The organism is Telluria sp. RB2R28, from assembly GCF_059685835.1.
This window is the reverse complement of sequence record NZ_JCASIK010000002.1, coordinates 630,902-861,587: the sequence shown is the minus strand read 5'-3', so window position 1 is coordinate 861,587 and position 230,686 is coordinate 630,902. Positions and strand designations below refer to the sequence as shown.

Annotated in this window: 198 protein-coding genes and 1 tRNA gene (2 of these 199 cut by a window edge); 126 read left to right on the top strand and 73 right to left on the bottom strand. The window is 64.2% G+C overall.

Going from position 1 to position 230,686, the window contains the following annotated elements; translation table 11 throughout:
* A protein-coding gene (locus tag AC56LV_RS11425) for a PRC-barrel domain-containing protein (RefSeq protein ID WP_499557704.1) crosses the window boundary here: on the bottom strand, positions 1-176 show its beginning. The gene continues 487 nt to the left of window position 1, outside the view; 176 of the gene's 663 nt are visible here — the first part of the coding sequence; it begins with the start codon at positions 174-176; its stop codon lies beyond the left edge, outside the window.
* A 243-nt stretch (positions 177-419) separates the two neighbouring features.
* Here AC56LV_RS11425 and AC56LV_RS11420 point away from each other — a divergent pair, with 243 nt between their 5' ends.
* Positions 420-2,261: a DEAD/DEAH box helicase gene (locus AC56LV_RS11420; RefSeq protein ID WP_499557702.1), complete on the top strand. Its 1,842-nt coding sequence runs from the start codon at positions 420-422 to the stop codon at positions 2,259-2,261.
* A 279-nt stretch (positions 2,262-2,540) separates the two neighbouring features.
* Here AC56LV_RS11420 and AC56LV_RS11415 read toward each other — a convergent pair whose 3' ends face one another.
* The gene (locus AC56LV_RS11415) at positions 2,541-3,581 is read right to left on the bottom strand and encodes an SDR family oxidoreductase (RefSeq protein WP_183555629.1); all 1,041 of its coding nucleotides are present in this window, start codon (positions 3,579-3,581) and stop codon (positions 2,541-2,543) included.
* Positions 3,582-3,880: 299 nt separating this feature from the next.
* Here AC56LV_RS11415 and AC56LV_RS11410 point away from each other — a divergent pair, with 299 nt between their 5' ends.
* Positions 3,881-4,282 (top strand): transposase, encoded by a 402-nt coding sequence (locus AC56LV_RS11410; RefSeq protein WP_499557700.1) that lies wholly within the window; start codon positions 3,881-3,883, stop codon positions 4,280-4,282.
* 22 nt (positions 4,283-4,304) lie between these two features.
* On the opposite strand, the gene AC56LV_RS11405 is transcribed toward AC56LV_RS11410, so the two are convergent.
* From AC56LV_RS11405 to AC56LV_RS11390, 4 genes are all read right to left on the bottom strand, one after another.
* Entirely contained in the window at positions 4,305-5,090 is a 786-nt protein-coding gene (locus AC56LV_RS11405) for a DUF8692 domain-containing protein (protein ID WP_499557698.1), read from the bottom strand.
* Positions 5,091-5,333: 243 nt separating this feature from the next.
* Positions 5,334-6,302 carry an IS1595 family transposase gene (locus AC56LV_RS11400; RefSeq protein ID WP_499557696.1) on the bottom strand — a complete coding sequence of 323 codons (969 nt, stop codon included), beginning with the start codon at positions 6,300-6,302 and terminating at the stop codon, positions 5,334-5,336.
* 152 nt (positions 6,303-6,454) lie between these two features.
* The gene (locus AC56LV_RS11395; protein WP_499503343.1) at positions 6,455-7,432 is read right to left on the bottom strand and encodes a Bug family tripartite tricarboxylate transporter substrate binding protein; all 978 of its coding nucleotides are present in this window, start codon (positions 7,430-7,432) and stop codon (positions 6,455-6,457) included.
* A gap of 128 nt (positions 7,433-7,560) precedes the next feature.
* Positions 7,561-8,217: a DUF4230 domain-containing protein gene (locus AC56LV_RS11390; RefSeq protein ID WP_499557694.1), complete on the bottom strand. Its 657-nt coding sequence runs from the start codon at positions 8,215-8,217 to the stop codon at positions 7,561-7,563.
* A gap of 123 nt (positions 8,218-8,340) precedes the next feature.
* Between AC56LV_RS11390 and AC56LV_RS11385 the strand changes: the two genes are divergently transcribed.
* Positions 8,341-9,012, top strand: a complete 672-nt coding sequence (locus tag AC56LV_RS11385; RefSeq protein ID WP_499557692.1) for a methyltransferase domain-containing protein — start codon at positions 8,341-8,343, stop codon at positions 9,010-9,012.
* Between the two features lie 19 nt (positions 9,013-9,031).
* Here AC56LV_RS11385 and AC56LV_RS11380 read toward each other — a convergent pair whose 3' ends face one another.
* The 4 genes from AC56LV_RS11380 to hepT form a co-directional block, all read right to left on the bottom strand.
* On the bottom strand, positions 9,032-11,854 hold the full coding sequence (locus AC56LV_RS11380; protein ID WP_499557690.1) for an Hsp70 family protein: 2,823 nt from the start codon (positions 11,852-11,854) through the stop codon (positions 9,032-9,034).
* The gene (locus AC56LV_RS11375) at positions 11,851-13,743 is read right to left on the bottom strand and encodes an Hsp70 family protein (protein WP_499557688.1); all 1,893 of its coding nucleotides are present in this window, start codon (positions 13,741-13,743) and stop codon (positions 11,851-11,853) included. Before AC56LV_RS11375 ends, AC56LV_RS11380 begins: the two co-directional genes overlap by 4 nt.
* A complete protein-coding gene (locus AC56LV_RS11370; RefSeq protein ID WP_499557686.1) occupies positions 13,740-14,324 on the bottom strand; it encodes a DUF2760 domain-containing protein in 585 nt (194 codons plus the stop codon). The genes AC56LV_RS11375 and AC56LV_RS11370 overlap by 4 nt, the downstream gene beginning before the upstream one ends.
* A 121-nt stretch (positions 14,325-14,445) precedes the next feature.
* Complete coding sequence (hepT, locus tag AC56LV_RS11365) at positions 14,446-14,889, bottom strand: type VII toxin-antitoxin system HepT family RNase toxin (protein ID WP_499557684.1); 444 nt, start codon at positions 14,887-14,889, stop codon at positions 14,446-14,448.
* 213 nt (positions 14,890-15,102) lie between these two features.
* Between hepT and imuA the strand changes: the two genes are divergently transcribed.
* From imuA to AC56LV_RS11310, 11 genes are all read left to right on the top strand, one after another.
* The gene (gene imuA, locus AC56LV_RS11360) at positions 15,103-15,810 is read left to right on the top strand and encodes a translesion DNA synthesis-associated protein ImuA (RefSeq protein WP_499557682.1); all 708 of its coding nucleotides are present in this window, start codon (positions 15,103-15,105) and stop codon (positions 15,808-15,810) included.
* Positions 15,740-17,293, top strand: coding sequence for a Y-family DNA polymerase (locus tag AC56LV_RS11355; protein ID WP_499557680.1), 1,554 nt, complete (start codon positions 15,740-15,742; stop codon positions 17,291-17,293). Before imuA ends, AC56LV_RS11355 begins: the two co-directional genes overlap by 71 nt.
* 371 nt (positions 17,294-17,664) lie before the next feature.
* Positions 17,665-18,765, top strand: a complete 1,101-nt coding sequence (locus tag AC56LV_RS11350) for a calcium/sodium antiporter (RefSeq protein WP_499557678.1) — start codon at positions 17,665-17,667, stop codon at positions 18,763-18,765.
* 9 nt (positions 18,766-18,774) lie between these two features.
* A complete protein-coding gene (gene mbhE, locus AC56LV_RS11345; protein WP_499557676.1) occupies positions 18,775-21,027 on the top strand; it encodes a hydrogen gas-evolving membrane-bound hydrogenase subunit E in 2,253 nt (750 codons plus the stop codon).
* On the top strand, positions 21,024-21,449 hold the full coding sequence (locus AC56LV_RS11340; RefSeq protein WP_499557674.1) for an MnhB domain-containing protein: 426 nt from the start codon (positions 21,024-21,026) through the stop codon (positions 21,447-21,449). Before mbhE ends, AC56LV_RS11340 begins: the two co-directional genes overlap by 4 nt.
* The gene (locus AC56LV_RS11335) at positions 21,446-21,832 is read left to right on the top strand and encodes an NADH-quinone oxidoreductase subunit K (protein WP_499557672.1); all 387 of its coding nucleotides are present in this window, start codon (positions 21,446-21,448) and stop codon (positions 21,830-21,832) included. Before AC56LV_RS11340 ends, AC56LV_RS11335 begins: the two co-directional genes overlap by 4 nt.
* Positions 21,829-23,298 carry a proton-conducting transporter transmembrane domain-containing protein gene (locus AC56LV_RS11330; protein ID WP_499557670.1) on the top strand — a complete coding sequence of 490 codons (1,470 nt, stop codon included), beginning with the start codon at positions 21,829-21,831 and terminating at the stop codon, positions 23,296-23,298. Before AC56LV_RS11335 ends, AC56LV_RS11330 begins: the two co-directional genes overlap by 4 nt.
* Complete coding sequence (locus AC56LV_RS11325; RefSeq protein WP_499455131.1) at positions 23,295-23,642, top strand: Na+/H+ antiporter subunit E; 348 nt, start codon at positions 23,295-23,297, stop codon at positions 23,640-23,642. The genes AC56LV_RS11330 and AC56LV_RS11325 overlap by 4 nt, the downstream gene beginning before the upstream one ends.
* Positions 23,639-23,905 (top strand): MrpF/PhaF family protein, encoded by a 267-nt coding sequence (locus AC56LV_RS11320; protein ID WP_499557668.1) that lies wholly within the window; start codon positions 23,639-23,641, stop codon positions 23,903-23,905. The genes AC56LV_RS11325 and AC56LV_RS11320 overlap by 4 nt, the downstream gene beginning before the upstream one ends.
* Positions 23,902-24,222 carry a monovalent cation/H(+) antiporter subunit G gene (locus AC56LV_RS11315; protein ID WP_499557666.1) on the top strand — a complete coding sequence of 107 codons (321 nt, stop codon included), beginning with the start codon at positions 23,902-23,904 and terminating at the stop codon, positions 24,220-24,222. Before AC56LV_RS11320 ends, AC56LV_RS11315 begins: the two co-directional genes overlap by 4 nt.
* A 131-nt stretch (positions 24,223-24,353) precedes the next feature.
* A complete protein-coding gene (locus tag AC56LV_RS11310; protein WP_499455128.1) occupies positions 24,354-24,716 on the top strand; it encodes a hypothetical protein in 363 nt (120 codons plus the stop codon).
* Positions 24,717-24,771: 55 nt separating this feature from the next.
* Here AC56LV_RS11310 and AC56LV_RS11305 read toward each other — a convergent pair whose 3' ends face one another.
* The 3 genes from AC56LV_RS11305 to AC56LV_RS11295 all read right to left on the bottom strand — a co-directional run bounded on the left by AC56LV_RS11305 (position 24,772) and on the right by AC56LV_RS11295 (position 28,304).
* Positions 24,772-25,521: an AAA family ATPase gene (locus AC56LV_RS11305; RefSeq protein ID WP_499557664.1), complete on the bottom strand. Its 750-nt coding sequence runs from the start codon at positions 25,519-25,521 to the stop codon at positions 24,772-24,774.
* Positions 25,522-25,681: 160 nt separating this feature from the next.
* A complete protein-coding gene (locus AC56LV_RS11300) occupies positions 25,682-26,218 on the bottom strand; it encodes an REP-associated tyrosine transposase (RefSeq protein ID WP_499557662.1) in 537 nt (178 codons plus the stop codon).
* A 172-nt stretch (positions 26,219-26,390) separates the two neighbouring features.
* Positions 26,391-28,304 carry a M61 family metallopeptidase gene (locus AC56LV_RS11295; RefSeq protein WP_499557660.1) on the bottom strand — a complete coding sequence of 638 codons (1,914 nt, stop codon included), beginning with the start codon at positions 28,302-28,304 and terminating at the stop codon, positions 26,391-26,393.
* A 211-nt stretch (positions 28,305-28,515) separates the two neighbouring features.
* On the opposite strand from AC56LV_RS11295, the gene AC56LV_RS11290 reads away from it, so the two are divergent.
* The 4 genes from AC56LV_RS11290 to AC56LV_RS11275 all read left to right on the top strand — a co-directional run bounded on the left by AC56LV_RS11290 (position 28,516) and on the right by AC56LV_RS11275 (position 32,829).
* Entirely contained in the window at positions 28,516-28,986 is a 471-nt protein-coding gene (locus tag AC56LV_RS11290; protein ID WP_183555607.1) for an Hsp20 family protein, read from the top strand.
* A 228-nt stretch (positions 28,987-29,214) separates the two neighbouring features.
* Positions 29,215-30,765 (top strand): Do family serine endopeptidase, encoded by a 1,551-nt coding sequence (locus AC56LV_RS11285; RefSeq protein ID WP_499557658.1) that lies wholly within the window; start codon positions 29,215-29,217, stop codon positions 30,763-30,765.
* A gap of 52 nt (positions 30,766-30,817) precedes the next feature.
* Complete coding sequence (locus tag AC56LV_RS11280) at positions 30,818-31,480, top strand: response regulator (protein WP_258835222.1); 663 nt, start codon at positions 30,818-30,820, stop codon at positions 31,478-31,480.
* A complete protein-coding gene (locus tag AC56LV_RS11275; protein WP_499557657.1) occupies positions 31,477-32,829 on the top strand; it encodes an ATP-binding protein in 1,353 nt (450 codons plus the stop codon). The genes AC56LV_RS11280 and AC56LV_RS11275 overlap by 4 nt, the downstream gene beginning before the upstream one ends.
* Here the strand turns inward: AC56LV_RS11275 and AC56LV_RS11270 are convergent.
* Complete coding sequence (locus AC56LV_RS11270) at positions 32,826-33,314, bottom strand: hypothetical protein (RefSeq protein ID WP_499557656.1); 489 nt, start codon at positions 33,312-33,314, stop codon at positions 32,826-32,828. The two genes, AC56LV_RS11275 and AC56LV_RS11270, sit on opposite strands and share 4 nt — an antisense overlap.
* Before the next feature lie 155 nt (positions 33,315-33,469).
* Between AC56LV_RS11270 and AC56LV_RS11265 the strand changes: the two genes are divergently transcribed.
* Positions 33,470-34,600: a branched-chain amino acid ABC transporter substrate-binding protein gene (locus AC56LV_RS11265; protein ID WP_499557655.1), complete on the top strand. Its 1,131-nt coding sequence runs from the start codon at positions 33,470-33,472 to the stop codon at positions 34,598-34,600.
* Between the two features lie 93 nt (positions 34,601-34,693).
* On the opposite strand, the gene AC56LV_RS11260 is transcribed toward AC56LV_RS11265, so the two are convergent.
* Positions 34,694-35,437, bottom strand: coding sequence for a hypothetical protein (locus AC56LV_RS11260; RefSeq protein WP_499557654.1), 744 nt, complete (start codon positions 35,435-35,437; stop codon positions 34,694-34,696).
* A gap of 391 nt (positions 35,438-35,828) precedes the next feature.
* Here AC56LV_RS11260 and AC56LV_RS11255 point away from each other — a divergent pair, with 391 nt between their 5' ends.
* Together AC56LV_RS11255 and AC56LV_RS11250 are read left to right on the top strand one after the other, a co-directional pair.
* Positions 35,829-38,123: a family 43 glycosylhydrolase gene (locus AC56LV_RS11255; RefSeq protein WP_499557653.1), complete on the top strand. Its 2,295-nt coding sequence runs from the start codon at positions 35,829-35,831 to the stop codon at positions 38,121-38,123.
* 32 nt (positions 38,124-38,155) lie between these two features.
* The gene (locus AC56LV_RS11250) at positions 38,156-38,740 is read left to right on the top strand and encodes a PEP-CTERM sorting domain-containing protein (protein WP_499557651.1); all 585 of its coding nucleotides are present in this window, start codon (positions 38,156-38,158) and stop codon (positions 38,738-38,740) included.
* Positions 38,741-38,797: 57 nt separating this feature from the next.
* Here AC56LV_RS11250 and AC56LV_RS11245 read toward each other — a convergent pair whose 3' ends face one another.
* Positions 38,798-41,203, bottom strand: coding sequence for a TonB-dependent receptor plug domain-containing protein (locus AC56LV_RS11245; protein ID WP_499557649.1), 2,406 nt, complete (start codon positions 41,201-41,203; stop codon positions 38,798-38,800).
* 208 nt (positions 41,204-41,411) lie between these two features.
* Here AC56LV_RS11245 and AC56LV_RS11240 point away from each other — a divergent pair, with 208 nt between their 5' ends.
* Positions 41,412-44,603, top strand: coding sequence for an error-prone DNA polymerase (locus AC56LV_RS11240; RefSeq protein ID WP_499557647.1), 3,192 nt, complete (start codon positions 41,412-41,414; stop codon positions 44,601-44,603).
* 286 nt (positions 44,604-44,889) lie between these two features.
* The gene (gntR, locus tag AC56LV_RS11235; protein WP_499557645.1) at positions 44,890-45,912 is read left to right on the top strand and encodes an HTH-type transcriptional regulator GntR; all 1,023 of its coding nucleotides are present in this window, start codon (positions 44,890-44,892) and stop codon (positions 45,910-45,912) included.
* A 6-nt stretch (positions 45,913-45,918) separates the two neighbouring features.
* Here the strand turns inward: gntR and cynS are convergent, their stop codons facing one another.
* On the bottom strand, positions 45,919-46,368 hold the full coding sequence (gene cynS / locus AC56LV_RS11230) for a cyanase (protein ID WP_499557643.1): 450 nt from the start codon (positions 46,366-46,368) through the stop codon (positions 45,919-45,921).
* A gap of 245 nt (positions 46,369-46,613) precedes the next feature.
* On the opposite strand from cynS, the gene AC56LV_RS11225 reads away from it, so the two are divergent.
* A complete protein-coding gene (locus AC56LV_RS11225; RefSeq protein WP_332531443.1) occupies positions 46,614-47,126 on the top strand; it encodes a gluconokinase in 513 nt (170 codons plus the stop codon).
* Here the strand turns inward: AC56LV_RS11225 and AC56LV_RS11220 are convergent.
* Positions 47,123-48,049 carry an AraC family transcriptional regulator gene (locus AC56LV_RS11220; protein WP_499557641.1) on the bottom strand — a complete coding sequence of 309 codons (927 nt, stop codon included), beginning with the start codon at positions 48,047-48,049 and terminating at the stop codon, positions 47,123-47,125. The genes AC56LV_RS11225 and AC56LV_RS11220 overlap by 4 nt on opposite strands.
* Before the next feature lie 157 nt (positions 48,050-48,206).
* On the opposite strand from AC56LV_RS11220, the gene AC56LV_RS11215 reads away from it, so the two are divergent.
* Positions 48,207-48,956: an SDR family NAD(P)-dependent oxidoreductase gene (locus AC56LV_RS11215; protein ID WP_499557639.1), complete on the top strand. Its 750-nt coding sequence runs from the start codon at positions 48,207-48,209 to the stop codon at positions 48,954-48,956.
* A 250-nt stretch (positions 48,957-49,206) separates the two neighbouring features.
* Positions 49,207-50,988: a glycoside hydrolase family 16 protein gene (locus AC56LV_RS11210; protein WP_499557637.1), complete on the top strand. Its 1,782-nt coding sequence runs from the start codon at positions 49,207-49,209 to the stop codon at positions 50,986-50,988.
* 10 nt (positions 50,989-50,998) lie between these two features.
* On the opposite strand, the gene AC56LV_RS11205 is transcribed toward AC56LV_RS11210, so the two are convergent.
* Positions 50,999-53,377, bottom strand: a complete 2,379-nt coding sequence (locus AC56LV_RS11205; RefSeq protein ID WP_499557635.1) for a GH36-type glycosyl hydrolase domain-containing protein — start codon at positions 53,375-53,377, stop codon at positions 50,999-51,001.
* Positions 53,374-54,750, bottom strand: coding sequence for an MFS transporter (locus AC56LV_RS11200; protein ID WP_499557633.1), 1,377 nt, complete (start codon positions 54,748-54,750; stop codon positions 53,374-53,376). Before AC56LV_RS11200 ends, AC56LV_RS11205 begins: the two co-directional genes overlap by 4 nt.
* Before the next feature lie 204 nt (positions 54,751-54,954).
* Between AC56LV_RS11200 and AC56LV_RS11195 the strand changes: the two genes are divergently transcribed.
* From AC56LV_RS11195 to AC56LV_RS11185, 3 genes are all read left to right on the top strand, one after another.
* Positions 54,955-56,214: a DUF2254 domain-containing protein gene (locus AC56LV_RS11195; RefSeq protein ID WP_499558002.1), complete on the top strand. Its 1,260-nt coding sequence runs from the start codon at positions 54,955-54,957 to the stop codon at positions 56,212-56,214.
* Positions 56,211-57,032 (top strand): DUF6624 domain-containing protein, encoded by an 822-nt coding sequence (locus AC56LV_RS11190; protein ID WP_499557631.1) that lies wholly within the window; start codon positions 56,211-56,213, stop codon positions 57,030-57,032. Before AC56LV_RS11195 ends, AC56LV_RS11190 begins: the two co-directional genes overlap by 4 nt.
* A gap of 92 nt (positions 57,033-57,124) precedes the next feature.
* Positions 57,125-57,760, top strand: coding sequence for a putative outer membrane beta-barrel protein (locus AC56LV_RS11185; protein WP_499557630.1), 636 nt, complete (start codon positions 57,125-57,127; stop codon positions 57,758-57,760).
* 5 nt (positions 57,761-57,765) lie between these two features.
* On the opposite strand, the gene AC56LV_RS11180 is transcribed toward AC56LV_RS11185, so the two are convergent.
* Together AC56LV_RS11180 and AC56LV_RS11175 are read right to left on the bottom strand one after the other, a co-directional pair.
* Positions 57,766-59,100 (bottom strand): MFS transporter, encoded by a 1,335-nt coding sequence (locus tag AC56LV_RS11180; protein WP_499557628.1) that lies wholly within the window; start codon positions 59,098-59,100, stop codon positions 57,766-57,768.
* Positions 59,101-59,459: 359 nt separating this feature from the next.
* The gene (locus AC56LV_RS11175; RefSeq protein WP_499557626.1) at positions 59,460-61,271 is read right to left on the bottom strand and encodes a methyl-accepting chemotaxis protein; all 1,812 of its coding nucleotides are present in this window, start codon (positions 61,269-61,271) and stop codon (positions 59,460-59,462) included.
* A gap of 286 nt (positions 61,272-61,557) precedes the next feature.
* Here AC56LV_RS11175 and pyrG point away from each other — a divergent pair, with 286 nt between their 5' ends.
* The 5 genes from pyrG to AC56LV_RS11150 all read left to right on the top strand — a co-directional run bounded on the left by pyrG (position 61,558) and on the right by AC56LV_RS11150 (position 66,209).
* Positions 61,558-63,255, top strand: a complete 1,698-nt coding sequence (pyrG, locus tag AC56LV_RS11170) for a CTP synthase (protein ID WP_499557625.1) — start codon at positions 61,558-61,560, stop codon at positions 63,253-63,255.
* Positions 63,252-64,106 carry a 3-deoxy-8-phosphooctulonate synthase gene (gene kdsA, locus AC56LV_RS11165; RefSeq protein ID WP_183555582.1) on the top strand — a complete coding sequence of 285 codons (855 nt, stop codon included), beginning with the start codon at positions 63,252-63,254 and terminating at the stop codon, positions 64,104-64,106. Before pyrG ends, kdsA begins: the two co-directional genes overlap by 4 nt.
* 96 nt (positions 64,107-64,202) lie before the next feature.
* A complete protein-coding gene (gene eno, locus AC56LV_RS11160; RefSeq protein WP_367610692.1) occupies positions 64,203-65,489 on the top strand; it encodes a phosphopyruvate hydratase in 1,287 nt (428 codons plus the stop codon).
* 74 nt (positions 65,490-65,563) lie between these two features.
* Positions 65,564-65,923: a cell division protein FtsB gene (ftsB, locus tag AC56LV_RS11155; protein ID WP_183555580.1), complete on the top strand. Its 360-nt coding sequence runs from the start codon at positions 65,564-65,566 to the stop codon at positions 65,921-65,923.
* 10 nt (positions 65,924-65,933) lie between these two features.
* Entirely contained in the window at positions 65,934-66,209 is a 276-nt protein-coding gene (locus tag AC56LV_RS11150) for a helix-turn-helix domain-containing transcriptional regulator (protein WP_499557623.1), read from the top strand.
* A gap of 125 nt (positions 66,210-66,334) precedes the next feature.
* On the opposite strand, the gene AC56LV_RS11145 is transcribed toward AC56LV_RS11150, so the two are convergent.
* The gene (locus tag AC56LV_RS11145; protein ID WP_183555578.1) at positions 66,335-66,850 is read right to left on the bottom strand and encodes a Dps family protein; all 516 of its coding nucleotides are present in this window, start codon (positions 66,848-66,850) and stop codon (positions 66,335-66,337) included.
* Positions 66,851-67,039: 189 nt separating this feature from the next.
* Here AC56LV_RS11145 and AC56LV_RS11140 point away from each other — a divergent pair, with 189 nt between their 5' ends.
* Positions 67,040-67,822 carry a hypothetical protein gene (locus AC56LV_RS11140; RefSeq protein WP_499557621.1) on the top strand — a complete coding sequence of 261 codons (783 nt, stop codon included), beginning with the start codon at positions 67,040-67,042 and terminating at the stop codon, positions 67,820-67,822.
* Between the two features lie 54 nt (positions 67,823-67,876).
* On the opposite strand, the gene hslO is transcribed toward AC56LV_RS11140, so the two are convergent.
* Both hslO and AC56LV_RS11130 read right to left on the bottom strand, forming a co-directional pair.
* The gene (gene hslO / locus AC56LV_RS11135; protein WP_499503305.1) at positions 67,877-68,857 is read right to left on the bottom strand and encodes an Hsp33 family molecular chaperone HslO; all 981 of its coding nucleotides are present in this window, start codon (positions 68,855-68,857) and stop codon (positions 67,877-67,879) included.
* A gap of 3 nt (positions 68,858-68,860) precedes the next feature.
* On the bottom strand, positions 68,861-69,385 hold the full coding sequence (locus AC56LV_RS11130; RefSeq protein ID WP_183555575.1) for a gamma carbonic anhydrase family protein: 525 nt from the start codon (positions 69,383-69,385) through the stop codon (positions 68,861-68,863).
* Positions 69,386-69,548: 163 nt separating this feature from the next.
* Here AC56LV_RS11130 and AC56LV_RS11125 point away from each other — a divergent pair, with 163 nt between their 5' ends.
* The 10 genes from AC56LV_RS11125 to bamC all read left to right on the top strand — a co-directional run bounded on the left by AC56LV_RS11125 (position 69,549) and on the right by bamC (position 78,172).
* Positions 69,549-70,436 (top strand): alpha/beta fold hydrolase, encoded by an 888-nt coding sequence (locus AC56LV_RS11125; protein WP_499557619.1) that lies wholly within the window; start codon positions 69,549-69,551, stop codon positions 70,434-70,436.
* A 42-nt stretch (positions 70,437-70,478) separates the two neighbouring features.
* Positions 70,479-71,312 carry a 3',5'-nucleoside bisphosphate phosphatase gene (locus AC56LV_RS11120; protein WP_499557617.1) on the top strand — a complete coding sequence of 278 codons (834 nt, stop codon included), beginning with the start codon at positions 70,479-70,481 and terminating at the stop codon, positions 71,310-71,312.
* A 153-nt stretch (positions 71,313-71,465) separates the two neighbouring features.
* Entirely contained in the window at positions 71,466-71,882 is a 417-nt protein-coding gene (locus AC56LV_RS11115; protein ID WP_229424778.1) for a ribbon-helix-helix domain-containing protein, read from the top strand.
* An 11-nt stretch (positions 71,883-71,893) separates the two neighbouring features.
* Positions 71,894-73,051 carry an extracellular catalytic domain type 1 short-chain-length polyhydroxyalkanoate depolymerase gene (locus tag AC56LV_RS11110; protein WP_499557615.1) on the top strand — a complete coding sequence of 386 codons (1,158 nt, stop codon included), beginning with the start codon at positions 71,894-71,896 and terminating at the stop codon, positions 73,049-73,051.
* A gap of 86 nt (positions 73,052-73,137) precedes the next feature.
* A complete protein-coding gene (htpX, locus tag AC56LV_RS11105; RefSeq protein WP_499557613.1) occupies positions 73,138-74,013 on the top strand; it encodes a protease HtpX in 876 nt (291 codons plus the stop codon).
* A gap of 21 nt (positions 74,014-74,034) precedes the next feature.
* The gene (locus AC56LV_RS11100) at positions 74,035-74,658 is read left to right on the top strand and encodes an L-threonylcarbamoyladenylate synthase (RefSeq protein WP_499557611.1); all 624 of its coding nucleotides are present in this window, start codon (positions 74,035-74,037) and stop codon (positions 74,656-74,658) included.
* 94 nt (positions 74,659-74,752) lie between these two features.
* Positions 74,753-75,406 (top strand): site-2 protease family protein, encoded by a 654-nt coding sequence (locus AC56LV_RS11095; protein ID WP_499557610.1) that lies wholly within the window; start codon positions 74,753-74,755, stop codon positions 75,404-75,406.
* A gap of 4 nt (positions 75,407-75,410) precedes the next feature.
* The gene (locus tag AC56LV_RS11090) at positions 75,411-75,998 is read left to right on the top strand and encodes a class I SAM-dependent methyltransferase (protein ID WP_499557608.1); all 588 of its coding nucleotides are present in this window, start codon (positions 75,411-75,413) and stop codon (positions 75,996-75,998) included.
* 55 nt (positions 75,999-76,053) lie between these two features.
* Positions 76,054-76,938 (top strand): 4-hydroxy-tetrahydrodipicolinate synthase, encoded by an 885-nt coding sequence (gene dapA, locus AC56LV_RS11085; RefSeq protein ID WP_499557606.1) that lies wholly within the window; start codon positions 76,054-76,056, stop codon positions 76,936-76,938.
* Positions 76,939-76,978: 40 nt separating this feature from the next.
* Complete coding sequence (gene bamC / locus AC56LV_RS11080; RefSeq protein WP_499557604.1) at positions 76,979-78,172, top strand: NlpB/DapX family lipoprotein; 1,194 nt, start codon at positions 76,979-76,981, stop codon at positions 78,170-78,172.
* Positions 78,173-78,427: 255 nt separating this feature from the next.
* Here bamC and AC56LV_RS11075 read toward each other — a convergent pair whose 3' ends face one another.
* The 3 genes from AC56LV_RS11075 to AC56LV_RS11065 form a co-directional block, all read right to left on the bottom strand.
* Positions 78,428-78,709, bottom strand: coding sequence for a hypothetical protein (locus AC56LV_RS11075; protein WP_183555566.1), 282 nt, complete (start codon positions 78,707-78,709; stop codon positions 78,428-78,430).
* A 293-nt stretch (positions 78,710-79,002) separates the two neighbouring features.
* Positions 79,003-79,479, bottom strand: a complete 477-nt coding sequence (locus AC56LV_RS11070; RefSeq protein ID WP_499557602.1) for a DUF7931 domain-containing protein — start codon at positions 79,477-79,479, stop codon at positions 79,003-79,005.
* A gap of 2 nt (positions 79,480-79,481) precedes the next feature.
* Entirely contained in the window at positions 79,482-80,603 is a 1,122-nt protein-coding gene (locus AC56LV_RS11065) for a JmjC domain-containing protein (RefSeq protein WP_499557600.1), read from the bottom strand.
* A 77-nt stretch (positions 80,604-80,680) separates the two neighbouring features.
* Here AC56LV_RS11065 and AC56LV_RS11060 point away from each other — a divergent pair, with 77 nt between their 5' ends.
* Positions 80,681-81,214, top strand: coding sequence for an FKBP-type peptidyl-prolyl cis-trans isomerase (locus AC56LV_RS11060; RefSeq protein WP_183555563.1), 534 nt, complete (start codon positions 80,681-80,683; stop codon positions 81,212-81,214).
* Between the two features lie 59 nt (positions 81,215-81,273).
* Here the strand turns inward: AC56LV_RS11060 and AC56LV_RS11055 are convergent, their stop codons facing one another.
* The 5 genes from AC56LV_RS11055 to AC56LV_RS11035 form a co-directional block, all read right to left on the bottom strand.
* Positions 81,274-82,245, bottom strand: coding sequence for a hypothetical protein (locus AC56LV_RS11055; protein ID WP_499557598.1), 972 nt, complete (start codon positions 82,243-82,245; stop codon positions 81,274-81,276).
* A complete protein-coding gene (mutS, locus tag AC56LV_RS11050; RefSeq protein ID WP_499557596.1) occupies positions 82,245-84,914 on the bottom strand; it encodes a DNA mismatch repair protein MutS in 2,670 nt (889 codons plus the stop codon). The genes AC56LV_RS11055 and mutS overlap by 1 nt, the downstream gene beginning before the upstream one ends.
* 307 nt (positions 84,915-85,221) lie before the next feature.
* A complete protein-coding gene (locus AC56LV_RS11045) occupies positions 85,222-86,067 on the bottom strand; it encodes a MaoC family dehydratase (protein WP_499557594.1) in 846 nt (281 codons plus the stop codon).
* 51 nt (positions 86,068-86,118) lie between these two features.
* Complete coding sequence (cphA, locus tag AC56LV_RS11040) at positions 86,119-88,692, bottom strand: cyanophycin synthetase (RefSeq protein WP_499557592.1); 2,574 nt, start codon at positions 88,690-88,692, stop codon at positions 86,119-86,121.
* 87 nt (positions 88,693-88,779) lie between these two features.
* The gene (locus tag AC56LV_RS11035; protein ID WP_499557590.1) at positions 88,780-90,957 is read right to left on the bottom strand and encodes a cyanophycin synthetase; all 2,178 of its coding nucleotides are present in this window, start codon (positions 90,955-90,957) and stop codon (positions 88,780-88,782) included.
* 300 nt (positions 90,958-91,257) lie between these two features.
* Between AC56LV_RS11035 and AC56LV_RS11030 the strand changes: the two genes are divergently transcribed.
* The 19 genes from AC56LV_RS11030 (at position 91,258) to AC56LV_RS10940 (ending at position 118,759) form a co-directional block, all read left to right on the top strand.
* Positions 91,258-93,537: a cyanophycin metabolism-associated ABC transporter gene (locus AC56LV_RS11030; protein WP_499557588.1), complete on the top strand. Its 2,280-nt coding sequence runs from the start codon at positions 91,258-91,260 to the stop codon at positions 93,535-93,537.
* Entirely contained in the window at positions 93,534-94,016 is a 483-nt protein-coding gene (locus tag AC56LV_RS11025; protein WP_499557586.1) for a cyanophycin metabolism-associated DUF1854 family protein, read from the top strand. The genes AC56LV_RS11030 and AC56LV_RS11025 overlap by 4 nt, the downstream gene beginning before the upstream one ends.
* Before the next feature lie 135 nt (positions 94,017-94,151).
* Positions 94,152-94,688, top strand: a complete 537-nt coding sequence (locus AC56LV_RS11020) for a pyridoxamine 5'-phosphate oxidase family protein (RefSeq protein WP_183555553.1) — start codon at positions 94,152-94,154, stop codon at positions 94,686-94,688.
* Between the two features lie 19 nt (positions 94,689-94,707).
* A complete protein-coding gene (locus AC56LV_RS11015) occupies positions 94,708-95,967 on the top strand; it encodes a glycosyltransferase (RefSeq protein WP_499557584.1) in 1,260 nt (419 codons plus the stop codon).
* Positions 95,968-96,086: 119 nt separating this feature from the next.
* The gene (locus tag AC56LV_RS11010; protein ID WP_499557582.1) at positions 96,087-97,313 is read left to right on the top strand and encodes a glycosyltransferase family 4 protein; all 1,227 of its coding nucleotides are present in this window, start codon (positions 96,087-96,089) and stop codon (positions 97,311-97,313) included.
* Positions 97,300-98,469: a TIGR03088 family PEP-CTERM/XrtA system glycosyltransferase gene (locus tag AC56LV_RS11005; protein ID WP_499557580.1), complete on the top strand. Its 1,170-nt coding sequence runs from the start codon at positions 97,300-97,302 to the stop codon at positions 98,467-98,469. The genes AC56LV_RS11010 and AC56LV_RS11005 overlap by 14 nt, the downstream gene beginning before the upstream one ends.
* A gap of 238 nt (positions 98,470-98,707) precedes the next feature.
* Positions 98,708-101,251, top strand: a complete 2,544-nt coding sequence (gene uvrA, locus AC56LV_RS11000; protein ID WP_499557578.1) for an excinuclease ABC subunit UvrA — start codon at positions 98,708-98,710, stop codon at positions 101,249-101,251.
* A 154-nt stretch (positions 101,252-101,405) separates the two neighbouring features.
* Positions 101,406-104,918 carry a response regulator gene (locus AC56LV_RS10995; RefSeq protein ID WP_499557576.1) on the top strand — a complete coding sequence of 1,171 codons (3,513 nt, stop codon included), beginning with the start codon at positions 101,406-101,408 and terminating at the stop codon, positions 104,916-104,918.
* 35 nt (positions 104,919-104,953) lie between these two features.
* Positions 104,954-105,745 carry a CheR family methyltransferase gene (locus tag AC56LV_RS10990; protein ID WP_258835977.1) on the top strand — a complete coding sequence of 264 codons (792 nt, stop codon included), beginning with the start codon at positions 104,954-104,956 and terminating at the stop codon, positions 105,743-105,745.
* Positions 105,742-106,347 carry a chemotaxis protein CheB gene (locus AC56LV_RS10985; protein ID WP_499557574.1) on the top strand — a complete coding sequence of 202 codons (606 nt, stop codon included), beginning with the start codon at positions 105,742-105,744 and terminating at the stop codon, positions 106,345-106,347. The genes AC56LV_RS10990 and AC56LV_RS10985 overlap by 4 nt, the downstream gene beginning before the upstream one ends.
* Positions 106,344-107,546: a hybrid sensor histidine kinase/response regulator gene (locus AC56LV_RS10980; protein WP_499557572.1), complete on the top strand. Its 1,203-nt coding sequence runs from the start codon at positions 106,344-106,346 to the stop codon at positions 107,544-107,546. Before AC56LV_RS10985 ends, AC56LV_RS10980 begins: the two co-directional genes overlap by 4 nt.
* Positions 107,547-107,693: 147 nt before the next feature.
* Complete coding sequence (ahpC, locus tag AC56LV_RS10975) at positions 107,694-108,257, top strand: alkyl hydroperoxide reductase subunit C (RefSeq protein WP_258835175.1); 564 nt, start codon at positions 107,694-107,696, stop codon at positions 108,255-108,257.
* 100 nt (positions 108,258-108,357) lie between these two features.
* Positions 108,358-109,932, top strand: coding sequence for an alkyl hydroperoxide reductase subunit F (gene ahpF / locus AC56LV_RS10970; RefSeq protein ID WP_499557570.1), 1,575 nt, complete (start codon positions 108,358-108,360; stop codon positions 109,930-109,932).
* Positions 109,933-110,392: 460 nt separating this feature from the next.
* On the top strand, positions 110,393-112,099 hold the full coding sequence (locus AC56LV_RS10965; RefSeq protein WP_499557568.1) for a RecQ family ATP-dependent DNA helicase: 1,707 nt from the start codon (positions 110,393-110,395) through the stop codon (positions 112,097-112,099).
* An 8-nt stretch (positions 112,100-112,107) separates the two neighbouring features.
* Positions 112,108-113,184: a ligase-associated DNA damage response exonuclease gene (locus AC56LV_RS10960; RefSeq protein WP_499557566.1), complete on the top strand. Its 1,077-nt coding sequence runs from the start codon at positions 112,108-112,110 to the stop codon at positions 113,182-113,184.
* Complete coding sequence (locus AC56LV_RS10955) at positions 113,177-114,811, top strand: ATP-dependent DNA ligase (protein WP_499557564.1); 1,635 nt, start codon at positions 113,177-113,179, stop codon at positions 114,809-114,811. Before AC56LV_RS10960 ends, AC56LV_RS10955 begins: the two co-directional genes overlap by 8 nt.
* Positions 114,808-117,267: a ligase-associated DNA damage response DEXH box helicase gene (locus AC56LV_RS10950; RefSeq protein WP_499557562.1), complete on the top strand. Its 2,460-nt coding sequence runs from the start codon at positions 114,808-114,810 to the stop codon at positions 117,265-117,267. The genes AC56LV_RS10955 and AC56LV_RS10950 overlap by 4 nt, the downstream gene beginning before the upstream one ends.
* Positions 117,264-117,914 (top strand): ligase-associated DNA damage response endonuclease PdeM, encoded by a 651-nt coding sequence (pdeM, locus tag AC56LV_RS10945; RefSeq protein ID WP_499557561.1) that lies wholly within the window; start codon positions 117,264-117,266, stop codon positions 117,912-117,914. Before AC56LV_RS10950 ends, pdeM begins: the two co-directional genes overlap by 4 nt.
* 83 nt (positions 117,915-117,997) lie before the next feature.
* Positions 117,998-118,759 (top strand): hypothetical protein, encoded by a 762-nt coding sequence (locus AC56LV_RS10940; RefSeq protein ID WP_499557559.1) that lies wholly within the window; start codon positions 117,998-118,000, stop codon positions 118,757-118,759.
* Between the two features lie 70 nt (positions 118,760-118,829).
* Here the strand turns inward: AC56LV_RS10940 and AC56LV_RS10935 are convergent, their stop codons facing one another.
* The 4 genes from AC56LV_RS10935 to AC56LV_RS10920 form a co-directional block, all read right to left on the bottom strand.
* Positions 118,830-119,624, bottom strand: a complete 795-nt coding sequence (locus AC56LV_RS10935; RefSeq protein ID WP_258835976.1) for a Crp/Fnr family transcriptional regulator — start codon at positions 119,622-119,624, stop codon at positions 118,830-118,832.
* Between the two features lie 422 nt (positions 119,625-120,046).
* Positions 120,047-120,691 (bottom strand): response regulator, encoded by a 645-nt coding sequence (locus tag AC56LV_RS10930; protein ID WP_183555538.1) that lies wholly within the window; start codon positions 120,689-120,691, stop codon positions 120,047-120,049.
* Positions 120,692-120,832: 141 nt separating this feature from the next.
* On the bottom strand, positions 120,833-121,297 hold the full coding sequence (locus tag AC56LV_RS10925) for a universal stress protein (RefSeq protein ID WP_499557557.1): 465 nt from the start codon (positions 121,295-121,297) through the stop codon (positions 120,833-120,835).
* An 11-nt stretch (positions 121,298-121,308) separates the two neighbouring features.
* Positions 121,309-121,527 (bottom strand): hypothetical protein, encoded by a 219-nt coding sequence (locus tag AC56LV_RS10920; protein ID WP_499557555.1) that lies wholly within the window; start codon positions 121,525-121,527, stop codon positions 121,309-121,311.
* Between the two features lie 155 nt (positions 121,528-121,682).
* Here AC56LV_RS10920 and AC56LV_RS10915 point away from each other — a divergent pair, with 155 nt between their 5' ends.
* From AC56LV_RS10915 to AC56LV_RS10820, 20 genes are all read left to right on the top strand, one after another.
* Positions 121,683-122,567: a protein phosphatase CheZ gene (locus tag AC56LV_RS10915; protein WP_499557553.1), complete on the top strand. Its 885-nt coding sequence runs from the start codon at positions 121,683-121,685 to the stop codon at positions 122,565-122,567.
* Entirely contained in the window at positions 122,567-124,480 is a 1,914-nt protein-coding gene (locus AC56LV_RS10910; RefSeq protein WP_499557551.1) for a chemotaxis protein CheA, read from the top strand. The genes AC56LV_RS10915 and AC56LV_RS10910 overlap by 1 nt, the downstream gene beginning before the upstream one ends.
* 270 nt (positions 124,481-124,750) lie before the next feature.
* Positions 124,751-126,151, top strand: coding sequence for a 3-isopropylmalate dehydratase large subunit (gene leuC, locus AC56LV_RS10905; RefSeq protein ID WP_499557549.1), 1,401 nt, complete (start codon positions 124,751-124,753; stop codon positions 126,149-126,151).
* Positions 126,152-126,205: 54 nt separating this feature from the next.
* Positions 126,206-126,328 (top strand): hypothetical protein, encoded by a 123-nt coding sequence (locus AC56LV_RS10900; protein WP_258835162.1) that lies wholly within the window; start codon positions 126,206-126,208, stop codon positions 126,326-126,328.
* A gap of 10 nt (positions 126,329-126,338) precedes the next feature.
* Positions 126,339-126,986, top strand: coding sequence for a 3-isopropylmalate dehydratase small subunit (leuD, locus tag AC56LV_RS10895; RefSeq protein ID WP_499557548.1), 648 nt, complete (start codon positions 126,339-126,341; stop codon positions 126,984-126,986).
* 40 nt (positions 126,987-127,026) lie between these two features.
* Positions 127,027-128,097, top strand: a complete 1,071-nt coding sequence (gene leuB / locus AC56LV_RS10890) for a 3-isopropylmalate dehydrogenase (RefSeq protein ID WP_499557546.1) — start codon at positions 127,027-127,029, stop codon at positions 128,095-128,097.
* 26 nt (positions 128,098-128,123) lie between these two features.
* Entirely contained in the window at positions 128,124-129,251 is a 1,128-nt protein-coding gene (gene asd, locus AC56LV_RS10885) for an aspartate-semialdehyde dehydrogenase (RefSeq protein ID WP_183555530.1), read from the top strand.
* A 298-nt stretch (positions 129,252-129,549) separates the two neighbouring features.
* Entirely contained in the window at positions 129,550-132,624 is a 3,075-nt protein-coding gene (locus tag AC56LV_RS10880) for a motility hub landmark protein FimV (protein ID WP_499557543.1), read from the top strand.
* Positions 132,621-133,421 carry a tRNA pseudouridine(38-40) synthase TruA gene (gene truA, locus AC56LV_RS10875; RefSeq protein ID WP_499455041.1) on the top strand — a complete coding sequence of 267 codons (801 nt, stop codon included), beginning with the start codon at positions 132,621-132,623 and terminating at the stop codon, positions 133,419-133,421. Before AC56LV_RS10880 ends, truA begins: the two co-directional genes overlap by 4 nt.
* 8 nt (positions 133,422-133,429) lie before the next feature.
* A complete protein-coding gene (locus AC56LV_RS10870) occupies positions 133,430-134,137 on the top strand; it encodes a phosphoribosylanthranilate isomerase (RefSeq protein WP_499557541.1) in 708 nt (235 codons plus the stop codon).
* Entirely contained in the window at positions 134,106-135,359 is a 1,254-nt protein-coding gene (gene trpB, locus AC56LV_RS10865) for a tryptophan synthase subunit beta (protein ID WP_482899646.1), read from the top strand. Before AC56LV_RS10870 ends, trpB begins: the two co-directional genes overlap by 32 nt.
* Before the next feature lie 75 nt (positions 135,360-135,434).
* Complete coding sequence (gene trpA / locus AC56LV_RS10860; protein WP_499557539.1) at positions 135,435-136,235, top strand: tryptophan synthase subunit alpha; 801 nt, start codon at positions 135,435-135,437, stop codon at positions 136,233-136,235.
* Positions 136,236-136,556: 321 nt separating this feature from the next.
* Positions 136,557-136,841 (top strand): hypothetical protein, encoded by a 285-nt coding sequence (locus AC56LV_RS10855; RefSeq protein WP_499557537.1) that lies wholly within the window; start codon positions 136,557-136,559, stop codon positions 136,839-136,841.
* 387 nt (positions 136,842-137,228) lie between these two features.
* Positions 137,229-138,101: an acetyl-CoA carboxylase, carboxyltransferase subunit beta gene (gene accD, locus AC56LV_RS10850; RefSeq protein ID WP_332531550.1), complete on the top strand. Its 873-nt coding sequence runs from the start codon at positions 137,229-137,231 to the stop codon at positions 138,099-138,101.
* Between the two features lie 139 nt (positions 138,102-138,240).
* On the top strand, positions 138,241-139,539 hold the full coding sequence (gene folC / locus AC56LV_RS10845) for a bifunctional tetrahydrofolate synthase/dihydrofolate synthase (protein WP_499557535.1): 1,299 nt from the start codon (positions 138,241-138,243) through the stop codon (positions 139,537-139,539).
* Positions 139,540-139,551: 12 nt separating this feature from the next.
* Complete coding sequence (locus tag AC56LV_RS10840) at positions 139,552-140,565, top strand: SPOR domain-containing protein (RefSeq protein ID WP_499557533.1); 1,014 nt, start codon at positions 139,552-139,554, stop codon at positions 140,563-140,565.
* 13 nt (positions 140,566-140,578) lie between these two features.
* Positions 140,579-141,067: a CvpA family protein gene (locus tag AC56LV_RS10835; RefSeq protein WP_499557531.1), complete on the top strand. Its 489-nt coding sequence runs from the start codon at positions 140,579-140,581 to the stop codon at positions 141,065-141,067.
* A 62-nt stretch (positions 141,068-141,129) separates the two neighbouring features.
* The gene (purF, locus tag AC56LV_RS10830; RefSeq protein WP_499557529.1) at positions 141,130-142,650 is read left to right on the top strand and encodes an amidophosphoribosyltransferase; all 1,521 of its coding nucleotides are present in this window, start codon (positions 141,130-141,132) and stop codon (positions 142,648-142,650) included.
* Positions 142,651-142,652: 2 nt separating this feature from the next.
* Positions 142,653-143,894, top strand: a complete 1,242-nt coding sequence (locus AC56LV_RS10825) for a cystathionine gamma-synthase family protein (RefSeq protein WP_499557527.1) — start codon at positions 142,653-142,655, stop codon at positions 143,892-143,894.
* 35 nt (positions 143,895-143,929) lie between these two features.
* Positions 143,930-144,724, top strand: a complete 795-nt coding sequence (locus tag AC56LV_RS10820; protein ID WP_499557526.1) for a tetratricopeptide repeat protein — start codon at positions 143,930-143,932, stop codon at positions 144,722-144,724.
* A 64-nt stretch (positions 144,725-144,788) separates the two neighbouring features.
* Here AC56LV_RS10820 and lexA read toward each other — a convergent pair whose 3' ends face one another.
* Positions 144,789-145,418, bottom strand: a complete 630-nt coding sequence (gene lexA, locus AC56LV_RS10815) for a transcriptional repressor LexA (RefSeq protein ID WP_332531557.1) — start codon at positions 145,416-145,418, stop codon at positions 144,789-144,791.
* Positions 145,419-145,712: 294 nt separating this feature from the next.
* Between lexA and rpsF the strand changes: the two genes are divergently transcribed.
* The 7 genes from rpsF (at position 145,713) to AC56LV_RS10780 (ending at position 150,544) form a co-directional block, all read left to right on the top strand.
* Entirely contained in the window at positions 145,713-146,120 is a 408-nt protein-coding gene (gene rpsF, locus AC56LV_RS10810) for a 30S ribosomal protein S6 (RefSeq protein WP_183555516.1), read from the top strand.
* 37 nt (positions 146,121-146,157) lie between these two features.
* Positions 146,158-146,457, top strand: coding sequence for a primosomal replication protein N (priB, locus tag AC56LV_RS10805; RefSeq protein WP_258835148.1), 300 nt, complete (start codon positions 146,158-146,160; stop codon positions 146,455-146,457).
* Between the two features lie 28 nt (positions 146,458-146,485).
* A complete protein-coding gene (gene rpsR / locus AC56LV_RS10800; RefSeq protein ID WP_183555514.1) occupies positions 146,486-146,776 on the top strand; it encodes a 30S ribosomal protein S18 in 291 nt (96 codons plus the stop codon).
* A 36-nt stretch (positions 146,777-146,812) separates the two neighbouring features.
* Positions 146,813-147,265: a 50S ribosomal protein L9 gene (gene rplI, locus AC56LV_RS10795; protein WP_183555513.1), complete on the top strand. Its 453-nt coding sequence runs from the start codon at positions 146,813-146,815 to the stop codon at positions 147,263-147,265.
* Positions 147,266-147,384: 119 nt separating this feature from the next.
* A complete protein-coding gene (locus AC56LV_RS10790; RefSeq protein ID WP_183555512.1) occupies positions 147,385-148,773 on the top strand; it encodes a replicative DNA helicase in 1,389 nt (462 codons plus the stop codon).
* Between the two features lie 113 nt (positions 148,774-148,886).
* On the top strand, positions 148,887-149,513 hold the full coding sequence (locus AC56LV_RS10785; RefSeq protein WP_183555511.1) for a DUF47 domain-containing protein: 627 nt from the start codon (positions 148,887-148,889) through the stop codon (positions 149,511-149,513).
* Between the two features lie 20 nt (positions 149,514-149,533).
* Positions 149,534-150,544: an inorganic phosphate transporter gene (locus AC56LV_RS10780; RefSeq protein ID WP_183555510.1), complete on the top strand. Its 1,011-nt coding sequence runs from the start codon at positions 149,534-149,536 to the stop codon at positions 150,542-150,544.
* Between the two features lie 49 nt (positions 150,545-150,593).
* Here AC56LV_RS10780 and AC56LV_RS10775 read toward each other — a convergent pair whose 3' ends face one another.
* The 5 genes from AC56LV_RS10775 to AC56LV_RS10755 all read right to left on the bottom strand — a co-directional run bounded on the left by AC56LV_RS10775 (position 150,594) and on the right by AC56LV_RS10755 (position 154,099).
* On the bottom strand, positions 150,594-150,854 hold the full coding sequence (locus tag AC56LV_RS10775) for a hypothetical protein (protein WP_499557524.1): 261 nt from the start codon (positions 150,852-150,854) through the stop codon (positions 150,594-150,596).
* Between the two features lie 115 nt (positions 150,855-150,969).
* Positions 150,970-151,860, bottom strand: a complete 891-nt coding sequence (locus AC56LV_RS10770; protein ID WP_499557522.1) for an MBL fold metallo-hydrolase — start codon at positions 151,858-151,860, stop codon at positions 150,970-150,972.
* Between the two features lie 111 nt (positions 151,861-151,971).
* Positions 151,972-153,243 (bottom strand): RNA polymerase sigma factor, encoded by a 1,272-nt coding sequence (locus AC56LV_RS10765; RefSeq protein ID WP_499557520.1) that lies wholly within the window; start codon positions 153,241-153,243, stop codon positions 151,972-151,974.
* Positions 153,244-153,250: 7 nt separating this feature from the next.
* The gene (locus tag AC56LV_RS10760) at positions 153,251-153,652 is read right to left on the bottom strand and encodes a YciI family protein (RefSeq protein ID WP_499557518.1); all 402 of its coding nucleotides are present in this window, start codon (positions 153,650-153,652) and stop codon (positions 153,251-153,253) included.
* 90 nt (positions 153,653-153,742) lie between these two features.
* Positions 153,743-154,099: a YciI family protein gene (locus AC56LV_RS10755; protein WP_499557516.1), complete on the bottom strand. Its 357-nt coding sequence runs from the start codon at positions 154,097-154,099 to the stop codon at positions 153,743-153,745.
* Positions 154,100-154,292: 193 nt separating this feature from the next.
* Here AC56LV_RS10755 and AC56LV_RS10750 point away from each other — a divergent pair, with 193 nt between their 5' ends.
* Complete coding sequence (locus AC56LV_RS10750; protein WP_499557514.1) at positions 154,293-155,261, top strand: IS1595 family transposase; 969 nt, start codon at positions 154,293-154,295, stop codon at positions 155,259-155,261.
* A gap of 82 nt (positions 155,262-155,343) precedes the next feature.
* Here AC56LV_RS10750 and AC56LV_RS10745 read toward each other — a convergent pair whose 3' ends face one another.
* The 3 genes from AC56LV_RS10745 to AC56LV_RS10735 all read right to left on the bottom strand — a co-directional run bounded on the left by AC56LV_RS10745 (position 155,344) and on the right by AC56LV_RS10735 (position 158,466).
* Positions 155,344-157,182: a PhoH family protein gene (locus AC56LV_RS10745; protein WP_499557512.1), complete on the bottom strand. Its 1,839-nt coding sequence runs from the start codon at positions 157,180-157,182 to the stop codon at positions 155,344-155,346.
* A gap of 255 nt (positions 157,183-157,437) precedes the next feature.
* On the bottom strand, positions 157,438-157,905 hold the full coding sequence (locus tag AC56LV_RS10740) for a redoxin domain-containing protein (protein WP_258835144.1): 468 nt from the start codon (positions 157,903-157,905) through the stop codon (positions 157,438-157,440).
* Positions 157,906-158,085: 180 nt separating this feature from the next.
* Positions 158,086-158,466 carry an Mth938-like domain-containing protein gene (locus AC56LV_RS10735; RefSeq protein WP_258835143.1) on the bottom strand — a complete coding sequence of 127 codons (381 nt, stop codon included), beginning with the start codon at positions 158,464-158,466 and terminating at the stop codon, positions 158,086-158,088.
* A gap of 146 nt (positions 158,467-158,612) precedes the next feature.
* Here AC56LV_RS10735 and AC56LV_RS10730 point away from each other — a divergent pair, with 146 nt between their 5' ends.
* From AC56LV_RS10730 to AC56LV_RS10715, 4 genes are all read left to right on the top strand, one after another.
* Positions 158,613-159,836: a pyridoxal phosphate-dependent aminotransferase gene (locus AC56LV_RS10730; protein ID WP_183555505.1), complete on the top strand. Its 1,224-nt coding sequence runs from the start codon at positions 158,613-158,615 to the stop codon at positions 159,834-159,836.
* A 40-nt stretch (positions 159,837-159,876) separates the two neighbouring features.
* Positions 159,877-161,196, top strand: a complete 1,320-nt coding sequence (locus AC56LV_RS10725) for a homoserine dehydrogenase (protein ID WP_499503253.1) — start codon at positions 159,877-159,879, stop codon at positions 161,194-161,196.
* Between the two features lie 228 nt (positions 161,197-161,424).
* Positions 161,425-163,311: an MFS transporter gene (locus AC56LV_RS10720; RefSeq protein ID WP_499557511.1), complete on the top strand. Its 1,887-nt coding sequence runs from the start codon at positions 161,425-161,427 to the stop codon at positions 163,309-163,311.
* A gap of 89 nt (positions 163,312-163,400) precedes the next feature.
* Positions 163,401-163,477: transfer RNA gene (locus AC56LV_RS10715), tRNA-Pro, on the top strand.
* A 6-nt stretch (positions 163,478-163,483) separates the two neighbouring features.
* Here the strand turns inward: AC56LV_RS10715 and AC56LV_RS10710 are convergent.
* From AC56LV_RS10710 to AC56LV_RS10685, 6 genes are all read right to left on the bottom strand, one after another.
* Entirely contained in the window at positions 163,484-163,684 is a 201-nt protein-coding gene (locus AC56LV_RS10710; RefSeq protein ID WP_499557509.1) for a hypothetical protein, read from the bottom strand.
* A 45-nt stretch (positions 163,685-163,729) separates the two neighbouring features.
* Positions 163,730-164,329 (bottom strand): DUF4114 domain-containing protein, encoded by a 600-nt coding sequence (locus AC56LV_RS10705; protein ID WP_499557507.1) that lies wholly within the window; start codon positions 164,327-164,329, stop codon positions 163,730-163,732.
* A gap of 377 nt (positions 164,330-164,706) precedes the next feature.
* Positions 164,707-165,024, bottom strand: a complete 318-nt coding sequence (locus AC56LV_RS10700; RefSeq protein WP_499557505.1) for a hypothetical protein — start codon at positions 165,022-165,024, stop codon at positions 164,707-164,709.
* 89 nt (positions 165,025-165,113) lie between these two features.
* Positions 165,114-165,677, bottom strand: coding sequence for a serine acetyltransferase (locus AC56LV_RS10695; protein WP_499557504.1), 564 nt, complete (start codon positions 165,675-165,677; stop codon positions 165,114-165,116).
* 102 nt (positions 165,678-165,779) lie between these two features.
* Entirely contained in the window at positions 165,780-167,060 is a 1,281-nt protein-coding gene (locus tag AC56LV_RS10690) for an HD-GYP domain-containing protein (protein ID WP_499557502.1), read from the bottom strand.
* Positions 167,057-168,721, bottom strand: coding sequence for a methyl-accepting chemotaxis protein (locus tag AC56LV_RS10685; protein ID WP_499557500.1), 1,665 nt, complete (start codon positions 168,719-168,721; stop codon positions 167,057-167,059). Before AC56LV_RS10685 ends, AC56LV_RS10690 begins: the two co-directional genes overlap by 4 nt.
* 270 nt (positions 168,722-168,991) lie before the next feature.
* Here AC56LV_RS10685 and AC56LV_RS10680 point away from each other — a divergent pair, with 270 nt between their 5' ends.
* Positions 168,992-172,234: an ATP-binding protein gene (locus AC56LV_RS10680; RefSeq protein ID WP_499557498.1), complete on the top strand. Its 3,243-nt coding sequence runs from the start codon at positions 168,992-168,994 to the stop codon at positions 172,232-172,234.
* A 60-nt stretch (positions 172,235-172,294) separates the two neighbouring features.
* On the opposite strand, the gene AC56LV_RS10675 is transcribed toward AC56LV_RS10680, so the two are convergent.
* The 7 genes from AC56LV_RS10675 to AC56LV_RS10645 all read right to left on the bottom strand — a co-directional run bounded on the left by AC56LV_RS10675 (position 172,295) and on the right by AC56LV_RS10645 (position 182,202).
* Positions 172,295-174,394, bottom strand: coding sequence for a hybrid sensor histidine kinase/response regulator (locus AC56LV_RS10675; RefSeq protein ID WP_499557497.1), 2,100 nt, complete (start codon positions 174,392-174,394; stop codon positions 172,295-172,297).
* A 208-nt stretch (positions 174,395-174,602) separates the two neighbouring features.
* On the bottom strand, positions 174,603-175,193 hold the full coding sequence (locus tag AC56LV_RS10670; protein WP_499557495.1) for a response regulator: 591 nt from the start codon (positions 175,191-175,193) through the stop codon (positions 174,603-174,605).
* Positions 175,194-175,308: 115 nt separating this feature from the next.
* The gene (locus tag AC56LV_RS10665) at positions 175,309-175,854 is read right to left on the bottom strand and encodes a GNAT family N-acetyltransferase (protein ID WP_499557493.1); all 546 of its coding nucleotides are present in this window, start codon (positions 175,852-175,854) and stop codon (positions 175,309-175,311) included.
* A 51-nt stretch (positions 175,855-175,905) separates the two neighbouring features.
* On the bottom strand, positions 175,906-177,084 hold the full coding sequence (locus AC56LV_RS10660) for a sensor histidine kinase (protein ID WP_499557491.1): 1,179 nt from the start codon (positions 177,082-177,084) through the stop codon (positions 175,906-175,908).
* Positions 177,085-177,169: 85 nt separating this feature from the next.
* Complete coding sequence (locus AC56LV_RS10655) at positions 177,170-180,001, bottom strand: PAS domain S-box protein (protein WP_499557489.1); 2,832 nt, start codon at positions 179,999-180,001, stop codon at positions 177,170-177,172.
* A gap of 95 nt (positions 180,002-180,096) precedes the next feature.
* Positions 180,097-181,065, bottom strand: coding sequence for an IS1595 family transposase (locus tag AC56LV_RS10650; protein WP_499557488.1), 969 nt, complete (start codon positions 181,063-181,065; stop codon positions 180,097-180,099).
* Positions 181,066-181,155: 90 nt separating this feature from the next.
* Positions 181,156-182,202 carry a transporter gene (locus AC56LV_RS10645; protein WP_499557486.1) on the bottom strand — a complete coding sequence of 349 codons (1,047 nt, stop codon included), beginning with the start codon at positions 182,200-182,202 and terminating at the stop codon, positions 181,156-181,158.
* A gap of 231 nt (positions 182,203-182,433) precedes the next feature.
* Between AC56LV_RS10645 and AC56LV_RS10640 the strand changes: the two genes are divergently transcribed.
* Positions 182,434-182,673 (top strand): hypothetical protein, encoded by a 240-nt coding sequence (locus tag AC56LV_RS10640; protein WP_499557485.1) that lies wholly within the window; start codon positions 182,434-182,436, stop codon positions 182,671-182,673.
* A 34-nt stretch (positions 182,674-182,707) separates the two neighbouring features.
* On the opposite strand, the gene cadR is transcribed toward AC56LV_RS10640, so the two are convergent.
* On the bottom strand, positions 182,708-183,109 hold the full coding sequence (gene cadR, locus AC56LV_RS10635) for a Cd(II)/Pb(II)-responsive transcriptional regulator (protein WP_499557483.1): 402 nt from the start codon (positions 183,107-183,109) through the stop codon (positions 182,708-182,710).
* 67 nt (positions 183,110-183,176) lie between these two features.
* Here cadR and AC56LV_RS10630 point away from each other — a divergent pair, with 67 nt between their 5' ends.
* On the top strand, positions 183,177-183,824 hold the full coding sequence (locus tag AC56LV_RS10630) for a cation efflux transmembrane domain-containing protein (protein WP_499557481.1): 648 nt from the start codon (positions 183,177-183,179) through the stop codon (positions 183,822-183,824).
* Here the strand turns inward: AC56LV_RS10630 and AC56LV_RS10625 are convergent.
* The 3 genes from AC56LV_RS10625 to AC56LV_RS10615 all read right to left on the bottom strand — a co-directional run bounded on the left by AC56LV_RS10625 (position 183,821) and on the right by AC56LV_RS10615 (position 186,076).
* Positions 183,821-184,384, bottom strand: coding sequence for a D-glycero-alpha-D-manno-heptose-1,7-bisphosphate 7-phosphatase (locus AC56LV_RS10625; protein ID WP_499557479.1), 564 nt, complete (start codon positions 184,382-184,384; stop codon positions 183,821-183,823). The genes AC56LV_RS10630 and AC56LV_RS10625 overlap by 4 nt on opposite strands.
* Before the next feature lie 28 nt (positions 184,385-184,412).
* Complete coding sequence (locus AC56LV_RS10620) at positions 184,413-184,997, bottom strand: glycosyltransferase family protein (protein WP_499557477.1); 585 nt, start codon at positions 184,995-184,997, stop codon at positions 184,413-184,415.
* A gap of 254 nt (positions 184,998-185,251) precedes the next feature.
* Complete coding sequence (locus AC56LV_RS10615) at positions 185,252-186,076, bottom strand: hypothetical protein (protein WP_499557476.1); 825 nt, start codon at positions 186,074-186,076, stop codon at positions 185,252-185,254.
* 337 nt (positions 186,077-186,413) lie between these two features.
* Between AC56LV_RS10615 and AC56LV_RS10610 the strand changes: the two genes are divergently transcribed.
* The 6 genes from AC56LV_RS10610 to glf all read left to right on the top strand — a co-directional run bounded on the left by AC56LV_RS10610 (position 186,414) and on the right by glf (position 191,620).
* Positions 186,414-186,728 (top strand): KGG domain-containing protein, encoded by a 315-nt coding sequence (locus AC56LV_RS10610; protein ID WP_499557474.1) that lies wholly within the window; start codon positions 186,414-186,416, stop codon positions 186,726-186,728.
* A gap of 152 nt (positions 186,729-186,880) precedes the next feature.
* Entirely contained in the window at positions 186,881-187,285 is a 405-nt protein-coding gene (locus AC56LV_RS10605; protein ID WP_499455078.1) for a hypothetical protein, read from the top strand.
* A gap of 90 nt (positions 187,286-187,375) precedes the next feature.
* Positions 187,376-188,497, top strand: a complete 1,122-nt coding sequence (locus tag AC56LV_RS10600) for a M14 family metallopeptidase (RefSeq protein ID WP_499503231.1) — start codon at positions 187,376-187,378, stop codon at positions 188,495-188,497.
* 4 nt (positions 188,498-188,501) lie between these two features.
* The gene (locus tag AC56LV_RS10595) at positions 188,502-188,981 is read left to right on the top strand and encodes a CYTH domain-containing protein (protein ID WP_499557472.1); all 480 of its coding nucleotides are present in this window, start codon (positions 188,502-188,504) and stop codon (positions 188,979-188,981) included.
* Positions 188,978-190,144: a serine hydrolase domain-containing protein gene (locus tag AC56LV_RS10590; protein ID WP_499557470.1), complete on the top strand. Its 1,167-nt coding sequence runs from the start codon at positions 188,978-188,980 to the stop codon at positions 190,142-190,144. Before AC56LV_RS10595 ends, AC56LV_RS10590 begins: the two co-directional genes overlap by 4 nt.
* A gap of 321 nt (positions 190,145-190,465) precedes the next feature.
* The gene (gene glf, locus AC56LV_RS10585; RefSeq protein WP_183555481.1) at positions 190,466-191,620 is read left to right on the top strand and encodes a UDP-galactopyranose mutase; all 1,155 of its coding nucleotides are present in this window, start codon (positions 190,466-190,468) and stop codon (positions 191,618-191,620) included.
* Between the two features lie 404 nt (positions 191,621-192,024).
* Here glf and AC56LV_RS10580 read toward each other — a convergent pair whose 3' ends face one another.
* Complete coding sequence (locus AC56LV_RS10580; RefSeq protein WP_258835080.1) at positions 192,025-193,278, bottom strand: DUF2863 family protein; 1,254 nt, start codon at positions 193,276-193,278, stop codon at positions 192,025-192,027.
* A gap of 412 nt (positions 193,279-193,690) precedes the next feature.
* Here AC56LV_RS10580 and AC56LV_RS10575 point away from each other — a divergent pair, with 412 nt between their 5' ends.
* The gene (locus tag AC56LV_RS10575; protein ID WP_499557468.1) at positions 193,691-194,374 is read left to right on the top strand and encodes a Fe2+-dependent dioxygenase; all 684 of its coding nucleotides are present in this window, start codon (positions 193,691-193,693) and stop codon (positions 194,372-194,374) included.
* Positions 194,375-194,515: 141 nt separating this feature from the next.
* On the opposite strand, the gene acnA is transcribed toward AC56LV_RS10575, so the two are convergent.
* The 4 genes from acnA to AC56LV_RS10555 all read right to left on the bottom strand — a co-directional run bounded on the left by acnA (position 194,516) and on the right by AC56LV_RS10555 (position 199,970).
* The gene (acnA, locus tag AC56LV_RS10570) at positions 194,516-197,221 is read right to left on the bottom strand and encodes an aconitate hydratase AcnA (protein ID WP_183555478.1); all 2,706 of its coding nucleotides are present in this window, start codon (positions 197,219-197,221) and stop codon (positions 194,516-194,518) included.
* 107 nt (positions 197,222-197,328) lie between these two features.
* Complete coding sequence (locus tag AC56LV_RS10565; RefSeq protein WP_499557466.1) at positions 197,329-197,889, bottom strand: hypothetical protein; 561 nt, start codon at positions 197,887-197,889, stop codon at positions 197,329-197,331.
* Positions 197,890-197,897: 8 nt separating this feature from the next.
* Positions 197,898-198,887, bottom strand: coding sequence for an HpcH/HpaI aldolase/citrate lyase family protein (locus tag AC56LV_RS10560; RefSeq protein WP_499557464.1), 990 nt, complete (start codon positions 198,885-198,887; stop codon positions 197,898-197,900).
* 93 nt (positions 198,888-198,980) lie between these two features.
* Positions 198,981-199,970, bottom strand: a complete 990-nt coding sequence (locus AC56LV_RS10555; protein ID WP_183555475.1) for a malate dehydrogenase — start codon at positions 199,968-199,970, stop codon at positions 198,981-198,983.
* 313 nt (positions 199,971-200,283) lie between these two features.
* On the opposite strand from AC56LV_RS10555, the gene AC56LV_RS10550 reads away from it, so the two are divergent.
* The 10 genes from AC56LV_RS10550 to gluQRS all read left to right on the top strand — a co-directional run bounded on the left by AC56LV_RS10550 (position 200,284) and on the right by gluQRS (position 208,739).
* The gene (locus AC56LV_RS10550) at positions 200,284-201,048 is read left to right on the top strand and encodes a GntR family transcriptional regulator (protein WP_499557462.1); all 765 of its coding nucleotides are present in this window, start codon (positions 200,284-200,286) and stop codon (positions 201,046-201,048) included.
* 228 nt (positions 201,049-201,276) lie between these two features.
* Complete coding sequence (sdhC, locus tag AC56LV_RS10545; RefSeq protein ID WP_499557460.1) at positions 201,277-201,702, top strand: succinate dehydrogenase, cytochrome b556 subunit; 426 nt, start codon at positions 201,277-201,279, stop codon at positions 201,700-201,702.
* Between the two features lie 3 nt (positions 201,703-201,705).
* Positions 201,706-202,074, top strand: a complete 369-nt coding sequence (gene sdhD, locus AC56LV_RS10540; RefSeq protein WP_258835073.1) for a succinate dehydrogenase, hydrophobic membrane anchor protein — start codon at positions 201,706-201,708, stop codon at positions 202,072-202,074.
* A 2-nt stretch (positions 202,075-202,076) separates the two neighbouring features.
* Positions 202,077-203,855, top strand: a complete 1,779-nt coding sequence (sdhA, locus tag AC56LV_RS10535) for a succinate dehydrogenase flavoprotein subunit (RefSeq protein ID WP_183555471.1) — start codon at positions 202,077-202,079, stop codon at positions 203,853-203,855.
* Between the two features lie 57 nt (positions 203,856-203,912).
* Entirely contained in the window at positions 203,913-204,623 is a 711-nt protein-coding gene (locus AC56LV_RS10530) for a succinate dehydrogenase iron-sulfur subunit (protein WP_183555470.1), read from the top strand.
* Between the two features lie 259 nt (positions 204,624-204,882).
* Entirely contained in the window at positions 204,883-205,149 is a 267-nt protein-coding gene (locus tag AC56LV_RS10525) for an FAD assembly factor SdhE (RefSeq protein WP_499557458.1), read from the top strand.
* Between the two features lie 96 nt (positions 205,150-205,245).
* The gene (gene gltA, locus AC56LV_RS10520) at positions 205,246-206,547 is read left to right on the top strand and encodes a citrate synthase (RefSeq protein ID WP_183555468.1); all 1,302 of its coding nucleotides are present in this window, start codon (positions 205,246-205,248) and stop codon (positions 206,545-206,547) included.
* A gap of 320 nt (positions 206,548-206,867) precedes the next feature.
* Positions 206,868-207,263 (top strand): nucleoside diphosphate kinase regulator, encoded by a 396-nt coding sequence (rnk, locus tag AC56LV_RS10515; RefSeq protein WP_258835071.1) that lies wholly within the window; start codon positions 206,868-206,870, stop codon positions 207,261-207,263.
* A 63-nt stretch (positions 207,264-207,326) separates the two neighbouring features.
* On the top strand, positions 207,327-207,830 hold the full coding sequence (locus AC56LV_RS10510) for a nuclear transport factor 2 family protein (protein ID WP_499557456.1): 504 nt from the start codon (positions 207,327-207,329) through the stop codon (positions 207,828-207,830).
* 6 nt (positions 207,831-207,836) lie between these two features.
* On the top strand, positions 207,837-208,739 hold the full coding sequence (gene gluQRS / locus AC56LV_RS10505) for a tRNA glutamyl-Q(34) synthetase GluQRS (RefSeq protein WP_499557455.1): 903 nt from the start codon (positions 207,837-207,839) through the stop codon (positions 208,737-208,739).
* Position 208,740: 1 nt separating this feature from the next.
* Here the strand turns inward: gluQRS and AC56LV_RS10500 are convergent, their stop codons facing one another.
* Positions 208,741-209,205: a DUF421 domain-containing protein gene (locus AC56LV_RS10500; protein ID WP_499557453.1), complete on the bottom strand. Its 465-nt coding sequence runs from the start codon at positions 209,203-209,205 to the stop codon at positions 208,741-208,743.
* A gap of 80 nt (positions 209,206-209,285) precedes the next feature.
* On the bottom strand, positions 209,286-210,776 hold the full coding sequence (locus AC56LV_RS10495) for a SulP family inorganic anion transporter (protein ID WP_499557451.1): 1,491 nt from the start codon (positions 210,774-210,776) through the stop codon (positions 209,286-209,288).
* Between the two features lie 383 nt (positions 210,777-211,159).
* On the opposite strand from AC56LV_RS10495, the gene AC56LV_RS10490 reads away from it, so the two are divergent.
* The 9 genes from AC56LV_RS10490 (at position 211,160) to AC56LV_RS10450 (ending at position 228,372) form a co-directional block, all read left to right on the top strand.
* Positions 211,160-211,474, top strand: a complete 315-nt coding sequence (locus tag AC56LV_RS10490) for a hypothetical protein (protein ID WP_499557449.1) — start codon at positions 211,160-211,162, stop codon at positions 211,472-211,474.
* Between the two features lie 456 nt (positions 211,475-211,930).
* Positions 211,931-215,137 carry a TonB-dependent receptor gene (locus tag AC56LV_RS10485; protein WP_499557447.1) on the top strand — a complete coding sequence of 1,069 codons (3,207 nt, stop codon included), beginning with the start codon at positions 211,931-211,933 and terminating at the stop codon, positions 215,135-215,137.
* A 61-nt stretch (positions 215,138-215,198) separates the two neighbouring features.
* Complete coding sequence (locus AC56LV_RS10480; protein ID WP_499557445.1) at positions 215,199-217,898, top strand: beta-mannosidase; 2,700 nt, start codon at positions 215,199-215,201, stop codon at positions 217,896-217,898.
* Positions 217,895-221,212, top strand: coding sequence for a GH92 family glycosyl hydrolase (locus AC56LV_RS10475; protein WP_499557443.1), 3,318 nt, complete (start codon positions 217,895-217,897; stop codon positions 221,210-221,212). Before AC56LV_RS10480 ends, AC56LV_RS10475 begins: the two co-directional genes overlap by 4 nt.
* Positions 221,213-221,445: 233 nt before the next feature.
* Positions 221,446-222,477: a LacI family DNA-binding transcriptional regulator gene (locus AC56LV_RS10470; RefSeq protein WP_183555460.1), complete on the top strand. Its 1,032-nt coding sequence runs from the start codon at positions 221,446-221,448 to the stop codon at positions 222,475-222,477.
* Positions 222,478-222,499: 22 nt separating this feature from the next.
* Complete coding sequence (locus AC56LV_RS10465) at positions 222,500-223,717, top strand: AGE family epimerase/isomerase (protein WP_499557441.1); 1,218 nt, start codon at positions 222,500-222,502, stop codon at positions 223,715-223,717.
* Positions 223,710-224,633 carry a carbohydrate kinase family protein gene (locus tag AC56LV_RS10460; protein ID WP_499557439.1) on the top strand — a complete coding sequence of 308 codons (924 nt, stop codon included), beginning with the start codon at positions 223,710-223,712 and terminating at the stop codon, positions 224,631-224,633. The genes AC56LV_RS10465 and AC56LV_RS10460 overlap by 8 nt, the downstream gene beginning before the upstream one ends.
* Positions 224,633-227,056 (top strand): GH92 family glycosyl hydrolase, encoded by a 2,424-nt coding sequence (locus tag AC56LV_RS10455; RefSeq protein WP_499558000.1) that lies wholly within the window; start codon positions 224,633-224,635, stop codon positions 227,054-227,056. The genes AC56LV_RS10460 and AC56LV_RS10455 overlap by 1 nt, the downstream gene beginning before the upstream one ends.
* Positions 227,057-227,091: 35 nt before the next feature.
* Positions 227,092-228,372, top strand: coding sequence for a sugar MFS transporter (locus tag AC56LV_RS10450; protein ID WP_499557437.1), 1,281 nt, complete (start codon positions 227,092-227,094; stop codon positions 228,370-228,372).
* Between the two features lie 3 nt (positions 228,373-228,375).
* Here the strand turns inward: AC56LV_RS10450 and AC56LV_RS10445 are convergent, their stop codons facing one another.
* The 3 genes from AC56LV_RS10445 to AC56LV_RS10435 all read right to left on the bottom strand — a co-directional run.
* Positions 228,376-229,041, bottom strand: a complete 666-nt coding sequence (locus tag AC56LV_RS10445) for a response regulator (protein ID WP_499557435.1) — start codon at positions 229,039-229,041, stop codon at positions 228,376-228,378.
* A complete protein-coding gene (locus AC56LV_RS10440) occupies positions 229,038-230,561 on the bottom strand; it encodes an ATP-binding protein (protein WP_499557433.1) in 1,524 nt (507 codons plus the stop codon). The genes AC56LV_RS10445 and AC56LV_RS10440 overlap by 4 nt, the downstream gene beginning before the upstream one ends.
* A 104-nt stretch (positions 230,562-230,665) precedes the next feature.
* Positions 230,666-230,686, bottom strand: partial view of an acyltransferase family protein gene (locus AC56LV_RS10435; RefSeq protein WP_499557431.1) — the final stretch only. Its footprint extends 1,134 nt past the window's final position; 21 of the gene's 1,155 nt are visible here — the last part of the coding sequence; the start codon falls outside the window, past its right edge; the stop codon is at positions 230,666-230,668.

The following is a 230,686-nucleotide window of genomic DNA, read 5'->3' as shown; positions in this document are numbered from 1 at the left end:
GCGACCTGGCCGGTCTGCATGTCGAGCATGATTTCCTTGATCTCACCAAGGTCTTCTTCGCTGGCATTGACAACATTTTCGCCAATCAAGGTGTCAGCCCCCATCAGCGATGGTCCCGGACCTGCGATGGAGCTGTCCTTGTACATGCCATATTTGTCGCGATCTGCGTAGCCCATATGTTCCTCCATGTAACGTTGTGAACAGTGCCCTCGGCCAACCCGATCTGGACCAGCCGTCGCCCTGTCACGCCATGGTAGGACGCTATTGGATTGGGGCGCGCGCGCCAGCGCTTCGGGCCGGGTGCACTCTCTGCCGACGGCAAAATGCAACAAACAATACTAATGCGTTGTGGAAATACTATTTTTACCGGTTTGCCCCGAAACGATCGGCTACATTGATGGATCGACAGGAATACGTTAATGGCAACTCTCATCCCATCACTCAGCGCCTGCACGGCGCGTATGACCTCTGGTGAACGGCGCTTCGCCGTGCGCCTGGAAGACAAACTCGAAGATGACTACCTGTGCTGGTATGACGTGAGCATCGGCGCGCGCAACCAGCATCCCGACTTCATCGTGTTTCATCCTGCACGCGGCTTGCTGGTGCTGGAAGTGAAGGACTGGCGCCTCGGCACTCTGGTCAGTATCGACAAGCAGCACGCCGTGATCGTCACCGATGCCGGCACCAAACAGGTCTTGAATCCGCTGGAGCAGGCGCGCCAGTATCTTTACGCCGTCACCAACAAGCTGGAGGGCGATCCGATGCTGATCTGGCCATCGGGTAGCTTGAAAGGAAAGTTTTTCTTTCCCTATGGTTGTGGGGTCGTGCTGAGCAATATCACGCGCAAGCAATTTGACGATGGTGCGTTGGGCGAGGTTCTTCCGGCGCACCTCGTTATTTGCCAGGACGAGATGACGGAGAGTGTGGATGACGAAGCGTTTCAGGCGCGGTTATGGGGCATGTTCCCGATCAAGTTCAAGATGAAGCTGTCGTTGCCGCAGATTGACCGTGTGCGCTGGCATATGTTTCCTGAGGTGCGTATTGGCGTTCACGCCGATCAGTGCGAAGAACATGGCCAGATCAGTACGGAAATCCCGGACCTCATCCGTGTCATGGACCTGCAGCAAGAGCAGCTGGCGCGCAGCCTGGGTGAAGGGCATCGCGTGATTCACGGCGTAGCGGGTTCGGGCAAAACACTGATCCTGGGCTATCGCGCCGAGCACCTCGCAAGGGTTAGCCAGCGGCCGATCGCGATCCTTTGCTATAACAAGACCCTGGCGGCCAAGCTGGCCGCCATGATCGGGCAAAAGGGGCTGGGCGATAAAATCGTGGCCATCAATTTCCACGCGTGGTGCATGCGCCAGCTTGACACCTATCACGTCGACAAGCCCGCAAAGACAGCCGATCTGGATGCTTATTTCGAGGCGTGCATCGATAGCGTGATCCGGGGCGTGGACAGCGATCTGATTCCCCGGGGGCAGTACGATGCCGTACTGATCGACGAGGGGCATGACTTCAAACCGGCCTGGTTCAAGCTGATCGTTCAGATGGTCAATCCGGAAACCAAATCGCTGCTGGTCTTGTACGACGATGCGCAGTCGATTTATCACACGGCAAAGAAGCTCAAATTCTCGTTCTCGAGTGTCGGCGTGCAGGCGGCAGGGCGCACCACCATCCTGAAACTCAATTACCGGAACACGGCCGAAATCCTGGCGGTGGCGCGCGCCTTTGCCGCCGAGCTGCTCACCGCGCACAATACCGAGGACGATGAAGCGCCCACGGTCCAGCCGATGAGCACAGGCCGGCATGGTCCGAAGCCGGTTCTGGTGCAACTGCCAAGTCTGCAGAAAGAAGCCGAATACCTGGCCGATAAACTCGTTGCGGCCAGCAAGACCGGCACGCCTTGGGGCGAGATGGCGCTGATCTATCGGCGTTATGGCGTCGGTAAAGTGCTGGCCGAGGTGCTGCAGCGCCGTGACATTCCGTTTCAGTGGCCGCAGGTAAAAGGCGCGGCATATTCTCCGGTCCATGACAGCGTCAAGCTGATCACCATGCACAGCAGCAAGGGGCTGGAGTTTTCACTGGTGGGCATTCCCGGCCTTGGCGCCGAGTTCAAGGAAGAAGACATCGTCGAAGACGAAGCGCGCCTGCTGTATGTGGCAATGACCCGCGCCACGCATGAGCTGGTGATGACCTGCGATGGCATCACACCCCATACAGACAAGCTCCAACGTGCAATGACGGTGCTGGAAACAATGTAAGTGTTGCGTAATCGCACGGCCATGAAGCGGCCTGGTGCCAGCAGGTAAGACTATGCGAACCAGCGTACAGAAGAGCTGGGCGGCAATGGTTAATCTGCAAAGCAATACTTTGGAGAACAATCATGACCGTCACCTCACGCTGCAATAACGCGGGACCGCTGGGCCGCCGAATCCCGACCCGTCCGTTCGCATCGTTGCTGGTGCGTCTGCTGCGTCGCCGCTGAGCACGCAGCGTTGATGGTCCACCCGGCAATGCCGAGCGGATATGCTAGTGGGCGCTTACGGCTGCCCGCCACCACCTGCCACGCCATACACATGGCCGGTGGTGTAGCTCGATTCATCCGACGCCAGCGTGACGTAGGTCGCCGCCAGTTCGGCCGGCTGGCCTGGACGCTTCATCGGCGTGTCTTCGCCGAACTTCGCACGACCCTCTGGTGAATTGCCGCCCGCCAGTTGCAGCGGTGTCCACACCGGCCCCGGCGCGACTGCATTGACCCGAATCCCTTTCGAGGCCATCTGCTTGGCCAGCGACTTGGTGAACGCCACTTCGAACGCCTTGGTCGACGCATAGTCGAGCAGTTTTTCCGGCGGATCGTAGGCCGTCTGCGACGACGTGTTGATGATCACGCTGCCAGGCTTCATGTGCGGAATCGCCGCCTTGGTGATCCAGAACACTGCATACACATTGGTTTTGATCGTCCAGTCGAACTGTTCGCTGGTGATGTCGAGGATCGAATCGTGGTTCTGCTGGCGCGCAGCATTGTTGACCAGGATGTCCAGGCCACCGAGTTCGCGCACGGCGGTTTCCACCATCTTCTTGCAGAACGCTTCATCGCGGATATCGCCCGGCACAGCCACTGCCTTGCGGCCGGCGTCACGGATCAATTGCATTACTTCACGTGCATCCGGCTCTTCGGCCGGCAGGTAGCCGATCGCCACGTCCGCGCCTTCGCGCGCGTACGCGATGGCGGCAGCGCGACCGATGCCCGAGTCGCCGCCCGTGATCAGCGCCTTGCGGCCGGCCAGGCGGCCACTGCCGCGATAGGTGGTTTCGCCATGGTCAGGGCGCGGCGTCATCTTGCTGGCCAGGGCAGGCCATGGCTGATCCTGATTCGGGAACGGTGGACGCGGATAGCGCTTGGCCGCTTCGCGCGCGGCGCCGGCGGCCGGCTGGTTGCCGCCCGCAGCTTGCTGGGCCAGGGCCGGCACGGCGGCGGCCGAGGCGGCGACGCCGGCGGCCACGGTCCCGACGAACCGGCGGCGCGATGGCGCCATGTCTTGCGTGGTCTGGTTCTCGACCTTCTTGTCTTCCGAATGCATGCTTGCTCCTTGGATGTGGTGGCAGGGTGCCGATAGCGGTCACGACGTTGATAAAGATGTTAGTCGTTATCGAAAAGCCATGGTGTTCGGTAGCGGTGGAGCAATGTCTTGTGAGGGAAGTCAAAGACGCTTGAATGAAAACAGGCGGCGGTCTTCATGGCGATGATGAAGATTGAACCCGAGAGCCAGTCAGGTGTCGAACTCCCGTTATGACAAGGGAGGGCGCCGTGACATCGTTCAGGTTCGTGAAATCAGGCCCGCGTCGCACATTACTCGACCGTCCCCGACCGGTGCGGGCGATGACGGTCCCGCAGCCGCATGGGCGCCTTGACCGGCTCGCGGCCCTCATCGCAGACAGCAGGTCGACGCAACGCTGCTGCCCGCATTGCGCTTGCCGGCAACTGAACCGGCATGGCCAGGCCAATAACCGCCAGCGCTTTCGCTGCCGCCAGTGCCTGCGTACATTCAACGACCTGACCGGCACGCCGCTGGCGCGGCTCAGGTTGCGCGAGAAGTGGCTCGATTACATTGTCATGCTGCGCGAAGCCAGGTCAGTGAGGGCAGCGGCGGCCCAGGTTGGCGTGCACAGCAATACCGCGCTGCGCTGGCGTCACCGCTTTCTGGACGAGACTGATAAAGAACGGTTATGGCCCACCTATAAGCTTCGCCACACACTTAAAAAGTCCGGCACGAAGCAATGAAGTCCGCCACCACAGTAGTGGCTCAGGTGTACTGCACCGGAGCCGCTTGCTGCACCGTTACCGCTTGTTGCGACATTGTCGTTTCAGCGGCATGCAGATTGATCTCGAATCTGTCGCAGCTTGCAGCAATATGGCTCGTCATGGCATAAATCAGGGTAGCCATGCCGGTCATTTCGAGTCCTTCCTCCGCCATGACAAGCACGTTGTAGAGCAGACTGTCACCCTGGCTTTCCATGACACTGCCATTGATCAGTTCCATACCAAGGCAACCGCTGAGGAACAGGCCTGCCGCCAGGATCATTCGACGGCGAGTGGCGGCTGGCAACCGCAACATGAATTTGAGGAAGAACAGCGAGGCCGTGAACGCACCTATCAAGCCCGGCACGACCCAGCTGTAATACATCAGTCCGAGTTGTGCGCCATTCGCCGGATCGGAGCCTCCCAACATCGCACGCATCGGCCCGGTCATTTTTTCATGTACCTGGAAGCATTCGTCGTAGGACAGGAACAGGAAACCGACCGCCAGGACGGTCCAGTAGAAGGCGTCCCGGTCACCGCGGTTTTTCGCGTCCAGAGCAATCAGGGCAAACAGGGCGGCACTGCACAGTCCAAGGCATACCGAGAAAAACGTTGGAACATTGCCTTCGACATCGACATCGAAGAGGGGAACCAGGCCATGGACGACATCGTGTCCGAACCCCAGCCGCAAGACAAGGCCTGCCGCGTGAGCGCACAGCAGACAGATGATGATCGTACCCAGAAAGTGGGCAACCGAGCGGGGACTGCCTGATAAGCGAAAGTCGGGCATGCTGTTTTCTCCAAAATGATCGCCAAGCAATTTCTGTTCGAATCACAGGAACTGCACACTTTTATGACAGGACGATGACAACGATGTTATGGAGATTACATTAATACTTAGACATCGTAAATAATATATTTTTTGTATTTTTTTAGAGAAGACAAGGCACTGGTGGGGTGAGGGGCATGACGAGTTGTCAGGGCAATGCGATTGCTACGGCAAGCACAATGCGGACGCAAGGCGCAGTCAGCATTATCTGTTGATGACGCTGATAGCAATGCGGAGCAATTGTTCTGGCGAAATGATCCGCTGGCCATCCAGCGCCCAGCGCCAGCCCAGGTAATTGGGCAGGTAGCGCGACGCCACGCCGCGAAAGCCCTGTAGCCAGGTCTTGAAACGCTGATGGTAAGCGTTGACGTTCTGCACGTGGATAGCAAGATTGCCCAGTCGCCTCGCACGTACACCGGCGCGCAGGTTGACCGTCTCGTGCGCGATCCTGTGTTTGCGCGCGAAGGCGCGGTAAGCGCGATGGCCGTCACTGACCAGCAACGCCTGCCGATCCAGCCTGGGCAGCAAGTCACGCTCGAGTTGCGCAGCCGTGAGGGCCCCGCGACCAGTGACGGCATCGACCGTGCGCCCCTCGCGGTCGCGCGCGACCAGGATGCAATCGAGTTCGCTGGAAATGCCCCGTTTGACCGCATGGCCGCCACGGTGGCGCGGTGGCCGATCGAGCGTGCGCGAACCTTTTTGTGATTCGAGCAGGAATGTTTCGTCAGCCTCGACGATGCCGTTAAGCGCTGCGGGCCGGTCGAGCTTGACCCAGTGCAGGAAGCGGTGGCGCCACCGAAAGGCCGTGTTGCGATGTACCCCGACCCGATCTGCCGCCTTGCGCACGGGGAGTGAATCGAGCAGCACCTGCGAATACGCGAGCCATTTGGCCTTGAGCCTGAGCCGTGCCAGCGGCGTGCCGGTCAGGTCGTTGAAGGTGCGGCCGCAGGCACAGCAGCGGTAGCGCTGCAAATCGTTGGCGAACCCGTGCCGGTAGCAGTGCTCGTTGCCGCATCTGGGGCAGCAGCGGCCTGGCGCTCTGAACTCACTGATGAGCGCGACCACCTGACCGAGCCCGGCTGCAGGATGCAGGGCATCGAGCACTTGCCGGCGCTGGGGTTGGTTCAGCGAAGGCAGTTTTGCGAACCAGCCCTTGAATCGTGGCGCTTTCATGATCGACTCCTGACGCTGGAGACAGGGGTTGGACCATTGGACCGCTCGTCAGTTCAAAGCGAGTCTCTATTTAACGCTGACTGCGCCCAAAAAAAAGGGTGACCCGGCAGAGCCGCGTCACCCGTTTCAGGGCACTACCAAATCGCTGAAAATCAGTCGACGGTCGCGCCGCTGTCTTTCACGACTTTCGACCATTTGGTGGTTTCAGCCTGGACGAACTTGGCGAAGTTCTCCGGCGTGTCACCCACGTACTCGGTGCCGGTGTCGGTCAGCACGCGCTGGAAGTCAGGCGACTTCATGACCTTCTGCGTTTCGGCGTTGATCTTGTCGACCACGGCCTTTGGCGTCTTGGCTGGCACGAACATGCCGTACCACGCATACGATTCGATTGGCAGGCCGGCTTCGGCGAAGGTTGGTACGTCCGGCAGCAGCGGCGAGCGCTTGTTGCCCGAAACGGCGATCGGTTTCACTTTGCCGCTCTTGATGTGCGGCATGATCGCGATGGTGCTGTCGAACATGATCGGGATGTGGCCGCCCAGCAGGTCGGAAATCGCCGGCGCCGAACCCTTGTATGGAACGTGGACCATGTCGAGCTTGGTCACGCCGCGGAAGATTTCACCGGTCAGGTGTTGCGGGGTACCGTTACCGGCCGATGCGTACGAGAACTGGCCGTTCTTCGACTTGATCAGTGCCAGCAGTTCCTTGACGTTCTTGGCCGGGACCGATGGGTGGGCAACCAGCACCAGTGGTGCGCGCAGCAGGTTGGTGACCGGGATCAGGTCGGTCGCCGGGTTGAACGCCATTTTCTTGTACAGGCTCGGGTTGATCACGATTGGTGCGCTCGAGGTGATCAGCATGGTCTGGCCATCGGCCTTGGCGCGGGTGACCGCTGCCGAACCGATATTGCCGCCGCCGCCGCCGCGGTTATCGATGACGAACGACTTGCCCAGCGCGGTCGTCAAGCCTTTGGCCAGCGGGCGCGCCGCGATGTCCGACGGGCCGCCTGCCGGCCATGGCACGACGACGGTCACGGTGTCGCTTGGCCAGGTTTGGGCGAAGACGCTGGTGGAAAGAACGGTTGCCGCGAGAGCAAAGACAAGGGTTTTTCCGCTGGATGGGAAGACGCGCATGGTGTTGTCACCTCTATATAGTTGATTTGTTCCGATAACCTGCTCGGACGATTTTACACGAAGGGTCAGGCCGGTTGCGTCATCACAGGTGTAATCTTTTGTTTCTAAGTGGGAATTTTTACAACAGATTATGGCGTCGTGACGGGCTTGGCCTGCCCGGTGCTTGCCTCCCACACGACCGTCGGCGTCCAGCCGGTGGCCAGCAGCGTGGCCTGCATCACGGTGGCGGCGTTGTCCCTCGCGGTATTGAGTATTGTTGGCTGACTGCACGCGGCCTGCACCGCTTTCTGCGCCGTGGCCAGTACATTGTTCATCGCCGTGGTGCGCGTCTGCGCCGACGGAATGAACGCCTGCAAGCCCTGGTCGGTGATCGCATAGAAGTACGAGCCGCCCTTGTCGCGCGGTTCGTGGTTGATGCGCGCCTGCAGCGGCGAGGGCGCTGGCAGCACGACCGTCAGCGTGCGCGCCGTGTTGTCGATGTCTTCGTAGCGCGCCTGGCGCAGGTCGGTGGCCAGCGTGCAGTCGCCGCGCGCGACCAGCAGCACGCGCGTGCTGCCAAGCCGGACCTCCCATTGCGACCACGGGATGTCCACGGCATTCGGCTGCGTGAATTCGATCACGTCAGAATAGTTCATCTTGAGCGACACCAGATGCCCCATCTTCTCGAGCGACACCAGCGGCGGCGGTGCGGGCACTTCGTCAGCCGGGCGCTTGATGAGCGCGAAGGTAATGGCGGCAGCGAGGACGGCGACGAGCAGGATCGGCAGGTGTTGCGATGGTTTCATGGGCGGCAGAGGCGGGTGCGTTGACGGAGTCGGCGGCCAGTCTATCCGATCCTGTGGATGGCTGTCGTTCACCGGTGTGCCATGACTGCCTGCGGCATAATCACGTCACTACAGGAGGAGTTCATGCCAGGTCTTACCGATGCCGCTGTTCTCGACGCGTGGTCGCGCAACGTCGATCCCTGGACCACCGCAGTGCGCGGCGGTGAGATCGAAACCCGTACGCTGGTCACCAATGCCGCCATCGTCGACGCAGTGCGCAGCCTTGATCCGGCCACCGGCATCGATCTCGGTTGCGGCGAAGGCTGGCTGGTGCGCGCGCTGCCGGGTGTGGCGATGATCGGTGTCGATGCGATTGCCGCGCTGGTCGAGAAAGCCAAGGCCGCTGGCGGCGGCGACTTTCGCGTGCTGTCGTTTGAGCAGATTGCGCAGGGCCGGCTGGCGCTGGCGCTCGATGTCGCGGTCTGCAATTTCTCGTTGATCGGCAACGAGGCGGTCGATGGCCTGCTGCGCGCGGCGCCGACCTATCTGCGCGAGGGCGGCTCGCTGGTCGTGCAGACCGTGCATCCGCTCATGGCCTGCGGTGACGCGCCGTATACCGACGGCTGGCGCGCCGGCAGCTGGGCGGGCTTTTCCAGCAACTTCGCCGATGCGCCGCCGTGGTACTTCCGCACGGTCGCGGGCTGGGTCGCGCTGTTCGCGGCAAACGGGCTGCGGGTCACCGGGATGCGCGAGCCGCTGCATCCCCATACCGGCAAGCCCGTCTCGCTGATCCTGATTGGCCAGCTGGAAGCGTGATGTGTAGCGTGATGCCGTCTTAGCGCAGCAGCTTGAGCCCCGGCGGCAGCGCATCGCCCAGCATGCGCGCTTCGCTGGCCTGATCCAGTTCCACGACTTCGCGCACCATCGCCGTCCATGCCGCTGGCGCGCCGCTGGCCGCCAGGCGGCGCAGCACGTCGCCCCGCACCGCGTCATCGATGTCGCGCGAGCGGTCTCCCGTCATGCGCGCGATGTGGGCGGCGGCAAAGCCGGCCGGTTCCACCTTGCGCCAGTCGAGCAGCAGGAGCTGGCGCAGCCAGCCCTCGGCCACGTCGGGCGGCGCGACTTCGTGTGCGCTTGACTGGAACGACTGGCGCGCGCCCACGCGGCCCAGCGCCCACAGATAGCGCCCGTAGCGCGCGCTGGCGCGGGCATCGAGCTTGCCGCCGGCTGGGATGTCGGCGATCTGCTTGAACAGCCATTCCCCGATCTCGGCCTTGTAGGCCGACGGGATGCGCTCGAGCGACGCGCCCACGCGTAGCAGGTCTTCTTCGCTGCCGTCGACCAGCGTGACGGGCCGCCTGCCACGCTCGGCGGCATCGGCTTGCAGGTTGAAGGCGAAATCGTCCAGTACGCGCAGTTGCGCGTCGAGCGACAGGCCGCCGGCCACGCGGCGCCACAGTGTCCACCATTCGGCGCGCACCTGGCTGTCCTTGTGGTGCTGCACGCCCGCCTCGAACAGGGCCCACAGCCCCTCCATGCGCCATTCGTCGAGCGCGTGGCCGAAGCCGGGGCGCAGGCTGTAGCCGGCCAGGTTCAGCCACGCGCGCTCGTGTTCGACCGAGCGGCGCCGGCCTTTCGCGCGCGCCATCAGGGCGTCGAACAGGCGGCGCAGCAGCGGCGTGGTCCAGCTTTCGCGTGGGCCGAGCAGGTGTTCGAGGCCAGCGCGCAGTTGCTTGACTTCCTTCGGCTCGACCTGTTTCGAGCGGGCGCCGAACACGCGCTCGATCTTGTCGATTGCCGCGTCCAGGTTCGCGGGCAGGGCCTCGTCCGGCGCGTCGATATCGCCGTCACCACCACCGTCGCCACGCAACTGGAACGCGAGCTGCCAGCGCCCGCCGCCATCTTCGGCCACGCAATGCACTTCGAGCGAACCGGTTTCGCTCAGCGTCGTTACCAGATGCACGGGAATCTCGGCAGTTGTATTGGACCCTGAGGCGCGTAACACCGTCGCAATCGGCGGCAGGCGCACCACGTCGGCCAGGTCGAGATCGACCAGGTCGCCGGCCTGCGGCGCCGCGCCGGCATCGGCAATCGTCGAGACCAGGTGAAAGCGCACCGGCCGGCCGACGCGCAGCGCGAAGCTGCGGTTTGCCAGCGTGACTTCCGTGGCAGCTGGCGTGCCGCGTGGCAGCAGGCAGACCGCGTGCAGCAGACCGGCGCGTGCTTCGCCGTCCAGAAGCAGGTAGTAGTTACGGGCCGCGCCGCTGTCGATCGCCGGCGCCAGACCCTGGCGCGCCAGCGCGTAGGCGACACCGCCACGGGCGACGGCGATATCGGGATTCTCGTTGTGTAGCACACGTACTGGCGCGCCGCGCCAGCCGGTCAGCGTATCGACCAAGCGCCTGGCCAGCGCGGTGCCCCTGAACACGCCGCCGTTGAGCAGCACGGTGTCCGGAATCGGGATCGCGCCGCCATCCAGGCCGAGTGCTTCGCGCGACGCCGCCGCATGCTGGCGCAAAAAGCTCGCCAGATGCCGCGTGATGGCCGGGTCGCTTGCATACGGCAGGCCGAATTCGACGATGCCGGCGCGGGCGCGCGTCGGTTCGTCCTGCGCGGCGTTGAGTGGCAGGAAGCCATCGAGCACGATGCGCTCGATGTCGCTGCGCAGCAGGTCAGCCTTGCGAGCGGAGCCAATCAGGCGGCTGCCAGCGCCGAGCAGCGTGACGGCGACCGACTCGGGTGCATCGTCGGCCAGCAGTTGTTCCTTGGCGGCGCGGCAGCGTTCCGTGAGCTGGGCCAGGCGCGCGGCCGACAGGCGCGTGCCTGCATTGTCATTGTCCGCGCCGGCCATGCGCGCTTCGATCAGGTGCGCCAGCGCGAGGTCCATATTGTCGCCACCCAGGATCAGGTGGTTGCCCACGCCGATGCGCGTCAGGTGCGGCTCGCCGTCCCTGGTATCGACCTTGACCAGGCTGAAGTCGGTGGTGCCACCGCCGACGTCGGCCACCAGCACCAGCCGCGCGTCGCCCAGGTCGTCGGCCAGGCTGGCGCGATGGCGGTACAGCCAGTCGTACAGCGCGGCTTGCGGTTCTTCCAGCAGTGCGACCTGCGGCAGGCCGGCCAGCCGGGCCGCTTCGAGCGTCAGCGCACGGGCGCCTTCATCGAACGACGCCGGCACCGTGAGCACGATCTGCTGGCGTTCGAGGGGTTGTTTGGGAAAGCGCGCATTCCATGCAGCGCGCAGGTGCGCAAGATAGCTGGCGCTGGCAGCCACCGGCGAAACCTTGGGCACGTCGTTGTCGACACCCCACGGCAGGATCGGCGCCATGCGGTCGACGCCATCGTGCGACAGCCAGCTCTTGGCGCTCGTGACGAGCCGGCCCGGCGTGGCCGCACCGAGCACGCGCGCCAGGCGCCCCAGCGCGACGCGCTCGACGCCGGCGACATCCTGCTGCTGCCAGGGCAGTTGCAGGGCGCCGGGTGCAAGTTCGTCCGGCCCCGGGTGGTAACGCATCGACGGCAGCAGCGGTGCGCCGGCTACTTCGCCGGGCGCCACCAACTGATCGATCTGGAATAACTCGATGCCGCCCGGACCATTGCGGCCGTAGGCCAGCACCGTGTTCGTGGTGCCCAGATCGATGCCGACGAGCCAGGTCACTGGACCCCGGCCGCCGTACGCACGTCGAACTCGATCTTCCAGCGCTGGCCGTCACGCGCCACTGCCAGCAGTTCGAGCGTGCCGGCGTCCGTCGCCAGCGCATGCAGTTTTACCTGCACAACATCACCTGCTGCGCGGCCATCGGCCGGCAGCGTGGCCTGGATCTCGTTCATTTCGTGCAGCTCATCCGGGCCCCAGAATTCGAGCACGTCGCCGATGCGATCCTGGCGGCGTGTGGTGGAGCCGAAGAAGCGGAACGTGACCGGCTCGCCGATCACCAGGCCGAATTCCTGGCCCGGCAGTTCGAGTTCGCTGCCTTCTTCCATGCCGAACGGCGCCACGCACAGGGCTTCGAGTGGCGGCTCCATACCCGGGATGGCCGGCATCGACGACTCGACGCCAACGTAGTACGAGCGCGCCGTGCCGCCGCGAATGCGCACGCCACCGCCACGCCGCGCGTAGCTGAAGTAGGCCGCGCCGCGCGCGACCGCCAGATCGAGATCGGCCCCTTCGAGCATGCGCGCCGGTTCGGCGCCTTCCATGTACAGCCAGTCGTTGATGGTGTCCATCACGCGCTGGGCCAGGATGCCTGACTTGAACACGCCGCCGTTGAACAGCACCGCGCTCGGGTGCAGGAACGTGTGGTCGGCCGTGACGCGGCCAGTGAACCCTTCGAGTTCGGCGGTGGCGCCGGCCTGGCGCGCAAGGAACGCGGCCAGGTGGCGCGTGATCGCGGCGTCCTGCGCATACGGCAGGCCAAGCTGGGTCAGGCCGGCGCGGGCGCGCACGGTCGGCCGCGCCGAGGCTTCCACGCGCGGGAAGAAGCCGTCGGTGATGAAGGCGGTGACTTCGTCGCGCGTGAGTTCGGTGCGGATCGAGCCGCCGATGAGTTTCGAGCCGCGGCTTGGCACCACGATCGGGTGCGTCGTCGCGTTGGCATCGGCCAGCAGCGCTTCCTTGGCGCTGCGGCAGCCGTAGGTCAGTGCGCGCATCTGCCAGGCGTCGAGCTGCGTGCCGTTGGCCGCGAGCTTGCGCGCCACGAAGTGGGCCAGCGCCAGGTCCATATTGTCGCCGCCCAGCAGGATATGGTCGCCCACGGCGACGCGGTGCGGTTCGAGCTTGCCGTCGCGTTCCAGGATCGCGATCAGCGAAAAGTCGCTGGTGCCACCGCCGACGTCCACCACCAGGATGATGTCGCCCGGTGCAACCTGCTTGCGCCAGCGGCCGCCGCTGCCCTGGATCCAGCTGTACAGCGCCGCTTGCGGCTCTTCGAGCAGGGTTGGCGTGAAGCCGGCCAGGCGCGCGGCGTCCAGCGTCAGCTCGCGCGCGCCCGGATCGAACGAGGCAGGGATGGTGACCGTGACCGATTGCTGGTCGAACGGTGCTTCGGGGTGCGCAGCGTTCCAGGCCTGGCGCAGGTGGCGCAGGTAGTGGGTCGATGCATCCAGTGGCGAAACACGGGTGACTTCGTCCGGCGCATCCGTTGGCAGGATCGCGGCGCGGCGGTCCACGCCCGGGTGGCACAGCCAGCTCTTGGCCGACGAAACCAGGCGGATTGGCGTGGTCGCGCCGCGATTGCGCGCCATCTCGCCGGCGATCGCCCTTTCTTCGGTGTCGCTCCATGGCAGCGCGCGTTCGCCCGCCGGCAGCTCGTCCGGGTGCGGCAGGTACAGGAACGATGGCAGCAGCGGCAGCGCTTCGATCGTGCCGGGCGCAGTCAGTTGCGGGATCGGCAGCACGGCGTCGACGGCCTGTTCGCCATCGCTGGCCTGCAGGTCGACATACGACAGCGCGCTGTGGGTCGTGCCCAGGTCGATGCCGATGGCGTAGCGCGGCTCGGCCGCGTTGTTCAACGATTCGTTCAACGGGTCGTTCACGATGTCGTTCACAGTTCCACCTCCGCCGGGGCCAGCACGCGCGCATCGTGGCGCTCGGCCAGTTGCGGCAGCGTGACGCTGGCAGCGCGCCAGCCGCGGTGGCTCAGGGTGCCGTTGAACGGCGCCGTGCCGACCACGTTGCCGGTCAGGCGCACGCTGGCGGCATCGAAGCCTTCGTTCAGCGTGATGCGGGCGCCCTCAAGCTCGCTGCGCACCGGTTCGATCGTGAAGTGCTCGCGCAGCACGCGCGCGCAGCCTTCGTGCACGACGCGTGCGGCGGCGCCAATGTCGGCATCCGAATAGCTGGTGAGGTTTTCGTGGGCGAAGTCGATCAGGCGCGCTTCGCGCTGGAAGAGGCTCAGCAGCTGCAGGGCCGAATCCGGCGTCGGCGCGCGCAGGGGCGTCGGCGCTGGCGCTGGTTTCACGACAGGTGCAGGTGCCGGGGCTGGCACTGGTGCCGGAGCGGCGGTCGGGCCGACGCCGTCATCGCGCACGCGCGCGGCGAATTCGGCGTCGCCGAGCGATTTGAACAGGGCGCCGAAGGCGATCGACAAGCGGCTGAAGAAGCCGGGCAAATTGGTCTGTTGGGTCATGGTTGTTTTGATTGGTCAGTGCGAAAGCGGCGACCCGGCGCATCCGGCGCCAGGGAATGCCGCTCCCAAAAGAGGCGCATGATACCAGCAGGCGCACCGTTGGCGCACTGACAAGACATGGTCAGGGTTGGCCGACAGCGCGCGCGCCGCTCGTCAGCGCTGCTGTGTAATCGGTGAAATCGCCAAGGCCGCGCTTGATGATGGTGACGAGGGCGGGCAGGGGCGCGGCCTGGTAATCCCATTCGGCGCGGCAGAATTCGCCGGTACGCTTGAGGTTTTCGGCCACGATCGGCGCGATCCAGCCATGCTCGGCCAGCAGCGTGATGACGGCGCGCTCGTCCTGCGCTGGCCCCAGGCGCGCGCAGCCGATCACATGGTCGCCCATCTCGATCGCCGCTTCCCAGGCCCGGATCACGTTGAGCGTGGCCGCATCCTGGCGCGTGATGTCGTCGGTGAACGTCGTGGGGTCGCGCTCGTATTCTTTGCGGGCGCGGTTGCAGCAGCGTTCGATGATGCCGGCTTTCTTCAGCAGAAGATCGTTACTGGTGCTCATTGCGTTGCTCATTGACAACTCCATGGTCGGGGCGCACGAAGAATATATATGGCGCCAGAAAGCCGGTCTACAAGGTGCTGCTACGGGCGTAGAGCGCTTTGGACGGCATTTAATCTCCATAAATTCAGGTGAGCAGCTTGATGTAGACAAAATGAAAAGCTCTTGCCAAGCCCCGTTTCAACGAGTACTGTACGTTTATACAGTACTTGCATTGTTATCACTATCATGAATCCTTCTTCCATCTTTGCTGCACCAGAGGCATTGCATCCATCGCTGTGGCGTGCCTCGCAGCTGGCACATGCCGACACGCGCTGCATCGACACGGGCCATGCCACCTTGTCCGGCCAGTTGCCGGGCGGTGGCTGGCCCGGCGGCACCCTGGTCGACCTGTTGCTGCAACAACCCGGCATCGGCGAAATGCGGCTGCTGCGTCCGGCGCTGGCCGCCTGCGCAGCGCGCCGCATCGTGCTGCTGCAGCCACCCCACCCACCCCAGGCGCTGGCGCTGGCCGCGCTGGGCCTCGATCCATCCCAATTGCTGTGGCTGCGCTCGACGCGCAGCGCCGATGCCCTGTGGGCGGCCGAACAGGTCTTGCGCAGCGGCAGTTGCGGTGCGCTGCTGTTCTGGGCTAACCACGTGCGCAGCGACAGCCTGCGCCGCCTGCACCTGGCGGCGCAGGGTGGCGAAACCCTGTTCTTCATGCTCCGCCCACTGTCTGCCGCGCAGGATGCATCGCCCGCGCCGCTGCGCCTTGCGCTGCGCCCGGCCGCCGGCGGCATGACGGTCGACTTCATCAAACGCCGGGGACCGCAGCGCGACGCGCCGCTGTTCCTGCCTCTTGGTTCTTCACTACTGCAACGCCATGCGCCTCTGGATCGGCCTGTATTTGCCCCAGCTACCGCTCGAAGTCTTCAGCCCACGCTGGTGCAATAGCGGTAGCAACGGCGGCGGCGCCGATGTTGCCGACGCTGCCGACGCTACTGCTGTGGCTGCTGCTGCGGGTGATCCCGGCATCGTGGTTCTGGAACAGGAGCGGGTGATGGCCTTGTCAAAGGCGGCGCACATCGAAGGCGTGCTGCCCGGCATGCGGCGTGGCGGCGTGCTGATGCTGATGCCCGACGCGCGCATCGTCCAGCGCAGCCACGAGCGCGAGGCCGAGGCCTTGCAGGCAGTGGCGATGGCGATGCTGCAGTACACGCCGCAAGTGGCGCTGGCCGAAGAAGCCACGCTGCTGCTCGACATCGGCGCCAGCCTGCGTCTGTTCGGCGGCATCCGGCAGTTGTGCGAGCGGGTGCGCGCCAACCTGCGCACGCTCGGCTTTACGGGGTGCATTGCCTGCGCGCCCACCGCGCGCGGCGCCTGGCTGCTGGCGCGCCGCAATGCGGGGCGCGCGGTCAAGATGGAGTCGCTCGTGCGGCGGCTCAATCGCCTGCCGGTGAGCCTGCTGCCACCGGCGCGGCCGTTCGCGGCCTGGTTCGATGGCCTGGGCTGCCGCCGGCTGGACGAATTGCAGCGCCTGCCCCGGCCCGGCCTGCAACGGCGCTGCGGGCGCGCACTGCTCGACATGCTCGACGCCGCGTATGGCCACAGTCCCGAACTGTTGCAATGGATCGAGCCGCCCGAACGCTTCCAGGCCCGGCTCGAACTGTTCGACCGGCTCGAACACGCCGACCTGCTGCTGGCTGGCGCCCACCACCTGGTGCTGCAAATGACGGGCTGGCTGTGCGCGCGCCAGCTGGCGGTCGAACGCATCCTGCTGCTGCTCGAGCACGAGCGGGGCAGGGTGGCCTGTCCGCCCACGGCGGTCGAGGTAGCGCTGGCCGAACCCACGTGGCGCGACGAACACCTGATGCGGCTGCTGCGCGAACGCCTGGCCAAACTCGAACTCGTCGCACCCGTGATCGGCATCCGGCTCGAAGCGCAGCAATTGCAGGCGATGGCGCCGCCGACCGACTCGCTGTTTCCCGATCCCGGCGGCAGCGAAGAAGACCGCATGCGCATGATTGAACTGCTGGTCGCGCGCCTTGGCCCTGACAATGTGCTGCAGGCGTTGCCCCATGCCGACTACCGGCCCGAGATCGCCAACGCCTGGGTGCCGGTGCACCAGAAAGTCAGCGCGGCGGCGCGCGCTGCGCAAATGCCGCCCGACGTGCAAAGCCTGCCCCGGCCAAGCTGGCTGCTGGCCAAGCCGCTCGCACTATTGATGCGCGACCACCGGCCGTTCTATGGCTCGCCGTTGCGGGTGGCGTCCAATCCCGAGCGTATCGAGGCAGGGTGGTGGAGCCAGACGCAAACGCGCGATTATTTCATCGCCGAAGGCAAGGACCACGCGCTGTACTGGATCTACCGCGAGCGCATCAACGGCTCGGGCGAGGATGCAGCGCCGCGCTGGTTCCTGCATGGCTTGTTCGGGTGAGGTTTTTGCTTGTATATCAGGCGCGGCCGGGTGCCTTTCTGCACGAGGCTCATGCAAATTCCTGCCGCACTGTGGGTGTGGGAAACCATGCCTGGCACCGGCCGGCGGGGCTGACGCGCCGGCGCGTCGCGCTGACACGGTGAGGCCGTTTGTGCTCGCGCGGCGCCGGTGCAACAGTCGTGCTGTCGATAGTAAAATCGATTCGGTTGTGCGTGCCGTCCTGCTTCAAAGCGTCCTATAATTGGCGGCAAAGCTGCTCCAGGCGAGTCAGCAAGCGAGCCGGTCCGGCGACGTCGAGTCGTCAGCGGCAAGCCTTGCTTTGCTTTTGTTTTGCCAGAGCATTGCCGGTGTTACGTGAGAAGGAGGCGCCAATGATGGACGTGCTCTTGTTCTTGTTCGGACTCATTCTGCTTGTCGCTGGCGCCGAGGCATTGGTGCGCGGTGCTTCCCTTCTGGCACTGTCGGTCGGCATGTCGCCCCTCGTGATCGGGCTCACCGTCGTCGCGTTCGGTACTAGTGCCCCGGAGCTGGCCGTCAGCCTGCAATCGGCTGCGTCCGGCAGCGCTGACCTGGCGCTGGGCAACGTCGTAGGCAGCAATATCTTTAACGTCCTGTTTATCCTCGGTATATCGGCCCTGATTGCACCGCTGCTCGTGGCGCAGCAGGTCGTGCGCCAGGAAGTGCCGTTCATGATCGGCATCTCGCTGCTGCTGCTCGCACTGGCGCTGGACGGGCGCATCGGTCGTGGCGATGGCGCCCTGCTGCTGGGTCTGCTGATCGGCTACACCGCCTTCCTGGTCTACCAGTCGCGGCGCCAGCATCGGCCCGACGCCGCCAGCCTTCCAGACGGCGTGCCCGGCCCGTCCAAAGGCTGGGACAGCCACCCGGCAATGCAACTGCTGCTCATTGTGGCCGGACTCGGCCTGCTGGTGCTGGGCGCCACCTGGCTGGTGGAATCGGCCGTCAGCTTCGCGCAGTACCTCGGCGTTAGCGAGCTCGTCATTGGCCTGACCATCGTTGCGGCCGGCACGTCGCTGCCCGAGGTGGCCACCTCGATCATCGCGGCGCTGCGGGGCCAGCGCGATATTGCGGTCGGCAATGTGGTAGGCAGCAATGTATTCAATATCCTGGGCGTGCTGGGCCTGTCGTCGCTGGTGACATCGTCGGGGATAGGGGTTGCCCCTTCGGTGCTCGCATTCGACCTGCCGGTCATGATCGCGGTGGCAATCGCTTGCCTGCCCATCTTCTTCACAGGCAATCTGATTGCTCGTTGGGAAGGCGGGCTGTTCCTGGGGTTGTACGCGGCCTACATGGCTTACGTGTTGCTGGCGGCCCAGCAGCATGATGCATTGCAACCATACAGCACCGTCATGGCGATGGCGGTATTACCCCTGGTCGCCATTACACTGGCGGTCGTTGCATGGCGCGAGTGGCAGGGGCGGCGCATGCAGCAGGACAGGTCATCCCGCTAGGCGCCCGCCATGGTGCAGACAGCGCTCCCTGTGGCATCGCAGGCGCTCTGGCTCCGCGGGGCCTGGCTGTTGCCACTGGCGTTGCTGCCGGTGGTGGCCGGCCTGCCAGCCGAACCAGCAAGCTGGTCGGTTTCCTGGGTGGCGCCGCTTGGCATCCGCCTGGGGTTTGCCGCCGATGGCCTGGCGCGCCTGTTCCTGCTCCTGGTGTGCGCCGTCGGCGCGGCGGTGCTCGCGTATACGCCCGGCTATCTGCGCGGCCATGCCCGCCTGGGCCAATTGATGGGCCTGCTCATTGCGTTCACGCTGGCCATGGCAGGGGCGATCCTTGCCGACGACCTGTTGTTGCTGTTGCTGTTCTGGGAGGCGACCAGTGTGCTGTCCTTCCTGCTGGTGGGTTTCGAGCATGACAGCCACGACAGTCGTGAAAGCGCGCGCCAGGCGCTGCTGATCACGGGCGCCGGCGGACTGGCGCTGCTTGCCGGGATCGTCCTGATCCTGCTGGCCGCGCCCGGATTGCGGCTGAGCGATCTGGCGCACCTCGATCCTGCCGTGCTTGCCGAGCCGCGCTTCCAGGCGGGGGTGGCGCTGGTGCTCGCTGGCGCCATGACCAAGTCGGCCCAGTTCCCGTTTCACTTCTGGCTGCCGGGCGCAATGGCCGCGCCGACCCCGGTCTCGGCCTATCTGCACTCGGCGACGATGGTCAACCTCGGGGTGTATGTGATGGCCCGCTTCGACGAAGCGATGGGAGCGGTTGCATGGTGGGAAGAAACGCTTCTGTCGATCGGCACGCTCACCGCCTTGTGGGGCGCCGTGCTCGCGCCCCGCGAACGCGACCTGAAACGCATCCTGGCGTGGTCGACCGTCTCCGCGCTGGGCATGCTGACCGTGCTCATCGGCTTGCCCAACGACCTGGGCGCGCTGGCCTTTGTCGCCTTTCTGCTGGCCCATGCGCTGTACAAGGCGCCCCTTTTTTTCGTGGCCGGGAATATCGATCATGCGACCGGAACGCGCCTGGTCGACCGGCTGCGCGGGATGTGCCACGCGATGCCGGTCACTGCGCTGGTAGCATTGCTGGCCGGCGTGTCGATGGCCGGTCTGCCGGCCACGGTCGGTTTCGTTGCCAAGGACAGCATGAAGGCCGCCAAGGAGATCAGCGACGTCTTGTGGGTGGTTGAAGGCGCCAGCCTGCTGGTGAGCACCGTCGGCGTGGCGGTCGCCAGCGTGGCGACCGTGCGCATCTTTTTTGGCCCGCCAACCCGTCCCGCAGACCATGCGCCACACGAGGGTGGATGGCGGCTCACGGTCCCGCCGCTGGTGCTCGCCGGCATCGGCATCGTGCTCGGCTTGTTTCCTGCACTGGCCGAACCGCTGCTGATCGATGCCGCCCGGCTGATCTCCCCCACGCTGACACGCGCCGATGTCTCGCTCGACACCGAATGGCTGCTTCGCATCGAGAGCTTTGCCATTGTCTGGGCGGTCGGGGCGCTCGTGTATGCGGGATGGAACCACCTCTACCGGGGCCTTGACCGACTGCGCTTTCTCGACCGCGCCGGCTCGGCTGCCGCGTATGGCGCCGCGCTGCGCGGCCTGAAACACGTCGCCGGCGTGCTGGCACGCGCCCTGCAGGCGCGGCGCCTGAGTCGCTACATGGTCGCAACGGTCGCCGCCACGGTGCTGCTCTGCGTGCCCTGGGCATTCGACCTGGACGTTGCGCCATTCACCGCGATCACCCCCGACGCTGCCGGCGTACTGGTCGGGTGCGCTACCGTCATCCTCGGAGCCGCGCTGGCCGTGCGGGCCCGGGACACGCTCGGCCGATTGCTCGGTGCGGGCGCCGTTGGCACCGGCAGCGCGATCGTGTTCCTGTTCCGGGGCGCGCCCGACCTGGCCCTGACCCAGCTTGCCGTGGAAACCGTCTTCGTGGTGGTGGCAGCGGTGGCATTGCGCCGTTACCGCCAGCGGCAGGGCAGCGGGGCGGGCGAAGAGCGTGCCGATGCCTGGCGGGCCGGCGTCGCACTGGCGTTCGGCCTGCTGCTCGGCGCCGTGCTGCTGGCGCTGTCCGGCCGGCCGTTCGACGCCGCCATGGCCGATTATTTCCTCGCGCAGAGCGTGCCCTATGCGCACGGACGCAACGTGGTCAACGTCATCATCGTCGACTTTCGCGCCCTTGACACGCTTGGCGAGATTGCCGTGGTCATGCTTGCGGCGCTGGCGACGTGGCCGCTGGCACGCCCGCTGCCTGCCAGGAGAACAAGCCGATGAATACCGGGCGCTCGATCGTGCTGGAGACCACGGTGTCCTTCCTTTACTGGATCATGTTGGCTGCCGCCGTATGGCTGCTGCTGCGCGGGCACAATGCGCCCGGCGGCGGCTTCGTCGCCGCACTGGTGGCAGTGGCGGCAACGGTCGCCCACGCGCTCGTGCGGGGCACGGCAGCGGGCCGCGCGCGGCTACCGCTCGGGCCGCTAAGCCTGAGCGCCCTCGGCCTGGCGCTGGCCGCGGCCAGCGGCCTGCCGGCGCTGGCGCTCGGCCAGCCTTTCCTCACCCACTTGTGGGGTGAACTCGGCGCCGGCGCCATGGCGCTCAAGTTCTCTACGGTGATGCTGTTCGACCTTGGCGTGGCGCTGTGCGTGTGGGGGGCGCTGAGCGGATTCTGCCTGCGGCTCTTGGGGAGCATGCGATGATCGAGTGGGCGATGGCGGCGAGCGTGACCCTGGTGGCTGCCGCCGGCCTGTACCTGGCGAGCTCGCGCGACCTGGTGGCAATCTCGGTGGGGCTGGCCTTGCTTGGTGCAGCGGTGAACCTGTTCGTGTTCGCAGCCGGCCGCCTTGGCCAGGCAGCGCCGCCACTGATTGCGCCAGGCGCGGCTGCGCCCCTGGCGGCGGTGGCCAACCCGGTACCGCAGGCACTGGTGCTGACGGCCATCGTGATCGGTTTCACCTTTGCCTGTTTCGGCATCGCTCTGGCGCTGGCGCTGGCCGCTCACGACGACCGCGCCGATGCCGATGCACTCGAACAAGCCGAACCACCCCCGAGGCCTGACGGTGACCCCGGGGAACTGCCATGAGTGGCCTACTAGCGGCCGCGCCGGTGCTGGTGCCGCTGTTTACGGCAGCGCTGACGGTTGCGCTGGCGCGGCGTCCGCGCCGCCAGCGCGCCGCCAGCCTGGGCGGGGCGCTGATCCTGCTGCTGTGCTGCGCGGCATTGCTGCATGGCGCTGCGGGCGGCGTGGTGGTGGTAACGCAGTTCGGCGCCTGGGCCGCGCCTTTCGCGATCGTCTTTCGTATCGACCGCGCCGCCGCCCTCATGCTGACCGTGAATGCCGTGCTGGCCGTGGCCGTGCTGGTCTGGCCCAGCCGGGGCAGCGCACTGGCCACGCCGTTCGGCCCGCCGCTGGTGCATGGCTTGCTGGCCGGCGCGTGCGGGGCCTATGCCACGGCTGACCTGTTCAACCTGTACGTCTGGTTCGAGGTGATGCTGATCGCGGCCCTCGGACTGATCGTTGCCGGCCGCACACCGGCGCAGCTGGAGGCTGGTCTGAAATACCTGGTCCTGAACCTGTTCGGCACGGTCGTCCTGCTGGCCGCGGTGGCGGGCCTGTACGGCCTGACCGGCCAGCTCGGCTACCACGCACTGGGGATGGCGCTGGCCGGGCGCGGCGACGATCCGCTGGCATTGCTGCTGGGCGCGCTGTTGATCATTGCGCTGCTCATCAAGGCCAGCGCTTTCCCCTTTTTGTTCTGGTTGCCGGCCGCCTACCCGGTGCTGTCGCCGCCGGTACTGGCGCTGTTTACGGCTTTGACCACCAAGGTCGGGGCCTACGCCTTACTGCGCGTTCTCCATGAAGTCTTCCCGGCCGGTGCGCCAGCCTACACCCCCGTCCTGGGCTGGCTTGCCTGTGCCACCATGATTGCGGGCGTAATGGGCGCGGTGTATCACTACGACCTGCGCCGCATTCTGGCCTTCCATAGCGTGAGCCAGATGGGCTATATCCTGTTGGCGGCGGCGCTTGGCAGCGCTGCCGGGATCGCTGCGGCGCTGTTCTTCAGCATTCACCACATCCTGGTCAAGGCCAACCTGTACCTGGTTGCAGGCATGATTGCCCGCAGGGCAGGGCACTACGACCTGCGCAAAATCGGCGCCCTGGCGCGCAGTGACCGAGCGCTCGCCGGCCTGTTTGCGCTGAACGCGGTGGCGCTGGTCGGGATGCCGCCGCTGTCCGGCTTCTGGGCCAAGCTGCTGATCCTGCGTGAAGGGTTTGCCCAGGAACATTACCTGTGGATGGCGGTGGCCGTATGCACCGGGGGGCTGACCCTGCTGTCGATGGCCAAGATCTGGATCGAGGCGTTCTGGAAACCGCACCCGGCGCCACTCACCAGGCCGGGTGCACCCTTTCCCACGGGCGCGTGGGCCAGTTGCGGCGCGCTGTCGTTGCTGGCCCTGGGCATGGGCCTGATGCCGGGGCCGCTCATCGATTTCCTGGTGGCGGCCGCCGGCACGATGGCGCCACCGGTGGCCAGGCCTGCACCATGAAACGCATCGCCGCCGGCCTCCTGATCGTGTGGCACCTGTTTGCCTCCATTGCGCGTTCAGGTTGGCAAATTTCGTGGCGCATCCTGCGTGGTCCGCATGATTTTGCCCCCGGTTTCGTCGACTACCGGTTCCAGCCGATGCAACCTTGGGCAACGACCGTACTGGCCTGCCTGATCTGCCTCACGCCAGGGACCACGGCGGTGGACGTCGACGCCGCCGCCGGACGAATCCGCCTGCATATGCTCGACACCGGTAACGGCGCCGATGAGGCGGCGCTGCAGGAAATCCGTCATCTGTTTGAAGTTGCCGTGCGCGTGCTCTTTGCTCAAGAGGAGATGTCATGACAATACTGGTCGAGGTGTTTCTTGGCCTGGCACTGTGGCTGGTCCTGGCGGCCTTGCGCCGCCTGCCCGGAGCTGCAAACCGGCTGGTGGCCATCGATGTTCTCAGCGCCTGCGCCCTTGCGGCATGCATACTGGCTGCTGCGCGTACCGGGCATACGGCTTTCCTGGACGTTGCGCTCGGCTTCGCCCTGATCGCGTTTCTCGCTACCGTTTGCTGGGCCAACGCGCTGCGCGCCGAGGCACCCGGCAGGGACGCGCCATGACGGCCCTGGGTTGGACGCTCATGATTGTCGGCGCAGCACTGCTCGCAGTGGCGGCGCTGGGCCTGCACAGGCTGCCGGACGCCCTGTCGCGGCAGCATGCGGCAACCAAGGCGGCGACGTTGGCGCTTGGCCTCATGCTGGCCGGCCTCGCCGTGCTGCAGCCGGGATCGGCCTGGTGGATCAGGATCGGCGCGCTGGTGACGGTACTCGCCGCAACCGTGCCGATTGCGTCGCACGCGCTGGCGCGCGCCGCGGCGTCCCGGCCGGACGCCTCAAGGTCGGATGCTTCAACACCGGATGCTTCAGCGCCGGACTGATCCGCGACGCCGTCATCAACGGCGCTGCATGGATTGTTCAAAGAAACTCTGTGCCCCCAAAGCGCGCCAGCGAACGGTACGGTTAGCCCGATCGGGCATCATTGCGCTGTCCACACTCGACAGGGGAACCCATGAAACGATCCATCCACCTCGCTGCTCTGGCCGCAATGACATTCGCTGGCGCGACCCACGCCGCTACGCAGCAGACGCTGGAAACTTCCGGCTTTACCGTCAAGATCGTGCAGCAGTGCGAAGAGGGCAACGTCACCTGCGACGACGTGCGCTACACCGGTACCAGCAAGAAAACCGGCAAGGCAATCAAGCTGCGTGGCAAGACCATGCACTCGATGGCAGCCGATGGCGTCACGCCCGGCGCCTTCCAGGGCTACGTATTTCGCTCGGGCCGCGTGAGCTACACCGTGTTCGCCGATGGCCGGCTGGTGGTCACTGAAGGCAAGAAAACGCTGGTGAACCAGCGGGGCGAATGGAAGTAGTCCTGGCCCGCACTCGATGAACCGAGAATAGCGTCGCCCGGTTAAATCACCATGCTCAATCCGGCGCCAGCAACTGTTCCAGCCGGCGCGGATAGTGATTCAAAAAGTCGCGCGTCACGGCGTAATGTTCCGTGTCCTCATACGCGATCTCGGCAATGCCGGCGCCGTCAAATGCCAGGATCTTCGCGTTAGGATAGGCAAGCAGAATCGGCGAATGCGTCACGATGATGAACTGCGACTGATCCTGCGCCAGTTGATGCATCGCCCGCAACGCTGCCAGCTGGCGATTGGGCGAGAGCGCCGCCTCGGGTTCATCGAGCAGGTACAGGCCATTGCCCCTGAATTTGTCGAGCAGCACACTCATGAATGCTTCGCCATGCGAGCGCGCATGCAGCTTCTTGCCGCCATAGCCGCCAAGGGCAGTGGTCTCCGGCATCCGGTCGAGGTAGGTCGCGAGATTGTAGAAGCTCTCGGCCCGAAGAAAATAGCCGTCTTTGGGCCTGCGCGTGCTGCGCGACATCCGAATGTGATCCGCCAGCCGGGTGTGCTCGCCGGACGTGTTCAGCAAGCGGTTGTTCAGCGTGCCGCCTTCGATGCCAAAGCCCAGCGCCAGTGCGATCGCTTCAAGAATGGTCGACTTGCCGCTGCCATTTTCGCCAACGAAGAAGGTCACGTCGGCGTGGAACTCGATCGATTGCAGTTCGCGCACGGCAGGAATGTTGAACGGGAAGTCATCGAAGCCGACCTCGTTGCCGAAGTCGGCCCACACGCGTTGCAAGTAAGGCTTGGCGCTGAAGCGATGCATGGCAAAAGACGGGGAAGTCGATATATTGACCATCATCGCACACGTTGAGCAGATAAACGGCTCCTGACAGTAGGGTGGGCGGCTACGCCGTCCACGCGGTGATCGTTGGCGGCAAGATCATCGAACTCGCCCACGGGTTCAGAAAACTCGCGCCGCCAATTCACTCCAGCATCATCGTCCGCGCTGCCTCGGTACCACCCCAGTCCGGCGGATAGATACCGTTTTTAACAAACCGTCCAAACGATGAATACGGCCACTGCGCTGCACTGGTGACATGACCATGCCTGACCGGGTTGTAATGAATGTAATCGACATGGCGCGTCATGTCGTCGTCATCCCTGATCTGATGCTCCCAGAAACGCCGTTGCCAGATCGCGGCTTCAGCGCGGCGGCGGCGCGTCTCGGTAGGCACGATATCGTCATATTGATCGCGACAGGAGAAGGAAACATGGTGCTTGATCTGTGCCCATCGCGTCGAGCTGTCGGTGTCGCCATCTGGCAGGGTCCAGATGCAGTGCAGATGGTCCGGCATCAGCACGATGGCGTCGATCGAGAAGGGACGACGCTGGCGCGTCCGGTTGAATGCAACGCGCAAGGATAAGCGGATCGCATCGTCGCACAGGATGGGGCGACGACGAAAGGCGACCAGTGTGAAGAAATAAGTCCGGCCAGAGCGGACGCGGCGAAAATGGGACATGCTGGCGAGCGTATGCGGCACCAGGGGGTAATGGGATGTCGCACGTCAAGCGTGACGTGCGCGTTGGATTTGCCGGCGGGCGGACGCGTGGATGGCGGAGCCATCCACCCTACTTGAACGTGCGCCTCGGATCGGCCGATCGTTGGACGCGTGGATGGCACAGCCATCCACCCTACAGCGCCTTGAACAACACCTCAAGCCGGTCCTTCGTGCCCGGAATGCGTTCCAGGCGCGGATAGCGCAGGCCGTCGCGGTAATCGAGCGAGATCGTGCGCAGGTTGTTCCCCTTGCGTACCAGGAGTTCGAGCGGCGCCTTGCCATCCTTGGCTGCACGCACCGCTGCCTTGAGCACGTCGCCCTTGTAGACGCGGTTGTTGACCGCGACGATCGTCGTGTTGGCGGCCAGGCCTGCGCGGAAGCCCACGCCGTCCCAGATCACGCCGGTGATGCCGCCGTCGGCGCGCACCTGGAAGCCCAGCGAGTAGGTGAAGTCGGTGGTCTTGTTGCGCTCTTCCGCGCCACGCGCCGCGTCGCTCGGCGTGTCGCCGTAGACCAGCTTCCAGCCGGCGCGCTTGAGGCCATCGAGCGGGGCGCCCGGGCCGTGGCCGTCCAGGCGCGCGCGCAGGAACGGCGCCCAGTCGTATTTCTGGACCTTGTTCAAGGCGACCACCACGTCCTCGAACGTGTAGTAGGTCGTCTGCGTGCTGCCGTTGTCGATGCCGAAGAAGGCGCGCGCGAAGTCCTGCAGGCCGCGCTGTTCGCCCGACATCTCGCGGATCATCGTGTCGACGTCGAGCCAGATCAGCATGCCCTCGGTGTAGTAATCCTCGCTGCGCTGCCAGTTGCCCCAGCCGATCGGGCGGCGGCCGTTGATGATCGGGTCGTTGACGGTGTCCTGCACTGCGCGCCAGTCGCGGCCCTGGGTGGCGTCGTAGCGCGCCGCGTCGGCCGCCAGCGCATCGCGCGCGTGGGTTTGCGAGACCAGGCCCGAACGCGCGGCGAGCACCTTGCCCCAGAACTGGGTCTGGCCTTCGTACAGCCACAGCAGCTCGTTCTGCAGCGGCGTGTTGAAGTTGGCGACATCCTGGCCTGCAGGCCGGCGGAACTTGCCGTTCCACGAGTGGACGAATTCGTGCGGCAGCAGTTCGCGCCCGGCCTCGTTGCGGTTCCACTCGGTGAAGTACCCGAGCTTGACGCCGTTCTCGCTCGACTGCTGGTGCTCGCGGCCGATGCCGCCGAATTCGTCCGAGATCGCAAACAGAAAATCATACTGGCGATAGTGGTGCGAACCGAACAGCTTGAGCGCCTGGTCGACCATCGCGCGGTGCAGCTTGATCTGGTCCGGTTTGGCCTCGAGGTTTTCGGGATTGTCGGCCACGACATTGAGCATCACCGGCTGCTTCGCGCCCGGCGCCAGGTCGATGCGCTTGAAGTAGCGGCCCGCGAACAGGGGCGAATCGACCAGCGTATCGAGATCATGCGGCTTGAAGCGCACTTCGTCGCCGGTGCGCGCTTCGACCGCCAGCGAGCTGGCGAACTGCCAGCCGGCGGGCAGGCGCAGCGTTGGCTGCACGGTGATGCGGCGCGCCTGGTAGCCGGCCGGGTACAGCGCCACCGACTGCCACTGCACGCCGAGGATGTCGTCCGTCATCGTGATGCGGCCCTGCGTCGTATCGAGCGGCGACAGGAACTGGTATTCGGCTTCCAGCGTCGTCGCGCCTTCCGGCACGACGACGTGGAATGCATACACGTTGACCGGGTCGCGCTTCCACTCGACCGGCTTGCCGCCGGCGCGGAATTTCAGGCCGGCGAGCTGGGTCAGCGGAATGTTCGGGCCGTGGTTCCCCGGCGCCCACTGCGGATACAGCAGCGTCATCGCACCAGGCTGCACGGGCATCGACAGGCGCATCCTGAAGACCTGCTGCGACAGATTGCTCGCGTCGACATGCAGCGCGATCGTGCCGGGATACGGCGCGTCGCCGACGGCGGGAAGCTGGGCCGAGGCAGGCAGGGCCAGCGCCAGGGCAAGAATCAGGGCGCTCGCCGGACGGGCAGCGCGTGCAAAGAAGGTGCGGGATGCGGTCATGGGAAAAGGCAGGGAAGGGAAGCCGGGCAGTGTAGCACCGCCCGTAGCGCAGGATTTTCGCTACGACATCATATAAACAAAATTTGGAAAAATAATTAAAATTCCGTATTTTGCTTGTCTTGATTTCGCGATCGATGGCATTAGATTGGTACCAGCGGATGCTCAACTGAGGTCCGCACCCTTATCGCTTAACTTTACAAGGATAGACATCATGCGTACTTACGACCTGACCCCTCTCTACCGTTCCGCCATCGGTTTCGATCGCCTGGCCAGCCTGCTCGAGCAACGCGCCGAGTCGCAGCCAAGCTATCCACCGTACAACATCGAACTGGTGAGCGAAGACCAATACCGCATCGTGATGGCGCTGGCCGGCTTCACCCGCGACGAAGTCGAGATCATCACCGAGCGTGACAGCCTGCACGTCACCGGCCGCAAGCAGAAGGATGACGCCCAGCGCACCTTCCTGCACCGTGGCATTGCAGCGCGCGATTTCGAGCAGCGCTTCCAGCTGGCCAACCACGTGAAGGTCACCACGGCGTCGTTCGACAACGGCATGCTCACCATCGAACTGGTGCGTGAAGTGCCCGAGGCGCTCAAGCCGCGCAAGATCGCCATCGGCGATGCTGCCGGCACCACGATCAGCGGCGACAACGTCCAGGCACTGGAACAGCGTGCTGCCTGAAATGGCGCAGATGATGCAGTAATGGTTTGAACGGAGGGCGCCTGCAGCATCGGGGCGCCCTTGTCATATCTGGCGGGCCTCGTGTCTGCGCAACCGCAAACCGTGTGCATTAAGCCGTGTCTAAGGAGTGTTGCCTGTCAACTTAAGTATGGTCTAAGACGGTTGCGCGACACTAGCCTCATCGAATCTCGATCACCGATTTACCGAATTTTCATCAGGAGCACATCCATGTCGAACCCAAGTGCCGTTACTGCCATCACTGCCAAACGCCTGACGCTGGCCCTGTGTGCCGCGGGCGTCATCGGTGGCGCGGTCGGTGCCATCGCTGTCAATCATAACAACGCCACTGCCAATGCCGCCGCCCCAAGCGTGCCTGCTGTTGTCGCGGCCGCCCCTGGCGCTGCGCCGGCTGCCGCCGTGGGCGCACCGTCGTCGACCGTGGCGCTGCCCGACTTCACGCGCATCGCTGCGCAACAGGGCAAGGCAGTGGTCAATATCCGCGTCGTTGGCGGCACCAAGACAGCTGCCCGTGGTGGTGGCGGTGCAGGCGGCATGCCAAGCCTCGACCCGGGCCATCCGCTGTATGAGTTTTTCAAGCAGTTTCAGGACCCGCGCTCCGGTGGCGAGCGCGGTGGTCGTGAAGCGCCCGTTTTCGGCGCTGGATCGGGCTTCATCGTAAGCCCGGACGGCGTCATCCTTACCAACGCACACGTCGTGCAGGGCGCTGACGAAGTCACGGTCAAGCTGCAGGATCGCCGCGAGTTTCGCGCCAAGGTCCTGGGCTCCGACCCGCGCACCGACGTGGCTGTGTTGAAAATCGATGCCAGGGGCTTGCCCGTGGCGCCGATCGGTAAATCGAAGTCGGTCCTGGTGGGCGAGTGGGTGCTGGCCATCGGTTCGCCGTATGGCCTCGAAAGCACCGTCACCGCCGGCGTGGTCAGCGCCACCGGTCGTTCCATCTCGGACGGCAGCGTGCCGTTCATCCAGACCGACGTTGCGGTCAACCCGGGCAACTCGGGTGGCCCGCTGTTCAACACCCGCGGTGAAGTGGTCGGCATCAATTCGCAGATCTACAGCCAGACCGGCGGTTACCAGGGTCTCTCGTTCTCGATCCCGATCGATCTTGCGGTGCGCATCAAGGACCAGATCGTCGCTACCGGCAAGGTGCAGCATGCCAAGCTCGGTGTGGGCGTGCAGGAAGTCGGCCAGAGCTTTGCCGATTCGTTCAAGCTCGAATCGGTTGAAGGCGCCCTGGTGAGTAACGTCGAGCGTGGCAGCCCGGCCGAACGTGCGGGTCTGAAATCCGGCGACGTGATTCGCACGGCCAACGGCACGCCGATCGTCTCGTCGGGCGACCTGCCGGCCATGATGACGATGGCCAAGCCGGGCGACAAGATCGCCATGGACGTCTGGCGCGATGGCAAGCTGGTGCGCATCGATGCGACGCTGGCTGACGCTGCCGACAAACCACGCCGCGGCCAGGCGGAAGACGTGGCCGGCGTCGTCGACAACAGCGCCAAGCTGGGCTTGTCGTTGCGGCCCCTGGAGCCGATCGAGCGTCGCCAGAGCGGCATCGCGACTGGCCTGTTGATCGAAGATGCTTCGGGCGCCGCCGAGATCGCGGGCATCGAACCGGGCGACGTGCTCATCTCGGTCAACGGCCGGCCGGTGAACTCGGTGGCGCAGGTGCGCGAGATGGTGGGCAAGGCCAGCAAGTCGGTGGCCCTGCTGATCCAGCGCGGCAGCGACAAGATCTTCATCCCGGTGCGGATCGGTTAATTGGTTAAGATAGCGTAGCGCCCTCGGGTCGCACTTTTACAACGGGGGATGTATGCGGCTGCTGCTGGTGGAAGACGATACGATGATCGGCGAAGTAGTGCTCGACCTGCTCAGGGCCGAGCACTACGCAGTCGACTGGGTCAAGGACGGCGAAATGGCCGACACGGCCCTGCTGCAGAACCAGAACTACGATCTGGTGCTGCTCGACCTGGGGCTGCCGCGCAAGGACGGCCTCGAAGTACTGCGCTCGATGCGCGCGCGCAAGGACCGCACGCCGGTGCTGGTGGCCACCGCGCGCGACTCGGTGGCCCAGCGCATCGCGGGCCTGGATGCCGGCGCCGACGACTACGTGCTCAAACCCTACGATCTCGACGAACTGCTGGCGCGCCTGCGCGCGCTGCTGCGCCGTGCTGCTGGCCGCGCCGAGCCGATTTTCGAATACCGCAATATCACGATCAATCCGGTCACGCGCGAAATCATGGTCGACGGCACCCAGGTGTCGCTGTCGGCGCGCGAGTGGGCGGTGCTCGAAGCGCTGGTGGCGCGGCCTGGCGCCGTGCTCTCGCGCGCGCAGCTCGAAGAAAAGCTGTACAGCTGGCGCGATGAAGTCTCGAGCAATGCGGTGGAAGTGTATATCCATGGCCTGCGCAAAAAACTGGGCAGTGACCTGATCCAGAACGTGCGCGGTGTCGGCTACATGGTGCCGAAAGCATGAAAATGACGCACTCGCTGCGCGGGCGCCTGCTCTGGTTCCTGCTCGCGGCGATCACGATCGCGGCGGTGGCGCAGGCGACGATCGCCTACCGCACCGCGCTGCACGACGCCGACCAGATCTTCGATTACCACATGCAGCAGATGGCCTTGTCGCTGCGCTCGAGCACACCGCTGTCGAACGACGAAGCGCGCGCGCGGCAGGAAGCCGAAAGCGCCGGCGGCAACGACGACATGGTGGTGCAGATGTGGTCCCCCGATGGCGCGCAGATGTTCCATAGCGTCTCGCGTGCGCGCCTGCCGCAGCGCGCGGTGCTGGGCTTTTCGAACGTGCGCGCCAACAGCACGACCTACCGCGTTTTTTCGATCCAGACCTCGAATCAAACGGTGCAGGTCGCGCAGGACCTGGCCGTGCGCCGCAATATGGCCGGCAACCTGGCCCTGCGTACGCTGGGGCCCATCGCGGTCATGATGCCGATCCTGATGCTGGTCGTGTGGTGGGTCGTGAGCGGCTCGCTGCAACCGGTGGCGCGCGTGCGCTCGCAGGTGGCGTCGCGCCAGGCCGACGATCTGTCCCCCGTCTCCGATACCGGCTTGCCCGACGAAGTGCGCCCGCTGGTGCAAGAGCTGAACCTGCTGTTTGGCCGCGTACGCACTGCGTTCGAGGCCCAGCAGAACTTCGTGGCCGACGCCGCGCACGAACTGCGTACGCCGCTCGCGGCGCTGCGCCTGCAGGCGCAAAGCCTGGACCGGGCCGACACGCCCGAGGCGCGCCAGGTCGCGGTAGGCCGCCTGACGGCCGGCATCGACCGCGCCACGCGCCTGGTCGAGCAGCTGCTGATCCTGGCGCGGCAGGAAGCCACCGCCGCCGAAGGCACGGCTGCCAAGACCCGGCCGGTGGACCTGGCCGACCTGGCGCGCCGCACGGCCGCCGACCTGGCGGGCGTGGCCGCCGCCAAGGGCGTCGATCTGGGTCTGCAGCAGGCCGACCCGGCCAGCGTCGACGGCCAGCCCGACGCGCTGCAGATCCTGCTGCGCAACCTGGTCGACAACGCGGTCAAGTACACCCCGGGCGGCGGCACCGTCGACATCTCGGTGCTCAGCGGCGCCGGCACGGTGGCGGTGCAGGTCGAAGACAGCGGCCCCGGCATCCCGCCGGACGAACGCGAACGCGTGTTCGACCGCTTCTACCGCGTGGCCGGCAGCGAAGCCGCCGGCAGTGGCCTGGGCCTGGCCATCATCAAGGCAATCGCCGAGCGCCACGGCGCGGTGCTGACGCTGGGTTCTTCCGAGCGGCTGGGGGGCTTGATGGCGACCGTCACGTTCAAGACGCCAGTACAGACAAGTCTTTAGCAGCGCAGCTCGTGATAACGCTGGCGCAGGCTGAGGGTGTCCTGCGCCAGCGTCTCCTTCGATTCGCGGGCTAGCCCGTGCTCCTCCATGCGTTCGTGGTCGACGATCGCCGCTTCGAGTGCGCGGCATTCGCGCTGTGCTCTCGCATCCAGCGCTTGACGTCGCACCGCTGTGGCGTACTGTTGCTCGTTCATTCCCAGAAGCGGTTTCAAGGCGCGGGCCATGCCCTCCTGTTGATATTCGCGCGCGACTGTCGCGCCTACGCGGGACGTGCCCGACAGCTTGTCGACACCGCGCGCAGGCACCACGTCGAGCCGCTTCGCACCGAGGCAGGGCACATCGGTATAGGCGGTCTTGCCGGCCACCTCACATTTGTAGATCGTGCGGCTGGGCGCCGGCAGCTGCGCATGCGCGGGCAGCGAGGCAAGTAGCAACAACAGCTTGCCAGCGATGGCAGTCTGGATTCTGAATGGGATGGTGTACATGGTGTCTGCCGCCGCCGTGCTGTCAAGCCAGGCAGAATACCGCAGCAGGCAGGGGCAAAATAGCGTCAATTGTCACGCCGGCGCGGTGTCCATACTCACGGTAAAATAACCGGTTTGGCGGCTTTTTATCCGCCTGTCTGCATACCGGGAAACCCATGAACAAGAACATATTGGCCGCCAGCGTACTGGCGGCAACTGCCGGCCTGGCGTCAAGCCAGGACATCGTCAAGATCGGCCATGTGGCCGGGATCACCGGGCCGGTGGCCTACTTTGGCAAGGACACCGAGAACGCCACGCGCATGGCGATCGAACACCTCAACGCGCGCGGCACCACGATCGCTGGCCGCAAGGTGACGTTCCAGCTGGTGGCCGAAGACGACGCGGGCGACCCGAAGCAGGCCACCAGCGTGGCGCAGAAGCTGGTGGACGCCAAGGTGAACGGCGTGATCGGTCACCAGACGTCGGGCACCACGATTCCCGCGTCGAAGATCTATCACACCGGCGGCATCCCGCAGATTTCGCCATCGAGCACCAGCCCGAAATACACGCAGCAGGGCTTCAATACGGCGTTTCGCACGATCGCCAACGATGTCCAGCTGGGCCAGGCCCTGGGCCGCTACGCAACCGGCGCCATGAAGGTGCGCCGCGTGGCCGTCGTCGATGACCGCACCGCGTACGGCCAGGGCCTGGTGATGGAATTTTCCAGGAGCCTGCAACAGCAGGGCGGCACGATCGTCGCGCGCGAATTCACCAACGACAAGGCGACCGACTTCAGCGCCATCGTCACCCGCATCCGTGCCACCAAGCCGGACATGGTCTTCTTCGGTGGCCTGAGCGCCACGGCCGGCCCGATGCTGCGCCAGATGAAGCAGCTCGGCATGAACGTGCGCATGATGGGCGGCGACGGTATCTGCTCGGACGAGATCTTCAAGCTCTCCGGCGGCACCATGGCCGACGGTCAGGTCGTGTGCGCGGAAGCGGGCGGCGTGCGCGGTGAAGGCAAGGTCGGCATGGACAAGTTCCGCGCCGACTACAAAAAGCGCTTCGGTATCGACGTGCAGATCAACGCGCCGTATGCGTACGACGCGACGATGGTCATGGCCGATGCGATGGTCAAGGCCGGATCGGCCGTCCCTGCGAAATACCTGCCATTCCTGGCCAAAGCCAGCTACAAGGGCGTGACCGGGCCGGTGGCGTTCGATGCCCGCGGCGATGTGCGGGACGGGACGATTACCTTGTACGGTTTCAAGGGCGGCAAGCGCTCCTTGATCACGGTGACCAAGTAGGGTGGACGGCTGCGCCGTCCACGCGTTCAAACCAAGCCTGCGTAGCCACGTCGCGATGACTGTTTGAACGCGTGGACGGGAAACCCGTCCACCCTACGCGATCAGGTGTCGGAATGTCGGCTCGATATTCTTCGCGTGCAGATGGCGCACGATATCTTCCAGCGTCGCGTCTTTCAGCAGCAGGCCTGCTGGCGGCGCGGACATGGGCGCGGCTTCGCTGGCCACGACCGGCGTATCGCGTGCCGCTACCACCGGCGCACTCACCGCGGCCGGTTCAAGCAGGCGCCACGCGTGCTCGAACTGCTCCGCATCGATACTCTCCAACCCTTCCAGGAACCCGGCCTGGCCGTTCGGCGGCGGCTGCATGTCCAGCCCCGGTTCGTCGGCAAACGACGCACCCATGCCCGGGTGGATGAAGGCGGCCCATTTGCCGGTGCGCGGGTGCAGGCAGGGCGGCAGGGCGACCGGCGCACGCACCGCGTCCGGCGCCAGCTCGACGTCGGGGAAATACGCATCGCGCAGGCGTTCGAGAAAAGCCTGCGCACGCTCGGCCGGCACCGGCGTCGCGAGCGACAGCCACAAATAATAGGCGTCGCCGCCCGAGATGCTCACTGCGGGCGCGGGCAGCTTGAGCGTCGTCTGCAGCGCATTGGCCACTTCGCACAGCCGCGTCCAGTGCGCTTCGCTGTCGGCGCCCTTCGTCTTGCGAAACGGGATCATCATGGCGCGCGTCTGGCCGTCGCCGCCCGTCAGGCTGACCGGCAATGCGAGGATGTCGGACGGCAGCACATCGGCGGGAAGATACAGCCGCATCAATTCGGCAATCAGTTTGTGCATGGTGTTCTCGCTGTAAAGCGGGCATTTTGACACATCGCGTGCCCGAATACCCTGTGGTACGGCGCCAACAGCCATTCTTGCGTGAAAAGCCAGGCGATTACTTTTTCGTGGATTTAAAACGATTCCGGCGAAAAAAAACATATCGCAGAAGTGGCTGCGATATTCTTTCAATCGCTTTTGTAAGAAATTGCGCTATTTAAGTTATCGCAAATATTTATATCGAGAAACGCTCTAAATAAGCGTATGCAATCCGGTTGCAAACCATTCAAAAATATCGCATTCTCGTTTCCGGCATTCGATCATCAGAATGCACATTCAAATAAATATAACGGAGACCAGCGTGCATCACACCCTTTCCTCATTTGGAACATGGGCCATATTGTCATCGGCCATGCTTCCTTCGTTCGTCGCTGCCCAGGCCGCACCCACCCCGATCGTCTTCCAGAATGCAGCCGTGCACGACCCGTCGGTCATCAAGGTGGACGACATGTTTTATGTGTTCGGCTCGCACCTGGCGGCTGCCAAATCGCGTGATTTGATGAAATGGCAGCAGGTCAGCGACGGCGTCACCGCGAGCAATCCATTATTTCTCAATGGCGCATCGAATGTATTCACCGAACTGGCCGAAACATTCAACTGGGCGCAGTCGTCCACACTTTGGGCGGCCGATGTCAAGCGTATGCCGGACGGAAAATTCTATATGTATTACAACGCCTGCAAGGGCGATTCGCCACGTTCTGCATTGGGTATTGCGGTAGCGAATAATATCGAAGGTCCTTATGTCGACAAGGGCATCATTTTAAAATCGGGCATGTGGGGCCAGCCCAGCCATGACGGCACGATCTACGACGCACTGAAGCATCCGAATGCCGTCGATCCGCACGTCTTTTCGGATCGTGCCGGCAAACTGTGGATGGTCTACGGCTCGTATTCGGGCGGGATTTTCATCCTGGCGCTCAATCCCTCGACCGGCATGCCATTGCCGGGGCAGGGCTACGGCAAGCGCCTGATGGGCGGCAACCACGCACGCATCGAAGGCGCGTACGTGATGTACAGCCCCACCACGTCGCACTACTACCTGTTCACATCCTTTGGCGGGCTGGATTCGACCGGTGGCTACAATCTGCGCGTCGCGCGCTCGCTCAATCCGGACGGGCCATACGTCGACGCCCAGGGCAACGACATGGCGGCTGTCAGATCCGACCCCACCAAGCCGCTGTTCGACGACGTATCGATCGCGCCCTACGGCGTCAAGCTGATGGGCAGCTTCCTGTTCGAGCGGACCCTGGGCGATACCGGCACAGGCATCGGCACCGGTTATGTCTCGCCCGGCCACAACTCGGCGTATGTTGATCCGGCCAGCGGCAAGCATTTCCTGATCTTCCATACGCGCTTTCCCGAGCGCGGCGAGCAGCATGAAATCCGCACGCACCAATTGTTCATGAATGCGGACGGCTGGCCGGTCGTCGCGCCGCGCCGCTACACGGGCGAGACGCTGGGCGCCGTGCGGCGCGAATTCGTGCAGGGCGACTACATGCTGGTCAACCATGGCAAGGACATCTCGGCCGCCGTCAAGAAGTCGCAGTCCATCGCACTCAACGCCGACGGCACGATCACGGGCGCTGTCGGCGGCAGCTGGCTGCTCACCGGCAGCAACGGGATCGAGATCCGCCTGCCCGGCGCCTCGCCGTACAAGGGTGTCTTTGTCAGCGGCTGGGATGAAACGGCCAAAAGCCCTGCGATGACCTTCTCGGCGGTCTCGCGCGAGGGCGTCTCACTGTTCGGCAGCCGGCTGTCGCCACGCACCGAGGCGCAGGTGGTCAATGCCGTCGCCGCAGAACTCAGCCTGGGCAACACGAGCGCCGTCACGGCCAATCTCGCGCTGCCCACGCGCGGCACGCGCGGCGCGGTGATTGCCTGGACGTCGTCCAATCCGGCCGTCATCAGCAACACAGGTGTGGTCACCAGTCCGGCCAGCGGGGACGTCAATGTCATGCTCACGGCGCGCATCGCCAAGGGCAATACGGTGGTCACCAAGACCTTCGCCGTCACCGTGCGCAAGGCCGGCGGCCTGCTGGCCCACTACACCTTCGATGGCAGCCTGGCCGACGCAAACGGCATCTTCGGCGCCGGCAGCGTGACCGGCAACCGGATCGACGCGCCAGGCGGCAGCATCGCCTTCGAGGCCGGCGTGAAGGGCAGGGCGGCCGTCTTTGACGGGGCGAGCGGCGTGCGGCTGCCCAATGGCCTCATCGCGAGCCAGAACTACAGCGTGGCGCTGTGGCTCAAGCCGGCGGCACTGACGGCGTTTTCCACGACCTTCTTTGGCGCGCGCACGACCGAATCCTGGGTCAGCCTGCTGCCGATGGGGCATGGGGGCGTGGGCGGCGCATCGATGCTGTGGTCGGGCACGGCCTGGTATGACGCCGGCCTTGGCATGACGATCCCTGTCGGCCGCTGGTCGCACGTGGCCTTCACCGTGCGAAACGGCACGGTCAACGTGTATGTCGATGGCAGCAAGCGATTCAGCGGCGCGGGTTTCCCCAACGTGTTTACCGGCACCAGCGGCGTGTTTGCGGTGGGCGTGAACTGGTGGGATGCGCCATACCGGGGCGCGATGGACGACCTGCGCATCTACGGCTCGGCACTGAGCGACGCCGACATCGCGGCGCTCGTGCGCCAGTAACCCGCCACGTCTTTCACATCAAGGAGCACCCTATGAAACACATCATCTTTTCGCTGTTGCTGGCGGCTTGCTGCGCGAGTGTGCACGCCGACGTCATTGGTTTTGACGACCTGGCCAGCAGCGAGACCGCGGTCATCGCCGACGGCTATGCGGGCTTCAACTGGACCGGCGTTGGCGTCATCGGCGCCGATGCCTACCCCGACAGCGGCTTTGCCAACGGCGTGGTCTCGGCGGCCAACGTCGCCTTCAACCATGCGGGCGGCACCGTCACGATCTCGAATGCGGCCGGCTTCGATTTCATCGGCGCGTTCTTCACGTCGGCCTGGTATGAACAGGAACTCGCGTTCGAGGGCAGCCGTGCAGGCCAGCTGCTGTTCGCGACCGACGTGTCGTACGGGATCGACACGGTCACGCCGCAGTGGATCGAACTTGGTTGGCGCGGCATCGACACGCTCACGATCTACAATAGCAGCGGCACGCAGTGGGCCATGGATGCCTTCACGGCATCCGCTCCGGCGCCGAACACGGTGCCGGAGCCGGGGACGCTCGCGCTGTGCGGCATTGCTGCTGCGGGGGGGCTGGCAGCGCGCAGGCGCAGGCCGCTGCAGCGGGCGTAAACGCCAACGGCCTGCAATCGCTTGCAGGCCGTTGTGTCACCGCGCGGTCAGGTCAGATCAGAAGCGGTGCGCCAGGCGCGCGAACAGCGCCGCGCCATTCAGGCCGAACTGCACGCTCTCGTACTTGAAGCCGTTGTCGGTCTCGTTCGCATCCTGCACGGTTGGCTTGACGTCGAAGATGTTGGTGCCGCCCACCGTCAGGCGGGTCTTCTCGGTGAAGGCCCACGTGAAGGCCAGGTCGGCCGACGTCTTGGCTTCGTACTTCTGGTTCGGCACCGGTGGACCCGAGAAGGTGCCCAGCGTCTGCGGGCCGAAGTGGATCACGCGCAGTGCGGTTTCCAGCTTGCCCTGGACGTAGTCGAAGCCCAGCGTGGCCTTGCGGCGCGGCGCGCCTTCTTCGATGAACAGGCGCTCGCGCTCGGACAGCAGCACGTCTTCGAAGCCTGCCAGTGCGGCCGGCGCTTTCACGCGCTGCACTTCGGTCTTGCTGAAGTTGGCGGCCAGGAACGTCGTCAGGCGGCCGGCGGCCACGTTGGCGCGGTGCGAGACCGTCAGGTCCAGGCCCTGCGTCTTGGTGTCGACCGAGTTGACGAAGAACTGCGCCTGGCCCACGCCCAGCTGCTGCAGCGTCGCGCCCAGCGCCGGGTAGTTGTCGGCGTCAAAGCGGCCCGACAGCACGATGCGGTCATCGATGTCGATGCGGTACAGGTCGGCCGTGACCGACAGTGCCTGCGTTGGCGACCAGGTCAGGCCCAGCGTGTAGCTCTTCGATTCTTCGTCCTTGAGTTGCGGGATGCCGGCGGCGGCGGCCACGCGGCCACCATTCGGCGCCAGCACGACGTCCAGCGGCTGGCCGCTGACGAAGTCGGTGAAGGTCGACGAGAAGTAGGCCTGCTGCAGCGACGGCGCGCGGAAGCCCGTGCTGGCCGAGCCGCGCAGCAGCAGGTCCGGCGCCAGGCGATAGGCGGCGGCGAGCTTGCCGGTGGTGGTCGAGCCGAAGTCCGAGTAGCGCTCGTAGCGCAGCGCGGTCTGGACCTTGAGGCGGTCAGTCAGGTCCGTTTCGATGTCGACGTAGGCCGCGTTGCTGTGGCGATCGGTGTCGGTTTCGTCGCCCGGCTGGAAGCCCGGGAAGCCCTGGCTGCCGGCGTTGCCCCCCAAGCCCACGCCGTCGGCGTCGATGTACGAACCGGCTTCACCGGCGAAGATCTGGTAGTTCTCGCGGCGGTGCTCGAGGCCGAACGCGACGTTCATGCCCTTGAACACATCGCTGTAGAAGCGGCTGATGTCGGCGTTGGTGGTCGCCTGGCGGAACGAGAACGCGCCCGCGTAGAAGCGGTCGGCGCTGCGGCCCGGGCCGCCGCCAAGCAGATCGAGGTTGGCGATCGAGGCGTTGAGCGTATTGGCGATGTTGTACTTCAGGCGGTTGTAGCCGTAGGTCTGCGACAGGTCGGCATTCCATTCGCCGGCCGTCCAGCGGTAGCCGACGGTGCCCCAGCGGTCATCGACCTTGCCGTTGATGAACGGCACGAACCCGTCCGGGTACATCGCAGCCGAATTGCGCGACGGGATGTCTTCGGAACCCAGGCCTTCGCGGCCGAAGGCGGCCGACGAGGCGTCGCGCTGCTGCACGCCGGCGGTGAAGTAGAACTTGCCGCCCGCGCCAGCCGGGAATTCGCCGTTCAGGTAAATGGTCTGGTTGTCGGCTTTGGTGTCGCCGATGATGCGTGGGTTGCCGGGCTCCGAACGGTTGGAGCGGCCGCGGTCCGAGTATTCGCCGGTGATGCCCAGCACGCCGCCACCGAGGGCCACGCCGCAGTAGGCCGATGCCTGCCAGTTCTCGCCGTCGCCTTCGGTGTACTGGCCGTAGCCGGCCACCGATTCGCAGCCCAGGCTTTTCTTCAGGTCGATGTTGATCACGCCGGCAATCGCGTCCGAGCCGTATTGGGCGGCGGCGCCATCGCGCAGCACCTGCACTTCGCGGATTGCCATCACCGGGATGCCGTTCATGTCGGTGCCGGTGTTGCCGCGGTTGCGCGCGCCGAACAGGTTCACCAGCGCGACCGTGTGGCGGCGCTTGCCGTTGACGAGCACCAGGGTCTGGTCCGAACCCAGGCCGCGCAGGGCGGCCGAGTCGATCAGGTCGGCGCCGTCGGCGCCAGTCTGGCGCGTCGAGTTGAACGACGGCGACAGATTGCTCAGCACCTGCGCGAGGTCGAACTGGCCGCTTTGTTCGGCCGCTTTCGTCATCGGGATGAAGTCAATGGCGACCGGGGTGTCGGTGCTGGAGGCGGCGCCGACGCGGCGCGAGCCGACGACGCTCACGCTTGGCACGACGGCGTCGGTGGTGATGGCGGGTGCGGTTTGCGCCTGAACAGCGACAGGGGCGAGGGCAAGGGAAGCAAGAATGGTGCTGCCATACAGACTGGCCAACACGGAACGGGGCATGATTTTGAGTTTGAGCACTGGTTTCTCCGAAGGATGTTCGGATACTATCAATGGATCCTTCGATTGCCGTTGCAATGTGGCATTAACACAACGTTCTTGTTGTATAACTTTGTATTATCAATTCGGTTGCATAAGTAATTTCCTGGGGTAAATAAAGTACGTGCTCTGAAAAAGGTCGGCTATACTGTGTTTTTATACAGTATTTGTCATTTGACATGAGCCCGGCGTGACACAGCCTCCGACCAACCAGCCTCCCGCAGTCACGACCCTGCCGCCCTATGCCGAGTTGTTCTGCCTGTCGAACTTCTCGTTCCTGCAAGGGGCGTCGCATGCCGAGGAACTGGTGCTGCGCGCAGTGCAGCTCGGGTACTTCGCGCTGGGGATCACTGACGAATGCTCGCTGGCCGGTGTCGTGCGCGCACATGCCGAAGCCAAGGAAGCGGGCTTGCCGCTCATCATCGGCGCCCACTTCCATTTGCAGAATCCCGATGGCAGCCCGGCGCCGTCACTGATCCTGCTGGCGCAGAACCGCGAGGGTTACGGCAACCTGTCTGAATTCATCACGCTCGGGCGCACGCGCAGCGAGAAGGGGACGTACCTGTTGACCCCCGATGACCTGGCCGACCCGGCGCCGGAGAACGCGCACCTGCGCCACATGCCCGACTGCCTGGCGATCCTGCTGCCGCCGTATCCGGGGCACGAGGCGCAGGATGTCGACCGCCTGCACGCGCAGGCAGCGTGGATGGCCACGACCTTTCCGGGCCGTGCCTGGCTCGGCCTGACGTCGCTGCACCGCGCGTTCGACGATGCGCACCGCGCCACGGTCGAAGAAGTCGGCTGGCAGCATGGCTTGCCGATCGTGGCGCTGGGCCACGTCTGCATGCATGTGCGCTCGCGCAAGCCGCTGCAGGACACGCTCACCGCCACGCGCCTGAACAAGGCGGTGGCCGACTGCGGCTACGGGCTGGCGCAGAACGCCGAGCAGCACCTGCGCTCGCGCCTGCGGCTGGCCAATCTGTACACGCCCCAAGTGCTGGCCGAGACGGTGCGCGTGGCGCGCCTGTGCACGTTCTCGCTCGACGAGCTGCGCTACGAATACCCGGACGAAGTGGTTCCGCCCGGCCACACGGCGGCGAGCTTTTTGCGCGCCGAAACCTGGATCGGCGCGCACCGGCGTTTTCGCGACGGCATCCCGGCCAAGGTGCAGGCGCAGATCGAGCACGAGCTGGCGCTGATTTCCGAGATGCGCTACGAGCACTACTTCTTGACGGTGTACGACATCGTGCGCTTCGCCCGCTCGCAGCACATCCTGTGCCAGGGCCGCGGCTCGGCGGCCAATTCGGCCGTCTGCTATTGCCTCGGCATCACCGAGGTCGATCCGGCCCGCGCCAGCCTGCTGTTCGAGCGCTTCATCTCGCGCGAGCGCAACGAGCCGCCCGACATCGATGTCGACTTCGAACACCAGCGGCGCGAAGAAGTCATCCAGTACATCTACAACAAATACGGGCGCGATCGGGCGGCGCTGGCGGCGGTGGTGATCAGCTACCGCCCCAAGAGCGCACTGAGGGACAGCGGCCGTGCGCTGGGCATCGACCTTGGCATCGTCGAGAAGGTGGCCAAGACCCACCACTGGTTCGACAGCCGCGCCGACCTGCTGGGGCGCCTGGCCGAGAGCGGCCTGGATCCCGAGGCGCCGCTGTCGCGCCAGTGGGCCACGCTCGCGCAGTCGCTGCTGAACTTCCCGCGTCACCTGTCGCAGCATCCGGGCGGCTTCGTCATCGCGCGCGGCAAGCTCTCACGTCTGGTGCCGATCGAGAACGCGGCGATGGCCGACCGCAGCGTCATCCAGTGGGACAAGAACGATCTCGAAGAACTGGGGCTGATGAAGGTTGACGTGCTGGCGCTGGGCATGCTGTCGATGATGCGGCGGGGGCTGGAGCTGGTGGGCCAGCGCTATGGCAACGTGTTCGAGATGCAGGATATCCCGGCCGACGATACGGCGACCTACGACATGATCTGCCAGGCCGATACGGTGGGCGTGTTCCAGATCGAGTCGCGCGCGCAAATGAGCATGCTGCCGCGGATGCGCCCGCGCGTCTTCTACGACCTGGTGATCGAGGTGGCCGTGGTGCGCCCCGGCCCGATCCAGGGCGGCATGGTCCATCCCTATCTGCGGCGCCGCCAGGGCTTCGAGCCGGTGGTGTATCCGGGCGCCGACATGAAAGTGGCGCTCGAGCGCACGCTGGGCGTGCCGATCTTCCAGGAGCAGGTGATGCAGGTAGCGATCCTGGGTGCGGGCTTCACGCCGGGCGAGGCCGACCAGCTGCGCCGCGCGATGGCTGCCTGGAAGCGCAAGGGCGGGCTGGAACATTATTACGAGCGCATCACGAGCGGCATGCTCGAACGCGGCTACACCCTTGAATTCGCCGAGGCGATCTTCAGCCAGATCCAGGGCTTCGGCGAATACGGCTTTCCCGAGTCGCATGCGGCCAGCTTCGCGCTGCTGGCGTATGCCAGTTCGTGGCTCAAGTGTCACGAGCCGGCCGCGTTTCTATGCGCGCTGCTCAACAGCCAGCCGATGGGCTTTTACAGCCCGTCGCAACTGGTGCAGGACGCGCGCCGTCATGGCATCGAGGTGCGGCCAGTCGATGTCGCCGTCAGCGGCTGGGATTCGGCACTTGAAGAATACGATCCGCACGAGCGCACGCGCCAGCCGGCGGTGCGCCTCGGCCTGTCGCTGCAGCGGGGGATGAAGGTCGACGCGGCCGAGCGCATCGAGCAGGCGCGTGCGGTGCGGCCGTTTGCCGATGTGGCCGACCTGGCGCGCCGCGCGGGCCTGGACCGCAGCGACCTGCAGGTGCTGGCGGCGGCCGGCGCGCTGCAATCGCTGGCGGGGCACCGGCGCGAAGCGTTGTGGGAAGCGTCCGGCGCCGCGCCCGACAAGGATCTGCTGCGTCCGACCGTGCCGCGTGAAGAGGCGCCGGTACTGGCGGCGCCAAGCGAAGGCGAAGAGATCGTGGGCGACTACCGCGCGCAGGGCCTCACGCTGGGCCGCCATCCTCTGGCGCTGCTACGCGAGCGCCTGCTGGCGCAGCGCTTCCTGCCCGCGTCGACGCTGATGGATTTCCAGAACGGCCAACTGGCGCGCGGCTGCGGCCTGGTGACAGTGCGCCAGCGCCCCGGCACCGCCAAGGGCGTGCTGTTCCTGACGCTGGAAGACGAAACCGGCAACGTCAACGTGATCGTGTGGCCATCGCTGGTAGAGCAGCAGCGGCGCGAGGTGCTAAGCGCGCCGCTGCTCGGGGTCTACGGGGTCTGGCAGCGCGAGGGCGAGGTACGCCACCTGGTCGCCAAGCGGCTGGTGGATCTGTCGCACCTGCTCGGTGGGCTCGATACGCGCAGCAGGGATTTCTGCTGATGCACAGCCGCACAGCCGGGGTCAGGTCTGACATTCGGACACGACCTCAGCTTTAGTCACTTCCAAAAGTCTCTTGTCCAGTATAAGCATGGCTCTGTGCCAGCTGGTTCCGATTACTCGACTGTCGAGATCGTGTCCAAATGTCAGACCTGACCCCGGCTTTTCTGTCGAGGTCGTGTCCGAATGTCAGACCTGACCCCGGCTTTTTCTCTGGTCGCCAACTTTCCTGTGGCGGTGGGCCGTTGCGTTGATAGAATGGCCATTGCGTAAATATCACGGGAACAGCATGGACAAGACAAGCCGGGGTAGGGGAACGGGGCGGGTGACGCTCGAGCAGGTCGCGGGTATGGCTGGCGTGTCGATCATGACCGCGTCGCGCGCACTGAGCCAGCCGAAGCTGGTGTCCGAGGCCACGCGCATCAAGGTCGAACATGCCGTGGCCGAACTGGGTTACGTGCCCAATCGCGCCGCGCGGGCGCTGGCGTCGTCGCAGTCGCACGTGATCGTGGTGCTGGTGCCGTCGCTGTCGAATGCCGTGTTCACCGCCGTCCTTGAGGGCATCCACGACGCCGTGGCCCCTGGCCAGTACCAGCTCCTGATCGGCAATACCTATTATTCGCAGCTCGAAGAAGAAAAGCTGCTGCGCACCTATCTGCAGTCGAACCCCGACGGCATCTTGTTCTCGAGCCAGGTGAGGAGCCCCGCCGTGGCCAAGATGCTGGCGGCATCGAAGGTGCCGGCAGTGGCCATGATGGACCTGTCCGATGATCCGGCCGTGCTGTCGGTCGGCTTTTCGCAGTACGAGGCCGGTATGGCCATGACGCGCCACCTGATCGCCAAGGGCTACACACGCATCGGCTTCATCGGCGCGCAGCTCGACGAGCGCACGCTGCGCCGCGCCGACGGCTACCGCGCCGCGATGGCGGCGGCAGGCCTGGCCGATCCTGGCCTCGAGCTGATGGTGCCCGAGCGCTCGACGATCGCGCTGGGCGCCGGCCTGATGGCGCAGCTGATGGCGCTGCGGCCCGACTGCGACGCCGTCTTTTGCTGCAACGACGACCTGGCCCACGGCGCCGTGTTCCACTGCCAGCGGCAAGGCATCCGCATCCCGCAGGACATCGCGGTATGCGGCTTCAATGACTTGCCCGCGTCGGCCTGGATGATGCCGTCACTGACGACGGTCGACACGCCGCGCTACCAGATCGGCTTCGAAGCGGCCGGCCTGCTGCTGCAGGTGATCAAGGGCGAAGAGCCGGCCGAGCGGCGCATCGACCTTGGCTTCACGCTGCGCGACCGCGAGAGTGCCTAAGCGGGATCAGTAGGTTTTGTAGGGCAGGAATTTGCCCGACAAGACCACGTTCACGCGGTCGCCTTTCGGGTCTTCGGTGCGCTGGATATCCATCGAAAAATCGATGGCGCTCATGATGCCATCGCCGAATTCTTCGTGGATCAGCTCCTTGATCGTCGTGCCGTACACGCTGACCAGTTCATACCAGCGGTAGATCAGCGGATCGGTCGGCACGGCCGTCGGCAGCGAGCCTTTGTACGGCACGATCTGCAGCCAGGCGATCGCTTCGTCGGACAGCTCGAACAGCTTGCCGACTGCTTCGGCCTGGGGTTTGGTCAGCGTCATCTGGCCCAGGCAGGCGGCGGTGGTCCATTCCTTCGACAGGCCCGTGACCTCGGTCACGTCGCGCCACTTGATGCCCTTGCGGACTTTCGCGGATACGATCAGTTTGGTGACATCTTCACGGCATGAAATCATGTTGGCTGCTCCAGAAAGTGGGGAAGGTGGGTGCTCACGCTTTGTCTCAGCAAGGCGCGTGCCATGCATGAAATCGACGAAGCAGACACACCGGGCATGCCGCGCCAGCAAGAAGCCAGCAGCATGTCAGCGAAATGCGCACTGCGCAGGCGCAGTCGCCCGAAATGGGTGCATGGCCTGTGGGTTTACATTTCCAGGCGGGGCGCGCACAATCGCGGTATGTTTGTTAGCGGTAACATAAGGCAATGACGACAGAACCAACGAGCGATAACAAGGGAACGGCCTGGGTCATCATGGGCGTGAGCGGCTGCGGCAAGAGCCAGATCGGCGCGCGCCTGGGCAACCAGCTCGGCGTGGAATTCATCGAGGGCGATGCGTACCACTCCGATGTGAACATCGCACGGATGTCGGCCGGTACGCCGCTGACCGACGACGACCGCCACGACTGGCTCGTGACGCTGCGTGACCTGCTGGCACGGCGCGAGGGCGGGGCGGTGCTGTCATGCTCGTCGCTCAAGCGCAGCTACCGCGACCTGCTGCGGGGCGCCGGCGGCGATGTGCGCTTCGTGCACCTGGCTGGCGAGCGCAGCCTGCTGGCCGAGCGTGTCAGCAACCGCCCCGGCCACTACATGCCGCCATCGCTGCTCGACAGCCAGCTGGCAACGCTCGAACCGCTGCAGCCGGACGAAGCGGGCATCACGCTCGACATCCGCGACACGCCGGCGCAGCTGGTGGCGCAGATCCTCGCCCGCGCCTAGGCGCTGCCTGCCGGCGCACTCTGTGCCGGCGTCCTGAAGCGGGCCACGTCGCGCATCGGTGGCAGGCCAAACATGCGGGCATACTCGCGGCTGAACTGCGATGCGCTTTCGTAGCCGACCGTGAATGCCACCGACGCCGCATCGAACGGCTCGAACAGCAGCAGCCGGCGCGCCTTCAGCAGGCGCAGGCTTTTCTGGTACTGAATCGGCGTCATCGCGGTGACCGCCTTGAAGTGGCGATAGAAGGCCGCGACGCTCATCCCGGCCAGCGCCGCCAGGGGGCCAACGCGCAGCGGCTGCGCCATGTGTTCGCGAATCCAGTCGATCGCGCGGCGCACCTGCGACAGGCGACTGTCGGCGTGCGCGATCTGGCGCAGCAAATTGCCATGCGGTCCCTGGAGCACGCGAAACAGGATTTCGCGCTCGATCAGCGGCGCCATCATCGCCACGTCGTCCGGCCGCGCGACCAGCTGCATCATGCGCAGCCAGGCATCGATCAGATCCGGGCCCGCCTGCGCCACGCCGACGTCGGCACCATGCTGAACCTTGCCGGCAGCGGGCAGGCCGGCCAGCATGGCGGCAATGATGGCCGGGTCCAGCGCCAGGCTCACGGCGAGATACGGCGCCGTGCCCGATTGCGCAGTGACCTGGCCGAGCGCCGGCAATGCCACGGGCACGACGAAGTAGCCGGGCGCCTCGATGTGCACGACCTGGCCACCGATGGACAGGCTCTTTGACCCTTGCAGCACCAGGTGCAGCATCGGGCCGTAGACCTGGTTCGAACACGCTTCGGCGCGCACCATCGCCACCCGCGGCAGACCGGTCGCGGTCCAGGTATCGCCCGCGCTCATCGCAATGGCGCGCAGCGCATCCATCGATACGTCGCCTGCTTTGCCTGTCGCATCGGTGATCGCTTTATCCATGCCCGAATATAGCACCGGCCACGCCGGCGAAACGGGCTTTGAGAAGAATAGGCAAGCATGCGCGAAGAACCGGCATGTGGCGCACGCCGCGCCTGCGTAGCATCGTCCTTGTCGCCGGAGCCACTGGGCTTCGGGACACATCGACCAAGGACCCACCATGAAACTGACCAATAAAATCGCCGTCGTCACCGGCGCATCGAGCGGCATCGGCGCTGGCATTGCCCGCGCATTCGGCGCCCAGGGCGCCACCGTCATCGTGAACTACGCCAGCAGCAAGGCGGGCGCCGATGCGGTGGTCGCCTCGATCGAGGCAGCCGGCGGCAAGGCAGTCGCGCTGCAGGCCGACATGAGCAAGGCAGCCGAGGTGGCGGGCCTGTTCGAGCGCGTGAAAGCCGATTACGGCACGCTCGACATCCTCGTCAACAATGCCGGCGTGGCCGTCTTCGAGATGGTGGCCGAGATGACCGAGGACGCGTTCCACAAGCAGTTCAATGTCAACGTGCTTGGCTATTTTCTGGCGATTCGTGAAGCACTCAAGGTGTTCAAGGATGGCGGCAGCATCATCAACATCGGCTCGATCCTGAGCACCGATCCCTACCTGGCATCGAGCGTGTACGCCGCCACCAAGGGCGCCGTCGATACGATGACGTTTGCGCTGGCGCGTGAACTGGGACCGCGCGGCATCCGCGTCAATGCGATCCTGCCGGGCCACACGAACACGCCCGCCACCGCCGGCAACTTTGACGGTGATTTCGGCAAGATGCTGATTGCCGGGACGCCGCTCGGCCGCTTCGGCGAGCCGGAAGACATCGCGCCGGTGGCCGTGTTCCTGGCCTCGGGCGACGCGCACTGGGTCACCGGCGAATCGCTGCGCGCTGCCGGCGGCGTGCGCGGTGTGGGCTACTAGGCTCGGGCTATCAGGCTTTGCCCCGCCAGCGGAGCCTCCACCAAATCATGCGCATCGGATAACCCGGTGCGCGAGATATAGATCTGTTGACGCCTCCCCAAAATCGGACTATATTTTTCATATCGTTTTGGAAACGTTTCCAAGCCCGTATTCCGCAGCAAACCATTCGAGACCAACGCAAAGTTGGCGGCGTGTGGCACGGCAATCCGGCACGGCCACATTTTCTTGTCGAGAGAAAAGAGGAGTCAACGTGAGTCACCTACCCCAGCAACACCGATCCAAATGGAAGCCTTTCCAGCTGCTTGCCGCCGGCCTTGCGCTGGCGTGGAGCGCGCAAGCCACCGCCAGCGTCACCAACCCGGTCATCGGCCAGCTGCTGTGGTCCGAAGAATTCAATGGCGCCAGCGTGAATGCCGGCGTCTGGAACCTGCAGGACGGGAACGGTTGCCAGATCGGCCTGTGCGGCTACGGCAATGCCGAACTGCAGACCTACAGCCCGAATAACGCCAGTATTGCCAACGTGCCGTTCGAATCGGGCACGCGCGCGCTGGCGATCCAGGCGCGCAGCCAGACCGTGGGCAGCAATCTGTTCACGTCGGCGCGGCTCGATACCCGCAACAAGGTGCAGGTGCAGTACGGGATGATCGAGGTGCGCATGGCCACGCCGAACCTGGGCACCGGCCTGTGGCCGGCCGCCTGGATGCTGGGCGTGAGTCCCCAGACCTGGCCGCGCAACGGCGAGATCGATATCATGGAGATGGGGCACAAGGCCGCGGTGCGGGCCGAGGGCGGGGCGCCGTCGTCCAACCATTTCGTCGGCGCGAACGTGATCACCTGGCAGCAGGCCGCCTGCGTGCCTGGCAACGAGAGCTGCGCCGCATCGACCGCGTGGCAGACCGATAACTGGCACGTGTCGGCCACGTCGCTGGCGAATCGCTTCGTCACCTACCGCTTCTACTGGACCGAGAGCCAGATGCGCTTCTCGGTCGTCGACAATGGCGTCGAGCACAATCTGTACAACGCGCCGTTGGCGGTCAATTCGAGCGCGCTGCAGGCGCCGTTCTACCTGCTGCTGAACATGGCCGTGGGCGGCAACTTCACCGATGCGGCCAATGCCAGCCAGGTCACGGCGCCGCTGCCGGGCACGATGTATGTCGACTACGTGCGCGTGTACCAGCTCGATGGCAAGGGGCAGGTCAAGCTGGGCGACCAGACTGCCCCCGAAGTCGCGGGCAAGTTCGGCGTGTTCACCGACAACACGGCGGTCGACGCCAAGCTGGTGCCTGGCTCGAACGCCGACATCTACCTGTGGAATACCGCATCCACCGGCGCCGGCAACACGGCGCCATATGAAGGCAGCAACGTCATCGCCTGGAACTACACCTCGCCGGGCCAGTGGTTCGGCGGCGGCATCCAGGCGCGTCAGGCGCGCAACCTGAGTGCGTACCGGGCCAACGGCGTCGTCAATTTCCGCATCAAGATTCCGGCCAACGTGGGCTTCCGGATTGGCGTGGGCGACACCTATACCAACCAGAACTGGATCAACTTCCCGGCCAATACCACCGCGTATGGCCTGGTGCGCAACGGGCAATGGGCGCAGGCCTCGATCCCCGTCTCGACGCTGCTCGGCCCCCTGGTGGCGGCGCAGTCGATTTTCGATGTCTTCATGATCTCGAGTATCGATGGCAGCCTGCCGGCGTCCAGTTTCCAGTTCGCGATCGACGATATCGTGTGGAAGGCGGGCGGCAATGTGGCCACCAGGATGCTGACGCAAGTTGCAACGACGTCGGCAAGCCAGGCTGGCCCCACGACGCTGGAATTTCGCACCATGACCAAAGGCTGGGCCGACGTGCATTACACCGTCAATGGCGGCGCGCAGGAGAACGTGCGCATGTTGCTGCGCAGCGGCGTGAACACCTTGACGGCCGGTGGACTCAAGGCGGGCGATGTCGTGCGCTATACCTTCACGTACTGGGACACCGCGCGTAACTTTGCAGTCGACACGGCGCCACAGACGTTCACCATGAAATAAACCTTGCCGGTCAGTCCGCCTGGCGGACGGTTACCTGCAAGCGATACGTGCGGCCCGCGTCGATGTTGGCGACGCGGGCCGCAGCCAGTTCAATACCGTCGCAGATCACCACCGTGCGCTCGACTGCGCCGCGCTGAATGTCCACCTCGAACGTCGCGCCGCGGAAGCGCCGCGTGACCGTCATGCCGGGCCAGCCGGATGGCAGTTGCGGATTGACCGTCAAGCCATTCGCATCACCCTTCAAGCCACACAGGCCTTCGATCAGGCAGCGATACACCCAGGCCACGGTTCCCGTGTTGAACAACTGGCTCGAGCGCCCGGCCGTGCGCGGATACTCGTGGTACGCGCCGCGGTAGTAGTTCGGGATGAATACCGGCAGCTGGCCGCGCTGCAGGTAGTCGGCCAGGTCCGGACCGGGAATCATCTTGCGCAGCGCGTCGAAGGCGCGGTCGGCCTCGCCGATCGTGTACAGGCTGAAGATGTAAAACACGGCAGCATGGTTGTAGACCGCGCCATTCTCGGCCGAACCGGGATGCTTTTGCGTGACGCGTCCGATGTCTTCGCGCATCGCGCTGTAGGGTGGGGCGAACATCTGCACGCCGTAGGGCGTCTTTAATTGCGCCTCGATCTCCGGCAGCATCTGCGCGCGCTGCGCGTCGTTTGCGGCGCCCGACAGGAATGCCCAGCTTTGCGGGTTCAGGTAGATGCGGCCTTCGGTATCGGCCGCCACGCCGAACTTGACGTCGTCGTCGGTGATGCCGCGTGCGAACCAGCTGCCATCCCACAGGTGCGCATTGGCAGACGCGTTCATGGCGGCCGCGCCGTCGCGGTAGCGCGCCTGCATCGCTCTATCATTGCGCGCGGCGCAGACATCGGCCCACAGGTTCAGCGCGTAGGCGGCCGCCACGGTCAGCCAGCCCGAAACGCCGCGGCCCTTGTAGCCGACCATGTTCATCGGATCGCACCAGTCGCCCTGTTCGATGTAGGAGAGGCCCCGCGCATCGCGCCGCAGCAAGAGCCAGTCCATCGCCAGGCAGATGCGCTCGAACGCGGATTTGACGTCGCCGCCGTGCGCAGTGATCGCCACGTCGAGGATCGCACCGTCGCCCGTTTCGTCAAGGTAGGCTTGCAGGCACACCGGCAGCCAGACGCAATGGTCGGTATGCGGAATCTGGTTGATGTATTTGAGTTCGGCGCCTTCGAACAGCAGGATCCCGTCCGGCATGGCGCCATTGGCTTCCTGCTGGCTCAGCGCGTGCAGGAAGGCGGCACGGGCAGCCGCCGGCTTGACGAACACCATGCCCATATTGTCTTGCAGGTAGTTGCGGGTCTGCGGGTCGGTACTGAGGCGATTGACGTCGCCGTGGTAATACACCTGGCGTGCCAGCCACGTGTTGACGAAGTTGTCCAGTTCGGGGTCGGGCGTGGCGATCTGCAGCACGCCGTCGCCCTCGGCGATGTAGGCGGCGTAGTCGCGGGCGGCAGCGGCGAAACCTTCCGCGCTCAGGTAGCGCTGGCGCAGCAGGGTAATCTCGGCATCGTCGAACGCGGGGCCGAACAGCAGGCGGCGCGTGGCAGCTTCGCCCGGCGCCAGGGCCAGGCGGTACTGGACGACGGCAGCTGGCGTTTCGTAGCGCGCGTCGCCGCAGGGCAGCAGCGCGTGCGCCAGCGTCGATGGCGCATGCAGGCCGCCTTCGCCTTCGAACACCTTTTGCCCGGTTTCCCAGGCGTCGGGCGCTTGCTCGCACAGCAGCACCGTGCGGTCTTTCAGCAGGCGGTTCTTGAAGAAGTCATCCAGCTTCTGGTACGGCGTGATGCAGGTTGCGACGATGCCGCCCAGGTCATGCCGGTACTCGGCCGACTGGTTCATCCACGACATGTAGCCGACCGTGAAGTACGGGTAGATGCTGATGCGGCGCGGGCGCTCCGACAGATTGGTGACGGCCACCGTCCACAGTTCGGCCACGTCGTCGACCGGCAGCGCGAGTGTCAGGCCGATGCGGATGCCCAGCTTTTCGATCGTCCATTGCAGGTCGGTGCGCCCGACCGAGAACGCATAGCGATCAAGGCCGCCGCGCACCGGTTCGTACGGCGCCGAAAACAGTTCGCCCGTGTCTTCGTCCTTCACGTACACGAAGCGGCCCGGATGGTGGGCATAGTAGTTCTGCTCCGGCTGCATGAACGATTTTGCTTCCATGTTCGGGCCGTGCGAGTACTTGCCGGGTTCGGGCTGCATGAACTGCGCGGTGGCGTAGCCGCGGCAGGTCGTCTGGATCATCATCCTGCGGTTCCACAGGAAGCCGCCTGCCTGCGGCATGGCGGTCGGGCTGGTGAGCACATAGCGGTCGTCTTGCGGGTACAGCATCGGGGCAATCTCCATTGGAATCATGGCGCCGCCTTGCGCGCGGCCAGTTCGGCGCCCATGCGCGCCAGGGCCTTGGCGTCGAGGTTATACAAGCACATCACCAGCACGGCCACCAGCGCAAAGGCGGCCGGCACGAACGACATCAGCCAGACGATGCCGGCCTGCGAGCCGACGCTCTGCGCCGCGTTGGGCACGTAGCCGAGCCAGGTGAAGACGGCGCCGATGACGCTGACTGCCACCGCGGTGCCGAGCTTTTGCGAAAAGGTCGCGGCAGCGAAGGTCATCGCGGTGGCGCGCCGGCCGGTGCGCCATTCGTTGTAGTCGGCGGTGTCGGCATACATCGAGAACGCCAGCGGCGACTTGGGCCCGAGCACGAAGCCCAGGCCTGCCTGCAGCACGAACATCAGGTCGATCCGGTCGGCCGGGATCAGGAAAAACAGCGACGACAGCACGGCGGTGCAGCTCATCAAGAGGATCATCAGCAGCTTCTTGTCGATGAAGCGGGTGAGCAGCGGCGTGCAGGCCGCGCCGATCGCGGCAAACACCATATAGGTCGGCACGAAGGTCGCCATCAGCTCGGGGCGGCCAACGACGTACTTGAAGTAGTAGGCCGAGGTCGTGGTGCGCAGCGTGATCGTCACCATGATCACCAGGGCCAGCACGAACAGCACGACCCAGGGCCGGTTGGACGCCAGGTCGCGGATGTCGCGCCAGACGTCGTTCTTCTGGCCGGGCGGGGGCAGCACGCGCTCGCGCGTATTGAGGAAGGTGATCAGGAACATGACCGATGCCGCCACGCTCCACGCGAGCATCGTCAGCTGCCAGCCGCGTACATCGTCGCCAGCGCCGAGCCACGCCACCATCGCCGGTGTGGCGGCTGTGACGAGCGTGCTGCCGGCGAAGGCAAAGATGAAGCGCAGGCCGTTGATCGTCGAGCGCTCCTGCGGGTCGTTCGAGATCACGCCGGAGAGCGCGTTGTAGGGAATGTTCACGCAGGTGTAGAAGACCATCATCGCCAGATAACTGCCGTAGGCCCACAGCAGCTTGCCGTTGGCGTCCAGGTCGGGCGTGGTATAGGTGAGCACGGCCGCGGCGCCAAGCGGAATCGACATCCAGATCAGATAGGGACGGAACTTGCCGAAGCGGGTATTGGTGCGGTCGGCAAAGGCGCCGATCACGGGGTCGGTGAAGGCGTTGATCAGCTTGATCGAAGCGAGCAGGGTGGCTGCCTGCGCCGCCGAGATGCCGAAGGTGTCGGTATAAAAGATCAGCAGGAAGGTGGCGATATTGGCCCAATAAAAATTGAAGCCCATGTCGGCCACGCCATAGCTGATTTTTTCTCGCCAGGCGAGGTTGCCGCCCGTCGCCACAGGTGTCTCAGGCCCGCGCTTGAACATTGATTGTCTCCAGATATTTTTATGGTGATCCAGCATTGACTGATAACGCTAACATCGGGCAAGTATGGCGCTGCCGGGATGGCGTGTCAACACACTGCGGCGTGCCGACGCGCCGTATTGAAATATGGTGGTTTTGATCATTGCTCTACACTGCCGGGGCAGCTTGCCATACCACGCTTTGACTAGAGGAGTCGATTGACCACCATGATCCTGCCGGCCCGGATGCAATTCCTGATGAACCGCTTGCGCGAGCGCCTGTGGGTCAAGCCCCTGATCGCCTGCGTTCTCTCCGTTGCCGGCGTGGCGCTGGCGCACCTGGTCGACAGCATCCCGATCGACTGGAAGGTGCCGGAAATCGCGCAAGGCTCGATCGTCGACCTGCTCAAGGTGATCGCTGCCAGCATGCTGGGCGTCGCGACGTTTGCCGTTGCCTCGATGGTGGCCGCGTATGCGTCGACCGGGCAGTCGGCCACCGAGCGCGCGTTTCCACTCGTGATCGCCGATGACGTTTCGCAGAACGCGCTGTCGATCTTTGTCGGCGCCTTTATTTTCGCCATCATTGGTTTAAGCGCGACGACCAACGATTACTTTGGCAAGCCGGGCCGCTTCACCCTGTTCGTGCTGACCCTGCTCACACTGGTGATCGTCGTGCTCGTGTTCGTGCGCTGGGTCGACAGCATCGCGCGTCTGGGCCGCCTGGGCGCGGTGATTGCCCGGGTCGAACGGGCGGCCGCCGAAGCAATGGCGCGCCGCACCCGGTTGCCCTGCATGGGCGGCATGGTGGCGTTCGGGCCACCGGCCGGCCTGGCCTTTCACAGCCTGGCGAGCGGCTACCTGCAGCGGGTGGACATGGATGCCCTGCAGCGCATCGCCGCCGAGCGCAAGCTGCGCATCACGCTGGCCGTCGCGCCTGGCGCGCTGATCGTCTGCTCGCGCCCCATTGGGTACGTGCTGCCCGATGGGGAAGACGCCGGCACGATTGAACCGGACCTGATTGCCAAGGCGTTCACGGTTGGACCGCTGCGCCAGTTCGACGAAGACCCGGGCTTCGGGCTGGTCGTGCTGACTGAAATCGGCAGCCGCGCGCTGTCCCCCGGCATCAACGATCCGGGCACTGCCATTGTCGTGCTCAATGCGGTCTACCGGATCTTCGATGCGTGGACCCATCCGGATTTTGGCGTCGAGCCAGACCATGACCGCGTCGAGGTGCCGCCGCTGTCGCTGGACGACATGTTCAACGATATCTTCCCGCCGCTGGCCCGCGATGGCGCCGGGGTGCTGGAAATCGCGCTGCACCTGCAGTGGGTGTGCGGCGAGCTGGGCCGCTGCGGCGATCCGCACCTGCGCGCCGTGGCGCAGCGCCAGGCCGACGAGGCCCTGGCACGGTCGGCCGCAGCCCTGGACTTCGCGCCGGATCTTGCGCAACTGCGCCGCCGGCATGCTGATTATTGGTGGCCGGCATGAGGGCCCGCGCCAGCAGGCTGCGCAGCGTTCTCCTGGCCTGGTGTCTTGCGCCGGCGATGCTGATGCCGGCAACCGGCCTGCGCGCAGCAGAACCCGGCGGCATGCTGCCTTTTTCCGGTGAGCTGCACAGTTCGACCAAGGTGTTCCCTGCACGACTGGCGGCGTTTGCCAGCTGCGCAGATCGCCCGCGCATCTTCGGCAAGGTCGAGGGCAGGCGCTATCGCATCGATTTGCCTGCCGGCACGCGGTGCATGGTCTTTGTCGGCGAGCACGAATGGGAAGCCATGCCGCTCGTCGTCGAGGATGTCAACGTGACTGTGCCGTTGCCGCTGCTGGTGTATGCGAGGCAGGTGCCGCAGCCTGAAGTTGCGCGCGAACTGCTTGAGCTGGGCCGGGACGATCAGGCATTGCGCGGCGAACATGCGCGCCCGAATGATCCGGACGCCCTCGAACGCTTGCGGGTGGGTGATGAGGCGCGTCAGCGGCGGCTGGCGGCGATTATCGCCACTCATGGCTGGCCGACATTGTCGATGGTCGGCTGGGAAGCTGCCAATGCCGCCTGGCTCATCGCGCAGCACGCACCGCTGGCGCGCTTGAAGCCGTGGCTCGCGCTGATGCAGGACGCCGCCGCCAGGCACGAGATCGCGCCGTACAACCTGGCGACCTCGATCGACCGGGTTCTCGTGTACGAAGGCAGGAAGCAGGTCTACGGCACCCAGTATCGTCCGAGCGAACATGGCCTGGGAGAGGCCTACCCGAGCGAAAACATGGACCGCCTCGAGCAACGCCGCTTGCAGATGGGCTTGCCACGCAGATAGCCGCGACAACTTGTTACCAAGTCATGCAAGGCGCATGCCGCGCCGGACGCTTTCCGGCGTAAGCTTCAGGTCTGTCAATTGGAGGGATGAAGATGACGATGACCCGGATCATGGCGCTGGCCGTTGGTGCGCTCGCCGCGTGTGCGGTGCAGGCGCAGGAACTGCTGCCAATCCAGACGCCAGCCGGGCCGGCGGTACTCAAGGCCGATCAGCTGCACGAACCTGATCCTTTTGCCGAAACGCGGCCGGCAGGCTCGCGCCTGTATGGGGCAAACGTTGTCGCGCAGCCCATTGACCGTGTGCTCAAGGGCTTCCGGCGTGACCCGCAGCTGGTTGGCGGTGTCAAGGTCACCCCGAATGTCGCGCTCGAGGCCGGTTACGTCAATCTGCCAGACCGCGGCCTGTACCGGGTCGAGCAGGGCAGGCCCGAGGATGCGTCGGAGGTGCTCGGCGCCAAAGGTTCGAGCAACCATCTGGCCGTCAAGCTATCGACGCCCGAGGACGAGCGCCTGTCGGCGTATGCCAAGGCGGGGGTTGCCTACAGCGTGCTCAAGCGTGGCGTCAATGCCGGGTCCGAGACGGGGCTGTACACGGGCGGCGGCGCAAAACTCAAGCTCGACAAATCAACCTCGGTCAACGCCGAGTTTGCGCGGCACGGCAACGCGGCCAAGAAGCTTGGCAGCGTCGTCAAGGACGGCATCAAGGGAAGCATGCAGATGGGATTCTGATCCCGTCAGTGCGCGGCGGCGGGGGCCGCCGCGACCGGCGCCGAAGCACGCTTGGCCACCTTGTCGTCACGCAGTTCTTCCGGATCGCGCAGCGGAATCATCAGGAACGCGCTGAGCGCATACAGACCGGCAAAGATCCAGATGATGCCTGCCACGCCCAGCGACGCGCTGAAGATGGCGACAATGGCCGGCCCGACCCAGGTCGAAGCACCCGCACCCAGGCTCAGCACCGACAGTGCGGCAGCGCGGTTTTTCGGCACCAGCAGCGGCATCAGTGCCGACAGGGGCACGAAGCCGCCCAGCGTCATGCCGTACATCGCACCGAACAGCGCGGCGATGTAGAAGTTACCGATGAACAGCTGCGGCATGTAGAAGAACAGCGGCGTCGTGATGGCGCTGCCGACGGCGCCCATCCAGATCACGGTGTTGCGCAGGCCGAAGCGGGTGGCCAGGCGGCTCGAGATGATGTTGCCGGCGATATTGGCGACAAAAATCACCGTCACCAGGCGCAGCCACTGCTCCAACGTGAAGCCGATCACGTCCATGAAGAAGCCCGGCAACACGATGAAGAAACCGAACATCGACGCCGTGTTGATGGTACGTACCACGCCGCTGAGCGAGGTCTTCGGCTCTTCCCACATGATCGAGACGCTGCCCATCAGTGACGTCAGCGGCTTTTCGCCAACTGGCGCCAGGCGCCTGGTGCCGGCGGCATCCTTCACGCACAGCAGGGCCAGTGCGGCGCCGGCAATCACCAGAACCAGCGAGAGCCAGAACGTGGCCAGCGCGCCGATCAGCGGTACCGAGAAACTCGCGACTAAAGCGCCGAGGGTCGGCAGGCCGGCCGCATACGCCACCCAGAACCAGCCCATCGCCAGGCCCAGTTTTTTGGCCGGCGTGGCGGCCACGATCCAGACCAGGAAGCCGTAGGCGAACAGCGGATAGCCGAAGCCGCGCAGCGCGTAGCCAGCCAGCATCATCGGATAGCTCATCTGGCCGACGCCGAACGTCAGGAACACCACCTGGAACACGACCCAGATACCGGCGCCGATCAGCATGACTTTCTTTGGACCCCAGATATTCGACAGTGCACCGGCACACCAGGAACCGATCGCCACCGTCACGCCATACACGGTAAACAGGACCGCGATATCGGCTTCGACCATGTTTTTCTGGGCCAGGTAGGGCGCCAGGTAGCCGAGCTCGACGCCATCGCCGATCATGAAGATCAGCAGGCCGACGAAGCCCCACAGCAGTGAGCGGGGAATCCCGAGCTTGTCGCATAGCCGGTCGAGGATGCCCGGTGGGGAAGAGGGAAGATGTGGCGATGCCGTTGGCATGCGGTTTGTTGTTGGAGACAAATTAGCACCTGCAAAATCGTGGCGTTCGTGAACGCGATGGGCGACCCGGAAGGGGCGAAGTGCGCGCAGCGGTGGCGCGTGGTAGGGCAGTTCCGGAGAGGAACTCAGGGCAAGGATGCCCGTGACATGCCATGGGAACGGCAAGCAACGACACGTGACCGCGCCATTGCGTGAGACCGGAGTTGATCTTGCTAAATGGTATCACATTTGCACAAATGTGTTAACTTGTTAGTGAATTTCGTGTGGATGTGCGACGTTGATGAAAGATACGATCAGGATGTAAAAAAACCGCCGTGCCCGGAGCGGGGACGGCGGTTTTGCTGGCAACAGCTGGAAGCTTAGAACTCTTCCCACTCCGCTTCATTCATCTTGGTCGTGGCGACCGGCTTGCTGGCTGATTTGGCGATCGGCTTGCTGGCTGGTTTCGCTGCCTGCTTTTCTGCCGGCTTGCTCACTGGCGCTTCGGCAGACACCGCAGCAGGCACCGCAGCAGGCGCCACAGCAGGCTTGGCCGCCGGACGCGGCACCGGCTTGCTCAGCGCCGGGCGTGCCGGTGGCGGACGCTTGACAGGCGCGCTCACCACGACCGGGGTCGTGTGCGCGGCGTCGAGCTTGAACACGTCGACGACCTGCGCCAGGCGCTTGGCCTGATCCTGCAGCGACGCGGTGGCGGCAGTGGCTTCTTCGACCAGTGCGGCGTTCTGCTGGGTGGCGTTGTCCATCTGGCCCATGGCCTGGTTGACCTGGTCGATGCCGGTGATCTGCTCCTGGCTGGCCGACGAAATCTCGCCCATGATGTCGGTCACGCGGCGGATCGAATCCACCACTTCGCGCATCGTCGCGCCGGTCTGGTCGACCAGCTTGGTGCCGGTGTCGACTTTGTCGACCGAGTCGCCGATGAGGCCCTTGATTTCCTTGGCGGCCGCCGCCGAGCGCTGCGCCAGCGTGCGCACTTCGGAGGCGACGACGGCAAAGCCGCGGCCCTGCTCGCCGGCGCGTGCTGCTTCCACGGCAGCATTCAGCGCCAGGATATTGGTCTGGAACGCGATGCCGTCGATGACGCTGATGATGTCGACGATCTTGCGCGACGACTCGTTAATCGAGCCCATCGTGGCGACGACCTGGTCGACCGAGGCGCCGGCCTGCGTCGCGACGCTCGAGGCGGCGATCGCCAACTGGTTGGCCTGGCGCGCATTGTCGGCGTTCTGGCGCACGGTGCCCGTCAGCTCTTCCATCGAGGCGGCGGTTTCTTCCAGCGCCGCGGCCTGCTGTTCGGTGCGGCTCGACAGGTCGAAGCTGCCGGCGGCGATTTCGCCCGAGGCGCCGCTGATGGTCTGGGTGCCGGTGCGCACTTCGTCGACGATCCTGGCCAGGCTGTCATTCATATTGCCCAGCGCGCGCAGCAGGGCGCCGGTTTCATCGCTGGCGCTGCTGTCGATGCGCACGGTCAGGTCGCCGGCCGCAACCTGTTCGGCAGCCTGCACGGCACGGCGCAGCGGCCCGGTGATCGAACGGGTCAGCAGCCAGGCGAAGACGCCGCCCAGCAGCAGGGCGCCGGCTGCCAGCGCGCCGATGACGACCTTGCCCCGAGCGGCGGTGCCGGCGATCATTGCAGCGCTGTCGCTGATGTGCTTTTGCTGCAGCTTGACCAGATCGTGTACGCGCTCTTCATAGGCCTTGGCGGCCGGCGTGAATTGCTGGTTCAGGATCTGCTCAGCCAGTTCGGTATTGCCATCGGACTTGGCCTTGACGGCGCCGTCACGCGCCTTGCTGTAAGCGGCGCGGTGTTCCATCACCGACTTGAACAGGGCAGTCTCCTCCTCACCACTGATCAACGGCTCGATCTTCTTGACCAGATCGGCCGACAGCTTACCGGTGGCGGCCGCGTCTTCCTTGAAGTAGGCGGTCAGCGAGCCGTCGCTGCTCTTGACGATGGCGGCGGTGCGGCGCACGGCGGCGAAAATCTGCGTGTACCACTCGGCGATCATGCGTTCTTTCGCCAGCGGCTCGGCCAGGATGATCTGCGTTTCCTGCGCGACCTGGTTCAGCCGCCAGACGCCGACGGTCGCGATAATGACCGTCATCATGAGGGTCAGTGCGAACCCTGCTGCCAGTCGCGTTCCGATATTGAGTTTGATAAAGTTGCCCATGTTTGCTCTAGGTGAAATGTCTAAGTGCGGCGGTCCGGGACCGGGGACTGCGGGAGCTGCCGACTGTCTCGACTGTTGTTGTAATTGATTTGAAATCTGAACTTGCTGCTCGTAATTATTGCTCAGTTGAAACGAAAATGCACTGAGAATGGGCGGTAATTTGTGATTTTGTGATCGGCCAGCGACAGTGCTGCCAGAGAAGTTAACGCCTTGATATGAGGCGATATTTGCCGCTTTAAGGTATAATTTCTATTTCCCGCGTGTGCCGTTCGGCACCATCAGCACAATGACCAAATTCGTATTCGTCACTGGCGGCGTCGTCTCTTCCCTGGGCAAAGGGATTGCAGCCGCCTCCCTCGCCGCAATCCTCGAGAGCCGCGGTCTCAAAGTCACCATGCTCAAGCTCGATCCGTACATCAACGTCGATCCGGGCACCATGAGTCCAACCCAGCACGGCGAAGTGTTCGTCACCGACGACGGCGCCGAGACTGACCTCGACCTTGGCCACTACGAGCGTTTCATCAGCACCCGCATGAAAAAGGTGAACAACTTCACCACGGGCCAGATCTATGAATCGGTGATTCGCAAGGAGCGTCGTGGCGAATACCTCGGCAAGACCGTGCAGGTGATCCCGCACATCACCAACGAGATCCAGGATTACATCCGCCGCGGCGCCGAAGGCGTCGACGTGGCGCTGGTCGAAATCGGCGGCACCGTGGGCGACATCGAGTCGCTGCCGTTCCTCGAAGCGGCGCGCCAGTTGTCGCTGCGTTCGGGCCGCAAGGGCGCTGCATTCGTGCACCTGACGCTTGTGCCGTTCATCGCCTCGGCCGGCGAACTCAAGACCAAGCCGACCCAGCACAGCGTGCAGAAGCTGCGCGAAATCGGCATCTCGCCCAACGCGCTGCTGTGCCGCGCCGACCGCCCGATCCCGGACGACGAGCGCGCCAAGATTTCGCTGTTCGCCAACGTGGAAGAGCAGGCCGTCATTTCGGTGTGGGACGTCGACACCATCTACAAGGTCCCGCAAGTGCTGTGTGACCAGGGCCTGGATGACATCATCCTCGAAGCGCTCGGCCTCGAAGCACCAAAAGCCGACCTGTCGATGTGGACCAAGCTGATCCACACGCTCGAGAATCCGAAGCACGAAGTCACGATCGGCATGGTCGGCAAGTACGTCGACCTGATCGAGTCGTACAAGTCGCTGACCGAAGCGCTGCGCCACGCCGGCATCCACACGGAAAGCCGCGTCAACATCGAGTACCTCGATTCCGAAGAAATCGAAACCCGCGGCTGCGACCACCTGGCCAAGTACGATGCGATCCTGGTGCCGGGCGGCTTCGGCAAGCGCGGCGTCGAAGGCAAGATCGCTGCTGCCCGCTACGCCCGCGAAAACAAGATCCCGTACCTGGGCATTTGCCTGGGCATGCAGGTCGCGCTGATCGAGTACGCACGCAATATGGCGGGCCTGGCCAACGCCAACTCGACCGAGTTCGATCCGGAAACCGACCAGCCGGTCGTCGCCCTGATCACCGAGTGGCAGAACCACGACGGCAAGGTCGAAAAGCGCGACACCAACTCGAACCTGGGCGGCACGATGCGCCTGGGCGCGCAGACCTGCGCCGTCAACCCGGGCACGCTGGCCGCTGAAATCTACGGCAACGTCGTCACCGAGCGTCACCGTCACCGCTACGAAGGCAACAACCACTACCTGCCAAAGGTCGAGGCTGCCGGCCTGACCGTGTCGGCGCGTACGCCAAACGAAGACCTGTGCGAAATCATGGAGCTGCCACGCACCGGCGCGAACTCGCACCCGTGGTATATGGGCGTGCAGTTCCACCCCGAGTTCAAGTCGACGCCGCGCAACGGTCACCCGCTGTTTACGTCGTTCATCAAGGCCGCCCTGGCGCACCAGGCATCGAACACCAATCCTGCCGCCAACGTTGAACTGGCTGCACCAGCACTCCAAGGAGACGCAGCATGAAACTCGCCGGATTCGACGTCGGCCTCGAGCACCCGATCTTTTTGATCGCCGGCACCTGCGTGATCGAATCGCGCCAGATGGCGATGGACACGGCGGGTACGCTCAAGGAAATCACCGCAGCACTGGGTATTCCGTTCATCTACAAATCGTCGTTCGACAAGGCCAATCGCTCGTCGGGCAAATCGTTCCGCGGCCCTGGCATCGAGAAGGGTCTCGAGATCCTGGCCGATGTGCGCCGCGAAATCGGCGTGCCGGTGCTGACCGACGTGCATGACGCCGAAATGATCCCGCATGTCGCGAGCATCGTCGACGTGCTGCAGACGCCGGCGTTCCTGTGCCGCCAGACCGACTTCATCAACGCCTGCGCGCGTTCGGGCAAGCCGGTCAACATCAAGAAGGGCCAGTTCCTGGCCCCGGGCGACATGAAGAACGTCATTGACAAAGCGCGCGCCGCTGCGCGCGACGCCGGCCTCGAAGAAGATAACTTCATGGCCTGCGAACGTGGCGCCTCGTTCGGCTACAACAACCTGGTGTCGGACATGCGTGGCCTGGCCATCATGCGCGAATCGAACTGCCCGGTGGTGTTCGATGCGACCCACTCGGTGCAGCTGCCAGGCGGGCAGGGCACGTCGTCGGGCGGCCAGCGCGAGCACATCCCTGTGCTGTCGCGCGCCGCCGTGGCGTCGGGCATCGCCGGCCTGTTCATGGAAACGCACCCGGATCCGGCCAATGCGATGTCGGATGGGCCGAATGCAGTGCCACTGGCGCGCATGAAAGAGCTCCTGACGACGCTGGTCGAGATCGATCGCGTCGTCAAGAAGTCGCCGTTCCTGGAATTCGACTTCAAGTAACCGTTCAGGTTTGGATGCACCGTGTTGCGGGTATCCCTGAGGGACCCGCAACACGGTGGTCCCCCAAGATTACCTACCTTCTGGAGACTGAGAAACATGAGTGCTATTGTTGATATCATCGGCCGCGAAATCCTGGATTCCCGCGGTAACCCTACCGTCGAATGCGACGTCCTGCTCGAATCGGGCGTGATGGGCCGCGCGGCAGTGCCGTCGGGCGCATCGACCGGCTCGCGCGAAGCGATCGAACTGCGTGACGGCGATCCGAAGCGCTACTTCGGCAAAGGCGTGCTGCAAGCCTGCGAAAATATCAACACCGAGATCTCCGAAGCGATCATGGGCCTGGACGCGAACGAGCAAGCGTTCCTCGACCGCACCCTGATCGATCTCGACGGCACCGAAAACAAGAGCCGCCTGGGCGCCAACGCCATGCTGGCCGTGTCGATGGCCGTGGCCAAGGCCGCTGCCGAAGAAGCGGGCCTGCCGCTGTACCGCTACTTCGGCGGTTCGGGCGCAATGCAGATGCCGGTACCGATGATGAACGTCATCAACGGTGGCGCGCACGCCGACAACAACCTGGATATCCAGGAGTTCATGATCATCCCGGTGGGCGCCCCATCGTTCAAGGAAGCCATCCGCTACGGCGCCGAGGTGTTCCACACGCTCAAAAAAATCCTGCACGCACGCGGCCTGAACACGGCAGTCGGCGATGAAGGCGGTTTCGCCCCGTCGGTGGCCAACCATGAAGAAGCCATCAAGCTGATCATGGAAGCGATCGAGCAGGCCGGCTACGTCGCCGGCCAGGACATCGCGCTGGGCCTCGATTGCGCCGCCAGCGAATTCTATAAAGATGGGCGTTACGTGCTCGAAGGCGAAGGCGGCCTGAGCCTGTCGGCAGCCGACTTCACCAACATGCTCGCGACCTGGTGCGACAAGTACCCAATTATCTCGATCGAAGACGCGATGCACGAAGGCGACTGGGAAGGCTGGGCCACGCTGACCGCCGCACTGGGCAAGAAGGTTCAACTGGTGGGCGACGACCTGTTCGTCACCAACACCAAGATCCTGAAAGAGGGCATCCAGAAGGGCATCGCCAACTCGATCCTCATCAAGATCAACCAGATCGGCACGCTGACCGAAACGTTTGCCGCCATCGAAATGGCCAAGCGCGCCGGCTACACCGCCGTGATCTCGCACCGCTCGGGTGAAACCGAAGATTCGACCATCGCCGATATCGCAGTGGGCCTGAACGCGCTGCAGATCAAGACCGGTTCGCTGTCGCGTTCGGACCGCATGGCCAAGTACAACCAGTTGCTGCGCATCGAGGAAGACCTGGGCGACATCGCCAGCTACCCGGGCCGTGACGCGTTCTACAACCTGAAGTAATCCCCTGGAGCCGGCGCGCGGGATGGGATCATCCCACCCGCGCGTCGGCTTTTTCATCTCCTTCGTTTCTCACCATGCGCTTGATCACGATTGTCCTGGCTGCGCTGCTCGTGCTGATCCAGTATCCCCTCTGGCTTGGCAAGGGCGGCTGGCTGTCCGTGGCCGACATGCAGAACCAGGTTGAAACCACGCGCATCAAGACCGAGCAGCTCGCCGCGCGCAACAGCAAGCTCGACTCTGAAGTCGATGACCTGACCGAAGGCACGGGCGCTGTCGAAGAGCGTGCGCGCTACGACCTGGGCATGATCAAGCAGAACGAGATTTTCGTGCAGGTGCTGCGCAAGAATGAAATCCCGGTCGAATCGATGACCGTGCCGCCACCACCGCCACCGCCGAAACCGGGCGCCAAGCCCACCGGCGCTGCCGCACACTGAACCAACTATCATGACCGAAGACACTACCCCGATCGATCCCGCCAGCCTCGATTCGCTCGACGCGATCGCAGACTGCCTGGCCGAAGCGTTCGAAGATGGCGATGGCGCCGTAATTACCGCCGCCTTGCAGGCAGTGGCGCAAGCGCCAGCCCTGGGCGAACTGGCTGCCAGCGTGGGCATGCCGCGCGACGCGCTGCAGGCGGCGATGACGGCAGGGGAGTTCGACATGGATCTCACGCTCGAGATCATGAAGGTCGTCGACCTGCACATGAGTGGCGGGAAGTAAGACTGACGACGTGCCCCGCGTCTCTTCACCCCATAGATAAAAACGTCGTTCCCGCTTTCGCTGGAACGACGTTTCGACGCTAATCAATTAGCGATACAGCGGCCCATGAAGGGCCGCAGTGGTTCTTACTCTTTCGACTGCGACGATGCGTCGCCCTGCTCGTGGCCGGCGCCTTGCTCCAGGAATGCGCGCAGCATCCATGCATTTTTCTCGTGCACTTCCATGCGGGTCGACAGCATGTCGGCGGTCGGGAAATCGTCGATTTCGTCAGCGATACGCACGGCGGCGCGCGCGGTGCGGATCACGGCTTCCTGGCCTTCGACCAGTTGACGGATCATCTCTTTGGCCGACGGCACGTCGGTTTCTTCGGTGATGGTCGACAGTTCCACATAACGCTTGTAGGTGCCTGGTGCGAAGTGGCCCAGTGCGCGGATACGCTCGGCGATATCGTCCAGTGCGGTCCACAGCTCGGTGTACTGCTCCTGGAACATCACGTGCAGGGTCTGGAACATCGGACCGGTCACGTTCCAGTGGAAGTTGTGGGTCTTCAGGTACAGCATGTAGCTGTCGGCCAGAACGGTCGAGAGCGATTCGACGATTTTTGCGCGGTCTTCGGTGTTGATGCCAATATCGATGTTCATGTGTATTTCTCCATTAGTCAGTGATATTCATGTGGTGCCACTGTCTGAAAATGCAACAGTATCAAACAGGCATCAGCTTACCACCATGGCTGAATCGCCGCAGGACGGTACGAGGTGTGTGACGAAGGGTGAGAATTGGCGCGCACCCGTCGCGTAGACTGATTTATTTCCGATAACAAAGGTCATCACATGACGTCGCAACGCGCGGTAGTGGCACTGGTCCTGGTACTTTCCGGCCCGGCATGGGCGCAGGTAACGCCACCCGAAGCCAGCATGCAAACAAAGGTCGAAGTCAGCGGCGTCAAGGATCCCGAGCTACGCCCCTACCGCATCATGTCGCGTGGGCTGGACGCGTTCGACAAGCACCATGGCCTCGCGCCCAGCGCCAGTCTGCGCTTTGAATTGAAGAATGAAGATGGCACGACCCGGTCGCCGGACGGCCTCGCCCTGCGCCTGTCCGGTGATACGGTGGACCTCCCGCTCGCGCTCGACAACGATGCGACGTTCATTTTGCCGCGTAGCCAGGAAGCATTCGACGACAATGCCGACCTGGTTTTGAACCGTAAAAAATCACGGATGCGCTGGCGTCCGCGTGTGCGCAGCCCCGGCGTGCCGGACAACTCGCGCCGGCTGGGCGACATGCGGCTCGAATGCGAAGTGGCATGGGCGGTGATGAAGGACGAGATCGGTATTGTGATGCGCAGCGCCATGGCAGTGGTCGGCGGAATGTGTCATGCGCCGATGACGGCGCTGTACTATCGCGCGCCGAAGCGGCTCGAGGCGGTGCGCCTGACATCCGGCGAGCGCAGCAGGCTACTGACGCTGAGCGAAGATCATCACAGCTTTATCGTTCCAGTGCGCAGCAAGGAGTGGGACAACGACAGCCTGATCACCTACGAATTCGCAACCGATGCGCAGCAGGTTGCGCCACTGCAGGCTGCTACAAAAGAACAGGGCGCCGAAGCGCCCTGAATAGTCCGGCAGTGCCGGCGCAAAGCCGGCCTGTCGACAATCTGGTGAGTTGTATTAGTGCGTGCTTCCGCTCGGCGGAATCAGCGTCTGGGCTGCAGTATCGACGGCAAACAGCTGAGCGCAATCGACCTTGTCGAACGAATAATGCTTGCCGCAGAAATCGCAGTTGATGCCCAGCTCGCCCAGCTCGTCCAGCGCCGTTTCGACCTCCTGCTGACCCAGCATCTTGAGCATGTTGCCGACCTTTTCGCGGTTGCAGCTGCAGTGGAATTGCGGGTGCATCGGATCGAACACGCGGATCGTCTCTTCCCAGAACAGGCGGTGCAGCAGCGTCGAGATGTCGGTCGACAGCAGCTCTTCGTGCTTGAGCGTGCCGCCCAGCGCCGCAGCGCGGTTCCAGGTTTCCAGGTCTTCTGCCTCGGAGGCCTGCTTGGTCTGGTCTTCGCCACCGCTGTGACGCGGCAGCTTTTGCAGCAGCATGCCGCGCGCGACCTTGTCGTCGGCGGCAACCCACAAGCGCGTGTCGAGCTGCTCCGAACGCAGCATGTAGTTTTCGATGACCGTGGCGACGTCGTCGCCGTCCAGCGGCACGATGCCCTGGTACGGCTGCTGGCCCGGCATCTTTTCGAGCGGGTCGAGCGTGATCACGAAGCGGCCCGTGCCCTGTACATTGACCAGCTGGCCGAGCGTGGCGTCGTCGGTGACGTCGACGTCCGGCGCCAGCTTGGCCGTGGCGCGCATGCGCAGGTCGGCGTCGCATTCGACGACGAGCAGGCGCACCGGGCCGTCGCCGTGGATCTGCATCACAATCGAGCCGTTGAACTTGAGGTTGGCCGACAGCAGGGCGCAGGCAGCCACCATCTCGCCCAGCACCGAGCGCACCGCTTTCGGGTAGCCGTGGCGCGCCTGGATCTCGCGCCAGGTGTCGGAAATTTCGACCAGCTCGCCGCGCACGGCGGCGTTGTCGAAGATGAATTTTTGCAGCGTGTCGCCGGTGGTGCGCGTGATGTCAAGCGTGGTGTCTGGTGTCGTCATTCTTTATCCGATTCTCTTTAGCTGTGTATTGAATAGCTGGCCTCGCGCGACATAACTCGCGGCATTGCCCTGCAGGCGCAGCAGGTCTTCTTGTGTCAGTGTCCGCACCACTTTCGCGGGCGAACCCAGGATCAGTGAGTGATCGGGAAATGTCTTGTTCTCGGTGACCAGCGCGCCGGCGCCGACCAGGCAACCCTTGCCGATGCGGGCGCCGTTCAGGATCACCGCACCGATGCCGATCAGCGAGCCGTCGCCGACCGTGCAACCATGCAGCATGGCCTGGTGGCCGATCGTCACGCCCTGGCCGATGTCGAGCGGATAGCCCATATCGGTGTGCATCACGGTGCCTTCCTGCACATTGCTGTTTTCGCCAATGGTGATGCGTTCGTTGTCGCCCCGCAGCGTGGCCCCGAACCACACCGACGTGTTGGCCGCCAGCGTGACCTTGCCGATCAGCGTGGCCGAATCGGCGACAAACGCCGACGGATCGATCTCGGGTGCATGTTCGCCCAGCTGGTAAATGGCCATGGATGCGCTCGCAGAAGGTTGGAATGGCGCTATTTTACCGCCCCATGCCCCGGGCAGCGCCGGCTTCGCCATCGCCCGAAGACCGGCAGATGGGGCCACGCTACGCGAATTCAACGGGCCGGCGATATAATTGCCTGAACGATCGTACTTTTTTCGAGGCCTCATGAAACTTTCACGTTCAGAATTTGTCACCGTGCGCGGCCTGCGCCTTCACGTGCGCCATTGGGGGAACGAGGGCGCGCCCAAGCTGTTCATGCTGCACGGCTGGATGGACGTGGCCGCCTCGTTCCAGTTCGTCGTCGATGCCCTGGAGGGCGACTGGCACGTGATTGCACCCGACTGGCGCGGCTTCGGGCACAGCGACCGTTCGGGCGCCGATACCTACTGGTTCCCGGATTACGTGGCCGACCTCGATGCGCTGCTCGACCGGTTTGCCCCGGACGAGGCCGTGAACCTGCTGGGCCACAGCATGGGCGGCAATATCGCTGGGCTGTACGCCGGTGTGCGGCCCCACCGCGTGGGCAAACTGATCAATCTGGAAGGCTTTGGTCTGCCGGGCACGAAAGCGGCGCAGTATCCGAAACGGCTGGCCAACTGGCTCGACGAATTGCGCGCGCCACCCGAAATGCGCGGCTATGCCAGCCTGGACGAGGTGGCGGCGCGCCTGCGCAAGACCAATCCGCGCCTGTCGTATGAGCGCTCGAGCTTTCTCGCTGCGCACTGGTCCGAGCAGGACCGCGACGGCCAGTGGCGCATCCTGGGCGATCCGGCGCACAAGATGACGGGGCCGCTGCTGTACCACGTCGACGAAATGATGGCGGCGTGGTCGGCCATCACGGCGCCCGTGCTGTGGGTCGAGGCCGAGGACACGGATATGTGGCGCTGGATGGGCGCGAAGGAGCAGGCGCGCGCCGAAGTCGACCGCCGCATGGGCTATCTGAAGGATGTCACGGCGCGCATGATGCCGCAGGCAGGGCATATGTTGCATCACGACCAGCCGGAATTGCTGGCGCGCATGATCGAAGACTTCCTCGCTGCACCGGTGGTTTGATCCGCGTACAATGGAGCGTCCATCCCGCCTGCTGAAAATCCCATGCTGAAAGTCGACCTGCACTGCCATTCCAATGTTTCCGACGGCGTTCTCGCGCCAGCGGACGTGGCCGCTTACGCCGGCAAGAGTGGCGTGAATGTATGGGCACTGACCGACCATGACGAAATCAGCGGCGTGAAGGCAGCGCGCCTGGCGGCGACGGCGCTGGGCATGCGTTTCGTGGCGGGCGTCGAGATTTCGGTGACCTGGGCCAACGAGACAGTCCACGTCGTCGGCCTGCAGGTCGATGAAAACAACCCTGCGCTGATCGCCGGTCTGGCGGCAACCCGTAACGGGCGCGAAAAACGGGCCCGCGAAATGGCGGCGCAGCTCGAACAGGCCGGCATTCCCACACCGTATGAAGGCGCGCTGCGCTATGTCGCCAATCCCGACCTGATGTCGCGCACCCACTTTGCGCGCTACCTGTGCGAGATCGGCGTCTGCACGACGACCTCCGACGTGTTTCGCCGCTTCCTGACCGAAGGCAAGCCGGGCTATGTGCCGCATCGCTGGGCCACGCTCGGCGAAGCAATGGGCTGGATTCAAGGTGCGGGCGGCATCGCCGTCATTGCACACCCGGGGCGCTACCGCTTCAGCGACACGGCCCAGGGCGCGCTGTTTGATGAGTTCCGTCAGTTGGGCGGCACCGCCATTGAAGTCGTTACCGGCAGCCACACGCCGGACCAGTACGGCACCTACGCCGAAGTCGCGCGCCGTTATGGTTTTCTTGCCTCGCGCGGCACCGACTTCCACGCACCCGGCGAATCGCGGGTCGAGTTCGCCGAACTGCCGCCACTGCCATCCGGCGTGACGCCGGTCTGGCACGACTGGTTCTAACACTCTCTTGCGTCTGACTGTACGGCCGCCGCTTCTGCGGCTGGCCGCGTTACGCCTGTTGCTTTCCCTTTTTTTATAAAGAATTTGCCCATCAGCTCTTGTAAAAGGCGATTTATACTCCAATTGGAGTATATGCAGCGTATGGAGAGCACGATGAAAGCAGTTTTACCCCAACAGAAACTCCCTGATAGCGACAAGGTTACGGTCAACGTCGGCCTGGTCGACCTGGCCCAGGTCGACCTGCTCGTCGAGGAAGGGTTCTATTCGAACCGTACCGATCTGGTGCGCACGGCCATTCGCAACCTGCTCACGCAGCATGCCGACGTGATCCGCCAGACCATCGTGCGCAAGCGCTATGTGATGGGCCTGTACCGCTACTCGGTGCAGGAACTCGAACAACTGGTGGCAGAGGGCCAGCAACTGGACATCCATGTGCTGGGCCTCGCGGTCATCGAAGACAACGTATCACCTGAACTTGCCCGGAATGCGATCGCTTCGATCCAGGTCCTGGGCGCATTCGTTGCATCACCTGCCGTGCGCGCCGCGCTGGCAGATCGCACCCTTACCTAGACTGGAACGCTATGAAATCGCTCGACCAATTCATGAACAAGATGATGGCCTCTGCCCGCCTCGTGCAGAACAAGGATGTGGCCTCGGCCACCGCCACGATCCAGCAGGCGCTGGCGCAAGCCGGCCTGATGCCGGGGCAGGGGCAGGGCGCCGCGCCCGCCAGCAAGGACGCCACGGCTTTTGTGGACATCAACCCGGCGCCCGATTGGCAAGCCCAGCTGCGCAAGGGCCAGGCGGCCATGCGCGCCGCCGGCGTCGGCGTCGGTGTAGGCATTGGCATGCCTCAAGATGACGATGTGGCGGTCATGGACGACGTCGCCGGTGGCACCTTCACGGCAGGCGTCTTTTCAAACGCCGCCGGCCGCCGCCGCTACAAGCTGTACATCCCGTCGCAGCCGGCGACCGCGCCGCGCCCGCTGATCGTCATGCTGCATGGCTGCACGCAGAATCCCGACGATTTCGCGCTCGGCACCGGCATGAATCGCCTGGCCGAAGAAGCCAACTGCCTCGTTCTGTATCCGGAGCAGGACAGCGCGTCGAACCGCACGCAGTGCTGGAACTGGTTCGAGTCAGGCCACCAGGCGCGCGATGCGGGCGAGCCGGGCATCATCGCCGGGCTGACGCGCCAGATTGTCAAGGAGCACGGCGCCGATCCGGCGCAGGTGTTCGTGGCCGGCATGTCGGCGGGCGGGGCGATGGCGGCGGTACTGGGCGCCGAGTACCCTGACCTGTTCGCGGCAGTGGGCGTGCACTCCGGCCTGCCGGCCGGCAGCGGGCGCGACATGATCACCGGCTTGCAGGCCATGAAGAAGCCGGCCAAGGGGCGCACCTTGCGCGAAGCGGTGCCCGTCATCGTGTTCCATGGCAGCACCGATCACGTGGTAACGCCGGCCAATGGCGACGCCGTGCTGCAACAGTATGTGGGCGCTCACGCCGGCCTGCACGCCGCGCCACTGAGCGTGCGTCACGACGATGCAGCCCATGGCGGGCGCCGTTGCCGCCGCAGTACCTGGCGTGATGACGCGGGCCGGGCCATGGCGGAGCAGTGGGTCGTGCAGGGAGCGGGCCACGCCTGGGCCGGCGGCAATGCGGCGGGATCGCACACCGATGCAGCAGGGCCATCCGCTTCGAAGGAAATGCTGCGGTTTTTCCTGGGCACGAAGCGCTGATGAAGGGGGCATGCAGTCTGTGCCCTTGAATTTTCCAGCAAGCAGCCCAATATTGGCATCTTGTCATCAATCAGGAGTTGTCTGCCATGAAGCGCATTGTTCTTTTCCTCGCCACCAATCTTGCCGTCGTTCTGGTGCTGACGCTGGTCATGAACGTGTTCGGTCTTGGCCGCGCCGTTTCGGCGCAGGGCATCGACTTCACGACGCTCGCCGTGACATCGCTCGTCATCGGCTTCACGGGCTCGTTCATTTCGCTCCTGATGAGCAAACCGATGGCCAAATGGTCGACCGGCGCGCGCGTGATCGAGCAACCGGCGAACTCCACCGAGCAATGGCTGGTGGACACCGTACGCCGCCTCTCTGAGCGCGCCGGCATCGGCATGCCCGAGGTTGCCGTCTACGATGGCGAGCCGAATGCATTTGCCACCGGCGCCTTCAAGAATTCGGCACTGGTCGCCGTCTCTACCGGCCTGCTGCAGAGCATGAACCAGGATGAAGTCGAGGCTGTCCTGGGCCACGAGGTTGCCCACATCGCCAATGGCGACATGGTCACGCTGACGCTGATCCAGGGTGTGGTCAATACCTTCGTCGTGTTCTTCGCGCGCGTGGTCGGCTTCTTTGTCGACAAGCTGCTGTTCCGTAAAGAGGGCGACGCGCCCGGCATTGGCTACTTTCTGACCGTGATGGTCTGCGAAGTCCTGTTCGGTCTGCTCGCCTCGATCATCGTGGCCTGGTTCTCGCGCCAGCGCGAATTCCGCGCCGACGCCGGCGCCGCCAAACTGATGGGCAGCCCGGTACCGATGCAGCACGCGCTGGCCCGCCTTGGCGGCTTCGCGCCGGGTGCGCTGCCGAAAGCGATGTCGGCGTCGGGCATCTCCGGCAGCGGCGGGGGCTGGGGCGCGCTGTTCTCGACCCACCCGCCGATGGAGCAGCGTATTGCCGCACTCCAGTCGCTGCGCTAACCAATAACAAGGACACCATCCATGGGCCAGTTTTTCCAGATCCACCCTGAAAACCCGCAAGCGCGCCTGATCAAGCAGGCTGCGCAGATCGTCAGCGCCGGCGGCATCGTCGCGCTGCCGACCGATTCCGCATACGCCCTTGTCTGCCGGCTGGACGACAAGAACGCGGTCGAGAAGCTGCGCCGCATCCGTGGCGTCGATGACAAGCACCACCTGACGCTGCTGGTGCGCGACCTGTCCGAGGTGGCGCAGTACGCGCGCGTGGACAACACGCAATACCGCCTGCTCAAGGCGACGATGCCAGGCCCGTATACGGTGATCCTGGAAGCCACGCGCGAGCTGCCGCGGCGCCTGTCGCACCCGTCGCGCAAGACGATTGGCCTGCGCGTGCCCGAAAACCGCATCACGCTGGCGCTGCTCGAAGAGCTGGGCGAGCCGCTGATCGGTACCACGCTGCAGCTGCCGGGCGACGAGTACATGCTGTCGGATCCCGATGAAGTGCGCGAGCGCCTCGAGAAACAGATCGAACTGATCATTGATGGCGGCGCCGGCATGCTGGAGGCCACCACCGTGATCGACCTGACCGGCCCTGAGCCGGTGCTGATCCGCGAGGGCAGGGGCGACCCGGCGGCATTCGGCCTGTAGGCCATGCCGGGGTGTGCCGGCATCGTGCTGTTCACCGCCCCGTCTTAAGAATTGCCTGGGGTAATTGCGTGCCGGGGTCTGATAGAATCCCGTCATGGAAGAATCGATTCGCACCATCGCGGTCTACGCACTGCCCGTCCTTTTCGCAATTACCCTTCAGGAAGCTGCGCGCGGCTATGCCGCACGGTATTTCGGCGACAATACTGCCCACGCAGAGGGGCGCCTGAGCCTCAATCCGCTGATGCACATCGACATCTGGGGCACGATCGTGATCCCGATCGTCCTGTTCATGCTGAGCGGCTTCGTGTTCGGGTATGCCAAACCGATCTCGGTCGACTATGGCCGCCTGCGCAATCCAAAGCGTGACATGGCCTGGGTGGCGCTGGCTGGTCCTGCCGCCAACTTCATCATGGCCGTGCTCTGGCTGATCCTGGGCGCGCTGCTGGTGTTCTTCCAGGTCGGCGAAGAGTTCCCGAACCGGGTTGCCCAGGCGGGTATTCTCACGAACCTCCTGATCATGGCGTTCAACCTTCTGCCGATCCCGCCGTTCAGTGGCGGCCAGGTCCTCATCAGCGTGTTGCCGCACCGCGCGGCCTACGCCTTTGCCCGCATCGAGCCGTATGGCTTCTTCATCGTGCTGGGACTGGCACTGCTCGGCGTGATGAAATATTGGCTTGCGCCCGTGATGACGGTGGGTGGCTACCTGGTCCAGTTGGCTGCCACGCCATTCACGTTCTTCCTGCTCTGAGCCGATGACCACTGGCACGCACATGGCGGCCTTGCCCGCGTCGCCCTGGGTAGCGCGCTTCGCGCCGCTGGTCCGGTCAGGCGAGGCGCTTGACCTGGCCTGCGGTAGCGGGCGCCACACGCGCCTGCTCGCGGCGCAAGGCTTGCAGGTGCTGGCCGTCGATCGCAATCCGGCGGCGCTGGCCGCCAGCGCGGGCGAGGGCGTGACGACACTGGCCTGCGATCTTGAGGCCGATGGTGCAAGCTGGCCATTCGAAGCTGGGCGCTTTGCCGTCATCGTCGTCACCAATTATCTGCACCGGCCGCTGTTTGCGCAGATCGCGGCCAGCCTGCGGCCCGACGGGATCCTGATCTACGAAACCTTCGCGCAAGGTAACGAGGCGTATGGCAAACCGTCGAATCCGGCGTTCCTGCTTGCGCCAGGCGAACTGCTGGCGCTGGCCCACGATGGCGGCCTGCAGGTGCTGGCGTACGAGGACGGCCACGTTGAGCGGCCCCATCCGGCGCAGGTGCAGCGCCTGTGCGCCGCCGGCCATGCGTACCGCAAAACCGAGGCCTGGCTCGACCATATTGTGGTCAGGAATGAACCATAGGAGCGGGCTATCCGCTACAATCAGATTTTTAAATGAATGGCACGGTCCAAAGATTATGATTAAGGGCAGTATCGTAGCAATCGTCACCCCGATGTTCGAAGATGGCACCGTCGATCGCGATTCCCTGCGCGCGTTGATCGACTGGCACATCGCCGAAGGTACCGACGCGATCGTCATCGTGGGCACGACCGGCGAATCGGCGACCCTGTCGCCGGAAGAGCATTGCGAACTCGTCAAGCTGGCCGTCGACCATGTCGCCGGGCGCATCCCTGTCATCGCCGGCACCGGCGGCAATTCGACCGTGGAAGCCATCGCGCTGACCCGTCACGCGAAGAGCGTCGGCGCGGACGCGTCCCTGCAGGTCGTGCCGTACTACAACCGGCCGACGCAAGAGGGCATGTACCGCCACTTCCGCACGATCGCCGAAGCGGTCGACCTGCCGATCATCCTGTACAACGTGCCGGGCCGTACCGTGGCCGACATGGCCAACGAGACGGTCGCGCGCCTGGCGCCGATCGAGAACATCGTCGGCATCAAGGACGCCACCGGCAATATCGGGCGCGGCATCGAACTCCTGAAGATGGTCGACAAGTCCTTCGCCGTGTATTCGGGTGATGATCCGACTGCGATGGCGCTGATGTTCTGTGGCGGCGCCGGCAATATTTCGGTGACCGCCAACGTGGCGCCGCGCGCAATGCACGAGCTGTGCGTGGCTGCCATGAACGGCGACATCGCGCGCGCGCTCGAGATCAACAACCGCGTGCTCGGTCTGCACGCCAGGCTGTTCGTCGAACCGAATCCGGTGCCCGTCAAATGGGCGCTGGCCGAGATGGGCAAGATGCCGGCGGGCTTGCGCCTGCCGCTCGCGCCGCTGTCCTCCCAATACCACGAGATCGTACGTGCCGCCCTGGTGGAAGCCGGCGTTCATTCCCCGTCCTGAATCCGCAAGGGTTCGGGTTACTGACCTGATATCGAACGACATGACTATTCGCAAGACTAAGAATTCAAACGGCGCATCCCTGATCAACGCTCCTGCCGCCGCCCGTGTGCTGTCGCTCACGGTCATCGCGTTCAGCCTGGCAGCCTGCACCACGATTTTCAGTGGCGACAAAGTCGACTACAAGGGCACCAAGAAGGCCGCACCGCTGGACGTGCCGCCTGACCTGACCAAGCTGCAGCGCGACAACCGCTACGCGATCCCGGATGGCCGTGGCGTTGCCACCGCATCCGAATTCCAGCAGGGCCAGGCCGCAGCCGCCGCCGGCGGCGTGCCGTCGGTTGCCGGTATGTCGGCATCCGGCCAGCCGATCGGCCCGATCTCGACCGACGCCGTCAGCGTGCAGCGCAATGGCGACCAGCGCTGGCTGGTGGTCAAGCAAACGCCTGAGCAGCTGTGGCCGCAACTGCGCCAGTTCTGGGAAGAGCAGGGCTTCGCACTCGAGACCGAGTCGGCTACCACCGGCACCATGGAAACCGCCTGGGTCGAGAACCGCTCGAAGATCCCGCAAGACTTCGTGCGCCGCGCCATCGGCCGCGTGTTCGACAGCGCCTACTCGACCGGCGAGCGCGACAAGTTCCGCACGCGCCTCGAGCGCCTGCCAGATGGCTCGACCGAGATCTGGGTCAGCCACCGCGGCGCCGAAGAAGTCCTGACCGGTCCACAAAGCGAAACCACGACCTGGACCGTGCGTCCCAATGATCCGGGCCTGGAATCGCAATACCTGAGCCGCATCGTCGCTCTGCTGACCGGCGCGAAAGAAGTCGCCCCGGCCGAAGCCATGGTCGCCAATGCACCGCTGGCACCGCAGCACGCCAAGCTGGTGGGTGACAAGGTCGAGGTCGATGAAGGCTTCGACCGCGCATGGCGCCGTGTCGGCCTGGCGCTCGATCGCGTCGGCTTCACCGTCGAAGACCGCGACCGCGTGCAGGGCATCTACTTCGTGCGCTATGTCGATCCGGATGCAGGCGAGACCAAGGATGGCTTCTTCAAGCGTCTGTTCGCGTTCGGCAAGTCGGAAGATGACGCCAAAGAAGCGCAGCGTTACCGCGTGCTGGTCAAGGCCGCACAGGGCGCGAACGTGAGCGAAGTGTCGGTGCAGACCAACGACGGCAAGGCGGAAACGTCGCCGACGACGACCAAGATCCTGACGCTGCTGAACAACGAGCTGAAGTAAGCCTCGTTGCGGCAACAAGAAACCGGCCAGGCGGCCGGTTTTTTTATGCGCGTGCGGGCTGTCCGTTCACCCAAAAACCGGCTAACGGTCCCGGCGTAGCGTGGGCGGGTGTCCCGCCCACGCGTTCAACGAACGTTGATGTACCACCAGATCTGGTTGATTCGAACGTGTGGATGGCATCGCCGTCCACCCTACGAAAGCGGCAGGCGTAAAAAAACCGGCCCGCAGGCCGGTTTCTTCATACCGAGTAACGAATTACTTGGTGGTAGCAGCAGCGTCAGCAGCTTGGGTAGCCGAGGTCTGAGCAGCGGCAGCAGCGTCGGTTGCGGTCGAAGCAGCAGCAGCTGCGTCGGTTGCAGCAGCGTCAGCAGCAGCAGCAGCTGGAGCGGTTGCGTCAGCAGCTGGCATGGTTGCGTCAGCAGGAGCGACGACAGCAGCTGGGGTTTCGGTCACTGGTGCGACTGGTGCTTCTTCTTTCTTAGCGCAAGCAGCCAGGGTAACAGCGAACAGGGAGGCGATCAGCAGGGATTTTTTCATGGTTTTTTCCTTAGTATTTACAAAAGTAGAACTACTTGATACGAATAATAATTACCGGTAATTATTTCTCGATGGAATTCTCGTGCCTTCACAAATAGCAAGACTGCCACGGGCGCAACGGAACCTTCCTGATTGATATTATAGACAATTTTACAGTTTCGCAATAGCTAACACATGCTCTGGTGTAAGAATTTTCCGCTTTGATAAGCTTCATATTGTTACAAGATGCTACGTGAATAGCGAAACACATGAGAATTGACTATCGGATAACTACTTGTGCTTTCGTGACGGCCTTATAACCCGGTCGTTGTCGGCTGCAGCGTCGGCCGGGAGGCTTCCCAGATCGCTTCGAACCGATGATGCGGTACATCGACGGCGCGGGGATCGTCGAAGCTGGCTTCACCACGCATATGGTCGCTGTGAAAGCGGCGCACGACGTGCTGTTCGTCGGCGATGCAGAACGAGTCGGTCAGCTGGCGCAGGTTTTTCGGGCTCTGGCGGCATTCGCAGGCGTGGCCGTAGTCGCGCAGCAGACGCAAAAAGCGCGGGAAGTGACGCTCGATGTGGCCAGGCTCGTGCAGGGCCAGGCGCAAGGTGCCGCCCCGTTGCAGGAAGGCGCGCAGCGCCGCATCCACCTGGACCGCGCCCAGAGCAAACACCGCGCCATCCGGATCGAACAGGCGCAGGCTGTGCTGCGCGGCCGCCACGACGGCGAGAAATTGCGCCTCGCAGTCGCGCCGGGTGTCGAACGGGATGGCGCGCGCATCCATGGTCAGCCCAGCTCGACCCAGCCGTCCTGGTACCAGGCGTACAGCGATTCGGTGACGTCGTCGGTGGCCTTGCCGAGCGTGGCGCCATCGATGCGGCGATCGTTGGCCAGCACGTCCAGCACCACCTTGTCGGCGCGGCCGGCAGCCAGCGATTCGCCATTGATGAACACGTTCTTGCCGCGGTACAGCATCAGTGTCTTGCTTGAGAGCTTGACGCCGCGCTTGGCCGCCGTTTCCATGAAGCGCCCGAAGGTCAGCGGCTTGGCGGGCGGCGTGAAGAACACATTGTGCTTCGGTTCGGACATGTGCTCGCCGAGGAAGATGGTGACGTCTTCTTCGTCCCAGCGCACCTTGTTGAGTTCTTCGGTGACGGTGGCCAGCATGTGCTTCGGGATCTCGGCCGGGTTCTTTGCTTCTTGCAATTCCGGATCGGCATAGCGGCCCGGCAGGTCGATCGAATCGGCCATGAATTGCAGGAACGCTTCGCCCAGTTCCTGGTACGACGGCGAGCGGAAGCCAATCGAATACGTCATGCATTCGCCTTCGGCGATGCCGTCGTGCGCGTACTGTGGCGGCAGGTACAGCATGTCGCCCGGCTCGAGCACGAACTCTTCTTCGGCCTCGAAATTGGCCAGGATCTTGAGCGGCAAGCCTTCGATGATCGTCAGGTCCTGTTGTGCCCCGATGCGCCAGCGGCGCTTGCCGTGCGCCTGCAGCAGGAACACGTCATACGAATCGTAATGGGGGCCGACGCCGGCGCCATCGGTCGCGAAGCTCACCATCAGGTCGTCCAGGCGGGCGTCTGGCACGAAGCGGAACTGGCGCAGCAGCTCGTCGGCGCGCTCGTCATGCAGGTTCACGCCCTGGACCAGCATCGTCCAGTTGGGCTCGCTGCGGGCAGGCAGTTCGGTGAGGGGGCCGTGCTGCATGTCCCACTCGCCGTCGCGCAGCGAGACCAGGCGCGATTCGACGTGGTTCAGCGCGGCCAGCTCGGCCAGCTTCTCGAATTTGAGCAGCGGCTTGAAGCCGGGGATGGCGCCACGGATCAGCAGCGGTTTCTTGTGCCAGTAATCGCGCAGGAATTCTGCAGGGGAAAGATTCCCCAAAAGCGGTAATTTTTTCATACGACATTATAACCAGCCGAAGCGGGGCCTAGACCCATCGAGAGTATAATCCGCAGCTCACAATGAAAGGATGGACGATGAAGATTGCTAAAGACACAGTCGTGACGGTTAATTACAAACTGTCGGATGCCCAGAACAATCTGATCGAGGAGGGCTCCCAGCCGATGGTGTACCTGCACGGCGGCTACGAGAATACCCTGCCGAAGATCGAAGAAGAGCTGGACGGCAAAGAAACCGGCTACGCCTCGACGATCCAGGTGGAGCCAGACGATGCGTTCGGCGACTACGAGCCAGAGCTGGTCAAGGTTGAAGAGCGTTCGCGCCTGCCTGAACCGATCGAAGTCGGCATGCAGTTCGAAGGCGTGGCCGAAAACGGCGACGACGAGCCGGTGATTTTCACCGTCACCGAAATCGCTGACGACAAGGTTGTCCTGGATGGCAACCATCCACTGGCCGGCATGGCACTGCGTTTCGACCTGTCCGTGGTCGACGTGCGCGCTGCGACCGCCGAAGAAATCCAGCACGGTCACGTGCACGGCGCTGGCGGTCATCATCACGAGATCGATGACAGCGATGATGGCGACCACTTCCGTACCCAGCCGCTGCAGTAATCCGGTTGGGGCGCGGCCACCGCATCACGCGGTGGCCGCGCTTGTATCAAGCGTTTGTTTTACTGCTTCGCGTCCACCACCGTGAACGCCGCATCTTTCCCCAGCATCACATTCACCTCGACCGCCTTGGTTCCCACTGACAGCTGTCCCAGATTGCCTTTCCACGCGATCTGTGGCTTGTGGCCACCTGGCGCGTCACTGTCGACCAGCAGCACCTTCCCATCGAACTTGACGGCCTGTGCCTGGATCTGACGCCGCGCTGCCTCGAACCCGTCGCGCTCGACCGGTGCGCGCCGCAGCAAGCCGCGCAGCCCCGCGGGCTGATCGAGATGGAACGGGCGCACGGCCCCTTCCGAGAACAGCACCAGCGCCTGCGCCTTGTCGCTGCGCGCCATCGCGAACAGGCGGTTCAGCCAGAAGCGGTTGGCCACCGCCCGGTCTTCGTATTCGCTGTTGCGGCCCGCGGCCGGCAGGAAATGGTTGTTCGCAGCCGGCATATTGATCGTGGCGTACATCACCTTGTCCACCTTCCAGTGCGCGTTTTCGGCGTAGCTGCGAAAACGCGGACTGGCCGACAGCTGCGTCAGGTGGATCTTGGTCGCGCCAAGCGATTCGGGCTCGCCGTAGAGCAGCTCGCGCAAGCGGTTCAGGCGCTCGATCGCATTGGTGCGCTTGGCCGAGTTGCGGCAGCCGGTCCAGTCGCTGCCCGACAGCGACACGATCACGGGCCGCTTCGCATGCTCGAACAGGTCGCGCCGCTGCAGGTACAGCTTGTCGCCGCAGCTTTCGTTCTCGCCCTTGATGCCCGTGAGTACCACGAACGATACGGATTTTTCGGACGAATCGGCCAGCGCCTGCTTCAGCCGCGCGTCACTGTCGGCGCGCGCGTCGTTGCCGACCACGGCGAAGCGGTGCGTGGGACGCTCTTCCTTGTCCTTGTCCTTGTCCTTTGCATGGGCCGCCAGCGGCGCACAAGCAAACAGCGTCGCCAGCAGCGCAGCGCAGGCAATGACAGGGCGCGCGATGGTCATCAGGCAGCCAGCCGTTTCAGCTCGTACAGCCGCTCGAGCGCTTCGCGCGGCGTCAGCGCATCCGGATCGATGGCGTCCAGTGCGTCGCGCAAGCCGTCATCCTGGACTTCCGCCACGGCTGGCGCCGGGGTGTCGTCGATATCGTGCTCGGGCAGGGGCGCGGCGAACAGGTCGCGCTGCGGCGTGCCACCTGCGGCCTGCGCCTCCAGGCGCGCCAGGTGCTTGCGCGCGGCCTTGATTACCGGTTGCGGCACGCCAGCCAGTTGCGCCACCTGCAAGCCGTAGCTTTGCGACGCCGGGCCATCCTGCACCGCATGCAGGAACACGATGCTGTCCTTGTGCTCGACCGCCGACAGGTGCACGTTGTAGGCGCTCGGGTACGACTCCGGCAACTGGGTCAGCTCGAAATAGTGGGTCGCGAACAGCGTGAAACTGCGGCTCGTGTCGATCAGGTGGCGCGCGATGGCCCACGCCAGCGCCAGGCCGTCGAAGGTCGACGTGCCGCGCCCGACTTCATCCATCAGCACCAGCGAATGCTCGGTGGCGCCGTTGAGGATGGCGGCCGATTCGGTCATCTCGACCATGAAGGTCGAGCGGCCGTTGGCCAGGTCGTCGCTGGCGCCGATGCGGGTGAAGATGCGATCAATCGGCCCCAGCGTGGCTTCGGCGGCCGGCACATAGCTGCCGACATAGGCCAGCAGCGTGATCAGCGCGACCTGGCGCATGAAGGTCGATTTACCGCCCATGTTCGGGCCGGTGATTAACAGCAGGCGGCGCTCGTTCGAGAAGCGGCAGTCGTTGGCGATGAAGCGCTCGATCTGATTTTCGACCACCGGATGGCGGCCCTCGACGATGTTCAGGCAGGGCGCATCGACCAGCTGCGGCGCGCACCAGCTGTGGCGCAGCGCGTGGCTGGCCAGCGCTACCAGCACGTCGGCCTGCGCAATCGCGCGCGCGATCGTCTGCAGCACGCCGATGTGCGGCGCGAGCTGCGCCAGCAAGTCGTCGTACAGGATTTTCTCGCGCGCCAGCGCGCGGTCCTGCGCCGACAGGGCTTTGTCTTCGTACGCCTTGAGTTCGGGCGTGATGTAGCGTTCGCAGTTCTTCAGCGTCTGGCGGCGGCGGTAATCGTCCGGCACCTTGGTCGCCTGGCCGTTGGTCACTTCGATGTAGAAGCCGTGCACGCGGTTGTACTCGACGCGCAGGTTGGCGATGCCGGTACGCGCGCGCTCGCGCGTTTCGAGATCGACGAGGAACTGGCCGGCATTCTCGGACAGCGCCTGCAGTTCGTCGAGTTCGGCATCGTAGCCACGTGCGAACACGCCGCCATCGCGGATCATCGCACTCGGCTCTTCCAGCACGGCGCGCACCAGCAGGTCGAGGCAGTCGGCGGGCGTGGCCAGGTCGTCATGCAGCTCGCGCAGCAGCGACGTATCGCCCGGCACGAAGCAGCGCGCCACCAGCTCGCGCAGCATCGGCAAGGCCTTGAGTCCATCACGCAGGCTCGCCAGGTCGCGCGGGCGCGCGCTGAGTAGCGCCACGCGCGTGGTGATGCGTTCGATGTCCGGCACCTGCGCCAGCGTCGGCGACAGGTTGTCGATGGCATCCGCCTGCAGCAGCGCGGCGATCGACTGGTGACGGCTGCGCGCGATCGACTGGTCGCGGCGCGCTTGGTGCAGCCAGTGGCGCAGCATGCGCGAACCCATCGCCGTGCGGCAGCCGTCGAGCAGCGAAAACAGCGTTGGCGATTCTTGCCCGCGAATGGTCTCGGTCAGTTCCAGGTTGCGGCGCGTGGCGGCATCGAGACCGATGTATTCATTTTCGTTCTCGCACGCCAGTCCGCGCACATGCTGCAGCCCACGGCCCTGCGTGGACTGGGCGTAGCGCAGCAGCGCGCCGGCCGCGCCGAACGCGGCGCCCAGGCCATCGGCGCCAAAACCGGTGAGGGTGGCGACCTTCAATTGTTCGAGCAGCGCGCCATGCCCCTTGACCACATCGAAATGCCATTCCGGCACGCGCTGGGTGTGGACGGTGGATGCGCCATCGTCGAACATGTCGCCGCAATCGGCGCGCAGGATTTCGGCCGGCGCGATGCGCTCGAGTTCATGCGCCAGGCGCGCCTCGATGGCGCGCGCGTCGCCCGAAAATTCCATCAGGCGCAGATTGCCGCTGGCGAGCGACAGCCAGGCCAGACCCGCGGTGACGGTCTTGCGCTGGGTTTGCAGGCACAGGGCGAGAAGAGGGCGCTCGGCTTTTTCGGGCAGCAGGTCGGAATCGGTCAGCGTACCGGGCGTGACGACGCGCATGACCTTGCGTTCAACCGGGCCCTTGGACAGCGCCGGATCGCCGATCTGCTCGCAGATCGCGCACGACTCGCCCAGTTTCACCAGCTTGGCCAGATAGCCATCGAGCGAGTGGAACGGCACACCGGCCATCTTGATCGGATTGCCCTCGGACTTGCCACGCGCGGTCAGCGTGATGCCCAGCACGCGCGAGGCTTTTTCGGCGTCGTCGAAGAACAGTTCGTAGAAGTCCCCCATGCGGTAGAACACCAGCATGTCGGGGTAGTCGGCCTTGATGCGCAGGTATTGCTGCATCATCGGGGTGTGCTTGTCGGTCGCGCTGTTCTTGACGGCTGCGGCGTTGATTTCAGTGGGAACGGTGGTCATTTCTTCGGATTGGGTACGGCGAGGCAGAGGCTGGCCAGAGCTGCGTATTTTACCGCGATTGATGTTGCGCGCGCGGCACAGCCGGGGTCAGGTCTGACATTCGGACACGACCTCAGCATTAGCACAGTCGGGGTCAAGCACAGCCGGGGTCAGGTCTGACATTTAGACACGACCTCAGCCTTGAACAGTTCCAAGGGTCTCTTGTCCAGATTGGTATGGCACCGTGTCAGCTAGTTTCTACTACTCTACTGCCGAGATCGTGTCCGAATGTCAGACCTGACCCCGGCTTTTTGCGGGTCGCGCGACATCACGCGTAGCCTAGCGTGCCTTCGACGGCCACGCGACCGCTGCACAGCACGACAAAACTGCCGGGGACTTCGCAGGCCATCAACGTTGCGGAAGCACCGAGCGGCACGGTGCGTTTGAAGCGGCATGTAAGACTGGTGACAGGACGATTGGCCGATTGCTCGAATGCCGCGCAGATGCGCGCCATCGTCTCCATGCCGTGGATGATTGGTGCGCGCATCCCCATCAGCCGCGCACTCCATGGCCACAGGTGAATGGGATTCCAGTCGCCGGACAAGGCCGCATAGCGTCGCCCCGCATCAGCGGTCACGACCCATTCTCCGACGACGTCACCCACGGGCGTTACCGAAGGCGGCGCGGACGCATGTTTGCCGCGTGGCCCGCGTTTGATCAGGTACCGGCTGGTACACGTGAAGACCGTTTTCCCATCCGCACTTGCCGCTGTCTCCAGCACGCATTCGATTGCGCCGTTGGCCCCAGATTCCGGCATCGACAATGTCGTCACGAGCACCAACGGCACATCAGTGCGTACCTCACAATGCATCGCAAGGTTGTTCGACACATGAATCAGCCCGACAATCCGAAACGGAATCACCCGATCGAGCATCGTCGCCAGTTGCGCGCGCTGTGCCAGCAGGTAGAGGTAGGTCAGCGGCACTGGGCCGGGTGGGAAGCCGAACGTGTCACTGTAGCGCCGCACGTGATCCGCATCGAGCCGGTCCAGCCGATAGCTGGCCTGGACCGGTTGCGCCGAAGGGGGCGCGGGCCGCTTGAACAATGCCCGCACCAGCGGCCAGGCACTGGCCTTGGGCAGGGCAGGGAGGGATGACGGGGACGGGCTATTCATCGACGCAGCATACCGCGTCGTCGCCCGTCCCCGGAAACACAACAACGATACTCAGGCTGCGTCCTTGACCCGCGCCGTAATGTGCGCCAAGGCCTCGTCAACCTGATCGATCAGGATCAGGCACAAGTCCCCATCTTCCAGGCGAGAGAGCGCCCGGTCGATCGCCACGAATTCGCCGTTGATCTCTTCGACGTGCCCGGTGCGAGTCGCATTGCTCAGCCCCGCGCGCAGCAGCGCAATGACTTCGCCATCCGCGCGGCCACGCTGGCACTGGTCCTGATACAGCAGCACGTCGTCGAACGCCGCGCCCAGGATTTCGGTCTGCTGCGTGATGTCCTGGTCGCGCCGGTCGCCGGCGCCGCTGATCACCACCGAGCGGCGCTTGGCGGGCATGCTCTCGACCGCATTGACCAGCGCAGCGATCGCATCCGGGTTGTGACCGTAGTCGGCAATCACGGTCGCGCCCTTGTAGTCGAACACGTTGAAGCGCCCCGGCGCATTGTCGCTCTCGCCGACAAAGGTTTTCAGGCCCAGGCGGATCGCGTCCCACGACGTGCCCACGCCCCACGCGGCGGCTACCGACGCCATCACGTTTTCGACCTGGAAGCCCACCACGCCACCGCGCGTAATTGGCACTTCCTTCAGGTCGATGCGTTCGATGAAGGACTCCTGCGCCGCCACCAGATAGCCTTCTTCGACGAAGACGACGCGGCGACCCTGCGCCCGGTGCATCGCCATGACCGGATTGCCCACGTCCTGCGCGAAGAAGGTGACGTCGCCGCGCGTTCTTTCGGCCATCGCGGCCACGGTCGGATCGGCGGCGTTGAGCACCGCCATGCCGCCCACGGCCACGTTCTGCACGATCACGCGCTTGAGTACCGCCAGGTCTTCGAGCGTGGTGATGTAGTTCAGGCCCAGGTGGTCGCCCGAGCCGATATTGGTTACCACCGCAACCTGGCACTTGTCGTAAGCCAGGCCTTCGCGCAGCAGGCCGCCGCGCGCCGTTTCGAACACGGCGGCGTCGACGTCAGGGTGCAGCAGCACGTTGCGCGCGCTGCGCGGGCCGCTGCAGTCGCCGCTTTCGATGCGGCGGCCTTCAATGTAGACGCCGTCGGTGTTGGTCATGCCGGTGCGCAGGCCGGACGCCGTGAGCAGGTGCGCGATCAGGCGCACGGTGGTCGTCTTGCCGTTGGTGCCGGTGACGGCCACGATCGGGATGCGGCCATCGTCGCCGTCCTTGAACAGCGTGTCGACGATCGCTTCGCCGATCGGGCGCGGTTTGCCGAACGATGGCGCCAGGTGCATGCGCAGGCCCGGCGCGGCGTTGACTTCGACGATGCCGCCGTTCTGGTCCTCAATCGGTTTGAGGACGCTGTCGCAGACCAGGTCGACACCGCAGATATCCAGGCCGATCATGTGGGCGGCAGCGACGGCGCGCGCCGCGACTTCGGGGTGCACGTCGTCGGTGACGTCGGTGGCCGAGCCGCCGGTCGACAGGTTTGCGTTATTGCGCAGGACGACGCGCTGGCCGATGGCGGGCACCGAGTCCGGCGTCAGGCCGTTCTGGGCCAGCGTGCCGATGGCGATGTCGTCGAAGCGGATCTTGGTCAGCGACGTACCGTGGCCGTCGCCGCGGCGCGGATCCAGGTTGACCTGTTCGACCAGTTCGCGCACGCTGCGCTCGCCGTCGCCCACCACCTGCGGCGGTTCGCGGCGCGCGGCGGCCACCAGCTTGTCGCCCACCACCAGCAGGCGGTAGTCGTGGCCCGGCAGGTAGCGTTCGACCAGGATGTCGTCGCGAAATTCGCTGGCGGCCTTGAAGCCGGCGTCGAGCTGTTCGCGCGTGGTGACGTTGACCGTCACGCCCTTGCCCTGGTTGCCGTCCTTCGGCTTGATCACGACCGGCAGGCCGATTTCCATCGCGGCGGCCCAGGCGTCATCCGGGTCGGAGACGCCGCGGCCCTGCGGCACCGGCACGCCGGCCGCGTCGAGCAGCTTCTTGGTCAGTTCCTTGTCTTGCGCGATCGATTCGGCAATGGCGCCGGTGGCGTCGATCTCGGCGGCCTGGATGCGGCGCGCACGGCTGCCCCAGCCAAACATGACCATGCTGCCTTCGGTCAGGCGGCGAAACGGGATGTTGCGGCCCACGGCGGCCTGCACGATCGAACCGGTCGATGGTCCCAGGCGCACGTCTTCGTCCGTCGCGCGCAACTGTGCCAGCGCAGCGGGCACGTCGAACGGGGTGTCATTGCGGGCCGCCTCGATCAGCTGCTGCGCGAGTTCGAGGGCCTGGCGGCCGACGTCTTCTTCGCTGTATTCGACAACCACCTGGTAGGTGCCGGGCTCCAGCGTGGCGGTGGTGCGGCTGAACGTCACCGGGCAGCCAGCTTCGGCCTGCAGGTGCAGCGCGACCAGTTCGAGCACGTGGGCCAGCGGGATCGTTTCATAATGGCCGAACGGCTGCAGGCCGCCGATCTGCGGGAAGCGCACGCGCAGGCGCGATTCGAAACCGGGCAGTTCGCCGATCGATTCTTCCTCAGGCGTGCACGTCACGATTGCCTCGACCGAGGTGTGGTGGCTCCAGAGATTGGGGCCACGCAGGGCCCGTATGCGAGATACTTCCATAAACCGTCATTCCTTTCGCGGGCCGCGCGCCGCGCGCACATGCGCGGGGGCGGGCGCCAGGCCCGGCAGATTGCCGGGCAGTGTCATTCAATGTGTCGTTTGTTTTGGTGTCGCGTCGAAGGCGCGCAGGCCGCCGCACAGCAGGTCGCTCGGCACGCCAAGCGCCCACGCCGCCGCCACTGCCGCCAGCACGTTCTCGGGATACTTCACGGTGGACGGTTTCATCGTGTCCAGCGTGTTCAGGCGCGTCTCCGCGTCGCCTTCGGCCAGCATGATGCGCCCGTCACGCACGAACACGATGCGCTCGCCGGCCGCGCGGTGCGCCGCCAGCACCGGATTTTGCTCGTCGAACGCGTAGAAGATCACGCCGCCGTCGCACAGTTCGGCCAGCGCCGCGACCTGCTCGTTGGCCGCATTCAGCACGGCTACGCCGTCCGGCAGGATCACGTCAACCTGGGTGCGGATCACGTTGCGCAGGGCGTCGTCGTCGTGGATATGAAACTCGGCGACATCGGCCAGGCCCGCCATGTCGGTCACGACGCCCACGGTGCAGCGATCGTACGGCAGGCCGTCCTGCAGGATCGAGCGGGCGTTCGATTCGAACACCGCCGTCTGCACGTTACGGTTGATCAGGATGCGCTGGCCGGCTTCGACGCCCGTACTGTCGCGGTTCGAGATCACGCGCGCATTCAGGTACAGGCCTTCGCCGTTGGCCACGCCGACCTCTTTGCCGGTGATGTTGACCAGGCAGCCGATCAGGCGCGTGATCAGGCTGCAGCCGAGCGAGCCGGTGACGCCGACCACCGGGATACGCGCCGTGTCGTCCGGTGCGAACAGGTGCTCGATGATGTCCTTGCCGACGTTGCGGGCGGTGCCGCTGGCCGGCTTGGTGTGGGCCAGCAGGCCCGGGCTGGCATTGACTTCGATGATCGCGCCGCGCTGTTCGGCCAGCGGGCGGCTGATGTCTTCGCACACCAGGTCGATGCCGGCGATGTCCAGGCCGACGATGCGCGCTGCCAGCGCCGCAGCGTGCGCGACCTCCGGGTGGAGCAGGTCGGTGACGTCGTCGGCGACGTTGCCGTTCATCTGGATCAGCACCTTCTGGCCGGCCGGCGGCACCGTGTCGGGCGTGAGGCCCTGGCGCTTGAGCTGCAACTGGTTTTCTTCGCTCTTGCGCGGCTCGACGGGACTGAGCGGGAATTCTTCGCTCTCGCCGCGGCGCGGGTCGATATTGATCTGGCTGTCGCATAGCTCGGCCACGTTCTGGCGGCCGTCGCCCGTCACCCACAGCGATTCGCCGCGCGCGACGGCGACCACCTTGCGGCCAACGACCAGCAGGCGGTGCTCGCTGCCCGTGATGAAACGTTCGACCAGCACCGAGCGGCTGTCGCCTTCTTCGGATGCGATCACGTAAGCGGCGCGCACTTCGGCTTCGGTGTTCAGGTTCAGCGACACGCCGCGGCCGTGATTGGCGTCGATCGGCTTGACGACCACGGGCAGGCCGATGTCGGCGGCTTCTTCCCAGGCCGCGTCGGCGCTGCGCGCGATTGCGCCTTCCGGCACCGGCACGCCGCACGAGGCGAGCAGGTTCTTGGTCATGTCCTTGTCGCTGGCGATGCCTTCGGCAATCGCGCTGGTGCGGTCGGTCTCGGCGGTCCAGATGCGGCGCTGCGCGGCGCCGTAACCCAGTTGCACCAGATTGCCGTCGGTCAGGCGGATCGACGGGATGCGGCGGTCGGTGGCGGCATCCACGATGTGCGCGGTCGACGGGCCCAGGCACAGGCGGTCGACCATGTCGGTCAGGCGCACAAGCGCGGCAGGCAGGTCGAACGGCTCGTCGTTGATCGCGGCCATCATCAGGCGATGGCTGACGTCGAGCGCGGCGCGGCCGACGACGTTGTCCCGCGTGCGGAAGGCCATCTTGTAGACACCATGTTCGCCGGTGGAGCGGGTCTTGCCGAAGCCGGTCTTCATGCCGGCCAGGCTCTGCACTTCAAGCACGACGTGTTCGAGGATGTGGCCGGCCCAGGTGCCTTCGTTCAGGCGCTCGATGAAGCCGCCGTGGTAGCCGACACCGCAGTGGTGCTCTACCAGGCCCGGCAGCCAGGTGGTCAGGCGCGTCGTGAACCCGGGGAGCAGATTCGAGGGATAGTCTTCCAGTTCGCCGATGTCGAGCCAGGCCTCGATCACGGGACGATAGGTCCAGATGTTTGGTCCCGCCAGATAATTGATGCGCAGGAATTTGATGTCGTTCTTTTTCGTCATGTAAATACGTTGGTCGCCTGGCGCTACTCCCACACCGGCGACTTATCCTTGTATGCCTGAGGTGTCACTACGTTAGCGAAAGGCCGCCAATCGCAGCGCACATCACGCGCTGATCTGATCCAGTTGCGGCTTTTACTTAGCCGCAATATTTTCACCAAAACACATTCCGTGTCATCCAAACGCTGTCCAAAAACGTTCTAGCGCTCTGTAGAGCGTTTGCTGCTTGGCATAAAAACAATAGCCACACGCTTTACCCATACCGAATCTTTGCCGAATTGAAGCCCGTTTCGGGCGCAAACCATGACAACACAACAATTTGCCAGTCCGTCTTCGCTGGCAGTAGCCGCTAATTTCTTGCCTGATCACTGGCAAAATGATGTCGCGAAACAGCTTGCACCAGGGGAAAACGTTTTAAGCAGCGTTGAGGTTGACCTCGATGCGAAATTACATTTCTCAAAAGGATTAGTTCTGGTCACGGACCGGCGCTTGCTGGCGCGCGCGCCAGGAGAAACGGCGTGGCGCGACTGGCCGTACCGCGAAGGACTGGCGCTGCGCCACCACGACCACGCTGGTGTCGGGCATCTCGAACTGACCGATGCGCATGGCCTGCTGGCCAGCTGGCGCTTTACGCTCGGCCAGAACCTGCACGCCGTGCGCGTGGCCGACCAGTTCCAGGATCAGATGGAAAGCGCGCTGACGGGCGTGGCCATCCAGCCGCCCGAGCAGCATACTTGTCCAAGTTGCAAGGCGCCCCTCGACGCCGACCAGGATGATTGCCCGATCTGCGAAAAAGTCCTGCACACGCCGCCGTCGACGTGGACGCTGTTTCGCCTGTGGCGCTTCGCCAAACCGTATCAGGGGCAGTTGTTCCTGGGCTTCCTGCTGATGCTGGGCTCGACCGGCGCGCACATGATTCCGCCATACCTGACGATGCCGCTGATGGACAATGTCCTGATCCCGTACCAGAACGGGCAGCAAATCGACACGAGCCTCGTGTATATGTATATGGGCGGCTTGCTGGCCTCGGCCGTGCTGGCCTGGGCGCTGGGCTGGGCCAAGACCTATGTGCTGGCGCTGGCGTCCGAACGCATCGGCGCCGACCTGCGCTCGACCACCTACGAGCACCTGATGCGCCTGTCGCTCGAATTTTTTGGCGGCAAGCGCACGGGCGACCTGATGGCGCGCATCGGCAGTGGCTCCGACCGCATATGCGTGTTCCTGTCGCTGCACCTGCTGGATTTCCTGTCCGACGTCCTGATGATCATCATGACCGGCGTGATCCTGTTCTCGATCAATCCGTGGCTGGCCCTCGTGACACTGGCGCCACTGCCATTCATTGCGTGGATGATCCACCTGGTGCGCGACAAACTGCGCACCGGCTTTGAAAAGATCGACCGCGTTTGGGGCGAGGTGACCAATGTGTTGGCCGATACGATTCCGGGCATCCGCGTCGTGAAGGCATTTGCACAAGAGAAGCGCGAAGCAGCCCGTTTCCGCGAAGCCAATCGCCACAACCTGAACGTCAACGATAAACTCAACCGCGTGTGGTCGCTGTTCTCGCCGAGCGTGTCGTTCCTGACCGAGCTGGGTCTGCTGGTGATCTGGTGTTTCGGCATCTGGCAAGTCTCGCGCGGCGACATCACGGTCGGTACGCTCACCGCCTTCATCGCCTACAGCGGCCGCTTCTATGTGCGTCTCGATTCGATGAGCCGCATCGTGTCGGTCACGCAAAAATCGGCCTCGGCCGCCAAGCGCATCTTCGACATTCTCGATCACGTCTCGAGCGTGCCCGATCCGGTCAACCCGGTGAAGGTCGCCAAGGTCGAAGGCAATATCGAGCTGCGCGAAGTCGGTTTCCGCTACGGCAACCGCGCCGTCAATCGCGGCATTTCGCTGAACATCAAGGCCGGCGAGATGGTCGGTCTGGTCGGTCACAGCGGCTCGGGCAAGAGCACGCTGGTGAACCTGATCTGCCGCTTCTACGACGTGTCCGAAGGCGCGATCCTGCTTGACGGCAAGGACATCCGCTCGTTTGCCGTCGCCGACTATCGCCGCAATATTGGCCTGGTGCTGCAGGAACCGTTCCTGTTCTTCGGCACCATTGCCGAGAACATTGCGTACGGCAAGCCGGATGCGTCACGCGAAGACATCATCGCCTCGGCCAGGGCCGCGCATGCGCACGAATTCATCCTGCGCCTGCCGCAGGGCTACGATTCGATGGTCGGCGAGCGCGGCCAGGGCCTGTCGGGCGGCGAGCGCCAGCGCATTTCGATTGCGCGCGCGCTGCTGATCGATCCGCCGATCCTGATCATGGACGAGGCAACGTCGTCGGTGGACTCGGAAACCGAGAAGGAAATTCAGAAGGCGCTGGACAATCTGGTGCAGGGCCGCACGACCATTGCCATCGCGCACCGCCTGTCGACGCTGCACCGCGCCGACCGCCTGATCGTGTTGGACCGCGGCGTGGTGGTGGAAGAGGGCAGCCACGATGACCTGATGGCGCGCGAAGGCGCGTATCACCGCCTGTACGAAGCGCAAGCGCGCAACGTGGACCAGGACCTCGACGACAAGGACGCATGATGAGTACTGTTTCGACAACCCCGTTCCAGCTGCGCCGCAACAGCTTCGGCAAGCTGGTGATCACTCTCGAGACCGGTGAAGAATACGTGGGCATCACGCCTGTGCGTGCCTTTCCGATCCAGGCGCCGACCAGGGGTATTTCGCTCGTGCGTGACGGCGGCAAAGAGGTCGCCTGGATCGACGACCTGGCGACCATGCCAGAGGATATCCGTACGCTCGTCAGTGACGAAATTGGCGGGCGCGAGTTCATCCCCGAGATCATCAACATCAAGGATGTGTCGAGCTTTGCGACGCCGTGCACCTGGTATGTGACGACCGACCGGGGCGACACCGAGTTCGTGCTCAAGCTCGACGAGGATATCCGCCGCATCGGCGAAGCGTCGCTGCTGGTGGCCGACAGCCACGGCATCAACTTCCTGGTGCGCGACATGTTCAAGATCGACAAGCACAGCCGCAAGATCCTCGATCGCTTCCTGTAACGGGCAGGGCGTCCCCGCTTTGACCCGTCAGCGGCGGCATGTGGTCCCGTACGTTCGTCTGCCCACATACCGCCGCTCTAGATAACGTTACAGTTGTCTCATCGGCCACACGGCCTTCGCTTACAGGAGACGACCATGGATTCCATCAACCGCAACCAGCCCGAAGAAAACCGCCGCGATCTGGCAGGCGCAGAGGCGATCGAACGTATCAAGGACATCATCGACGATGCCGAAACCGGCTTCTTCATCACCGGCGGCGGCACAGGCGACAGTCGCGGCGTGCGCCCGATGAGCGTGCGCGAGACCGACGACAATGGCGCCATCTGGTACCTGGGCGCGATCGACAGCCACACGAACCAGGAACTGCAAGCCAATCCGACCGTCAAACTGTTCTTCCAGTCAGGCGAAAACGCCGCATTTCTCGAACTCGACGGCCACGCCGAAGTCTCACAGGACAAGGCCCGCATCAAGCAACTGTGGGAGCCGCTGCTGAAAACCTGGTTCACCGAAGGCGAGGACGACCCGCGCATCATCGTGATCAAGGTGACCCCGAAGTCCGGTTATTATTGGGACAACAAGCACGGCGGCATCGTCGCCGGTGCAAAAATGGCGATCGGCGCCGTGCTTGGCAAGACGCTGGATGATTCCATTGAAGGCACGCTGACCTTCTAATTTCAGGAAGGGCGGGCCCATGCATGTAATCCTGGTGACGATGGGCTCGGCCGGGGACCTGTTCCCGTTCCTGTGGATCGGACGGGCCTTGCGCGAGCGCGGGCACCGCGTCGATTTTCTTGGCCCCGAGCTGCATGCGCTGTACGTCGATGCGGCTGGCCTGACCTTTCACGGGTTGCCGGCTGATCCTGCCGTGCTCGACCATCCCGACCTGTGGCATCCCACCCGAGGCCTCGCCGTAGTGTGGGATGCAACGCGACCGGCGATGGCGCAACTGCCTGCCATGGTGGCGGCGCTCGACAGCGGCAAGGATACCTTGCTGCTTGTGCATCCGCTGGCCCTGCCCGAAGCAGATATCTGCCGTCACAACCGGCCTGGCCTGCGCATCGCGGCGACCTGGCTGGCGCCATCGAACCTTCCTACCGTACACGATCCGCTGTTGCTGGGGCCCTGGCCCGTCCCCACCTGGGTGCCGCATGGCGTGCGTCTCTCGTTGTGGCGCACGCTCGCCGCACGCTTCATCGATCCGGTCGCATTGCCCGGCCTGAACGCGGCGCGCCAAGAGCGTGGATTACCCCGGGTGCGCAGCCTGATCAACTACATCCAGACCATTCCCGACCTGTCGCTGGCGCTGTTTCCCGACTGGTTTGCCGCGCCCGTGCCGGACTGGCCGCAGCCGCTGTATCAGGCCGGCTTTCCGCTGTACGACCCTGATCCCGACGCGGCGCCGAGCGCCACGCTGCGGGCATTTCTCGCCGCCGGCGCGCCACCGGTGGTGTTCACCCCAGGCACCGGTAACCGGCAGGCGGGGCGCTATTTCGAAGCGGCGGCGCAAGCCGTCGCGCAGCTGGGCCTGCGGGCGATTTTCCTGACGCCGCACCGCGAGCAGCTACCCGGCTCGCTGCCGCCGTCCATCTGCTGGCAAGACTACGTGCCGCTCAAGGCCTTGCTGCCGCATGTTGCGGCGCTAGTCCACCACGGCGGCATCGGCACGACGGCCGAAGCGCTACGCGCCGGCACGCCGCAACTGGTGGTGCCGCTCGCGCACGATCAGTTCGATAACGCGGCGCGGGTGGTGGCGCTGGGGGCGGGCGTGAGCCTGCATGCGACGAAGGTGACAGCGCATCGTATGCGGGAGGCACTTGAAAACCTGCTCAACGATGCAGGGTTTGCCCGGCGGTGTGCCGAGATCGCGATGTCTCAGGCGCAAGGGCTTGGGATCGATGGCTTGTGCACAACACTGGAAGCGCTGGCTGCGCAACCAACTCCCATGAATTGATGGTCACTGTAAAAATTTTTCCGAAAGTAAATATAATTATTGAAACAATCATGGTTGAATGAGAAAATCGGCGATTGGCATTTCACCAGCCACCTTGCACCGATGCCGACTACGTAATCATGAAAATCCTGACTTTCAGTACTTTGTTTCCCAACGCAGCCAAACCACACCACGGCATTTTTACCGAAACCACGTTACGGCATCAGCTTGAGACAGGCGAGATCGAAGCCAGGGTCGTGGCGCCAATTCCCTGGTTTCCGTTCAGCGGTGATATGTTTGGCGGCTACAGCGTGCTGGCCAGGGCGCCGAAGATCGAAACGCGCATCGGCGTGGAGGTGCACCACCCGCGTTTTGCCGTGCTGCCGAAGATCGGCATGCATCTTGCGCCGATGAGCCTTGCCTGCGCGGCCAAAGGCGTCATCGGCCGTATGCTTGATGAAGGGTATGACTTCGATGTCATCGATGCCCACTATTTCTATCCCGACGGTGTCGCCGCTGCGCTGCTCGGCAAATATTTCAACAAGCCGGTCGTTATCTCGGCCCTGGGCACCGACATCAATCTGATTCTCCAGTATCCCATCCCACGGCGCATGATCCTGTGGGCGGCTGCCCAGGCGGCAGAGGTCATCACCGTCTGTGAAGCGCTCAGGGCAGAAATGATCAGATTCGGCGCCGATGGCCGGCGCATCACGACCTTGCGCAATGGTGTCGACCTGCAGTTGTTCAAGCCCGTCAGCCGCGACGAAACACGCCGGGACCTGGGCATGGAAGGGTTTACCCTGCTGTCGGTCGGTTACCTCGATCCCCGCAAGGGGCATGACCTCATCATTCAGGCACTGCCACAATTGCCCGGCGTGCGCCTGATGATCGCTGGCAGCGGGCCGGAGCGGGGCAGGCTCGAAGCGCTGGCGCGGACGGTTGGCGTTGCAGAGCGGGTTACCTTCCTCGGGCCACTGACGCAGGACGTCCTGCGCCAGTATTACGGCGCGGCGGATACGCTCGTTCTGGCGTCGAGCCGCGAAGGATGGGCCAATGTTCTGCTTGAAGCCATGGCGTGCGGGACACCTGTGGTGGCCAGCAATGTCTGGGGCACGCCGGAGGCCGTACGATCACCGGCGGCCGGCGTGCTGATGGACGCGCTGACAGCCCAGGGCGTGGCCGATGGCGTGCGGAAGTTGCGCGCCAATTACCCGGACCATGCGGCCACGCGCGCCTACGCCGAAGGCTTCGGCTGGGGTGATACGACGCGCGGCCAGATCCGCCTGTTCCACAATGCGGCCATGCGCCCATTGCCGCAGACGCGTCCGGTGGCCTGCAAAGCGGATGCCATTCGTGACCTGCACTGAGGCCGATTCGACGGTCCCACTCGTCGTTCATGTTCTGTACCGCTTCGAGGTCGGCGGGCTGCAGACGCTGCTGGCGCAATGCATCAACCGCATGCCGGCGCAGCACTACCGGCACGCGGTGATTTGCTTGGCAGGCCATACGGACTATGCCAACCTCGTGCACAGGCCGGACGTCCAGTTCCATACGCTCGACAAGCAGCCGGGGCAGAGCCTCTCCTCGCACCGGGCACTGTGGACGCTGCTGCGCCGCCTGCGTCCCGCCGTGCTGCACACTTATAACATCAGCACGATCGAGTATTGCCTGACCGCCTGGCTGGCCGGCGTGCCGCTTCGCATCCACGCCGAGCACGGCCGCGACAGCGTCGAAATGAGCGGCAGGCATCGCAAGTACAACATGCTCCGGCGGCTGCTCGTGCCGTTCGTCGACGCGTTCGTACCGGTGTCGGCCGACCTGGGCGCCTGGCTGCGTCATACAGTCGGTGTGCCGGAGCGCAAGATCAGCATGATCGCCAATGGCGTGGACACGGCGCACTTCACGCCTGGCCCCGCGCGTGATTCAGGCGCACCCCGGACGATCTGGATCGGTACGGTCGGCCGGATCGACCGCATCAAGAACCATGACGGTCTGCTCGACGCTTTCGGCATGCTGCTCGCCGCGTTCCCGGCGCAGCAGGCCGACCTGCGCCTGGCGATCGTCGGCGACGGTCCGCTGCTGCCAGCCCTGCGTGAACGCGTCGCCCGCGAGGGTTGGGGGCGCCAGGTCTGGCTTCCCGGTGCACGCGACGACGTCGCCGAGATCATGCGCGGCTTTTCCGTGTTCGTGCTGCCTTCACTGTCCGAAGGCACGCCAGTGACCATTATGGAGGCGATGGCAACCGGGTTGCCGGTGGTGGCAAGCAGCGTCGGCGGGGTGCCGCAGCTAGTGATCGACGGGCAGACTGGCCTGCTGTCCGAGCCCGCCGATCCGCACTTGCTTGCTGGCGCCATCGGCGCCTATATTGCCGATCCGGCACTGGCCGGCCGTCATGGCGCGGCGGGTCGGGCGCGTGTCCAGGCACATTTTGGCGTCGATGCGATGGTGACAAAGTACGACGCCCTGTATGGCCGGCGCAAGCGGCCGCTTCTTTCATCACGCCTGACCAATGTAGAGCGCTGACCGGCTTCTCGACCTGGCAATTTGACAAGCAGGGTGTCGTTCAACTGCCTAGCCTTCGGAAGCCGGCCATGACCGGACGTGCGCGCGGCCCATTGCCTGTTGCCGCGCGCCCGCACGCCGCCCCGGGCCGGACACGCCCGCTTCGCCGCGTCATTCGCAGCGCAATTGTTGACAAGCGCACCGACACCGTTTGTCTGCCGTCGTTCAATGCTGGATCGCTATTCACGCCGGAGGGCAGATGCCCAGCAAGAAAACCACCCCCCAGAACGCTGCCGAAGACGGCTTCGTCCATGTCCGCGGCGCCCGCGAACACAATCTGAAAAACGTCAGCCTCGATATCCCGCGCGGACAACTTGTCGTGTTTACCGGCGTCTCGGGTTCAGGTAAATCGTCGCTCGCTTTCGGCACGCTGTACGCCGAGGCCCAGCGCCGCTACCTCGAATCGGTCTCGCCCTATGCACGGCGCCTGTTCCACCAGATGCCGGTGCCCGAAGTCGACACGATCGAAGGCTTGCCGCCGGCCGTCGCGCTGCAGCAGCAGCGTGGCACGCCCACGGCCCGCTCGTCGGTCGGCAGCGTCAGCACGCTGTCCAATTCGCTGCGCATGCTGTATTCGCGCGCCGGCGATTATCCGGCCGGGCAAGAGCTGCTGTACGCCGAATCGTTTTCGCCCAACACGCCGCAGGGCGCGTGCCCGCGCTGTTCGGGCATGGGGCGCGTGTTCGAGGTGACCGAGCAATCGATGGTGCCGGACGACAGCCTGACGATCCGCGAACGGGCGATTGCCGCCTGGCCGCCGGCCTGGCACGGCCAGAACCTGCGCGACATTCTGGTGACGCTGGGTTACGACGTCGACACCCCGTGGCGCGACCTGCCAAAAAAAGACCGCGACTGGATCCTGTATACCGAAGAAAGCCCGAGCGTGCCCGTGTACGGCGGCCTGACGCCTGCAGAGACCCGCGCCGCGCTCAAGCGCAAGGACACGCCCAGCTACCAGGGCACGTTCACCGGCGTGCGCCGCTATGTGATGCAGACCTTTGCCAATACCGAAAGCGCGTCGATGAAAAAGCGCGTCGCGCGCTACATGGTCAGCACCGCGTGTCCGGAGTGCGAAGGCAAGCGCCTGCGGCGCGAGTCGCTGTCGGTGACGTTCGCCGGCATGGACATCGCCGAACTCTCACGCCTGCCGCTGGCGCGCCTGGCCGAGCTGCTGGCGCCGTATACCCACGCGACGAGCAAGGTCGAGAAAGGCTTGCACGCTGAACAGCTGATCGTGCGCCGGCGCATTGCCGACGACCTGTCGGCGCGCATCGAGGTGCTGCTGGCCCTGGGCCTCGGCTACCTGGCGCTCGATCGCAGCACGCCGAGCCTGTCGCCGGGCGAACTGCAGCGTCTGCGCCTGGCCACGCAAGTGCGTTCCAGCCTGTTCGGCGTCGTCTACGTGCTCGATGAACCGTCGGCCGGCCTGCATCCGGCCGACGCCGAAGCGCTGCTCGACGCGCTGGCGCAACTGAAAGCCGCCGGCAACTCGCTGTTCGTCGTTGAACACGCGCTGGACGTGATCCGCCAGGCCGACTGGATCGTCGACGTCGGGCCGCTGGCCGGCGAGCGCGGTGGCCAGGTGCTGTACAGCGGCGTGCCGGACGGCTTGCGCGACGTGGAAGCATCGCAAACGCGGCGCTACCTGTTTGGCGAAGCGGCCCTCGCGCCGCGTACCCCGCGCGAACCGACCGGCTGGCTCAAGCTCGAAGGCGTGCGCCGCAACAATCTGCAGGATCTCGCCGTCGCGTTCCCGCTCGGTGTACTGACGAGCGTAACGGGCGTGTCTGGCTCCGGTAAATCGAGCCTCGTCAGCCAGGTGCTGGTGGAGCTGGTCGGCGCGGCCCTGGGGCAGGGCAGTGCGGTGGCCGAAGAGCAATCCGATGAACCGGACCTGGAACGCGACGAAGCCTTGCCGCTGGAAGGGCGCATCGTGGCCGGCATGGAGGGCGTGCGGCGCCTGGTACGCGTCGACCAGAAGCCGATCGGGCGCACGCCGCGCTCGAACCTGGCCACCTATACGGGCCTGTTCGACCAGGTGCGCAAGCTGTTTGCGGCCACGCCGGATGCCAAGAAACGGCGTTTCGACGCCGGCCGCTTCTCGTTCAACGTGGCAAAGGGCCGCTGCGAGCACTGCGCGGGCGAAGGCTTCGTGATGGTCGAACTGTTGTTCCTGCCAAGCGTGTACGCGCCATGCCCGACCTGCGACGGCGCGCGCTACAACGCGCAGACGCTCGAAGTGACCTACCGTGGCAAGAACATCGCCGAGGTCCTGGGCATGACGGTGGGCGAGGCCATCACCTTCTTCAAGGATGAAGCGCTGGTCGAGCGCTCGCTGGAAGTGCTGAACGAGGTCGGGCTGGATTACCTGCGACTGGGCCAGCCGGCCACCGAGCTGTCGGGCGGTGAGGCGCAGCGCATCAAGCTGGCGTCCGAGCTGCAGCGTGCCACGCGCGGCAATGCGCTGTACGTGCTGGATGAGCCGACCACCGGCCTGCATCCGGTCGATGCCGACCGCCTGATGGTGCAGCTGAACCGTCTGGTCGACGCTGGCAACACGGTGATCGTGGTCGAGCACACGATGCGCGTGGTTGCCGGCAGCGACTGGGTGATCGATGTCGGTCCCGGTGCTGGTGATCTGGGCGGCAACATCGTGGTCGCCGGACCGCCGCAGGATGTCGCACGCAACAAGAAAAGCCGCACCGCGCAGTACCTGAAGCCGCATCTGGGTGATGCCAGGTAGCACGTGAAGCGGTGCGCCCAGAGCGTATCCATTTTGCTAAGATTGCGGGTGTTGCGCACGGTCGCGCTTTGGCACGACCGTGCGCATTTCGTGTGGGCGCGATTTTACATTTGCGTTACACTTGGAATATTTTTTTTCTAACAGAACAACAGGCATGCCCGGTCCAAACATCGACAACAGCGCGTTTCGCCGCATCCTTTCCCGCAATGTCGCGCTGCCGTTAGGCATGAGCATTGTCAGTGCGGTCGTGTTCGTGGGCATCATCGCGTACCTGATCAATAACCTGACCTGGGTCGAGCATTCCCAGAAGGTGATCGGCAATGCGCACGAGATCCGCAAGCTGTCGGCCGAAATGGAAGCCGGCATGCGCGGCTACCTGCTGGCGGGCGACGAAGAGTTCCTGACGCCCTACCTGCTGTCGGCGCAGCGGATGGGCACCAGTCTCGATACGCTGGAAGATCTGGTCAAGGACAATGGCGCACAGGCCGAACGCATCAAGCGCATTTCGCAGGTCCAGAAGCAATGGGAAGCGTTCGCCGACGAGATGATCGCGCGGCGCCGGGCCAATGACCTGGCCTACATCGATGCGGTCAGAAGCGGCCGCGGCCGGCTGCTCACCGACGAGATGCGCCGCAATTTCGACCTGGTGCTGGCGGCTGAAGCCCGGCTGCTGCAGGAGCGCAGCGACAATGCGCGCAACACGACCTTCTGGTCGGTGGCGCTGTTCCTGCTGCTCTCGGCGCTGGTCGGTGGCGGTCTGGCCATCTTCGGCCGGCGCCAGTTGATGACGCTGTCAAATACCTATAACGAAGTGCTGGGCCACGAAGCCGAGCACAATGAAAAGCTGCGCCACCAGGAGTGGCTGCGTACCGGCCAGAACGAACTGACCGTGCGCAGCGCCGGCATCCACCACCTCGAGCCGCTGGCCGAGGCGGTGCTGCCGTATGTCGTCAAGTATCTGGACGGCGTCGTGGGCGCCATGTACGTGCGCAGCGAAGACGGCGTGCTGCGCCGCATTGGCGCCTATGGCTTTAACCACACCCCGGCCGAACGCGCCGAGTTCATCCAGCCTGGCGCCTCGCTGGCCAGCCAGGCGGCGCAGGAAAACCGCCTGATGGTGCTCGACGAACTGCCACCCGGCTACATGAAGGTCAGCTCGAGCCTGGGCGAGACCCCCCCGCGTGCGCTGATCATCGCGCCGTTCTACAACCACGGCAAGGTCAAGGGCGTGTTCGAGATCGCCTTCCTGCGCCCGGTGGAGCTGCGCGACCGCGAATTCCTTGGCTTCATCGCGCAGGCGGTAGGGGCGGCCATGGCGGCCGTGCTGTATCGCCAGCGCCTGCAGGATTCGCTCGAAGAAAGCCAGACCCTGAACGAAGAGCTGCAAGTCCAGCAGGAAGAGCTGCGCACCGCCAACGAAGAGCTCGAAGAGCAGTCGCGCGCACTGGAAGAATCGCAGTCGGCGCTGGAAAATCAACAAGCCGAGCTGCGCACCACCAACGACCAGCTGGCCGAACAGGCCTTGAGCCTGGACATGAAGAATTCGGCGCTGCAGTCCGCGCAGGAGCAGTTGCAGCAGCGCGCCGTGGAACTGGAAAGCGCCAGCCGCTACAAGTCGGAGTTCCTGGCCAATATGTCGCACGAGCTGCGCACGCCACTGAACAGCTCGCTGATCCTGGCCAAGCTGCTGTCCGACAATACGCCGGGCAACCTGAGCGACGAGCAAGTGCGCTTCGCACAAACCATCTATTCGGCCGGCAACGATCTGCTGCACCTGATCAACGACATTCTGGATATCTCGAAGGTCGAAGCGGGCAAGCTCGAACTGGTGCCCGAAGACGTGCCGGTGCGGCGCGTCGTCGAAGGCCTGGCGCGCACGTTCGAGCCGCTCGCGCGCCAGAAGTCGCTCGAGTTCCGTATCGATGTTGCGCCCGACGTGCCGGCAGCGATCAACACCGACCGCCAGCGCATGGAGCAGATCCTCAAGAACCTGCTGTCGAATGCCGTCAAGTTCACCGATGCGGGCGCCGTCACGCTGTCGGTGCTCACCACCACCGATGGCGCCGTGGCGTTCCGCGTGCAGGACAGCGGGATCGGCATCGCGCCCGACCAGCAGGACAAGATTTTCGACGCCTTCCACCAGGCCGATGGCACCACCAGCCGCCGCTTTGGCGGCACGGGCCTGGGCCTGTCGATTTCGCGCGACCTTACGCGTCTGCTGGGCGGCGGCATTTCCGTGTCGAGCGCGCCGAACCAGGGTAGTGTGTTTACGCTGACGCTGCCGCGCGGCTTGCCGGATTCGCCGATCCCTTCCGCCTCGTCGATGTCGGCCCCGACCGAGACCAGCGCACAGCCGCATTACGCGCCGGCCCCGGTCGTCCGCTCGGCTGCGCCAGCACCCGCACCCGTGCCGGCGCCCGCGCCCGCCGTGACCGACCATTATGAAAGCTTCCCGGATGACCGCGACCGCCCGGCCGATGGCCGCCGCAGTGTGCTGGTGGTCGAGGACGAAATGGCGTTCGCGCGCATCCTGTATGACCTGGCGCGCGAGCTCGATTACCGCTGCCTGGTGGCGATGAGCGCCGAAGAAGGCCTGGCGCTGGCGATCAGCCAGCGGCCCGACGCCGTGCTGCTCGATGTGCGCCTGCCCGACCGCTCGGGCCTGACCGTGCTGCAGCAACTCAAGGACAACCCGGCCACGCGCCACATCCCGGTGCACATCATCTCCAGCATCGAGAACGGCGGCGAGGCGCTGCACCTGGGCGCGATCGGTTATGCGCTCAAGCCTGCAAGCCGCGAAGAACTCGAAGAAGTGTTCCGCAAACTGCAGGAAAAATCGGCGCAGAAGATCAAGCGCGTGCTGCTGGTCGAGGACGACGAACGCCAGCGCGAGAGCGTCGTGGCGCTGATCGCCGACGACGACGTGCAGATCGCCGCAGTAGGCACGGCCAACGATGCGCTCAATCTGCTGCGCACCGAGATTTTCGACTGCATGGTCATCGACCTGAAGCTGCCCGACATGCAAGGCGGCGCACTGCTCGAACGCATGTCGCAAGAGGAACTGTGCTCGTTCCCGCCCGTGATCGTCTACACGGGGCGCAACCTGACGCGCGACGAAGAAGCGCAGCTGCTGCGCTACTCGCGCTCGATCATCATCAAGGGCGCCCGTTCGCCCGAGCGCCTGCTCGACGAAGTCACGCTGTTCCTGCACAAGGTCGAATCTGAACTGTCGACCGAGCGCCAGAGCATGCTCAAGGCCGTGCGCGGCCGCGATCGCGTGTTCGAAGGCCGCACGATCCTGCTGGTGGACGACGACGTGCGCAATGTGTTCGCACTGACCGCGGCGCTCGAGCAGCGCGGCGCGAAGGTCGAAGTGGGCCGCAACGGCTTTGAAGCGATTGCAAAACTCGATGAAGTGCCGGGCATCGACCTGGTGCTGATGGACATCATGATGCCGGGGATGGACGGCATGGAAGCGACGCGCCGCATTCGCGCCGACGGCCGCTTCGACCGCCTCCCGATCATCGCCATCACGGCCAAGGCGATGAAGGACGACCAGGAACAATGCCTGGCCGCCGGCGCCAACGATTACCTGGCCAAGCCGATTGACCTGTCCCGCCTGTACTCCCTGTTGCGGGTCTGGATGCCGACCCTGGAGCGCATTTGAGCCATACGCCGAGCGACTTCGACATCGAGCTGCGGATGCTCGTCGAAGCCGTCTACCTGAAATACAACTATGACTTCCGCGACTACACGGGCGCTTCGCAAAAGCGCCGCGTGCTGGTGGCCATGCGCGAGATGGGGTGCAACACCGTCTCGGAGCTGCAGTCGCGCGTGCTGCACGATCCGAACGGCTTTGCCCAGCTGCTGCAATACCTGACCATTCCCGTTACCGAGATGTTCCGCGACCCGGAGTACTTCAGGGCAGTGCGCGAGCAGGTGGCGCCGTTCCTCAAGACCTACCCGTCGCTCAAGATCTGGGTGGCCGGCTGCAGCACGGGCGAAGAAGTCTATTCGCTGGCGATCCTGCTGAAAGAAGAAGGGCTGCTGGAACGCAGCATCATCTACGCGACCGATATCAATCCGAAGTCGCTCGAGACGGCGCGGCGCGGCGTGTACCCGATCGACCGGATGCGCCTGTACACAGAGAATTACCAGAAGTCCGGCGGCAAGGCTGCGTTCTCGGACTATTACACGGCAGCCTACGGCGGCGCGCTGTTCGAGCGCAGCCTGATCGAGAACGTGACCTTTGCCGATCACAGCCTGTCGACCGACACCGTGTTCTCGGAAACGCACTTCGTCAGCTGCCGCAACGTGCTGATCTACTTTAACCGCACGCTGCAGGACCGCGTGTTCGGGCTGTTCCATGAATCGCTGTGCTACCGGGGCTTTCTGGGCCTGGGCAGCAAGGAAAGCATCGATTTTTCCAGCTACGCCGGGCGCTTCGAGCCGCTGGCGCGGCGGGAACGGGTGTATCGCAAGGCCGTGCCATGAGCCTGAACGAACAGGTGGCGGCGGCGCTGGGCAAGCGGCGCATCGAGCTGGTATTGATTGGCGGCTCGGCCGGCGGCGTGGATGCGCTGTTGAGCTTATTGCCGTCGCTGCAGCCGGGCTATACGCCGGCCGTGGTCTGCATCCTGCACGTGCCGGGCGACCGTGAAAGCCGGCTGGCCGAGCTGTTCGATGCGCGCGTGATGCTGCCAGTGCGCGAAGCGCGCGACAAGGCCCCGATCGAACAGGGCGTCGTATATTTCGCCGGCTCGGGGTACCATCTGTCGATCGAGCAGGATCGCAGCTTTTCGCTCAGCTGCGAAGCGCCTGTCCAGTACGCCCGGCCGTCGATTGATGTCCTGATGGAATCGACCGCCAGCGTGTATGGAAAGGCAATGACCGGTATACTATTGACCGGCGCCAACTTTGATGGCGCCGAAGGGATGTGCAGTATCCGCGAACACGGCGGACTGACCATTGTCCAGGATCCTGAAGAAGCGCACGCCAGTACGATGCCGAGAGAAGCCATCCGGCGCTGCGCACCACACCTGGTGTTGCCGCTGGCCGATATTCGCGCCGCGCTGCCCCTGTTGGAGACCCCATGAGCGCCCATGAATTAAGCAAAATCCTGATCGTCGACGACTTGCCCGAGAACCTGCAGGCTCTCGAGGCGCTGCTGCGCCACGACCAGCGCGTGATTCACCAGGCCAATTCCGGCGACGCCGCGCTGGCCTTGCTGCTGGAGCACGAATTCGCACTTGCCATCCTCGACGTGCAGATGCCGGGCATGAACGGCTTCGAACTGGCCGAGGTGATGCGCTCGACGTCGCGCACGCGCCATATCCCGATCGTCTTTGTCTCGGCGGCCGGACGCGAACTCGACTACGCCTTCAAGGGCTATGAAAACGGCGCGGTCGACTTTTTGTACAAGCCGATCGACCCGGGCGCGGTGCGCAGCAAGGTCGCCGTGTTCGTCGCGCTCGACCAGCAGCGCCGTGAAACGCGGCGCCAGATGCTGGCGCTCGAGCGCAGCCGGCAAGAGCAGGAGACGCTGCTGCGCGAGCTGAACCAGACCCAGCAGGAGCTGCAGCGATCGCTCAAGATGCGCGACGAATTCATGTCGCTCGTCGCGCACGAATTGCGCACCCCGCTCAACACGCTGTTTTTGGAAACCCAGATGCGCAGCCTGCAGATCAAGCGCGGCAATGCGGCCGCGTTCGCGCCGCAGCAGATGGAAGCGATGGTCCAGCGCGACGAGCGCCAGATCAAGTCGATGATCCGCCTGATCGACGACATGCTGGATGTCTCGCGCATGCGCAGCGGCAAGCTGTCGATCCGTCCGACCCAGGTGCAGTTGATGAGTTTGCTGGAACGGATCGTCAGCGATCTGTCGCTGCAGGCGGCCACGACGGGCAGTTCACTGACCTTGCAGCCGCATGATCCCGTGAGTGGCTGCTGGGACGAGTTCCGCGTCGAGCAGGTGATCGTCAACCTGCTGACCAATGCGCTGCGCTATGGCGGCGGCCAGCCGGTGCAAGTGAGTGTCGAGCAGATGGGGGAGTGTGTGCGCATCGACGTGCGCGACGGCGGCAAGGGCATCGCGCCAGGCGATCTGGAACGCATCTTCGAGCCGTACGAGCGGGGCGCCCGCAATGGCGAGCCGAAGGGCCTGGGGCTGGGCCTGTATATCTCGCGCCAGCTGGCGATCTCGCACAGCGGCGAGTTGCGGGTCACGAGCAGCCCCGGTGAAGGCTCGACCTTCAGCTTGACCCTGCCGTGCACCGCGGTGCCGGTCTGTGCCTGACGGCATAGCCGTGGGCCAACCGGCGTGCTGTTGTCTGCGTCATAGTCAAAATCAATCAACAGTATCCAATCAATCAATTTCCCAAAAGACGAGCTGAGCGGTACACTGCTTGTCATACGTTTCATCAACCACAAAACAGGAGCTTACATGTCCCTTATCAACACCCAGATCAAGCCGTTCAAAGCCACCGCCTACGCGAATGGCAAATTCATCGACCTGACCGAAGAAAACTTCAAGGGTACCTGGTCGGTGGTGATGTTCTACCCGGCCGACTTCACCTTCGTCTGCCCAACTGAACTGGAAGATCTGGCCTCGTTCCAGCCTGAATTCGAAAAGCTGGGCGTGAACGTGTACGGCGTTTCGACCGACAGCCACTTCGCTCACAAGGCATGGCACGACACCTCGGACGCGATCAAGAAAGTGAACTACCCGCTGATTGGCGACCCGACCGGCACCCTGTCGCGCAACTTTGAAGTCATGATCGAAGAAGAAGGCATGGCACTGCGCGGTACCTTCGTCATCAATCCAGAAGGCCAGATCAAGGTCATGGAAGTGCATGACAACGGCATCGGCCGCGATGCATCGGAACTGATGCGCAAAGTCAAAGCTGCCCAGTACGTCGCTGCTCACCCAGGCGAAGTCTGCCCAGCCAAGTGGACCGAAGGCGCTGAGACCCTGACCCCATCGCTGGACCTGGTCGGCAAGATCTAAGTAACGCGGTAGTTCGGTAGCCCCCTGACCGGGCCGCTGCGGCGGCCCGGTGCTTTTACCGCCCTCCATTTATTGATTCAAAGAGTTTAAGGAAACCATCATGCTTGACGCGACCCTCAAGAAACAGTTGCAAGCCTATCTGGAAAAAGTGGTGCAGCCGATCGAGCTGGTTGCATCCTTGGATGATTCGCCGAAAGCGCGCGAAATGGACGAGCTGCTGCGTGAAATCGCAGAGCTGAGCAACAAGATCACCGTGCGCCAGGAAGCCAATGAGCGCACCCCGTCGTTCGCGATCAACCGCGTCGGCACCGATATCGGCGTGCGTTTCGCCGGCATCCCGTTGGGCCATGAATTCACCTCCCTCGTGCTGGCATTGCTGCACGTGGGTGGCCACACCATCAAGCTGGAGCAGGCGGTCATCGACCAGATCGCTGCCCTGGATGGTGACTATGTCTTTGAAACCTACATCTCGCTGTCGTGCCATAACTGCCCGGAAGTCGTGCAGGCACTGAACACGATGTCGGTGATTAACCCGCGCATCAAGGTCGTGACGATCGATGGCGGTGTCTTCAAGCAGGAAGTTGAAAGCAAGCAGATCCTTGCCGTGCCGATGATGTTCTTGAACGGCCAGCATTTCGGCCAGGGCCGCACCAGCGTCGAAGAAATCCTCTCGAAGATCGACGTGAGCGGCGGCGCGAAAAAAGCTGCGGCACTGAGCGAGAAAGAAGCGTTTGACGTGCTGATCGTCGGCGGCGGGCCTGCTGGCGCGGCTGCAGCAATCTACGCCGCCCGCAAGGGCATCCGTACCGGCGTGCTGGCCGACCGTTTCGGCGGCCAGGTGCTCGATACGCTGGCGATCGAGAACTATGTGTCGCTCAAGGCAACCGATGGCCCGAAGTTCGCCGTCGCGCTGGAAGAGCACGTCAAGGATTACGACGTCGACATCATGAACACGCAGCGCGCCAGCAAGGTGGTGGGCGGCAGCCTGATCGAAGTCCACACCGAGAGCGGTGCGGTCCTGAAATCGAAGTCGGTGATCATTGCAACGGGCGCCCGCTGGCGCGAAATCAATGTGCCGGGCGAAAAAGAGTACAAGAACCACGGCGTGGCGTACTGCCCGCACTGCGACGGTCCGCTGTTCAAGGGCAAGCGCGTGTCGGTGATCGGCGGCGGTAACTCGGGCGTCGAAGCGGCGATCGACCTGGCCGGCCTGGTCAAGGAAGTCACGCTGATCGAATTCGGTAATGAGCTGCGCGCCGATGCAGTCCTGCAGCGCAAGCTGACCTCGCTGCCGAACGTGAAGGTGATCAAGTCGGCGCAGACGACCGAGATCCACGGTGACGGCAAGATCGTCAACGGCCTGAGCTACAAGGATCGCAACACCGGCGCAATCCATCGCATCGACCTGGAAGGCGTGTTCGTGCAGATCGGCCTGATCCCGAACTCGGAATTCCTGAAGGGTTCGATCGATCTGTCGGCGCACGGCGAAATCGAAGTCGATGCCCGTGGCCACACCTCGATGCCAGGCGTGTTTGCTGCCGGCGACGTGACGACGGTGCCGTTCAAGCAGATCGTGATTGCAGTGGGTGAGGGTGCGAAAGCATCGCTGGCAGCTTTTGACTACCTGATCCGCCAGCCGGTGGAACTGGAAGAAGACCAGCAGAAAGCTGCTTGATAAAGCGCGGGCCGAAAGGCCCGCCGCAGAAGAAGTTGGAGCGAGCCGACAGGCTTGCTCGCAATGACAATGAACGCCGTCTTCCCAGTGGAAGATGGCGTTTTTTATTTAGTGCAGCGAGAACAGTACCGTCGAGGCGATGGCGCCCGACTCCAGCAAGAACCAGGTGGCAGCGCTGGCAAGGGCCAGATGGACGGCAGTCCAGGTCATTGGGTGGCGGCGCATGGTGAATCTCCTGGGTGGTGGCAGTACTGTGAATGTGGATCACATCTTAAGTCGCCAATTGGACCCTGGGCATCGGTAAATACTCCGTCGTTCTGTAGGACTAAACCTTCTTGGGAATTTGTGTCGCACAATTGAGATCTAATCGACAATATTTTCTGAAGGTGGCGCTCCTACGCCCAAAGTAGGTGGCGTCCTATAGTCGAGTCGGGGCGGTCAACCTACAGTCGATATCACCATGACACGACACGACCCCACCCTCATGCACCGCGGCCTCATGGCCGTGCGCCGCAACTCCATCCAGCGCCTCCTCGACGGTGTCTTCGGCATCGCCAAGCTGCGCGACGGCCAGCAACGCGTGATCGATAGCGTCCTTGATGGCAAGGACACGCTGGCGATCATGCCCACGGGTGGCGGCAAATCGCTGTGCTACCAGATACCGGCCAAGATGCTCGAAGGGATCACGGTCGTCGTCTCGCCGCTGATTTCGCTGATGAAGGACCAGCTCGAGAAGCTCGAGGAAATCGGCGTGCGCGCGGTGCAGGTCAACAGCTGCCTGAACGCCGAAGAAGAGCATGCGGCGATTGCAGCCATCGAGCAGGAAACCTGCGAGATCGTGTTCTGCACGCCAGAGCGCATGGTCTCGCCCGAGTTCATCGCGACGCTGCAGAAGGTCACGCTCGACATCGTCGTCATCGACGAGGCGCACTGCATTTCGCAGTGGGGCCACGATTTCCGCCCGGCCTATATCGGTCTGGGCGCTGCCATCGAAGCGATCGGCCGCCCGCCAGTGCTGGCACTGACGGCCACTGCCACTGACGAAGTGGTTGCCGATATCAACAAGCAGCTGGGCCGCAAGCTCAATGTCATCAATACCGGCGTGTACCGCCCGAACCTGCACTACGCGGTCCAGCAGGTCACGAGCGTGGCCGAGAAATACCAGGCTGCGCTGCGCCTGGTGCAGGCCTCCGAAGGCGTCGGCATCGTCTACGCCGCCACCGTCAAGGCAGCAGAAGACATGCTCGCCGTGCTCGAAGAGGCAGGCGAATCGGTCACGATCTACCACGGCAAGCTGCCGGCCAGCGAGCGCAAGCTGAATCAGGACCTGTTCATGGACGGCGAGCGCCGCGTGATGGTCGCGACCAATGCTTTCGGCATGGGCATCGACAAGTGCGATACCCGCTTCGTGATCCACCTGCAGATTCCGCCCAATCTCGAATCGTATTACCAGGAATCCGGCCGCGCCGGGCGCGACGGTCTGGATGCCACCTGCACGCTGCTGTACCTGCAGGACGACAAGCGCCTGCAACAGTTCTTCCTGATGAAGCACTACCCGTGCGCGCAGGAGCTGCAACTGGTGCATTGCACCGTGCGCGGGCTGGGAGACGATGGCCCGGTCACGCTGGCGCGCCTCGAAGAAGCACTGGAAGACCTGGCAGATTCGAGTATCAAGGTCTGCATCAAGCTGCTCAAGGATGCCAAGCTGATTCGCCAGAACCGCAAGCTCGAATACATCGCCGCCAGCGCCGAGCCAAAGCCCGGCATCTTCGACAAGCTCGCTGCCGTGTACGTCCAGAAGCAGGAACACGACAAGCATGCCCTCGAACAGATGGTCGGCTACGCCGTCAGCGGTTTCTGCCGCTGGAAGCTGATCCTCGACTATTTCGACGACAAGGTGGCAGGTTTTCAGAACTGCTGCAAGTGCGACAACTGCCTCAATCCTCCTGCGCTGTCGCTGACCGAAGGCATCGAGATCCGTGACGACGAGTTCGCCCACGAGCCGGTGGCCGAGGTACCGGCGCCCAAGTTCATCGTCGGTGCGCGCGCCTGCTCGGCCAAGTACGGCGAAGGTGTCGTGACTGCCGTCGCCGGCGACCAGATCACGCTCGATTTTGCCGATGGAGAAAGCCGGACCTTCATGGTCGACTTCCTCACCCCGGCATAAGGATGGCCATGGGAGACATGGTCGTTGTCCGCAAGGAGGGCCTGTACTGCGTGCCGGGTGACTTCTATATCGATCCGTGGCGCCCGGTGCCGCGCGCCGTGATCACGCACGCGCATGGCGACCATGCGCGCGTCGGTCACGGCCACTACCTGGCCGCGGCGCCCGGCATCGGCGTACTCAAGTCGCGCTTGGGCGACATCACGGTCGACGCGATGGACTACGGCCAGTCGGTGACCCACAACGGCGTGAAGATTTCGCTGCTTCCTGCGGGCCACGTGCTGGGTTCTGCACAGGTGCGCATGGAATGCGGCGGTGAAGTCTGGGTTGCATCGGGCGACTACAAGGTCGAGCCGGACAAAACCTGCGCGCCGTTCGAACCCGTGCGCTGCGACACGTTCATCACCGAATCCACCTTCGGTTTGCCGATCTACCGCTGGCAGCCCGAGGCCGAGCTGATGGCCGAGATCAACGCCTGGTGGCGCAAGAACGCGGACGAGGGCCGTTGCAGCGTCGTGTTCGCGTACTCGTTCGGCAAGGCGCAGCGCATCCTGGCGGGGCTGGACGCGAGCATCGGTACGATCGTCTGCCACGGCTCGGTCGAGCCGCTCAACCGCGCATACCGCGCCGAAGGCGTCGACATTCCACCGACCGTGCTGGTCACCGAGGTCGAGAAGGCGCTCCTGCGGCGCGCGATGGTGATCGCGCCGCCGTCTGCCAGTGGCTCCACCTGGATGAAACGCTTCGGGGACTACAGCGATGCCTTCGCGAGCGGCTGGATGTTGCTGCGCGGCGCCCGCCGCCGGCGCGGCGTCGATCGCGGCTTCGTGCTGTCGGACCATGCCGACTGGCCGGGGCTGATGAGCGCCATCAAGGCGACCGAAGCCGAGCGCGTGATCGTCACGCACGGCTCGATTCCGACGCTCGTACGCTGGCTGAACCAGAACGGGCTGGAGGCGTCCGGCTTCGAGACCGAATATGGCGACGAGGAGGCAGGCGAGGCCGCATCCGATGGCGCACCAAAGGAAACGGCTGCGCCCGAGGAACCGGTCGCGCCAGAGAAGAAGGCAGGAGCAGCCGATGCGTGAATTCGCCCGCCTGTACGCCGATCTCGACGAAACCACGTCGACCACCCGCAAGCTCGACGCACTGCAGGCGTATTTTTCCAATGCCGCGCCCGAGAACGCGGCATGGGCCGTGTATTTCCTGGCCGGCGGCAAGCCGCGCCAGGCGGTGCCGACCAAACTGCTGCGTCAGTTCGCGATCGAGTACGCGGCGCTGGACGAGTGGCTGTTCGACGAGTCGTATGCGGCCGTGGGCGACTTTGCCGAAACCATCGCGCACATCCTGCCGCCACCGACCGAACGCTCCGACGTTGGCCTGGCCGAGTGGATGGAACAGCGCATCGGCCCATTGCGCGGCGCCGATCCGGGCCGCATCCGCGAGGCACTGTTCAGCTACTGGAATGAGCTCGACTGGCGCGAGCGCTTCCTGCTCGTCAAGCTGATTGGCGGCGGTTTCCGCGTGGGCGTCTCGCGCCTGCTCGTCACACGCGCGCTGGCCGCGATTGCGGCGGTGGACAGTAAACTCATTGCCCAGCGCCTGATGGGCTGGACCGATGGCCGCGTGAAACCGACGGCAGCGGGCTTCCTGCAACTGATCGCCGAGCAGTCGGCCGAAGAACACAAGCTGCGCGGCGGGCAGCCGTACCCGTTCTTCCTGTCGCATCAACTGGCGGCCGAACCGGCGACACTGGGCGAGCCGTCTGACTGGATCGTCGAATGGAAGTACGACGGCATCCGCGCGCAACTCGTGCGGCGCGACGGCCAGAGTTTCCTGTGGTCGCGCGGCGAAGACCTGATCACCGAGCGATTCCCTGAACTGGCCGCGGCGCGCCTGCCGGACGGCATGGTGCTCGATGGCGAAGTGCTGATCTGGCAGCCCGATGCGGCGATGCCGTCACCGTTCGCCGACCTGCAAAAGCGCATCGGCCGCAAGACCTTGTCCGCCAAATTACTGGCAGAACTGCCGGCGGTGTTGTGCTGCTACGACCTGCTCGAACTGGACGGCGTCGACCTGCGCGCCTTGCCGCAGCACGAGCGGCGCGCGCTGCTCGAAGTTGAAGTGGCCAAGCTCGATGGGCGCCAGTTGCGCCTGTCGCCGGTGGTCGAGGCCGACAGCTGGGAAGCGCTGGCCGAACTGCGCGCCGGTTCGCGTGCCCGCAGCGTCGAGGGCATGATGCTCAAGGCGCGCACGGCGCAGTATGGCGTCGGACGCACCAAGGATGTCGGCACCTGGTGGAAGTGGAAAATCGATCCGTACGCCATCGATGCGGTGCTGCTGTACGCGCAGCCGGGCAGCGGGCGGCGCGCGTCGCTGTACACCGACTACACGTTCGCCGTGTGGGACGGGGAGGGCGACGAGCGCAAGCTGGTGCCGTTCGCGAAAGCGTATTCGGGCCTGACCGATGCCGAGATCGGGCAGGTCGACAATGTCATCCGGCGCACGACCATCGAAAAGTTCGGGCCGGTGCGTTCGGTGAAACCGACGATGGTGTTCGAGATCGGCTTCGAGGGCATCGCGCTCTCGCCGCGCCACAAGGCCGGCATCGCGGTGCGGTTCCCCCGCATCCTGCGCCGGCGCACCGACAAACCCGTCGAGGAAGCCGATACGCTCGACACATTGAAGAGTTTGCTGGAGGCGGCCACGGCATGAGTCGCAACGAGGTCAAGGATCGGGTCGACGCGTGGTTCGCCGGGCGTGGCTGGACGGTGTTCCCGTTCCAGCGCAATGTCTGGAAGGCGGCGCTCAAGGGCGAATCGGGCCTGCTGCATGCGAACACCGGCGCCGGTAAAACCTTTGCCGTCTGGTTCGCGGCGCTGCAGCGCGCGGGGCTTGCGTCGGGCCGCAACAAGGCGGGCTTGCGCGTCCTGTGGATCACGCCGATGCGGGCGCTGGCGGCGGACACGCAGCGCGCGCTCGAAGATTCTGCCGCCGAGCTGATGCCCGAGTGGCGCATCGGCGCGCGCACGGGCGACACGAAAGCCAGCGAGCGAGCACGCCAGACGCGCAGCATGCCGGCCACCCTGGTGACGACGCCCGAAAGCCTGACGCTCATGATCAGTAACGCGGCGGCGCTCGAGCAGTTCCGCAATCTCGACATGATCATCGTCGACGAGTGGCATGAACTGATGGGTAGCAAGCGCGGCGTGCAGGTGCAGCTGGCGCTGGCGCGGCTGCGGCGCTGGCGGCCCGAGCTCCTGGTCTGGGGCGTGTCGGCGACGATGGGCAACCTTGACCTGGCGCGCCAGGTGCTGCTTGGCGCGGATGCCGGCGTACTGGTCGAAGGCGACACGCGCAAGAAGATCGTCGTCGATTCCCTGATTCCCGAGAACGTGTCGCGCTTCCCGTGGGGCGGCCACCTGGGCCTGCAGATGCTGCAGCCCGTCATCAACGAGATTGAAAAACACGAGGCGACGCTCGTGTTTACCAACACCCGTTCGCAGTCCGAGATCTGGTACCAGAACATCCTCGAGGTGCGGCCCGACTGGGCCGGCGTCATCGCGCTGCACCATGGCTCGCTCGATCGCGAGGTGCGCGAGTGGGTCGAGCTTGGCCTGAAGAGCGGCATCCTCAAGGCCGTCATCTGCACTGCAAGCCTGGATCTGGGCGTGGACTTTTTGCCCGTCGAACGCGTGCTGCAGATCGGCAGCGCCAAGGGCGTGGCGCGCCTGCTGCAACGCGCGGGCCGCAGCGGCCACGCGCCGGGGCGCGTCTCGCGCGTGACGCTGGTGCCGACCAACAGCCTCGAATTGCTGGAAGCTGCGGGCGCGCGCAAGGCGGTGGCGGCGCGCCGCATCGAAGGGCGCTACGTGCCCAACAAGCCGTTCGACGTGCTGGTCCAGCACATCGTGACGGTGGCGCTGGGCGGTGGCTTTCGCTCCGAAGAACTGTATGACGAAGTGCGTCAGGCCTGGTCGTACCGGCACCTAACGCTGGAAGAATGGCAGTGGGCGCTCGACTTTGTCGCGCGTGGCGGCCAGAGCCTGACCGTGTACCCCGAATACCGCCGCGTGCTGCCGGACGAGGAAGGCGTCTATCGCGTCCCCGATGCCGCCATCGGCCGCCGGCACCGCATGAGCATCGGCACCATCATGTCCGACGCGACGATCCAGGTGAAGTACATGTCGGGCGGGCGCATCGGCAGCGTCGAGGAATCGTTCATCTCGCGCCTCAAACCGGGCGATCGCTTCCTGTTCGGCGGGCGCATCCTCGAATTCGTGCGCGTGCATGAGCTGACGGCGTTCGTGCGGCGCGCCACCGGCACGCGCGGCGCCATCGCGCGCTGGCAGGGCGCCAAGATGCCGATGTCGAACGAACTGGCGCACGCGGCACTGGAAGAACTGCGGCTGGCCGACGCGGGCGTGTTCGACGGACCCGAGATGCGCGCGCTCGCGCCGCTGATCGAGATCCAGCAGCGCTGGTCGGCACTGCCTACCAGCGAAACGCTGGTGCTCGAATCGATGAAGAGCCGCGAAGGCTATCACCTGTTCGTGTACCCGTTCGCCGGGCGTTCGGTGCACATGGGACTGGCCTCGCTGATGGCGTTTCGCGTCGGGCGCGTGCAGCCGATCACGTTTTCTATTGCGATCAACGACTATGGCTTCGAGCTGATGTCGCCCGAGCCGGTGGACTGGGCGGGCATGTTCGACGCGCCTGTCGGGGCGGGGGTGGCGCTGTTCGATACCGAGCGCCTGCTCGAAGACGTCATCGACAGCCTGAACGCAACGCAGTTGTCGCAGCAGCGCTTTCGCGAAGTCGCGCGCATCGCGGGACTCGTGTTCCAGGGGTATCCGGGCCAGCCGAAATCGAACCGGCAGTTGCAGGCCTCGTCCTCGCTGTTCTTCGAGGTGTTTCGCAAGCACGACGCCGGCAATCTGCTGCTCACGCAGGCCGAGCGCGAAGTCATGGAGCAGGAGCTGGAACTGACGCGCCTGCGCGACACGCTGCTCGAGCTGCACGCGCGCCGCGTGGCCTACCGCGAGGTCAAGCGCGCCACGCCGTTCGGCTTCGCGCTGATGGTCGAACGCTTCCGCGAAAAGGTCAGCACCGAGAAACTGAGCGACCGCGTCGCGCGCATGGTGCGCGAACTCGAGAAGGCGGCCGCATGACCCATGCAACCATCCAGGTGGCGGGCGAGACGCTGCTGCTGTTGCCCGAGAAAGCCGTGTACTGGCCTGCCCGGCGCATGCTGATCGTCGCCGACATCCACTTCGGCAAGGCGGCCGCGTTTCGCTCGCTGGGTGTGCCGGTGCCGCGCGGGACGACGTCGGAAAACCTGGCAGGCCTCGACGCACTGGTCGCGCAGCACGACGCGCGCCACGTTGCGTTTCTTGGCGACTTCCTGCATGCGCGCGCCGCCCATGCCAGTTCGACCCAGCTCGCGATGCTGGCCTGGCGCGGGCGCCATCCCGACCTGGCCTTGACGCTCGTGCGCGGCAATCACGACCTGCACGCAGGTGATCCGTCCGATGCGCTGGGCATCGAGCTGGTCGACGAGCCGCATGCGATCGGACCGTTTGCGTTCTGCCACCATCCCGGCGTGGATGCGCCGGGCTATGGCCTGGCCGGCCACGTGCATCCGGTGTACGTACTGGCTACGCGCTTCGATGCGCTGCGCCTGCCGTGCTTTGTCGTTGGCACGCAGGGCCTGCTCCTGCCATCGTTCGGCGCGTTCACGGGCGGCCATGCGGTCAAGCCAGGGCCGGGCGACCGTATCTATGTGACCTCGGGCGACATGGTCCACGGCGTCGGCTAGCAACTGCGTACGTCAGCGTACCGACCCGGGGCGATTGCAGGCGTAATGTCGGCCATTGACCCGCTGATGCCAGGAGAACGCCAATGAAACTACGCCTCATGATGTGCACCATCGCCGCCGCCATGGCGCCAGCCACGGTACTGTTGACCGCCAGCGGCAGCGCCCTGGCGCAGCCTGCGCCGCAAAGCCGCACCGCCACGCCGGCCACGCCAGCAATCAATGGGTTCAATGTCGAAGAAGTCGCGCGGCTCGACCAGGGCGTCCGCCTGCAGTTCGACCTGTATGGCACGCCGGGCGGCAACGCCACGCTGAACCTCGATGGCGCGAACCGTGCGCTGCACCTGACCGAAGTCGAACCCGGCCAGTACACGGGCCACTACGTCATCGGCACGCGCGACCGCCTGAAGGCCGACAGCCGCGTAACGGCCGAGCTGCGCATGGGCAATGAAGTCGCCACGAGCGTTCTGCGCGAATCGATCGTGCGGAGCGACGTGGCCCAGCCCGCGGACGACACGCGCCAGCTGGCCACCAAGGATTCGCGTATCGCTGCTGCAGCCCCTGGCGCGGCGCCACCGCCAGCCCCGCGCACGACCGAGCGCCCGCGCGTGGCACGTTACTGCACCAGCTGCGGCATCATCGAGAAAGTGGAGACCGTGCAAGGCGCCTTGCCCAATCCGCGGCCATTGGCCAGTGACGCCACGGCGCGCCAGTACTTCCGCGTGACGGTGCGCATGAATACGACCGACACGACGCAGGTGCTGGAGTTTGCCAACAATCCAGGCTACCGGACCGGCGACCGGGTGCGCGTCAGCGATGGTGTGCTGACGCTCGACAAGCAAGAGTAATCCGGACAGTACGCACCAATGACAACGCCCGCCATCACTGGCGGGCGTTGGTCGTTTGGGCGGACGGGTTTCAGGCCGTGGCCAGCACCTGATCGTCGCCGGATTGATCGAGCTCGGCCTTTTGCTTGGCGCTTGCCTTCGTGCGTGAACGCGATGGGGGCAGGCGGCGCAGTGTCTTGAGCGATTCGGCGTCCTTGATGCCGATGGTGCGCTGGTCGACCGTGATCATGCCGATCTCGTTGAAGGCCGACAGCGTGCGGCTGACGGTTTCCAGCGTGAGGCCCAGGTAGCTGCCGATCTCGTGGCGGGTCATGCGCAGGTTGAAGAGTTTACTCGAGTAGCCCATCGCGGCGAAGCGGTCGGCCAGCGACACGAGAAAGCGTGCCACGCGCGCTTCGGCCGACAGGGCGCCGAGCATGCCGATCATCGTTTGTTCACGCACCAGCTCGCGGCTCATGACGCCGTACATCATGTTCTCGAGTTCGTTGTGCACGCGGCCCAGCGCCGTCAGCTTCTTGAAGGGCAGCAGGATCAGGTCGCAATCCGACAGGGCCACCGCCTCGGACGCATAGTGGCGCGTGTGGATGCCGTCGACGCCAAGCATGTCGCCCTTCATTGGAAAGCTGAGCACTTGCTCGTTGCCGAATTCGTCGATCAGCACGGTCTTGAGAAAGCCCGAGTTGACGATGTACAGCGTGTCGAAGGCTTGCCCGATCGTGTGGACACGCTGGCCGGTCTTGAACTGAACGTGCTGGAACAACAGTTCTTCGGAGCTTACCGAGACGCTGGCCTGGATACGCAGCAGGTCGCAGACTTCCTTGAGGTTGGACCAGAGTCGGCCCTGGCGCTGGCGACCGGCCTCCATCGGGGAATGCAGGGTCGGCTGGTTGGCATTGCGTGGTTCTGACGGTGGCTGAGACTGCATGCTCTTCTCCGGTAAGAAACTCAGGGTTTGAGGCGACCCCGGCGGCACAGCCGAAGTTGACGTACATCTGCCGTGCCATTGATTGCCAGCGGCTGACGCTGTGACTTGGATCGCGAGCAAGTCAAAGCGGCGAATTCAGTATGCCAACACGAGCCCGGCACGACTATCAGCGTTGCCTGAATATGTAGGTAGGACAGATGGTAGGTTTGTAGGACAATTCCTACTGGCAAGCGGCGTTGCCCGACTGATGGAGGGGTGAAACAGGAAGGTCAGACCTTTGTTTTTGAACAAACTTGTTCGTGGGTGCAGTTGTTTCGCAACATCGGATTGGGAGGTCGGCGTGACGTCACCGACCGCCATACTCAGGCTTTCATCGGCGAGAGCAGGCGGTGTGCCACGGCGTATTGCACCATTTCCGAGAGCGAACTCATCCCCATTTTCTGCATGATGCGGGTTTTGTGGGTACTCACTGTCTTCACGGACAGATGCAGGCCGTTGGCGATCTCGGTAATCGATTTCCCACCCACGAGATGGGAAAATACCTCAAATTCGCGGTCGGATAACTGCTTGTGGAGCAATTGCTCGCTTGGCGCCATGATATTCAGGGCCAATTGCTCTGCAACCTCGGTACTGATATAGGGGCGCCCGGAAGCCACCTTGCGGATGGCGCCCACCAACTGCGTGCCCGCGCTTTCCTTGGTCAGGTAGCCCTGGGCGCCGGCCCGGATCGCGCGCACGGCGTACTGTTCTTCTTCGTGCATCGTGAGGATGAGAATGGCCAGCTTGGGCGCCTCGCTGCGCACCTGGCGGATCAGGTCGACGCCGCTGCGCCCGGGCATCGACAGGTCGAGCAGCAGCAGGTCGAAGCCGCCCTGGCGTACCAGTGCCAGCACCTCGAACCCATTGGTTGCTTCGCCGACAATGTCAACTTCCTCGGCGCCCTCAAGGATACGTTTAAGACCTTCGCGCATGATCGTGTGATCGTCCGCGATGACAATTCTGACCATGTCGATTCCTCACACATTAAGAGGTTTCCTACCCCGAAAACCGTTGTTCAGTTAAACACGTTTCCCGGGGTAAGTCCTGCTGTCAATACTGCGGGTTGTCCTGCGTGGCTTTATACGAAGTGCCGGCAAGTTTTTTAGCAATCAGACCGCGGGCTCGGCGATCAGCCGGTGTACCAGCACCGGCTTGGCGGTATGCGACAGCACCTTGTTCGTGACGCTGCCCAGCAGTAACTGGTTCCAGCCGCTGCGGCCATGCGAGCCCATGAAGATCAGGTCGCAGCCCTCCTGCTCGGCGACTTCGACGATCTTGAGCGCTGCCGTATCCGAAAACGCCGTCAGGCAGCGGTGCGCAAGATTGGCCGATGCGCAGGAGCGCGTGATCTTGCCCATGTATTCCTCGCCCATCCGGCGCATCTGGGCTGCGTATTCTTCTTCGCTGGGATAGGAGGGCGGGATGATTTCGACGTACACCGGATACTGGTATTCGGGCGCGACGAACAGGGCCAGGACTTCGGCGCCCAGCTGCTGGGCAAACTTGACGCCCGCGCAGGCGGTGTGCTGGGAGACGGCGGACCCGTCGGTTGTAATCAAAATTTTTCGATACATGATGATTCTCCTCAGGGCATCTCCATTCTGACAACCATATGCCGAATGGCCAGTGTTGAAAACGCAAAGTGTTGAGTTCGCTCAAACGTCAGGTCACCGTCCGGATGCGACACTTTCTCACGGAAAACAACAGCACGATCACAAAATACAACACCAAGCATATAAAAACGATCAGGAATTGCACGTTTTAATTGTCGCGGAACTAAGTTTTCACGTCCATTTTGTTGCATTGCCTTCTCTTAGATTTACCTACGGCAACCACGCTGATACACTCGCAGGCAACACTAGTCCCATCGATGGGCCCGGAAACGACCGGCCCGGTGGACGCAACACCCCCAGTATTGCAGAGCTGATTGCGAATTTATATTATGGAGAAGCAGGGATTATGACCAACGCCGCTGACGATTTCGACGCACTATTCGAGGAAGTGGCGGCGCAGCGCACCAGCGCTTCGCCAAGTCCTGCTTCCGCGGCCCCCGTGGCCGCAGCGCCTGCCCCGGCAGCCGCTGCCAGCAATGACGAAGACGACTTCGACTCGCTGTTCGACCAGGTGTCCGCCACCGCCACATCCGCCGCCCCCGCTGCCGCACCGGCTGCACCTGCCGCACCAGCAGCAGTAGCAGCGGCACCGGCGAGCGCCGCTGCTGGCGACGAAGGCAGCGAAAACGGTGGCATGTTCGAGCGCCTCGGCGGCATCGTGCGCCTGCTGCACGACTCGCTGCGCGAACTGGGCTACGACAAGGCGCTCAACGAAGCCTCGTCGCAGATCGTCGACGCACAGGACCGCCTCGAGTATGTCGCCACACTGACTGAACAGGCTGCCAACAAGGTCCTGAACACGCTTGACGAAGGCATGCCAGCGCAAGACGTGCTGTCGAAGCAGTCGAAGGACATGGAACTGCGCTGGGGCGACCTGTTCGACGGCAAGCTGAGCCTGGACGAATTCAAGGCGCTGGCTGGCGATTCGCGCCAGTTCGCCACCAGCGTGACCGCAGCCACCGAAGCCGAAAAAGCGCGCCTGCTTGAAATCATGATGGCGCAGGACTTCCAGGACATCACCGGCCAGCTGATCAAGAAAGTGGTCAAGATCACGCAGACCGTCGAGGGCGAGCTGGCCCAGCTGCTGCGCGACAACGCACCGCCTGACCTCAAGGAAAAGCTGGCGCAGAAGCAGGCAGTACCGGAACCACTGATGCAAGGCCCGTCAGTGCCGCAAGCGGCGCTGAACCAGGACAACGTTGACGATCTTCTTGCCGATCTGGGATTCTAATGGACGATATGCTGAAGGATTTCGTCGTCGAGGCGATGGATCTGGCGGTCAACGTCGAAGAGCACCTGCTGCGCCTCGAACGCGATCCCGACAACAAGGAAACCCTGAACGCGGTGTTCCGGTCGTTCCACACGATCAAGGGCGGCGCCGGCTTCATGGGCCTGCCTGCGCTCGTCGCAGCCTGCCACCTGACCGAGAACCTGTTCGACGCGCTGCGCACCGGCGCCGCGCCGGTCACGCCGATCGCGATCGAAGCGGCGCTGCAGGCATCGGGCTTCGTGGCCGACCAGCTGGGTGACCTGAACAACGGCACGCCGCCGGAAGGCCTGGCGCAGATGCCGGCCGATCTCGAACGCATCCTGATGGACGCGATCGAAGGCAAGGGCAACAGCGCACCGGCGCCAGTCGCCGCGCCAGTGGTAGCAGCGCCCGTCGCAGCCGCGCCGGTTGCTGCAGCCGTCGCACCGGTCGTCGGCGACGATGGCCTGGACTGGGTTGGCATGTACAACACCGTGGTCCCGGCCGCCAATGCCATCGCCGGCGCACCAGCCGTTGCTGCTGCTGCTACCACCGCAGTTGCGACGACTGCCCCGGCGGTCGCGCAAGCCGCACCTGCAGCCGCCGCCCCATCCACGGCAGTCGCCACCACGGCGGCCCCCGCCGCGGGCGGCAAAGGCTGGGACGGCACCGAACGCCGCAACGACGCCAAGCCGGTCGCCAACGCGCCGGCCAAGGACGAAAGCATCCGTATCGATGCGGTCAAGCTCGACGCGCTGCTCGAAGTGGCGGGCGAATCGGTCCAGGCCGCGAACCAGGCCGCCGTGCTGCTCGAACGCCTGCAGCAATTCAAGTTCGAAGGCCAGGCTGCGACGCTGATCGCCACGCTGGCCGAAACGCTGGAACGCGCGTCGCGCTATTCGGCCGAACTGCAGCGCGCCACGCTGGCCACCCGCATGCAGCCGGTGGGCCGCCTGTTCCAGAAATTCCCGCGCCTCGTGCGCGAGCTGGCGAAAGACCTGGGCAAGGACGTCGAACTGACCATCGAAGGCGCCGAGACCGAAGTCGACCGCGTCGTCGTGGACAGCCTGTACGATCCGCTGGTGCACATGTTGCGCAATGCGCTGGACCACGGTGTCGAGTCGCCTGCCGACCGCGTCGCCAACGGCAAGCCGGCCAAGGCCTTCATCCTGCTGAAAGCCTGGCAGGAAGCCAACAGCGTCATGATCGTGCTGCAGGACGACGGCAAGGGCATGGACCCGAGCCGCCTGCGCAAGATCGCGATGGACAAGGGCCTGATCGGCGAAAACGGCGCGCAAAGCGACGAAGACGCCTACCAGCTGGTGTTCCTGCCGGGCTTCTCGACCAAGGAAGTCGCTTCCTCGGTCTCGGGCCGCGGCGTGGGCATGGACGTGGTCAAGACGGCGGTGGAGAAGAACCGCGGCGCCATCCGCATCGAATCGCAGATGGGCAAGGGCACGCGCTTTGCGATCCGCCTGCCGATCGAACTGTCGATCGTGCCGACGATGCTGGTGTCGACGTCGGGCGCGCAACTGGCGCTGCCGATGGCCGTCGTCGAGCGCGTCGTCGAGCTGCCGGACGAATTCGCCTGTGTCGGCGGCGCCCCGGTGCTGAAAGACCAGGGTCGTCCGCTGCCGGTGCGCTCGCTGGCGCTGGCGCTGGGCTACGAGGCCGGTTCCGAAAAGGTCGGTATCGTCATCAATGCACCACAACCGTACATCCTGGCAATGGAAGCGGTCGATGGCACGGCCGACCTGGTCATCAAGCCGATGACCGCATTGTCGGTCGAAGGCATCACCGGCACGGCGCGTTCGGCCGAGGGTGAACTGGTACTGGTCGTGGGCCTGTCGTTCCTGATGGACGGTTGCCGCAGCAGCGTGCGCCTGGCCGCATAACGTTGCATCACGCAGCGCCACCGCCACGCGGCGGCAAAAGCGCAGGGAAAAGCCCGGGTCAGTGATCCGGGCTTTTTTTATTTGTGCATGGCAAACCCCTTGCAAACTTAATTTGCCACATGTTATGGTCCTTGGCATAAACATGCGCTGCCCCGGCATGGTGCACCACAGCACAACTATGGCATAATCGAAAACCCGGCTGCCGGGCTCCCTGTCCCGGCGACCGCGCGCACCCCCTGTGCGCCCTCACACCGCATCAATGGACTGACCATGCAAAAAACGCTCTACGACAAACTCTGGGATTCCCATGTCGTGCGTGCCGACGCCGATGGCACCACCGTCCTGTATATCGACCGGCATCTGGTACACGAAGTGACCAGCCCACAAGCCTTCGATGGCTTGCGCGATGCGGGCCGCGGACTATGGCGGACATCGAGCACGCTGGCCGTGGCCGACCATAACGTGCCCACCACCGACCGCGCCCAGGGCATCGCCGACCCGACCTCGCGCCTGCAGGTCGAAACGCTCGACGCCAATACCAAGGCGTTCGGCCTTACGTACTTCAATATGAACGACCGGCGCCAGGGCATCGTGCACGTGATCGGGCCGGAGCAGGGCGCCACGCTGCCCGGCATGACGGTCGTCTGCGGCGATTCGCACACGTCGACCCACGGCGCCTTCGGCTGCCTGGCCCACGGCATCGGCACGTCGGAAGTCGAGCACGTGCTGGCCACCCAAACGCTGCTGGCCAAGAAATCCAAAGCGATGCTGGTCAAGATCGAGGGCGACTTGCGTCCCGGCGTGACGGCCAAGGACATCGTGCTGGCCGTGATCGGCCGCATCGGCACGGCCGGCGGTACCGGCTACGCCATTGAGTTCGGTGGCTCCACGATCCGCGCGCTGTCGATGGAAGGCCGCATGACGGTCTGTAATATGGCGATCGAAGCGGGCGCGCGCGCCGGCATGGTGGCGGTTGACGACACCACGATCGCCTACGTCAAGGACCGGCCGCTCTCGCCCACGGCCGATCAGTGGGAGCAGGCCGTCGCCTACTGGCGCACGCTGCACAGCGACGACGGCGCCGAGTTCGATACGGTTGTCGAACTCGATGCACACAACATCCAGCCGCAGGTCACCTGGGGCACCTCGCCCGAGATGGTGATTGCGATCGACGGCCGCGTGCCGGACCCGCTCGACGAACACGATCCGGTGCGCCGCGGCGCCATCGAAAAAGCGCTGGTCTACATGGACCTGGCGGCGGGCACGCCGATCGACGAAGTGGCGATCGACAAGGTGTTCATCGGCTCGTGCACCAACTCGCGCATCGAAGACCTGCGCGCCGCCGCCGATGTCGTGCGCGGCCGCCAGCGCGCGCCCAACGTCAAGCTGGCGATGGTCGTGCCGGGCTCGGGCCTGGTCAAGGAACAGGCCGAGCGCGAAGGCCTCGACCAGATCTTTCTGGCGGCCGGATTCGAATGGCGCGAGCCGGGCTGCTCGATGTGCCTGGCGATGAACGTCGACCGCCTGGAACCGGGCGAGCGCTGCGCGTCGACATCGAACCGCAACTTTGAAGGCCGCCAGGGCCAGGGCGGCCGTACGCACCTGGTGTCGCCGGCCATGGCCGCCGCCGCGGGTATTGCGGGGCACTTTGTCGACGTACGCGCGCTCTGATGCGTTAAGGCGTATCGCGATCAATTCCACGACCATTCTCTCGTTCAGGACATCATGAAAAAAGCTCTCGCACTCTCCCTCGTCGCCATCCTGCTGGCCGGCTGCAACACCGTCTCGGGCATCGGCCGCGATGTCTCGAAAGTCGGCCAGGTCGTGACCGGTGCCGGCGGCAAATAAGGCCAACAAGATGGACAAGTTCACCGTACACGAAGGCCTGGTGGCGCCGCTCGACCGCGCCAACGTCGATACCGACGCCATCATCCCGAAGCAGTTCCTCAAATCGATCCGGCGCACCGGCTTCGGCCCGAACCTGTTCGACGAATGGCGTTACCTGGACCACGGCGAACCGGGGCAGGACAACAGCGCGCGGCCGCTCAATCCCGACTTCGTGCTGAACCAGCCGCAGTTTGCGGGCGCCTCGATCCTCCTGACGCGCAAGAACTTCGGCTGCGGCTCGTCGCGCGAGCACGCGCCGTGGGCGCTGCAGCAGTTCGGTTTTCGCGCCGTCGTCGCGCCGAGCTTCGCCGACATCTTCTTCAACAACTGCTTCAAGATCGGCCTCTTGCCGATCGCTTTGAGCGAAGACGAAGTCGAGGCGCTGTTCCAGGCGGTCGAGCGCCAGCCGGGGTTCCAGCTGACGATCGACCTCGAACAGCAGCGCATCGGCACGCAGGACGGCGGCCTGTCGTTCGGCTTTGCCATCGACGACTTCCGCAAGTACTGCCTGTTGAATGGCCTGGACGACATTGGCCTGACGCTGCGTCATGCGGACGAGATCCGGGCCTTCGAACAACGCCATATCGCGGCCCAGCCGTGGCTGGCCAACGCGATCTGATCGCGGGCCAGGGCAAGAAACCAAGACAAGAAAGACGAGCATGAAGATTGCGATCCTGCCGGGTGACGGCATCGGCCCGGAGATCACCGCCCAGGCGGTCAAGGTTTTGAACGCGCTCGGTGAGCGCTTCGAGATGGACACCGCAGAAGTGGGCGGCGCCGGCTACGCCGCGCACGGCCACCCGCTGCCGGACAACACGCTCAAGCTGGCCAAGGATGCCGACGCGGTGCTGTTCGGCGCCGTGGGCGACTATAAATACGACGCGCTCGAGCGCGCGCTGCGCCCCGAGCAGGCGATTCTTGGCCTGCGCCGTGAACTGGGCCTGTTCGCCAACCTGCGTCCGGCGATCCTGTACCCGGAGCTGGCCGGCGCCTCGACGCTCAAGCCCGAGGTCGTGTCGGGCCTGGATATCCTGATCATCCGCGAACTGACCGGCGACATCTACTTCGGCAAGCCACGCGGCGTGCGCGAATGCCCGGACGGTCCGTTCAAGGGCCAGCGCGAAGGCTTCGACACGATGCGCTACGCCGAAGGCGAGATCCGCCGGATCGCCCACGTGGCGTTCCAGGCCGCGCTGAAACGCGACAAGCGCGTGACCAGCGTCGACAAGGCCAACGTGCTCGAGACCGGCCAGTTCTGGCGCGACATCGTCACCGACGTCCACAAGGAATACGCCGGCGTCGAACTCGACCATATGTACGTCGATAACGCCGCCATGCAACTGGTGCGGGCGCCGAAAAAATTCGATGTGCTCGTGACTGGCAACATGTTCGGCGATATCCTGTCGGACGCCGCCGCGATGCTGACCGGTTCGATCGGCATGCTGCCATCGGCCTCGCTCGATGCGAACAACAAGGGTTTGTATGAGCCATCGCACGGTTCGGCGCCGGACATCGCGGGGCAGGGCGTGGCCAATCCGCTGGCGACGATCCTGTCGGCCGCGATGATGCTGCGCTTTACCTTTGGCCTGACGGAGCAGGCCGACCGCATTGACAACGCCGTCAAGCACGTGCTGGCGCAGGGCCTGCGCACGCCGGACATTCACGAAACAGGGTCCACCCGCGTGGGCACCGAAGAGATGGGCAACGCGGTCGTCGCGGCGCTCGGATAACACTGTAATCACACTGAAAGAAGACGATGAAATTAGTTGGTCTGGTAGGTTGGCGCGGCATGGTTGGCTCGGTCCTGATGCAGCGCATGCAGGAAGAGGGCGATTTCGACCACATCGAGCCGGTGTTCTTCACGACGTCGAATCCGGGCGGCGCCGCGCCGGCGATGGCGAAGAATGAAACCACCCTGAAGAGCGCGAGCGACATCGCCGAGCTCTCCAAATGCGAGATCATCATTTCCTGCCAGGGCGGCGACTACACGAGCGAGGTGTTCCCGCAACTGCGCGCGGCCGGCTGGAATGGCTACTGGATCGACGCCGCGTCCACGCTGCGCATGAACGACGACGCGGTCATCGTGCTCGATCCGGTCAACCGCGCCGTGATCGACGCGGCACTGTCGCGCGGCGTGAAGAACTACATTGGCGGCAACTGCACCGTGTCGTGCATGCTGATCGGTCTGGGCGGCCTGTTCGAGGCAGGCCTGGTCGAGTGGATGACGTCGATGACCTACCAGGCGGCATCGGGCGGCGGCGCGCAGCACATGCGCGAACTGCTCACGCAGTTCGGCACGATCAACAGCGCAATCAAGCCACTGCTGGACAACCCGGCATCGGCCATTCTGGAAATCGACCGCACCGTGCTGGCAACCCAGCATGGTTTGTCGGCTGACGAAACGAAGCAATTCGGCGTGCCGCTGGCCGGCAACCTGATCCCGTGGATCGACAAGGACCTGGGCAATGGCCAGTCGAAAGAAGAGTGGAAGGCCGGCGCCGAGACCAACAAGATCCTGGGTCGCGGCGCAGGCTTCGATGCCAAGCCGATTCCGGTCGATGGCCTGTGCGTGCGTATCGGCGCGATGCGCTGCCACTCGCAGGCGCTGACGATCAAGCTGACGAAGGACGTGCCGCTGGACGAGATCAGCGACATCATCGCATCGCACAACGCGTGGACGAAGGTTGTGCCGAATAACCGCGAAGCGTCGATGCGCGACCTGTCGCCGGCCGCCGTTACGGGCGGGCTGACCATCCCGGTGGGCCGTCTGCGCAAGATGTCGATGGGCGACGATTACCTGTCGGCGTTCACGGTCGGCGACCAGCTGCTGTGGGGCGCGGCCGAGCCGCTGCGCCGCATGCTGCGTATCGTGCTGGAGCGCTAAGCGACTGCGCTGTTGCAATACCCTGGGCCGGCTGCCTCGCGGCCGGCCCGTTATTTCCAGTTCGTCATCGCCGGTTGCATTCATTGCAACTACCATGTCTGGTGGTTATCGAACCCCGTAAAGGCATGTCTCACAGGCCACAAAACACCCCGTTCCCCCTGCTGTAAACGTGCGCATCGCTTGCGTGCCCTAGAGCATGATGTTATGTTGAGACTCCGGGAAACCGTCTTTCCCTCGGCCAACTAACTCGCTGCTCACTATGCATTTTTCGGAACAATCTCAGCTCATGGCACCTGCGTTGAAAACCCTCACTGCGGCGATTGCCAGTGCAGTGTTCGTCACTTCCGCCGCCAGCGCGGCCGGGCTTGGAAAATTGACCGTGTTGTCGGCACTTGGCCAGCCACTGCGCGCCGAGATTGAACTGACGACCAGCGCCGGTGAAGACCCGGCCAGCATGGCCGTCAAGCTGGCCACGCCCGAAGCCTTCCGCAGCGCGAACATCGACTTCAATCCGGCGCTGCTGTCGCTGCGTTTCGCCGTCGAGCAGCGTGGTGGCCGCCAGATCATCCGCGTGAACTCCAGCCAGCCGCTGAACGAACCGTTTGTCGACATGCTGCTTGAGCTGACCTGGAATAACGGGCGCCTGGTGCGTGAGTACACGTTCCTGCTCGATCCGGCCGAACTGCGCACGACGCAGCCGGCGCAGGTGGCCAGCACCCCGGCGCCACGCGCGGCGTCGCAGCCAGCCGTTGCGGCGTCGGCCGCTGCCGCGGCTGCTGCACCGGCCGCCGACGCGGCCGAGCGGGCCCGCATCGCCGCCGCGCGCGAAGGCGCCCAGCGCCAGGCGACGCAGCGCGATGCAGCAGCTGCCGAGAGCACCTACCGCGTGCGTCGCGGCGATACGCTCAGTGGCATCGCGACCCGCGTGAAGCCGGCCGAGATCTCGCTCGACATGATGCTGGTGGCGCTCTACCGCGCCAATCCCGAGGCCTTCATCGGCAACAACATGAACCGCCTGAAGTCGGGCCAGATCCTGAGCGTGCCCGATAGCGACGCGCTGCGTGGTGGCGCGAGCCAGAGCGAAGCGCGCGGCGTGGTCGTGGCGCATGCGGCTGACTTTGACGCCTACCGCAACAAGCTCGCCGGCCAGGTGGCCGCCAGCACCCCGGCCAGCGCGCCGCAGGGCGGGCAGAGCGCAACCGGACGCGTGACTGCGCGCGTCGAAGAACAACCGACCGCCGCCAACGAAGCGCAGGACAAGCTGCGCCTGTCGAAGGCCACGGCGGGCGCCGCCGGCACGGCGCAGACCGGCACCGCCAGCGTCGAAGACACGCTGGCCAAGCAGCGCGAGCTCGAACAGGCAGAGGCCCGCGTCAAGGAACTCGAAAAGAACGTCGGCGAACTGGAAAACCTGATGACGGTGCCGAGCCGTGCAGGCGCCGAAGCCGAGCAGGCCGCCGCAGCAGCGCCCGTCGTGGCGACGCCGGCCAAGCCGGTCACGCATCCACGCCTGAAAAAGCCGGTGCCGGCGCCGGAGCCTGAAAAAGGCCTGGTCGACACGCTGCTCGACAATATGCTGTACATCGCCGCAGCCCTCTTGGTGCTGCTCTTGATCCTGTTCGGCATCGCGCAGCGCCGCAAGCGCAATGCCCCGCCAGTGAAACCGGTGCCGACCGAACCGTCGGTGCTGGGCGCACCGGGCGCCAGCGCCCAGTCGCTGTTCGCCGAAAGCGGCGGCCAGAGCGTCGACACCAACAACAGCGTCTTCAATTCGAGCTTCGCGCCATCGGCCAGCCAGCTCGATACGAATGAAGTCGATCCGGTCGCCGAAGCCGACGTGTACATCGCCTACGGCCGCGACGCGCAGGCCGAGGAAATCCTGAAGGAAGCGCTGCGCACGCATCCGGACCGTCATCCGGTGCGGTTGAAACTGCTCGAGATCTACGCTACGCGCAAGGATGCCCGCGCGTTCGAACTGCAGGCGCGCGAGCTGCATGCGCTCACGAACGGCCAGGGCGACGACTGGGCACACGCTGCGGCGCTGGGCCTGGGGATTGATCCGCAAAATCCGCTGTACGCGAACGCCGCGCCAGCGCCGGCGCACATGCCGTCGGCGCAGGAGCGCAGCCAGCAGGCCATCCTGTCGCAGCAGTACCAGGATGCGCTGCGTGCTGACGAGCCGGCAGCGGGCACCGACAGCAGTGCAGGCGCCATCGCTGGCGCGGCCGGCGCCGGCGCCGTCGCTGGGGCGTCTGCGATCTCGCTGTCGAAGGACGATGCGGACCGCACCGCCGCGCCGCAAGCCGAACCGGTGGCTGCGCCACGCACCGACGACAACACGCTCGACTTCGACCTTGGCGGGCTGACGTTCGAGCCGGTGACCGATGCCGAGCGCGCGGAGCCGACGCCGGCCCCGGCGCCTGCAAGCCGGCCCGACCCGGATGCGACGGCCGTGCCGGACCTCGACTTCGACATGCTGCCGCCGGCAGCGGCAGGCAAGCCCGAATCCACGCTGTCGACCGATGTCAACGACCTTGAATTCGACATGGACTTTGACGCGCCGCCTGCCGGGCAACCGGCTCAGGCCACCGCAGCCACCCCGGCCACCCCGGCCGATGCACGCGACGACTTCTCGCTTGACCTGACGCCACAGCCGCAAGTGCAGGCCACCCCGGTCGACATGGCCGGTCTGGCCAAAGACTTCGACGGTTTGCCGTCGCTGCCGGCCAGCCCGGCGCAGCCGGCGGCCGCCACTGCGGCGCCGAGCGATCCGCTATTCGACCTCGATTCAATGGACTTCGGCGCACCGGTCACACCGGCGACGCCGGCGCCCGTGAACGATCCGCTGCCTGCCGTGCGCGGCTCGTCGAACGCGAGTGCGTCAGAAGATCCGCTGTTCGATCTGGACGCGATGGACTTCGGTGTGCCGGCCGAGCCGCGCGCGTCTGGCGGCGCCGAACCGAAAGACTTCGCGGCGCGTCAGGACGATCCGTTCGACATGTTTGATCTGCCGGACACCCCGGCGCCAGTACCAGCGCCCGAAGAGCTGTCGTTGCCGCCGCTGCCCGATGCGCCGACGCCGCAGCGCAACTCGCTCGACGCGCTCGACTTCGATCTGGATCTGCCGGCGTCTGCCACGGCCGATGCGCCGACGCCAGCGGCGTTCGATGCTGACCCGGTCGACGACATGGCTGCAGCGCCGGCGCCGCTCTCGCCCGAGCACATGGAAATGGAAACCAAGCTCGATCTGGCCGTGGCGTATCAGGAGATCGGCGACAAGGAAGGCGCGCGCGAGCTGCTCGATGAAGTCATCAAGGGCGGCAGCACCGAGCAGGTTGGCCGTGCCAGCGCGATGCGAGAGCTGCTGGCGTGACGCGGATTGTTCTGGGTGTCCAGTACATCGGCACCGGTTGGAACGGCTACCAAAAACAGCCGGAGCGCAATACGGTCCAGGACCGTCTTGAAATGGCGCTCGAGAAGTTCGCCTGCACGCCGCTGGCCACCACGTGTGCCGGCCGCACCGATACGGGCGTGCACGCGATCGAGCAGGTGGTCCATTTCGACACCGATCTGGTGCGCCCGACGCAAGCCTGGGTGCGCGGCGTGAACACCTTCCTGCCCGATTCCATTGTCGTGCGCTGGGCCAAAGAGGTGCCGCTGGGCGAGGACGGCCTGGAATTCCATGCCCGCTTCTCGGCCCGCTCGCGCACCTATCACTACGTGCTGTACAACCATCCGACGCCATCGGCGCTGCTGTCGAACCGCGCCGGCTGGATGTTCCGGCCGCTCGATGTCGAGCGCATGATCGACGCCGCGCGCCACTTGATCGGCACGCACGACTTCTCGGCGTTTCGCGCGTCGAGCTGCCAGGCCAAGACCCCGGTCAAGGACATGCACGAAGTGCGCATCGAGCGCCATGGCGACATCATCGTCTTCACGCTGCGCGCCAGCGCATTCCTGCATCACATGGTGCGCAATATTGTCGGCTCGCTCGTGTATGTCGGGCTGGGGCGGCAAGAGCCGGACTGGATGCACGAGGTGCTCGAGAGCCGCTCGCGCGACGTCGCCGCGCCAACCTTCATGCCCGACGGCCTGTATTTCGCGAAGATCGAGTACGATCCAAGCTGGAAGCTGCCGCAGGAGGCGGTCGCGCCTCTGCCCTGGCTGTAAGGAAGCATATGCACCGTACCCGTATCAAAATCTGCGGGATCACCCGCGAAGAAGACCTGAGCGCCGCTGTCGCCGTGGGCGCCGACGCCCTGGGCTTCGTGTTCTATCCGAAGAGCCCGCGCTACGTGACGCCAGAGCGGGCCGGCGCCTTGTGCGCCGGCCTGCCGCCGTTTGTCAGCGGCGTCGCGCTGTTCGTCAATCCCACATTGGCCGAGGTGCAGGAAGTCGCGGCGGCGATGCCGCTCGCGCTGATCCAGTTCCATGGCGATGAGACGGTCGAGCAGTGCGCGGCGATTGCGGCGGCCGTCCAGCGCCCGTTCATGCGCGCGTTTCGGGTCAAGCCTGACACGATCCCTGGCACGCTGCTAGAATGTGAGCTTGCATACCGCACCGCCAGTCCATGGTTTTCAAGCCTTCTGCTTGACACCTACGTGGACGCTTATGGCGGCGCAGGAAAGGTCTTCGATTGGTCTCTCATCCCAAAAGAGCTCGCGCCTCGGGTCGTTTTGAGTGGTGGCTTGAACGTACACAACACCACTGACGGTGTCGTACGCGTTCGGCCTTTTGCCGTCGACATCAGCAGTGGTGTCGAAGCCGCAAAAGGTATCAAGGACGCCCGCAAGATGGCCGCGTTTGTCGCAGCCGTGCGGGCAGCCGATGCCACTATTCATAGCGAGACATACCATGCAGAACACCCCCTTCAAGGCAGCGCCTAACGCCGCGCCGCTGTTCAAGACCCCTGATTACGCCCTGCCGAACGCGCAGGGGCACTTCGGCCCCTACGGCGGCTCATTCGTCGCCGAGACGCTGACGCACGCGCTGGCCGAGCTGAGCGAAGCCTACGCAAAGTACGCGCAAGACCCTGAATTTCTCGAAGAATACCGCTACGAGCTGGCTCACTTCGTCGGCCGGCCGTCGCCCGTGTACCACGCGCGGCGCTGGTCCGAAATGGCCGGCGGCGCGCAGGTCTACCTCAAGCGCGAAGACCTGAACCACACCGGCGCGCACAAGATCAACAACGTGATCGGCCAGGCGCTGCTGGCACGGCGCATGGGCAAGCCGCGCATCATCGCCGAAACCGGCGCCGGCCAGCATGGCGTGGCCACGGCCACCATCTGCGCGCGCTTCGGCCTGGAATGCGTGATCTACATGGGCAGCGAGGACGTCAAGCGCCAGGCTCAGAACGTGTACCGCATGAAGCTCCTGGGCGCGACCGTGGTGCCGGTGGAATCGGGCTCCAAAACGCTCAAGGATGCGCTCAACGAAGCGATGCGCGACTGGGTCACGAACATCGAAAACACCTTCTACATCATCGGCACCGTGGCCGGCCCGCACCCGTATCCGATGATGGTGCGCGACTTCCAGGCGGTGATCGGCGAAGAGTGCCGCGTGCAGATGCCTGCGATGACGGGGCGTCAGCCTGACTACGTCGTTGCCTGCATCGGTGGCGGCTCGAACGCGATGGGCATCTTCTATCCGTATATCGGCGAACCGGGCGTCAAGCTGGTGGGCGTCGAGGCGGCGGGGGAGGGCCTGGATTCGGGCAAGCACTCGGCGTCGCTGACCTCCGGCCTGCCAGGTGTGTTGCACGGTAACCGCACCTACCTGCTGCAGGACGAGAACGGGCAGATCATCGAGACGCATTCGGTGTCGGCGGGCCTGGATTATCCGGGCGTCGGGCCCGAGCACGCGTGGCTGAAGGATACGCTGCGCGCCGAGTACGTGTCGATCACGGACGACGAAGCGCTGCAGGCGTTCCACGACTGCTGCCGTATCGAAGGCATCATTCCGGCGCTGGAATCGTCGCACGCGATCGCGTATGCGGTGAAGCTGGCGGCAACGCTGCCGAAGGACCAGATCATCCTGGTCAATCTGTCGGGCCGCGGCGACAAGGACATGCACACGGTGGCGCAGCGGATGGGGCTTGATTTCGGCTGATGCCGGCATCAACCATTCCATCGTGCCCCGGTCAGCCGGGGCATTCGCCTTTTCCGATTATCAGAGGAACCCAGCATGTCCCGCATCGAACAGACTTTTACCGCACTTAAAGCGGACAACAAGACCGCGCTCGTCACCTTCATCACGGCAGGTGACCCGGGTCCCGAACTGACCGTCCCGCTGATGCACGCACTGGTGGAGGGCGGCGCCAATGTCCTCGAACTGGGCGTGCCGTTTTCGGACCCGATGGCCGAAGGCCCGGTCATCCAGCGCGCCTGCGAGCGCGCCCTGAAATTCAACGTCGGCCTGAAAGACGTGTTCGGCTTCGTGCGCGAATTTCGCAAGAACGATCCCGACACGCCGGTCGTCCTGATGGGCTACGCCAACCCGATCGAACGCATCGGCCAGACCGAATTCATCCGCTGCGCAAAAGAGGCGGGCGCTGACGGCGCCATCGTCGTCGACTACCCGCCCGAAGAATGCGCCGCGTTCGCAACCGAGATGCGCGACAACGGCCTGGACCTGATCTTCCTGCTCGCGCCGACGTCGACCACGGAGCGCGTCAAGCAAGTGGCCCAGTACGGCGGCGGCTTCAGCTACTACGTCTCGCTGAAAGGCGTGACGGGCGCCGGCACCATCGACACCGCCGACGTCGCCCGCCGCGTGGCCGCGATCCGCGAGCACGTCAAGCTGCCGATCGGCGTGGGCTTCGGCATCCGCGACGGCGCCACGGCGAGAGCCGTCGCCGAAGTGGCCGACGCTGTCGTGATCGGCAGCCGCATCATCCAGGAAATCGAAAACAGCCCGCCAGACCAGGCCGTCGACGCCGTCCGCGCCTTCACCACCACCATCCGCACCGCCCTCGACGCGCGCTGATCCGCCGCCGTTATATCAATTAGGGTCAGAGTCGAATTATTGAGCAATTTCATCGGAAAATGTTGTCACTTAATTCGACGCTGACCCTCATTGCGATTGTCTCCAGGCTTTTGCAATCCAATTAGGGTCAGAGTCGAATTGTTTGACAACTTTTGGTGATTGCCGGGCGAATCTTTTTAATAACCGGTTGCGATGGTTATGGCTGGTGGGTTTTTCACAGGCGTATTGCCACATCTCTCTTGCTGGTTGCGCCAGCTTAAAGCTTTTTCATTTTCCCTCAGTAAATTGATCTCTCCGTAGCTCAACTTGAGGGAGTGTTCGATGAAAAAGCGTGTCAAGCACATTGCAGTGGCCCAGTTTGGAAAGATGCTGGCGGCAGTTTATTTTGTTGCTATGCTCTCGGTCCTGGCGATCGTTCTCCTCGCCATCCTGACGGGCGTGGAGGTGCCGTCAATTGGTACAGGCGTGGTCATTCTGTTTGCAGTTGTGTATATCGTCAGCATCTATCTGGCAGGAATGCTAAGTGCGTGGATATATAACATCGTAGCTGCACGCTTGGGAGGCGTTGAATACACCGTCAACGACATCGCTTTGCCAACGAAATAATCGCCAAAATTGCCGCGAAAATAAATTAGGGTCAGAGTCGAATTGTTTGACAACTTTGAGGAATTGCCCAATAAGTCTACTCTGACCCTAATTGTTGGGAAATTGATTATTTAGCTCTTCAACGTGACTCTGTCCCTCATTTTGCTTCGGAGATTAAACTCTGCGTTCATTCAGCCGAGGATCGGTGCTATTTATTGGGAAATTATCGAAAGTTGTCAAACAATTCGACTCTGACCCTCATTATTGGTGGCGGTGGACGTGGGCTCGGGGGGGGGTGGCGGCGGGTGATGTTTTGTTGGCAATATTGGTGGCTTGCTACGATTCGACAAGCTGCCTCCGAGCGGCTACACTACGCCCCACTGTAAGATTTGCCGCAAAGGAGAGAATATGAGTTGGTTGGAAAAACTGCTGCCCCCTCGGATCCAGCGCTCCGATGCCGCTAACCGCAAGACCATGCCCGAGGGCCTCTGGGTCAAGTGCCCATCGTGCGAGTCAGTGCTGTACCGGGCGGATATCGAGTCCAACCTGCACGTGTGCCCGAAGTGCTCCCATCACATGCGCATCCGTGCCCGTGCGCGTCTGGATGCGCTGCTCGATGAAGGCGGTCGCTACGACATTGGCCAGGAGACCTTGCCAGTCGATACCCTGAAGTTCAAGGACAGCAAGAAGTATCCGGACCGCCTCAAGGCGGCGATGGAAGCCACCGGCGAGACCGATGCGCTGATCGTCCAGGGTGGTTCGATCATGAGCTTGCCGGTGGTCGTGGCCTGCTTCGAATTCGAATTCATGGGCGGCTCGATGGGCTCGGTGGTCGGTGAGCGTTTCGTGCGTGGCGCGCAAGTTGCGCTCGAGCAGAAGGTGCCGTTCATTTGCATCACCGCCACCGGCGGCGCGCGCATGCAAGAGGGTTTGCTGTCGCTGATGCAGATGGCCAAGACCACCGCGATGCTGACCAAGCTGTCCGAAAAGAAGCTGCCGTTCATCAGCGTGCTGACCGATCCGACGATGGGCGGTGTCTCGGCCTCGTTCGCCTTCATGGGCGACGTCGTCATCGCCGAGCCGAAAGCCCTGATCGGCTTTGCCGGCCCGCGCGTCATCGAGAACACGGTGCGTGAGAAATTGCCGGAAGGCTTCCAGCGCGCCGAGTTCCTGGTCCAGAAGGGCGCTGTCGACATGATCGTCGACCGCCGCAAGATGCGCGAAGAAATTGCGCGCCTGCTGGCCCTGCTGCAAAACCAGGCGACCGAAGTCCTGGCCTGATCGATTCACAGGCCGCCGCGAGGGCAACCCGCGAACATGATCGCCACGGGCGACCGGCGCGGGCATGCCAGACGGCGGCCCCCGCGGTCGCCTTTTACATTCCCCGCATCACCCGCCGATTTTCTCTTTTCTGAGCACCATGTCCCCACTTCCGACTACCTTGCCCGACTGGCTGGCGCTGCTCGAATCGCGTCATGCCGAAACCCATATCGACATGGGCCTGGACCGCGTCCGCGCCGTCAAGGAGCGCCTGCAGCTCGCGTTCTCGTGTCCCGTGATCATGGTGGCCGGCACCAACGGCAAGGGCTCGACCTGCGCGATGCTCGAGTCGGTGTTGCTGCAGTCCGGCTACCGCGTCGGCCTCTACATCAAGCCGCACTTTCTCGACTTCAACGAGCGCGCCCGCATCAATGGCGAGATGGCCTCCGATGACGTTCTCATCGCCGCCTTCAACGCCGTCGAAGCCGCGCGCGGCGATACCGACCTCACGTACTTCGAATTCACGACACTCGCCATCGCGCACCTGCTGTCAACGAGCGAGATCGACGTCGCCATCCTCGAAGTCGGCCTGGGTGGGCGTCTCGATGCCGTCAACGTGATCGACGCCGACGTGTCGATCGTCACCAGCATCGACATCGACCACACGGCCTATCTCGGCGACACGCGCGAAAAAATCGGCTTCGAAAAAGCCGGCATTTTCCGCGCCGGCAAAACCGCGATCTGCAGCGACCCGGTGCCGCCCCAGTCGCTGATCGACCATGCGACCAGCATCGGCGCCGACCTGTGGCTGCTGGGCCGCGACTTCAACTACCAGGGCGACCAGCAGCAGTGGAGCTTTGCCGGCCGCACCGGGCGCCGCAATTCGCTGGCCTATCCGGCCCTGCGCGGTGCCAACCAGTTGCTCAATGCATCGGCGGCGCTGGCCGCCCTCGAAGCGCTGCGCATGACCGTGCCGTGCGGCGCCCAGGAAACCCGCGCCGGCCTGGCGTTGGTCGAGCTGCCGGGGCGCTTCCAGGTGCTGGCCGGCCGGCCGACCCAGGTGCTCGACGTGGCCCACAATCCGCACGCCGCGGCGACGCTCGCGCAGAACCTCGGCAATATGGGCTTTCACCGCTTTACGTACGCGGTGTTCGGCATCATGGACGACAAGGACATCGACGCCGTCATCGCGCCGATGGCCTCGGTGATTGACCACTGGTGCGTCACGCGCCTCGATTCGCCGCGCTCGGCCGACCCTGCGGCGCTGGCCGAGAAGATCGCTGAATTGAAGCCAGCGGGTGCGAAAGCAGGCGATTTTTCGGTGACTGTCTTCGATTCGCCCGCCGACGCTTACGCGAATGCGCTGAGCCGGGTTGAGGAGAATGATAGAATTGTGGTCTTTGGTTCGTTCTACACGGTTGCCGGCGTGATGGCGGCCCGTAAATCCTCACTACACTGATACCTCAATCGCATGGGCTTGTTCTCGTTCGGCACTAAAAACAAGCAAGAAACTGTTCGCGACAGCGGTCACTTCGTCAAGGACGACGAGGCCGCCTACACCGAGCGCGCACGCTCCAAGCGCGCCAGCTCGGCCGGTGAGGGCGGTCGCCGCTCGAGCCGCGGCGATCCGATCCTGCCCGAGAAAAAACGCGCGCGCCGCCGCCTGGTCGGCGCCGTTGCGCTCGTCCTGGCCGCCGTCGTGGCCCTGCCGATGCTGCTCGATTCCGAGCCCAAGCCGCTGGCCACCGATATCGCCATCCACATCCCTGATAAAGACAAGGCTGCACCGTTGCCGGTGCCGTCCGAGCAGGTTGCGCCAACGGCCAGCGTCGATAGCGACGAAGAAATCATCGAGCCCGTTCCGGCGCCGCCGGCCGGCACGCGCACGCCGCCGGTCGCCGTGGCCGCAGCGCCAGTGACCAGCGAGGTGCCACCGATGCGCATGCTCGAGCCGGCCAAGCCAGTCGAGACTGCCAAGCCAGTTGAGACCGTCAAGCCGAAGCCTGAAGCAAAACCGAAGGCTGAACCTGAAGCCAAGCCGGTGACGAAGCCTGAACCCGTCAAGGCCGAGCGCAAGCTAGAACCCGAAAAAAAGCCCGAGCCCGAGAAAAAGCCAGTGAAAGTCGCCGAGAAAGCCGCCGAGTCGCATCCGAAAGCCGAGCAGGTCGCCAAGCCTGCCCGTCCGGACGACGCTGCCCGCGCCATCGCGATCCTCGAAGACAAGCCGGCCGCCAGGGCCGAGCCGAAAACGGTCAAGGCCGAAGGCCCGGCGCCACGCTTCGTGGTGCAGGTTGCCGCGCTGGCCAGCCAGGAAAAAGTCACCGAGTTGCAAAGCCGCCTGCGCGCTGCCGGCGTTGCCTCGTTCACCCAGAAGTCTGGCGAACTGATCCGCGTGCGGGTCGGCCCGTTCAGCAAGGAAGAAGCAGAGAAAGTGCGCGCCAAACTGAGTGGCATCGGTCTGTCCGGCTCGATGGTGCCACTCTGATCCTCGCTGCCGCGTGACGATTTTCGATTACCTGGTGCTGTTCGTGCTGATCGCCTCCGTCGTGATCAGCACGCTGCGCGGCCTGGTAAAGGAAATCCTGTCGCTGGTGGGCTGGGTCGTCGCCTTCGTGGTGGCCAATGTCTATGGCGCCCAGCTCGCGCCCTTGCTGCCCGAGGTCATTCCGGGCGGGTCCGCGCGCCTGATGGCGGCCTTCATCGTGCTGTTCCTGGGCGTACGAATCCTGATGGGCCTGCTGTCGATGGCAATTGGCGCCGTGGTTGCCGCCACCGGCCTGTCGCTGGCGGACCGAGGCCTGGGCGGCCTGTTCGGCCTGGCGCGGGGCATTGTGATCGTGCTGGCCGGCGTCATATTGTGCGGGATGACGGCAATCCCGCAGCAGGCATTCTGGCGCGACGCGCTGTTGTCGCCCATCGCCGAGACCGGCGCGCGCACCGTCAAACCATTCTTGCCAGCTGCCTTCGCGCAGCATATTAATTACTGAATCAGTAGTCGCTGTTTTCGCAGTTTTCTGTCATTTTGCACCCAAGCTTTTAGGAGCACCTCATGTGTGGCATCGTCGGCGTCGTTTCGCAGTCTCCCGTCAACCAGCTTCTGTACGATGCATTGCTGCTGCTGCAGCACCGCGGTCAGGACGCTGCGGGCATTGCGACCAATCACAGCAGCATGTTCTCGATGTTCAAGGCCAACGGCCTGGTACGTGACGTTTTCCGTACCCGGAACATGCGTTCGCTGCAAGGCAACACCGGAATCGGCCACTGCCGATACCCGACCGCAGGTTCGTCGAGCGAAGAAGAGGCGCAACCGTTCTACGTCAACGCGCCATTCGGCATCACGCTCGCGCACAACGGCAACCTGACCAATCAGGCCCAGCTCAGGGATGAGCTGTTCCGCAACGACCGCCGTCACATCAACACCGATTCCGATTCCGAGGTGCTGCTCAACGTGCTGGCCCACGAAATCCAGGAGGCGGCCGATGGCTTCTCGCTCGACGCCGACGCGATCTTCAAAGCGGTTGCTGTCGTGCACCGCCGCGTGCGTGGCGCCTATGCTGTCGTTGCGCAGATCGCCGGCCACGGCATGCTGGCCTTCCGCGATCCGTTCGGCATCCGTCCGCTGTGCCTGGGCGTGAACGAAACCGAAAACGGCAACGAATACCTGGTGGCCAGCGAGTCGGTCGCCCTCGAAGGCCTGGGCTTTCGCTTCATGCGCGACATCGCGCCGGGCGAAGCGGTCTTTATCAGCAACGACGGCAAGCTGTCCGAGCGCCAGTGCGCCGAAAATCCATCGCTGAACCCGTGCGCGTTCGAATTCGTCTACCTGGCCCGTCCGGACTCGGTGATCGACGGCGCCTCGGTCTACGCCACGCGCCTGCGCATGGGTGAATACCTGGCCGACAAGGTGCTCAGTGAAATCCCGGTCGAGGACATCGACGTCGTCATGCCGATTCCCGATTCGTCGCGGCCGGCTGCGATCCAGTTGGCGCTGAAACTGGGTGTCGAATACCGCGAAGGCTTCATCAAGAACCGCTACATCGGCCGCACCTTCATCATGCCGGGCCAGGGCATGCGCAAGAAATCGGTGCGCCAGAAGCTCAACGCGATCATTTCCGAGTTCAAGGACAAGAACGTGCTGCTGGTCGACGATTCGATCGTGCGCGGCACGACCAGCCGCGAAATCGTGCAGATGGCCCGTGAAGCCGGCGCGCGCAAGGTGTACTTTGCGTCGGCCGCGCCACCGGTGCTGTACCCGAACGTGTACGGCATCGACATGCCGACCCGCGACGAGCTGATCGCCTATGGCCGCACGACCGAAGAAGTCTGCCGCGAGATCACGGCCGACCGCGTGATCTACCAGGACATCGATGCCCTCAAGCGTTCGATTTCGGACGTCAATCCGGCACTGAAGAACTTCGAGGCATCGTGCTTCGACGGCATCTACGTGACGGGCGACGTGACCCCGGAATACCTTGATCGCCAGGAAACGGCGCGTCACAATCCTGCTGCCAAGGATGAAGACCAGGTCCGCACCCAACTGAATCTGAACCCTGCCGTTCCAGCCGAGTAAGCATGAGCGAGAAAAAGACCTACGGCTTTACCACGACGATCCTGCACAACGACCGGCACAAGCCGATCGAGCACGGTTCGCTGCACAAGCCGATCCACACGTCGGTCGCGTTCGGCTACACGGATGCGCGTCAGCTGGCGTCCGTGTTCCAGGGCAAGGAGCCGGGCTTCCGTTACGGTCGCCAGGGCAATCCCACCATCAGCGCGCTCGAGGACAAGGTCAGCAAGATGGAAGATGGCGTCGCCACGCTGTGCTTCGGCACTGGCATGGCCGCCATCGGCGCGCTGTTCCAGGCGCTGCTCAAGGCAGGCGACGCCATCGTCTCGTCAAGCTTCTTGTTTGGCAATACCAACAGCCTGTGGCAGACGGTGGCGGGGCAGGGCGTTGATGTTGCCTTTGTAGACGCGACCGATGTGGCGCAGGTCGAAGCAGCCTTGACGCCAAACACGCGCATGGTATTCGTCGAGACGATCGCCAATCCGCGCACGCAAGTGGCGGACCTGGCCCGCATCGGCGAGCTGTGCCGTGAGCGGGGCATCCTGTACGTGGTCGACAACACGATGACGTCGCCATGGCTGTTCCGCCCGAAGAACGTGGGCGCCGGTCTCGTGGTCAACTCGCTGACCAAGTCGATTGGCGGCCACGGCATTGCGCTGGGCGGCGCGCTGACCGACACCGGCCTGTTCGACTGGAGCGCGTACCCGAACATCGCACCGAACTTTCGCAAGCAGCCAGCGCAGGCCCAGGGCATGGCGCAGCTGCGCGCGAAAGCACTGCGCGACTTCGGCGCGTCGCTCGGGCCGGAAGCGGCGCATCACATCGCCGTTGGCGCCGAGACGCTGGCGCTGCGCATGACCCGTACCTGTGCCAATGCACTGGCGCTGGCCACGATGCTCGAAGCTGATGAGCGCGTGGCCAAGGTCCACTATCCGGGCCTGGCGTCGCATCCGCAGCACGGTATCGTCACGTCGCTGTTTCGCGCCGGCGGTTCGCTGCTCAGCTTTGAGCTGCACGAGTCCATCGATCCGTTCGATTACCTCAACCGCCTGCAGCTGGCGATTCCTGCCTCGAACCTGGGTGACAATCGCACGCTGGTCATCCCGGTGGCGCACACGATCTTCTTCGAGATGGGCGCCGAGCGCCGCGCCAGCATGGGCATTGCCGAGTCGCTGATCCGCGTGTCGGTGGGCATCGAGGACACCGACGACCTGGTCGAAGACTTCCGCCAGGCGCTGGACGCATAAGCACGGTGTAAAGGCATGCAAAGAAGGCCGGCGCGATGCCGGCCTTGTCATTTTTACGGTTGAGTTCCACTGTAAAAGGGGGCTATGATGCCCCATCGTCAGCTTGTCATTTTCTTCGGATGCCCATGAACCGTTTCCTGCTCTGCCTTTCTCTGACTATTGCCAGCGGCGCCTATGCGGGCGAGCTGGAAGACGCCAACGCGCTGTTTGAAAAGAAGGATTATGCGGGCGCGCTCAAGCTCTATACCAAGCTGGCCAACGCCGGCAATCCGCAAGCGCAGCAGCAGCTGGGACAGATGTACTGGTATGGCGAAGCCGGTGCCGTCGACGAGCCGGCGGCCAGGGCATTGTTCGAAAAGTCGGCCGCCAAGGGCAACAAGGTCGCGGCCGAATCGCTGGTCGTGATGGAACAGCGCGTGACCAAACGCGCCGAGATCGATTACTGGATCAAGGGCTATGACGGCGCCGAATTACAGTCAGGCGAATACCGCTGCCCGTCGCCGCGCATTCCGGCCGTGTCGAAAGTGAATGACGAGATCGATCGCGTCAACAAGCTGGTGACGGGCTGGCAGGACTGCTACAACAAGATGGTGACGAACCTGAATGCGCAGTCGCCGCTGACCAAGAAGATCCCGGCCGATATTGCGAAGCTCATGAACAAGCAGGAGGCGGACGCCTCGGCAGCCCACCTGGAGCAGGTGCGGCAGAATATCGCGGAAGGCGCGAAGGTCAATTCAAAGATGATCCTGGCGGATTTTGCAGCGTGGCGCAATGCCACCGAGGCATTCATCAACCAGCACAACGCCGTGGTGAAGAAGGCGTCGAACTGAGCAATGCCGGGTAGGGCAACGCCGGGTAAAGCAGGCACCGGCCGGGGAGGCCGGCGCCATTACATCAGTTCCAGCTACGCATCAAGCCGACAGCCAGGCCTTCGAGCGCGAATTCTTCGTCTGGCGAGACGGCAATGATGTTGAAGTCAGGGTTTTCTGGCAGCAGTTCGACCAGGTCGCCCGTCTTGCGATAGCGCTTGACCGTGACTTCGTCGCCCAGGCGCGCAACGACGATCTGGCCGTTCTTGGCGCTGTCGATTTTCTTGACCGCCAAAAAGTCGCCATCCATGATGCCTGCATCGCGCATCGACCAGCCTTTGACCTTTAGCAGAAAATCAGGCCGCGCCGCGAACATGGCCGCGTCGACGTTGTAGGTGGCTTCGACGTGCTCTTGCGCCAGGATCGGATTACCCGCCGCAACGCGCCCGACCAGCGGCAGCGACATGAACGACGGCGGCGGCATCGGGATCGCTTCGACGCTCGCGCCGATCAGGCGGATGCCGCGCGATGTGCCAGGTGAAATTTCGATGGCGCCCTTGCGCGCCAGTGCTTGCAGATGTTCTTCAGCCGCATTGGCCGAGCGGAAACCCAGTTCAGAAGCGATTTCAGCCCGGGTTGGGGGGAAACCGGTGTTCTCGATCGCTTCCTTGATCAGGTTCAGGATCTGTTCTTGCCGTGCAGTGAGCTTTAGCATAAATGTGTTACAGCAACCGGTTATGTATGTAACCTGTATTTTTGTACAGTATTCTCGCGCGCGCAAGGGGAAACGCGAAAAATATCGCGAAAATCGTGATTCAGGGTGCAAATAGCCGTCAAAACGCTGGAATTGTCGAGTCAGATACGCCAAATGCGGGGCCAATCGAGGCGATAAAGCATCATCGGGGGTTTCCAAGTCACCGATATTCAGGTTATAATTGCCGGCTTTCCCTTCCCACACTCGTCTTGACGCCGAGGTGGGCATTTGTTAAACGTCCTCAAGGAGTAATGCATGCGTCATTATGAAATCGTTTTTATCGTCCATCCGGACCAGAGCGAACAAGTTCCGGCGATGATCGAGCGTTACAAGACCACGGTGACCAGCCGCGGCGGTAACATCCATCGCGTTGAAGACTGGGGCCGCCGCCAGATGGCGTACCAGATCCAGAAGCTGCCAAAAGCACACTACATCTGCCTGAACATCGAATGCGACAACGAGACCCTGGTCGAGCTGGAAACTGCATTCAAGTTCAATGATGCGGTTCTGCGTCACCTGACCGTCAAGCTGAAAAAAGCTGAAACCGCACCGTCGCCGATGATGAAATCGGTGCAGCGCGAAGACGCAGCCAAGAGCCACCGTGCCGAAGCCGCTGCGCCAGCAGCCGCTCCAGCCGCTGCGCCAGCGCCTGCTGCTGCTTAAGTTTTTCCCAGTTATTCGTAGTAACCAGTAACACCGGGTGCATAACGCAAACCACCTCCAGCTCATGGCGACCATCGCCGAGCGCGACGTACTGCGTTACACCCCGGCCGGTGTGCCAATCGTTTCAGCCGTCCTGATGCACGAATCGCAGCAGGAAGAGGCCGGAGTCGAAAGGTCGGTCGCGTTCGAAGTCCCCGCGTTCGCCGCGGGCGAGATTTCGGGCAGGTTTGCCAGCGCCGAATTGGGCGCCAGCTACAGGTTCAACGGATTTCTTGCACGGAAAAATCGCAACAGCAAAGCCCTGGTGTTTCACATCATTGATTTCAGTGCCGCTTAACCCGGCAATTTAGATACAGGAGCCTCAAATGGCATTCGGTAAAAAGTTCGACAAAAACAAAGCGAAACTCAAAGAGAAGCGCAAACAGCAAAACCCGCTGTTCAAGCGCAAGAAATTCTGCCGCTTCACCGCCGCTGGCGTTGAGCAGGTGGACTACAAGGACGTCGACACCCTGAAGGACTTCGTCCAGGAAAACGGCAAGATCATGCCAGCACGTCTGACCGGCACCAAGGCGCACTACCAGCGTCAGGTCGACACCGCGATCAAGCGCGCACGCTACCTTGCGCTGCTGCCGTACACCGACCTGCACCACGGTTAATCGTCGGTCACGACAGTCAGATATCTGGAGATCACTATGCAAATCATTCTGTTGGAAAAAGTAGTCAACGTCGGCAACCTGGGCGACGTCGTCAAGGTCAAGGACGGTTACGCACGTAACTTCCTGATCCCACAAAAGATGGCCCGCCGCGCTACCGCCGGCGCCGTCGCCGAGTTCGAAGCCAAGCGCGCCGAACTGGAAAAAGCAGCAGCTGAAAAGCTGTCGGCTGCCCAGGCCGAAGGCGACAAGCTGAGCGGCATGACCGTCACCATCGGCCAGAAGGCCGGCGTTGATGGCCGTCTGTTCGGTTCGGTCACCAACTTCGACATCGCCGAAGCGCTGACCAAGCAAGGTTTCGCTGTCGAGAAGTCGCAAGTGCGCCTGCCGACCGGCCCTTTGAAAACCACCGGCGAATTCCCGGTTGCAGTCGCTCTGCACACCGACGTCGTGTCGGAAATCACCGTCGCCGTTGTGGGCGAAGCTGCCTAAGCACACGCTGTACATGTGCTGAGCACGCAGTTCTGAAAAAGCCGGGTTCGCCCGGCTTTTTTGCTTTTCGGCTTTCCAACCATGTCAGTCACAGGACTGGAAAAGGTATAATCCCGCCCATGAACGCAGCATCTCCAGATCCGCAACTCGACGCCCTGCGCATCCCCCCGCACTCCATCGAAGCCGAGCAATCCGTCATTGGCGGCCTGCTGCGCGATAACGCCGCGTGGGACCGTATCGCCGACTTCATGAACGCGGAAGACTTCTACCGCTACGACCACCGCATCATCTTCGAACAGATGGTGCGCCTGATTAACGGCGGCAAACCGGCCGACGTGATCACCGTCTACGAGGCCTGCAACCAGCTCGGCAAGGCCGATGATGTGGGCGGCCTGCAATACCTGAACGCGATGGCCCAGAATACGCCGTCCGCCGCGAATATCCGGCGCTACGCCGAGATCGTGCGCGACCGCGGCATCCTGCGCAAGCTGATCACCGTGGCCGATGAAATCTCGGGCAATGCGTTCAACCCGCAGGGCAAGGAAGTCAAGCAGATGCTTGACGAAGCCGAGTCCAAGATCTTTGCGATTGCCGAATCCGGCTCGCGCGGCCAGCAGGGCTGGAATCCGATTCAGCCGCTGCTGACGCAAGTCGTCGAGCGCATCGACGAGCTCTATAGCCGCGAAAACCAGGGCGAAATCACCGGCGTGCCAACCGGCTTCATCGACCTCGACCGCATGACGTCGGGTCTGCAGCCGGGCGACCTTGTCATCGTTGCCGGCCGTCCGTCGATGGGCAAGACGGCGTTCTCCGTCAATATCGGCGAGAACGTTGCCATTGAAGCGGGTCTGCCGGTCGCGATCTTCTCGATGGAGATGGGTGGCACCCAGCTGGCAATGCGTATGCTGGGCTCGGTCGGCCAGCTCGACCAGCACCGCCTGCGTACGGGCCGCCTGAACGACGAGGATTGGCCGCGCCTGACGCACGCCATCCAGAAGATGAACGACGCCCAGCTGTACATCGACGAAACGCCGGCGCTGAACCCGATCGAGATGCGCGCACGTGCGCGGCGCCTGGCGCGCCAGTGCGGCAAGCTGGGCCTGATCATCGTCGACTACCTGCAGCTGATGCAGGGTAGCCAGCCGGGGGACAACCGTACCGCCGAAATCTCGGAAATTTCCCGTTCGCTCAAGGGCCTGGCCAAAGAGCTGCAGTGCCCGGTGGTGGCGCTGTCGCAGCTGAACCGCTCGCTGGAGCAACGGCCAAACAAGCGCCCCGTGATGTCCGACTTGCGCGAATCCGGCGCAATCGAGCAGGATGCCGACGTCATCATCTTCCTGTACCGCGACGAGGTCTATAACCCCGATTCGCCCGACAAGGGCACGGCCGAAATCATTATCGGCAAGCAGCGTAACGGTCCGATTGGCGCCATCCGCCTGACCTGGATCGGCCAGTACACCAAGTTCGGCAATTACAGCGGCAACCTGTCTGTGTATCAGGGTGACTAAATAACCATTTGTAGTAACACCAAGGCGGCCATTGATGTTTTAATGGCCGCCTTTACGCGTGGCCGCATTCCCGGCGCGACCGCGTAATCCCAGAGAGTCAATACGGAGAATCTATGTTTGGACGTTTCATGCCCACCGAGGGCAAGTTTTTCGATCTTTTCAATCAGCACGCCGCCTTGTGCGTCAAAGGGGCGCAGGAAATGGTCAGCCTGATGACCAATTTCGACGATCTCGAAACCCGCACCCATGCGATCGAGACGATCGAAAAGCAGGCGGACAAGATCACCTATGCCACGGTGGACCTGCTGCACAAGAGCTTCATCACGCCGATCGACCGCGACGACATCCACAAGCTGATCACGCGCATGGACGACATCCTGGACATGATGGAAGACGCGGCCCAGACGATTTCGCTGTACGACCTGCAAGCGGTGACGCCGGAAGCCAAACGCCTGGCCGAGCTGTGCCTGGCCTGCTGCCTAAAGGTGCAGGAAGCCGTTTCGCTGCTGCACAATATGGACAATGCCGCCAAGATGGTCGCACTGTGCGAAGAGATCGACCGCCTGGAATCGGACGCCGATCACGTGATGCGCGCGGCGATGTCCAAGCTGTTCCGGGACGAGCCGGACGTGCGCAACCTGATCAAGATGAAGGCCATCTACGAGATTCTCGAGACGGTCACCGATCGCTGCGAAGACGTGGCCAACATCATCGAAGGCATCATCGTCGAGAACGCGTAAGCGTCGCGGCCTGCATAACCATGGATAATCTCAACATCAGCATCTACGTGCTGGGAATGCTCGTGCTCCTGGCACTGGTATTCGACTTCATGAACGGTTTTCACGATTCGGCAAACTCGATTGCCACCGTGGTCTCGACCGGGGTCCTGAAACCCCAGCACGCCGTCGCAATGGCGGCATTCTTCAACTTCATTGCGATCTTCGTGGTCAATATGAAGGTCGCCCAAACCATCGGCAAGGGCACGATCGACCCGCACGTAGTCGACCATTACGTGATCTTCGGCGCCCTGGTCGGGGCGATCTCGTGGAACGTCATCACCTGGTACTACGGCATTCCCTCGTCGTCGTCGCACGCACTGATCGGCGGCCTGGTGGGCGCGGCCGTGGCGAAAGCGGGCACCGGATCGCTGATCTCGGGCGGCCTGATCAAGACCGTGGCCTTTATCGTCGTCGCACCACTGCTGGGCTTTGTGCTGGGCTCGATCATCATGCTGATGGTGGCCTGGATCTTCGTGAAGTCCACGCCCAGAAAGGTCGACAACCTGTTCCGCAAACTGCAGCTGGTGTCGGCGGCGGCGTATTCGCTGGGCCACGGCGGCAACGACGCGCAAAAGACGATGGGCATCATCTGGATGCTCCTGATCGCCGCCGGGTACACGAGCGCGACGGCCGAGTATCCACCGGCCTGGGTGATCATCTCGTGCTACGCGGCGATCGCGTTCGGCACGCTGTTCGGCGGCTGGCGCATCGTCAAGACCATGGGCCAGAAGATCACCAAGCTCAAGCCGGTCGGCGGTTTCTGCGCCGAGACCGGCGGTGCGGTCACGCTGCTGCTGTCGAGCGCGTTCGGTATTCCGGTGTCGACGACGCACACGATCACCGGCGCCATCGTCGGCGTGGGCGCTGCGCGCAAGACCTCGGCCGTGCGCTGGGGCGTGGCCGGCAATATCGTGTGGGCATGGATCTTCACGATTCCAGCGTCGGCCTTCATGGCGGCGGTGGCCTGGTGGATCGGCACCAAGATCATGTAATCGTGGCTTGATCATGATTGAAAACGGCGCCATTGGCGCCGTTTTCTTTTCAGTGCTGCGTCATCGCGCCCGTGCCGACGCCGGAATTTTTCATGTTCTCACGCTCGACGTCGCTGACGGTGCCGGCATTGTTGACCGTCTGGCCTTTCTTGCGTGGCAGGTAGGTGCCAATCGGGGTGCTGCGTTCTTCGCGCACGCTGGCCGTCTTCGCGCCGTCGGGGGCCGTGCTGGCAGGGGCAGGGGTGGTACAGGCGGCCAGCAACAGGGCGGCAGCGCACGAGGTGAAGAGTGATGTCAGCGGAAAGGTCATGGTGGCGGGCTCGGTAGGGTGGCTGTTCAGTATTGACAGCCGCATATCATTCTACGCCGGAAGACGTGCACGGTATCCTGACAGAATTGACAGGTGAGCTTGGGCGTGACGTCGGCTAGCCGAGATCGACGGCAAGGCCTTCGTAGGCCAGCAGCACCTGCAGCTCGCCCAGGCAGCCGGCGTGGCGCGCCATCACGTCGGCAAACGCCGCCTCGAGGTCATCGTCGCCGCGCGTCGGTTCGTGGTGCGTGCAGTACAGCGTGCGCGCGCCAACGCGCAGCGCCATCGAGATGGCGCCGTCAAACGTACCGTGGCCCCAGCCCCGCTTGGATGGGTATTCGTCGCGCGTGTACGAACAATCGACGATCAGCGCGTCCACGCCCGCCATCACGGCGTCCATGCGACGTTCGGCGTCGCGCATCTGCACCTCGGCCGCTGCGTACAGCGGGTGCCCGGCCGGATGCGGGTTGTACCAGGGCTCGTGGTCCCCCGTGAAGAACAGCGACTTGCCGTCGCAGTCGATGCGGTAGCCGAGATTGGTGACCGGGTGGTTCGTCACCACGTTCGCTACCAGCGCATCGCCGAGCGCGATCGGTTCACCGATCGTCAGCGTGCAGTACTCGATGGTGGCGCTCATGTCCGTTTCGCCGACCGGGAAATAGCTGTTTTGTAGCTGCACGCCCATCACGTGCTCGATGCCGCGGCCCGTTACCGGGTCGTGCGCGCCATGCAGGCGCACACGGCTGCCCTTGACGAACAGCGGCGTGAAGAAGGGCAGGCCATGGATATGATCCCAGTGGCTGTGCGTGATGAAGATATTGGCGTGCACGGGTGGCCGGGCCAGCAGGTGCTGGGCCAGCGGGAACAGGCCGGTGCCGCCATCGAGCACGATCAGCGTGTCGCCATCGGTGCGCACCTCGATGCAGGTCGTGTTGCCGCCGTAGCGCGCCGTGCGTGGCCCAGGGGACGGGATCGATCCGCGGACTCCCCAAAAACGAAATTTCATGATGCATTCCCTGCCAGGTCAGAACCGCACAATACAGCCTAGATCATAGCGAGATTGTAGCTCGCGGGCATCGGTATGAGAAAAATGTCTTGTGCATGGAAGGGTGCAGTGTCATGTGGAGCAACTGTGACGGGCCCGCGCCAGCAGCAGGTCGCGCTCGGCGGCATTGGCTGTCATGGTGGCTGCACGCTCGAACTCAGCGCATGCCTCATCGTAGCGGCCGAGCTTGTGAAGCAGATCGCCACGCACGCTTGGCAGCCAGTGGTAGCCGTTCAGCCGGCCATCCTGCGCCAGCCGCTCGACGATGGCAAGGCCTGCCGCCGGGCCGTCGGCCATGCTGATGGCGACTGCGCGATTAAGATCCACCACGGGAGATGGCTGGCAGACAGCGAGCTGGCCGTACAAGGCGGCGATGCGGTGCCAGTCGGTGAGTTCCGCACGCTGCGCGCGCGCATGGCAGGCGGCGATCCCGGCCTGTAGCACGTAGCTGCGTGGCTCGCCAACTGCACCGGCGCGCGCCAGGGCGGCCAGGCCGCGCCTGAGCAGCAACCGATCCCAGCGTGAGCGGTCCTGGTCGAGCAGCAGCACCGGCCGCCCCGCAGCGTCCAGGCGCGCAGCCATGCGCGCGGCCTGTAATTGCATCAGTGCGACCAGGCCGTGGACTTCCGGTTCGGCCGGTGCAAGCTCGGCCAGGATACGGCCCAGGCGCAGTGCCTCGTCGACCAGGGCTGGACGCATCCAGTCGTTACCGGTGCTGGCGTTATAGCCTTCGTTGAAGATCAGGTAGACCGCTTCGAGCACCGCGCCCAGCCGCTCTCCCAGCTCGCCAGGGGCCGGCAGGTCGAAGGGAACACGGGCGTCGTTCAGGGTGCGCTTGGCGCGCACGATGCGCTGGGCCATGGTCGCTTCGGAGACGAGGAAGGCGCGTGCGATCGCGGCGGTAGACAACCCGCCGAGCAGCTTGAGCGTGAGCGCCAGGCGCGCATCGAGCGACAGTACGGGATGGCAAGCGGTGAACATCAGACGCAGCAGGTCGTCCTTGACCACGGCCCGCTGCCGCGCATCGAGTTCATCGGCAATATCGGGCACCTGCATCGACTCCAGGGCATCGAGGTCGGCACCGATCTGTTCGAGCTTGCCGCGCAGCAGACGGTCACGCCGCAACAGGTCGAGCGCGACGTTGCGGGCCGTGGTCATCAGCCACGCGCCCGGTCGATCCGGCACACCGTCGCGCGGCCAGTGTTCGAGTGCGGCGACAACGGCATCCTGCGCCAGTTCCTCGGCCAGACCGACATCGCGCACGATGCGCGCCACGCTGCCAACGATGCGCGCCGATTCGATGCGCCATAGCGCGGCCAGCAGATTGTCGATGTCGCCCGCCATTGCGCCCCTACGACATCGCGCACATGCGCTCGATGGACGGGGATGGCGGAAAATCCGCGAGCTCGTACATCGGGCGGACCTCGATCTCGGCCGGTGCCCCTGGCCCGTGCGGGTTGGGGAAACGCCGGCTCCATTCCATGGCTTCCTCACGCGAGCCGACCTGGATCAGCGTATAGCCGGCGATCAGTTCTTTGGTTTCGGTGAACGGACCGTCGATGACGCGCCGCTCGTTACCCTCGTAGCGGATACGCCAGCCCTGGCTGGTGGGCTTCAGGCCGCTACCGTCGAGCAGCACGCCGGCGGCGGCGAGCTCCTGATTGTAGTCGAGCATGGCGGCGATCAGGGGTTCCGGCGGCATGACGCCCGCTTCGGTGTCGGCATTGGCTTTGACGATGATCATGAAACGCATGGTGTTCTCCTGTGGATGGAGTCCGGTGGTCGGCCTCCTGATACGACGACGAACGGCGCCACCTGCATTCGACAACGGCGGTGAAAAAAATCAGCGCACGTAGCACGGCGCAAGTGCGCGCACTTCGACCGTGGCCCAGGCGGCGGCCGGGCATTCGGCCGCCAGCGCGATGGCTTCTTCGCGCGTGCCGATATCGACCAGGAAGAAGCCTCCAATCATCTCTTTGGTTTCGGCAAAAGGGCCGTCGACGATGCGGGCCTTGCCCTCGAGCAGTGTGACGCGGGCGGAGTTCGCGGCAGGAGCGAGCGATTCGGCAGCCAGCAGCAGGCCACGCGTCTTGAGGTCGTCACCCCAGCGCAGCATCTCTTCGTACCGGGCGCGGCCTTCGGCATCGGTGCGCGTGGCGCGCTGGCCGATCGCTTCGTGGATCAGGAGCATGTGTGGCACGTCGATTCTCCAATGATGGTGTGGTGGCTCTTGTGAATATGGTAGCGCGATTGATGCACATTGCGATCAGGATCACCGACAGATAGCGCTGACTGCGCCAAAAAAAGGCGCAGTCAACGTTAAATAGAGGAGCGCTTTGAACTGATGAGAGGGACCGTGGTCCAACCCCCGTCCCCAGCGTCAGGAGTCGATCATGAAAGCGCCACGTTTCAAGGGCTGGTTCGCAAAACTGCCTTCGCTGAACGGGCCGCAGCGCCGGCAAGTGCTCGATGCACTGCATCCTGCAGCCGGGCTCGATCAGGTGGTTGCGCTCATCAGTGAGGTCAGAGCACCAGACCGCTGCTGCCCCAGATGCGGCAACGAGCACTGCTACCGGCATGGTTTTGCCAACGACTTGCAGCGCTACCGTTGCTGTTCCTGCGGCCGCACCTTTAACGACCTCACCGGCACGCCGCTGGCGCGGTTGAGGCTCAAAGCCAGATGGCTCGCCTATTCTCAAGTGCTGCTCGATTCACTCCCCGTGCGCACGGCCGCAGATCGGGTCGGCGTACACCGCAACACCGCTTTTCGCTGGCGCCACCGCTTCCTGCACTGGGTCAAGTTCGACCGGCCAGCATCTCTCAAGGGCATCGTCGAGGCCGACGAAACGTTTTTGCTCGAGTCACAAAAAGGTTCACGCACGCTCGATCGGCCAGCGCGCCACCGCGGCGGCCATGCTGCCAAGCGGGGCATTTCCAGCGAACTCGATTGCATCCTGGTCGCGCGCGACCGTGAAGGGCGCACGGTCGATGCCGTCACTGGCCGCGGGGCGCTCACAGCTGCGCAACTCGAGCGTGACTTGCTCCCCAGGCTCGATCCGCAGGCGTTGCTGGTCAGTGACAGCCATGCTTCCTACCGTGCCTTTGCGCGCAAGCACAGGATCGCGCACGAGACGGTCAATTTGCGCGCCAGGGTGCGTGCGAGGCGGCTGGGCAACCTTGCCATCCATGTGCAGAACGTGAATGCCTACCACCAGCGTTTCAAGGCCTGGCTACAAGGCTTTCGTGGCGTGGCGTCGCGCTATCTGTCCAATTATCTGGGCTGGCGCTGGGCGCTGGATGGTGAGCGGATTTTTTCACCAGAACAATTGCTTAGTATTGCCATCAGTGTCATCAATAGATAACGCTGACTGAGCCAAAAAAAACGCCCGCCGGTAAGGGCGGGCGTTCGTGGACTGCGCCTGCACGAGGCAGGCGGCACAACGATTACAGCACGTCGCTGGCGTGGTCGGCCAGGCGCGAGCGTTCGCCGCGTGCCAGCGTGACGTGGCCACCGTGGTTCCAGCCCTTGAAGCGGTCGACCACATAGGTCAGGCCGCTCGAGCCTTCGGTGAGGTATGGCGTGTCGATCTGCGCGATATTACCCAGGCACAGGATCTTGGTGCCAGGACCAGCGCGCGTGACGAGTGTCTTCATCTGCTTGGGCGTCAGGTTCTGCGCTTCGTCGATGATGAGGAACTTGTTGACGAACGTGCGGCCACGCATGAAATTGAGCGACTTGATCTTGATGCGCGAGCGGATCAGGTCCTGCGTTGCCGCGCGGCCCCAGTCGCCAGCATCGCCGTCGGACTTCATCAGCACTTCGAGGTTGTCGTCGAAGGCGCCCATCCATGGCGACATTTTTTCTTCCTCGGTACCTGGCAGGAAGCCGATGTCTTCACCGACCGGCACCGTCACGCGGGTGACGATGATCTCGTTGTAGAGCTTGGTCTCGAGCACTTGCGCCAGGCCGGCGGCCAGGGCCAGCAGGGTCTTGCCGGTACCGGCCTGGCCCAGCAGCGTGACGAAGTCGCACTCCGGATTCATCAACAGGTTCAGTGCGAAGTTCTGCTCGCGGTTGCGCGCCGTGATGCCCCACACATTGTTCTTGTTGTGGCTATAGTCGCGCAGGGTTTGCAGCACGGCGGTCTTGCCGTCGATCTGCTTGACCTGGGCGTACAGCGGCGACTGGCCATCCTTCGGCTCCATGTAGACGAACTGGTTCGCCAGCAGCGTCGGGATCAAGGGCCCGGTCACGCGGTAGTAGGTCGCCGAGTTGCCTTGCTTGTTCTCTTGCCACGATTCGACGTCCTTGCCGTGCGTGTCCCAGAAGTTGTCCGGCAGCTGGACGATGCCCGAGTACAGCAGGTCGCTGTCTTCCAGCACGTGGTCGTTGAAGTAATCTTCGGCCGGCAAGCCGATGGCGCGCGCCTTGATGCGCATATTGATGTCTTTCGACACCAGCACGATCGCGCGGCCCGCCTGCTGCTGCTCGAGTGCGCGCACGACGCCCAGGATCTGGTTGTCGGCTTTGCCTTCCGGCAGGCCTTCCGGCAGCGGCGCGCTGGTCAGGCGGGTCTGGAACAACAGGCGGCCCTTGGCATCCTTGTTGCCCAGCTTGGACAGCGGAATGCCGGACTCGATCGCGTCGTCGTCGACGTTGGCGATCAGCGCGTCAAGCGTGCGCGAGACCTGGCGTGCATTGCGCGCCACTTCGGACATGCCCTTCTTGTGGTTGTCGAGCTCCTCGAGCGTCATCATCGGCAGATAGACGTCGTGTTCCTCGAACCTGAACAGCGAGCTTGGGTCATGCATCAGCACATTGGTGTCGAGCACGAACACCTTGGTCAGGCCCGAGCGGTCGGCCTTGCGACTGGTGGACGATTTGACTGGCGCTTCCACGGGCTTCTGCTTGGTGGAATGCAGTTGTTCGGCATCCTGATCGCGAAGCTTGGCCGAGATCGGGGCAACGTTGGGTGCCTGAGGTGCAGCTTGGGGCGCAGCTTGAGATGCAGCTTTTGGTGCAACTTCGGGCGCAGCCTGAGGCTTCACTTCGGCAACTGGCGCCGCACGCACGGGTGCTTGCGCAGCGGCGAGGGTGTCTTGCGCTTTGCGGCGTGCACGCGACTTCGGCGTCGGCACGGCTTGACCGCTGATCAGGTCATCGACTTCGGGATCGGGCTTGGCCGAGATCGAACGCACCGGCGAACGACCGGGTTCGGCCTTGGGGTAATCTTTGACCAGCAGCATGGTTGCTGGCTCATTTGGCATTTTTGGCAGTGGCATCAGGTTCTCAATCTAAAAAAGTCTGGAAGACCGTGCGCGCGCGGGCCACATGGCGCTGGCGCACGGAATGACGCAACTAAACAGGGATAAGGGGAGTTACGGTTGAACTGTTGCAACACGGCCGAGCCGGGAAATGCGCCGGCCCGGTGGGCAACCGGGTGGGGATAGTGCAGATGCAGGACAGGTTGAATTACAGGTCGACTCAAAATAAGTGGCAGCGATCCAGCAGGTTGAACAAACTGGAGCCATCCATTGTCAGGGCTGGCTCTTCAGAAATTCCAGCACTTCAGTCACATGGTCACTGACCTTCACGCCACGCCATTCTTTCACCAATCGGCCTTGAGCGTCAATGACAAACGTACTGCGCTCGACCCCCCGTACTTTCTTGCCATACATGTTCTTCATCTTCATGACGTCGAACTGCGTGCACACGGCTTCATCGGCGTCCGAGATCAGTTCGAACGGCAGGCCAAGCTTGGACTTGAAGTTCTCGTGCGAGCGCAGTGAATCGCGGGACAAGCCGTAGATGTCGGCGCCCAGTGCCTGGAACTCGGGATAGGCTTCGCGAAAGGCAATGCTCTCGGTGGTGCAGCCAGGGGTATTGTCCTTCGGGTAAAAGTACAGCACCGTGTACTTGGCGGGACGGCCGAGCAGTTCGAACGGTTTCTCGCCCGTCATCGGGGCGGTGAAGGGGGCAAAGGTTGCAAGTTGGCTCTCGGCCACGGGTTTCTCCTGACGGTCGCAGCGCAGCTGCAGGGTGACCCTCCCGGCGCGCCATGGCGGGGAGCGGCACCCCATGATAATCCGTGGGCGCTATCTGCCGCTAGTACTCTTGTGGGCAGAATCGCAATATTTACCCGGATTGAAACGTTTGCGGCCCTGTTGAACCGCCCTTGTAGCGATTCAGGCGGTGCGTTCGAGGATCAGAGCCAGCGTAACCTTGCGGCCTTCGCCCATCAGCACGTTATATGTGCGGCAGGCGGCGCCGTTGTCCATGCTTTCCACGCCGATGTGCCGGCTCGACAGGCTGGTGACCAGGCGCGGGTGCACGAAGCGCTGGCGCGCGCCGGTGCCGAGGATGACGACGTCCGGCGCATCCTGCGCCAGTTCATCAAAGTGGGCGGCGGTGAGCTGGTCGAAATCGGTCACGTTCCAGGGACGCGGCGGGACCTCGGGCAGCAGCGTCAGGCTGTAATCGTAGCGCTGGGCATTGATCTCGACGCCGCTGGCATCGACGCCGGTGACGGTCTGGTATTGCTGGGTATTGTCGGAATGGAGCTTCATGGCGATAGGCGAAGTAGACGCTGGTAAGCGGTGACTGTGCGGATGCCCATTGTAACCGGATCGGCAAGGTTGCCTAAACCGTGCGCTTTGGGCAGAATGGTATTTTTGCGCACTGCAACAGTGCAGGCGTTTTTCCAGGGGATACTGTGCGACCGATTGCCAAATCGAACAAGCTCGACGACGTCTGCTACGAGATCCGCGGACCGGCCCTGGAGCAGGCGCGCCAGATGGAAGAAGACGGCCAGAAAATCATCAAGCTCAATATCGGCAACCTCGCCGTGTTCGGCTTCGATGCGCCGGACGAGATCGTCAGCGACATGATCCGCAATATGCATGGCGCGGCCGGCTATACGGACTCCAAAGGCATGTTCGCGCCGCGCAAGGCGATCATGCACTACACGCAAGAGAAAAACATCACCGGCGTGACGATCGACGACATCTACCTGGGCAACGGGGCGTCCGAACTCATCGTCATGTCGATGCAGGGCTTGCTGAACAATGGCGATGAGGTACTGGTGCCGGCGCCCGACTATCCGCTGTGGACCGCCGCCGTGAGCCTGGCCGGCGGTGCGCCGCGCCACTACATCTGCGATGAAGGCGCTGGCTGGATGCCCGACATCGCCGACATGCGCAGCAAGATCACGCCAAACACGCGCGCCATCGTCGTCATCAACCCGAACAACCCGACCGGCGCCCTGTATCCGCGCGAAGTGCTGCTCGAGATCATTGAGCTGGCGCGCCAGCACCAGCTGATCATCTACGCCGACGAAATCTACGACAAGACGCTGTACGACATGGCCGAGCACGTCTCAATGGCGTCGCTGGCCGACGACGTGCTGTTCGTGACTCTGAACGGCCTGTCGAAGAACTACCGCTCGTGCGGCTACCGCGCCGGCTGGATGGTGGTCTCGGGCGAGAAGCGTCATGCCAAAGGCTATATCGACGGCCTGAACATGCTGGCCTCGATGCGTCTGTGCGCCAACGCCCCGGGCCAGTTCGCGATCCAGACCGCGCTGGGCGGCCACCAGAGCATCAATGACCTGGTGGGACCAGGCGGCCGTCTGCTCCGGCAGCGCGATCTCGCCTACAAATTGCTTACCGATATACCGGGCGTGTCCTGCGTGAAGCCAAAAGCTGCGCTCTACATGTTCCCGCGCCTCGATCCGAAGATGTACCCGATCACGGACGACCAGCAGTTCATTTGCGAACTGCTGACCGAGGAAAAAGTGCTGCTGGTGCAAGGCACCGGCTTCAACTGGATCGCCCCGGACCATTTCCGGCTGGTGTTCCTGCCTAATTCCGACGACCTGACCGACGCTTGCGGACGCATTGCGCGCTTCCTCGACGGTTACCGACGGCGCCACGCCTGATTCAGCGCGTCGCGCCCAGACCTCACGAGAAACAGATTTTATGAAACCGATTCAAGTTGGCCTGCTGGGCATCGGCACCGTTGGTGCCGGTACCTTTAACGTACTCAAGCGCAACCAGGAAGACATCCGCCGCCGCGCCGGCCGCGGCATCGAAGTGACGATGGTCGCCGCGCGCAATACCGAGCGCGCACGCACGGTCACCGGCGATGGCGTCGAGGTCGTCAGCGACCCGTTCGCCGTGGTGAACCATCCCGATATCGACATCGTCGTCGAGCTGATCGGCGGCTACGAGCTGTCGCGCGAACTGGTGCTGCAAGCCATTGCCAACGGCAAGCATGTGGTCACCGCCAACAAGGCGCTGGTGGCGCTGCACGGCAACGAGATTTTCGCGGCCGCACAAGAGAAGGGCGTGATCGTCGCCTTCGAGGCGGCCGTGGCCGGCGGCATCCCGATCATCAAGGCGCTGCGCGAAGGCCTGACTGCCAACCGCATCGAATCGGTGGCCGGCATCATCAACGGCACCACCAACTTCATCCTGTCCGAGATGCGCGACAAGGGCCTGGACTTCGCCACCGTGCTGGCCCAGGCGCAGGCGCTGGGCTACGCCGAGGCCGATCCGACCTTCGACATCGAGGGCGTCGATGCTGCGCACAAGCTGACGATCATGTCGGCCATTGCCTTCGGCATCCCGGTCCAGTTCGACAAGGCCTACGTGGAAGGCATCAGCCAGTTGCAGGCGGTGGACATCCGCTACGCCGAACAATTGGGCTATCGCATCAAGCTGCTGGGCATCACCCGCCGCACCACGACTGCCGCCGGCGAAGGCATCGAGCTGCGCGTGCACCCGACCCTGATCCCGGCCGCGCGCCTGATCGCCAATGTCGAGGGCGCGATGAACGCCGTGCTGGTGCATGCAGATGCCCTGGGCGTCACGCTGTACTACGGCAAGGGCGCTGGCGCAGAGCCAACCGCATCGGCCGTGATCGCCGACCTGGTCGATGTGACGCGCCTGGCCACCGTGGACCCATCCGGCCGCGTGCCGCACCTGGCGTTCCAGCCGAACCAGATGAGCGACGTGACGATCATGCCGATGGCCGACATCACCACCAGCTACTACCTGCGCGTGCACGTGCAGGATCAGCTGGGCGTGATGGCCGACCTGACGCGCATCCTGGCCGACGGCAATATCTCGATCGACGCCGTGCTGCAGAAAGAGCCGGGCAACCAGACCAATATCGACATCATCATGCTCACGCACCAGACGCAGGAGAAGAGCATCGATGCGGCGATTGCCAGAATCGAGGCGATGCCGGCCGTGATTGGCAAGGTGACGCGGATTCGCCTGGAATCGCTGGGCTAGGCAAAGCCGAACCATCGGGTGGCCGCTTTGCTCAGGGTCACCCGCGTCATGCGGGCCGCGTAGTGCCGCGTGATTAGTGCCGCATGATTCTTCAGGGCTGTTTCGTATCGCCGGTCACGACCTCCGGTATCAGATGCGAATACGCAAGCATGAATATGAGAAACATGCTTTGTTCGGCCGTGCTTGCCGTTGTACATTACGGCATCCTAGTCACCCGAGCCCTCCAGCATGCGCCAACCGAGCCAATTCTCCCTGCTGACCCAGCGCCGTTTCGCCCCCTTTTTCTGGACCCAGTTCCTGGGCGCGTTCAACGACAATCTGTTCAAGACGGCACTCCTGGTCGTGATGACCTACGACGCGCTGAACTGGACCACGCTCGACCCCTCGCTCATCAACAACCTGATCCCCGGCCTGTTCATCCTGCCGTACGTGGTGTTCTCGGCCACGGCCGGCCAGCTCGCCGACAAGTTCGACAAGGCCCGGCTCGCGCGCATCGTCAAGATCGCCGAGATCGCGATCATGCTGGTGGCCGGTATCGGCTGGATGACGCACAATCTGTGGCTCTTGATCGCAGCCGTGATCGGCATGGGCATGCATTCGACGCTGTTCGGGCCTGTCAAGTACGCTTACCTGCCACAAAACCTGAAGCCCGATGAACTGGTTGGCGGCAATGGCGTTGTCGAAATGGGGACGTTCGTCGGCATCCTGCTGGGCGAAGTGGCCGGCGCGGTGCTGGTTGGCAGGCCGAACGGCATCATGCTGGTGGCCGGTGCGACGCTGTTCTTCGCCGTGCTGGGCCTGCTGGCCAGCTGGCGCATCCCGCCATCGCCGGCGCCGGTGCCCGAGCTGCGCATCAGCCGCAACATCATTGCCGAATCGTGGCGCAACCTCTCGTACTCGCGCAAGAACCGCACGGTGTTCCTGTCGATGCTCGGCAACTCGTGGTTCTGGTTCTATGGCGCGCTGCTGCTGGCCCAGTTCCCCGTGTTTTCCAAGGATTACCTGCGCGGCGACCATAGCGTCTTCGTGCTGCTATTGACCGTGTTCTCGCTCGGCATCGGCGCCGGCTCGCTGCTGTGCGAACGCCTGTCGGGCCACAAGGTCGAGATCGGCCTGGTGCCGTTCGGCTCGATTGGCCTGTCGGTGTTTGGCATTGACCTGTATTTCGCCAGCTCGGGCTTCACGGCGGGCACGGCGATCGTCGACTGGCTCGCGCTGCTGGGCCAGCCAGGCGCCTTGCGCATCCTGTTCGACCTGGTGATGATTGGTGTGTTCGGGGGCCTCTTCATCGTGCCGCTGTTCGCGCTGATCCAGACGCGCTGCGACCAGAAACACGTCTCACGCACGATCGCGGGCATGAACATCCTGAATGCCGTCTTCATGGTGGCCTCGGCCGGCGTGGCGATCCTGCTGCTGGGGCAGGGCTTCACGATTCCGGAACTGTTCCTGACGACGGCGCTGCTCAATGCGGTGGTGGCAATCTATATCTTCTCGCTGGTGCCGGAATTCCTGATGCGCTTCCTGGCCTGGATCCTGATCCACACCGTCTACCGGGTGCGCATGATCGACACGTCGCACATCCCGGCCGACGGTCCGGCGGTGCTGGTCTGCAACCACGTGAGCTACGTCGACGCGATCGTCATCAACGCGGCCAGCCCGCGCCCGATCCGCTTCGTGATGGACCACCGCATCTTCAAGACGCCGTTTTTGCGCTGGATTTTCCGCGCCGTCAACGCGATCCCGATCGCGCCGGCCAAGGAAGACCCGTGGACGATGGAAAAGGCGTTCGTCGACATCGCCCACGCGCTGCATGACGGCGAGCTGGTCTGCATTTTTCCGGAAGGGCGCCTGACGAAGACGGGCGAGATGAGCGAGTTCCGAAGCGGCATCACCAAGATCATCGAGCGCAACAAGGTGCCGGTGATTCCGATGGCGCTGCGTGGCCTGTGGGGGAGCTGGTTCACGCGTGACCAGGGCAATCTGTTCGGCCGGCGCATCGCGCGCGGCATGCGCTCGCAACTGTCGCTGGCGGTGGGTACGCCAGTGGCGCCGGAGCTGGCGACACCCGAATATCTGCAGCAGCAGGTCATGACGCTGCGTGGAGAGTGGAAGTAAGCGGAAATAAGCGCCGGGCCATGCCGCCTCGATGGGTATGGCAAAAGCGCAAGATTTTTTTTGCGGCTCTGATATAATTATTGACTAGTCGGGGCGTAGCGCAGCCTGGTAGCGTACGTGCATGGGGTGCACGGGGTCGGAGGTTCGAATCCTCTCGCCCCGACCAATAGAATCAACGAGTCAGGCCAGCCGAGAGGTTGGCCTTTTTCGTTTCTGAAGCTTTTATCCCTGCGAAAGCTCTTGCGCAGCACGGGTTGCCGCCGGCGCGCTGCCGGCCGATCAGCGCAGGAAGCGCCGGTGTGAGTATGATTTTCCAGGGCTGGCCAAATGGAAAAGGCTGCCCGACAATGAGCAGCCTGAGGAAATAAGTCATGCCAGCGCTATTCGCAGCCGCCAGACGGTAGGTAACAAGCGTTACTTACACACTGTGCTGTTTCTTGCGACGGTTCACGCCGAGACCCAGCAAACCGAGCCCGAGCAAGGCGACGGATGCGGGCTCAGGAACTTCCGAGACATTGGCGAAAACAAAACTCACGTCATTGTAGTTAAAGTCACCCCCATTATTCAGATCTTCGAACGCGACGTAAGTCCCGGCGATCATATTTGCATCGCCAGCGTAGTAAGACGAATAGACATGGTTGACAAAGTCGCTATTCAGGCTAGTTTGGGAATACCACGGGCCAACATTGCCTGGTACAAGATTCCGGAGAACGAACACCAGGATGTCGCCTTGAACAACAGGCCCAAAGTTGAATGACTGACCATACACCGATGTCTGATTGTTCAGCCCGTAAAGGCCGGTTGCTACACCGTTGACAAGCATGGACACTTCATTCATGTAGGTTGCTGCTCCCGCCCCGGCAAAATAGCCCGTCACACTGCCGGTTGATGCTGCAACAAACGAATACACCGCAGCGTTCTCCGTACCGACTGGTGAATATGGGATTGGCGCTGCCTGAGCGATACCGCACGTTACCAAGGCAGCTGCCACTGACAGTTTAGCAAACAAGTTTTTCATTACTGTTCCCCTGTTGTTGGATGAGCTTTTTAAGTATGCAATAACTGGGCCAGATCAATGAAATCCTTAATTTACAATGGGTTGTAAATACATTTCATTGCCAGTGGGTAGCTGTGTAAATTTTACCGACAAAATTAATCAAAACTTATTTCATTTGGTGAACCATGCTTAATTGAATGCATCTTCTCAATCACCAGTACGTCGTCCTAAGTGATATTGGGAAATTAATTTTAAATATAGAAATTATTCTGCGGGGAATGGTATTGCAGAATAGCACCGAGTGTTTTCTTGCTATGGTCGCCGCACTATCTACTTGTTTATTTATCTTATCGGTGGTGGCTGACGATTCTCATCGATAAGTAATTTACGCTCCCTGTTCAAGCCCGAGCCCGGGGGCGAGAAAAACCCTTGATCTTGGGCAGCAGCAGTGATTTGCCGCAGGGCTGTTCCGCGACAACGCCGAGGCGGCCCGATTGCAGGCGTACCAGCATGCCCACGGAATAGATACCCAGACATTTGACGAAAGGGGGAAACACGGCCTCGTCGGTTTGCCCGGCGCGGGCCCATTCGGCCATGCGCCGCAGGGACTCGGCTGAGCACCAGTCCGCCTTGTAGGGGTGGTTCGACGCGATGGCGCCGCACACATCGCAGACCGCGCCCACGGGCGCGTCCAGGCCCAGCTCGTCACCGGACAACCGATGACTCGGCGCTGTTTTTATGCGCGTGACTGGTAACGATTGCCGACTGAACTTGAAGAAGAATGCAGGGACCTGACCCCACGCGATCAAGCCAAAATGGCTTGCTTTGCCGGGACGTCTGCTTGAGGTTGGAAAATCAGGCGCGCGGGTGCGCCCACTGCAGTACTGCCATCCGGCATATCCGTCAGGACGACTGACATGGCACCGATGCGGCAGTTGTTGCCAATTTTGACGCCACCCAGTATTTGCGCATACGCGCCGATCTCGACGTCATCACCAAGAACGGGCACGGGACCGTCCACATGACGGTTACCAATCGTGACCCCTTGGCGCAACGTACAATTTGCGCCGATCTTCGTAGCGGGATGAATAAAAATACTGCCAAAGTGCCAGATCCGCAGGCCTGGACCAATGTCGGCAGATTTCGGCAGGCTGACGCCCGTGGTCGTCTCGACTACGCGAAAGGCCAGCCAGTACAGCGTCGTCTGAAACTTTTTGCTGGGGCCTGCAGAACGTAGATCAATGCGGCGTCCTTGACGATACAGCCAAACCGCCCAAATCGACTGTTCCTTCAGGAAGGGCCGCCGCATGCCGTACCGAACCAAATCGCATTGCCAATCATTCATTTCGTCCCCGGAATCATTATTCATATTAGTTAAATTATAACTAATGATTACGCTTGATAATCTATCGAATTACATCAGCCGGAAATGTTGTTTCAGTTTGTGTGTACTTGATATGGTTCAGCACCATCACGACGCCTTCGCGACGCCGTCCCCAAGCCAGTACCGGTCAATGTCTCGCAAGCCCCACTCGGCAGCGTTCTCGCATCCGGCAATCGCATCACGCGCGCCCGGCGCCCCCAGGTCGATCAACTCCGGCCGGATATAAGCCCGTGCCCGGGTCGAGAAAAACACCTTGATCTTGGGCAGCAGCAGCGATTTGCCGCAGGGCTGCTCCGCGACGACGCCGAGGCGACCGGATTGCAAACGCACCAGTGTGCCCACGGGATAGATTCCCACGCATTTGACGAAGGCGGCAAACACGGCCTCGTCGAATTGCCCGGCGCGGGCCCATTCGGCCATGCGCCGCAGCGAATCGGCCGGGCACCAGCCAGACTTGTAGGGGCGGTTCGACGTGATGGCGTCGTACACGTCGCAGACCGCGCCCATGCGTGCATACAGGCCCAGCTCGTCACCGGACAACCGATGCGGATAGCCCCGGCCGTCCGGGCGCTCGTGGTGGTGCAGGCACACTTCCAGCGCAACCGGACCGACACCGGGCGAAGCCAGCAGCATGGCGTGGCCCTGCGCCGGATGGCTGCGCACGACGCAAAACTCGTCCTCGGTCAGGCTACCCGGCTTGTTGAGCACCTCGGCCGGGACAGCCATCTTGCCAACGTCATGCAGCAGTCCGGCCAGGCCCAGTTCGCGCGCGAGATGGTCGTCGAGCCCCAACTGGCGCGCGAGCGCGATCATCAATGCGCAGACCGCCACCGAATGCATGTAGGTGTAGTTGTCGGCTGTCTTCAGGCGCGCCAGGCCGATCAGTGCGCCGGGATTGCGCAGCACCGAGGCGGCGATGGATTCGACCATCGGCATGGCGTCGCGCACCTCGACGGCGCAGCCCATGCGCGCCTCGTTGAACATGTCGAACAGCGCACGCTTCGACTGGTCGAGCAGCACGGCGGCGCGGCCGAGTTCGTCGTCCATCGTGGCACGTGGGGCGGGGCGGAAGCGAAAGGCGGTGTCGTCTGCAGCGCGTGGTGTGGCCGGCGCCGTGGCGTTCGCCTCTGGCGCGGGTTCGACATCGAGTCCGCGCTCGGTATCGATCCAGGCTTCGGCGGCGCGACTGGTCGCAATGCGCTCCAGTTGCGCCGCCGATTCGATCAGGAAGGACGATTGCCAGAAGGGCGTGTCGATCCACGAGCAGCACAGTTGTTCCACATACATTCCTGGCCGTAACTGCTTGACGGCGACTTTCTTCAGACCGGCACGCGCAACCGGCGGGGCTTGCCGACCGCTCCCGATCATGGCAGGGCCAGCTGCAGCGCGGCAGCACGGGTGACGCCCGCAGAACGGCGGGGCGGCGTTGCTGGCATGGACGCTGGCGCTGCACTGCGGGCCAGCTTGAACACGGCCAGTGCCTGGACGACCTTGAGCGTCTGTTCCTGCAGGGCGGCGGCGGCGGCGGCCGATTGCTCGACCAGGGCGGCATTCTGCTGGGTTACGCCATCCATTTGCGTGACGGCGTCGTTGACCTGGCCAATGCCCGCGACCTGTTCGCGCGAGGCGGAGGCAATCTCGTTCATCAGGCCGCTGACCTTGCGCACGGCTGCCTGCACCTGCTGGGTGGTTTCCCCGGCGCGCACGGCCAGGGCGGCGCCGGCCTCGACCTTGCTGATCGAGGCGGCGATCAGCCGCTTGATCTCCTGCGCCGAGGTATTGCTGCGCTGGGCCAGATTGCGCACTTCGCTGGCGACGACGGCGAAGCCGCGTCCCTGCTCGCCGGCGCGGGCCGCTTCGACGGCGGCGTTCAGGGCCAGGATATTGGTCTGGAAAGCGATGCCTTCGATGATGCCGATGATGTCGCCGATCTTGCGCGACGCCTCCGAGATCTCGTCCATCGTGGCAATGACTTCGCCGACGATGAGGCCACCGCTGACGGCAGTGCCGTCGGCGGCCTCGGCCATGGTGCTGGCCTGGCCGACGCTGGCGCTGTTCTGCTGCACGGTCGAGGCCAGCTCTTCCATGCTCGACGCGGTTTCTTCGAGCGCCGAGGCCTGGGACTCGGTACGTCCCGACAGATCCATATTGCCGGTCGCGATCTCCGCAGTCGCCACGCTGATTTGCTGGAAGTTGGTGCGCACGTCGCCCACGATGGATTGCAAGTTGACGCGTAACTGGTGCATGGCTCGCATCAACTGCCCCATTTCATCTTGCCGGCTGCTGCTGAATTCAACGCTCAGGTCGCCGCCCGCCATGGTCTGGCAAGCCTGGCGCGCTACCTCCATTGGCCGCAGCAGCGTCGCGTGTAACGCGTACCAGAAGTAGAGCAACGACACGCCAGCGGCCCCGGTCAGTATGCCGAGCGGGGTTTCGAGGTGGGGAAACCGGACTGCGCCGTTGAGCAGGTGAAAGCCCATCAGCAGCAGCAGCATCGCGCACTGGCCCGTCAGGTTCAGCGCGATGCGGCGGCGCAGCGTCATATGGGTTGCGGCCGCCAGCAAGCCGCGTAGTCCGGTCGCGCGCACCATGCCTTGCTGAAGACGGATGTTACCGGCGGTACCCGCTTTGAGGTTGCGATAGAGTTCGGCAGCCGCCGTGATCTGGGCCCGCGTCGGCTTCGTGCGCACCGACATGTAGCCGACAGCCTTGCCGTTTTCCATGACCGGGGTAGCGTTGGCCATTACCCAGTAGGCGTCGCCGTTCTTGCAACGGTTCTTGACCATGCCCGTCCAGGACCGGCCCGAGCGGATCGTGGCCCACATATCGGCAAACGCCTCGACCGGCATATCGGGATGGCGCAGGATGTTCTGGGGCGCACCGATCAGCTCCTCCTCGGTGTAACCGCTGATGGCGATAAAGTACGTATTCGCATACGTGATGTTGCCTTGCAAATCCGTGGTCGAGACAATTGTTTCGGTGTCGCTCAGTTCGATTTCGACATCGGTGACCGGAAAATTATTGCGCATGACAGACTCCTGCTGGAAGGTGTGGCGGGCGTGGTGCGCCACCTGTTTGATTCATACCAGCAACAATTTTATGTCATAAAAAATCGAATAACTCAAATAAAACGAATAAATCGGTTTATTTTTGATCCAGTGTTGTGATTTGTCACGACGTGTATCGCCGGGTGCCTTCTGTGATGCAACATGGAGGAATGCATCGGGACAGTGGCGCTTTCGCTGCAATCCATGGACGCATCCGTCGTATTTTTGCCAGCCAGGTGTAGCATGAGAAAAATGATCCGCCTACTCACGGGTACCACCATGCGGCGTCGATATATCGAGTTCGCCATGCTGGCAACAGCGCTGGTGTTCATCGGCGCCAGCCTCGCTTATCTCCAGCTGACCGAGGTAGAGCGCCTCGAGAGCAGCGAGCGGGCCCGGTTGCTGTCCTTTACCACGCTGTTGGCCAGCAATATCCAGACCGATCTCGAGGCCACCAACGTGGCGCTCGAGGGCGTGGTGCGCGATTACCTGAGCGCTCCGGACGGCGCCGTTGCCGATGCAGAGCTGGCCGGTCGTCTGTCGGCGCTGGTCGGCGCGATGCCGGGACTGCGCACGATGATGGTGTTCGACCGCGACGGGCGAGTGCGTGCTGCCAGCCAACACGACTTGTACGGGCGCGATTTTTCCCGGCGCGACTATGTGACTGCAGTGCGCCGCGCGCCCAGCAGCCGGACCCTGTACGTGGCCGAGCCGTTCCGTTCGATCCGCGGCGACCAGGTGGTGACGGTTGCGCGCATGGTGCCGGACGCAGCCGGCCGTTTCGGGGGAATGGTGCTTGCCACCCTCGATCCCGAATATTTCACCGGCCAGTTCCGCACAGCGATGTATGCGCCCGACGTCTGGGCACTGGTTATCCACGGTGGCGGAAGGCAATTGCTGAACTATCCGCCGAAAGGAAAGATCGACGGCACCAACCTGGCGCGCGCGGGCACGTTCTATCAGCGCCATCGCAGCAGCGGCCGGGTGGCCGGGGTACTCGAAGGCCGGGTCTACACCACCGGCGAAGAGCGGGTCATGGCCATGGCCACGATTGCGCCAGTGGCGCTGGCGATGGACTATCCGCTCGTGATTGGCCTGAGCCGCGACGCGGCCGCAGTTGCCGCGCCGCTGCGGCGTCAGGGACTGACGCTGGCCGTGCTGTTCGTCGTGCTGGCAACCGGCGCCTGCGGGGCGCTGGCGCTGGTGCAGCGCAAGCGTGCGCAGTGGGCGCGCCAGGATGTCGAGCAGGCGCGTGCACGTGCTGCCATGCAGGGCGTGTATGACAGCGAAGCACGGTTTCGCACGCTGATCGAGGACGCGCCGCTGGCCGTGGCCATCCTGCGGCACGGCCGCTTCATTTACTCCAACCCGCGCTACCGGGCCTTGCACGGCTATGGCGCGACGGACGACCTGACCGGACTGCCCTGGCGCGCCATGATCGCAGCGCCGTCGCTGGCCGGGCTGGCGCGGCAGGAGGCACTGATCGAGGCCGATACGCCGACCGAGCAGCATTTCGAGGCAATCGGCCTGGGCAAATGGGGTTCCTCCGTGCCGGTCTACAAGACTACCGCGCAGGTAAAGCTGGCGGACGGCCCGGCGACCCTCGTCTTCGCGCAGGACATCTCGGCGCAAAAAAGTGCCGAGGCCGAGATGCTGCTGGCCCGCGATGCGGCCGAGGCAGCCAGCCGCAGCAAGGCCGAGTTTTTGGCCAATATGAGCCACGAGATCCGCTCGCCGCTCAACGCCGTGCTGGGTTTCGCCTATCTGCTCGAGCAGCGCGCGATCGACGCCGACGCCCGCAGCATGGTGCGCAATATCCGTGTGTCCGGCCAGTCGCTGCTGGCCATCGTCAATGACATCCTCGATGTGTCGAAGATCGAGGCCGGGCACATGCTCATTGAGACCGCGCCGTTCTGCCTGGGCGAGTTGCTGGAGAAGGTGGCCACCAGCATGCGCATCGGCGCTGCCGGCAAGGACCTGCAACTGATCGTCGACACGCCGCCGCCCGGCGTCGGCATCCTGCTGGGGGATGCTTTGCGGCTCGAGCAGGTGTTGCTCAATCTCACCGGCAATGCGGTCAAGTTCACACCAAACGGCAAGGTCGCGCTGCACTGCACGTTGCTGCGGCGCGACGGCGACGCCCTGGTACTCCAGTTCAGCGTGCATGACACCGGCATCGGTATCGACCCCGGTGCCCAGGAGGCGATCTTCTCGCCATTCACCCAGGCCGACAGTTCCACCACGCGGCGCTTCGGTGGCACTGGCCTGGGGCTCACCATCTGCCGCCAGCTGGTCGCGCTGATGGGCGGCGCGCTGGTCGTGGACAGCGCCCCCGGCCGCGGCAGCGTATTCAGCTTCAGCCTGCCGCTGCAGGCGTCCACCGAGGCCAGCGCCACATCCGTCTGCGCCGCCGCCGCGCCCTCTGGCCAGGCGCTGCACGACGTCTGCGTTCTGGTCGTCGACGACAGCGACATCAACCGCGAGGTGGTCCAGCGCATCTTGCGCGACCAGGGCGCCGAAACCGTCTGCGTCGGCGACGGCCGGCAGGCCCTGGACTGGCTGCTGGCGCATCCGGACCAGGCCGATGTCGTGTTGATGGACGTGCAGATGCCGGTCATGGATGGCATCGAGGCGACCCGGCAGCTGCGCCGCATGCCGCAGTTCGACGGCCTGCCGGTTATCGCGCTGACTGCCGGTGCGTTCAAGGAACAGCAGGAGGCGGCGCTGGAGGCCGGCATGTGCCATGTGCTGAGCAAGCCATTCGACGTGCCGGCGATGCTTGCGCTGATTGCACGGTTGTGCGGCAGCGGCGGCAGCGGCGGCAGCGGCGGCATCGGCGGCAGCGGCGGCGGGGGCGGCGGCGGCGCGGGCGCCCTGGACGGCCCGGCACCGGCACAGGTCGATGATGACGCGCTCGACGTGGCTGCCGGACTCGCCCTGTGGCTGGACGGCGCGGCCTACCGCCAGTATCTGGCCCAGTTCCTCGAGCTGCATGGCGACAGCGCGGCGCTGATCGGCGCCAGCCTGGCTGCCGGCCGGCCCGGCGAAGCGGCCGCACTGGCCCACAAACTGGCCGGCGTGGCCGCCAGCCTGGCCCTGCCTGCCACGCGTGCTGCCGCGCACGAGGCCGAGCGGATGCTGTACGCCGCCATGCGCGAGCCGGGCGCCGACGGCGTCGCGGTCGACCTGGCGCCATTGACGCAGGTGCTGGCGCAGGCGCGGCGCGCGATCGAGCATTATCTTGGGCCGGCGCCAGCGCCAGCAGCCTCGCCCGTGGCAGCGTCGCCGGCGGTGCTGCACGCGCACCTGACCAGGCTGCTCGAAGCACTTGACGCCGAGGCGCTGGAACAGGCCGAAGCCTGCCTTGCCGCGCTGGCGCCGTTGCTGCCGGCGGTGATACTCGATCGTGTGTGGAACCCGCTGCGGCGCTTCGATTTCCGCGCCGCCGAGGCCGCCGTGCGCCTGTTGACGGCGTCCGTGCCGGCAACCTCTTGAGCGCCGGGTCGCTGGCCGCCGACAAGCCGGGCAGGGCGGGCAGCGCCTGGCCGCGCCCCGTCAGCGCACCGGCTGCGTCCAGCGCCGCACGAGGTCGCCCAGCTGCTCCGCCGTGAAGGGCTTGCTCAGGTAATCGTCCATGCCGGCCGCCAGGCAGCGTTCGCGGTCGCCGTCGATGGCGCTGGCGGTTAGCGCTACCACCGCCAGGCGCGGTGCGCCGGTGGCGTGTTCGCGCTGGCGCAGCTGGCGGCAGGCTTCGTAGCCGTCGAGTACCGGCATCATGCAGTCCATCAGCACCAGGTCGTAGGTGCTGGTCTCCAGCGCTGCCAGCGCGACCGCGCCATTCACCGCTTCGTCGACCCGGCACCCAAGTTTTTCAAGCAGGATGCGCAACAGTTCGCGGTTGATCTCGGTATCTTCGACGACGAGCACGCGCGGCGTCCCCACGGTAGCCCGCAGTCCGGATGCGGTGACGGTGTCGGGCGCCGGCGCCGACGCCAGGCTGCACGGTACGACCAGGCGGAAGCAGGCACCGGGCCCGGTGCGCGGGACCAGGTCGATACTGCCACCCATCAGGTCGGCCAGGCGGCGGCAGATGGCCAGCCCCAGGCCGGTGCCGCCGTACACGCGGCTGATGGTGTTGTCGACCTGGCTGAAGGGCTGGAACAGGCGCGCCTGGGCTGCCGGGTCGATGCCGATGCCGTGATCGCTCACCTGGTACAGCAGCAGCCACCCGCTGCTCGTGTCGGGATCGCGCCGTGCCACCACGGTCAGTTCGATCGGGCCGCCCCCAGCCGGGGTGAATTTGATCGCGTTGCTGAGCAAATTGCCCAGCACCTGGCCGATGCGGTCGGGGTCGGCCATCACGGCCGATGGCAGCACGCCCGGACGCAGCACGATCGCCAGGCGCTTGCGCTCTGCGCTCATGCGGTATGAGTCGACCCGCTGCGCGGCATGGCGCAGCGGGTCGAACGCCTGCGGCAGCAGTTCCAGGTTGCCGGACTCGACCTTTGAGAAGTCGAGGATATCGTTGATGGTGCGCAGCAGCTCGAGCACGCTCTGGTGGACGGTGCGTGCATACGTGTCCAGCGGCGCCGGCAGCCCGGCGCCAAACAGCAGTTCGGACATGCCGACAATGCCGTTCATCGGGGTGCGGATCTCGTGGCTCATCATCGCCAGAAAACGCGACTTGGCCTGGTTGGCCGCATCGGCCTGGGCCTTGAGCGCAAGCGCCTCGACCGCATCGCGCTCGCGCTGGCGGACGATGCGCAGCACCGTGCCAAAGGCCAGCGCCACGCCCAGCATGCCGGTCATCGCGATGGCGCCCAGCGGGCGCAGATTGCGCCACCAGTCGCTTGTCAACAGCGCTTCGGGCACGGACGCTTCGATGACCAGAGGATAGTTGCGTACGGGGCGCTGCGCCACCATGCGCGCCTCGTCATCCGTGGCAACGGCTGCTGGCGGCCGGCCTATCGAGGCATCCCGCTGCGGCCAGGAGGCCAGCAGCACCTGGTCGCTCGACAACAGCGAGATCGCCGCCTGCTGGCCTGGGCTGACGGAACGAAAGAAGTCAGTGAACGAGGCGCACGAGATGCCCACCACCGCCACGCCCGCGAAGCGGCCATGGGGGGTTTCGCGACGCCGGCTCAGGTAAAACGTCCAGGCCCCGTTGATCTTGTTGCGTACCGGGCGGCTGACGTAAGGGGCGGGGTCGCGGTGCGCGCGGTGATAGGCGAAATAATCGCGCTCGGCCAGGTTGATGGCCGGCGTTGGCCAGGCGCGTGTGGAACTGAGCAGCGCGCCGTCGGCGCCGATGATGCTGGCCACGGCCACCTGGGGCAGGCCGCTGATCTTGTCGCTCATGGTGCGATAGAGCGCCTCGCTCCCCAGTGCCGGATCGCCGTCGTCGGCAGGCAGCGCGGCGAGGATGTTGTCGAGCGCCAGGCTGGACGAGGCCATCGATTGCGCCGTGCTTTCGGCCAGCGCCAGCGTCAGATTGTCGAGATCGCTGGCCCAGTCGTCGATCTCGCGAAAGTGCAATACCCAGGCTGAACCGGCCAGCGCGAGTGTGAGCAGCAGCACCAGGCCCGCGCAGATCATGGCGCTGACGGTGCGCGTGTCCAGGCGCTGCAGGCGCTGCCACCATGGCATGTCGTTCATCGATGTGTCCGCAATCACCCATGCCCTCCGTCGGTATTGATCGGCACCCTGCGAGGGGGCAGCGCGCGGCATGGAAACGGCGGATGACGCGCTCGTGCCGGCTCTCCTGGCAGACAATGAGTTTACATCAAAACCTTTAAATCCGCTAATTTAGTTTATTTGAAATTAAAGTAACGAATATGGTGGTCGTTGGATTGGCAGGTAGGCGCTACGCCGGCGTGGGCTTGCGGGCGCGCTGCGCGACGCTCGCCCGCAGATAGCCGCGCAGCTCGTCATAGTTGATCGGTTTGGGGAAGAACACGACACCTGCCGGGACGCCGCCGCGGGCCGCCAGCTCATCGGCAGGCAGCCCCGACAGAATGGCAATGCTGACGTCGGCCAGCTCCGGGTCGGTCATGACGGTGCGCACCACTTCAAAACCGTCGATGCCCTCCATGACGATATCGGCGAGCAGGATGTCGGGCGGGCGGCGGGCGATCTGCAGGAGCGCCTGGTAGCCGTTTTCGCAAAAGATGAAATCCGCTGGCAACTCCCACGCAGCAAACTGGCGCTGGTACAGGGCGCGCTGGATGGCGTTATCCTCGATCACGAGAATGGTCGCGCGGCCGCCGGCGTCGCGCCCCATGCTTCCGGCCAGCTTGTTCTTGTAGTCGAGTACTGCCCTGAGCGGAATCCGGCGGTGCCCGCCCTGGGTCTTCCAGGCATCGAGCACGCCTGTTTCCACCAGCTGCTGCACCAGCGACACCGAGATACCCAGCATCTGCGCCGCCACCTGCGTGGTGCATACCTCGTCGGACATTACTGCACTTTGCTTAGTTGCCACCTGAACTGCTCCCGCACTATCCATCGCTTCAATGAGAATTCATTGAATTCGTTTTAATTGCTTGTATTGTATCGTACCGGCGCATGACCCATCAGCGCCCAAGTGCACTGGCAGGCCCGCAGTGCTTGTAGAAGAAGGTCGTTGCACACAGCGGGCCGTCGGGCAAACAGGCGAAGTCAGGGACGCTGCCGACGCGCTGCCAGCCCGACCGTGCATACAGGCGTTCGGCCGTGCTGTCAGCCGTGTCGAGTACCAGCACGCTGCGCCCTTGCGTACGCGCGGCTTCTTCGACTGCCTCCATCAACCGTCGGCCGATGCCCGCGCCGCGTGCCTGGCGCCGCACCAGCAGCTTGGCCACATCCGCCCGATGTTGCTGGTTGTCCGGCATGGCGGTAATCAGCTGGACGGTGCCGAGAATGCCGGCCCTGTCCTGCGCCACGATCAGCGTCCGCTCGCCGCGCTCCACGCCGCCTGCTATGTCGTGCCAGTAGTCCAGCGCTGTCGTACGAGATAGCGGCAGCATGAAGCTGACCGATGCGCCGCCTTCGACGCAATCGATCAGGACATCGGCCAGTTGCTCGCTGCAGGCGCGGGCGTCGGCATGCGAAAGGGTGCGCAGCGTGATGTCATGGGGCATGCGGGTTCTCCTGGAGATCGTTGTGATGTGCTGGCCAGGTCCGGCAGTGATTCAGTCGATTGTCGTCGCTCCTGGCGCCTGTCCGGCAACCAGTGTACGTGACCCGGCATGGGGGCGCCCATCAATCGGAATATTGATGAAGAACGTTGTCCCGCGCTCGCTGTTGCTGTCCAGGCCAATACTGCCGCCATGGCTTTCGGCCACTGCGCGCACATAGGGCAGGCCGATGCCCCAGCCTTGCGGATCGCCGCGCTGGGCCAGCTCGGCACGGCGGTACATCTGGAAGATGCATTCCTGCTCGTGCGGCGGAATCGGCGGGCCGTCGTTGTGCACCGACACGAGCAGGCGTTCGTGGAGCTGGTCCACCTTGACGCTGATCGGCGTGGCAGGCGCCCCGTATTTCACGGCATTGGACACCAGATTCTCGAGCGCCCGCCTGAACACCTGGCGATCCCACCAGCCATCGACAGGATGCGCGTGCAGCTCGAAACGGGACCCGTGCGCTGTGCGTGCGTCGGCCAGTACCTCGGCCACGAGTTCGTCCATCGGAAAGGTCGTGATGGTCAGCGGAATGCTCTCGCCACTGTGAAACGCCATCGTATCGAGCAATTCGTCGACCATGCTGCTCATGCGCCGGGTATTGGCCAGCGCCTTGCCGGCCACCTTTTTGATCTGGTCCGGGTCGTTGCTGCGCTGAATGAGTTCGAGCGCAGTGACCGTGGCGCCCAGCGGGCCGCGCATATCGTGCGTCAGCGCTGCGGCGAAGCGTTCCCGGAAACCGCTGTGCACGAGTGAGAACGCTTCGACGGCTTCCTGAATGCCGGAATCGATCGATGAATGGATCGTGTGGATTTCGCTGTGATCGAGCACGACCTGTTCGCGGTGCAGCACATCGAAGATGGCCCAGCGGAAGATCTGGTATTCCTCGATCAGCGCAGTGTGATCGTACGAGGTGATGCGGGCGCGCTCGCCGCCATGCTCGGCCGCAACCGTGGTGCCGTCGACGGCGGATGTGCGCGGATAGTCGGGGCTGATGCTCTGGACGATGTTCTCATAGAACAGCGGCAGCGTATCGATCAGGATCGGATGCTGCACATTGCGCGCCTGCGCGACGCGTTCGCGCACGCGCGCTTCCCAGGTCGCGAAGACGGACCCGCGCAAGCCCAGCATCCGCTGTGCATTGGCCGAGAGGTGGTCGGAACCGGCTTGCTGGTCGGTGGCGAAACTCACTGGAGGCTGTCCTTTCGATGGTGGCGTGCGTCTTGACGTCCGGCCATCTTACGCCGGGGCACGGACGCATGCCGTACGATTGTGGTCAGGCCGGCATGGCTCCCGGGGCCGGCGCCAGTGTGTCGAGCAGCGCCAGCAGATACGGAATGTCTACCGGCTTGACCAGGTGCCGTGAAAAACCGGCGGCCTGCGACGCAGCCACGTCCTGCGGCTGTCCGTAGCCGCTGAGCGCCACCATGACAGCGCCCGCCAGGCGCGGCGCCACCCGCAGCCGGCGCGCAAGCTGGTAGCCGTCCATGTCGGGCAGGCCGATGTCGAGCAGGCAGACATCGAACGCCCCGGATTCGGCCCGCAGCAGGGCGCCATGCGGCGACTCCTCGACCTGCACGGCATGGCCCACGGCCGCGAGCACCATGCCCAGCGACTCGGCGGCGTCGCGGTTGTCATCGACGATCATGATGCGCAGCGCCGTGTGCGAAGCCAGCGCGCCGTCCTCGCGCGTGGCGGCGGCGGCTCCGACCCCGCGTGGACCCAGCGGCAACGTGACGGCAAAGCAGCTGCCGCTGCCAGGGCCGTCGCTGTGCGCCTCGACCCTGCCGCCGTGCAGCGTCACCATGCTGCGCACCAGGGCCAGCCCCAGGCCCAGCCCGCCCTGTGCCCGGTCGGGTGTGCGCCGGGCTTGCGTAAACAGCTCGAAGATGTCGGGCAGCAGGCTGGCGTCGATGCCGATCCCGTTGTCCCTGACCGACAGGGTCACGCAACCGGTAGCAGCGTCGGCTTGGGCAAACACGGTGATCTCGCCGCCGTCCGGCGTGTACTTGGCCGCGTTGCCCAGCAGGTTGGTCATCACCTGCACCAGGCGCTTGCGGTCGCCCGTGACAGTGACATTGGCCGCGCCCAGGCGCGTGGCGAGCGTGTGGCCCTTTTTTTCGATGAGCGGACGCGCCTGTTCGATGGCGCTGTGAATGACAGTCTTGAGATCGACCGGCAGGCGCTCGAGTTCGACCAGGCCCCGCGTGACGCGCGAGACGTCGAGCAGATCGTCCACCAGCTCGACCATGTGCCGCACCTGGCGGCCGATCACGTCGGCCGCATGCGCCGTGCGCGTCGGATCGAGGTTCGAGAGCTTGAGCATCTGGGCGGCGGTGCTGATCGGGGCCAGTGGATTGCGCAGCTCATGCGCGAGCATCGCCAGGAATTCATCCTTGCGCGCATTGGCCGCCTTGAGCTCTTCGGCGGCCAGCCGGTGGTCGTGCATGTCGGTGACCGTGCCCATCCAGCGGATTATGGCGCCGGCCTCGTCGCGCACCGGCAACGCGCGGTTGAGCACCCAGCGGTAGTCGCCGTTGTGGTGGCGCAGCCGGTGCTCGATCTCGAACAGCGCGCCGCTGGCCAGGCTGGCCATCCACTGCGTGCGCAGCGCCGACAAGTCGTCAGGGTGGATGGCGCGGGTCCAGCCGCTGCCGGCCAGCGCCTGGCTCGTCATCCCCGTGAAGTCGCACCAGCGCCGGTTCGCATAATCGTTGGTGCCATCGGGCAGGCCCGACCACACCATCTGCGGCATCGCTTCGGTCATCGTGCGGAACTTGTTTTCGCTCTCGCGCAGCGCGCGCTGAACCTGCACCTGGGCTGTCAGGTCCATCGACGCGGCCACGGCGCCGGTGATGTTGCCGGCGTCGTCGCGAATCGGCGCGGCCCGGGTGAGCAGGAAGTGCCGCTCATGCGGTCGGCCGAACGGCTCGATTTCGACAAAGTCGGCATCGACCTGCTCGCCGCGCAGCGCGCGTACCAGCGACCAGTCGCGGGCCTGGACCGGCTGGCCGTGGCGCTGCGAACCGTCGGCCCACCAGCCGCGCCAGTCGCCATAGCCTTCCGGACTGGTGGTCATCGGGTGCTCGCCCCACAGCACGTGCATCATCGGGTTGGCCGACGAGAGCGCGCCCTGGGCGTCGGCGTAGACGATCCCCACGGGGGCCGAACTGAGCAGCGCATCGAGCCGCCGCCGGTCGGCCTCGGCCTGGGCGAGGGCGGCGCGCGCGGCCGCTTCGCTTGCCTGCAGGGCGCGCTCGGCGTTCTTCTGGTTGCTGATGTCGGTAAACATGAGCGCCACGCGGCGCCGGGTCGGGTGCGCAATGCGGCTGGCGTAGACGCTGAACCAGCGTCCCATTGCTTCGGAGCCTTGCTCGAAGCGGCGTGCCACGCCGCTGCGGGCGATGTCGTCATAGATGTCGATCCAGCTCTGTTCGATGCCGGGCACCAGCTCGCGCGCCGTCTTGCCGATACTGTCCACCACGCCGGTGTGGCGGGCAAAGGCGGGGTTGGCTTCGACGAACAGGTAGTCGACCGCTTTGCCGTGAGCGTCGTCGATCATCTCGATCATGCCGAAGCCTTCGTCCATCGTGTCGAACAGCACGTGGTGGGTTTGCTCCAGGCGCTGGCGCAGCAGGTGGCTGTGCGTGACGTCGTTAACGATGGCGAGCACGCCGCGCACGCCGCCTTCGTCCTCGATCGGGCTGCAGCCATAGTTCCACCAGAGGTCTTCGCGCCGGCCATGGCGGGTGAGGGGGATCAGCCGGTCGTCGTGCCAGGCGCCGGGGCCGCCAGCCATGATGTGCTCGATCTCGGTGCCGATCAGGTCCCAGGCTTCCGCCCAGCAGACCCGGCCGGGTTGGCCCAGCGCGGACGGATGGCGTTCATGACCGAGGGTCTGGCGGTAGCTGTCGTTGTAGAGCTGGGTCAGGTCGTCACCCCACCAGATGAGCATCGGGTGATTGCTGGACAACACGACCCGGACCATGGTCCTGAGCGCCATGGGCCAGGTGTCGGGCGGCCCCAGCGGAGTGGCTTGCCAGTCGTGGGCGCGCATGAGGGCGCCCATCTCGCCGCCGCCGGCCAGGAAGCTGAAAGGTGAAGTCAAGGGGTTCGATGGTGGTATGTACGAACAGACAAGATACGGGCTGGCTGCGCCATGCGCAAGACCAATGGCGCGCGGCAATCAAGGCGCATTCACCGTTATCTATTGATGACGCCGATAGCGATGTTTAGCAATTGTTCCGGGGAACTAACCCGCCCGCCGTCCAGTGCCCAGCGCCAACCCAGATAATTGGGCAGATAGCGTGACGCAACACCACGAAAGCCCGATAACCAGTCCTTGAAGCGCTGGTGATAGGCATTCACGTTCTGTACGTGGATGGCGCGGCTGCCCCAATGCCTGACCCTGACGCCGGCGCGCAGGTTGACCGCTTCGTGCGCAATCCGGTGCTTGCGTGCAAAGGCGCGATAGGCGCGATGGCCGTCGCTGACCAGCAGCGCCTGCGGATCGAGCCTGGGGAGCAGATCGCGCTCGAGTTGGGCCCCGGTCAGTGCGCCGCGGCCGGTGACGGCATCGACCGTGCGCCCGTTGCGGTCGCGCGCCACCAGGATGCAATCGAGCTGCGTTGAAATGCCCCGTTTGGTGGCGTGGCCGCCGCGCCGGCGTGGCGGGCGATCGAGCGTGCGCGACCCTTTTTGTGATTCGAGCAGGAACGTTTCGTCGGCCTCGACGATGCCGTTGAGCGATGCAGGCCGGTCGAACTTGACCCAGTCGAGAAAGCGGTGGCGCCACCGGAAGGCGGTATTGCGGTGCACGCCAACCCGATCTGCGCCCTTGCGCACCGACAGTGAATCGAGCAGCACCTGCGAATACGCGAGCCACCTGGCCTTGAGCCTGAGCCGTGCCAGCGGGGTGCCGCTCAGGTCGTTGAAGGTGCGCCCGCAGGCGCAGCAGCGAAAGCGCTGCAGATCGTTGGCGAAGCCATGCCGGTGGCAGTGCCCGTTGCCACAGCGGGGACAGCAGCGGCCAGGCGCTCTGGCCTCTGCGATCAGCGCCACCACCTGGGCGAGGCCGGCCGCAGGATGCAAGGCATCGAGCACTTGCTGGCGCTGCGGGTTGTTCAGCGACTGCAAACTGGCGAACCAGTTCTTGAACCGTGGCGCTTTCATGATCGACTCCTGGCGTTGGGGACAGGAGTTGGACCACCGGGCTGCTCATCAGTTCAGAGCTTCCCTCTATTTAACGTTGACTGCGCCCAATCAACCGCGGCGTTGCAGGCGCAGCAGCAACCAGGCCGCGACCGTCGTGAAGGTCACGATCAGTCCGCACACGATCCAGAATCCATGGTCGCTCCCGGCCAGCGGCACGCCCCCCACGTTCATGCCGAGCAGGCCCGCGATCAGGTTGATCGGCAGCGCCATTACCGTGACGATCGTCAGCAGGTACAGGCTGCGCGCATTGTCTTCGTTGACGCGCGCGGCAATTTCTTCCTGCAGCAGCTTGATGCGTTCCTGCAGCGCGGCCAGGTCGCTCAGCACCACGGTGAATTCTTCGGTGGCCTGGCGCAGGTCTTGCCGGTCGTCGCCACTGACCCAGACGGGCGGGCGCTGCAGCAGCCGGAACAGCGCGGCCGGTTCCGGCGCCAGCAGACGCTGCAGTCGCACCAGCACGCGCCGCAAGGCGCCCAGGTCTTCGCGCTGGCGCGTCAGGCGCCCGGCCAGCAGGCGGTCTTCGATGGTGTCGACGCGCGCTACCGCATCGCGCACGATGTTCACCAGCACGTCGGCCTGGTCGCGCAGCAGGTGCACCAGCAACTCGCTCGACGAGCGCAGCGGCGCGCCTTGCAACACGTCCTGGCGCAGGCGCTCGATCGACGCCAGCGGCTTGCGGCGTGCGCTGATGACGGCGTGCGGCGTGACGTGGGCCCACAGGGTCGAGATCTCGGCGCTGTCGAGCGAAAAGCCGTGCAGCACATCGTTGACCACGGCGATCAGCGCGTTATCGGCAATTTCGATGCGGGTCGAGCGCGAGCCCTGGTGCAGCGTAGCGTAGAACTCGTCAGCCAGGCCGGCGTGCTGGCGCAGCCAGCGCTCGCTGGCCGTGTTCGACAGGTTGAAGTGCAGCCAGATGAACTGGCCAGGCTGCGGCGCGGCCATCCAGCGCAGGGCGTCGGCTGCGCCGATGGGGGTGGCTGCAGGCACGGCGCCAGGCGCGGCGGTTGCGCCCGGGTCGATCAGGAATCCCCACACCAGGCCCGACTTGTCGGAGCCGTAATTGAAGCCAGATGCCGCGCCGGATACTGCCATCTGCTGTCCAGGTTGAATCAACGATGGGCAATTGTAGAGCCATCGGCGTGCGCCATGTGCAACATCCGGTGCCATGCGAGCGCGGTGTTGCGATGTCATCAAGCTGAAATACATGGTCGCTAAGATCGGCGCTGTGTCTCTCTCTCGCGTGATCCCGAAGGATTTTGCGTTGTTCCGTCGGCGTCGGTGTCGACGGAGTTTTTTGTGCTGGTGCCCAACGAAAGAAATCAGATGCAAGTATCAAAGATCGATCGCCGCTATGTGGGCCTGCCGTATATGCAGTCGAACCCGTACGCGGACGCCACCCACATCGTGCGCCAGGGTATGCAGATCCAGGCCAGCCTGGGCACCCTCAGTGCCGTCGAATTTCTCAAGCAGCATGGCGTGCATGGCGCCGTGATTCACCGCGTGCTGCTGGGCGAGCACGTGCGCATGGACGATCAGCTCGTGATCGAGGATCCACGCATGTAATTGACGGTGGACGGTGGAGGCCGCCGGCGCAGCCTCAGGCGGGGTCGGTCAGCTCGCGCAGGATCGCGCACTGGCCAGCGGTCTGCACCGAGTCGCAGCGGGCGCGCACGGTCGACAGGGCAGTGCGCAACTGCTGCAGCTCGGTGATCTGGCGATCGATTTCGGCTAGCTGATGGTCGACCAGCGCATTGACGCCGCTGCATGAGCGCTCCGGCTGGTCCTGGTAGCCCAGCAGCGTGGCGATTTCCGCCAGAGACATTCCCAGCGCCCGGCAACGGCGGATGAAATGCAGCCGCTCGGCGTGGCTCGCATCGTAGACCCGGTAGTTCGCCTGCGAACGCACCGGTGGCGGCAACAGACCCTTCAGTTCATAGAACCGCACCGTTTCGGACTGACACCCCGTCAGCTTCGCCAGTTCACCAATTCGCATCTTCATCCACCTTGACATTGACCTTGTAGTTACTACAGGGATTCTAATGCATCCATTGTCTTTGGAGGTGTATATGTCGTCATGCTGTTCAGGATCGTGCAATTCTGCTGCGCCGCCGCCCGACGGGCGCTATCGCAAGGTCCTGTGGGCGGCCCTTGTCATCAACTTCATCATGTTCGGCGTCGAGATCGTCAGCAGCCTGGCGGCCGGCTCGGTGTCGTTGCTGGCGGACTCGGTCGACTTTCTGGGCGACGCCGCCAACTACGGCGTCTCGCTGTTCGTGCTGGGCCTGGCGGTTGTCTGGCGCTCGCGGGCGGCCTACGCCAAGGGTCTCGTGATGGGGGCCTTCGGCCTCGTGGTACTGGGCCGGGCATTGTGGCTCGGCACGGGTGGACAGGTGCCGCATGCCCAGACCATGGGCGTGGTCAGCGTGCTGGCGTTCGCGGCCAATGGCGCGGTAGCGGTGCTGCTGTATGCGTTCCGCAACGGCGACGCGAACATGCGCTCCGTCTGGCTGTGCACGCGCAACGACATGATCGGCAATGTGGCCGTGATGCTCGCGGCGCTTGGCGTGTTCGGCACCGGGGCCGGGTGGCCAGACATCGTGGTGGCGTCGATCATGGCGCTGCTGGGGCTGCATGCGGCGCGCGACATCATCCTGCAGGCGCGGGGCGAGTTGCGCCAGGGCGCGGACGCTGGCGCCCGCATACCCGCCCGTTAGTGCAGGTCGCCATGCCCGGCGATCAGCATGGCCGCGTGGTACAGGTCGGGCGCGATGCGCGTGGGCAGCCGGCGCGGGCCCAGGCGCCATTCGGTTTCGTTGCCGTTGTCGATCAGCAGCGTGCGGCACCCCGCACGGTTGCCGGCTTCGACATCGTGCAGGATGTCGCCGATCATCCATGATGCGCGCAGGTCGATGTCATGCTCGTGCGCAGCGCGCAGCAGCATGCCCGGCGACGGCTTGCGACAGGTGCAGGCATGGGCATAGTTGCTGACGGTGCCCAGCGGATGGTGCGGGCAATAGTAAAAACCGTCGAGCGTGAGCTGCTCGCGAAACAGCAGGTCGCGCAAGCGGTCGGACATCGGCGTCATCGCGTCTTCGCCAAAGCACCCGTGCGCAATGCCGGACTGGTTGGCGACCACGAATAATCGGTAGTCCAGACCGGACAGCAGCCGCAGCGCAGGTCCGGCGCCATTGACCAGCCGGATACGGCGCGGCTCAGCAGCAAAGGGCATGTCGTCGACCAGCGTGCCGTCGTTGTCGAGGAAGATGGCTTTCATGCGGGCGCCTTTCACGGTGCGGTGATGGTCATTGGATGGCCGGCTTGTCTGGCGCCGGCAGCTCGGCAAGGTGTGCGCAAGCGGCGTCAACCGTCACCAGCGCCAGGCGCGGAAGGCGTTGCAACCGGGCCAGCCGCGCCGCCAGCGCCTCGGCGTCATGTGGCGGGAGGACGGCGCCGGTGAGGTCGCTGCATACCGCTGTGCGCCCGTTGTCAACGGCGCTGCCGGCATCTGCCGCGCGCCACGGCGTGCTGACCAGCACATTGGCCGCAGCATGGCAGTCGCGCAGAGTGTCCAGCGGCGTCGCGACCAGGAAGCGCACGTGCGGTTTCATGGCCAGCACGCGCACCAGTTCACGCAGTCGGGCCAGTTCGGCATCTGCTACAGCAATGCCATCGGCCACAGTGCCCGCGGCGACGAGCAGCATCGCATCGACATCATGCCGCTGGCGCAGCCTGGCAACGCCCAGGATCACGGTGTCGATGCCGGCGCAAGGTGTGAGGCGACCGTCATGCAGGGAGAGGGTGAGCACAACAAAGCATGCTGGACCGATCTCCAACTGGCGCCGCGCGAGGTCGCGGCCCGTGCCATCGTCAAAGGGATGCAGCGTCATGCGCGCGCCAAAGAGTGGCACGGCGGCAGGCAGGAAGCGTCGTGCGTCGCTGACATGGCAGGTCTCCGCTGATAGCGCCACCGCGCAAGGGCGGCGATGGCGAGCGGTTCGACTGCCGTTTGAATGGCCAGGTTCCAGCAGGGCAGGGCGGCTTGGAGCTGCGTCAAGCGCACTGCAAAACGGGGCACCGATGGCGCCCCGTTGGGTTTTACTGACCTGTACTCATGCGAATACTGGTCCGCTTACTGAAGCGATTACTTACGCGAAAAGCCCGTGTCGTCATCCATCTTGCGATCGCCAGCAAGCTTGTTGGCGCCGCCCGGGCTGCGCGGATAACCGCCTGCCGCATCGTTCGATTCATGTACCGGATTCGGTTCGGCATGCATGCTGCCGCCGGTCTGGTAACCCTCGTCCTCGGTGCGCGGGCCGCTGTTGCCGCCACTGCGCGGCAGGCCGCCGGCCAGATCGTTGGACTGGTGGAACTCATCGGCCGGCACCTCGCGGCGGGTCTCGCCCGTTTGCGAGCCCTGGCGGTCGGTGCTTTCCTGGATCTTGCTCGAGCTGGCGTCCTGCGTATCGGCGCGGTTTTCGCCGTTGGCATTGTCCACGCTCTGGCGGTTGCCATAGATGTCGCCATGCTGCACGCCTGGCACGCCGGCCTCTGTGCCGCGCGCGTCATGCTCTTCGGTGCCGGTGCCGGGGACGATGCCGGTGTCCACACCCGTGCCAATGGTGGTACCACCGGCATGCGCTGGCTGAACCGAAGCAGGCGTATTCACGTTATCGGCAGTGCGCGTCTCGCCCTGGCGATTGCCCACAGGCTCGTTCAACTGACCCCACTCGCCGGAATGCGCTTCCATCGCGCGCTGGTGGCTGTCGGTCGTGCCCTGCTGTGCGCCGGTGCTGGCAAGCTGGCCTTGCGATGCGCTCGGCAGGTCAGGCTGCGCCATGCCGGTGCCCGATGGCGCGCGCTGTTCGCTGGCACCGTCGCGTGTGTTGCCCTTGGCGTCCGGATTCCATTTTTCGTTGGCGCCGTTGTTGGTCTGATTATTGACTTCGCTACGCTGGTTCGCATCCATGGTCGTCTCCTGTGCATTGGTGAACTGGCAGGTCGATGCCTGCCGCATGAGCCCATCATGCGCGCATCGAAGGTCGCACAGAATAGGAAGACGTAGGGGGTGCGTGTAGGACTGCTGCTGACCGTGAAATTTACTACCGAAACTTTAATTTCTTAACCGCACTAATTCTCACGTGTTGTCCTACAAAGTCATCTGGACTACTCCTATAGCGGTTGTCAGATTGCGTGCCTAATATGGGATTTGGGCTCATCGTCGTCGCCACTCTGGTGTCGGTAGGCCTCAGCCTGCCGCAGGACGCGGCGGTTTCCAACCGTGTAAGTATGGGAGCAACCTCATCATGGCCTCAAGCAATCAAGGCAACAAGCAATCGGGCGCGGCCGGCAATAGTCAGAGTGCCGGTGGCACCCGCAACCGTGGCTTCGCATCAATGGATCCGGCACGCCAGCGCGAAATCGCCAGTCAGGGCGGCAAGGCCGCGCATGCCAAAGGGACGGCGCACGAATTCACGTCCGAAGAAGCCCGCCGCGCAGGCAGCCTGAGCCATGGCAACCGCCAGTCGGCCAGCGCCAGCGACATGGTGCGCAGCTCGGCAAGAAGCAGCAACCGCCAGAGCGCCGGGAGCGGCAGCCGCAGCGGCGGCGCCAAGGAATAATCTGCAGGTTGCCGGCGGCGCGCCGGCGCAGTCATCGGCGGGGAGCTTCATGCTCCCCGTTTTGCTGTCCGGTGGCGCAAACTGCCCAAAAGGCCGGGGGGATGCGGTAGAATCGCAGCGCCTTTTTCAACCTTCCCCCAAGGATCAACGTCGTGAAACCAGCGGTCATTCGTCAAGTCAAGAGCCTGTCCATGTCCTGCGACCGGGTTGGTAACCTGTTGCTGACCAAGTTCTCCACCATCGGTGCGAGCGATGTCGCCGTCCACATTCCGGCCAACGTCGTGTTCTGGCTGCTCAAGCACCTGCCGGTCAACCAGGACCCGCAACTCAAGGCGCCGCCGGCCGGCCCGGTGATTGGTGAGGCCGACTGGCAAAATCCAAACACGCCGCGCGTCCAGTACGTCAACTGTAAAGAGCTGCCAGGCATGATCCGCATGACCTTCGCCCTCGAGACCAAGCCAGACCTGACCGTCGTGCTCGATCGCGGCAATGTCGAGCTGATGCGTCAGATCATGGCGATGTACACCAAGGATCTGATCGACCTCGACGCGCAGTAAACAGCCATCTGTCCGGGGGTCTTGCCGGGCTGGTGCCCGGCGCTCCGTCACCCAGCGCCGCCTTCCACGGCGGGCCATGAAAGGATCACCATGTCCATCAAGATCAGCACGATGTTCGACGCCGGATCGATCGATGTCGTCAATGCCGAGCATCCATCCCGGATCGACCTGAACCTGCGCGCCGACTCGCACGCCGACATCCACCAGTGGTTTCATTTTCGCTTGCAGGGCGCCCGCGACCAGGCGGTGACGATGCGCTTCCTGAATGCCGGCCAGGCCACGTACCCGAAGGGATTCGAGGATTACCAGGCGGTGGCCAGCTACGACCTCGACAACTGGTTCCGCGTGCCGACCACGTTCGACGGCCAGGTGATGACGATCGAACACACGCCGGAAACGGACAGCATCTACTACGCCTATTTCGAGCCGTACAGCTGGGAACGCCACCTGCGTCTGCTGGGCGAAGTGGCCGAGAACCCGATCGCACGTGTGGTCGACCTCGGCAGCACGGTCGAGGGCCGCGACATGAATCTGGTCGTGATCGGCAACCCGCAGGCCGAGAAAAAGATCTGGGTCATCGCACGCCAGCACCCGGGCGAATCGATGGCCGAATGGTTCGTCGAAGGCATGATGGATGCGCTGCTCGACAGCGCCAACCCGGTGGCGCGCACGCTGCTGCAGCGCGCCGTGTTCTACATTGTGCCGAACATGAACCCGGACGGCTCGGTGCGCGGCAACCTGCGCACGAATGCCGCCGGCGCCAACCTGAACCGCGAATGGATGAACCCGTCGCTCGAGCGCAGTCCCGAGGTACTGTGCGTCAAGCAGAAGATCGAAGAAGTCGGCATCGACATGTTCTTCGACATCCATGGCGACGAAGCGCTGCCGTACAACTTCGTGGCCGGCTGCGAAATGCTGGCCGATTTCACGGCCGAGCGCGCAATGGAGCAAACCGCCTTCATCGACCGCTACATCGCCTGCAGCCCGGACTTCCAGAAAGAGTTCGGCTACGCCGCCAGCAAGTACAACGACGAGCTGCTCACGCTGGCGTCGAAGTATGTCGGCCATCACTACAAATGCCTGTCCCTGACGCTGGAAATGCCGTTCAAGGACAACGCCAACCTGCCCGACGCGCACACCGGCTGGAACGGCGCGCGCAGCGCGGGTCTGGGCGCCGCCATGCTGCAGCCAATCCTGCAAGCGCTGGGCTGACGCGATGGGTATCGAGATCGAACGCAAGTTCCTGCTGGCAGGCGACGGCTGGCGCACGCTGGGCACGGCCACGCTGCTGCGCCAGGGTTATCTGTGCGCCGACCCGACGCGCACGGTGCGCGTGCGCATCGAGGGCGAGCAGGGCGTGCTCACCATCAAGAGCAAGAGCGAAGGCGCCTCGCGCGGCGAGTGGGAGTATCCGATCCCGCTGGCCGAGGCTGGTGAACTGCTCGAGCGCCTGTGCGAGCGGCCGCTGGTCGAAAAGACCCGGCGCCGCATCGAGCACGCCGGTTTCACCTGGGAAGTCGATGAATTCCTGGGCGAGAACGCGGGCCTGGTCGTGGCCGAAATCGAACTGCCGTCGGAAGACGCCGTGTTCGACAAGCCCGACTGGATCGGCCAGGAAGTCACTGGCGAAAAACGCTATTACAACTCGAGCCTGATCAAGGCGCCATATTCCACCTGGACCGATACCCCGACATGACCCATCGCGCGCGCCGCAGCCTCATCAAAGTAGTCATCGTTACCGCGCTGAGTCTGGCGTTTTCCGGCGCCTCGGCCGCTCCGGCTTCAGCAGTTGGCGCCTCTTACTTCCCGCCTGCCGGGGAGTGGGCGCGCAAGGACCCCGCCGCGCTGGGCATGGATCCGGTGGCGCTCGCTGCCGCCATCGCGTTCGCACAATCGCGCGAGACCGAGCGTCCGCTCGACCTGTCCGACCAGGAAGCCATCTTCGGCACGCGCCTGGGCTCGATGCCGACCAGGCGCGCCGCAACCAATGGCGTGGTGATCTACAAGGGCTATGTCGTGGCCGAGTTCGGTGACACGCGCTTTGTCGATCCGACCTACTCGGTCGCCAAGAGCATGCTGGCCACGGTGGCGGGCGTGGCAGTGCGGGAGGGGCGCCTGCAGGTCGACGAGCCGGTGGCGCAGCGCGTCACCGACGGCGGCTATGCGACGCCGCACAACGCGGCCGTGACGTGGAAACAGCATCTGCAGCAAGAGTCCGAATGGGACGGCGAGCTGTGGGGCAAGCACAGCAACTTCATCGGCAAGGCCGCCTTCGGCAAAGGCGAAAAGAAGCCGCGCGCCATCAAGACGCCGGGCACCTTCTACGAATACAACGACACGCGTGTGAATCGCCTGGCGCTATCGCTGCTGCGCGTGTTTGGCCAGTCGGTGCCGGACGTGTTCCAGCAGCAGGTCATGGACCCAATCGGCGCCTCGTCGGGCTGGAAATGGGTCCCGTATCACAATAGCTACGTTGAATTGAACGGCAAACAGGTGGCCTCGGTCAGTGGCGGCACGCGCTGGGGTGGCGGCATGTGGATCGACAGCTGGGACATGGCGCGCTTCGGCTACCTGTGGCTGCGCCAGGGCAATTGGGCCGGCAAGCAGATCCTGCCGCCCGCCTACGTCACGGCGGCGCTCACGCCGAGCGCAAACGGTCCGGACTATGGTTACTTGTGGTGGCTCAATACCAAGGGCAAGAACCTGCCGGGCATGCCGGCCGCGACGTTCGCCGCGCTGGGCGCGGGCAGCAACGATATCGTCGTCTCGCCCGAGCACGACCTGGTGATCGTCTGGCGCTGGCATGCGGGCAATGCCGCCGAATTCGCCACGCGCGTGGTGGGGGCGATCCGCAAGTAGACGTTTACCCGGCCGCAGGGCAGCATCAAAGCAGCATGAATTTAGTCGTGAATCAGCAGTAACCCAGCAGTAACCCAGCAGTAACCCGGCAGCCATGCGCAGGTCCTTCAACCGCGTGGCTGCATCCCTCTTTTCGTACAAACACCGTTGTCCAATTGTGCGGGGCAAAAGGGGGTTTGAGTGATATTCTTTTGCCACTAATTACAATCGCGATGCGGCGACGCGTGTACCGGCTGTGATGTGAAGGCGATGATGTCATCTTCCCGTTCCAGTCAAGCTCAAGCCTCCCCCCGGCATTGCCAATATCACCAGGACACAGGAATGAAAAAGAACATCGCCATCGTCGGCGCAGGCTTCTCCGGGGCAGTGATCGCCAACCAGCTGGCACAGGCCGGCTACACCGTCGACGTCTTCGAGTCGCGCCCGCACGTGGCCGGCAATTGCTATTCCGAGCGTGATGCCGAGACCGGCGTCATGGTCCACGTCTACGGCCCGCACATTTTCCACACCGACAATGAGCGCGCGTGGGAATTCGTCAACCGTTTCGCCGAATTCAAGCCATACGTCAATCGCGTCAAGGCCATCACCGACGGCAAAGTCTTCACCCTGCCGATCAACCTGTTGACCATCAACCAGTTCTTCAACAAGACGATGGGCCCGGCCGAAGCGCAGGAATTCCTCGCGAACCTGGGCGACAAGACGATCGAGAACCCGACCACTTTCGAAGAGCAGGCACTGCGCTTCGTGGGCCGCGACCTGTACGAAGCGTTCTTCAAGACGTACACGATCAAGCAGTGGGGCCTGGAGCCGAGCGAACTGCCGGCAAGCATCCTCAAGCGCCTGCCAGTGCGTTTCAACTACGACGACAACTACTTCAACCACAAATACCAGGGCATGCCGGCCGAGGGCTACACGCAACTGGTGCAGAACATCATCGACACCCCGGGCGTAACGGTGCACCTGAATACCACGTTCGATCCGGCCACCAAGGGCGAGTACGAGCACGTGTTCTACAGCGGTCCGATCGACGCCTGGTTCAAGCACACCGAAGGCCGCCTGCCTTACCGCACGCTGGACTTCGAAGTCTTCCGCGCCGACGGCGACTTCCAGGGCAACGCGGTCATCAATTACTGCGACAACGAAAAGAAATACACCCGCATCACCGAGCACAAGCACTTCTCGCCGTGGGAAAAGCACGAAAAGACGATCTGCTACGCCGAGTACAGCCGTCAGTGCGAAGAAAAGGATATCCCGTATTATCCGATCCGCCAGAACCGCGAAAAGGCCATGCTCGAACTGTACGTGAACAAGGCGCAGAACGAACCAAACGTCACGTTCGTCGGCCGCCTTGGCACCTACCGCTACCTGGACATGGACGTCACGATCGCCGAAGCACTGGCCACCTCCGACAAGTTCCTGGAAAGCGCCCGCACCAACGCGCGCATGCCAGCATTCACCATCGACCCGATGGCGTAATGCGCTAGTGCAGTCGTAAGAAAAGGCCGGCCACGATCAACGTGGCCGGCCTTTTTTGCGCTAATGCACAGCGCGATTTAAACATCCCACCAGCGTGAAAAAAGCCGGGGTCAGGTCTGACATTCGGACACGATCTCAACCGAAAAGCGAGGGTCAGGTCTGACATTCGGACACGATCTCGACAGTCGGATAATCGCGATTTGCTGGCACCGGGTGATCCTGTTTCTGAGCACGATGCGGTTGGGAGTGGCTAGGGCAGAGGTCGTGTCCAAATGTCAGACCTGACTCCGGCTGTGCTTTGGCCCCGGCTGTGCTTTGAAAGTGGCTAAGGCTGAGGTCGTGTCCAAATGTCAGACCTGACCCCGGCTGTGCTCATGACCCCGGTTGTGCTCAGTTGTGCAATATCAGTGGAAGTGTTCGCTGCCTGTTGGCGTGTCGTCCGGCATTTCGGCGTGCACCAGTTCGCCGGTTGGGTCGGCGAACAGCGGGGAGCCGCAATCGTCGCAGTACTCGGCGGCGTAGCGTTCGTTGATGCGCTTGATGTGGGCGATGCCGGCTTCGTTCAGGTGCGCGACGATTTCGTTCAGCGGGCTGAGCGCATCGTGCGTGATCGCCAGCGGGCCTTCCACCGGCGTGCCGGATTCGTCTTCCTGGCCGTACAGTGGCCAGACGATGCCGTACACGACATCGGCGCTCTGGCGCATCGTGAAGGCCACGCGGTATTCGTCGATCTGGATGTCCGGTGCTTCTTCGCCAAAGCCGGCGACGACGGCGCGCAGGTCGGACGGTTCCACGCCCAGCGTGTTTGTCAGGTAGTGCACGGCGGCGCGGATCGAGATTGGGCGGATCAGCTTATCGGCTTCGCGGCAGGCTACGTAATACGCTTCCGGCAGCAGCAGCTCGATGCCGCAGCCGGGCATCAGGCGCGCGACGTTGGCGGTGGCTTGCGTGCGCCACTGCTCCAGGCTGCGTTCACGCTCTTGCACGACGTGCAACTGGTGCTGCGGCTCTTGCCAGCGGAACAGTGGGTCGCCTGCTGGCGCGACGATCGCGATCAGCATGTAGCGCGTGTCGGCCAGGAATGGGGCGGTTTCCTCTAACTGCGGCGCCGGCTTGATCGTGCCGCCCTTGTGTGCAGCCGCGGCCAGCTTGTGCGTCAGCGCGTAGGTTTCAGCGTGGGTGCGCGGCAGCTGGTCGATCGAATACAGGGTCGGGGCAATGGCCATCTTCGTGCCGCCTGCGAGCAGGTGCGCCGAAAAGTGCGCGCCGAGCGTGGCCAGCAGGTCGGCCGGGATCGCGCCGGTGGCGATCGAGAACCGGGTCCAGGCCAGGATCGGCGCGGCGATCAGCAGTGCCTGCCAGGTGACGTCGACGCCATCCTTCTGCTCGACCATCATGGCCGATTCGCTGACCGCTTCGACGGTGTCCATCAGCACGTCGTACGAGGCCAGATCGTCCCTGAACAGGGCGTTCAGGGCGCTGTCGATGCTGTCCTGATGATTGGTCTTGAGCAGTTTTTGCAGTTGCGTGTCGAGCTGGCGTTCCCAGGCCCGTTCTTCGGCACGGCTGGCAGCTTGCATGAGGGCTTGCGAGAGGCTGACGAGGCGCTGGCTTTCTGCGGAAAGTTTGGGTGTTGAATCTTTGGAAGGACGACGCATGGGGCGAGTGAGTCTCTTGTCAGTTAGTGAATCGAATGTCAGTGGAGCGACAGAGCGCGGCTGGCGTTGCGGAGATGAGTGTCCGCAGTTCCGAGCCGGATAATGATGATAATCCCTTATCCCCGGTATTGTAGTTGATTCGGCCACAGCCCATGAAGAATGGGGCCGGCGCGCTCGCTACACACGGATTGCAGGAAGACGCTTGCCAAGTCCGCACCTAGCGGCCATAATGAGAACAATTCTCATTCAAACATCAGTGAGAAGACGTAAGGAATGTTGGACCCTGCCGGCGACCGGGAAAGCGCTGGCAGATGCTCTTCACGGAGTACCACCCCCCGCCGGGAGACCGGATTCGCCCCTCCTGGCTTGCCAGGGGGGATTTTTTTGTTAACCGTACCCACCACAATTCATCATGATGCTGCATATCCCCGGCGTGCTGACGCCAGAACAGGTCTCGGCAATCCGCGCCCGGCTCGACCAGGCGCCGGAGTGGATCGACGGACGCGAGAGCGTCGGCGCGCAGGGCGCCCAGGTCAAACGCAACCGCCAGTTGGGCGAGGGCACGCCCCTTGCACTCGAGCTTGGGCAGATCGTCAGCGGCGCGCTGATGGCCAACCCGCTGTTCTTCGCTGCCGTGCTGCCGCTGCGGGTGCTGGCGCCGTACTTCAATGCGTATGCTGGTGGCGAGCATTACGGGCTGCACGTGGATGGCGCGATCCGGGCCCAGCGCGGCGGCTTGCCGGCGGTGCGGGCCGATGTCTCCACGACCGTGTTTCTGAGCGAACCGGACGAATACGACGGCGGCGAGCTGGAAGTGGTGGACCTGTATGGCACGCACGAGGTCAAGCTGGCGGCCGGGGATGCGATCGTGTATCCGTCGGGCAGCGTGCACCAGGTGCGGCCCGTGACGCGTGGCGAGCGGGTGGCGTCGTTCCTGTGGACGCAGAGCATGGTCAGGGATGATGGCAAGCGGGCGATGCTGTTTGACCTGGACACGCATATCCAGGCGCTGCGGGGCGAACACGGCGATTCAGACACCACGGTCGGGCTGACGGCGCATTATCACAATCTGCTCAGGATGTGGGCCGAGGTGTGATCCTTGAACGCGTGGACGGCGAAGTCGTCCACCCTACGTCGATGCAAACTCGGATGACAATGTAAAAAGGGCTGGAACCCGCGAGGATTCCAGCCCTTTGTCGCTGGATGCAGCCCGCTTGCGCGGGCCTGGCCAAACCGCTTACGCCAGCAGCTGACGCAGCACGAACGGCAGGATACCGCCATGCTTGTAGTAGTCGACTTCGATCGGCGTATCGATACGCAGCAGAACGCGCACTTCCTGCGATTCGCCGTTTTCACGGTGGATCACGAGCGTGGCCAGCTGTTGCGGCTTGATCTCGCCTTCCAGGCCCTTCAGGTCGTACGTCTCTTTACCGGTGATGCCCAGGCTGTCGACGCTGTCGTTGCCGATGAATTGCAGTGGCAGCACGCCCATGCCCACCAGGTTCGAGCGGTGAATACGTTCGAACGAGCGCACGATCACGGCCTTCACGCCCAGCAGCTGGGTGCCCTTGGCCGCCCAGTCACGCGACGAGCCCGTGCCGTACTCTTCGCCGCCGAAGATCATGGTCGGGGTGCCGTCGGCCACGTACTTCATGGCGGCGTCATAGATCGACATCTGTTCGCCGGTTGGCTGGAACTGCGTGATGCCGCCTTCGATTGCCGAACCGTCCGGACCGACCGGGATCATGCGGTTCTTGATCCGCACGTTGGCGAAGGTGCCGCGCATCATGATTTCGTGGTTACCGCGACGCGAGCCGTACGAGTTGAAGTCGGCTTTCAGGACATTGTGTTCCTTGAGCCACTTGCCCGCTGGGCCGTCTTCCTTGATCGAACCGGCCGGGGAGATATGGTCGGTGGTGATCGAGTCGCCGAACACGCCCAGTGCGCGTGCGCCGGTGATGCCGGTAGCGACCGCTTTCGGGGTCATCTCGAAGTCAGCGAAGAACGGTGGCTCGGCGATGTAGGTCGACTCAGGCCAGTTGTACACTTGACCTTCGGTCGTCGTGACGCGTTCCCATAGTTCGCCCGGGTTGCCCTTGACGTCGGCGTAGTTCGACTTGAACACTTCCGAGTTCATCGCAAAGCGCATCAGTTCACCGATCTCTTGCGAGGTCGGCCAGATGTCGCCCAGGTACACGTCCACGCCGTTGCTGTCCTGGCCAACTGGCTCGGTCATCAGGTCGCGCGTCATGTTGCCGGCGATCGCGTAAGCGACGACCAGCGGTGGCGAGGCCAGGAAGTTCGAACGGATGTTCGGGTGGATCCGCGCTTCGAAGTTACGGTTGCCCGACAGGATGGCCGAGGCGACGATGTCGTTCTGGGTGATCGCGGCGTTCAGTTCCGGGGTCAGGTCACCGGCATTGCCGATGCAGGTCGTGCAGCCGTAGGCGGTCACGCCGAAGCCCAGCTTTTCCAGGTACGGCAGCAGGCCGGCAGCGGTCAGGTAATTGGTGACCACGCGCGAGCCAGGGGCCAGCGACGACTTGATGTGCGGCGCCACGGTCAGGCCGCGCTCGACGGCTTTCTTGGCCAGGAGGCCGGCAGCCAGCAGCACGCTCGGGTTCGACGTGTTGGTGCACGACGTGATGGCGGCGATCAGGATGTCGCCGTTCTTCACGTTCACGCCATTGGTCGTGGTGTATTGCTTGTTCAGGTCGTCCGGGTTCTTGTTGAAGCCGTTCTGCGTCGTTGGCTTGCTGAACAGTTCCGTGAAGTTGTTCTTAACGTTGCCCAGTTCAATACGGTCTTGCGGACGCTTCGGGCCTGCCAGCGATGGCGTGACGGTCGACAGGTCCAGTTCAACAACACGCGTGAAGTCGATTTCGCCTTCTTGCGGGATCCCGAACATGCCCTGGGCGCGGTAGTAGCCTTCGAACGCAGCCAGTTCTTCTTCGGTACGGCCGGTGCCGCGGAAGTAGTCGACGGTGGCTTCGTCCACTGGGAAGAAGCCCATCGTTGCGCCGTATTCAGGCGCCATATTGCCGATGGTCGCGCGGTCGGTGGTCGACAGCGAGCGGGTGCCGGCGCCGAAGAACTCGACGAACTTGCCGACGACTTTCTCTTTGCGCAGCAGTTCCGTGACGGTCAGCACCAGGTCGGTCGCGGTGCAGCCTTCGCGCAGCTTGCCTTTCAGGTTGACGCCGATGACGTCCGGAGTCAGGAAGTACACTGGCTGGCCCAGCATGCCGGCTTCGGCTTCGATGCCGCCCACGCCCCAGCCGACCACGCCAACGCCGTTGATCATGGTGGTGTGCGAGTCGGTGCCGACCAGCGTGTCAGGGTAGTACACGTCGCCTTGCTTCATGACGCCGCGCGCCAGGTATTCCAGGTTGACCTGGTGGACGATGCCGAAGCCCGGTGGCACGACGCCGAAGGTGTCGAAGGCTTGCATGCCCCATTTCATGAACTGGTAGCGCTCGTTGTTGCGCGAGAATTCCAGCTTCATGTTCAGGTCGAGTGCGTTTGGCTCGCGGAAGTGGTCGATCGTGACCGAGTGGTCGACGACCAGGTCGACCGGCACCAGTGGCTCGATCTTCTTCGGATCGGCGCCCATCTTGGCGGCGACGTTGCGCATCGCGGCCAGGTCGGCCAGCAGTGGCACGCCGGTGAAGTCTTGCAGCACGACGCGGGCCACGACGAACGGGATCTCGTCGGTGCGCTCGGCGGTGGCTTTCCAGCCGGCGACCTGCTTGACGTGCTCTTCGGTGACCTTCTTGCCATCACAGTTGCGCAGCACCGATTCCAGGACGATACGAATCGACACCGGCAGGCGTGACAGGTTCACACCAAGGGATTCCGCCAGCGCTGGCAGCGAGTGAAACTGGCCGCTCTGGCCTGCGCCGATCGGGAATTCCTTCAGTGTATTCAGGGTGTTGCGAGACATAATCTCTCCTTCAGTGGAATATTGTTATCAACAACGGTGTTATTTCAACAGCATCAAATAACATCAGGCGACAGGACGGTCTGGATCCGGGAAACCCAAACCACGGCTCAAGTCTTGCTCGCCTCCGGCTCCGCGGTCGCCACGATCGCGGACTGTTCGGCGTTCTTGCATTCATTGGCCAGCTGGCGGTTGAGCTTCGAATCGAGCAGGATGCCCTTGGACGGAATACCGATCCAGATCAGGCCATAGTGCGGATTTTCGAAGCGCAAAGCGCCGGTGGTGGTACCGATGCGGGCCAGGCGGTGCAGCCGGGTCTTCCAGCGCAGCGCAATGTGGGCCGCATCGTTGTCGTTCGTGTAGATCGTGATCTTGTTGCCCAGCTCGCAATCGTATTCGGTGGTCTTGTTGTCGGTGATGTCCGGCTCGTCGACCTCGAGCGGGTTGGCGGCGACTGCAGCGGCCGTGACGGCAGCGGCAGCAGCGGCTTTCGCCTTCTTGCCAGGCTTTTTGGCGGCAGCCTTCGCCGGCTTTTTCGCCGCATCGGCAGCGAGCACGGCGGACGCTTTCGGGTGCGCTACCGGTGTGGCGGCGTTGGCCGGCGCACAGGCGACGGCAGCGGCAAGCGCAAGTGCGCAGGCAGCAACAATTGGGGAGAGGAGGGTGGCCATGGTCGGGATTATCGGGAGTCGGAGAGGTTGACGATGGCTGCAGCTGCCTCGGGCAGTCCGAGGCCGGCCAGCTTGGCCCGCTGCAACACCGACCAATAGTATCGGTAGCTCGCACGGTCATGCAAGCGGCCGTGTTGCGCAATCGGTCCCCAGCCTGCGGCCATGGCTTCGGTCAGGATATTCGTTGCTTCATTGACTTCGGACAAACGCGGCGTGAACGCCTTCAGGATCGGCTTGATCTGGTCCGGGTGGATGCTCCACATGCGGGTAAAGCCGAATTCGGCGCCGGCGCGCTGGGCGTCGTTCGCCACCGTCGCGCTGTCCTTGATGTCGGTCGTCACGTTGTGCGACGCCACCTTGCCGTGAGCATGGCAGGCCGCCACCATCTCGAGCTTCGCGCGCACCACCAGTGGATGCGTGAACTGCCCGGGGGTGCGCATTGCGCTGGCCGGGATCGCGCCATAGTGGGCGGACACGAAATCCATGATGCCGAACGACAGGCACTCGACCTGCGGCAGCGCCGCGATCGCGTAGGCGTCGCGCAGCGCGCCATGGGTTTCGATCAGCACGTGCACAGGCAGGTCGGCGCGGCCGGCCGCGAGCGCGTACTTGTTGATCAGCTCGATGGCGCCGCGCACCTCGTCGACGCCGTCGACTTTCGGCAGCACCACGTACGCCAGGCGCGCCGCGGCGCCGCCGACGATGAGGGCGACGTCGTTGGCAAAGTGGATGCTGGCCGGCTCATGCAGGCGTGCGCCGACACGGTTGAAGCGGTTCTCTTCGCTGCCCACCAGGCTCGCCACCAGGACGGCGTGCTCGTGCTCGACGCCGGCCTGGGCGCCGTCTTCGCAGTCGAAGGTGATGTCAAACAAGGGACCAAGCTCTTGTTGCAGGGTCAGCGATTTGCGCATCAGTTTCTCTGAGCCGGCGTAGTGATCGCAGGCAGGGAGAAGCAGCGGCTGGCGTTTGCCCTGGAATAAAACCTCGGAAGGATGCATAGCTTTCAACGCTTGGTTGCATAAAACACCGCCGTGCCGGTTGAGCGGCACGGCGTGGTTGGCGCATGGCAATCGCCATGCGCCTTGTACTGATCAGCCCAGCAGGTGTGCGACGCCGGCTTTTTCTTCTTCCAGCTCTTTCAGGGTCAGGTTGATGCGCTCTTGCGAGAACGAATCGATGTCCAGACCTTGCACGATCGTGTATTCGCCATTCTCGGTCGTGACCGGGAAGCCGAACATGGTGCCTTCAGGGATGCCGTACGAACCATCCGACGGGATACCCATCGTGGTCCACTTGCCATTCGTGCCCAGGACCCAGTCACGGACGTGGTCGATGGCTGCGTTGGCGGCCGAGGCTGCCGACGACAGGCCGCGCGCTTCGATGATTGCAGCGCCGCGCTTGCCGACGGTTGGCAGGAAGGTGTTGGCGTTCCATTCCTGGTCGTTGATCAGGTCCTTGACCTGCTCGCTGCCAGCGGTGGCGAAGCGGTAGTCGGCGTACATCGTTGGCGAGTGGTTGCCCCAGACGACCATTTTTTCGATGTCCTTGACCGCTTTACCGGTCTTGGCTGCCACTTGCGACAGCGCGCGGTTGTGGTCCAGACGCAGCATCGCGGTGAAGTTTTTCGCTGGCAGGTTCGGTGCTGATTTCATCGCGATGTAGGCGTTGGTGTTGGCTGGATTGCCGACCACCAGGACCTTGACGTTGCGCGACGCGACGGCGTCGAGTGCCTTGCCCTGCACGGTGAAGATCTGGGCATTGGCTTCGAGCAGGTCCTTGCGTTCCATGCCTGGGCCACGTGGACGGGCGCCGACCAGCAGGGCAACATCAACGTCCTTGAACGCGGTCATCGGATCGGAGTGCGCAGTCATGCCTTCGAGCAGCGGGAATGCGCAGTCGTCGATTTCCATCATGACGCCCTTGAGCGCCTTCTGTGCTTTTTCGTTGTCGATTTCGAGCAGCTGAAGGATGACCGGCTGGTCCTTGCCGAGCATGTCGCCGTTGGCGATGCGGAACAGCAGGGAATAGCCGATCTGGCCGGCAGCGCCGGTCACAGCGACGCGCATTGGGGTTTTAGCCATGATGAATCTCCAAAAGTGGGAATGAAAACGGTTTGCACCGAGGTCGACGCCGAGCATACGCTTGTAGGGCTCAGCTGCAATCAGACTTAATCAGACTGCAATGATAACAAAAAGCGTCGGCCGGGCTATTCAAAAGTCAATCGCGGGTGTCGCGCGCGTACTCTGGCAAGAGTGCCACCGACTCCCGGTCGGGCATGAGTGTATGCCTGCGTCATCGGGGCTGTCAATTCATATCTTATGTCTTATATAAGACAGATATCTGAATGCCTCAAAAGCTGGACGGTATGTCACTTTTGTGGTGAAATCCCGGTCTATGAATTCCACCTCGTCCAATCCGGCTGCCGACCCTGCCGCCAGCGGCTCGCCGTCCTTCCGGCCGCTGTACCAGCAGATCAAGGCCCTGATCACCAAAAGCCTGCAGGCCGGCGAGTGGAAACCGGGCGAGATGATGCCGAGCGAAGTCGAGCTGGCCGGGCGTTTCAAGGTCAGCCAGGGCACGGTGCGCAAGGCTATTGATGAGCTCGCGGCCGAGAACCTGGTCGTGCGCCGCCAGGGCAAGGGCACGTTTGTTGCCAGCCACGCCGAAGAGCGCGCGCATTTTCGCTTCCTGCGCCTGCGGCCCGACGAAGGCTTGCCGCACCATCCCGAAAACCGCTTCCTCGAGGTCAGGCGCATCCGGGCGCCGGCCGAGGTGGCGCGCCTGCTCGACCTGAAAGCGGGCGACGCTGTCGTCTACATCAAGCGCGTGCAGTCGTTCGAGGGCAAGCCGACCATTCTCGAAGAGCTGTGGCTGCCGGGCCAGTTATTCAAGGGCCTGAGCGCCGAGCGCCTGGTGGAATACAAGGGCCCGATGTACGGCCTGTTTGAAACGGAATTTGGCACCCGCATGATTCGCGCGACGGAAAAGATCCGCGCGGTCGCGGCCGATGCCGCCACGGCGGATTATCTGAAGGTGCCCGAGGGCACGCCGCTGCTGTGTGGCGAGCGGGTCTCATTCACCTACGGTGATAAGGCAGTCGAGCTGCGCCGTGGCATGTACTTGACGGAACAACATCACTATCAGAACGAGCTGTCCTGACAAGTAACTCAGCAGTATGGAAATACTTTGCAGCGGTCAATAGCGACTGCAGCGAAAGTCGGCAAGAGCGACTAAAATAGTTTGGTTTTGGGTGCGCGGCGGACATGACCCGGTCCTACGCTCGCTGTCCCGCCCACCTGGCGTCGCGTGAACGGACCAGGACAGGGAAATCAGCGAAAATCCATAGGGTTCACATAAAAATTGTTGTCATAAGGGAGGTGTACCATCATGTCCGAAGCCGTGAGAGAAGCAAAGCAGAAGGGGCGGCCGGAGTTCCGCAATATCGGCATCACCGATATCACTGGCAAATATCGCATGCCGCCATCGGCCATTGTGTCGATTTTGCATCGTATCAGCGGCGCCGGCATGTTCCTGGCACTGCCGTTCCTGTTGTACCTGTTCCAGCAAAGTCTGCTGTCGGAATCGTCGTTCGGCTACTTTGCCGGCATCGTTTCCCACCCGCTGTCCAAGCTGATCCTGCTGGGCCTGTCGTGGGCTTACCTGCACCACTTTACCGCCGGCATCCGTCACCTGTTCATGGACAATCACCTGGCCCTGGACAAGGATGCAGCCCAGTCGACCGCCCGCTGGGTCCTGGTCATCAGCCTGGCGCTGACCGCGTTGGTCGGCCTGAAACTGTTCGGAGTGTTCTAAATCATGGCAACCAAGAATAATATTGGCCCGCGCCGCCTCGTCGTTGGCGCACACTACGGCGTCAAGGACTGGCTGGCGCAGCGCGTCACCGCCATCGTCATGGCGGTCTACACGGTCATCCTGCTGGTCGCGTTCCTGACCGGGCAGAATTTCACGTACGAAGGCTGGGCAGGCTTGTTCTCCCGCCAATGGTTCAAGCTGTTCTCGCTGGTGACCTTCCTCGCGTTGTACTACCACGCCTGGGTCGGCATCCGCGACATCTGGATGGACTATGTTAAATCGGCAGGCCTGCGTCTGTTCCTGATGCTGGCAACGATCTTCTGGCTGCTCGCTTGCGCCGCCTGGACCGTGCAAATTCTCTGGAGTGTGTAATCGTGGCAGCTATCAAAACTGCAATTCCTACCCGTCGTTTTGACGCGGTCATCGTGGGCGCCGGCGGTTCCGGCATGCGCGCATCCCTGCAACTGGCCGAAGCCGGCCTGAACGTTGCTGTTCTCTCGAAAGTCTTCCCGACCCGCTCGCACACCGTCGCGGCGCAGGGCGGCATCGGCGCTTCGCTTGGCAATATGAGCGAGGATGACTGGTACTGGCACATGTTCGACACCGTCAAGGGTGGCGACTACCTGGGCGACCAGGATGCGATCGAATTCATGTGCCGCGAAGCACCGAAGGTTGTGTACGAGCTGGAACACTTCGGCATGCCGTTCGACCGTAACCCGGATGGCACGATTTATCAGCGTCCGTTCGGCGGCCACACGGCCAACTTCGGCGAAAAGCCGGTCCAGCGCGCCTGCGCAGCAGCCGACCGTACCGGTCACGCGCTGCTGCACACGCTGTATCAGCGTAACGTGCGCGCCCGCACCCACTTCTTCGTCGAATGGATGGCGCTGGACGTGATCCGCGACGCCGAAGGCGACGTGGTCGGCGTGATGGCCCTGGAAATGGAAACCGGCGACGTGATGATCCTGGAAGCGAAGACCACCATCTTCGCTACCGGCGGCGCAGGCCGCATCTTCGCTGCATCGACCAATGCCTTCATCAACACCGGTGACGGCATGGGCATGGCGGCGCGTGCCGGCCTGCCGCTGCAGGACATGGAGTTCTGGCAGTTCCACCCGACCGGTGTGGCGGGTGCGGGCGTCCTGATCACCGAAGGCGTGCGCGGCGAGGGCGGTATCCTGATCAACAGCAACGGCGAACGCTTCATGGAGCGCTACGCGCCGACGCTGAAGGATCTGGCGCCACGCGACTTCGTGTCGCGCTCGATGGACCAAGAGATCAAAGAAGGCCGCGGCTGCGGTCCGAACAAGGACCACGTGCTGCTGGACCTGCGCCACATTGGTGCCGACACCATCAAGAAGCGTCTGCCTTCGATCCTGGAAATCGGCCACAAGTTCGCCAACGTCGATGCGACCAAGGAACCGATTCCTGTCGTGCCGACGATTCACTACCAGATGGGCGGCATCCCGACCAATATCCATGGTCAGGTCGTGGCACCGGACGGTACGGGCGGCCAGAAGATTGTCAACGGTCTGTACGCCATCGGCGAATGCGCCTGCGTCTCGGTCCACGGCGCGAACCGCCTGGGCACGAACTCGCTGCTCGACCTGATCGTGTTCGGCCGCGCGGCCGGCAACCACGTCGTCGCGTCCGACCTGAAGAAGAAAGTTGCCAAGCCGATGCCGGCTGATGCTGCCGACTTCGCGCTGGATCGCCTGAACCGCCTGGAAACGTCGACCGGCACCGAAAAAGTGCAGCACGTCGCCAATGATATCCGCGCCACGATGCAGAAGTACTGCGGCGTGTTCCGCACCGACCAGCTGCTCACGCAGGGCGTCAAAGAGATTATGGTGCTCGACGAGCGTCGCAAGAACGTGTCGTTCAAGGACAAGTCGAAGGTGTTCAACACGGCCCGCGTCGAAGCGCTCGAGCTGGATAACCTGATCGAGACCGCGAAAGCGACCATCGTGTCGGCCCAGGCCCGCAAGGAATCGCGCGGCGCCCACGCCCACAGCGATTACGAAACACGTGACGATGCGAACTGGATGAAGCACACGCTGTTCTTCTCCGAAGGCAACCGCCTCGAGTACAAGGGCGTTGTGCAAAAGCCGCTGACGGTTGAGACCTTCAAGCCGAAAGCACGCACTTTCTAATATTTTGTGGCTACCGGGCGATTGTCGCCCGGGGGCCGTGATGAGATAGGTAAAAACATGGCACGCACTGTCCAACTGAAAATTTACCGCTACGATCCGGACAAGGATTCGAAGCCTTACATGCAAGACGTTTCGGTCGAGCTGCAAGACACCGACAAGATGCTGCTGGACGTCCTGCAGCGCATCAAGGCGGATGTCGATGACTCGCTGGCGCTGCGCCGCTCGTGCCGTGAAGGCGTGTGCGGTTCGGACGCAATGAACATCAACGGCAAGAACGGCCTGGCCTGCACGACCAACCTGAACGAGCTGACCCAGCCGATCGTGCTGCGTCCTCTGCCAGGTCTGCCGGTGGTGCGCGACCTCATCGTCGACATGACCAACTTCTTCAAGCAGTATCACTCGGTCAAGCCGTACCTGATCAACGAGTCGATCCGCCCTGAAAAAGAGCGTCTGCAGTCGCCTGAAGAGCGCGAAGAGCTCGACGGTCTGTACGAGTGCATCCTGTGCGCCTGCTGCTCGACCTCGTGCCCGTCGTTCTGGTGGAACCCGGACAAGTTCGTCGGTCCGGCCGGCCTGCTGCAGGCGTACCGCTTCATCGCCGACTCGCGCGACGAAGCGACCAACGATCGCCTGGACAACCTGGAAGATCCGTACCGCCTGTTCCGCTGCCACTCGATCATGAACTGTACGGACGTGTGCCCGAAGGGCCTCAATCCGAACAAGGCGATTGGCAAGATCAAGGAACTGCTGGTGCGTCGCGCGATTTAAGCGATGCAGGTGCATGTGGTGCCGTGTGGCATTGCATGCACCTTGTTGGTGTGCAAGCGTATGCTGAACGCGTGGGCGGGGAAACCCGCCCACCCTACGACGTTGCAAAATCGTAGGGTGGACGGCTATGCCGTCCACGCGTTCAACATACGTGTGCATATCTTCTCCGGTGAGCAACACCGGCGCATTACCGTAAAAGTACCGTACTGCCGAATCATGGCAGCCGGAGTATGATGTCGAACCAACAACGGATTTTAATGTGATTACACATCAAGCCGATCCTGCCAACCGTTCGCGCCTGCGCTGGCGTGCACGTCGTGGCCTGCTCGAGAACGATCTGATCCTGACGCGCTTTCTCGACGCGCACGAACAGGAACTGACCGACGACGAGGTCGATGCGCTGACGCGCCTGCTTGATCTGGCTGACAACCCGTTGCTGGACCTGCTGCTGGGGCGCAATGATCCCTCCGGCGAGCTCGACCTGCCGCACGTGCACGCCTTGCTGGCGAAGCTGCGGCTAGCGTAAGCGAACTATGGGCATCCGATTCGCCAACGAGGCACGTTGCGGCGCCCCCCGGTTTCGTTTTATTTTGTAGACCCACTCCCACAAGAAGGAAGTGCCATGAACATCTCTGATACCAAAGCCACCCTGTCGTTCTCGGACGGCAGCCCGTCGATCGACATGCCGATCTACAAAGGCACCATCGGCCCGGACGTCGTCGACATCCGCAAGCTGTACGGCGCGACCGGCAAGTTCACGTACGATCCTGGCTTCATGTCGACCGCCGCCTGCAATTCGAGCATCACCTACATCGACGGTGACAAGGGCGAGCTGCTGTACCGCGGTTACCCGATCGAGCAACTGGCCGTCAACTGCGACTTCCTGGAAACCTGCTACCTGCTGCTGAACGGCGAACTGCCGAACGCAGAGCAGAAAGACCTGTTCACCGACACCGTGACCAAGCACACGATGATCCATGAGCAGATGAACTTCTTCTTCCGTGGCTTCCGCCGTGACGCGCACCCGATGTCGGTGCTGGTCGGTACGGTCGGCGCGCTGGCGTCGTTCTACCATGACTCGCTGGACATCAACGATGCCAAGCAGCGCGAAATCTCGGCAATCCGCCTGATCGCCAAGCTGCCGACCCTGGTCGCGATGGCCTACAAGTACAACGTCGGCCAGCCGTTCGTGTACCCACGCAACGACCTGTCGTACAGCGCCAACTTCATGTACATGATGTTCGCCAACCCGTGCGAAGAGTACAAGGTCAACGACGTGCTGGTGCGCGCTCTGGACCGCATCCTGATCCTGCACGCAGACCACGAGCAGAACGCATCGACCTCGACCGTCCGTCTGGCCGGTTCGTCGGGCGCCAACCCGTTCGCGTGTATCGCAGCCGGTATCGCCTGCCTGTGGGGCCCTGCCCACGGCGGCGCGAACGAAGCAGCCCTGAACATGCTGAAGGAAATCGGCAGCGTCGAGAACATCCCGGCCTTCATCGAGAAGGTCAAGGACAAGAACTCGGGCGTCAAGCTGATGGGCTTCGGTCACCGCGTGTACAAGAACTTCGACCCGCGTGCCAAGCTGATGCGCGAAACCTGCCACGAAGTGCTGGAAGAACTGGGCCTGCAGGACGACCCACTGTTCAAGCTGGCAATGGAACTGGAACGCATCGCCCTCGAAGACGAATACTTCGTGTCGCGCAAGCTGTATCCGAACGTCGACTTCTACTCGGGCATCGTGCAATCGGCACTGGGTATCCCGGTAACCATGTTCACCGGCATCTTCGCGATGGCCCGTACCATCGGCTGGATCGCGCAGTGGAACGAAATGATCGCTGATCCAGAGCAGAAGATCGGCCGTCCACGTCAGCTATTCGTCGGCTCGCCGGCGCGTGACGTGCCGGAAATCGACAAGCGTTAATTCGCCCGTTCGATCGCTAAAAAAGCGGGCTGCGGCCCGCTTTTTTCATGGGCGCATGCAGCGAAAATATTTCGTTGGCCGACCCCTGGCGTTGCTGCTGAAGAGGTCTATACTGAGCTCATCAGTATCAATTGCCACTATGAAACATTCCATGTTTTCCCGATCAGGCGAACCCCTTGGCGCACGCACACTGGCGCGGCTGGGATTACTCCGTGCAGCCCATGGCCGAGCGGCTTGCAGCATCAGTTCGTAGCACCGCAGTCAGGCGCCGCCATCGTAGCGGCAAGCCGGCCCTTTCAACGCTGATCGTGGAGACTGACATGAGTGATTCAATGGTTGTTTCATGGCTGGACCTCGAGCGCCTCGAGCGCGTACTCGACCGGCTTTCGCCAGCGCAGGCCAGGGCGCGTGACGCGCTGCTGGGTGAACTCGAACATGCGCAACTGGTCGAACCGTGGGAGATGCCGCTAGATGTCGTGACCATGAATTCGCGCGTGCGCTTTCGCGTGGCCGGCGCCAGCGAAGAAGAGACGATGACGCTGAGTTACCCCAACGATATGCAGGACACCGCCGAACGGTTATCGGTGCTCACGCCGGCTGGTATGGCGCTCCTGGGCGTGCGCGTGGGCGGGCGGATGTCGTGGCAGCAGCCGGACGGCCCGCATGAGGCCACGGTGCTCGGCATCGAGCATCAACCCGAGCCGGCGAAACGGTAGCGCCCCGGCCTGTGGCGTGCATGTGTAGAATGTGTCGCTCATGACGTCACCGAGGGAACTACCATGCAACGCTTTTTCGCCGCCTGCTTCCTGTGCCTTTCCTTGTCGCCGGGCTTGAGCGGCGCCGCGCATGCTGCGACCGATCCCACCCTCACGCGCGAGGTCAATGCCTTCGTCGACGGCTGGCACGACGATGCCGCCAACACGCGCATGGCGTACTTCGACAAGATCGCCAGGGATGGCGTGTATATCGGCACCGACCGCACCGAGCTGTGGACGCGCGACGCCTTCAAGACGTGGTCGAAGAAGTACTTCGATGCCAAGTCGGCCTGGACCTTCAAGGCGACGCGCCGCAATGTCTACGCGTCCGCCGACAAATCGCTGATCTGGTTCGACGAGCTGCTCGATACCAAGAACATGGGGCCGGCGATGGCCAGCGGCGTGCTGCGCAAGACCAAGTCAGGCTTCGAGATCGTTCACTACCAGCTCTCGATGGCAGTACCCAATGCCGTCAATGGCCAGGTCGCCGGCATCATCGCCGCCCACGAAAAGCAACCGAAGAAATAAGCTGTAGTGAACACGCACTACATCGGCCGCTTTGCGCCGTCGCCTTCCGGGCCGCTGCATGCCGGTTCACTGGTCGCGGCCATGGCCAGCTACCTCGATGCCCGCTGGCATGGCGGCACCTGGCTGATCCGCATTGAAGACATCGACGAAGGCCGCAGCGTGCCCGGCGCGGCCGAAAGCATGCTGCAATTGCTGGCCGCGCTGGGAATGAGGCACGATGGCGAGATCGTCTGGCAAAGCCGGCGCAAGCATTTGTATGAAGCCGCTGCCGCGCGCATCGGGCACGACACGTATCCGTGCGGCTGCAACCGGCGCGAAATCGCCGATTCGCGGATCGGCGTCGCGCCCGACGGCAGCGCCATCTATCCCGGCACCTGCCGCCATGGCCTCGGCCCGGGCCGCACCATGCGCAGCCTGCGCGTGCGCGTGCCGGCGGCAGGCGAGGATGAGATTACTTTCATTGACCGCTTTGCCGGACCGGTCACGCAGCATCTCGCGCGCGATGCCGGCGACTTCGTGCTGAAACGTGCGGACGGATTCTGGGCCTATCAACTGGCCGTCGTGGTGGACGATATCGAGCAGGGCGTGACCGACATTGTGCGCGGCGCAGACTTGCTCGACTCGACGCCGCGCCAGATCCATCTGCAACGACTCCTGAAAGCACCGACGCCGCGCTACCTGCACGTGCCGGTGGTACGCAACAGCAATGGAGAAAAATTGTCGAAGCAGACGGGCGCGCTTGCCGTCACGGCAGGCGATGCGCCTGCCGCAATCGGCGTGCTGATGGAGACTGCAGCGTTCCTGGGGCTCGTGCTCGACGGGCCAGCGCCAGATGCCATCGAGGCATTCTGGCGCGCCGCGATTCCCGCCTGGGGGCGGCTGCTGGCCCAGCACGGCGCATTGCGGTAATTTACTGCGGATTTTGCATGATGCTGATGGTGCCGTTCACTTCGAGAAACGCGCACTTCATCTTCGGGCGCGGACAGTCGGCGCCGCGCAGCGCTTCTTCGACATCGTCCTGCGACAGACGGCAACTTTTCATCACATCCTTGAAGAACACGCCATCGCGGCCGATCAATACGGGGCTGCCCTCGACGAACGCCTCGAACTTGCGGCTGCGCGATGTCAGAAAGGCGATCAGCACGGTCAGCGCCACCAGCGTCGCAGCGATGACCAGCCCGCCGAGCAGTGATTCGTCGCCACCGGTCATTGAATTGGACACGGATTCGGACAACAGCATCACCACGAGCAGGTCGAACGGCGTGAATTGCCCGACCGTACGGCGGCCTGCAATACGCATCATGGCAAGCAGGGCGCAGTAGACGATCGCGCCGCGCGCGATCAGCTCCCACCAGGGTAGATCGAAGTCGAACATGGCGCCTCCAGGGGCATGAAACAGGCGCTGATTGTAATCAATCTGCCAACAACATGACGCCCGTCTGCGCCACACCTAGATTAGTGCCCGGCCAGCATGTCTTCGGCGCCGTCCTTGTCGTGGATGGCAAACCGGGTCATCAAGGTGGCGCTGGCCTCGTTCAAGCCATGCAAGACCACCTGCGCACCGGCGCGGCGCAGCTTCAGCACCACCTTGTCGAGCGCGCCGATGGCAGTGATGTCCCAGAAATGCGCGTCGCTCAGGTCGATGTGCACGGTCGCGCGCGTCGGGCTGTAGTCGAACGCATGGACCAGCTGGTCGGACGACACGAAGAACACGTGGCCACTGACCAGGTAGTGGCGGATTTCGCCGCCGTCCTTGTCAGCCTCGACGCGCGAGGTGACGCCGAGCATTCGGCTGACCTTCTGCGCAAAGAACACGCCTGACAACAACACGCCCGCCAGCACGCCCTTGGCCAGGTCGTGCGTGGCCACGGTGACGACGACGGTGGCGAGCATGACGATGCTCGAGCTGGTCGGATGCGCGCGCAGGTTGCTGAGCGAACTCCAGCTGAACGTGCCGATGGCCACCATGATCATCACGGCCACCAGCGCCGCCATCGGAATCTGGCGCACCCAGTCACCCAGGAACACGACCATGAACAGCAGCACGACACCGGCTGCCAGCGACGACAGGCGTGTGCGGCCGCCGGATTTGATGTTGATCACCGATTGGCCGATCATCGCGCAGCCGGCCATACCGCCGATGAAGCCGGTGGCGACGTTGGCGATGCCCTGGCCGACGCATTCACGGTTCTTGTTGCTGCGGGTATCGGTCAGGTCGTCGACGATCGTGGCGGTCATCAGCGATTCGAGCAGGCCCACGAGCATCAGCGTGGCCGAGTACGGCAAGATGATCTGCAGGGTCTCGAGACTGAACGGCACGTTCGGGATCAGGAACGACGGCAGGCTGTCCGGCAGCTGGCCCATGTCGCCGACGGTGCGGATGTCCAGGCCCAGTGCGATGGACGCACCGGTCATCACGACAATCGCGACCAGTGGCGACGGCACGGCGCGCGTCAGGTACGGCAAGCCGTAGATGATGGCCAGCGCGGCCGCGGTGACCGCGTACACGTGCCATGTGACGTTCGTCAGCTCAGGTAACTGGGCGAGGAAAATCAGGATCGCCAGGGCGTTGACGAAGCCCGTGATCACCGAGCGCGAGACGAACCGCATCAGGCGGCCGAGCTTGATCCAGCCGGCGACGATCTGCAGCACGCCGGTCAGGATGGTGGCGGCCAGCAGGTAATCGAGGCCGTGCTCCTTGACGAGCGAGACCATGATCAGCGCCATGGCGCCGGTGGCAGCGGAAATCATGCCTGGCCGCCCGCCAAAAAAGGCGATCAAAGTCGCGATCGAGAACGACGCGTACAGGCCGACCTTCGGGTCGACACCGGCAATGATGGAAAACGCAATGGCCTCTGGGATGAGGGCGAGAGCGACGACGATACCTGCAAGCAGGTCGCCACGGACGTTGGAGAACCAGTCCTGGCGGATTTGTTGAAATACCATGAGGATACCTTCCCGGGCTGTAACAGCCGAGTGCAAGAAATGGGAGCGCCAGCACGAAGCAGGGCGCAGCAAGACGAACGACAACACTCCGGCGTCGTGATGACGGCGGTGCATGGACGCGCAATGGGGGAAGGGGTATTACGGAGGTGTTACTGAGCAGAAATAACCGCGTGGCAATCCGCATCCCGGGAAGGATGCCGCGGCCAGCCGCATCACGGCGCGACGCGTGCTGTGAGCACGTTGGGCGCGGCGGAGCTGGGTGGCGGGGAGGGACGATACGGTCATAGCCAGCTATTTTGCACCGCAACATAACATCAGTCAAGTTGCATGCTGCGGTGCGGCCGGTTACCGCGCTACCGGTTTGACGGCAGGTCCATCAGCCGGTGCAGGCGGCGCAACGTCGGGCATCCCGGCGACTGGCGGTGGTGGCGGCGGCGGCGCGATCCGCTTGGCGTGCGCTGGTGGCGCTGGTGGCGCTGGTGGCACTGGCCTGTCTTTCAGTGCGTGAGCACCCCGTGCTGGTGGTGGCGGTGGCGGCGCGCCAACTGGCGGTGCCGGCGGCGCCACTGGCGCAACTGCACCCGCTGGCGGCGCCGGTGGCGCAGGCGGCGGTGGTGGCGGCGCGCATTTGCTGCTGGCGCCACGGCAGTCGGGTTGCCCGGCGGCGTGCGCCAGGCTGGCTGACAGTGGCAGGGTAATGGCCAAGCCGACGGCCAGGCTGGATCGGATGATGCGGTTCATGGTGTTCTCCTTGGTGGGCATGAAACACATCCTGCGCCAACAATGTGGAGAAATCGTGGAGACGCCCGTCAGCGTGAAAGCGCCACGAAAAATTCCTGGAGGCAAATTGTGCAGTCGTCGTTTACTAAACGGCACTAAACTTCACGCAAACTGCCAAAGTTTGTTGAGACTTCACACACTACTTGTATAAATTTGCGGTACCGGTTTGCACGACCCCTGCGACATGCAGAAGAGATGCCCGCCGTTTAGTAAATCTGCGACAGGCCGGCAGGCGACACCCTGAGAACGTGTCGCGCTGGCGATGACATCGGGACGCTTCACGTTGCGGTGCGCAAAGGCTGCCGGTTGACGGCCGCCGAAACCAGCTGCCGCCATAAAAGATAGCCCATACAGGGCACGACCAGGAGACACACATGCATTCACACACCCACCGCGCTTCACGGCAGCGCTGCAGCGTCACGCCCATCGCCATGGCCGTCAGCCTCGCGCTGCTGTCGCTGTCGACCGTTCACGCCCAGACCATGCCGGCCGACCAGCCGGCCCAGCCGCCGGCCGCGCAGCCAGGCGCAGTGCAGACGGCCCCGGCCGCAACCGCAGTTGCAACTGCAGCCACCGAGGCGCCGTCCGCCGACCAGCCTGCCGCTGCCGGTCCGTCGACGGTGGTGGTGACGGGCTTCCGCTACTCCATCGAGAAAAGCCTCGACCAGAAGCGCGAAGCCAATTCCATCGTCGAGGTGGTGACCGCCGAAGACGTGGGTAAATTCCCGGACAAGAACGTGGCCGATGCGCTCCAGCGCGTGCCGGGCGTGGTCGTCACCCGCAGTGGCGGCGAAGGCAAGAACGTCAGCGTGCGCGGTCTGTCGTCCGACCTGACCCTGACCCAGCTGAACGGCAACTACGTCGCCACCGCCGAATCGAATGGCGATCCGTCGCGCTCGTTCAACTACATGCTGATGCCGTCGAACATGCTGGCCAGCGCCGAGCTGTACAAGACGTCCGAAGCGCGCTTCGACGAAGGCGGCATCGGCGGCACGGTGATCCTGCGCACGCGTCGGCCGCTCGACGTCAAGTCGGGCACGGGCTTCGTCAATGCCGAAGGCACCTGGGCCGATACCACCAAGAAGACCGACCCGCAATTCTCCGGCCAGTACGCGTGGCACGACGAGAGCAACCGCTTTGGCGTGCTGGTTGGCTACACCCAGCAAAAGCGCACCACGCGCACGATGGGCGCGAGCACCGAAAACTGGCAATGGTATGCCGACGACTACAAGGCCCAGCCACCGGTGGGCGCCGATGGCCAGCCATCGAAACTCAATTCGTTCTGGTGGGGCCAGTCGGGCTTCTACGACCAGTCGGGCAAGTACTACACCAAGTTCGCGATGCCGACCGCCGTCGCGCTGGACGTGCGCACCACCGAGCGAGAGCGCAAGGGCGGGCAGGTCACGCTGCAGTTCAAGCCGCTGCGCAACCTGAACATGACGGCCAATTACTTCCGCTTCGACCTGCAGCAGAATTCGCAGCTGAACCAGTTGAAGGTCCCGGAATGGAATATCGCGCGCTACGACGGCGACGGCAACTGGCCGGGCGGGCGCCTGCTCGACGGCCTCACGTTCGACCCGAGCGGCACCGTCGTCACGGGCGCGCAGTACAGCGCGCGCCCGGGCAAGGCGTATTACTGCAACAGCGCGCAGGCTGGCGCTGCCGGCTTGACCAACACCGGCGGCTTCGGCCCGGACGATTGCACGATCCCGACCCCGCAGATCGCCGGCGGCTACAGCCGCGAGAAAGCGCTGTCGCAGACGGCTGACTTTGAAGTCGAATGGAAGGGCGAGTCCGTCGACGCCACCTTCAAGGCCGGCCGCACCTGGGCCAAGGGCGGCCCGGAACTGCAATTCGGCATGCCGATCAAGCCGCGTCGCCAGAACGCCGACGGTAGCTGGTCGCTCGGTAACACGGCCACGTCGTGGGACGTGAGCGGCAAGCCGACGATGACGTTCGCGCCGGAACTGATGCAGAACCTGCGTAACGGCATCGGCGAGATCGACCTGGGTTCGACCTCGTCGTCCTGGACCCGCAACAGCACCGAGCAGAACTACGCACAGGCTGACCTGACCTGGCACGCCGACAGCAACTGGCTCGACTCGGTCCAGTTCGGCGCCAAGTACCGCGATGGTGGCACCAGCCGCAGCACCGGCAACAACTACTGGGTCTGCAAGGGCGCCAATCCGGGCGACTACGACAGCCGCTACCAGAACGGTTGCGATGCATCGGCCAACCAGTTCCGTCCAGAATTTTTGTACGACGAATCGCTGGGCAACCTGACGGGCGGCCTGAAAGCCAGCGCTTTCCCCGGCATCAATTACCCGGCCTACATCTCGTACCTGAACCAGACGTACGGCGAGATGCAGACCCGCAACGAAGAAAACTTCATCTACAACGTGGATGAAAAGATCACGTCGATGTACTTGCAGGGCAATTTCAAGACCGACCGCCTGCGCGGCAACCTGGGTGTGCGCGTCGTGCGTACCCGCCAGCATGCCGATTCGACCGACAAGGTCGACTACTACAACGACTACTTCTTCGACGGTCCTGACGGTACGCCTGCGCCATGCCTGGCCGGTGGCTTGCCAGCCGCTGGTGCACCTGCCGGCTCGGGTTGCACGAGTGGCTTCACGGTCGTGCCGGACAGCGAAACCAATCCGGCCACGGGCCACGTGTCGACCTATGTCGTCAGCGCGCTCGACCGCACCTACACCGACGTGCTGCCAAGCCTGAACGTTGCCTACGACCTGACCGACACGCTGCTGCTGCGCGGCGCGGCCTCGAAAGTCGTGGCACGTCCGAGCTACAACGATATCGGCGCGCCGGGCGCCCTGAGCAATTACAGCCAGGAATACGTCAACGATCGCCGCCTGATCGGCGGGGGCGATCGCCAGGGCTGGTTCGGCTCGGGCAGCAACAAGGATCTTGAGCCGTACCAGGCAACGCAGTACGACCTGGGCCTGGAGTGGTACTTCCACCGCGGCTCGGTGCTCGGCGCCGGCATCTTCCGCAAGAACGTCAAGAACTTCGCGGTGCCAGTGGTGCGTGACGTCAACCTGAACCTGGGTGGCGAGGCGATCGCGGTGCAGAATTACTCGACCAGTGCCGGCGGGCGCGACGCGGTGTCGAAAGGCATCGAGTTGTACGGCCAGCACACGTTCGACAACGGCATCGGCTTCCAGGTCAACTACACGTACAACAAGACCAACCAGGCCGCCATCACGCTGGCCGACGGCACCGAGATCGGCACCTCGCCACTCGTGGGCAGCGCCAAGAATCAGGCCAACGTGACGGTGTTCTACTCGACCGACCGGCTCATGCTGCGCGCGTCGTACAACCGCCGCGGGCTGGTGGTCAACGGTCTGATGAACGGCTTGAACGTGTATGAGGCGCCGTACAGCCAGGTCGACCTGAACGCGTCGTACAACTTCACGCCGCAGCTGAGCCTGACCGCATCGGTCCTGAACGCCACCGAGGAAGAGTCGCACTCGTACCTGGGCAACGACACCAAGTCGCGCTTCTACAGCAACAACTACGCCGGCCGTGTGGCGTATATGGGCCTGAACTACAAGTTCTGAGTCCGTATCGACCCTCCCCGCCACTCTGGCGGGGAGGGTGTCTTCTTTCCAGGATCACGCCATGAACGACCGGATCACCACGATCTCGACGGCCGGCGGCGGCTGGCGCACCCTGTGCGCCGGCCTGCTTCTTTTCTTTTGCGCAGGCCTCGCCCTGGCCAACCCATCCGACAAGCTCGTCATCGACGGCGGCTGGCGCTTCCACCTGTTGCCGGGCGACGCGCGCGAAGCGGCGCATCCCGACCTCATGCCATGGCGCGCGGCCACGGTGCCGGGCACCGTGCATACCGACCTGCTGGCGCACGGCCTGATTCCCGATCCGTATGTCGGCGCGCCCGAAGCAGGGCTGCAATGGATCGGCCTGGCCGACTGGGAATACCGCACCGCCTTCGACGTGCCGCGCGCCGTGCTGCAACGCGCGCGCAGCGAGCTGGTGTTCGCCGGGCTCGACACCTTTGCCGAAGTCTGGCTCAACGGCGTCAAGCTGCTCGATGCGAACAATGCGTTTCGCACCTGGCGCGTGCCGGTGGCGGGCCGGCTGCGTGAGCACGGCAACATCCTGCGCATCGTATTCCGTTCGCCCATCAACACGATGCTGCCGCAGGTCGCCGCGATGCCGCACAAGATCGCCGGCAACTACGCGTCGCCGTATGGCGATGAACCCAAGGATGTCCTGAGCGCGAACTTCGTGCGCAAACCCGGCTACCACTATGGCTGGGACTGGGGCCCGCGCTACGTCACGGCCGGCATCGGCAAACCGGTCGTGCTGCACAGCTGGGATGCCGTGCGCATCGACGACCTGCAACTGCGCCAGGACCGCGTCGACGCCGCGCGCGCCGACGTCGCCGCCATCGCTTCGCTGGATGTGGTGCGCGCCGGGCGCTTCACGCTGCGCCTGTGGCAAACGGCGCCCGGCGGCCAGCGCACGCTCGCCGCAACGAAGCAGATCGACCTGCGCGCCGGCGCCAACCGCATTGAACTGCCGCTGCGGATCGACGACCCGCAGCGCTGGTTCCCGAACGGCTACGGCAAGCAGCCGCTGTACCGCTACCAGCTCGACGTCAGCCATGGCAACAACACACTTGCCACGCACGCTGCGCGCACGGGCTTGCGCAGCGTCGAACTGCGGCGCGACCACGACGCCGCCGGCCAGGGCTTTTATTTCGTCATCAATGGCATTCCCGTGTTCGCCAAGGGCGCCAACACGATCCCGTTCGACATGTTCCAGCCGCGCGTGCGCCGTGAGCAATTGCGACGCGTGCTGCAATCGGCGGCCGACGCCAACATGAACATGCTGAGGAGCTGGGGCGGCGGCTATTACGAGGACGAAGATTTCTATGACTTGGCCGACGAGCTGGGCCTGATGGTCTGGCAGGACTTCATGTTCGGCGGCGGGATGCAGCCGGCATACGATCCAGCGTTTCGCGCCAATGTCGTCCATGAGGCGCGCGACCAGGTGCGGCGCCTGCGCAACCGTCCGAGCGTCGTGCTCTGGTGCGGCAACAACGAGCAGGAGATCGCCTGGAAAAACTGGGGCCACCGCAAAACACTCGAGAGCGCCGATCCGGTGTTTGCCAGTCAGGTCTGGGACGGGTATGTTGCGCTGTTCGGCGTCGACCTGCGCCACGTGGTCGCCGAAGAAGGCGGCGGCATCGGCTACTGGTCGAGCTCACCCGGCAACGATTTGCAGGAGGCTGCCAACACGCCCGGCAGTGGCGACATGCACTACTGGGAAGTGTGGGGCAATCCGGCGCATCCGGTGTCCAACTATCTCGACATCACGCCGCGCTTCATGTCCGAGTACGGGCTGCAGGCCTGGCCCGTTCAGCGCACGATCGATGCGTTTGCCACGCGCGCCGAGCAGGGCGTGGCCACGCCGGTCATCGAAGCGCACCAGAAATTCATGGCCGGCAAGGGCAACGAGCGCCTGATGAAGTATGTGCAGGAGCAGTTCGGCGAACCGGTCGATTTTCCGGCATTTGCTTACCTGAGCCAGGTGATGCAGGCCGACGGCATCGAGCTGGCCGCGCTGCACCATCGCCGCAGCCGGCCTCACACAATGGGCTCGCTGTACTGGCAGCTCAACGATGTGTGGCCCGGCGCATCGTGGTCGAGCATCGACTGGTTCGGCCGGCCGAAGGCGCTGCAGTTTCATGCGCGCCGCTTCTTTGCACCGGTCGCCGTCGCGGCATTGCGCGATGCCCGGGGCGCCACACGCGTCAGCATGCTCAACGACCGCACGCACGCCGTGCAGGGGACCTTGCGCACGCGTGTGATGTCGCTCGATGGCGCCGTGCTGCGCGATGCGCGCGAGGCTGTTACGATCGCGCCGCTGTCAGCAGTCGATGCGGGCGCGTATGCTGATGCCGACCTGCTCGCTGGCGCGGATCCCGCATCGACGGTTGCCGTGTTCACGCTGCAGGTGGAGGGCGAGCCGGCATCGACTGGCGTCGTCTACTTCGTGCCGGCGAAAGACGTCGCCTGGCGCGATCCGGTCCTGCACACGACCGTTCACCGCGATGGTGCCGGCTACCGCATCGAGATCACGGCAGCGACACTGGCGCGCGGCGTCTGGCTCGATGCCGGCGACGTCGATGCGCTGTTCCACGACAATGCCCTGACCGTGCTGCCGGGCGAACCCGTCACCGTGCGCGTGACGTCCACCGCCAGCGACAGCGTGCTGCGCGCCGCCCTCCATGTCCGTTCGCTGCGTGATGCCATGCGCGCGACCAACCCAACTTCCTGGAAGATCACCCCATGAACAAGACCCACACCATCGGCGCCGCCGTAGTTATGCTGCTGGCCGGCATGGCCAATGCCGCCGAACCCCGCACTGCGAACGGTTTTGCCACCTCTTTCGAAGCGAACGAACCCCTTCCTGCCACCGGCACGGGCGAGAGCATCCGGGTCACGCCGGGCAGTGGCCCCGACAAGCCGTATGCTGCCAAGCCGAAGACCGGCTACACGGGCCTGCGCGCGCTGCAATATCGCGCGGACGGCAAGGGCGGGCGCCTGCCGCTGTTCGCGGTCGACCTGGCAATCAAGGCCGACACGGTCCTGTCCTGGAACGTGCTGCCCGAAATCGTCGACGGCGACATCGCCACGTCCACCGGCGTGGCGCTGGACCTGGTGCTGGACGACGGCCGCCATATCTCGAGCCTGGACCTGCGCGACAACCACGGCGTGCGCATCGATGCGGCGGCGCAGGCCAGGTCGAACACGCTGTATCCGCAGCAGTGGGCGCACAAGTCCGTACGCCTGGGCAGCCTGGCGGGGCGCCGCATCAAGTCGATCGAGCTGGCGCTGCAACCCACTGCGGCCGCCGGTGCCAGCGGCTGGCTCGATGACATCGTCATCGGCGAGCAGACCCGCGCCGAAGCCAGGCGTCCAACGGATCACGTGCTGACCACGCGCGGCACCCAGGCGAACGGCACCTTCTCGCGCGGGAACAATATCCCGGCCACGGCGATGCCCCACGGCTTCAACTTCTGGACGCCGGCCACCGACGCCAGCACCCTGAGCTGGCTGTACCGCTGGAACGAGCAGAACGACGAAAACAACCGGCCGCGCCTGCAGGCGCTGTCGCTGAGCCACCAGCCGAGTCCCTGGATGGGCGACCGCCAGACCTTCCAGATCATGCCGTCGAACGCGAGCGGCCAGCCCGATCCCGACCGCAAGCGCCGCGCGCTGTCGTTCTCGCACGATAACGAAGTGGCGCGCGCGCACACGTACCGCGTGGATTTCGACAATGGTATCCGCGCCGAGATTGCACCAAGCGAGCGGGCGGCGATCTTCCGCTTCCGCTTCCCGCAAGGAGGTGACGCCAACCTGCTGTTCGATAATGTCGACGCGCGCGGCGGCCTGCGCCTGGACGCGGCCACGCAGACGCTGCGCGGCTACACCGACACGCGCAGCGGCCTGTCGAACGGCGCGACGCGCATGTTCGTGTTCGCCCGCTTCGACCAGCGCTGGCAGGCCAGCGGACCCCTGGAGACGGGCCGCCCGACCGGCTACATCAAGTTCAAGGCCGACGGCGGCGAGGTTCGCATGCGCATCGCCACGTCGCTGATCTCGGTCGAGCAGGCGCAGAAAAACCTCGCGCTCGAAATCGGCGACGCCGGTTTCGACACCGTGCGCGAACGCGCGCAGGCGGCGTGGGACAAGGAACTGGGCCGTGTGAAGGTCGACGGCGCCAGCGACGACCAGCTGACGACGGTCTACTCGAACCTGTATCGCCTGTTCCTGTACCCGAACGTCGGCCACGAAAACGTCGGCAGCGCGCAGCAGCCCGACTGGCGCCACGCCGACCAGAGCGGCTGGTCGCAGGCCAAGACCGGGGGCGACGATGACAAGACCTCGGCGCCCGTCGTCGCTGGCAAGGTGTATGTCAATAACGGCTTCTGGGATACGTTCCGCACCACCTGGCCGGCCTACGCGCTGTTCGCGCCCAAGCGCGCCGGCGAGATGGTCGACGGCTTCCTGCAGCAGTACCGTGACGGCGGCTGGGTGGCGCGCTGGTCGTCGCCCGGCTACGCCGACCTGATGGTCGGCACCAGTTCCGACGTCGCTTTCGCCGATGCCTGGCTAAAGGGCGTGCGCGGCTTCGATGCGCACCAGGCCTATGAGGCGGCGCTGAAGAATGCGACCGTCGTGCCGCCCGTGTCGAACGTCGGGCGCAAGGGCCTGGGCAAGTCGATGTACCGCGGCTATGCCGATGCGTCGGTCCATGAAGGCATGTCGTGGACGCTCGAGGGCGCACTGAACGACTTTGGCCTGGCGCAGATGGCCACCGCGCTGGCCGGCGGGGAAGGGGACACCGCACGTGGTCGCCGCTACCGTGAAGAAGCCGCGTACTTCGGCGCGCGCGCCACCGATTACGTCCACCTGTACGACCCGGCCACGGGGTTCTTTCGCGGCCGCGACGCCAAGGGCGCGTGGCGCGAACCGGCCAACGCCTTTGATCCACGCCGCTGGGGTGGCGACTACACGGAAGCGAATGCCTGGAACTTCGCGTTCACCGTACCGCACGATGCCGAAGGATTGGCCGGCCTGATGGGCGGACGCGCGGCGCTGGGCAAGCGGCTCGACACGTTCTTCGCCACGCCGGAAACGGCGCAGGCGACGTTCTCGGGCAGCTACGGCCAGGTGATTCACGAAATGACGGAGGCGCGCGACGTGCGCATGGGAATGTACGCCCACAGCAACCAGCCGTCGCACCACATCCCATGGATGTACGCGGCCGCCGGCCAGCCTGCCAAGACGCAGAAGATCACGCGCGACATCCTGGCGCGCCTGTACCTGGGCAGCGAGATCGGGCAGGGCTATGCGGGCGACGAAGACAATGGCGAGATGTCGGCCTGGTACACGTTCGCGATTATGGGCCTGTATCCGCTGCGGATGGGGTCTCCCGAATACGTGATCGGCTCGCCGGCGTTCGCGCGCACCGACGTGCGCCTGGAAAACGGCCGCACGCTGTCCGTGATCGCGCATAACAACAGCCCGGACAACGTCTACGTGCAGTCGCTCACCGTCAATGGCAAGCCGTGGACCAAGCCATGGATCCGCCACGACGACATCGCTGGTGGCGCGACGCTCGAATTCACGATGGGCAGCACGCCATCGACCTGGGGCACCGGGGCAGGTGACTTGCCGGCATCGCTGACGCCTGTTGGCAAGCGGCCTGCAGGCCTGATCGACCGCAGCAAGGGCGCCACGCTCACGCTGGACGGCAAGCGCGCTCCTGCGCCGCTGACCGACGACGACGCGGCCACCGCCGTGGAGGTGCCGGCGGCAGCGAACATCGGTGTCAACCTGACCAAGAGCGCGCGCATCAGCCACTACACGCTCACCGGCGGCAAGGCGCCGCTGGGCAAGGTGTCGTGGACGCTCGAAGGCCGCGACGCCAAGGGTGGCTGGGTGGCGCTCGACACGCGCGAGAACGAAGTCTTTGCCTGGGAGCGTCAGCTGCGGCCATTCGGCATCGCCAAGCCAGGCGTGTACAAGGCGTACCGCTTGCGCTTTGCGCAGGGTGCCGCATTCGAGCTGGCCGAAGTGGAGCTGCTCGAGGCGCGGTAAACACACCGCACTCTGGGGCGCTGCTTGTTTACTAAAACGCGCTAAAACATCGGCAGTTTAGTCTGCCCGCGTTGACGCTCCGGAGGCGCGGCTGTTATAAAACGCACTGGAACAACGCGCGCCGGATGCCATCCGGACGACGCAAAAAACGCCCACAGAGGCGTTTATTAAACCAACGATTGGAGACCGATCATGTCCATGATCACGATGCCCGGCATGCCAGAGGCGCGGCCGTGAGCCAGGTCACGCTGCGTCACATCGCCAGCGCCACCGGGCTGTCGATCGGCACCGTCTCGCGCGCGCTGAAAAACCAGGGCGGCATGACGGAAGCCACGCGCACGGCCGTGCGCGACGCGGCGCTGCGGCTGGGTTACGACTTTTCGCTGCTCAAGAAAGGCCGGATCCGCCGCATCGCCTTCCTGCTCCACAGCCAGCACAACACCCTCACGTCCAGCCCCTTCTTCACGCCCGTGCTGCACGGGGCCGAAGAAGCGTGCCGGCGCGAGGGCATCGCGCTGTCGCTGATCGTTGTCGGACCGGCCGAACCGGTGCTGGAGCAGATCCGCCTGCACCAGCCTGACGCGATCCTGTGCGCCGGCTTTTTTGAGCCGGAAATCCTCACCGCCCTGCAGCAGACCGGCAAGCCGATGGTGCTGGTCGACATGCACCGGCGCGGTTTCACGTCGATCAATCCGGACAATATCAGCGGCGGCTACCTCGCCACGCAGCACCTGCTGCGCGTCGGGCGCAAGCGCATCGCGATGCTGTCGGGGTCCCTGGCCCACTACAGCATCGGGCAGCGCAACCGCGGCTTTCGCCAGGCGCTGTTCGACGCCAAGATGCATGCCGATCCGAACCTCGAAGTGAGCGTGCCCACCATGGGCGAGGGCGACGACGGCGTGATCGAGGCGATGCGCAGCCTGCTGGCGCTGCCCAAGCGGCCGGACGCGCTGTTCTGCTACAACGACAGCACGGCGCTGGTCGCGATGAAGTACTGCCTGGGCGAGGGCCTCAAGATTCCCTACGACCTCGCCATCGTCGGCTTCGACGACATCGCCGCCGCCGCTGCCGCCATCCCGCCACTGAGCACCGTGCGCGTGGACAAGGAAGCGCTGGGTCGCGCCGGCGTCGATGCGCTGCTCGCCAAGCCCGAGCTTCAACAGACCAACTCTCAACAGCCCGGCCTCCAGCAGAGCGACGTGGACGCCACCCAGATAACCCTGCCAGTCGAGATGATCGTGCGCGAGAGCAGCTACGACGACTAGCGAACAACCACCAGCCCCCACCATGACCACGTTCCCGAACTTTCGCAGCCCGGACCAGCTGCTCGACCACGCACGCCACACGATGCGTTTCTACCACCCGCGCGCGATCGATCCCGCCGGAGGCATGTTCCACTATTTCAAGGACGACGGCGCCGTCTACGACCCGCGCCACCGGCACCTGGTGAGCAGCACGCGCTTCGTGTTCACCTACGCGATGGCATACCGCCAGTTTGGCGATCCGGCCTACCTGGACGGCCTGCAGCACGCGGTGCGCTTCCTGCGTGACGCGCACCGCGCACCGGACGGCAGCGGCTACGCCTGGATGCTGGACGGCTGCGACGTCGAAGACGGCACCCAGCATGCCTATGGCCAGGCCTTCGTGCTGCTGGCGTATTCGCATGCGACGATGGCAGGGCTGGAAGAGACGCGCCCCTGGATCGGCGAGACGTTCGACCTGATGGAAGCGCGCTTCTGGAACGCGGCCGATGGCCTGTACGCTGACGAAGCAAGCCACGACTGGCGCACGCTGTCGACCTACCGCGGCCAGAACGCCAACATGCACGCGGTCGAGGCGCTGCTGGCGGCGCATCAAGCGACTGGCGAAGCACGCTACCTCGAGCGCGCCTATCTGGTGGCCAGCAACATCACGCAGCGCCAGGCCGCGCGCTGTGGTGGCCTGATCTGGGAACACTACGACGACCAGTGGCAGCCGGACTGGAAGTTCAACATCGACGACCCGGAAAACCTGTTCCGCCCGTGGGGCTACCAGCCGGGCCACTTCACCGAATGGGCCAAGCTGCTGGTGCAGCTCGAAGCGCGCGCCCCGGGCGTTCTGACGGATGACCTGAGCTGGCTGCTGCCGACCGCCGAGCGCCTGTTCAAGGTGGCGGTAGAGAAGGGCTGGGACAACGAATTCGGCGGCGTGGCGTATTCGCTCGCGCCTGACCTGACCGTCTGCGACAGCCACAAGTACTTCTGGGTGCAGGCCGAAAGCGCCGCCGCAGCGGCACTCCTGGGCACGCGCACCGGCAACGATGCCTACTGGACCTGGTACGAACGGCTCTGGCAATACAGCTGGAGCCACTTCGTCGACCACGAGCACGGCGCCTGGTACCGCATCCTGGACCGCGAAAACCGCAAGCTCAGTGACGAGAAAAGCCCGGCCGGCAAGGTCGATTACCACACGATGGGCGCGGTCTACGACATCGTCGCCGCGATGAAAGGACCCCGCCATGGTTGATGCGCCGTTCATGCTGTGCGCCGGCGAGGCGCTGACCGACATGATCCATCAGGGCGACGAACGCTGGGTCAGCCGCGTGGGCGGCTCCACCTGGAACGTGGCGCGCGCGCTGGCCGTGCTGGGCGAACCGACGGCGTTTGCCGGCGCGATCAGCCGCGACCGTTTTGGCGACGCGCTGTGGACCGCCAGCGAAGCGGCCGGCCTGGACCTGCGCCTGCTGCAGCGCGTGGACCGCGCGCCGCTGCTGGCCGTGGTCGAGGGCGGCGAGCCGCCGCGCTACTTCTTCATCGGCGACGACAGCGCCGACCTGCATTTCGATCCGGCCGCGCTGCCGGCGGGCGCCTTCGACGGCCTGCGCTGGGCGCACTTCGGCGGCATCAGCCTGGCGCGCGAGCCGCTGGCTGCCACGCTGGTGGCGCTGGCGCGCACGCTGAAAGAGCGCGGCGTGTCGATCAGCTTCGATCCGAACTACCGCAACCTGATGGATGCGCGCTACACGCCGACGCTCGAAGCGATGGCTTCGCTGGCCGACCTGATCAAGGTGTCGGACGACGACCTGCGCGGCCTGTTCCCCGGCCTGGGTCTGGACGACGCCCTGGCGCGCCTGCGCGCATTCAACCCCGCCGCCTACTGCCTGCTCACGCGCGGCGGCCAGGGCGCGAGCCTGTTCCATGGCGACGAGCGCTGCCACGCGCTGGCGCCGAAAGTGGCGGTCGTGGATACAGTCGGCGCGGGCGATGCCAGCGCCGCTGGCCTCCTGCACAGCCTTGCACGCCATCCGCAGCGCGCCTTGCAGGCGCACCTGCACGCCGCACTGGCGGCTGGCTCCGCCGCCTGCCTGCAGGCCGGCGCTACCCCACCGCCACCGGCGGCCATGCACCAATTGTTCGAACTGCTCGAAGGAGAAGCATCGTGATGCCGCATTTCCGTACCCGTTTCAGTGTCCCCACGCTGGTGCTGGCCTGCCTGCTGCCTTTAGGCGCACAGGTCGCGCTGGCGGCCGACAGCATGCCGGTCAACACCTTCATCGGCACCCAGGATGAAGGCAATACCTTCCCTGGCGCCTCCGCGCCGTTCGGCATGATCCAGGTCAGCCCGATTGCCGACCACTACGCCGGCTACCGCTACAGCGACAAGCGGATCCGGGGTTTTGGCCACTCGTTCCTGTCCGGCGCCGGATGCTGGGAGCAGGGCGGGCAGCTGTCGGTGCTGCCGGTCACCGGCACCATTGGCCCGGGCGGGGATTTCGACACCGCCAAGAAAGGCACGTTCGACCACAAGCGCTACGCCGCCGACTACACGCATGACGGCGAAGTCGGCCAGGCCGGCTACTACAAGGTCAAGCTGACCAGCTACGGCGGCATCACGGCCGAAGCAACCGCGCTGACCCGCGCCGCCGCCGAACGCTATACCTATGCGCCGGGCACCAAGACGGGCCATGTGCTGCTCAACGTGGCCCAGGCCAACGAGCGCCATGGCGTCATCGGCAGCGAAGTGCAGGTCGTCGGCGAGCGCGCCGTCGAAGGCAAGATCGTCACCCGCAGTTTCTGCGGCGGCGCCAAGTACACGACCTGGTTCCGCATGGAGTTCGACCAGCCGATCGCCGCCAAGGGCGTCTGGGACGACCGCGGCGGCTGGCCTGGCGCCGCCGGTCCGAGCCAGCAGGGCGAAGCCAAGCCGCACGGCGTGTGGCTGACCTTTGACCTGAAGAACGGCCAGGCCGTGACCGCCGTCAGCGCGATTTCGCACGTCGACGCCGAAGGCGCGCGCGTCAACCTCGCCGCCGACGGCAAGGCCGGCGACAAAGCCTTGACCTTCGACGCCATGAAAACCAAGGCGCAGGCCACCTGGCAGCGTGAACTCAAGAGCGTGCGCATCAAGGGCGGCAGCAAGGACGACCGCACCGTGTTCTACACGGCGCTGTACCACGCGCTGCTGCAGCCGCTGACGGGCAACGACGCCGACGGCCGCTATCGCGGCTACGACGATGCGGTTCATACCGCCAAGGACTGGACCTACTACGAATTCTTCTCGCTGTGGGACACCTACCGCGCGCAGAACCAGTTGCTGGCGCTGATCCGCCCCGAGCGCGCGCGCGATATCGCGACTTCGGTGCTGGCAATCCGCGACCAGGGCGGCTGGCTGCCACGCTGGGGCTACGCCAACTTCGAAACCAATATCATGACGGGTGACCCGGTCACGCCGTTCCTCGTTGACCTGTGGCGCTTCGGCGCGCTGAAGGGCCGTGAAGCCCAGGCCTACACCGCACTGCGCGAGAACGCATTCGGCGTGCCGGCCCACGGCATTCGTCCGCAAGGCCGTTCGGGCAATCCGAACTACATGAAGCAGGGCTTCGTGCAGTACGACCGCAGTTTCGTGTCGAAAGGGATGGACACCGACCCGCACCACGGCGCCTCGGCGACGCTCGAATACGCGCTGGCCGATGGCGCGCTGGCCGAGATGGCCAAGGCGCTCGGCCACGAGGACGATGCCCGTGTGCTGGCGCAGCGCGCGCTGAACTGGAAAACGATCTGGGACGCGAACGCGGTCGACGAACCGACCGGCCAGCGCGGCTTCCCGCGCCCACGCCTGATCGACGGCAGCTGGTTTGCCGACGTTGGCAGCGGGTTCGACCCGCGTGGCGACCATGGCTTCCATGAAGGCACGGCGTGGCAGTACCAGTGGCTGGCGCCGCAGGACGTGCCGGGCCTGGCGGCAGCGATGGGCGGCCACGCGCCGGCCCTCGGCCGCCTCGACCAATTCTTCGATTACGACGCCGTGCTGGCCGACCCCAACGCCGTGCGCAAGTCGTGGGTGGTGGGGCCGTACAGCTACTACGCCCAGTTCCGCTACAACCCGAACAATGAGCCGGACCTGCACGCGCCGTGGATGTACACGCTGATGGGCCAGCCGTGGAAGACGACGACCGTGCTGCGCGCTGCCGAAACGCTGTTCACGAATGGGCCGGGCGGCGTGACGGGCAACGACGACCTGGGCACGATGTCGGCCTGGTACCTGTTCAGCGCACTGGGCATCTATTCGGACATGCCGGGCAGCGGCCGCTTCCTGCTGCACGCACCGCGCTTTGCCGGCGCCGAGATCGACCTGGCCCAGGGCCGCACGCTGCGCATCGACGCCGCGGGCGCCAAGCCGGGTCAGCGCGGCTTCGTCAAGTCGGTCAACTACGGCGGCCGCGCGGTGGAACGCGTCTGGCTCGACTGGGAGCAACTGCAGTCGGGCGGCGCGCTGAAGTATCAGCTGGCGCCACAGCCGGATGCGCAGGGCTGGGGCACACGTGCCCGCGACCTGCCACGTCCGCCCGCAGGCATGGCCCGCTAAGCACCCGACCACAATAACAATCATCAGGAGACAGCATGGCCAATATGGCAACGGGCGCGGCACCAGTCGCGCGGCAGGACGGTCCCCCCGGGACGCAACAAGGCAGTAACACGGGGGCGCTCGTCATCGTCACCATCCTGTTCTTCATGTGGGGCCTGATCACGTCGCTCAACGACGTCTTGATTCCGCACCTGAAGGCGGTCTACACGCTGACGTATGTGCAGGCGATGCTGGTGCAGTTCTGCTTCTTCGGCGCGTATGCGATCGTGTCGCTGCCAGCCGGCGCGCTGATTCGCCGCATCGGCTACCAGAAGGGCGCCGTGACGGGCCTGCTGGTGGCGGCCGGCGGCTGCACGCTGTTCTATCCGGCCGCTTCCGGTGGCTACGGGATGTTCCTGCTGGCGCTGTTCGTGCTGGCCTCGGGCATCACGGTGCTGCAGGTTGCTGCCAACCCGTATGTGGCCGTGCTGGGGCCAGCGCGCACCGCGTCGAGCCGCCTGACCCTGACGCAGGCCTTCAATTCGCTGGGCACGACGATCGGTCCGGCCGTGGGCGGTGTGCTGATCCTGTCGGCGGCCGGTGCTGCCGCCGTGGCGGGCAGCGATGCAGCGGCGGAAGCAGCCAGCGTGCGCGGGCCATACCTGATGCTGGCTGGCCTGCTGGTCGTGCTGGCCGTGATGTTCCTGATGGCGAAGCTGCCGAAGATTGTCGCGGCCGATGACGATGGCACGCCGCTGGCGGGTGCCGCCGGCTCGGTGCTGGGGCACCGCCACCTGGTGCTGGGCGCCATCGGCATCTTCCTGTACGTGGGCGCTGAAGTGAGCATCGGCAGCTTCCTGATCAACTTCATCGGCGAGCCGCAGATCGCCGGTCTGGCACACGCCGACGCCGCCCATTACGTCAGCATCTACTGGGGCGGCGCCATGGTGGGGCGCTTCATCGGCTTTGCCGTGATGCGTGTGGTCAGCCCTGGCAAGACGCTGGCGTTCAACTCGGTGGCGGCAATCGTGCTGGTACTGGTTGGCACGTTCGCGCAGGGTGACATCGCGATGTGGGCGATCCTGGCGGTTGGCCTGTGCAACTCGATCATGTTCCCGACGATCTTCAGCATGGCGCTGCACGGCCTGGGCAAGCACACGGGCCAGGGTTCCGGCATCCTGTGCATGGCCATTGTCGGCGGCGCTTTGGTGCCGTTCGCGCAGGGCGTGCTGGCCGATACGCTGGGCGTGCAGATCTCGTTCCTGCTGCCGGCTGCATGCTATGCGTTCATCCTGTACTTCGGCGCCCGCTACGCGTCGATGTATGCAACCAAGTAACCTTCACGCGTCGTAGCGGTAGCCGAGGCCGTAGATCGAGCGGATCGGCTCCAGCCCCGGCGCCGCCGCATCGATCTTGCGCCGCAGGTTCTTGACGTGGCTGTCGATCGCGCGGTCGGTGGCGTCGAGATTGTCGGCGCGGGCCGCGTCGAGCAGGTGGGCGCGCGACAGCACCTGGCCCGGCCGGCGCGCCAGCGCGGCCAGGATCGCGTATTCGCTCGGCGTCAGGTCGAGCGCGCGGCCGTGGACCTTGACGCTGCGCGCGCCTTCGTCCAGCAGCAGGGCCGCCGGCGCGACGTCGCCGCTTCCGGCGCGGCGCAGGATCGCCTTGATGCGCGCCATCAGTTCGCGTGGGCTGAACGGCTTGCACAGGTAATCGTCGGCGCCCAGTTCCAGTCCCAGCAAGCGGTCGATTTCTTCGACCCGCGCCGTCACCATCACGATCGGCACCTCCGAAAACGCGCGCACCGCGCGGCACAGCGCCAGGCCGTCCAGGCCAGGCAGCATCAGGTCGAGCACGATCAGATCCGGTGGCGCCGTGCGAATCGCGGCCAGGGCCTCTGCGCCGTCGCCATGCACGGTTGGGAGATAACCGGCCGCGCGTGCGTAGTCGGCGATCACGGCGGCCAGTTCCGGTTCGTCCTCGACGATCATGATGGTGCTGCTCATGGCGTGTCCTTTTTGAGCAGCGGCAGCGACACGGTCACGCGCAAGCCGCCCAGCGGCGAATGGGCAAACGCCAGCGTGCCACCCTGGGCGGCGAGCAGGCGCCGGCTCAAGGCCAGACCGAGGCCGGCGCCGCCATGCGCGCGGCTGCGCGATGCATCGACGCGGTAGAAGCGCTCGGCCAGGCGCGCCAATGCCGCATCCGGCACGCCGGGCGCGCTGTCGTCGAGCGCCAGGTGAAAGTGGCCGTCGTGCACCCGCGGGCTTAGCCGCACCAAGCCGCCGGGGGCCGTGTAGCGCAGGCTGTTCTCGAACAGGTTGGCCAGTACCTGGCGCAGGCGGTCCGGGTCGCCCAGCACCTGTGATTGTGCCGGCGCCGGGGCGGTCTCGAACGCCAGGCTGGCGGCCTGGAAGCGCGCGCTGAATGCCTGCGCTTCAGCGGCCGCCAGTTGCCACAGATCGAGCGGCACGCGCTGGCACGCCAGTTCGCCGACATCGGCTCGTGCCAGCGCATACAGTTCGTCGATCAGCTTCGTCAGCGCATGCACCTGCAGCACCATCGCATCGACCGTGGCTGGCGTGGCCTGGCGTACGCCATCCTGGATCGCTTCGAGCTGCGCGCGCAGCACGGCCAGCGGCGTGCGCAGTTCGTGCGAGGTGTCGGCCACCCACTGGCGGCGCGCCGCTTCGGCCTGATCGAGCCGCTCGGCCAGTGCATTGAAGTGGCGCGCCAGGTCACCCAGTTCGTCGCTGCGCTGGACCGGCAGGCGCACGGCATAGTCGCCTGCAGCCAGCGCGCCGGCACCGCGTGCGAGGCGGTCGATCGGGCGCCGGAAGTGACGCGCCAGGCCGATTGCCGCCAGCGCGCTGAGCACAAGGGCAAGTCCGCCGATCAGCCACAGGCTGCGTTGCAACTGGTCGAGAAAGGCGAACGCCATCGCGTCGCTGGGCCGCGCGCTGCGCGCGACGCCGAGATAGCCGATCGTGCGGTCATCAACCGTAATCGCGCGCCGGGCCAGTGGCAGCTTGCCCGGCGGGCGACCGGCGAGATAGCCGCCATTCGCATCGAGCAGGGTAATGCGTGTGTGCAGATCCGCGATGACGCCGGGTGGGGCGGGTGGGGGAGGCGGTAGCGGCGGCATGGGTGGGCCGGCTCGCGTGTGCAGGGGAGCGGCGGGTGCCGCAGGCGCTGCTGGGGCGACGGGGTCCACCGGCGCTACTGGACCGACCGGCCCGACCGGCGGCGCCGGCTTCCCGCGCACGGACTGCAGGCGCGTCAGTTCGCCGCCGATCCAGTCGCGCCGGTCGTCACCGGACGGCAGGAACGTCCAGTCGCCATGCTGGCTGTACTGGCGCGCGACGGCGCCAGAGAGTTCATCGAGGCGATCCAGTTCAATCGCCACCGCGTAGTCGCCGAAACTGCCCAGGACATTCTGGCGCAGCAGCAACACGGCGGCGGCGGCCACCGTCAGCATGGCAAGGAGCACGGAGGCAAAGAGGCGGTGGCCGATGGCGATTTTCACGGGCGGGCAAGGAAGTGGTGACAGTGCATGGCAAGCCATGAGCGTCGCGACGCGGCATGGTGAACGTGCACGAGGTTTGGCGGCGACTGTTCAGCCTTTGTTGACTAGCCCCTGATCGAATGACC

Coding starts and splice junctions, on each gene's coding strand:
- AC56LV_RS11420 (WP_499557702.1), top strand. CDS start 420: ATGGCAACTCTCATCCCATCACTCAGCGCCTGCACGGCGCGTATGACC.
- AC56LV_RS11415 (WP_183555629.1), bottom strand. CDS start 3,581: ATGCATTCGGAAGACAAGAAGGTCGAGAACCAGACCACGCAAGACATG.
- AC56LV_RS11410 (WP_499557700.1), top strand. CDS start 3,881: ATGACGGTCCCGCAGCCGCATGGGCGCCTTGACCGGCTCGCGGCCCTC.
- AC56LV_RS11405 (WP_499557698.1), bottom strand. CDS start 5,090: ATGCCCGACTTTCGCTTATCAGGCAGTCCCCGCTCGGTTGCCCACTTT.
- AC56LV_RS11400 (WP_499557696.1), bottom strand. CDS start 6,302: ATGAAAGCGCCACGATTCAAGGGCTGGTTCGCAAAACTGCCTTCGCTG.
- AC56LV_RS11395 (WP_499503343.1), bottom strand. CDS start 7,432: ATGCGCGTCTTCCCATCCAGCGGAAAAACCCTTGTCTTTGCTCTCGCG.
- AC56LV_RS11390 (WP_499557694.1), bottom strand. CDS start 8,217: ATGAAACCATCGCAACACCTGCCGATCCTGCTCGTCGCCGTCCTCGCT.
- AC56LV_RS11385 (WP_499557692.1), top strand. CDS start 8,341: ATGCCAGGTCTTACCGATGCCGCTGTTCTCGACGCGTGGTCGCGCAAC.
- AC56LV_RS11370 (WP_499557686.1), bottom strand. CDS start 14,324: ATGACCCAACAGACCAATTTGCCCGGCTTCTTCAGCCGCTTGTCGATC.
- hepT (WP_499557684.1), bottom strand. CDS start 14,889: ATGAGCAACGCAATGAGCACCAGTAACGATCTTCTGCTGAAGAAAGCC.
- imuA (WP_499557682.1), top strand. CDS start 15,103: ATGAATCCTTCTTCCATCTTTGCTGCACCAGAGGCATTGCATCCATCG.
- AC56LV_RS11355 (WP_499557680.1), top strand. CDS start 15,740: ATGCGCCTCTGGATCGGCCTGTATTTGCCCCAGCTACCGCTCGAAGTC.
- AC56LV_RS11350 (WP_499557678.1), top strand. CDS start 17,665: ATGATGGACGTGCTCTTGTTCTTGTTCGGACTCATTCTGCTTGTCGCT.
- mbhE (WP_499557676.1), top strand. CDS start 18,775: ATGGTGCAGACAGCGCTCCCTGTGGCATCGCAGGCGCTCTGGCTCCGC.
- AC56LV_RS11340 (WP_499557674.1), top strand. CDS start 21,024: ATGAATACCGGGCGCTCGATCGTGCTGGAGACCACGGTGTCCTTCCTT.
- AC56LV_RS11335 (WP_499557672.1), top strand. CDS start 21,446: ATGATCGAGTGGGCGATGGCGGCGAGCGTGACCCTGGTGGCTGCCGCC.
- AC56LV_RS11330 (WP_499557670.1), top strand. CDS start 21,829: ATGAGTGGCCTACTAGCGGCCGCGCCGGTGCTGGTGCCGCTGTTTACG.
- AC56LV_RS11325 (WP_499455131.1), top strand. CDS start 23,295: ATGAAACGCATCGCCGCCGGCCTCCTGATCGTGTGGCACCTGTTTGCC.
- AC56LV_RS11320 (WP_499557668.1), top strand. CDS start 23,639: ATGACAATACTGGTCGAGGTGTTTCTTGGCCTGGCACTGTGGCTGGTC.
- AC56LV_RS11315 (WP_499557666.1), top strand. CDS start 23,902: ATGACGGCCCTGGGTTGGACGCTCATGATTGTCGGCGCAGCACTGCTC.
- AC56LV_RS11310 (WP_499455128.1), top strand. CDS start 24,354: ATGAAACGATCCATCCACCTCGCTGCTCTGGCCGCAATGACATTCGCT.
- AC56LV_RS11305 (WP_499557664.1), bottom strand. CDS start 25,521: ATGCATCGCTTCAGCGCCAAGCCTTACTTGCAACGCGTGTGGGCCGAC.
- AC56LV_RS11300 (WP_499557662.1), bottom strand. CDS start 26,218: ATGTCCCATTTTCGCCGCGTCCGCTCTGGCCGGACTTATTTCTTCACA.
- AC56LV_RS11295 (WP_499557660.1), bottom strand. CDS start 28,304: ATGACCGCATCCCGCACCTTCTTTGCACGCGCTGCCCGTCCGGCGAGC.
- AC56LV_RS11290 (WP_183555607.1), top strand. CDS start 28,516: ATGCGTACTTACGACCTGACCCCTCTCTACCGTTCCGCCATCGGTTTC.
- AC56LV_RS11285 (WP_499557658.1), top strand. CDS start 29,215: ATGTCGAACCCAAGTGCCGTTACTGCCATCACTGCCAAACGCCTGACG.
- AC56LV_RS11280 (WP_258835222.1), top strand. CDS start 30,818: ATGCGGCTGCTGCTGGTGGAAGACGATACGATGATCGGCGAAGTAGTG.
- AC56LV_RS11275 (WP_499557657.1), top strand. CDS start 31,477: ATGAAAATGACGCACTCGCTGCGCGGGCGCCTGCTCTGGTTCCTGCTC.
- AC56LV_RS11270 (WP_499557656.1), bottom strand. CDS start 33,314: ATGTACACCATCCCATTCAGAATCCAGACTGCCATCGCTGGCAAGCTG.
- AC56LV_RS11265 (WP_499557655.1), top strand. CDS start 33,470: ATGAACAAGAACATATTGGCCGCCAGCGTACTGGCGGCAACTGCCGGC.
- AC56LV_RS11260 (WP_499557654.1), bottom strand. CDS start 35,437: ATGCACAAACTGATTGCCGAATTGATGCGGCTGTATCTTCCCGCCGAT.
- AC56LV_RS11255 (WP_499557653.1), top strand. CDS start 35,829: ATGCTTCCTTCGTTCGTCGCTGCCCAGGCCGCACCCACCCCGATCGTC.
- AC56LV_RS11250 (WP_499557651.1), top strand. CDS start 38,156: ATGAAACACATCATCTTTTCGCTGTTGCTGGCGGCTTGCTGCGCGAGT.
- gntR (WP_499557645.1), top strand. CDS start 44,890: ATGGACAAGACAAGCCGGGGTAGGGGAACGGGGCGGGTGACGCTCGAG.
- cynS (WP_499557643.1), bottom strand. CDS start 46,368: ATGATTTCATGCCGTGAAGATGTCACCAAACTGATCGTATCCGCGAAA.
- AC56LV_RS11225 (WP_332531443.1), top strand. CDS start 46,614: ATGACGACAGAACCAACGAGCGATAACAAGGGAACGGCCTGGGTCATC.
- AC56LV_RS11220 (WP_499557641.1), bottom strand. CDS start 48,049: ATGGATAAAGCGATCACCGATGCGACAGGCAAAGCAGGCGACGTATCG.
- AC56LV_RS11215 (WP_499557639.1), top strand. CDS start 48,207: ATGAAACTGACCAATAAAATCGCCGTCGTCACCGGCGCATCGAGCGGC.
- AC56LV_RS11205 (WP_499557635.1), bottom strand. CDS start 53,377: ATGATTCCAATGGAGATTGCCCCGATGCTGTACCCGCAAGACGACCGC.
- AC56LV_RS11200 (WP_499557633.1), bottom strand. CDS start 54,750: ATGTTCAAGCGCGGGCCTGAGACACCTGTGGCGACGGGCGGCAACCTC.
- AC56LV_RS11195 (WP_499558002.1), top strand. CDS start 54,955: ATGATCCTGCCGGCCCGGATGCAATTCCTGATGAACCGCTTGCGCGAG.
- AC56LV_RS11190 (WP_499557631.1), top strand. CDS start 56,211: ATGAGGGCCCGCGCCAGCAGGCTGCGCAGCGTTCTCCTGGCCTGGTGT.
- AC56LV_RS11185 (WP_499557630.1), top strand. CDS start 57,125: ATGACGATGACCCGGATCATGGCGCTGGCCGTTGGTGCGCTCGCCGCG.
- AC56LV_RS11180 (WP_499557628.1), bottom strand. CDS start 59,100: ATGCCAACGGCATCGCCACATCTTCCCTCTTCCCCACCGGGCATCCTC.
- AC56LV_RS11175 (WP_499557626.1), bottom strand. CDS start 61,271: ATGGGCAACTTTATCAAACTCAATATCGGAACGCGACTGGCAGCAGGG.
- pyrG (WP_499557625.1), top strand. CDS start 61,558: ATGACCAAATTCGTATTCGTCACTGGCGGCGTCGTCTCTTCCCTGGGC.
- kdsA (WP_183555582.1), top strand. CDS start 63,252: ATGAAACTCGCCGGATTCGACGTCGGCCTCGAGCACCCGATCTTTTTG.
- eno (WP_367610692.1), top strand. CDS start 64,203: ATGAGTGCTATTGTTGATATCATCGGCCGCGAAATCCTGGATTCCCGC.
- ftsB (WP_183555580.1), top strand. CDS start 65,564: ATGCGCTTGATCACGATTGTCCTGGCTGCGCTGCTCGTGCTGATCCAG.
- AC56LV_RS11150 (WP_499557623.1), top strand. CDS start 65,934: ATGACCGAAGACACTACCCCGATCGATCCCGCCAGCCTCGATTCGCTC.
- AC56LV_RS11145 (WP_183555578.1), bottom strand. CDS start 66,850: ATGAACATCGATATTGGCATCAACACCGAAGACCGCGCAAAAATCGTC.
- AC56LV_RS11140 (WP_499557621.1), top strand. CDS start 67,040: ATGACGTCGCAACGCGCGGTAGTGGCACTGGTCCTGGTACTTTCCGGC.
- hslO (WP_499503305.1), bottom strand. CDS start 68,857: ATGACGACACCAGACACCACGCTTGACATCACGCGCACCACCGGCGAC.
- AC56LV_RS11130 (WP_183555575.1), bottom strand. CDS start 69,385: ATGGCCATTTACCAGCTGGGCGAACATGCACCCGAGATCGATCCGTCG.
- AC56LV_RS11125 (WP_499557619.1), top strand. CDS start 69,549: ATGAAACTTTCACGTTCAGAATTTGTCACCGTGCGCGGCCTGCGCCTT.
- AC56LV_RS11120 (WP_499557617.1), top strand. CDS start 70,479: ATGCTGAAAGTCGACCTGCACTGCCATTCCAATGTTTCCGACGGCGTT.
- AC56LV_RS11115 (WP_229424778.1), top strand. CDS start 71,466: ATGAAAGCAGTTTTACCCCAACAGAAACTCCCTGATAGCGACAAGGTT.
- AC56LV_RS11110 (WP_499557615.1), top strand. CDS start 71,894: ATGAAATCGCTCGACCAATTCATGAACAAGATGATGGCCTCTGCCCGC.
- htpX (WP_499557613.1), top strand. CDS start 73,138: ATGAAGCGCATTGTTCTTTTCCTCGCCACCAATCTTGCCGTCGTTCTG.
- AC56LV_RS11100 (WP_499557611.1), top strand. CDS start 74,035: ATGGGCCAGTTTTTCCAGATCCACCCTGAAAACCCGCAAGCGCGCCTG.
- AC56LV_RS11095 (WP_499557610.1), top strand. CDS start 74,753: ATGGAAGAATCGATTCGCACCATCGCGGTCTACGCACTGCCCGTCCTT.
- AC56LV_RS11090 (WP_499557608.1), top strand. CDS start 75,411: ATGACCACTGGCACGCACATGGCGGCCTTGCCCGCGTCGCCCTGGGTA.
- dapA (WP_499557606.1), top strand. CDS start 76,054: ATGATTAAGGGCAGTATCGTAGCAATCGTCACCCCGATGTTCGAAGAT.
- bamC (WP_499557604.1), top strand. CDS start 76,979: ATGACTATTCGCAAGACTAAGAATTCAAACGGCGCATCCCTGATCAAC.
- AC56LV_RS11075 (WP_183555566.1), bottom strand. CDS start 78,709: ATGAAAAAATCCCTGCTGATCGCCTCCCTGTTCGCTGTTACCCTGGCT.
- AC56LV_RS11070 (WP_499557602.1), bottom strand. CDS start 79,479: ATGGATGCGCGCGCCATCCCGTTCGACACCCGGCGCGACTGCGAGGCG.
- AC56LV_RS11065 (WP_499557600.1), bottom strand. CDS start 80,603: ATGAAAAAATTACCGCTTTTGGGGAATCTTTCCCCTGCAGAATTCCTG.
- AC56LV_RS11060 (WP_183555563.1), top strand. CDS start 80,681: ATGAAGATTGCTAAAGACACAGTCGTGACGGTTAATTACAAACTGTCG.
- AC56LV_RS11055 (WP_499557598.1), bottom strand. CDS start 82,245: ATGACCATCGCGCGCCCTGTCATTGCCTGCGCTGCGCTGCTGGCGACG.
- mutS (WP_499557596.1), bottom strand. CDS start 84,914: ATGACCACCGTTCCCACTGAAATCAACGCCGCAGCCGTCAAGAACAGC.
- AC56LV_RS11045 (WP_499557594.1), bottom strand. CDS start 86,067: ATGAATAGCCCGTCCCCGTCATCCCTCCCTGCCCTGCCCAAGGCCAGT.
- cphA (WP_499557592.1), bottom strand. CDS start 88,692: ATGGAAGTATCTCGCATACGGGCCCTGCGTGGCCCCAATCTCTGGAGC.
- AC56LV_RS11035 (WP_499557590.1), bottom strand. CDS start 90,957: ATGACGAAAAAGAACGACATCAAATTCCTGCGCATCAATTATCTGGCG.
- AC56LV_RS11030 (WP_499557588.1), top strand. CDS start 91,258: ATGACAACACAACAATTTGCCAGTCCGTCTTCGCTGGCAGTAGCCGCT.
- AC56LV_RS11025 (WP_499557586.1), top strand. CDS start 93,534: ATGATGAGTACTGTTTCGACAACCCCGTTCCAGCTGCGCCGCAACAGC.
- AC56LV_RS11020 (WP_183555553.1), top strand. CDS start 94,152: ATGGATTCCATCAACCGCAACCAGCCCGAAGAAAACCGCCGCGATCTG.
- AC56LV_RS11015 (WP_499557584.1), top strand. CDS start 94,708: ATGCATGTAATCCTGGTGACGATGGGCTCGGCCGGGGACCTGTTCCCG.
- AC56LV_RS11010 (WP_499557582.1), top strand. CDS start 96,087: ATGAAAATCCTGACTTTCAGTACTTTGTTTCCCAACGCAGCCAAACCA.
- uvrA (WP_499557578.1), top strand. CDS start 98,708: ATGCCCAGCAAGAAAACCACCCCCCAGAACGCTGCCGAAGACGGCTTC.
- AC56LV_RS10995 (WP_499557576.1), top strand. CDS start 101,406: ATGCCCGGTCCAAACATCGACAACAGCGCGTTTCGCCGCATCCTTTCC.
- AC56LV_RS10990 (WP_258835977.1), top strand. CDS start 104,954: ATGCTCGTCGAAGCCGTCTACCTGAAATACAACTATGACTTCCGCGAC.
- AC56LV_RS10985 (WP_499557574.1), top strand. CDS start 105,742: ATGAGCCTGAACGAACAGGTGGCGGCGGCGCTGGGCAAGCGGCGCATC.
- AC56LV_RS10980 (WP_499557572.1), top strand. CDS start 106,344: ATGAGCGCCCATGAATTAAGCAAAATCCTGATCGTCGACGACTTGCCC.
- ahpC (WP_258835175.1), top strand. CDS start 107,694: ATGTCCCTTATCAACACCCAGATCAAGCCGTTCAAAGCCACCGCCTAC.
- ahpF (WP_499557570.1), top strand. CDS start 108,358: ATGCTTGACGCGACCCTCAAGAAACAGTTGCAAGCCTATCTGGAAAAA.
- AC56LV_RS10965 (WP_499557568.1), top strand. CDS start 110,393: ATGACACGACACGACCCCACCCTCATGCACCGCGGCCTCATGGCCGTG.
- AC56LV_RS10960 (WP_499557566.1), top strand. CDS start 112,108: ATGGGAGACATGGTCGTTGTCCGCAAGGAGGGCCTGTACTGCGTGCCG.
- AC56LV_RS10955 (WP_499557564.1), top strand. CDS start 113,177: ATGCGTGAATTCGCCCGCCTGTACGCCGATCTCGACGAAACCACGTCG.
- AC56LV_RS10950 (WP_499557562.1), top strand. CDS start 114,808: ATGAGTCGCAACGAGGTCAAGGATCGGGTCGACGCGTGGTTCGCCGGG.
- pdeM (WP_499557561.1), top strand. CDS start 117,264: ATGACCCATGCAACCATCCAGGTGGCGGGCGAGACGCTGCTGCTGTTG.
- AC56LV_RS10940 (WP_499557559.1), top strand. CDS start 117,998: ATGAAACTACGCCTCATGATGTGCACCATCGCCGCCGCCATGGCGCCA.
- AC56LV_RS10935 (WP_258835976.1), bottom strand. CDS start 119,624: ATGGAGGCCGGTCGCCAGCGCCAGGGCCGACTCTGGTCCAACCTCAAG.
- AC56LV_RS10930 (WP_183555538.1), bottom strand. CDS start 120,691: ATGGTCAGAATTGTCATCGCGGACGATCACACGATCATGCGCGAAGGT.
- AC56LV_RS10925 (WP_499557557.1), bottom strand. CDS start 121,297: ATGTATCGAAAAATTTTGATTACAACCGACGGGTCCGCCGTCTCCCAG.
- AC56LV_RS10920 (WP_499557555.1), bottom strand. CDS start 121,527: ATGCAACAAAATGGACGTGAAAACTTAGTTCCGCGACAATTAAAACGT.
- AC56LV_RS10915 (WP_499557553.1), top strand. CDS start 121,683: ATGACCAACGCCGCTGACGATTTCGACGCACTATTCGAGGAAGTGGCG.
- AC56LV_RS10910 (WP_499557551.1), top strand. CDS start 122,567: ATGGACGATATGCTGAAGGATTTCGTCGTCGAGGCGATGGATCTGGCG.
- leuC (WP_499557549.1), top strand. CDS start 124,751: ATGCAAAAAACGCTCTACGACAAACTCTGGGATTCCCATGTCGTGCGT.
- AC56LV_RS10900 (WP_258835162.1), top strand. CDS start 126,206: ATGAAAAAAGCTCTCGCACTCTCCCTCGTCGCCATCCTGCTGGCCGGC.
- leuD (WP_499557548.1), top strand. CDS start 126,339: ATGGACAAGTTCACCGTACACGAAGGCCTGGTGGCGCCGCTCGACCGC.
- leuB (WP_499557546.1), top strand. CDS start 127,027: ATGAAGATTGCGATCCTGCCGGGTGACGGCATCGGCCCGGAGATCACC.
- asd (WP_183555530.1), top strand. CDS start 128,124: ATGAAATTAGTTGGTCTGGTAGGTTGGCGCGGCATGGTTGGCTCGGTC.
- AC56LV_RS10870 (WP_499557541.1), top strand. CDS start 133,430: ATGCACCGTACCCGTATCAAAATCTGCGGGATCACCCGCGAAGAAGAC.
- trpB (WP_482899646.1), top strand. CDS start 134,106: ATGCAGAACACCCCCTTCAAGGCAGCGCCTAACGCCGCGCCGCTGTTC.
- trpA (WP_499557539.1), top strand. CDS start 135,435: ATGTCCCGCATCGAACAGACTTTTACCGCACTTAAAGCGGACAACAAG.
- AC56LV_RS10855 (WP_499557537.1), top strand. CDS start 136,557: ATGAAAAAGCGTGTCAAGCACATTGCAGTGGCCCAGTTTGGAAAGATG.
- accD (WP_332531550.1), top strand. CDS start 137,229: ATGAGTTGGTTGGAAAAACTGCTGCCCCCTCGGATCCAGCGCTCCGAT.
- folC (WP_499557535.1), top strand. CDS start 138,241: ATGTCCCCACTTCCGACTACCTTGCCCGACTGGCTGGCGCTGCTCGAA.
- AC56LV_RS10840 (WP_499557533.1), top strand. CDS start 139,552: ATGGGCTTGTTCTCGTTCGGCACTAAAAACAAGCAAGAAACTGTTCGC.
- purF (WP_499557529.1), top strand. CDS start 141,130: ATGTGTGGCATCGTCGGCGTCGTTTCGCAGTCTCCCGTCAACCAGCTT.
- AC56LV_RS10825 (WP_499557527.1), top strand. CDS start 142,653: ATGAGCGAGAAAAAGACCTACGGCTTTACCACGACGATCCTGCACAAC.
- AC56LV_RS10820 (WP_499557526.1), top strand. CDS start 143,930: ATGCCGGCCTTGTCATTTTTACGGTTGAGTTCCACTGTAAAAGGGGGC.
- lexA (WP_332531557.1), bottom strand. CDS start 145,418: ATGCTAAAGCTCACTGCACGGCAAGAACAGATCCTGAACCTGATCAAG.
- rpsF (WP_183555516.1), top strand. CDS start 145,713: ATGCGTCATTATGAAATCGTTTTTATCGTCCATCCGGACCAGAGCGAA.
- rpsR (WP_183555514.1), top strand. CDS start 146,486: ATGGCATTCGGTAAAAAGTTCGACAAAAACAAAGCGAAACTCAAAGAG.
- rplI (WP_183555513.1), top strand. CDS start 146,813: ATGCAAATCATTCTGTTGGAAAAAGTAGTCAACGTCGGCAACCTGGGC.
- AC56LV_RS10790 (WP_183555512.1), top strand. CDS start 147,385: ATGAACGCAGCATCTCCAGATCCGCAACTCGACGCCCTGCGCATCCCC.
- AC56LV_RS10785 (WP_183555511.1), top strand. CDS start 148,887: ATGTTTGGACGTTTCATGCCCACCGAGGGCAAGTTTTTCGATCTTTTC.
- AC56LV_RS10780 (WP_183555510.1), top strand. CDS start 149,534: ATGGATAATCTCAACATCAGCATCTACGTGCTGGGAATGCTCGTGCTC.
- AC56LV_RS10775 (WP_499557524.1), bottom strand. CDS start 150,854: ATGACCTTTCCGCTGACATCACTCTTCACCTCGTGCGCTGCCGCCCTG.
- AC56LV_RS10770 (WP_499557522.1), bottom strand. CDS start 151,860: ATGAAATTTCGTTTTTGGGGAGTCCGCGGATCGATCCCGTCCCCTGGG.
- AC56LV_RS10765 (WP_499557520.1), bottom strand. CDS start 153,243: ATGGCGGGCGACATCGACAATCTGCTGGCCGCGCTATGGCGCATCGAA.
- AC56LV_RS10760 (WP_499557518.1), bottom strand. CDS start 153,652: ATGCGTTTCATGATCATCGTCAAAGCCAATGCCGACACCGAAGCGGGC.
- AC56LV_RS10750 (WP_499557514.1), top strand. CDS start 154,293: ATGAAAGCGCCACGTTTCAAGGGCTGGTTCGCAAAACTGCCTTCGCTG.
- AC56LV_RS10745 (WP_499557512.1), bottom strand. CDS start 157,182: ATGCCACTGCCAAAAATGCCAAATGAGCCAGCAACCATGCTGCTGGTC.
- AC56LV_RS10735 (WP_258835143.1), bottom strand. CDS start 158,466: ATGAAGCTCCATTCCGACAATACCCAGCAATACCAGACCGTCACCGGC.
- AC56LV_RS10725 (WP_499503253.1), top strand. CDS start 159,877: ATGAAACCGATTCAAGTTGGCCTGCTGGGCATCGGCACCGTTGGTGCC.
- AC56LV_RS10720 (WP_499557511.1), top strand. CDS start 161,425: ATGCGCCAACCGAGCCAATTCTCCCTGCTGACCCAGCGCCGTTTCGCC.
- AC56LV_RS10710 (WP_499557509.1), bottom strand. CDS start 163,684: ATGACTTATTTCCTCAGGCTGCTCATTGTCGGGCAGCCTTTTCCATTT.
- AC56LV_RS10705 (WP_499557507.1), bottom strand. CDS start 164,329: ATGAAAAACTTGTTTGCTAAACTGTCAGTGGCAGCTGCCTTGGTAACG.
- AC56LV_RS10695 (WP_499557504.1), bottom strand. CDS start 165,677: ATGAATAATGATTCCGGGGACGAAATGAATGATTGGCAATGCGATTTG.
- AC56LV_RS10690 (WP_499557502.1), bottom strand. CDS start 167,060: ATGATCGGGAGCGGTCGGCAAGCCCCGCCGGTTGCGCGTGCCGGTCTG.
- AC56LV_RS10685 (WP_499557500.1), bottom strand. CDS start 168,721: ATGCGCAATAATTTTCCGGTCACCGATGTCGAAATCGAACTGAGCGAC.
- AC56LV_RS10680 (WP_499557498.1), top strand. CDS start 168,992: ATGATCCGCCTACTCACGGGTACCACCATGCGGCGTCGATATATCGAG.
- AC56LV_RS10675 (WP_499557497.1), bottom strand. CDS start 174,394: ATGAACGACATGCCATGGTGGCAGCGCCTGCAGCGCCTGGACACGCGC.
- AC56LV_RS10670 (WP_499557495.1), bottom strand. CDS start 175,193: ATGTCCGACGAGGTATGCACCACGCAGGTGGCGGCGCAGATGCTGGGT.
- AC56LV_RS10665 (WP_499557493.1), bottom strand. CDS start 175,854: ATGCCCCATGACATCACGCTGCGCACCCTTTCGCATGCCGACGCCCGC.
- AC56LV_RS10650 (WP_499557488.1), bottom strand. CDS start 181,065: ATGAAAGCGCCACGGTTCAAGAACTGGTTCGCCAGTTTGCAGTCGCTG.
- AC56LV_RS10645 (WP_499557486.1), bottom strand. CDS start 182,202: ATGGCAGTATCCGGCGCGGCATCTGGCTTCAATTACGGCTCCGACAAG.
- AC56LV_RS10640 (WP_499557485.1), top strand. CDS start 182,434: ATGCAAGTATCAAAGATCGATCGCCGCTATGTGGGCCTGCCGTATATG.
- cadR (WP_499557483.1), bottom strand. CDS start 183,109: ATGAAGATGCGAATTGGTGAACTGGCGAAGCTGACGGGGTGTCAGTCC.
- AC56LV_RS10630 (WP_499557481.1), top strand. CDS start 183,177: ATGTCGTCATGCTGTTCAGGATCGTGCAATTCTGCTGCGCCGCCGCCC.
- AC56LV_RS10625 (WP_499557479.1), bottom strand. CDS start 184,384: ATGAAAGCCATCTTCCTCGACAACGACGGCACGCTGGTCGACGACATG.
- AC56LV_RS10620 (WP_499557477.1), bottom strand. CDS start 184,997: ATGACGCTGCATCCCTTTGACGATGGCACGGGCCGCGACCTCGCGCGG.
- AC56LV_RS10615 (WP_499557476.1), bottom strand. CDS start 186,076: ATGGATGCGAACCAGCGTAGCGAAGTCAATAATCAGACCAACAACGGC.
- AC56LV_RS10610 (WP_499557474.1), top strand. CDS start 186,414: ATGGCCTCAAGCAATCAAGGCAACAAGCAATCGGGCGCGGCCGGCAAT.
- AC56LV_RS10600 (WP_499503231.1), top strand. CDS start 187,376: ATGTCCATCAAGATCAGCACGATGTTCGACGCCGGATCGATCGATGTC.
- AC56LV_RS10595 (WP_499557472.1), top strand. CDS start 188,502: ATGGGTATCGAGATCGAACGCAAGTTCCTGCTGGCAGGCGACGGCTGG.
- AC56LV_RS10590 (WP_499557470.1), top strand. CDS start 188,978: ATGACCCATCGCGCGCGCCGCAGCCTCATCAAAGTAGTCATCGTTACC.
- glf (WP_183555481.1), top strand. CDS start 190,466: ATGAAAAAGAACATCGCCATCGTCGGCGCAGGCTTCTCCGGGGCAGTG.
- AC56LV_RS10580 (WP_258835080.1), bottom strand. CDS start 193,278: ATGCGTCGTCCTTCCAAAGATTCAACACCCAAACTTTCCGCAGAAAGC.
- AC56LV_RS10575 (WP_499557468.1), top strand. CDS start 193,691: ATGATGCTGCATATCCCCGGCGTGCTGACGCCAGAACAGGTCTCGGCA.
- acnA (WP_183555478.1), bottom strand. CDS start 197,221: ATGTCTCGCAACACCCTGAATACACTGAAGGAATTCCCGATCGGCGCA.
- AC56LV_RS10565 (WP_499557466.1), bottom strand. CDS start 197,889: ATGGCCACCCTCCTCTCCCCAATTGTTGCTGCCTGCGCACTTGCGCTT.
- AC56LV_RS10560 (WP_499557464.1), bottom strand. CDS start 198,887: ATGCATCCTTCCGAGGTTTTATTCCAGGGCAAACGCCAGCCGCTGCTT.
- AC56LV_RS10555 (WP_183555475.1), bottom strand. CDS start 199,970: ATGGCTAAAACCCCAATGCGCGTCGCTGTGACCGGCGCTGCCGGCCAG.
- AC56LV_RS10550 (WP_499557462.1), top strand. CDS start 200,284: ATGAATTCCACCTCGTCCAATCCGGCTGCCGACCCTGCCGCCAGCGGC.
- sdhC (WP_499557460.1), top strand. CDS start 201,277: ATGTCCGAAGCCGTGAGAGAAGCAAAGCAGAAGGGGCGGCCGGAGTTC.
- sdhD (WP_258835073.1), top strand. CDS start 201,706: ATGGCAACCAAGAATAATATTGGCCCGCGCCGCCTCGTCGTTGGCGCA.
- AC56LV_RS10530 (WP_183555470.1), top strand. CDS start 203,913: ATGGCACGCACTGTCCAACTGAAAATTTACCGCTACGATCCGGACAAG.
- gltA (WP_183555468.1), top strand. CDS start 205,246: ATGAACATCTCTGATACCAAAGCCACCCTGTCGTTCTCGGACGGCAGC.
- rnk (WP_258835071.1), top strand. CDS start 206,868: ATGAGTGATTCAATGGTTGTTTCATGGCTGGACCTCGAGCGCCTCGAG.
- AC56LV_RS10510 (WP_499557456.1), top strand. CDS start 207,327: ATGCAACGCTTTTTCGCCGCCTGCTTCCTGTGCCTTTCCTTGTCGCCG.
- AC56LV_RS10500 (WP_499557453.1), bottom strand. CDS start 209,205: ATGTTCGACTTCGATCTACCCTGGTGGGAGCTGATCGCGCGCGGCGCG.
- AC56LV_RS10495 (WP_499557451.1), bottom strand. CDS start 210,776: ATGGTATTTCAACAAATCCGCCAGGACTGGTTCTCCAACGTCCGTGGC.
- AC56LV_RS10485 (WP_499557447.1), top strand. CDS start 211,931: ATGCATTCACACACCCACCGCGCTTCACGGCAGCGCTGCAGCGTCACG.
- AC56LV_RS10480 (WP_499557445.1), top strand. CDS start 215,199: ATGAACGACCGGATCACCACGATCTCGACGGCCGGCGGCGGCTGGCGC.
- AC56LV_RS10475 (WP_499557443.1), top strand. CDS start 217,895: ATGAACAAGACCCACACCATCGGCGCCGCCGTAGTTATGCTGCTGGCC.
- AC56LV_RS10465 (WP_499557441.1), top strand. CDS start 222,500: ATGACCACGTTCCCGAACTTTCGCAGCCCGGACCAGCTGCTCGACCAC.
- AC56LV_RS10460 (WP_499557439.1), top strand. CDS start 223,710: ATGGTTGATGCGCCGTTCATGCTGTGCGCCGGCGAGGCGCTGACCGAC.
- AC56LV_RS10455 (WP_499558000.1), top strand. CDS start 224,633: ATGCCGCATTTCCGTACCCGTTTCAGTGTCCCCACGCTGGTGCTGGCC.
- AC56LV_RS10450 (WP_499557437.1), top strand. CDS start 227,092: ATGGCCAATATGGCAACGGGCGCGGCACCAGTCGCGCGGCAGGACGGT.
- AC56LV_RS10445 (WP_499557435.1), bottom strand. CDS start 229,041: ATGAGCAGCACCATCATGATCGTCGAGGACGAACCGGAACTGGCCGCC.